This window comes from Paenibacillus sp. FSL E2-8871, assembly GCF_038000345.1.
GTDB lineage: Bacteria > Bacillota > Bacilli > Paenibacillales > Paenibacillaceae > Paenibacillus_AQ.
In genome coordinates this window covers 3171509-3402194 of the sequence record NZ_JBBOBV010000001.1, presented here as the reverse complement: position 1 = coordinate 3402194, position 230686 = coordinate 3171509, and the positions used below count along the sequence as shown (strand labels likewise).

General features: G+C 44.9%; 177 protein-coding genes, 11 tRNA genes, 3 rRNA genes, 1 pseudogene and 3 other annotated features (1 of these 195 only partly in view). Of the genes and pseudogenes, 162 read left to right on the top strand and 30 right to left on the bottom strand.

All coding sequences use genetic code 11. The features are described 5' to 3' along the window. The 7 genes from dagF to NYE25_RS15495 form a co-directional block, all read left to right on the top strand. Nucleotides 1-311 carry the final stretch of a 2-dehydro-3-deoxy-phosphogluconate aldolase gene (gene dagF / locus NYE25_RS15525; protein ID WP_341146322.1) on the top strand. 442 nt of this gene lie to the left of the window's left edge, so 311 of the gene's 753 nt are visible here — the last part of the coding sequence; its start codon lies off the left edge, out of view; the stop codon is at nt 309-311. Further along, nucleotides 304-1320: a sugar kinase gene (locus NYE25_RS15520; RefSeq protein WP_341146321.1), complete on the top strand. Its 1017-nt coding sequence runs from the start codon at nt 304-306 to the stop codon at nt 1318-1320. Before dagF ends, NYE25_RS15520 begins: the two co-directional genes overlap by 8 nt. An 8-nt stretch (nt 1321-1328) precedes the next feature. Further along, nucleotides 1329-2042, top strand: coding sequence for a GntR family transcriptional regulator (locus NYE25_RS15515; RefSeq protein ID WP_076286037.1), 714 nt, complete (start codon nt 1329-1331; stop codon nt 2040-2042). Between the two features lie 246 nt (nt 2043-2288). Next, nucleotides 2289-3281 (top strand): ABC transporter substrate-binding protein, encoded by a 993-nt coding sequence (locus NYE25_RS15510; RefSeq protein WP_341146320.1) that lies wholly within the window; start codon nt 2289-2291, stop codon nt 3279-3281. After that, nucleotides 3262-4038, top strand: coding sequence for an ABC transporter ATP-binding protein (locus NYE25_RS15505; RefSeq protein ID WP_341059623.1), 777 nt, complete (start codon nt 3262-3264; stop codon nt 4036-4038). The genes NYE25_RS15510 and NYE25_RS15505 overlap by 20 nt, the downstream gene beginning before the upstream one ends. Continuing rightward, entirely contained in the window at nt 4032-4784 is a 753-nt protein-coding gene (locus NYE25_RS15500) for an ABC transporter permease (protein ID WP_042191349.1), read from the top strand. The genes NYE25_RS15505 and NYE25_RS15500 overlap by 7 nt, the downstream gene beginning before the upstream one ends. 178 nt (nt 4785-4962) lie before the next feature. Next, the gene (locus NYE25_RS15495; RefSeq protein WP_341146319.1) at nt 4963-6093 is read left to right on the top strand and encodes a low temperature requirement protein A; all 1131 of its coding nucleotides are present in this window, start codon (nt 4963-4965) and stop codon (nt 6091-6093) included. A 100-nt stretch (nt 6094-6193) separates the two neighbouring features. On the opposite strand, the gene NYE25_RS15490 is transcribed toward NYE25_RS15495, so the two are convergent. Then, nucleotides 6194-7141 (bottom strand): serine hydrolase domain-containing protein, encoded by a 948-nt coding sequence (locus NYE25_RS15490; RefSeq protein WP_341060289.1) that lies wholly within the window; start codon nt 7139-7141, stop codon nt 6194-6196. A gap of 171 nt (nt 7142-7312) precedes the next feature. Between NYE25_RS15490 and NYE25_RS15485 the strand changes: the two genes are divergently transcribed. Next, nucleotides 7313-9682, top strand: coding sequence for a YcdB/YcdC domain-containing protein (locus tag NYE25_RS15485; protein ID WP_341146318.1), 2370 nt, complete (start codon nt 7313-7315; stop codon nt 9680-9682). Nucleotides 9683-9842: 160 nt separating this feature from the next. Here NYE25_RS15485 and NYE25_RS15480 read toward each other — a convergent pair whose 3' ends face one another. Then, on the bottom strand, nt 9843-10664 hold the full coding sequence (locus tag NYE25_RS15480; protein ID WP_042191342.1) for a TerC family protein: 822 nt from the start codon (nt 10662-10664) through the stop codon (nt 9843-9845). A gap of 564 nt (nt 10665-11228) precedes the next feature. Between NYE25_RS15480 and NYE25_RS15475 the strand changes: the two genes are divergently transcribed. Continuing rightward, complete coding sequence (locus NYE25_RS15475) at nt 11229-14531, top strand: beta strand repeat-containing protein (RefSeq protein ID WP_341146317.1); 3303 nt, start codon at nt 11229-11231, stop codon at nt 14529-14531. Between the two features lie 73 nt (nt 14532-14604). Here NYE25_RS15475 and NYE25_RS15470 read toward each other — a convergent pair whose 3' ends face one another. The 3 genes from NYE25_RS15470 to NYE25_RS15460 form a co-directional block, all read right to left on the bottom strand. Then, complete coding sequence (locus NYE25_RS15470) at nt 14605-15495, bottom strand: carbohydrate ABC transporter permease (protein ID WP_081393202.1); 891 nt, start codon at nt 15493-15495, stop codon at nt 14605-14607. Nucleotides 15496-15520: 25 nt separating this feature from the next. Continuing rightward, nucleotides 15521-16405: a carbohydrate ABC transporter permease gene (locus tag NYE25_RS15465; protein ID WP_042130723.1), complete on the bottom strand. Its 885-nt coding sequence runs from the start codon at nt 16403-16405 to the stop codon at nt 15521-15523. 253 nt (nt 16406-16658) lie between these two features. Continuing rightward, complete coding sequence (locus NYE25_RS15460; RefSeq protein WP_341146316.1) at nt 16659-18023, bottom strand: ABC transporter substrate-binding protein; 1365 nt, start codon at nt 18021-18023, stop codon at nt 16659-16661. Nucleotides 18024-18360: 337 nt separating this feature from the next. Here NYE25_RS15460 and NYE25_RS15455 point away from each other — a divergent pair, with 337 nt between their 5' ends. The 5 genes from NYE25_RS15455 to NYE25_RS15435 all read left to right on the top strand — a co-directional run bounded on the left by NYE25_RS15455 (nt 18361) and on the right by NYE25_RS15435 (nt 25587). Continuing rightward, complete coding sequence (locus NYE25_RS15455) at nt 18361-20175, top strand: sensor histidine kinase (RefSeq protein ID WP_341146315.1); 1815 nt, start codon at nt 18361-18363, stop codon at nt 20173-20175. Then, complete coding sequence (locus tag NYE25_RS15450; RefSeq protein ID WP_341146314.1) at nt 20176-21825, top strand: response regulator; 1650 nt, start codon at nt 20176-20178, stop codon at nt 21823-21825. Nucleotides 21826-21896: 71 nt separating this feature from the next. After that, complete coding sequence (locus NYE25_RS15445) at nt 21897-23588, top strand: glycoside hydrolase family 13 protein (RefSeq protein ID WP_341146313.1); 1692 nt, start codon at nt 21897-21899, stop codon at nt 23586-23588. A 154-nt stretch (nt 23589-23742) separates the two neighbouring features. Further along, nucleotides 23743-24477, top strand: coding sequence for a class I SAM-dependent methyltransferase (locus NYE25_RS15440; protein WP_341146312.1), 735 nt, complete (start codon nt 23743-23745; stop codon nt 24475-24477). 39 nt (nt 24478-24516) lie between these two features. Further along, nucleotides 24517-25587 (top strand): MBL fold metallo-hydrolase, encoded by a 1071-nt coding sequence (locus NYE25_RS15435; protein ID WP_341146311.1) that lies wholly within the window; start codon nt 24517-24519, stop codon nt 25585-25587. A gap of 814 nt (nt 25588-26401) precedes the next feature. Here NYE25_RS15435 and NYE25_RS15430 read toward each other — a convergent pair. Beyond that, nucleotides 26402-27010, bottom strand: coding sequence for a phosphatidylglycerophosphatase A family protein (locus NYE25_RS15430; RefSeq protein ID WP_076286050.1), 609 nt, complete (start codon nt 27008-27010; stop codon nt 26402-26404). Between the two features lie 272 nt (nt 27011-27282). Here NYE25_RS15430 and NYE25_RS15425 point away from each other — a divergent pair, with 272 nt between their 5' ends. The 3 genes from NYE25_RS15425 (at nt 27283) to NYE25_RS15415 (ending at nt 29973) form a co-directional block, all read left to right on the top strand. Continuing rightward, nucleotides 27283-28407 carry a GerMN domain-containing protein gene (locus NYE25_RS15425; protein WP_339248666.1) on the top strand — a complete coding sequence of 375 codons (1125 nt, stop codon included), beginning with the start codon at nt 27283-27285 and terminating at the stop codon, nt 28405-28407. Between the two features lie 164 nt (nt 28408-28571). Next, nucleotides 28572-29330, top strand: a complete 759-nt coding sequence (gene rph / locus NYE25_RS15420) for a ribonuclease PH (protein ID WP_076286052.1) — start codon at nt 28572-28574, stop codon at nt 29328-29330. Between the two features lies 1 nt (nt 29331). Further along, entirely contained in the window at nt 29332-29973 is a 642-nt protein-coding gene (locus NYE25_RS15415; protein ID WP_341146310.1) for an XTP/dITP diphosphatase, read from the top strand. A gap of 119 nt (nt 29974-30092) precedes the next feature. On the opposite strand, the gene NYE25_RS15410 is transcribed toward NYE25_RS15415, so the two are convergent. Next, complete coding sequence (locus tag NYE25_RS15410; protein ID WP_341146309.1) at nt 30093-32315, bottom strand: glycosyl hydrolase family 18 protein; 2223 nt, start codon at nt 32313-32315, stop codon at nt 30093-30095. 78 nt (nt 32316-32393) lie between these two features. Continuing rightward, nucleotides 32394-34322, bottom strand: coding sequence for a glycosyl hydrolase family 18 protein (locus NYE25_RS15405; RefSeq protein WP_341146308.1), 1929 nt, complete (start codon nt 34320-34322; stop codon nt 32394-32396). A gap of 601 nt (nt 34323-34923) precedes the next feature. On the opposite strand from NYE25_RS15405, the gene NYE25_RS15400 reads away from it, so the two are divergent. The 12 genes from NYE25_RS15400 (at nt 34924) to NYE25_RS15345 (ending at nt 52826) form a co-directional block, all read left to right on the top strand. Further along, nucleotides 34924-35352 carry an NfeD family protein gene (locus NYE25_RS15400; RefSeq protein ID WP_076300470.1) on the top strand — a complete coding sequence of 143 codons (429 nt, stop codon included), beginning with the start codon at nt 34924-34926 and terminating at the stop codon, nt 35350-35352. Next, nucleotides 35352-36287, top strand: a complete 936-nt coding sequence (locus NYE25_RS15395; protein ID WP_042191323.1) for an SPFH domain-containing protein — start codon at nt 35352-35354, stop codon at nt 36285-36287. The genes NYE25_RS15400 and NYE25_RS15395 overlap by 1 nt, the downstream gene beginning before the upstream one ends. Nucleotides 36288-36389: 102 nt before the next feature. Beyond that, entirely contained in the window at nt 36390-36845 is a 456-nt protein-coding gene (locus NYE25_RS15390; protein ID WP_076286056.1) for a cupin domain-containing protein, read from the top strand. A gap of 234 nt (nt 36846-37079) precedes the next feature. After that, the gene (locus tag NYE25_RS15385; RefSeq protein ID WP_341146307.1) at nt 37080-38030 is read left to right on the top strand and encodes a carbohydrate ABC transporter permease; all 951 of its coding nucleotides are present in this window, start codon (nt 37080-37082) and stop codon (nt 38028-38030) included. Then, nucleotides 38031-38846, top strand: a complete 816-nt coding sequence (locus NYE25_RS15380; protein WP_341146306.1) for a carbohydrate ABC transporter permease — start codon at nt 38031-38033, stop codon at nt 38844-38846. A gap of 31 nt (nt 38847-38877) precedes the next feature. Further along, on the top strand, nt 38878-41226 hold the full coding sequence (locus NYE25_RS15375; RefSeq protein ID WP_341146305.1) for a glycoside hydrolase family 65 protein: 2349 nt from the start codon (nt 38878-38880) through the stop codon (nt 41224-41226). Next, on the top strand, nt 41219-41911 hold the full coding sequence (pgmB, locus tag NYE25_RS15370) for a beta-phosphoglucomutase (protein WP_445667178.1): 693 nt from the start codon (nt 41219-41221) through the stop codon (nt 41909-41911). The genes NYE25_RS15375 and pgmB overlap by 8 nt, the downstream gene beginning before the upstream one ends. A 147-nt stretch (nt 41912-42058) precedes the next feature. Continuing rightward, complete coding sequence (locus NYE25_RS15365) at nt 42059-43855, top strand: sensor histidine kinase (protein ID WP_341146303.1); 1797 nt, start codon at nt 42059-42061, stop codon at nt 43853-43855. Then, nucleotides 43852-45456 (top strand): response regulator, encoded by a 1605-nt coding sequence (locus NYE25_RS15360; RefSeq protein ID WP_341146302.1) that lies wholly within the window; start codon nt 43852-43854, stop codon nt 45454-45456. The genes NYE25_RS15365 and NYE25_RS15360 overlap by 4 nt, the downstream gene beginning before the upstream one ends. Before the next feature lie 111 nt (nt 45457-45567). Then, the gene (locus NYE25_RS15355) at nt 45568-46842 is read left to right on the top strand and encodes an extracellular solute-binding protein (RefSeq protein ID WP_341146301.1); all 1275 of its coding nucleotides are present in this window, start codon (nt 45568-45570) and stop codon (nt 46840-46842) included. A 78-nt stretch (nt 46843-46920) separates the two neighbouring features. After that, on the top strand, nt 46921-51783 hold the full coding sequence (locus tag NYE25_RS15350; protein WP_341146300.1) for an S-layer homology domain-containing protein: 4863 nt from the start codon (nt 46921-46923) through the stop codon (nt 51781-51783). A 206-nt stretch (nt 51784-51989) separates the two neighbouring features. Further along, on the top strand, nt 51990-52826 hold the full coding sequence (locus NYE25_RS15345) for an aldo/keto reductase (RefSeq protein ID WP_076286057.1): 837 nt from the start codon (nt 51990-51992) through the stop codon (nt 52824-52826). Nucleotides 52827-52889: 63 nt separating this feature from the next. Here NYE25_RS15345 and asnB read toward each other — a convergent pair whose 3' ends face one another. Next, the gene (asnB, locus tag NYE25_RS15340; protein ID WP_341146299.1) at nt 52890-54734 is read right to left on the bottom strand and encodes an asparagine synthase (glutamine-hydrolyzing); all 1845 of its coding nucleotides are present in this window, start codon (nt 54732-54734) and stop codon (nt 52890-52892) included. Nucleotides 54735-54879: 145 nt separating this feature from the next. On the opposite strand from asnB, the gene NYE25_RS15335 reads away from it, so the two are divergent. Beyond that, nucleotides 54880-55236 carry a hypothetical protein gene (locus NYE25_RS15335; RefSeq protein WP_341146298.1) on the top strand — a complete coding sequence of 119 codons (357 nt, stop codon included), beginning with the start codon at nt 54880-54882 and terminating at the stop codon, nt 55234-55236. Between the two features lie 171 nt (nt 55237-55407). Beyond that, nucleotides 55408-55481, top strand: a tRNA-Arg gene (locus tag NYE25_RS15330). 534 nt (nt 55482-56015) lie between these two features. Here the strand turns inward: NYE25_RS15330 and NYE25_RS15325 are convergent. Then, entirely contained in the window at nt 56016-56924 is a 909-nt protein-coding gene (locus tag NYE25_RS15325) for a serine hydrolase domain-containing protein (protein ID WP_341146297.1), read from the bottom strand. 402 nt (nt 56925-57326) lie between these two features. Between NYE25_RS15325 and NYE25_RS15320 the strand changes: the two genes are divergently transcribed. Genes NYE25_RS15320 through NYE25_RS15305 form a run of 4 tightly spaced genes read left to right on the top strand, consistent with a single transcriptional unit; the run spans nt 57327 to nt 64756 of the window. Beyond that, entirely contained in the window at nt 57327-58346 is a 1020-nt protein-coding gene (locus NYE25_RS15320) for a LacI family DNA-binding transcriptional regulator (RefSeq protein ID WP_042191311.1), read from the top strand. Nucleotides 58347-58401: 55 nt separating this feature from the next. Then, complete coding sequence (locus NYE25_RS15315) at nt 58402-59151, top strand: alpha/beta hydrolase (protein ID WP_042191309.1); 750 nt, start codon at nt 58402-58404, stop codon at nt 59149-59151. Between the two features lie 44 nt (nt 59152-59195). Next, nucleotides 59196-61364: a glycoside hydrolase family 3 N-terminal domain-containing protein gene (locus NYE25_RS15310; RefSeq protein ID WP_341146296.1), complete on the top strand. Its 2169-nt coding sequence runs from the start codon at nt 59196-59198 to the stop codon at nt 61362-61364. Nucleotides 61365-61411: 47 nt separating this feature from the next. Continuing rightward, entirely contained in the window at nt 61412-64756 is a 3345-nt protein-coding gene (locus NYE25_RS15305) for a GH36-type glycosyl hydrolase domain-containing protein (protein ID WP_341146295.1), read from the top strand. 54 nt (nt 64757-64810) lie between these two features. Here NYE25_RS15305 and NYE25_RS15300 read toward each other — a convergent pair whose 3' ends face one another. Beyond that, the gene (locus NYE25_RS15300) at nt 64811-66676 is read right to left on the bottom strand and encodes an arginine--tRNA ligase (RefSeq protein ID WP_341146294.1); all 1866 of its coding nucleotides are present in this window, start codon (nt 66674-66676) and stop codon (nt 64811-64813) included. Between the two features lie 40 nt (nt 66677-66716). After that, nucleotides 66717-66933: a binding site (T-box leader), on the bottom strand. Nucleotides 66934-67215: 282 nt separating this feature from the next. Between NYE25_RS15300 and NYE25_RS15295 the strand changes: the two genes are divergently transcribed. The 6 genes from NYE25_RS15295 (at nt 67216) to NYE25_RS15270 (ending at nt 74167) form a co-directional block, all read left to right on the top strand. Beyond that, on the top strand, nt 67216-67575 hold the full coding sequence (locus tag NYE25_RS15295) for a hypothetical protein (RefSeq protein WP_341052041.1): 360 nt from the start codon (nt 67216-67218) through the stop codon (nt 67573-67575). Nucleotides 67576-67589: 14 nt separating this feature from the next. Next, nucleotides 67590-69470 carry a collagen-like protein gene (locus NYE25_RS15290; protein ID WP_341146293.1) on the top strand — a complete coding sequence of 627 codons (1881 nt, stop codon included), beginning with the start codon at nt 67590-67592 and terminating at the stop codon, nt 69468-69470. A 398-nt stretch (nt 69471-69868) separates the two neighbouring features. Then, nucleotides 69869-71647 (top strand): YncE family protein, encoded by a 1779-nt coding sequence (locus NYE25_RS15285; RefSeq protein ID WP_341146292.1) that lies wholly within the window; start codon nt 69869-69871, stop codon nt 71645-71647. Between the two features lie 66 nt (nt 71648-71713). Continuing rightward, the gene (locus NYE25_RS15280) at nt 71714-72001 is read left to right on the top strand and encodes a hypothetical protein (RefSeq protein ID WP_341146291.1); all 288 of its coding nucleotides are present in this window, start codon (nt 71714-71716) and stop codon (nt 71999-72001) included. A 27-nt stretch (nt 72002-72028) separates the two neighbouring features. Next, a complete protein-coding gene (locus NYE25_RS15275) occupies nt 72029-72349 on the top strand; it encodes a hypothetical protein (protein WP_341146290.1) in 321 nt (106 codons plus the stop codon). Between the two features lie 378 nt (nt 72350-72727). Beyond that, the gene (locus tag NYE25_RS15270; RefSeq protein WP_341146289.1) at nt 72728-74167 is read left to right on the top strand and encodes an exosporium glycoprotein BclB-related protein; all 1440 of its coding nucleotides are present in this window, start codon (nt 72728-72730) and stop codon (nt 74165-74167) included. Between the two features lie 98 nt (nt 74168-74265). On the opposite strand, the gene NYE25_RS15265 is transcribed toward NYE25_RS15270, so the two are convergent. From NYE25_RS15265 to NYE25_RS15245, 5 genes are all read right to left on the bottom strand, one after another. Then, complete coding sequence (locus NYE25_RS15265) at nt 74266-77610, bottom strand: DEAD/DEAH box helicase (protein WP_341146288.1); 3345 nt, start codon at nt 77608-77610, stop codon at nt 74266-74268. 82 nt (nt 77611-77692) lie between these two features. Continuing rightward, nucleotides 77693-78382 carry a TetR/AcrR family transcriptional regulator gene (locus tag NYE25_RS15260; protein ID WP_339798300.1) on the bottom strand — a complete coding sequence of 230 codons (690 nt, stop codon included), beginning with the start codon at nt 78380-78382 and terminating at the stop codon, nt 77693-77695. Nucleotides 78383-78440: 58 nt separating this feature from the next. After that, nucleotides 78441-79496: an ABC transporter permease gene (locus tag NYE25_RS15255; protein ID WP_341146287.1), complete on the bottom strand. Its 1056-nt coding sequence runs from the start codon at nt 79494-79496 to the stop codon at nt 78441-78443. Beyond that, a complete protein-coding gene (locus NYE25_RS15250; RefSeq protein ID WP_445667133.1) occupies nt 79493-80224 on the bottom strand; it encodes an ABC transporter ATP-binding protein in 732 nt (243 codons plus the stop codon). The genes NYE25_RS15255 and NYE25_RS15250 overlap by 4 nt, the downstream gene beginning before the upstream one ends. Before the next feature lie 262 nt (nt 80225-80486). Then, nucleotides 80487-81371 (bottom strand): AraC family transcriptional regulator, encoded by an 885-nt coding sequence (locus NYE25_RS15245; protein WP_341146286.1) that lies wholly within the window; start codon nt 81369-81371, stop codon nt 80487-80489. A 125-nt stretch (nt 81372-81496) separates the two neighbouring features. Here NYE25_RS15245 and NYE25_RS15240 point away from each other — a divergent pair, with 125 nt between their 5' ends. Next, nucleotides 81497-83587, top strand: a complete 2091-nt coding sequence (locus NYE25_RS15240; RefSeq protein WP_341146285.1) for an alpha-glucuronidase family glycosyl hydrolase — start codon at nt 81497-81499, stop codon at nt 83585-83587. 285 nt (nt 83588-83872) lie between these two features. Here the strand turns inward: NYE25_RS15240 and NYE25_RS15235 are convergent, their stop codons facing one another. Continuing rightward, a complete protein-coding gene (locus NYE25_RS15235; protein WP_341146284.1) occupies nt 83873-84526 on the bottom strand; it encodes a GntR family transcriptional regulator in 654 nt (217 codons plus the stop codon). A 222-nt stretch (nt 84527-84748) separates the two neighbouring features. Here NYE25_RS15235 and uxuA point away from each other — a divergent pair, with 222 nt between their 5' ends. The 6 genes from uxuA to pstA all read left to right on the top strand — a co-directional run bounded on the left by uxuA (nt 84749) and on the right by pstA (nt 91953). Then, complete coding sequence (gene uxuA / locus NYE25_RS15230; protein ID WP_341146283.1) at nt 84749-85825, top strand: mannonate dehydratase; 1077 nt, start codon at nt 84749-84751, stop codon at nt 85823-85825. Continuing rightward, on the top strand, nt 85826-87448 hold the full coding sequence (locus tag NYE25_RS15225) for a mannitol dehydrogenase family protein (protein ID WP_341146282.1): 1623 nt from the start codon (nt 85826-85828) through the stop codon (nt 87446-87448). A gap of 244 nt (nt 87449-87692) precedes the next feature. Continuing rightward, on the top strand, nt 87693-89129 hold the full coding sequence (locus tag NYE25_RS15220) for a stalk domain-containing protein (RefSeq protein WP_341146281.1): 1437 nt from the start codon (nt 87693-87695) through the stop codon (nt 89127-89129). Between the two features lie 55 nt (nt 89130-89184). Next, complete coding sequence (locus tag NYE25_RS15215; RefSeq protein ID WP_042191274.1) at nt 89185-90045, top strand: phosphate ABC transporter substrate-binding protein; 861 nt, start codon at nt 89185-89187, stop codon at nt 90043-90045. Between the two features lie 82 nt (nt 90046-90127). Further along, complete coding sequence (pstC, locus tag NYE25_RS15210) at nt 90128-91075, top strand: phosphate ABC transporter permease subunit PstC (RefSeq protein ID WP_149645965.1); 948 nt, start codon at nt 90128-90130, stop codon at nt 91073-91075. Further along, a complete protein-coding gene (gene pstA / locus NYE25_RS15205) occupies nt 91072-91953 on the top strand; it encodes a phosphate ABC transporter permease PstA (protein WP_341146280.1) in 882 nt (293 codons plus the stop codon). The genes pstC and pstA overlap by 4 nt, the downstream gene beginning before the upstream one ends. An 813-nt stretch (nt 91954-92766) precedes the next feature. Here the strand turns inward: pstA and NYE25_RS15200 are convergent. Next, a tRNA-Arg gene (locus NYE25_RS15200) sits at nt 92767-92840 on the bottom strand. A 310-nt stretch (nt 92841-93150) separates the two neighbouring features. On the opposite strand from NYE25_RS15200, the gene NYE25_RS15195 reads away from it, so the two are divergent. The 28 genes from NYE25_RS15195 to NYE25_RS15060 all read left to right on the top strand — a co-directional run bounded on the left by NYE25_RS15195 (nt 93151) and on the right by NYE25_RS15060 (nt 126041). Continuing rightward, complete coding sequence (locus NYE25_RS15195; protein WP_373455859.1) at nt 93151-93966, top strand: hypothetical protein; 816 nt, start codon at nt 93151-93153, stop codon at nt 93964-93966. Between the two features lie 98 nt (nt 93967-94064). Continuing rightward, nucleotides 94065-95399 carry a trigger factor gene (gene tig / locus NYE25_RS15190; RefSeq protein ID WP_341146279.1) on the top strand — a complete coding sequence of 445 codons (1335 nt, stop codon included), beginning with the start codon at nt 94065-94067 and terminating at the stop codon, nt 95397-95399. Between the two features lie 284 nt (nt 95400-95683). Further along, complete coding sequence (gene clpP / locus NYE25_RS15185) at nt 95684-96274, top strand: ATP-dependent Clp endopeptidase proteolytic subunit ClpP (RefSeq protein ID WP_036685049.1); 591 nt, start codon at nt 95684-95686, stop codon at nt 96272-96274. Nucleotides 96275-96286: 12 nt separating this feature from the next. Continuing rightward, the gene (gene clpX, locus NYE25_RS15180) at nt 96287-97543 is read left to right on the top strand and encodes an ATP-dependent protease ATP-binding subunit ClpX (RefSeq protein WP_042130648.1); all 1257 of its coding nucleotides are present in this window, start codon (nt 96287-96289) and stop codon (nt 97541-97543) included. A gap of 109 nt (nt 97544-97652) precedes the next feature. Further along, the gene (gene ispG, locus NYE25_RS15175; RefSeq protein WP_060621818.1) at nt 97653-98780 is read left to right on the top strand and encodes a flavodoxin-dependent (E)-4-hydroxy-3-methylbut-2-enyl-diphosphate synthase; all 1128 of its coding nucleotides are present in this window, start codon (nt 97653-97655) and stop codon (nt 98778-98780) included. A 132-nt stretch (nt 98781-98912) separates the two neighbouring features. Continuing rightward, entirely contained in the window at nt 98913-99584 is a 672-nt protein-coding gene (locus NYE25_RS15170) for a type IV toxin-antitoxin system AbiEi family antitoxin domain-containing protein (RefSeq protein WP_341146278.1), read from the top strand. Nucleotides 99585-99969: 385 nt separating this feature from the next. Next, entirely contained in the window at nt 99970-101679 is a 1710-nt protein-coding gene (gene lonB / locus NYE25_RS15165) for an ATP-dependent protease LonB (RefSeq protein WP_042191261.1), read from the top strand. Between the two features lie 293 nt (nt 101680-101972). Continuing rightward, nucleotides 101973-104336: an endopeptidase La gene (lon, locus tag NYE25_RS15160; RefSeq protein WP_042191259.1), complete on the top strand. Its 2364-nt coding sequence runs from the start codon at nt 101973-101975 to the stop codon at nt 104334-104336. A 12-nt stretch (nt 104337-104348) separates the two neighbouring features. Beyond that, nucleotides 104349-105005 carry a ribosome biogenesis GTP-binding protein YihA/YsxC gene (gene yihA / locus NYE25_RS15155; protein ID WP_042191256.1) on the top strand — a complete coding sequence of 219 codons (657 nt, stop codon included), beginning with the start codon at nt 104349-104351 and terminating at the stop codon, nt 105003-105005. Between the two features lie 103 nt (nt 105006-105108). Next, on the top strand, nt 105109-105891 hold the full coding sequence (locus tag NYE25_RS15150) for a tyrosine-protein phosphatase (protein WP_341146277.1): 783 nt from the start codon (nt 105109-105111) through the stop codon (nt 105889-105891). 137 nt (nt 105892-106028) lie between these two features. Further along, the gene (locus tag NYE25_RS15145; protein WP_341146276.1) at nt 106029-108014 is read left to right on the top strand and encodes an S-layer homology domain-containing protein; all 1986 of its coding nucleotides are present in this window, start codon (nt 106029-106031) and stop codon (nt 108012-108014) included. 125 nt (nt 108015-108139) lie between these two features. Continuing rightward, nucleotides 108140-108919, top strand: coding sequence for a YveK family protein (locus NYE25_RS15140; RefSeq protein ID WP_341146275.1), 780 nt, complete (start codon nt 108140-108142; stop codon nt 108917-108919). Then, nucleotides 108900-109586, top strand: a complete 687-nt coding sequence (locus NYE25_RS15135; protein WP_042191248.1) for a CpsD/CapB family tyrosine-protein kinase — start codon at nt 108900-108902, stop codon at nt 109584-109586. The genes NYE25_RS15140 and NYE25_RS15135 overlap by 20 nt, the downstream gene beginning before the upstream one ends. Before the next feature lie 41 nt (nt 109587-109627). Next, nucleotides 109628-111460: a polysaccharide biosynthesis protein gene (locus tag NYE25_RS15130; protein ID WP_341146274.1), complete on the top strand. Its 1833-nt coding sequence runs from the start codon at nt 109628-109630 to the stop codon at nt 111458-111460. A 25-nt stretch (nt 111461-111485) separates the two neighbouring features. Further along, on the top strand, nt 111486-112184 hold the full coding sequence (locus tag NYE25_RS15125) for a hypothetical protein (protein WP_341146273.1): 699 nt from the start codon (nt 111486-111488) through the stop codon (nt 112182-112184). 2 nt (nt 112185-112186) lie between these two features. Continuing rightward, complete coding sequence (locus NYE25_RS15120) at nt 112187-113182, top strand: copper amine oxidase N-terminal domain-containing protein (protein ID WP_341146272.1); 996 nt, start codon at nt 112187-112189, stop codon at nt 113180-113182. A gap of 355 nt (nt 113183-113537) precedes the next feature. Further along, nucleotides 113538-114749, top strand: coding sequence for a DegT/DnrJ/EryC1/StrS family aminotransferase (locus tag NYE25_RS15115; RefSeq protein ID WP_341146271.1), 1212 nt, complete (start codon nt 113538-113540; stop codon nt 114747-114749). Between the two features lie 13 nt (nt 114750-114762). Next, a complete protein-coding gene (locus tag NYE25_RS15110) occupies nt 114763-115377 on the top strand; it encodes a sugar transferase (protein ID WP_341146270.1) in 615 nt (204 codons plus the stop codon). Between the two features lie 13 nt (nt 115378-115390). Continuing rightward, nucleotides 115391-115906 (top strand): GNAT family N-acetyltransferase, encoded by a 516-nt coding sequence (locus NYE25_RS15105; protein ID WP_341146269.1) that lies wholly within the window; start codon nt 115391-115393, stop codon nt 115904-115906. A gap of 24 nt (nt 115907-115930) precedes the next feature. Continuing rightward, on the top strand, nt 115931-117157 hold the full coding sequence (locus NYE25_RS15100) for an ATP-grasp domain-containing protein (RefSeq protein ID WP_341146268.1): 1227 nt from the start codon (nt 115931-115933) through the stop codon (nt 117155-117157). Nucleotides 117158-117524: 367 nt separating this feature from the next. Next, on the top strand, nt 117525-118685 hold the full coding sequence (locus tag NYE25_RS15095; protein WP_341146267.1) for a glycosyltransferase family 4 protein: 1161 nt from the start codon (nt 117525-117527) through the stop codon (nt 118683-118685). Further along, the gene (locus tag NYE25_RS15090; protein ID WP_341146266.1) at nt 118686-119729 is read left to right on the top strand and encodes a glycosyltransferase; all 1044 of its coding nucleotides are present in this window, start codon (nt 118686-118688) and stop codon (nt 119727-119729) included. A gap of 22 nt (nt 119730-119751) precedes the next feature. Further along, nucleotides 119752-121080, top strand: coding sequence for an O-antigen ligase family protein (locus tag NYE25_RS15085; protein WP_341146265.1), 1329 nt, complete (start codon nt 119752-119754; stop codon nt 121078-121080). Further along, entirely contained in the window at nt 121067-121534 is a 468-nt protein-coding gene (locus tag NYE25_RS15080) for a serine O-acetyltransferase (RefSeq protein WP_341146264.1), read from the top strand. Before NYE25_RS15085 ends, NYE25_RS15080 begins: the two co-directional genes overlap by 14 nt. 81 nt (nt 121535-121615) lie before the next feature. Then, the gene (locus tag NYE25_RS15075; protein WP_341146263.1) at nt 121616-123058 is read left to right on the top strand and encodes a lipopolysaccharide biosynthesis protein; all 1443 of its coding nucleotides are present in this window, start codon (nt 121616-121618) and stop codon (nt 123056-123058) included. A gap of 30 nt (nt 123059-123088) precedes the next feature. Then, nucleotides 123089-124213 (top strand): glycosyltransferase, encoded by a 1125-nt coding sequence (locus NYE25_RS15070; RefSeq protein ID WP_341146262.1) that lies wholly within the window; start codon nt 123089-123091, stop codon nt 124211-124213. Between the two features lie 119 nt (nt 124214-124332). Further along, nucleotides 124333-125499 carry a nucleotide sugar dehydrogenase gene (locus NYE25_RS15065; RefSeq protein ID WP_341146261.1) on the top strand — a complete coding sequence of 389 codons (1167 nt, stop codon included), beginning with the start codon at nt 124333-124335 and terminating at the stop codon, nt 125497-125499. Nucleotides 125500-125630: 131 nt separating this feature from the next. Beyond that, on the top strand, nt 125631-126041 hold the full coding sequence (locus tag NYE25_RS15060; RefSeq protein ID WP_341146260.1) for a VanZ family protein: 411 nt from the start codon (nt 125631-125633) through the stop codon (nt 126039-126041). A 760-nt stretch (nt 126042-126801) separates the two neighbouring features. Here the strand turns inward: NYE25_RS15060 and NYE25_RS31305 are convergent. Continuing rightward, on the bottom strand, nt 126802-127890 hold the full coding sequence (locus NYE25_RS31305) for an acyltransferase family protein (protein ID WP_445667132.1): 1089 nt from the start codon (nt 127888-127890) through the stop codon (nt 126802-126804). 1141 nt (nt 127891-129031) lie between these two features. Here NYE25_RS31305 and hemA point away from each other — a divergent pair. The 15 genes from hemA to NYE25_RS14980 all read left to right on the top strand — a co-directional run bounded on the left by hemA (nt 129032) and on the right by NYE25_RS14980 (nt 150816). Then, nucleotides 129032-130429, top strand: a complete 1398-nt coding sequence (gene hemA / locus NYE25_RS15050) for a glutamyl-tRNA reductase (protein WP_076286482.1) — start codon at nt 129032-129034, stop codon at nt 130427-130429. Nucleotides 130430-130434: 5 nt separating this feature from the next. Continuing rightward, the gene (gene ccsA / locus NYE25_RS15045) at nt 130435-131262 is read left to right on the top strand and encodes a cytochrome c biogenesis protein CcsA (protein ID WP_076286483.1); all 828 of its coding nucleotides are present in this window, start codon (nt 130435-130437) and stop codon (nt 131260-131262) included. Nucleotides 131263-131267: 5 nt separating this feature from the next. Beyond that, entirely contained in the window at nt 131268-131915 is a 648-nt protein-coding gene (locus tag NYE25_RS15040) for a precorrin-2 dehydrogenase/sirohydrochlorin ferrochelatase family protein (RefSeq protein ID WP_341146258.1), read from the top strand. 440 nt (nt 131916-132355) lie between these two features. Continuing rightward, entirely contained in the window at nt 132356-133309 is a 954-nt protein-coding gene (hemC, locus tag NYE25_RS15035; RefSeq protein ID WP_341146257.1) for a hydroxymethylbilane synthase, read from the top strand. Nucleotides 133310-133314: 5 nt separating this feature from the next. Then, on the top strand, nt 133315-134868 hold the full coding sequence (cobA, locus tag NYE25_RS15030; RefSeq protein WP_341129034.1) for a uroporphyrinogen-III C-methyltransferase: 1554 nt from the start codon (nt 133315-133317) through the stop codon (nt 134866-134868). 587 nt (nt 134869-135455) lie between these two features. Beyond that, nucleotides 135456-136454, top strand: coding sequence for a porphobilinogen synthase (gene hemB, locus NYE25_RS15025; RefSeq protein WP_341146256.1), 999 nt, complete (start codon nt 135456-135458; stop codon nt 136452-136454). Between the two features lie 78 nt (nt 136455-136532). Further along, a complete protein-coding gene (hemL, locus tag NYE25_RS15020) occupies nt 136533-137834 on the top strand; it encodes a glutamate-1-semialdehyde 2,1-aminomutase (protein WP_341146255.1) in 1302 nt (433 codons plus the stop codon). Further along, nucleotides 137831-138766 (top strand): RluA family pseudouridine synthase, encoded by a 936-nt coding sequence (locus NYE25_RS15015; RefSeq protein ID WP_341146254.1) that lies wholly within the window; start codon nt 137831-137833, stop codon nt 138764-138766. Before hemL ends, NYE25_RS15015 begins: the two co-directional genes overlap by 4 nt. A gap of 361 nt (nt 138767-139127) precedes the next feature. Next, nucleotides 139128-140498 carry a LysM peptidoglycan-binding domain-containing protein gene (locus NYE25_RS15010; protein ID WP_341146253.1) on the top strand — a complete coding sequence of 457 codons (1371 nt, stop codon included), beginning with the start codon at nt 139128-139130 and terminating at the stop codon, nt 140496-140498. A 342-nt stretch (nt 140499-140840) separates the two neighbouring features. Then, nucleotides 140841-141124 (top strand) — a binding site (T-box leader). A gap of 62 nt (nt 141125-141186) precedes the next feature. Then, nucleotides 141187-143886: a valine--tRNA ligase gene (locus tag NYE25_RS15005; RefSeq protein WP_341146252.1), complete on the top strand. Its 2700-nt coding sequence runs from the start codon at nt 141187-141189 to the stop codon at nt 143884-143886. Between the two features lie 5 nt (nt 143887-143891). Next, a complete protein-coding gene (locus NYE25_RS15000; protein WP_042191194.1) occupies nt 143892-145268 on the top strand; it encodes a bifunctional folylpolyglutamate synthase/dihydrofolate synthase in 1377 nt (458 codons plus the stop codon). Between the two features lie 6 nt (nt 145269-145274). Beyond that, a complete protein-coding gene (murC, locus tag NYE25_RS14995; protein ID WP_341146251.1) occupies nt 145275-146654 on the top strand; it encodes a UDP-N-acetylmuramate--L-alanine ligase in 1380 nt (459 codons plus the stop codon). A 280-nt stretch (nt 146655-146934) separates the two neighbouring features. Further along, nucleotides 146935-148101: a GGDEF domain-containing protein gene (locus tag NYE25_RS14990; RefSeq protein WP_341146250.1), complete on the top strand. Its 1167-nt coding sequence runs from the start codon at nt 146935-146937 to the stop codon at nt 148099-148101. Between the two features lie 22 nt (nt 148102-148123). Continuing rightward, nucleotides 148124-149296: a GGDEF domain-containing protein gene (locus tag NYE25_RS14985; protein WP_341146249.1), complete on the top strand. Its 1173-nt coding sequence runs from the start codon at nt 148124-148126 to the stop codon at nt 149294-149296. 335 nt (nt 149297-149631) lie between these two features. Next, nucleotides 149632-150816, top strand: a complete 1185-nt coding sequence (locus NYE25_RS14980; RefSeq protein ID WP_076300737.1) for a glycosyltransferase — start codon at nt 149632-149634, stop codon at nt 150814-150816. A 91-nt stretch (nt 150817-150907) separates the two neighbouring features. Here NYE25_RS14980 and NYE25_RS14975 read toward each other — a convergent pair whose 3' ends face one another. Continuing rightward, nucleotides 150908-151894: a diaminopimelate dehydrogenase gene (locus NYE25_RS14975; protein WP_341147731.1), complete on the bottom strand. Its 987-nt coding sequence runs from the start codon at nt 151892-151894 to the stop codon at nt 150908-150910. 216 nt (nt 151895-152110) lie between these two features. Between NYE25_RS14975 and NYE25_RS14970 the strand changes: the two genes are divergently transcribed. The 40 genes from NYE25_RS14970 to NYE25_RS14775 all read left to right on the top strand — a co-directional run bounded on the left by NYE25_RS14970 (nt 152111) and on the right by NYE25_RS14775 (nt 184538). Further along, complete coding sequence (locus tag NYE25_RS14970) at nt 152111-153346, top strand: SPOR domain-containing protein (RefSeq protein WP_341146248.1); 1236 nt, start codon at nt 152111-152113, stop codon at nt 153344-153346. Between the two features lie 240 nt (nt 153347-153586). Next, on the top strand, nt 153587-153832 hold the full coding sequence (locus NYE25_RS14965; protein WP_042191180.1) for a DUF4321 domain-containing protein: 246 nt from the start codon (nt 153587-153589) through the stop codon (nt 153830-153832). A 34-nt stretch (nt 153833-153866) separates the two neighbouring features. Further along, nucleotides 153867-154463, top strand: coding sequence for a Maf family protein (locus tag NYE25_RS14960; RefSeq protein ID WP_149645995.1), 597 nt, complete (start codon nt 153867-153869; stop codon nt 154461-154463). Between the two features lie 24 nt (nt 154464-154487). Continuing rightward, nucleotides 154488-155177, top strand: coding sequence for a RadC family protein (gene radC / locus NYE25_RS14955; RefSeq protein ID WP_042191176.1), 690 nt, complete (start codon nt 154488-154490; stop codon nt 155175-155177). Between the two features lie 39 nt (nt 155178-155216). Beyond that, the gene (locus NYE25_RS14950; protein WP_042191174.1) at nt 155217-156251 is read left to right on the top strand and encodes a rod shape-determining protein; all 1035 of its coding nucleotides are present in this window, start codon (nt 155217-155219) and stop codon (nt 156249-156251) included. A gap of 62 nt (nt 156252-156313) precedes the next feature. Next, nucleotides 156314-157192, top strand: coding sequence for a rod shape-determining protein MreC (gene mreC, locus NYE25_RS14945; RefSeq protein ID WP_042191173.1), 879 nt, complete (start codon nt 156314-156316; stop codon nt 157190-157192). Further along, nucleotides 157192-157722 (top strand): rod shape-determining protein MreD, encoded by a 531-nt coding sequence (gene mreD, locus NYE25_RS14940; RefSeq protein WP_081383060.1) that lies wholly within the window; start codon nt 157192-157194, stop codon nt 157720-157722. Before mreC ends, mreD begins: the two co-directional genes overlap by 1 nt. Nucleotides 157723-157802: 80 nt before the next feature. Further along, a complete protein-coding gene (minC, locus tag NYE25_RS14935) occupies nt 157803-158462 on the top strand; it encodes a septum site-determining protein MinC (RefSeq protein ID WP_042130575.1) in 660 nt (219 codons plus the stop codon). A 5-nt stretch (nt 158463-158467) separates the two neighbouring features. Further along, nucleotides 158468-159262: a septum site-determining protein MinD gene (gene minD / locus NYE25_RS14930; protein WP_042130573.1), complete on the top strand. Its 795-nt coding sequence runs from the start codon at nt 158468-158470 to the stop codon at nt 159260-159262. Between the two features lie 177 nt (nt 159263-159439). Beyond that, on the top strand, nt 159440-160303 hold the full coding sequence (locus tag NYE25_RS14925; protein WP_341146247.1) for a M23 family metallopeptidase: 864 nt from the start codon (nt 159440-159442) through the stop codon (nt 160301-160303). Further along, nucleotides 160296-161138, top strand: coding sequence for a M50 family metallopeptidase (locus NYE25_RS14920; protein WP_341146246.1), 843 nt, complete (start codon nt 160296-160298; stop codon nt 161136-161138). Before NYE25_RS14925 ends, NYE25_RS14920 begins: the two co-directional genes overlap by 8 nt. Nucleotides 161139-161196: 58 nt before the next feature. Further along, the gene (locus NYE25_RS14915; RefSeq protein ID WP_042194404.1) at nt 161197-162438 is read left to right on the top strand and encodes an Rne/Rng family ribonuclease; all 1242 of its coding nucleotides are present in this window, start codon (nt 161197-161199) and stop codon (nt 162436-162438) included. A 62-nt stretch (nt 162439-162500) separates the two neighbouring features. Next, nucleotides 162501-162586: a sequence feature (ribosomal protein L21 leader region), on the top strand. 14 nt (nt 162587-162600) lie between these two features. After that, nucleotides 162601-162912 (top strand): 50S ribosomal protein L21, encoded by a 312-nt coding sequence (rplU, locus tag NYE25_RS14910; RefSeq protein ID WP_042130566.1) that lies wholly within the window; start codon nt 162601-162603, stop codon nt 162910-162912. A gap of 12 nt (nt 162913-162924) precedes the next feature. Continuing rightward, the gene (locus tag NYE25_RS14905; RefSeq protein ID WP_341146245.1) at nt 162925-163260 is read left to right on the top strand and encodes a ribosomal-processing cysteine protease Prp; all 336 of its coding nucleotides are present in this window, start codon (nt 162925-162927) and stop codon (nt 163258-163260) included. A gap of 17 nt (nt 163261-163277) precedes the next feature. Continuing rightward, entirely contained in the window at nt 163278-163589 is a 312-nt protein-coding gene (gene rpmA, locus NYE25_RS14900; protein WP_042130564.1) for a 50S ribosomal protein L27, read from the top strand. A 282-nt stretch (nt 163590-163871) separates the two neighbouring features. Continuing rightward, nucleotides 163872-164612 (top strand): Spo0B domain-containing protein, encoded by a 741-nt coding sequence (locus tag NYE25_RS14895; RefSeq protein WP_076300740.1) that lies wholly within the window; start codon nt 163872-163874, stop codon nt 164610-164612. Nucleotides 164613-164627: 15 nt separating this feature from the next. Then, on the top strand, nt 164628-165938 hold the full coding sequence (gene obgE / locus NYE25_RS14890; protein ID WP_042191162.1) for a GTPase ObgE: 1311 nt from the start codon (nt 164628-164630) through the stop codon (nt 165936-165938). Nucleotides 165939-166150: 212 nt separating this feature from the next. Next, on the top strand, nt 166151-167470 hold the full coding sequence (locus NYE25_RS14885; protein ID WP_341146244.1) for an SPFH domain-containing protein: 1320 nt from the start codon (nt 166151-166153) through the stop codon (nt 167468-167470). 11 nt (nt 167471-167481) lie between these two features. Further along, nucleotides 167482-168228 carry a hypothetical protein gene (locus NYE25_RS14880; RefSeq protein WP_341146243.1) on the top strand — a complete coding sequence of 249 codons (747 nt, stop codon included), beginning with the start codon at nt 167482-167484 and terminating at the stop codon, nt 168226-168228. A 14-nt stretch (nt 168229-168242) separates the two neighbouring features. Then, complete coding sequence (locus tag NYE25_RS14875; RefSeq protein WP_341146242.1) at nt 168243-169013, top strand: hypothetical protein; 771 nt, start codon at nt 168243-168245, stop codon at nt 169011-169013. A 54-nt stretch (nt 169014-169067) separates the two neighbouring features. Continuing rightward, a complete protein-coding gene (locus NYE25_RS14870) occupies nt 169068-170429 on the top strand; it encodes a hypothetical protein (RefSeq protein WP_341146241.1) in 1362 nt (453 codons plus the stop codon). Between the two features lie 158 nt (nt 170430-170587). Beyond that, on the top strand, nt 170588-171025 hold the full coding sequence (locus NYE25_RS14865; RefSeq protein WP_042130552.1) for an ACT domain-containing protein: 438 nt from the start codon (nt 170588-170590) through the stop codon (nt 171023-171025). Between the two features lie 36 nt (nt 171026-171061). Then, nucleotides 171062-172348 (top strand): homoserine dehydrogenase, encoded by a 1287-nt coding sequence (locus tag NYE25_RS14860; RefSeq protein WP_341052147.1) that lies wholly within the window; start codon nt 171062-171064, stop codon nt 172346-172348. A 59-nt stretch (nt 172349-172407) separates the two neighbouring features. Further along, the gene (thrB, locus tag NYE25_RS14855; protein ID WP_339243281.1) at nt 172408-173388 is read left to right on the top strand and encodes a homoserine kinase; all 981 of its coding nucleotides are present in this window, start codon (nt 172408-172410) and stop codon (nt 173386-173388) included. Beyond that, nucleotides 173385-174272: a prephenate dehydratase gene (pheA, locus tag NYE25_RS14850; protein ID WP_149646001.1), complete on the top strand. Its 888-nt coding sequence runs from the start codon at nt 173385-173387 to the stop codon at nt 174270-174272. Before thrB ends, pheA begins: the two co-directional genes overlap by 4 nt. A 4-nt stretch (nt 174273-174276) precedes the next feature. Continuing rightward, on the top strand, nt 174277-175158 hold the full coding sequence (ilvE, locus tag NYE25_RS14845; RefSeq protein ID WP_042191145.1) for a branched-chain-amino-acid transaminase: 882 nt from the start codon (nt 174277-174279) through the stop codon (nt 175156-175158). 324 nt (nt 175159-175482) lie between these two features. Then, nucleotides 175483-177252, top strand: a complete 1770-nt coding sequence (locus NYE25_RS14840) for a LysM peptidoglycan-binding domain-containing protein (RefSeq protein WP_341146240.1) — start codon at nt 175483-175485, stop codon at nt 177250-177252. A gap of 452 nt (nt 177253-177704) precedes the next feature. Further along, nucleotides 177705-179262, top strand: a 16S ribosomal RNA gene (locus NYE25_RS14835). Nucleotides 179263-179523: 261 nt separating this feature from the next. Further along, a 23S ribosomal RNA gene (locus tag NYE25_RS14830) occupies nt 179524-182452 on the top strand. Between the two features lie 214 nt (nt 182453-182666). After that, nucleotides 182667-182783: ribosomal RNA gene (rrf, locus tag NYE25_RS14825) — 5S ribosomal RNA — on the top strand. The 16S, 23S and 5S rRNA genes sit together here, the layout of an rRNA operon. Nucleotides 182784-182916: 133 nt before the next feature. Then, entirely contained in the window at nt 182917-183456 is a 540-nt protein-coding gene (locus NYE25_RS14820) for an AAA family ATPase (RefSeq protein ID WP_341146239.1), read from the top strand. An 82-nt stretch (nt 183457-183538) separates the two neighbouring features. Beyond that, a tRNA-Glu gene (locus NYE25_RS14815) sits at nt 183539-183613 on the top strand. A gap of 88 nt (nt 183614-183701) precedes the next feature. Continuing rightward, nucleotides 183702-183777: transfer RNA gene (locus NYE25_RS14810), tRNA-Val, on the top strand. A 43-nt stretch (nt 183778-183820) separates the two neighbouring features. Next, nucleotides 183821-183897, top strand: a tRNA-Met gene (locus NYE25_RS14805). A 26-nt stretch (nt 183898-183923) separates the two neighbouring features. After that, nucleotides 183924-184001 (top strand) — tRNA-Asp (locus tag NYE25_RS14800). A 15-nt stretch (nt 184002-184016) separates the two neighbouring features. After that, nucleotides 184017-184089 (top strand) — tRNA-Lys (locus tag NYE25_RS14795). Between the two features lie 36 nt (nt 184090-184125). Further along, a tRNA-Gly gene (locus tag NYE25_RS14790) sits at nt 184126-184200 on the top strand. A 10-nt stretch (nt 184201-184210) separates the two neighbouring features. After that, a tRNA-Arg gene (locus tag NYE25_RS14785) sits at nt 184211-184287 on the top strand. Nucleotides 184288-184306: 19 nt separating this feature from the next. After that, nucleotides 184307-184385 (top strand) — tRNA-Leu (locus NYE25_RS14780). A gap of 80 nt (nt 184386-184465) precedes the next feature. Further along, a tRNA-Lys gene (locus NYE25_RS14775) sits at nt 184466-184538 on the top strand. 122 nt (nt 184539-184660) lie between these two features. Here the strand turns inward: NYE25_RS14775 and NYE25_RS14770 are convergent. From NYE25_RS14770 to NYE25_RS14760, 3 genes are all read right to left on the bottom strand, one after another. Then, on the bottom strand, nt 184661-185581 hold the full coding sequence (locus NYE25_RS14770) for an aldo/keto reductase (protein ID WP_341146238.1): 921 nt from the start codon (nt 185579-185581) through the stop codon (nt 184661-184663). 217 nt (nt 185582-185798) lie between these two features. Further along, the gene (gene fabV, locus NYE25_RS14765) at nt 185799-186989 is read right to left on the bottom strand and encodes an enoyl-ACP reductase FabV (RefSeq protein WP_076284851.1); all 1191 of its coding nucleotides are present in this window, start codon (nt 186987-186989) and stop codon (nt 185799-185801) included. Nucleotides 186990-187253: 264 nt separating this feature from the next. Further along, complete coding sequence (locus NYE25_RS14760; RefSeq protein ID WP_341146237.1) at nt 187254-188189, bottom strand: aldo/keto reductase; 936 nt, start codon at nt 188187-188189, stop codon at nt 187254-187256. A 184-nt stretch (nt 188190-188373) separates the two neighbouring features. On the opposite strand from NYE25_RS14760, the gene NYE25_RS14755 reads away from it, so the two are divergent. The 11 genes from NYE25_RS14755 to yajC all read left to right on the top strand — a co-directional run bounded on the left by NYE25_RS14755 (nt 188374) and on the right by yajC (nt 200602). Then, nucleotides 188374-189348, top strand: coding sequence for an ornithine cyclodeaminase family protein (locus NYE25_RS14755; RefSeq protein WP_076284849.1), 975 nt, complete (start codon nt 188374-188376; stop codon nt 189346-189348). A gap of 11 nt (nt 189349-189359) precedes the next feature. Next, nucleotides 189360-190523: a dipeptidase gene (locus tag NYE25_RS14750; protein ID WP_341146236.1), complete on the top strand. Its 1164-nt coding sequence runs from the start codon at nt 189360-189362 to the stop codon at nt 190521-190523. Nucleotides 190524-190534: 11 nt separating this feature from the next. Continuing rightward, nucleotides 190535-192661: a CocE/NonD family hydrolase gene (locus NYE25_RS14745; protein ID WP_341146235.1), complete on the top strand. Its 2127-nt coding sequence runs from the start codon at nt 190535-190537 to the stop codon at nt 192659-192661. A 116-nt stretch (nt 192662-192777) separates the two neighbouring features. Beyond that, on the top strand, nt 192778-193497 hold the full coding sequence (locus NYE25_RS14740; protein ID WP_341146234.1) for a BofC C-terminal domain-containing protein: 720 nt from the start codon (nt 192778-192780) through the stop codon (nt 193495-193497). Nucleotides 193498-193751: 254 nt separating this feature from the next. Beyond that, nucleotides 193752-194255: a crossover junction endodeoxyribonuclease RuvC gene (gene ruvC / locus NYE25_RS14735; RefSeq protein WP_036677679.1), complete on the top strand. Its 504-nt coding sequence runs from the start codon at nt 193752-193754 to the stop codon at nt 194253-194255. Further along, entirely contained in the window at nt 194252-194869 is a 618-nt protein-coding gene (ruvA, locus tag NYE25_RS14730; RefSeq protein ID WP_341052169.1) for a Holliday junction branch migration protein RuvA, read from the top strand. Before ruvC ends, ruvA begins: the two co-directional genes overlap by 4 nt. 36 nt (nt 194870-194905) lie before the next feature. Beyond that, nucleotides 194906-195913 (top strand): Holliday junction branch migration DNA helicase RuvB, encoded by a 1008-nt coding sequence (ruvB, locus tag NYE25_RS14725; RefSeq protein WP_042191128.1) that lies wholly within the window; start codon nt 194906-194908, stop codon nt 195911-195913. Between the two features lie 32 nt (nt 195914-195945). After that, entirely contained in the window at nt 195946-198048 is a 2103-nt protein-coding gene (locus NYE25_RS14720; RefSeq protein WP_341146233.1) for a SpoIID/LytB domain-containing protein, read from the top strand. 9 nt (nt 198049-198057) lie between these two features. Next, a complete protein-coding gene (queA, locus tag NYE25_RS14715) occupies nt 198058-199086 on the top strand; it encodes a tRNA preQ1(34) S-adenosylmethionine ribosyltransferase-isomerase QueA (RefSeq protein WP_042191125.1) in 1029 nt (342 codons plus the stop codon). 21 nt (nt 199087-199107) lie between these two features. Further along, the gene (tgt, locus tag NYE25_RS14710; RefSeq protein ID WP_042130504.1) at nt 199108-200244 is read left to right on the top strand and encodes a tRNA guanosine(34) transglycosylase Tgt; all 1137 of its coding nucleotides are present in this window, start codon (nt 199108-199110) and stop codon (nt 200242-200244) included. A 49-nt stretch (nt 200245-200293) separates the two neighbouring features. Then, on the top strand, nt 200294-200602 hold the full coding sequence (gene yajC / locus NYE25_RS14705) for a preprotein translocase subunit YajC (RefSeq protein ID WP_042191123.1): 309 nt from the start codon (nt 200294-200296) through the stop codon (nt 200600-200602). Between the two features lie 94 nt (nt 200603-200696). On the opposite strand, the gene NYE25_RS14700 is transcribed toward yajC, so the two are convergent. Further along, entirely contained in the window at nt 200697-201536 is an 840-nt protein-coding gene (locus NYE25_RS14700; RefSeq protein WP_341146232.1) for a phosphatase PAP2 family protein, read from the bottom strand. A gap of 95 nt (nt 201537-201631) precedes the next feature. Beyond that, nucleotides 201632-202024 (bottom strand): TIGR04086 family membrane protein, encoded by a 393-nt coding sequence (locus NYE25_RS14695; protein WP_042191121.1) that lies wholly within the window; start codon nt 202022-202024, stop codon nt 201632-201634. A gap of 224 nt (nt 202025-202248) precedes the next feature. Between NYE25_RS14695 and NYE25_RS14690 the strand changes: the two genes are divergently transcribed. Beyond that, the gene (locus tag NYE25_RS14690) at nt 202249-203013 is read left to right on the top strand and encodes a DUF421 domain-containing protein (protein WP_341146231.1); all 765 of its coding nucleotides are present in this window, start codon (nt 202249-202251) and stop codon (nt 203011-203013) included. A 5-nt stretch (nt 203014-203018) separates the two neighbouring features. Here the strand turns inward: NYE25_RS14690 and spoVB are convergent, their stop codons facing one another. Further along, nucleotides 203019-204611: a stage V sporulation protein B gene (gene spoVB, locus NYE25_RS14685; RefSeq protein WP_341146230.1), complete on the bottom strand. Its 1593-nt coding sequence runs from the start codon at nt 204609-204611 to the stop codon at nt 203019-203021. 196 nt (nt 204612-204807) lie between these two features. Here spoVB and NYE25_RS14680 point away from each other — a divergent pair, with 196 nt between their 5' ends. From NYE25_RS14680 to NYE25_RS14655, 6 genes are all read left to right on the top strand, one after another. Next, nucleotides 204808-205059 (top strand): post-transcriptional regulator, encoded by a 252-nt coding sequence (locus tag NYE25_RS14680; RefSeq protein ID WP_042191115.1) that lies wholly within the window; start codon nt 204808-204810, stop codon nt 205057-205059. Between the two features lie 223 nt (nt 205060-205282). Next, a complete protein-coding gene (gene secD / locus NYE25_RS14675; protein WP_341146229.1) occupies nt 205283-206533 on the top strand; it encodes a protein translocase subunit SecD in 1251 nt (416 codons plus the stop codon). Continuing rightward, entirely contained in the window at nt 206523-207425 is a 903-nt protein-coding gene (gene secF, locus NYE25_RS14670) for a protein translocase subunit SecF (protein ID WP_341146228.1), read from the top strand. The genes secD and secF overlap by 11 nt, the downstream gene beginning before the upstream one ends. A gap of 165 nt (nt 207426-207590) precedes the next feature. After that, entirely contained in the window at nt 207591-208541 is a 951-nt protein-coding gene (locus tag NYE25_RS14665; protein WP_341146227.1) for a cation diffusion facilitator family transporter, read from the top strand. Between the two features lie 29 nt (nt 208542-208570). Beyond that, nucleotides 208571-210973: a single-stranded-DNA-specific exonuclease RecJ gene (gene recJ / locus NYE25_RS14660; RefSeq protein WP_341146226.1), complete on the top strand. Its 2403-nt coding sequence runs from the start codon at nt 208571-208573 to the stop codon at nt 210971-210973. Nucleotides 210974-211325: 352 nt separating this feature from the next. Next, on the top strand, nt 211326-211844 hold the full coding sequence (locus NYE25_RS14655) for an adenine phosphoribosyltransferase (protein WP_042191103.1): 519 nt from the start codon (nt 211326-211328) through the stop codon (nt 211842-211844). Between the two features lie 207 nt (nt 211845-212051). Here the strand turns inward: NYE25_RS14655 and uraA are convergent, their stop codons facing one another. Continuing rightward, entirely contained in the window at nt 212052-213365 is a 1314-nt protein-coding gene (gene uraA, locus NYE25_RS14650; protein WP_341146225.1) for a uracil permease, read from the bottom strand. A gap of 306 nt (nt 213366-213671) precedes the next feature. Between uraA and NYE25_RS14645 the strand changes: the two genes are divergently transcribed. Together NYE25_RS14645 and dtd are read left to right on the top strand one after the other, a co-directional pair. Continuing rightward, the gene (locus tag NYE25_RS14645; RefSeq protein WP_149647662.1) at nt 213672-215852 is read left to right on the top strand and encodes a RelA/SpoT family protein; all 2181 of its coding nucleotides are present in this window, start codon (nt 213672-213674) and stop codon (nt 215850-215852) included. A gap of 21 nt (nt 215853-215873) precedes the next feature. Continuing rightward, a complete protein-coding gene (gene dtd, locus NYE25_RS14640) occupies nt 215874-216317 on the top strand; it encodes a D-aminoacyl-tRNA deacylase (protein ID WP_076284841.1) in 444 nt (147 codons plus the stop codon). A 160-nt stretch (nt 216318-216477) separates the two neighbouring features. Here dtd and NYE25_RS14635 read toward each other — a convergent pair whose 3' ends face one another. The 3 genes from NYE25_RS14635 to NYE25_RS14625 form a co-directional block, all read right to left on the bottom strand. Then, nucleotides 216478-217599: a TolB family protein gene (locus tag NYE25_RS14635; RefSeq protein ID WP_341146224.1), complete on the bottom strand. Its 1122-nt coding sequence runs from the start codon at nt 217597-217599 to the stop codon at nt 216478-216480. 130 nt (nt 217600-217729) lie between these two features. Beyond that, nucleotides 217730-219193 (bottom strand): sensor histidine kinase, encoded by a 1464-nt coding sequence (locus NYE25_RS14630; protein WP_341146223.1) that lies wholly within the window; start codon nt 219191-219193, stop codon nt 217730-217732. A 2-nt stretch (nt 219194-219195) separates the two neighbouring features. Beyond that, nucleotides 219196-219888 (bottom strand): response regulator transcription factor, encoded by a 693-nt coding sequence (locus NYE25_RS14625; protein WP_341147730.1) that lies wholly within the window; start codon nt 219886-219888, stop codon nt 219196-219198. A 106-nt stretch (nt 219889-219994) separates the two neighbouring features. Between NYE25_RS14625 and NYE25_RS31300 the strand changes: the two are divergent. The 11 genes and pseudogenes from NYE25_RS31300 to NYE25_RS14575 form a co-directional block, all read left to right on the top strand. Next, a pseudogene (locus tag NYE25_RS31300) lies at nt 219995-220087 on the top strand (hypothetical protein); the annotation flags it as partial. 84 nt (nt 220088-220171) lie between these two features. Continuing rightward, on the top strand, nt 220172-220327 hold the full coding sequence (locus tag NYE25_RS14620) for a hypothetical protein (protein WP_179085778.1): 156 nt from the start codon (nt 220172-220174) through the stop codon (nt 220325-220327). 148 nt (nt 220328-220475) lie between these two features. Then, nucleotides 220476-220985: a type 1 glutamine amidotransferase domain-containing protein gene (locus NYE25_RS14615; RefSeq protein WP_149647657.1), complete on the top strand. Its 510-nt coding sequence runs from the start codon at nt 220476-220478 to the stop codon at nt 220983-220985. Between the two features lie 44 nt (nt 220986-221029). Beyond that, nucleotides 221030-221479, top strand: a complete 450-nt coding sequence (locus tag NYE25_RS14610) for a hypothetical protein (RefSeq protein WP_341146222.1) — start codon at nt 221030-221032, stop codon at nt 221477-221479. A gap of 366 nt (nt 221480-221845) precedes the next feature. Further along, nucleotides 221846-221971 (top strand): hypothetical protein, encoded by a 126-nt coding sequence (locus NYE25_RS14605; RefSeq protein WP_256990000.1) that lies wholly within the window; start codon nt 221846-221848, stop codon nt 221969-221971. A gap of 197 nt (nt 221972-222168) precedes the next feature. Then, complete coding sequence (hisS, locus tag NYE25_RS14600) at nt 222169-223422, top strand: histidine--tRNA ligase (protein WP_341146221.1); 1254 nt, start codon at nt 222169-222171, stop codon at nt 223420-223422. An 81-nt stretch (nt 223423-223503) separates the two neighbouring features. Next, complete coding sequence (gene aspS, locus NYE25_RS14595; RefSeq protein ID WP_042191089.1) at nt 223504-225282, top strand: aspartate--tRNA ligase; 1779 nt, start codon at nt 223504-223506, stop codon at nt 225280-225282. Between the two features lie 66 nt (nt 225283-225348). Further along, nucleotides 225349-226104, top strand: coding sequence for a tRNA threonylcarbamoyladenosine dehydratase (locus NYE25_RS14590; RefSeq protein WP_341146220.1), 756 nt, complete (start codon nt 225349-225351; stop codon nt 226102-226104). Between the two features lie 238 nt (nt 226105-226342). Then, a complete protein-coding gene (locus tag NYE25_RS14585) occupies nt 226343-227641 on the top strand; it encodes an NCS2 family permease (RefSeq protein WP_042191085.1) in 1299 nt (432 codons plus the stop codon). Nucleotides 227642-227771: 130 nt separating this feature from the next. Next, on the top strand, nt 227772-229955 hold the full coding sequence (locus NYE25_RS14580; RefSeq protein ID WP_341146219.1) for a HelD family protein: 2184 nt from the start codon (nt 227772-227774) through the stop codon (nt 229953-229955). 395 nt (nt 229956-230350) lie between these two features. Then, nucleotides 230351-230632, top strand: coding sequence for a CD3324 family protein (locus NYE25_RS14575; protein WP_042191081.1), 282 nt, complete (start codon nt 230351-230353; stop codon nt 230630-230632). Nucleotides 230633-230686 lie beyond the last annotated feature (54 nt).

Genomic DNA, 230686 nt, shown 5'->3' with positions numbered 1-230686 from the left:
CAATTGCGCTTGTTCGGGATATGGGTGGTAATGCACTGAAGTATTTCCCGATGGAGGGATTAAGCCGTGAAGAGGAATACCGCTCTGTCGCTAAGGCCTGTGCTGAGGCAGAGTTCGCACTCGAACCAACCGGTGGAATTGATATGGACAATTTCGAGGAAATACTAGAGATTGCGCTTGAAGCAGGGGTGCCACAAGTGATTCCGCATGTCTACTCATCCATTATCGATAAAGAATCGGGCCAGACCCGGACCCAGGATGTGCGTGATTTGCTTGGAATTATGAAGAGGCTGACAGATAAATATGCCTAAACGAATCGGGGCATTCGGAGAAGTGATGATGCGTCTGCAGGTGCCGGGAGTTCAGCTGCTATCCCAGGGAAACAGCTTAAACTATTCATTCTCTGGTACCGGGGTTAATGTCAGCGCTGCACTGGCACGCTTCGGGCATGAAGGTTATTTGATTTCCCGTTTGCCGACTACTTCCTTGGGAGAGGCCGCCGCCGCGTATTTGCGGAAGCTGGGCATCTCTTCTAGCCTCGTTATACGAGGAGGAGAATATCTGGGCTTGTATTTCTTGGAGAACGGATTTGGTGCACGTCCAAGCAAGGTAACTTACAGCAATCGTCTGGAGAGTAGCTTCAATACGGCTCCTGAGAAAACTTATAATTATGAAGAGATTGCGCGAAGCCTGGATGTGATCCATTTCTGCGGCATTACGCTGGCTATGAACGATAGTGTACGTCATCATATGAAATTCTTGGCTAGAGCTGTCAAACAGCAGGGTGGGACTGTGATCTTTGATTGCAACTATCGTCCGTCCTTGTGGGGACCGGAAGGCTATTCACAAGCGAAGCCGCATTACGAGGAGATGCTGCAGCTGGCCGATATCGTAATGATGAATGAGAAGGACGCAATCTTTATCTTGGGGATCAGCACTGAACAAGCTGAACGTGAAGAGCAACTGATCGAACTGATTCCAGCAGTTGCGAAGCATTACGATATCTCGGTGATCGCAGGCACCCATCGCAGTATTCATGGCGACAACTCACATTCACTGCGTGGGTTTCTTTATAAGAATCAGAGCTTCTTCTTTTCGGATACGCTGAGATTTCTCGTCTATGATAGAATAGGGGCTGGAGATGCCTATACGAGCGGAATTGTGCATGGCGAGCTAACAGGATTTACACCTGAGCAGACAGTACGGTTTGCCGCTGCCGCTAGTATGTTAGCCCATACTGTCGAGGGCGACACTCCCATGGCTTCAGAAGCGGATATACTTCGAGCTATGACTCTATCCGTAGGCGATGTAGAAAGGTAGTGAACCTCTTGAGTTTGTCCCGAAAAGATAAGCCCTTATATATGCAAATTGCAAATATTATAAAGGATCGGATTCTACACGGAGTCTATCCTATTGGATTGAATATTCCTTCCGAGCCTCAGCTAGAGCAGGAATTCAATGTCAGCAAGATCACTGTACGCGGTGCCATTCAGGAGCTCGTCCAAGAAGGATTTCTGGAAAAGGGGAGCGGCAAGGGGACGAAGGTGATCCGTAATACCTCATCATCCAAGCTGTCCAAGTGGAAAAAATTCACGGAAATTCTAGTGGATGAAGGGCACCAAATTCGGAAGCAATGGCTGAAGGCGGAGCGAGTATATAATGAAGTCGAAAGCGAAGCCTTTCGTTTATTCGGCGAACGTTGTATACGCTTGGAACGCATATATAGTCTCAATGATATTCCATACGTTCATTACACGCATTATTTAGTAAATGGTATGGATGATTTGGATCTACTGGACTTAAATGCCCAGTCCTTGTATGAACTGCTTGAAGAGCGGAGCGTTTCCTTAGAGAAACTGCGTGATGAATTTTCCGTTGCCGTTCCTCCGCCTGATGTAGAGGAGATATTGCTCCTTGATAAGAAGTGTCCCTTGCTGAAGCGAACTCGTTATTCTTATGATGAGCTGGGCAAGGTAACTGAGTATAGTGTAGGCTTTTACAATACAGAGCTGCAGAATTATGTAGTGAACTATGAGGTGTAGTTAGCGAAAATCCGGAGCAATTTGCAGGGGAGATTCCTTGCAGAATGGTTCGGATTTTTTGCATCTTAGTATGTGATAAATATAACTATTTAAATTTATGAATATACAAGCTGTGATGACTGATGTAAAATTACAATACCTGAAGCGTCCTGGAACAGCTTAAGGGCTTTTTGCATGCTCTTTTGCAGATTGCAAAGAATAGGGGCATGTCTACTATAGAAAGATTAATGGAGGTAGGAGAGTTTTATGAAGAAAAAAGCATTAAAAAGAATGTTGATGTTGTCGATGATGGTCGTTGTCGTCGCTGTACTTGCAGTAGGTTGTGGTTCAAAGAATAACACGAATACAGCATCGACAGAGGGTAACGCAGCAGAGGCCTCAAAAGAAGCTGTTACTTTGTCGCTTGGCTTACTGCCTTCGATTGATGCGATTCCTTTTGTAATTGCTCATGAGCAAGGTTTTGATAAGAAGCATGGAGTGAACCTAGATATCCAAACGTTTAAGAGTGCAAAAGACCGTGATGTCGCCTTTCAAGCAGGCAAGTTAGAGGGGATCAGTGCTGATTTGGTTGCGATTTCTATCTACAATGAAGCCGGGCTGGATGTGAAGATCACTAGCACAACTTTTGGTGAATTCGATTTATTGACTGGGAATGACGCCATCCAAGATGTGAAGGATCTGAAAGGCAAAACTGTGATTTTGTCCAAAAATACTTCCACACAATATACTGTGGCGATGATGCTGAAACAAGCGGGTTTAACGGAAGATGATATTACGGTAACTGAGGTTCCACAAATCCCTACCCGTTTAGAATTGCTTAAGAACAATAAGGCGGATGCAGCTATTTTGCCGGAACCATTTGTAACTATGGGTAAAGCTTCAGGCTTGCGCGTGCTTAGCTCCACGCATATAGCGGGAGTGAATCCATTTGTATTGGCTTTTCCACAAACCGCTATTGATGCTAAGGAAGATGCGATTCGCAACATGTATGCTGCTTATGACGAGGCTGTAGCGTATATGAAATCTCATGATCAATCCGAATATATCGATCTTGTGATCAAAGAAGTTGGTTATCCAGAAACGTTGAAAGATGAGATCAAGGTACCTGATTATGTCCCTGCCAATCAAGTGGATGTGAAAGAAGTAGAAGCCGCATTTGCATGGGCACGGGAAAAAGGTTTGCTTAGCAAAAATATCTCGGCTGAAGATGTGATTTCTGATGTCCAATTCAAAAAATAAGGGACTCGTCATTAAGGGTCTTAAAGTAGAGTACAAGACAGGTCAACTGGCCTTAGGAAAGATGGATCTATCTTTACCGGAGCATGGGATTTACACGATCATCGGACCCTCTGGCAGCGGAAAATCAACTTTATTACGGGCGATTGCGGGCTTGCTGCCAAGCTATATGGGGCAAATTGTTTTTAATGAAAAATCCGTGCATGATAAAGAAAATCTGATCGGCCTGGTACCGCAAAACTACGGGCTTCTTCCATGGAAGACTGTACATGATAATATTCAAATCGCGATGAAAATCTCGCATACTGCGAGCACATCCAAGCAAGAACGGGAGAATCAGATTAATCAGTGGCTGTCATCGATGGGAATCTATGATTTAGCTGATCGTTATCCTCTTTCTCTTAGTGGAGGACAGCAGCAAAGAGTGGCAATCGCCAGAGCGTTCGCCATTTTGCCCACTATTTTACTGCTGGACGAGCCATTCTCCGCACTGGATGCGATTACTAGGGAAACGCTGCAGATTCTCTTTTTGGATAACTGGTCAGCGCATCCGGCGACTACCTTATTTGTTACCCATGATGTGGAAGAAGCTATTCTGCTGGGGCAGAAAATTATTGTTATGCCGTCTAATAAAAAAGAAGCTCCGGAAATGATCGATAATCAATTAGTGTTTCAGATGAAGCATGAAGATAAGCGGGACAGTGTAGATTTCTTTGAGCAGACTAAGCGAATCAGAAAGGTAATGCAGGAGATATGGTGAGAAAAAATCGGATTCATCACATAATAAGACTGTTGTTTGTGTTCTTTTGTATGAATGTGGTTTGGTATATTGCCTATTTGCTTATGAATCATTCGATTTTGCCGAGTCCATTCGCTGTATATAACGCTATGTTTCACTTAGGTGGGCAGGAAATTGCTTTAAATGTAGGATATAGCTTGTTCAGAATTTTTGCAGGGGTAGTGCTGGCGTTAATCATTGGACTGCTCATTGGTCTTCTGATGGGACGTTCGCTGACCTGGAATAAGCTGCTTGACCCTGTGGTCTACTTGACCTATCCTGTTCCCAAAATCGCCCTGCTTCCCGTTGTGATGCTATTCTTCGGGCTTGGTGAAACGTCCAAAATCTTAATGATCATGCTGATTCTCTTGTTCCAGATTATTATCTCCGTTAGGGATGGTGTGAAGGCTATTCCTGAGAATACCTATGATGTCTTAACGAGTATAGGGGCAAGTACAGTGCAGAAATTCTGGCATGTGACACTGCCAGGTGCACTGTCGGTCATTCTGAGTACGATTCGTATTTCACTGGGAACAGCGATATCTGTACTCTTTTTCACGGAGATTTATGGAACTGAGCATGGCATGGGCTTCTTCATTATGGATGCTTGGTTAAGACTGGATTATCCGGAGATGTATGCGGGAATTATGCTGTTCAGCTTGGTGGGGTTTGTCCTCTTCTTACTTGTTGATTATCTTGATTACAAGTTTATGAAGTGGCGGAATTAAATGTAGTTGGAGATTTAACTATAGCTTTCCTTTGTCGATTTTAGGCAAGGGGGAGCTTTTTTTGTGTGATTTTAGAGTGGAAACAAAGGGGCTTCAAATTAGTATATCAATTCGGTTAAGATGGATAAGTATTCGATAAACTGTATTGGATACACATCCAAACTAAGGGAGTAAAACGATGAATAAGCGCACATCGGGATTTGAGCACGGCACAGCATCCTTTGCTGAGAAGAAAGTTACCTGGCTGGAACTATTTTATGATCTGCTTTTTGTAGCTGCAGTTTCAAAAGCGAGTCATGTCTTGTTGCATGTAGAGGCGGGTACAATTCCACTTGAATATTTATCTAAATTTATCTTAATATTCATTCCGATCTGGTGGGCCTGGGTGGGACAATCGCTTTTTGTAAATCGGTTTGGACAGGACATCTTTTCACACCGAATATTTCTGATTCTACAATTATTTTTTGTATTAATAATGACGGCCAGCTTATCGGTTAACTTTGATCAATACTATATGCCATTTCTAATCGGTTATGTTGGCTTAAGAGCTATGACTGCCATTCAATATCTTACGGTAAATAAGAATGAAGCAGCTGATAGAAAGGACACTGCCCGTTATCTGGGAAGTCGTTTTTGGATTGGATTAGTGATCTCTGCTTTATCACTTTTCTTTGACTCTTGGATACGTTATGTAGTTTTGTATACAGGAATTACTATAGACATTTTGCTTCCATTAATCGGTCGGAGATACTTGGTGAAAAGCCCGATAAACACTCATCATTTATTAGAACGTTTCTCGTTGTTTACCCTCATTCTACTTGGCGAATCAGTGGTCAGTATACTTGCAGTCTTACAGTCTAGCCACTGGACGTGGCAATCTATTTTATTTGCATTATTAACTTTTCTATTAATTATAGCTATGTGGTGGCAATACTTTGATAATGTTGAAAAGAAAGTGGACAAAACCATAGAGACTGCCGGGCAAACTATAATTTATGGGCATTTATTTATTTATGTATCCTTAAGCATGATTGCAGCTTCAATCCAACTGCTATTTTTAGAACAATTAAATTACACATTTATGGTATGTTTTATTTTTGGATCGGTCCTGCTCTACTTCTTCTCTACCTCACTGGTCTTCCATAAATATAGACGTATACAGCAACGGTTAGGGATATTTCATTTGGCGTTATTATTAGGTATACTTGGAGTTTTTTTCGCAGTAGATTTGTTGTTCCTTATACCCAATTACCTGATCATTGGAGAAATGGTGTTATTTTTTGCTGTGTATGCAAAATTAACGACTTGAGCTTCGTTGTATCGAAGCTGAATAAATTGAAGAAGGAAGCCGGGTCATTGCAACCCGGCTTCCTTCTTTCATAATGGGAGTGTGCGGTATCCCCCTGTCGTTATTGCCCAAGAAGCGCTGGCACGATAAATCGGCCGAACACATTAGCTGGTGAGCCTTTCTTGTATTTATCCGCAGTAATGACTGCAACCAGCTCATAGGATGGAACCACAATAATATGCTGGCCCATGAAGCCAAGCGCAAAATAATAAGGGATCTCCTTTGGCTGCTGCTCCGTACCTGCATTGAATGATGATACCCACCAGTGCCATCCGTAGAAGCCCTTCTGTGGTAGCGTGGCTGCGACATAGGGGCGAGTGGACTTCTGAACAGTACCCGAATGAATGAGCTGTTGATCCTTCCAGCGCCCTTCTTGCAAATAAAGGAGACCAAATTTCAGCATATCCTCAGGCATCATATAAAGGCCAAACCCACCAGTATGTATGCCTTGTGGATCACTGTCCCAGCGATAGCTTTCGATGCCAAGCGGCTGAAATAGCTGATCTTCAGCAAATGCTGCAACGTCTTGTCCAGAACATTCACGCAGGATAGCGGATAAAATCTGGGAGCAGCCGGAGTTATAGTTCATCTCAGTGCCTGGCTTATGAGATAGCGGCTGGGCGAGCACAAACTTTATCCAGTCTGCGGTTCTAGTCATAGTCGGAAAGGAATTTTGCCCCCCAAATTCTGTCCAGTTAAAGCCTGCGGTCATCGTTAATAAGTGACGGATAGTGATCTCTCTTTTTCGTGGATCTTGATCCTCTTTTAATGAAGGGAAAAATAGAGAAATGGGTGTATCCGGTGGTGGAACCATTTGTTTATCTATGGCTATGCTGACTAAGGCGGCGAGCACGCTTTTGGTGCATGAGTTAATTTTACCTAGCTCCTTAGCGATTTCTGGCTCGCGATAATGCTCCAGTATAGGTTTTCCATGTTGAATGATTAGACAACTGCGAATTTCTAGGCCAGTAATACCGTCTATAAGCGGCTGAAGGTTCCAATCAGTAATGTGAATGGCCCCCTTTCATAGATGAGTTGAAGCTGTAGCTGCCTACCATTATAGCTTATATAGGGTGCATTACATAAACCTTGTAATTTCCTGTCGTTAATTAAATATGGAAAATATAAGTAATTATCTGTATAATGTTATGAATCACGTGTTAGAGGAGGATGAATTCTTTTGAAAAGCAATAACACTCACTTTGTTCATCAGACAGCTAAAACGGTATTGATTACTTCAGTGGCGCTCGCGTTATTATTACCCCCTGGCTTGGCCGCAGCCGATTCTACATCTGTTAGTAGCAACACTACGGTAACACAGGTTAGCACACAAGCGCCGGTGACTACAACGAACTCTGAGGCAGATCTTACAAAAGTGAAATTCACGCAGGAGCAAGCGATTGCGAAGCTAAAAGAATTATTCCCATCCCTAAAAGATGCAACGGTAAACAATGTACAACTGGGATCTAATCAAAGCTACCCCCCTCCAGCAAATCAAATGATCTGGAATATTCAGTGGCAGATTCAAGAGGGGAGTATGGGATATGGCTTTAGCAGTGAGGTAGATGCCATTAATGGAGATATCATCAGTACGTATATTTCATACCCTCGTGAGAATAACGAATCCTATTATCCACCGAAAGTATCGCAGACTCAGGCACTGGAGATCGCCAAGGCTTTTGTGACTAAGGCAGCCTCATCGGTTAAGAGCAGTGATCTGCAATTAAATGAGAATGCTGGTTATAATTATTTTTCGAACTCTTTATTCGGTCCTGTTCAATACAGCTATTACTTCAGTGTCATGAAGAATGGTCTTCCTTCTGGATCGGATAACATTAATATAGCCGTGGATGGCAACGGTAATGTAATTCAATTCTCTAAGTTTTCTCAAGGGCTTGAGTATCCATCTGCACAGCCGAAGATTACCTTGGAGCAAGCACAGAAGCAATTTGCGGAACAGTTTGATGTAGGCCTTTTTTACATTCCTACTTATAAGAACGGAAAACCTAACAACTGGATTCTAGGCTGGCGCCCAGTGGATCAGTCTCTATATCCTATCGATGCATTGACAGGCAAGAGAATAGATTATGAAGGAAAAGAATCCGTATCCACCGCAGTCGTGTATTCAGATGTAGCAAAGAGTAAGGATGTCTTTCAAGCAAGAAGCTCTACTACAGAACTTACTTCAAAAGAAGCGGAACAGCTTGTAAAGAAGGTTGCATATATTCCAGCAGATCGTAAATTGATCTCCCAAAGCTTGAGAAATGACTATCAGGATACAGATCGGAAGATCTGGCAGTTATACTGGGGTGGGGCTAGTGGAAATGAACGCTACATTGGGGCTGGCTTTCCAGAACAATCCTCTGCCGAGATCGATGCAAAGACCGGTGAAATATTACAGTACCAGGTTCAAGCTTATGGTGCTGCTCAGGATAAGAAGAAGGAAGAGGCAGCCCCTGCTGGAGGGAAGAAGCTTAGTGAGGCCGAAGCTAAGACTAAAGCACTTAGTATAATAAATAGCCTATATCCTCAGGCGAGTCAGAAGCTAAAGCTTGTAGAATATGGAGATAACTCAAACGTTACTTCAGACGGATCAGGATTTAGATATCAGTTTATTAGATATCATCAAGGCATTCCTGTGAGTGACAGTACCCTTACGGTTAGCTTGGATCTTTACGGCAGACTGATTTCTTACATGGGGAATCGGATAAACGGTATCGATGAAATCACATTATCTCCTGATGCAACAATTTCCAAGAAGGAAGCGCTCGAAAGTTATAAACCTAAATATCAGACTAAGCTGAAGTATACTCAGGTTGGTGGATACTATAGTTATAATAGCTATGCCGCGCCAAAGGTGAAGCTGGTATATGATACAACTTTTGATGAATCTAATGGATTATATCAGGTTTTAGATGCAGCCACTGGAAAATGGGTAGCGGTCTATGATTACCTCGGTCAGCAAGATGCTCAAATATCTGCAACGGATATCAAAGGTCATGCAGCAGAACAACCCTTATCAGAATTAGTAAAATATCATGTGATTACTCCGGATGCCGATGGTAAAGTAAACCCAGATCAAGAAATAACAGTTGGCGATTGGTTAACCTATCTTGCCAAGGCTTCTAATCCGAATTTCAGCAGTTATATTGCTAATAATGAACGGAAAACTGTGGCAGGTGTGAAGCCTGAGAATTCATATTATGATGTTGTTACTTATGCAGCAGATCGTAAGTGGATCAACAAGGATCAAAGCCTGCAAATTGATAGTAAGTTAACCCGGGAACAGCTTGCTGTTCAGCTGGCTAATTTTTTGAAATACAACAAACTCACAGCCTATCTTGATAAAGATGTAACGGTAAGTCAGTTCAGTGATAGTGCATCTATAAACAATAAGGGTGCAGTGGCTCTTGTAGTGAAATTGGGAATCCTAAAGGATGACAACGGCAAGTTTAATCCGCAGCAGACGGTAACGAAAGCGCTGGCGGCTACGGTGATTATGAAGCTAGTGGAACTGCAAGGTAAGACTGATCAGATTATAGGTCAATAAAAATATATAATGCAGAGCCTACTTCCCATTTGATGGTGGAAGCAGGCTTTTCTGTATGAGGAGCAAAATAGGGAATAAAAGAAAACAACCCGAAAGACAAACACCTTTACAGAAGGGGTGTGTCTTTCGGGTTATATTTGTTTTTGCTATTCAAATACAATTAATGGAGCTGTTTATCTACTTCTTTAACTGGATTCTCGTTAGCGTTCTCTTCTACCTTGCTGCTCATAAACCAACCGATTGCAGCGATGAGCACGAGTACAACATAGAAGGTAACCTTCCAAATGGTACTATGCGCGAAATCCTCGGAAAGAACACCAAGTGAAGGGTGTGCCAAGGTAATGACTGCGAGCTTAACGCCGACCCAGCCTACGATGAAGAAGGCTGCAATTTCAAGACCTGGACGGGTGTGCAGCAGCTTAACGAAGAAGGAAGCCGCAAAACGCATAATGACCAATCCGATAAATCCTCCGGCAAAGATGACGAGGAATTGTCCACCGTCAAGGCCTCCGATTTTTGGAAGACCACTTGCAGGTAGTGCAACCGCAAGTGCAACTGCGGCTAGGATGGAATCGACCGCGAAGGCGATGTCAGCAACTTCTACTTTAAAGACAGTAAACCAAAAGCTGGATTTCTTTTTGTTGACTGCGCCGTCCGTACCGCTTTCAGCTGCTTCATCCGTAACGGGCTTCTTGATTAATAGTTTTCGGAAGATATGGTTCCCCGCGATAAACAGTAAATAAAGTGCGCCGATGGCTTGTACTTGCCAAATATCAACCAGGTAAGAGATGACAAATAGTGAACCGAAGCGGAACACGAAGGCTCCGGCTAATCCGTAGAATAGTGCTTTTTTTCTTTCCTCATCAGGAAGGTGTTTAACCATAATTGCCAATACCAGTGCGTTATCTGCGGCTAGTAGTCCTTCAAGTGCTACAAGAACTAGTAATACCCAGCCGTACTCTAATAATAATCCCCAATCCATTACTGTTGTCCTCCCTTTTCTTATGCAAATATCTACTAAAAGATACTTACCTTACCATTTTAACCAATTTTATATAAAAAAGACCTTTACCAAACAGATTAGCCTTTGGAATAAAGGTCTAACCTGATTGGTAAAGGTCTCGCTAACAATGTTGAATTGCCAATAAAGCCGGAGAATATCCTCATATTCTCGTATTGACGACTTTATTTAACAGCTACTCCCCTTTACGGGATATATTAAATTTTTGATTTAATTCATTGTGATTTTGCCTAAGGAGATCATATACGAGTTGAAAGTTAATGTCAATAAAATGTTGGAGGAATAAGAGTTGATAGTAAGGGAATGTTGGAGGCTGTAAATCTGGATTGCATTGCTAGGAATAGGAGAGTTTAATTTTTCTGAGAGGGAGATTAAAAGTACATGTATGTCTTTTAATCTATGCTGATAATCAAATGAAGAAGTTTATTTTTATAACAAATAAAAGGGCACTTACTAGACGAATATCTATGTTCTCCTATAGGTAATTGGAGTAGTATACATTAGGTTTTCGTGGAGGTGCTAAAAATGGGCCATTCCAATCACATATCTAAGAAAAGCTGCAAAAAAAATGATTCTCCGTCAAAAAGAAAATATCATTTGGTTAAAAAATGTTCTTCAAAGAACTATTGTTGTAAGCGAAAAATCATCAAAAAGAAATGTGCTAATAATCGCACCCGCGGCATCACTGGAGCAACGGGCCCTATCGGAGTCAGAGGTCCCGTTGGAGTAGCGGGAGTCACAGGAACGACGGGCTCCGCCGGAGCAGTGGGAGCCACGGGAACGACAGGCCCCGCCGGAGTAGCGGGAATCACGGGAACGACGGGCCCCGCGGGAATAGCCGGAGCAGCCGGACCCACCGGAACGACGGGGCCAGCTGGAGTAGCTGGAGTCACGGGAGCAACAGGCCCCGCGGGAGATGTCGGACCCGCTGGAGTAGCGGGAGCCACGGGAACGACGGGCTCCGCTGGAGTAGCCGGAGCCACGGGAGCGACGGGCCCAGCGGGAGTAGTGGGAGTCACTGGAACGACGGGCCCCGCTGGAGCAGTGGGAGCCACGGGAACGACGGGCCCAGCGGGAGTAGTGGGAGTCACGGGAACGACGGGCCCCGCTGGAGTAGCGGGAGACACGGGGACGACGGGTCCCGCCGGAGTAGCGGGAATCACGGGAACGACAGGCTCCACGGGAGCAGCTGGAGCCACAGGAACGACGGGGCCCGCGGGAGTAGCGGGAATCACGGGAACGACAGGTCCCGTCGGAGTAGTGGGAGCCACGGGAACGACAGGCCCAGCTGGAGCAGTGGGAGCCACGGGAACGACGGGGCCCGCGGGAGTAGCGGGAGCCACGGGGACGACGGGTCCCGCCGGAGTAGCCGGAGCCACGGGAACGACGGGCCCCGCAGGAGTAGCCGGAGTCACGGGAGCGACAGGCCCCGCGGGAGCAGTGGGAGTCACGGGAACGACAGGCCCAGCTGGAGCAGTGGGAGCCACGGGAACGACGGGGCCCGCGGGAATAGCCGGAGCAGCCGGAGCCACGGGAACGACGGGTCCAGCTGGAGTAGCTGGAGTCACGGGAGCAACAGGCCCCGCGGGAGATGTCGGACCCGCTGGAGTAGCGGGAGCCACGGGAACGACGGGCTCCGCTGGAGTAGCCGGAGCCACGGGAGCTATGGGCCCCGCGGGAGTAGCTGGAGTCACTGGAACGACGGGCTCCGCAGGAGTAGCCGGAGTCACGGGAGCGACAGGCCCCGCGGGAGTAGCTGGAGTCACGGGAACGACGGGCCCCACCGGAGTAGCTGGAGTCACAGGAACGACGGGTCCGGCCGGAGTAGCTGGAGTCACGGGGACGACGGGCCCCACCGGAGTAGCGGGAGCCACGGGGACGACGGGTCCCGCCGGAGTAGCCGGAGCCACGGGGACGACGGGTCCCGCCGGAGTAGCCGGAGTCACGGGAACGACGGGCTCCGCTGGAGTAGCGGGAGCCACGGGAGCGACGGGCCCCGCGGGAATAGCCGGAGCCACGGGAACGACGGGTCCAGCTGGAGTAGCTGGAGTCACGGGAACGACGGGCCCCGCGGGAGTAGCTGGAGTCACGGGAACGACGGGTCCGGCCGGAGTAGCTGGAGTCACGGGAACGACGGGTCCGGCCGGAGTAGCCGGAGCCACGGGGACGACGGGTCCCGCCGGAGTAGCCGGAGTCACGGGAACGACGGGCTCCGCTGGAGTAGCGGGAGCCACGGGAGCGACGGGCCCCGCGGGAATAGCCGGAGCCACGGGAACGACGGGTCCAGCTGGAGTAGCTGGAGTCACGGGAACGACGGGCCCCGCGGGAGTAGCTGGAGTCACGGGAACGACGGGTCCGGCCGGAGTAGCTGGAGTCACGGGAACGACGGGTCCGGCCGGAGTAGCCGGAGCCACGGGGACGACGGGTCCCGCCGGAGTAGCCGGAGTCACGGGAACGACGGGCTCCGCTGGAGTAGCGGGAGCCACGGGAGCGACGGGCCCCGCGGGAATAGCCGGAGCCACGGGAACGACGGGTCCAGCTGGAGTAGCTGGAGTCACGGGAACGACGGGCCCAGCGGGAGCAGTGGGAGCCACGGGAACTACAGGTCCAGCTGGAGCAGTGGGAGCCACGGGAACGACGGGCCCAGCGGGAGCAGTGGGAGCCACGGGAACTACAGGTCCAGCTGGAGCAGTGGGAGCCACGGGAACTACAGGTCCAGCTGGAGCAGTGGGAGCCACGGGAACGACGGGTCCCGCCGGAGTAGCCGGAGTCACCGGAACGACGGGGGCGGCAGGAGTAGCCGGAGTCACAGGAGCGACAGGCCCCGCGGGAGTAGCTGGAGTCACGGGAGCAACGGGCCTCGTGGGAGATGTGGGTCCTGCCGGAGCCACAGGAACGACAGGCTCAGCGGGAGTAGCCGGAGCTACGGGAACGACGGGCCCCGCCGGAGTAGCGGGAGCCACGGGAACGACGGGAACGACGGGCCCTTCGGGAGCAGCTGGAGTCACGGGAACGACAGGCCCCGCCGGAGTAGCCGGAGCCACGGGAACGACTGGTCCAGCTGGAGTAGCAGGAGTCACTGGAACGACGGGTCCAGCTGGAGCAGCCGGAGCCACGGGGACGACGGGTCCCGCTGGAGTAGCAGGAGTCACGGGAGCAACGGGCCCCACCGGAGTAGCGGGAGTCACGGGGACGACGGGCCCCGCCGGAGCAGCCGGAGCCACGGGAACGACAGGGCCTGCTGGAGCAGCGGGAGTCACCGGAACGACGGGTTCCACAGGAGTAGCCGGAGCCACGGGAACGACGGGTCCGGCAGGAGTAGCGGGAGCCACGGGGACGACGGGTCCAGCTGGAGCAGTGGGAGCCACGGGAACGACGGGCCCCGCCGGAGCCACTGGAGCTACAGGTGCCCCAGGCGGAATAGCTCAGTTCGGGTATGTTTATAATTTAGGGGCTCAGGTGGTTCCAATAGAGGCGGATGTCTCTTTTGATACAAATGGACTTCTAACACCTGGAATTACACATGCCCCTGGGACCACTACAATCTCGGTTACTAATACGGGTAATTATGAGGTTGATTTTTCAGTTTCAGGTGTGGAACCCAATCAATTCGCATTATTCTTAAATGGCGCCGAGGCTGCAGGTACGGTATATGGTTCAGGTGCTGGCACTCAGCAAACTAATGGGCAGGCGATACTCGCTCTCTCGTCGGGCGATGTTCTTACGCTGAGAAATCATAGTTCAGCTGCTGCAGTTACTTTACAGACATTGGCGGGAGGCACTCAGGCAAACGTCAATGCTTCTATAGTTTTAAAGCAATTAAGCTAGGCAACAAAGAAATAGATTCTTCAGCATTAAAAAAGCGTGCAGGACTCTATTAGAGTTCTCCACGCTTTTTGTGTTAGCCCTTTACCGCCCCAGCGGTAATTCCCTTAGTCATCTGTTCTGTGAAGAGCAGATAGATCAAGATGGTTGGGATCGCAATGATCGTCATAACAGCGAACTGAGCACCGTAGTTGGACGAATATTCTCCGGCGAATTTCATAATGGAGAACGGAATGGTTTTGAGATCCTCCGAGGTGAGAAAGGTGTTCGCCATAATAAATTCATTCCATGTGCTGATGAAATTGAGTACACAGATGGTAGCTAGTGCGGGTTTCGTAATAGGGAAGATGATGCGGAAGATCACACCGTAAATGCCGCAGCCATCGATAACCGCCGACTCTTCAATCGCACGAGGGATGGTCTCTAGAAAACCAGTCATGATGAGTACACTCATTGGGATGACAATAGCCGAATAAGGCAGAATCAGTGTGTACATATTGTTCAGCATTCCGAGCTTGTTAAACAGAATAAAGTTCGGCAGCAGTGTCGCGTGAATGGGAATGATCATGCCCATCATGATAAGTGACAACACGATACCACTTAGCTTCCATTTCATACGGGTGAACGCATACCCCATCATCAGTGACACTAGTGCGGACAGCGCAACGGTAATTACTGTAATGATAAGACTGTTGGCAAAATAGCGTGGTACACGCCCATAGGTAAAAGCGTTTCTATAATTCTCCCATTGCGGAGGGGATGGCCATTTCAGAAAAGAGCTTCCGAAAAAATCACCACTCTTTAGCAGGGAGTAATCGATCAGCCAGATGAGCGGAAATAACTGAATCAAAGCAATGAGACAAAGAAACACCATCATTAGGATTTTGCCAGTTGTAGGTTTACTGCGCTTCTGTTTATGAAGCTTCAGATTGAGGGGCGAAGCGGCAGGTGCTAATGAATTATTCATATGATTTCCTCCGGTTACAGGGATTCTAAAACTCTCCGATATCTTTCTTCAGAACCTTGTTGAGTATTACGGTCAGTACAAGGCAGAACACAATGAATAGGATGGATATGGCATTACCGTAGCCGTATAGCGACGAGGAGAAGGCGGTTTTGTAAAGGTAGTTTCCTAAGAATTGCGTGCTATTAGCCGGGCCACCGTTGGTCATTAAGAACACGGTTTCCATTTGCTTAAGACAGGTTGTAACCGCGATGATAATGGCAACTCGCATCATAGGCGAAAGAAGCGGTATGATGATGCGCGTGTAGAGGGTATAGTTGTTCGCGCCATCGATCTTTGCGGCTTCGCTTAGATCACTTGGAATGCCTTGCAGACCTGAATAATATAGCAGCAGTGCGTATCCAAAACCTTGCCACATTACAACAATGATGATGCACCAGATCGCTGTCTTCGGATCTCCAAGCCAATCATGTGTGAGTGAATCCAGCCCAACGCCGCTAAGCAACTTGTTAAGCAATCCGTAATTGGGATGGAAAATCCCGCTCCACAGCTTGGCTGTAACTACAACAGAAATTACCGCGGGGATAAAAAAGATCGTCCGGAATATTTTTTCGTATTTACCGGAATTGGTCAGGAATATCCCTATGAGAATAGCAAAGGGATGCTGTAAGAATACAGTGGCAGCGGTTAGTAACAGGGCATTGCCCAGCGAGGTCCAGAATACTTTGTCATGAAATAGGATTTCGCGATAGTTATCAAAGCCAATAAAATTGTACTTGCCGATTCCGCCCCAGTCTGTAGAGCCGTAATAAGCGCTCATGAAGATAGGGATGCAAATCATAAAAGCAAACAGGAATAACCCGGGTGCGATGAGTAGAAATATCGCTTTTTTGTCGCTTAACACTCTGTGCATGGAAATCTCCGTCCTTTGAAAGAGTAATCTATCTACTACCATCGTAACGGGAAGCTAGACCCTGGAACATGCCGTATATTTCAGATGATTGTACACATTTTTTAAATTATGAAATGATAAATTCGTTGACGGCGAAGGCGTTTATACTCGAACAACAAACCCCCGGCCTCTGGGGGAGTCGGGGGTTTGTACGCTACTATTTATGATGCTAATTCAGAAGCGTCAAGATTCATGTTCTTAGTAGTGTTAGAGCTTATTTACCAGCCAATTTATCGGACGCAGCGTCAAGCGCTTTGGCGAATTCCGCTGTATTCATAGCGCCGGAGAGCAGGCTTTGGTGAGCCTCCATTACCTTTTGCTTGAACTCGTCGTTACCAATATCCTGTAGCGGAGTTCCGCTAGAAGAGGTCATCGAGCTGAAGACATCGACTAGTTCTTTTTGGAGTTGAGTTTCATTACCAGTCAAGAATTCATCGAATTTTTGCGCAGGTGTACCCGCGCCGGCTTGCCATAACATCTTGGACCAGTTCTCAGGAGCGAAGAAATATTTCAAGAAATCAATAGCAGCTTCAGGATGCTTGGAGTTCTTACTTACTGCATATCCACCACCGTACCAAGCAGCATCATCCGTTGATTTACCTTTATCTGAACCAGGGAAAGCGAATGCGCCTACATTATTACGGAATTCTTCAGAGAAGTTCACATCTGTAGCTAGGCCAGACTCCCAAGCGCCCATAAAGAACATAGCGGCTTGTCCTTGTCCGAACAAGTTACGCGCTGCACCGTAATCGGCGGTCAGCCAGCCGTCGGCAAAACCTTTAGCATTTGCGAAATCTTGCATTTCAGCTGCAGCTGCAACAAGACTAGGATCATTAAAGGATATTTTACGAGCAACAGCTTCATCCATCTTATTAAAATCACCATTTTGACGTTGAGCAACAAACTCATACCAGATTGGCAGCGTCCATGCATCCATACCGTTCATAGCGATAGGGTTAATCTTGTTGGCACGCAATGTTTTGACAGCTGCGAGCAAGTCAGCGGTAGTCTTTGGAACCTCGATGCCGTTGTCAGCAAAGATTTTCTTGTTATAAAACATAACCATATAGTCTGCACTACGTGGCAATCCATACAGTTTGCCATCTTTGCTGAAGCCGTCCATGGAACCAGAAACAAACTGATCACCTTCGAAGTCAGCGCTGTTCAGTTCAAGCAGTAAGTCATTATCGAGCAGAGGACTCAGGAAAGAAGGCTGACCCCAAGCTTGAATGATATCAGGCATCTGATTACTGGAAGCATATACTTTGATTTTTGATTTATAAGGTTCATCTTGAAGCGCTTCCACTTCTATCTTGACGTTAGGATGCTCTTTCATATAAGCGTCGATAATGTCTTGCTCCACCTTGCCTGAACCGTTTGCCCGATCCGCAAGTGCGGTGAAGAACTTCAGTGTAATTTTTTCGGCTGGTGCGTTCGCTGTGGCCTCGGCAGTAGCTTCGGCTTTGTCATTTACAGGAGCGTTTGTAGCTTTCGCATTGTTATTTCCGCCACCGCAGCCTGCAAGCAGAGCTGGAAGCATTAGACTCATAAGCATTAGCTTGATACCTTTACTTTTCATCAAAGACCCACCTTTTAGAATGATGTATTTTGAAGAAACGATTGTTATCCATCAAGGAAGACGACAACGTCGTTTCTTCTTGAAATATAAGAATGTATAAGTTTCACGCTATACATTATCCTTATATTTCTCGCATAAACGCTGACCGTCTATAAGAGACGTCGAAGGCGTTTTTGCTTGCATCCTCATCTTAAGAGTTTCTGGCTAATAGAAACATGGTTCATATTTAAGAATGATGTAGGCATTTTTTAGCGAATGTAAAAAGCCGGTTCAGGGTGTAATGATTTCAGTTATACTTGCTTTACACATCTTTCTATTATATAAGAAGGTGGTTCTCATGAATCGAAACTTTCGCTTAGTCAGCCGTTATCGCCATCTTCCGCTCCAATTTAAGCTGTTGTTATGGTTCGTCCCCCTGCTTCTGGTGACCATATTCGCTATGGGCTGGAACTCGTATCAGATCTCTTCACAGCAGGTGGTGGAGAAAATGAAACAGTCGCAGGATCATCTTACCAAAAAAACAGCAGAGCAGATCGATGAGATGGTGCGAGGCATGATTTCTTTTTCGAATACACTCTTTCTGGATGAAAGTGTGCAGCGGCTCTTAGCATCGTCTGAAGCACAAAAGGAACGTAATTCTGTATTTAAGACCGTTACCAATCTTATGGTTGCAGGCAATTCAATTCAATCGCTGATTCTGTATTCTTTAGACGATAACAATGGAGCAGAGCCTTTTGCTGCGAATCAGGCAGGATTGACGACAGGTATGAAGTACTCAGATTTTATCAAAACCTCGTATTATAAAGAAGCTATTAAAGCATCAGGTAGCCCAACCTTTGGACTCTCCAGGCCGACGGACGGCATTTTTGTAGGCGATCATTATCATAAGATTGTGCTTTCCAGAATCATCATGAATATTTACACCTTAAAGCCGGCAGGACTCGCTGTGATCGGTGTGGATGCAGGGAAGATTGGGAGCCAATATCTCGACAATGCTGAAGATGATGTAGATATGTTCGTAATTGATCGGGATGGGCTGATTATTACGGCTTCGAATCCGAGCTGGATTGGCAAAAGAGATCTGGAGCTTCCGTATTTTGCGGACAGCGACCCTAAGCTGACTGTGAAAAAAAGGCTGGAATCTACAGCGGATCATAAACAGTGGATTGTGTCGCATCTGCAGTCGGAGACGACAGGCTGGTATGTGGTGGTGGCTCATTCCAAGCGGCAGCTTGTTAAAGAGCTCGGTCAAATTTTACAGGTCACGATGACGATTGCTGTTCTGTGTTTAGTAGTTAGCCTAATGGTTACCTGGCTGGCAGCTGCTGCTATCACGAAACCACTGAAAAAGCTTTCCCGTTCGATGCGCAGACTGCAGACAGGTGATTTCACGCAGCGGGTATTTTTTGAAGGAAATGACGAGATCGGCTTACTCGGGCATGGTTATAATCTAATGGTGCAGCGGATTAAATCGCTCATCAATGATGTATACGCCTCAAGAATGAAGCAACAGGAGGCAGAGTTGAAAACGCTTCAAGCTCAAATCAGGCCTCACTTTTTATATAACACGTTAAATACAATCTGTTGGGAAGCTGAGAAGAAGGGAGATAAAGAAATTGCCGATATGGTGTATTCTCTCTCTCAAGTGTTCCGACTGAGCTTAAATGATGGACGGGATACGTTTACTTTGGAGCAGGAAGTGGAGCTGGTGACCAATTACTTGTTCCTGCAGAAAAATCGCTTTAAGGAGCGTTTTGAATTCGAAATTTCTCTGGATGAGAGTATCAAGGATTTCACAGTACCAAAGCTGCTGCTGCAGCCACTAGCCGAGAACGCAGTGATTCACGGAATTGAGCCGCTGTCTGGAAGTGGGCTGATATCCGTTCGAGCTTACCGTATAGAGAAGACTATTGTGCTTGAGGTACAGGATAATGGTGCAGGGATCACGGCAGATAGACTTCTAGAGCTTCATCAACGTTTAGCAAGGGGAAATTCTTTACCTGAGGAAGACAATGTTGGACGCACAGGATTTGCGCTCATGAATGTGCAGGAACGACTGGCCTTATTTTTTGCAGGAGCCTCTTTACAACTAGAGAGTGTGGAAGGGGCAGGCACACGTATTATTATTCATATCACTGTGGAGGGGCCATAAATGATGAAGCTGCTGATTGCTGAAGACGAAGATACGATCCGTGAGGGCATTGTGAATATGATTGATTGGAAGTCACATCAGATTGAGGTCATGGGTGAGGCGGGGAACGGAAGTGAAGCGCTGGCTTTGATGGAGAATGAACAGCCCGATCTTTTGTTAACGGATATTCGTATGCCACAAATGGGTGGTCTCGAGCTGATTGAAGTCGCACGGCGTAGAGGTTACGGCTTCCGGTCGATTATTTTATCCGGATATAACGAGTTTTCTTATGCGAAGCAAGCGATCTCCCTGGGTGTTGTTGATTATGTGCTGAAGCCATGCCGACCTGAGGAAATTCTGAAGACGGTACTGAAGGCCAAGGAACTTATTGAAAGACAACGATATCAGGAGGATGAACAGCTTAAAAGAGATCGTTCTTGGCATAAAAATGCACCGCTTGTCAAAAGCCAGGTTCTGTCTCAATGGATTTATCATCCCCCGGTTCCGCTAGAACGGCGACAGGAGCTGATCGGAGAGTTATCTATGGCGATTGGCTTTGAAGGACCACAAATTGGTCTGGTCAGCTTTGATTTTGACCCACCCTCCGCTACAGGAACAGGAAAGGATTTTGTACTTCTACGCTACGCAGCGTTAAATATTATCAGTGAGACCTTGTCTCCTATCTATAGAGGAAAAATAGAGACTTTTCATGATGGCAATAACTTGCTATGGATTGGCAGCGGATTAGCCGGAACCGATTCTCGCAAGCCTTACCGAGCCCCCCTCCAATTGAAAGAGCAGATTGAGAAGCTGCAGAGTAATTTGGAGAAATATCTCAAACTGTCAATCAGTATTGCCGTTGGCTCCTGTCGTTCGGATATTTCTGAAGCGCATCTGTCGTATAAAGAAGCTCTTCAGGCGATGGAATCGCGATTTTTGAACGGAAAAGGCGGTGTTTATTACTATACAGAAGGAACGGGAGTAATAGGTGGCGCTCCACAGGAAATCGGGATTTTAGATGATTCTGAATTAAATGTGCTGGAGGATGAAATGCTTGTGGCGGTGGGGGCTGGGAGCAATGAGCTCGCACTCGACCTGCTGGAGAAATGGCTGGATCGTTTTCGTAGCAATCCGGGATGTCTTAAGCAAGAAGTGAATATCCGGGCAACTGCTTTTGTAGTTCGATTAAAGAGACTCGCGCAGGAAAAACAAGTCGCTGGCTTCGAATGGAAGCAGCATTTGGTCAATTGGATGGAGCAGGCTCCACAGATAGAGACGTTGGAAGAATTGTCTACGATTTTGAATAAGGTCATGCAGAATGTGGTGGAGGCTTTTTCTAAACATCGTCCACTACATCGCACAGTAGTCACTGCTATGGAGATCATCCGCAATAAATACAATACCAATCTGACACTAGAGTATGTCGCGAAAGAAGCCTATGTTTCTAATACTTATTTAAGCTCACTTTTCCGCCAGGAGCTTGGTGTGAATTTTCTCGATTACTTGCACCAATACCGGGTAGAAGAAGCGAAAAAGCTGCTCCGCCAAAATCTAAAGATGTACGCCGTTGCAAAATTGGTAGGGTACGGTGAAGAGCGTCACTTTAGTGCTACTTTTAAAAAATGGACTGGACTTACACCTTCACAATATCAAAAGGGATTAGGGAAGTAGGGGGGATTTGTTATCTACTAGGCTCTGTGTGGTTAAACTCTACATATAGCTAAATAGGAGGTAACCGAGTTATGAACCCCAAATGGTGGAAAGAAAGCGTCGTGTATCAGATTTATCCGATCAGCTTCATGGACAGTAACGGAGATGGAATCGGAGACTTGCAAGGTATTATATCCAGACTGGATTATTTACAGGATCTAGGTGTAGATGTGATCTGGGTCTGTCCTATTTATAAATCACCTAACCATGATAACGGGTATGATATCAGTGATTACTGTGACATTATGAAGGAATTCGGTACGATGGATGATTTTGACCGGTTGCTCAGGGAGTTGCACGCACGTGGAATGAAGCTGATGATGGATTTGGTTCTGAACCACACGTCACATGAGCATCCTTGGTTTGTAGAATCCAGGTCGTCGAAGGACAATCCTAAACGGGACTATTATATTTGGCGAAAAGGTAAAAATGGCGGCCCCCCGAACAACTGGGAGTCTTATTTCAGTGGCTCGGTATGGGAGCTTGATCCGCGGACGGATGAATATTATCTACATCTTTACTCCAAATACCAGCCCGATCTGAACTGGGAGAATCCTGTGGTCATTGATAAGCTGCATGAAATGGTGGAGTGGTGGCTGAAGAAGGGTGTGGATGGATTTCGTTTTGATGCGATTGCACATATCGTGAAGACGAAAGGGTATCCAGATGCAGACAACCCGAACGGAACACCTACTGTAAGGGCCTATGGTATGTTCTCCAATCTGGAGGATGTGCATACCTTGCTACAGAATCTATACGATAAGGTATTATATTTCTACGATATTATGACGGTAGGTGAGACCTCGGGGCTCGGACCAGAGCAGGCGCTGGATTATGTAGGTGACGGACGCCGGGAGCTGAATATGACTTTTCAGTTTGAACATATGTTTCTGGATGCCGCTTCGCCGGGTAGTGGGAAATGGGATGTGGTTCCCTGGAGTCTACTTGAACTGAAAAAGATCATGAGTAGTTGGCAGACAGTTTTACATGAGAGAGGCTGGAATGCGAACTATTTATGTAACCATGATCAGCCTCGTTCGGTGTCTCGGTTCGGGAACGATCTCTTTTACCGGATTCCTTCGGCTAAAATGCTTGCGACCTTCATTCATATGCTGGAAGGCACTCCTTACATTTATCAAGGAGAAGAAATCGGTATGACGAATGTCTGTTTCGATTCCATTGATGAATACCGGGATGTGGAGACACTTAATTATTATGAAGAAAAGCGAAAAAACGGTGTTCCAGAAGAGCAGATTATGTCTGCGATTCATCATAAAAGCCGGGACAATGCCCGTACCCCAATGCAATGGGACGATGGACATGCAGGCGGTTTTACAACAGGGACGCCCTGGATTGAAGTGAATTCCAACCATATGGAGATTAACGCTGGCAATGCGGTTAAAGATCCGGATTCTATCTACAACTACTATAAACAGCTGATAGCGTTAAGAAAAAAACACAAGGTGATCGTGTACGGATTATATGAGCTACTGCTTGCAGAGCATACTGAGATTTATGCGTATACCCGAACTTTAGAGGATCAGCGATTGTTGGTTATTTTGAATTTTTTTGATAGAGAGCCTGAATTCGAATGGCCAGCGGGGTTCGATCCAGATCAGCTGGATTTATTAATCAGTAATTACCCGCAGTCAAAAGATCAGGATATTCGTTCTTTCAAGCTTCGTCCTTATGAAGCAAGGGTATATTTGCAGCAGCGTGTGTAAAGGAAGTTTCAATAAGAGTTGTCATTAAAGCCCAAGAGGTCAAGATGATGACTCTTCTTTGAGTTTGTCAGCAAAAGACTGTACAATGGCGATACATTAGCATACATGAAGTGGAGTTGCGGGATGACGCCTGTAGGAGGAGAGGAGAGACAACATGACTGAATGGTATGAAAAGAGCTTTGGTGAGGACTATCTGATCGTATATAAGCACCGGGATTTCGGTGGAGCACGTAAAGAAGTAGATCAGATGATCGCCTGGCTGAGACTGCCTCCAGGTTCGAAAGTACTGGATTTATGTTGTGGGATGGGACGTCATTCTCTGGCACTTGCGAAGGAAGGATACGAGGTTACCGGAGTGGATTTGTCGGAGGTCTTGTTGCGTGAAGCTCGATCTCAAGTCGAGGCGGAGAAGGTAACCTGGATCCGTTCCGACATGCGTGATTTACCACTAGATGGAGGATTCGATGCCGTAGTTAATCTGTTCACTTCTTTTGGTTATTTTGAAAAAGATGAGGAGCAAGTAAAGGTTCTGCGTGAAATCTATCGTCTGCTGAAGCCAGGTGGCAAGTTCGTTATTGATTTTTTGAATCCTGCGCATGTGATTCGTCATCTGGTGCCGCATTCTACGCGTGAGGACGGAGAGAATTTGATAGATGAGTCACGCCGAATTGAGGATGGTTATGTGAAGAAGGACATCATTCTAACCACTAAGAATGACCCTACGCCTCGTCAATATCATGAGCGTGTGAAGCTTTATTCACTGGAGGAGTTCAAGGAAATGATTGAGAAAGCGGGCTTGCAGCTCGAAGCTGTACATGGCAGCTATGAAGATGAGGTTTATGATGCAGAAAGGTCCACGCGGATGATCTTTGGTGGAACACGTCCCTAAATGGTTTCCGGAAAAAGATTCAAAGGTGGTGAACGCTCCATGTCTAAGGCAGAGATTACTTCATGGGACAAGAACATTCTCCAAGTCTCGGTACCCATGGACTCGCCTCTTCGTCAAGTGAACAGCTATATTCTTTCGGACGAAGATGGCAGAGTCACTATTATCGATCCGGGTCCGCGCAGCCCGGATACAGAGAATTGCTGGCTCGGCATTCTGCAGGAGCTGGACTTGTCGTGGATGGATATTCGGGATATCGTCGTCACGCATCATCATCCCGATCATTATGGATTAGCCGGGTGGCTGCAGTCACAGAGTGGCTGTAAAGTGTGGATGACGGAGCGCGCCCATGCGGAGGCTAGGTTGATGTGGGGCTTGGGCACTGGTGAAGATCAGGGGAATGACATGGATGAAGATACGGGAAATGGCGTAGACAATGATGTAGGCATAAATGAGATCTTACCGGATTATTTCATCCGGCATGGGATGACGGAGCAGTGGTCGAACGGGATTAAAGCCCACTTGGAAAGCTTTAATTCCCAAGTGGAGCCGCAGCCTGCCGTTTCTTATTTCAATGTGGCGGAGCCCTTCAAGATGGGCGACCGTGAATGGCAGCTCATTATTACCGGCGGACATGCACCGGGGCATGTGAGCCTGTATCATGCTGACAGCGGGCTTATGATCTGTGGGGACGCTGTGCTCCCGCAGATCTCGCCCAATGTCAGCCTACTGCCAGGCAGCGATCCACAGCCGCTGCAGACGTTCCTTCAGGGGCTGCGGGAACTGGGCAGCTACCCGGTCAGCATGGCGTTCCCGGGTCATCGCGAGCCCTTCGCTGGCTTCGCGCACCGGGTAAGCAGCCTGCTCGCTCATCATGAGGAGCGGCTGGATACAGCGGCGGCGCTGCTCACCAGCGGTCCGCTCAGCGGATTCGCGGTGTGCGAATTCCTGTTTCGCAGCCGAGTAACGACTGTTCATCAGATGCGCTTTGCGATGAGTGAGACCCTGGCGCATTTGGCGGAATTAGTGCGCCGGGGACGGGCAGTCATGCTGGAGGCAGACGGCGGTTTCTTGTTCGACGCAGCTGAAAGTGTTGGAGAACATATTAGCTAGAGAGTATCTTACAAGCAAGATCGAATTGTACTGGAAAGTATAACTTGTTAAAGAGCAGTCCTGATTGTGGGGACTGCTCTTTTTGTATTTGAGTAACCTTGTTCCTCCTTCCCTCTTTCCATCCTTCGATCGCTTCCATATTCATGCGTTAGCGTATGTATTCGGACTCAGATGACGCTATTCGTTGATTTTGGAGCTTTTGAGGTTAGTATCGGACCGGAAAGGCGTTATTACTTGTACAGAGTAGTGTTTTGGGTCATTTTTGAGCGAATAGCATCTCTGGAGACCGTAAGTGTTCAGATTCAGGGTGATTTATGAGTGTAGCGCCTCCTGAGTCCGATAGCATGGGCGAAACGTTTCAAAAGTCGAGCAACTAAATGATGTATATCATGCAGGTAAACGTTGGTAGTAATTATAGGGAATTTCACCCTATAATTTTGGGTTTAATGATTCTAAATCTGTTTATAGGGAATTTCTCCTTATAATTCTACTGATTTGGCTATGAATTGAGATTTTCATAGAGATTATAGGGAAGAATTCCGTATAATCTCTATATTTGAGCCAAAATCGTTATTTTATAGGGAGGATTTCCCTATATGCAACGAGCCCCTGTAGAACCCCCACCGTAGAACCCCCACCGTAGAACCCCCACCGTAGAACCCCCATAGCAGAAGCACCATCGTAGAACTCCTCGTCCGCTACCCACAAAAAAGCGATTGTCTCAACAGCCCGCAGGGCTGTGAAACAATCGCTTTTTCCTCAGAGTTTCATATAGTCGTTCTGAAACTCATCGTTCTGGTGTACCTAAAACTCCTCACTCCGGAGTTTCATCATATTCCGCAAGTTTCCTAGCGGCCTCTTCGCGATCCTCTGGTGTGTGAGGCAGATCCAGCTCAATTTCGCGCTCCGCTTGCTTGCGGTGTGCGATTCGGCTACTGGCTGCCGCCGCCACGGCTCCAACGATGTCGTCGAGATAGGTGTGAATTTGTCCGGTACTTTTGTCATTTAGCCTTTGAAGAACGCCTGGCTTCAGCTTGTCCACATAGCCATAGTTGGTAAATCCGATACTGCCGTATACGTTCACGATAGAGAAGGCAAGAATCTCATCTACGCCGTACAATCCCTCATCATTTTCGATCATATCTTGAAGTGGGGAGAACAGCTTGCCCTCTTCTGCCATTACATCTAATTGAATGCCTGTTAGTACTGCATTTTGTACTTCTCGCTTGCTAAGCACCATCTCTACATTATGGATACATTCATCCATCGTTAAATTCGGATAGTATTTCTGTTGCAGGAACATAACGAGTTCCGCGATTTCTTCCAGGGTTACTCCACGCTTGTTCAGCCAGAATTTGGTCGCATCTGCGACGGCCTTGCTGTTCAGACTGTACGGAATTTTTTCGATTTTGTCATCAGCCATGTTCAGTCACCTCGTTGTTTAGTAAGTCATTTCATTACAGCAAACGTTAGTATGATGTTAAGGACTGTTGTTACCTCAGATTGTACGTTTACTGGAAGTATTTGTCCAGCGAGGGAAGTTTCAGCGAACTGAAATCCAGGCCCTACTTGAGATGAAGAAGTAGTTCACAGGCTTTTCCAACAATTTAGGATAAGCTGTTGTTATTTTTTGGACAAAGGTCTCGTATACATAGCAGTACAAATGATATCTAACCTTGAAAGGGGTAATAAATGATGAAACCTATGCAACAAATCCGCGGAATCTCCGCAGTATGCTTACTCGCAGTTCCACTGGCACTGTCCGGCTGTGGGCTGTTTGGTTCAGAATCGGCATCGATTGATGCTCCGCCACCAGAGGTTGAAGCACAAATGTTACAGACTAGTGGAAATACTACGTTGGATTCAGGTGTATTCGGTCCTGTGACACAGGATGATACACAGACAGCGGTTAAAGGCAGCACCAAAACTTCACAGGGCAATGCTTCCGGAGATCGGACAACTGTATTTTTGGAAGATGGTAATGGATTACTCGCTCCTGTATCCCTAAGCTTGCCAAAGAGCAAAGATTCCAGCGCACTCAAAAACTCGTTAATGGCATTAGTGAGCAAGGGAGAATATGCCTCATCAGTGCCTGAAGGCTTCCTAGGCGTTCTTCCAGCTGGAACGGAAGTTCAAAATATTACGGTAGATAAGAAGTCGAATTTAGCTGTCGTGGAATTTAATAAAGAATTCAATAACTATGATCCTTTAGAGGAACGTAAAATCCTCGAAGCTATCACTTGGACGCTGACCGGTCAAGATGACATTAAAAGTGTACAGCTCTGGGTAGATGGTAAAAAGCTCACAGAGATGCCGCTTCAAGGAACTCCGCTGGATCGTCCATTAACCCGCACAATGGGCATAAACTTGCCGAAGCAAGGTCCACTTCTGATGAACTCCAGTGCGGTTACTGTTTATTTTTCCACAACATCTCCTGACGGTATCCAATATTATGTACCTGTAACCCGATTTGTACCCGCCGGACAAGAACAGCTGACTGCTGCTTTGAACGAATTGATTGCAGGTCCTGAATCTGGAAATGGGCTGGAAATGGTCATGACACAGGGGACGATACTTGATTCCGTTGATGCTGGGCAGAACGGTGTAGTTACCGTGTCCTTGACGGATGATATGTTCACAGATGGTAAAGGTGTACCCGCTGAAATGCTGGAATCGGTCGTACTGACGGTTGCGCAAAATTCGGATGATTCTCTGGTACAAATTCGCTTGAACGGCAAGGAGTCGATTACGGATACAGATAATGTGGACTACAGCAAACCTGTTTCCGCACCTGAATATTTGAATGAGATCCCGTTATAGAATGACCCTGTAAGGTTTAAAAGATGCTTTTGTGCCTCCTCTTTGGTAGAATAAAAGTTGCTCAAAAAGACGTTACGTCCCAAGCATTGTGCTACTCGGTATTTATGACGGGGCAATGGGACTCACGCTAAACTTTTAGCTATACGATGTAGGAGGCAGAAAAGATGAGATCAAACGGGCGAAACGACGACCAATTACGGCCGCTGACAATAACAACCCAAACGAATAAATATGCTGAGGGCTCCGTGATCATTGAAATGGGAGATACCAAAGTCATTTGTACGGCTACTGTGGAGGAAAAAGTGCCTCCGTTTCTTAAAGGGCAAGGAAAAGGCTGGGTAACCGCTGAATATTCGATGCTTCCTCGGGCAACTCAATCCCGTAATCAGCGTGAAGCTGCACGTGGTAAGCTTACCGGACGGACTATGGAGATCCAACGGCTGATCGGACGAGCGCTTCGTTCCGTAGTGAATTTACATGCGTTAGGCGAGCGTAGTATTACGCTGGACTGTGATGTGATTCAGGCGGATGGTGGTACGCGGACCGCTTCGATTACAGGTGCTTTTGTTGCTATGGCATTTGCTATTAACAAAATTGCACTTCAGCACAAGTTGCCTGTGTTTCCTATAACAGATTTCTTGGGGGCAATCAGTGTCGGTGTTGTAGGGGATAAAACGCTGCTCGATTTGAATTATGAAGAAGATTCCAAAGCAAAAGTAGATATGAATGTAGTTATGACTGGCGGCGGTGCCTTTGTTGAACTTCAAGGGACTGGCGAAGAAAGACCGTTCACTCGTCAAGAGCTGGACCTTTTGCTGGGTCTAGGTGAGAAGGGAATCTATGAACTGATTGCTGCGCAGAAAGAAGCGCTTGGAGCGATTGCTCTCAAAATCCCTTCCGGCCAGCCGGGCCAAGAGGTGTAGCATGAAGTCTGACGGCGGTATTCTTATTGTTGCGACGAAGAATAAGGGGAAAGTACGCGAATTCGAGCATGCTTTTGCCCCGCTAGGGCTGACAGTGAAAAGTATGTACGACTATCCGGATCTGCCCGATGTGGTGGAAGACGGAGCCACTTTTGCCGAGAACGCCTTTAAAAAATCCAAAGCCGTAGGCGATGCCCTGGGAATTCCGGTACTCGCCGATGATTCGGGTCTTTGCGTAGACGCTTTGGATGGCAAACCGGGTGTATACTCTGCACGTTACGCAGGGGAAGATGCGGGGGATGAAGAGAACAACCTGAAGTTGCTTAGCGAGCTGGAGAAGCTAAAACAGGGTGAGGATACCGGACAGCCTTTGCTAAGTACAGCCCGTTTTGTCTGTACGTTGTCCTTATACGATCCAAGTTCGGGACGAGAATTAACCGCTGAAGGCACAGTGGAGGGATGGATCACATCCGAACCTGCTGGTGGTGGAGGCTTCGGCTACGATCCGTTGTTTTACTTGGCGGAATATGAAAAGACAATGGCCGAGCTAACGCTCGAAGAGAAGCAGCGGATTAGCCACCGAGGAACTGCGCTAAGGTCGCTGACTGAGAAGCTAGCTGCTGCTAACGACTTGAATTCCTAATCTAAGCGCTCCATGCGGTCGCATGAGAGATAAAATAAAGAAGCTTGCAAATCCAAGATACATATCTTGGTTTGCAAGCTTCTTTTGGTTTATTAGGTGAAACTTATCATATTAATGGATTAGTTCAGCTTCCAGAGTGCAGGTGTTGCTGTCGGTTCCCAGCCCAGAAGTGAAGTGTGGGGCTGCAGACATGTATACGTTAACCCGTTGTAGCTAACCTTATCACCCGCTCTGTATGCTACTCCTGCTGCCCAGGCAGATATTCCCGGACTCGGTGTTGCAGTTGGCGTTGGTGTTACGGTTGGTGTTGAAGTAGGTACTGTAGTTGGTGTCGGCGTTGGTGCAACGGTTGGCGTTGGAGTAGGTGCTATAGTTGGTGTCGGTGTTGGTACAACGGTTGGTGTTGGAGTAGGTGCTATGGTTGCAGTCGGCGTCGGTGTTACGGTGGGCTTCGGTGTTGGCGTTGCGGTTGGCGTCGCCGTTGGTGTTGCTGTCGGTGTCGGTGTTGTCGTAGGTGTAGGTGTAGGCGTTGGAGTGATGCCTCCATACAGTTTGTCGTATTCCTGCTGGGACGAGCTTCCGTTCAGCGTAATTCGCTGCGGACCACCCGAGAAATTCAGCTTCATCATGCCTGGAACTTCCAGTGTGGCTCCGTTTGCAATCGTTTGAGATGCAGTCCCGGTAATACGATAGCGATTAAAGTCCCAATCTGTAGAGATTTGCTCTACAGTACCGGCTCCCCATGCAGAGGTCAAGGTTGTTGTTGTCGGTAGATCGAATTCCAGCTTCCAGCCACCGGAGATATCCGCGCATGTGTTATTCGTTATTTTCAGGGAGTAGGTATAATTCGGATGATCGTAAGCGCCACTGAAGCTAAGACTGAAGTTCGTAGGTGCAGGTAGTTGTGGCTTCGGAGTTCCACCTGGCAGAGAGGCTGTCTTAAGCTGGTCATAGGCAAAATCGGTCAACGAGTTGCCGTACGTAAAGGTGCCATCACTCTTTTCAGAGTAGTCGCCGGTCAGTTCCCAGAACATCATCCCTCCCAAGCCTTTTTGCTTGATATAATCCAGTTTGTAGCCCAGTGACTCCTTATCTTCATACGTAAGAAAGACCTTCTTGTCTGCGTTAAATAAGTATGGAGTTTTGGTAACGGGATCGAAATAACGTTTGTTCGCTGGATCTTTGAGCAGATTCAGCACATGCCAGATTGGATTTGCGCCAGCCGGCTGCTCTGGTGCAGGATCATTCCAGATTCCGTATACGCCGTCGGCTCCACCTCCGGTTGTAGGAGCTGTACCATAAAGACCGGTGTTGTTGATGCCTCCATTTACATTCTTCCAGCCACGTGAGTAATAAGGAACTCCGATGACGATTTTTTCTGGAGGAAGCGTACCCAAATAGTATCGAACGGCCCAGTCGGTATTCAGAACCGGAGTGCCCAGCGCAGCTGTTTCAGTATCACGAGAATCCGGGTACAGGGCGGAATGCGGCCCAACATATCCATTCCAAGCGCCGTGGAAATCATAGGTCATAAGGTTCGCCCAGTCCAAATACTGGTTAGCTTCCCCTAGCTTCATTCCGCCCAGAATCCAAGAGGAGGCGGTTGCGGCGATGGTTAGGTCATATTTCTGATTGTCCTGTGCGCCTGCCTGATCCAGCTTTTCACGAAGCTTTTTCATGAGGAGAACATAGTTGTTGTAATTCACTGTGCGCAGCGGCTCAGCCACACCGAAGTCATTCGGGTTACCTGATTGACCAGTACCAGATGGGTACTCCCAATCAATGTCCACACCGTTGAATTGGTAGGTACGTAGAAAATCCACAACACTGTTGGCAAAGGTCTCGCGGCCAGCTTCCGAATTGGCCATGTTATAAAAACCACCAGAACCCGACCAACCACCAACCGAAATCAGGGTGCGGACATCGGGGTATAACTGCTTATACTTTACGAGTTGATTAAAATGTCCTTTATACGGCAAATTAGTTAATTGGTCAGGGTAGTCTTTTTCGATAGCTGCTGTACGGTCCATCAGATCAATCTTGTTCGTTTGAGGGTTTACCTTGGCGAACGCATAGTTAATGTGAGTGATTTTGCCCCACGGTATTTTATCAACAGTATAAAATCCTTTGTTCTCCTGATCTCCCCACTCCGGGAAGTAAGCTACAATTTTACGCGGATGATCTGCAGCCGGAGCTGGAGCAGTAGGCGTCGTCCCTGCTGCTAAGGCTACTTGCGACGATCCACCTGCACTTGTGTAAAGCGGAAGCAGAATGATGGCGCTCATTAAGGCCGCAATGTAGCGTGCGGATTTACTTCGCCTATTACGTGTACTTATGTTCATTTAACATTCCTCCAAAAGGGATAATATAACTGCGGGAGTAGATTAGGAACGATGATCCATTCGCGTTAATAATGAGTCTTAATTCAGCTTCCAAAGTGCGGGTGTGGTCGCTGGTTCCCAGCCTTGAAGTGAAGTATGGGGCTGGAGGCAAGTATACGTTTTGGCGTTGTAGCTAACGATGTCACCCGTTTTGTAAGCGATTCCTACAATCCAGCTAGAACTCCCAGGGGTCGGTGCTACAGTTGCGGTTGGAGCCGGAGTTGCTGTCGGTGCTACTGTTGCGGTTGGTGCTACTGTTGCTGTCGGTGTTACAGTGGCCGTTGGTGTGGGAGTTGCGGTTGGTGCCACTGTTGCCGTCGGAGTCGGAGTTGCTGTCCCGCATACGTTGATGAATTTCCAGACTCCAGCAGCACCGCTAAGGTCGGGACGATCGCCTTGAGTCCACCACTTAGCTTCATAGACTGAACCGTTGTAAGAAACTTGCTGGCCGCCAGTATATACGGCAGTCTGGTTCCACGCCGCTGCGCATTGTCCTGGAGTAGCCGTTGGTGTTGGAGTTACCGTAGGAGTCGGAGTTGCGGTTGGAGTTGCGGTTGCCGTAGGCGATGGTGTGGGAGTTGCTGTTGGAGTCGGAGTTGGTGTCGGCTGTACCACTCCTCCGCCAAGGTCGGCGTTCAGCTTGTTGGTCAGTGTTTTGTTCCGGTCACCACTTGTCTCCCAGAACATGGCACCCGCTAATCCTTTTGATTTGAGATAACTGATCTTATGGCCAAAAGATTCTATGTCGTCATAGCTGATAAAAGTTTGGTTCGTTGGATTATAGAGATAAGGCACTTTTGAAGTGTCATTCCAATAACGGGTATAGCCGTTTTTGTTAATATAATTAGCTTCGAGGTCGTAGAAATCATAACTGCCCTTCTCCCATGTGCCCGTGGACGAAATACCAGCGGACAATTGGTATTGACCATTTCCTGCTGCAGGAGCGCCTCCCCAACCACGGCCATAGAATCCCATACCAAGAACTAATTTGTTCGCAGGTACGCCATTGGCTAAATAGCTGGTTACCGCTTTGTCGATGTTGAAGTTTTGTGGTTCGGTCAGACCTGATGCAGATGCGGCTGGATCATAGTACAAAGGAGCATTGTGACCTGTGGTCTTATTCCAGCTCCCGTTGAAGTCATAGGTCATAATATTGATCCAGTCAACAATGGAAGCAATACCTGCAAGATTATTGTTATTGACGTACGTCGGTCCTGCACCGGAAGCAATGGTCAGCAGGTAGGTTTTGCCATCGGTCTGACCAGCAGCATTTAGCTTCTCACGAATTTTTTGCAGTAGAAGTACATAGTTTTCCTTGTCTTCGGGACGATAACTGTTGCCTGCGAGCCCACCGCTGACTGGGTACTCCCAGTCGAGATCGACCCCGTCCATTTTATATTTACGAATGAAGTCTACCGCCGAGTTGGCAAAAACCTCACGGGTTACGGCTGTAGCCGCCACATCCGAGAAACGGTTCGACCAGGTCCAGCCCCCAACGGAGATCAACGTTTTCAGGTTCGGGTTCTTTTCTTTCAGCTTCCATAGCTGCTTCAGATTACCTTTGATGGGGTCATCCCATTTGTCATCTCCGAAGCTCTTTCCGGTGTCAATCCACGGGTCACCCAGAACAATCGTGCCGTTCGGAACGTTAATAGTCTGTGCTTGCTCATTTTGACAGCTCCATGTTACCGGATTAGGGCCGGTAGGGTCAGGGTTGCCGTGAATGCCATTCCAACAAATATCTGCGAAGGCGTAGTTAATGACATTCATTTTGGTAGGATCGATATCTGATACATTGTAAGCCCGCCCGTAAGCGGCCCAAGAAGCGTAATAACCAACCAGTTTATAATCCTGTGCGGCGTTGGCCGTTTTGGCACTACTACCCAGGGCTGAAAAAAGTGTAAGAACAAGCGTGGCGATCATAGCGATCGCAAAGGTCTTACGTGAACTTTTTTTCGTGAATATCATTGATTTTATACCTCCAAGGTTCAATGTGTAGTTCGAAATTCTTTTCGGCAAGAAATCCCAACCTTCACCTCCCATAGTTTGAAATTCACCTGTACCTTCACCCTTGCAAATCTCTCATTCTACTGACACCCTGTTCAAAGATTTAGCAGCAAAAAAATAGCGGTCTACATGAAGCTCACGCAATAAGTAAGCGCTTTCTAAACTGCTGTTCTAAGAATTGCTTTTTGATAAACTTGTAGATGTAACATTGTTGAAGGGGTGTAGGGTGAGTAGAAGAGTGGGTTTGGAGTTCAATAATTAGGATTAATTTCTTATTTATGGGTGAAGGCATTTCTTATTTTCAAGCATAGAGAGGGATTATGCTAGGGATAAAATTCGGTAATATAGGGGGACATTTTTCTAATTCATGGATACTTGTTTAGGTGAACTTTGATAGAAAAGGTGCATGTCCTCTTTTTAAGGAAACTCATGCAGAACACATAACCTCCGATGTTATGAATATAAATTATATACATGCCTGCAATATTTTTACGGAATTACGCAACGCATCGCTGTTTCTTTTCGTTATAGTAGTATCATACGGAAGGTGGTGGGTTCACCGATGGTTGTGTTTTGGTTGATCGCAGCCGGTGTCCTGTTTGTTGTAGAGATGATGACGCTTACTTTTTATCTGCTATGGCTTAGTATTGGTGCGTTGGCCGCAGGTTTGGTGTCGTTGATTGTTCCTGAAGCCATTTTGTTTCAGGTGATCCTCGGATCACTGGTCGCACTTGGTCTGACTATATTCTCGAAACCACTGGTTTCTAAATTTCGCAGTTCACGTGGGTTCAAGGATACAGGCACAGAAATCGTAGGCAGGCAAGGAGTTGTCATTGAGCCGATTGAGCAGGGGCGTTACGGGCAAGTGAAGGTAGGCGGAGATACGTGGAGCGCGAGCTCTGACCAGTCTTTGGGCAAGGACGAAGTGGTAAGAGTAGTGAAGCGAGGCACGACCATTATTGAAGTAGAACGATGGGGGGATATGAACTAATGGAATGGGCAATTATTTCAATTATTCTAGTTGTAGTCGTAGTATTTGTGGCATTAACGATCAAAATCGTACCGCAACAACGGGTAGGTGTAGTGGAACGTCTGGGTAAATTCAATCGTCTACTGACGCCGGGTCTGAACATTCTGATACCTGTGATTGATCAGGTACGTACTTACCATGATCTAAGAATTCAACAAGCGAATGTGCCTCCACAAACGGTAATCACGAAGGATAACGTGCAGGTGCAGATCGACACGATTATTTTCTATCAAGTAGTTGGACCAGAGGAAGCTACGTATGGTATTTCCGATTATGTATATGGGGTAAGAAACATTTCAACGGCAACTATGCGGCAAATTATTGGTAAGCTGGAATTGGATGAAACGCTTTCTGGGCGTGAAAAAATCTCAACTGATATTCGTCTGGCGCTTGATGAGGCTACAGAGAAGTGGGGCGTAAGAATCGAGCGTGTGGAAGTCATCGATATCAAGCCTCCGCTCGATATTCAAGAAGCAATGGATAAGCAGATGAAAGCGGAGCGGAGCAAACGGGCGATTGTTTTGGAAGCGGAAGCTGCCAAACAAGATATGATCCTGCGTGCTGAAGGGGATAAGCAGAGCAAGATTCTGAAAGCGGAAGGCGACAAGGAAGCACGTATCCGCCAAGCAGAGGGTTCAAGACAAGCACAGGAGCTGGAAGCTCATGGTGAGGCGAAAGCAATTCAAGCAGTGGCTGAAGCAGAAAAATCACGCATTGAGCTGATTCGCTCAGCAGGTCTGGATGAGCATGTGCTCGCATATCGCTCCTTCGAGGCTCTGGCTGAAATCGCCAAAGGTCCTGCCAATAAAGTGTTCTTGCCAACAAGCGCTGTTGAAACGCTGGGAAGTCTTGGGGCGATTGCTGAGGTATTCAAAGCGAGCAAGGATAGTAAATAGATTTTACAATTCGTGCTTCTTCCGTTAAAGTAAAAAGCAAAAACAACCCTATGCATACGAAGCTATTGTTGCTCATGCAAACTTTGAAGGAGAGAAGCTACCGTGACACAAAAAGAAATCTCACCGTTAGTTGAACTGCTCGGATTACAGCCCCATGTTGAGGGCGGTTGGTACAAAAGACTTTGGAACTCCGAATTTGAAATTCCGCAGGAAGTGCTTGGGGATAGCTATTCCGGATCGCGCCATTCGGCATCTTCGATTTATTTTCTGCTTCACGAGGGCGAGCAATCTGATTGGCATACTGTTTTGTCCGATGAAGTTTGGTTCTGGCATTCCGGTAGTCCAATAGTGCTTAGTCTCGGAGGTAATGGAGATAAGCCTGAGAATGTGCAGGAAGTTATTCTGGGTCTCGATATTGCTGCAGGTCAACAGCCGCAGGTGGTAGTTCCAGCAGGCGTATGGCAGGCGGCTCGCCCGTTAGGATCAGAACCGGTCCTGGTATCCTGTATCGTTTCTCCAGAATTCCATTTTGACGATTTCAAACTGATTGAGAAATAAATCCCTTTATCCTTTCAAAACGGTAACAAAATAAAGTAGCGAGTCTCCTATCTTGGGAGGCTCGCTACTTTTTGTTTCACCCCAAATATTAAGTCCTCTTCTACCATAAATGCACAATGTAAAAATCCTCGGAGTCTTGTAAATATCCTCTATTCCAGTAGAACCGGGCAATTCATATGATGGAGTTACTAAAAACATACGAACAAGGGGTTCGTAAGTGGAAGGAGTAACACCATGAAGCCAAATTTAGAAACTAATCTCTCTCTACACAAGTCAAAACGCGGATTCGGGTCAAGATTGTCCGAATTGGGAAGTTCATCAAATTTCGTAGGCTACTTGTTTGTCGCCCCCATCCTGATTTTGATGGGAATCTGGTTTTATTACCCACTGGTTCAATCATTAATTTACAGCTTCCAAGACATCAGCTTCCTAAATCCGGATGCGGCAAAATTTATCGGATTGGGAAACTATATGGAGATTGTCCAGGATAAGGACTTCTGGACGGCTTTGAGCCATTCCTTATTGCTGACCGTAGTAGCGGTACCGCTGCAGGCGATTATCGCCTTGGTGATTGCAGTGAACCTGAACAAGGTGATGCACCTTAAAGGTGTGTTCCGCACACTGTATTACATGCCATATATTACCTCAACCATTGCGGTGACGACTGTATTTATGTATTTGTTCATGCAGAATGACGGAATTGCAACACAATTGCTGACCTGGTTTGGTTTCCCCGACGTTTCATGGTACGCCAACGTCAAGTATGCACTTCCATTCTTAATGATCCTTACCGTTTGGACGTATGTGGGATTCTACATGGTAGTGTACTTGGGTGGATTGCAAACCATTCCAAACGATATTTATGAAGCGGGTCGTGTGGACGGAGCAAATGGATGGCAGCAGTTCTGGAAGCTTACGGTTCCTATGTTGAAACCAGTAACCTTCCTTGTCATAATGTCCGGGATTATTAACGTCATGCAACTGTTTGACCAGCCTTATGCCTTGGCGAGAAACGGCTCGCTCGGAAGTCCGGCCGGTGCAACGAGTACAATAGTAACTTATTTCTACAGCCAGGCATTCAGCTTCAACCGTTCCGGTTACGGTAGTGCTGCAGCATTTATTATTTTCGCCCTTATTATTGCGCTGTCTATGCTTCAAAAACGCTTTCTTAAGGAGGAGATTTAGATGATGCTTAACCGGAAAACTCAAATTTTACGCTATGTACTACTGTTCGCATTCTCCATATTCTTCGTAGTGCCGTTTGGTTATGCCATCTATACTTCGCTTTTGTCCAAAGCAGACATCGGGCATCTTGTGCTGCCAAGCCAGTGGACATTTGAAAACTACAGGGACATTTTCCAAACCTCGGATATATTGATTTGGTATAAGAACTCGATCATCGTAACGTTCGGTATTTTGATTGGTAACTTGTTTGTTAATACGACGGCTGCCTACTCCTTGGCTCGTATTAATTTTCGGGGCAGAGGTGTAGTGTTTTTCCTAGTGATCGGGATGATGATGGTGCCTTACCAAGTGATGATTATTCCGATTTTTTCCATGATCGTTGATATGAAATGGCTTAACAGCTACCAAGGTCTCATTATTCCATTTCTGTTCCAGGGCTTCCTTGTCTTTCTGATGCGTCAGTTCTTTTTGACAGTGCCGAAGGAGCTTGAAGAAGCGGCGGAGGTTGATGGATTGAGCAAGATTGGTATTTTCTACCGGATCATGCTTCCGCTATCCAAAGGTGCGATTGGCACACAAATCATATTCAGTTTTACCGGTACGTGGAATTCTTTCGTATGGCCGGTGACATTGGTGAATGACAGTCGCTGGTATGTAATGACTGTTGGTCTGAACACACTTAAGAATCGTTATTTTGAATGGCCAAACCTCACGATGACCGGTGTTGTTCTCTTGACTCTGCCAATTATTATCGTCTTCTTGATGTTCCAGCGGCATATGGTGCAAGGAATTGCGACTACAGGACTGAAAGGTTAATACAGAATACGTTCAGACAGGAGGATGTAAAGTGATTGAATATACAGGATTGAATGCGCTCGATGACGGTTGGGTGATTGCGGAAACAGAGTTTGACGCTAGATTTTTAGGGAAGTTTGAAACAATTTTTTGTCAGGGTAACGGATATCTTGGGCTAAGAGCTGCTACAGAGGAGTCCTATCCGGGTGAACGCCGCAACTTGTTTGTTGCAGGAGCGTTTAACCGCTTTGCCAATCAGGAGGTTACTGAGCTTCCGAATGCCGCAGATATGGTGCAGCTCGAAATCCGTCTGAACGGTAAACCATTTCATTTAGAAAAAGGGAAAATTCACAGCTACCGTCGGGAGCTGGATTTACGGCAAGGAGAGCTCCGGCGTGACATCCTCTGGGAGGACGAGAACGGCGATCAGTTTAAGATGACTTTCCTGCGGTTCGTATCGCTACAGGACCGGCATCTAATGGGTATGCGGGTGGAAATTACCCCGCTGACGAAATCCGCGGAAATTTCAATTCGTTCCGGTATCAACGGGCAGATGACAAATTCGGGCGCACAGCATTTTATAGAAGGTGAGCGGAGGGTGTTTGATAAAGAGCTGCTCCAGCTTACCGCAACGACATCGGAGTCGAATATTGAATTTGTACATACCTGTGTCCATCAGATGTATGAGGGGGGTGTACGTCTTACAACTGCGCCAGCTCCGAGCATGGATCGCAGAAGAGTTTCACTGACTTACAAGCTTAAAGCGGAAGTCGGCAAGTGCATTACGCTGGATAAGGTGGCTTCGGTGCATACGAGTTATGATAAGGAGTGGAGAGATCGGGGGGCCGCGCATCAAGCTTTGCAGGATACCGCCCGGGAATATCTCAGCAAGAAGGCAGAAAAAGGCTTTGATGTACTTGTTAATGAAAACGAGCAGGCCTGGAAAAGCGTATGGGCCAAAGCCAACATTGAGATCAAGAGCAACGACGTCTTCGATCAGTTGGCCATCCGTTTTTCACAGTATCATCTGCTTCTGATGACACCTGCTCATGACAGTCGTTTCTCTGTAGGAGCCAAGGGACTGACAGGAGAGGGATACAAGGGACATGTATTCTGGGACACAGAAATTTTTATTCTGCCATACTTTTTGTATACGGACCCGCAAACAGCCCGTAAGCTGGTGGAATATCGTTATCACACCTTGAACGGTGCGAGAACAAAAGCGCGTGACAATGGTTATCGCGGCGCGATGTACCCTTGGGAATCCGCAGCAACCGGCGAGGAAGAGACTCCTGAGTGGGGCCCTGTAGATATCGTTACCGGAAAGCCAACCTTTATTTGGACAGGCAAAATCGAACAGCATATTACAGCGGACGTGGCATATGGCGTGTGGCATTATTATCAGGCTACCAGTGATCAGGAATATATGGATCGGTGCGGATATGAGATTATATTCGAAACAGCGACTTTCTGGGCAAGCCGGCTGGAGTGGAGCGATAAGGAACAGAAGTATCATATCTGTGATGTGATTGGTCCGGACGAATATAAGGAACATGTCTCTAACAATGCATTCACCAACTATATGGCCTACTGGAATATGACAAAAGCAATCGAATGCACCCGCAAGCTTATGCAAGCGCAAAGCAATGTTTACTTGACTTTAGAAAGTCAGTTGGTTCTATCCGAGCGGTTGAAGGAATGGGAGGATAAATCCAAGCTGATCTATCTTCCGCAGCCGGATATGCATTTCATCATTCCGCAGGACGATACTTATTTGAACAAGCAAATTATTGATCTGGAGAAGTACCGTGATCAGGATCAGGTGGCTTCCATTCTTGCCGACTACAGCATGACCCAGCTCAGTGAAATACAGGTTTCGAAGCAGGCGGATATTCTCGTTTTGTTTTACTTACTGGAGGACTGGTTCTCTAAAGAGACTAAAGCGGCGAATTGGCATTATTATGAGCCGAAAACGTTGCATGACTCTTCGCTCAGCTTATCCACGCACAGTATGCTGGCTAGCGATGTCAATGAACTGGAATTGGCTTACGATATGTTTGCCAAGGCAGCCCGCATTGATTTGGGTACAAACATGCATAGCTGCGATGAAGGTATTCATTCAGCTTCGATTGGCGGCATTTGGAAGGCAGCGATCATGGGTTTTGGCGGGGTTCGTTCCTGGGAGGGCTCTCTTCGCCTGAATCCGAAACTTCCACAGGCCTGGGAGCGCTTGTCTTTCCCGCTTGCCTGGCAGGGTGAGCGTCTGCAGGTGACGGTTACCCGTGGCAAGCTGGAGGTAGAGCGCCTAACTTCAGGATTGGGTGAGCTTACCTTGCTCATTCATGGCCGGGAATATGTGTTGAAGGATCGTATCGTTACAGACTTGAAGGAGGCTGAGTGAAGTGAATAAAGAACATCAGGAGATTCAAGCCTTTATTTTTGATCTGGACGGAGTGATAACCGATACGGCGAAATATCATTATGAAGCGTGGAAACAGCTGGCAGATGAGCTGGGTATTCCCTTTGACCTGGAATTTAATGAGCAGCTCAAGGGGATCGACCGCATGGCTTCCTTGGAAAAAATACTGAGTCAACTACCGGACGGCGGTGCAGCCTTCACTTTGGAACAAAAAAAGGAATGGGCTGATCGGAAGAACAACAATTATAAGCGATTGATTCAGGCTGTGGATAAATCTGAAATATTGCCAGGCATCCTGGATTTGTTCCATGATCTCGAGTATGCCGGAATACCGATCGGGTTGGCTTCGGCCAGCCGTAATGCCGGCACACTGCTACGACAGTTGAAGGTAGATTCATATTTTCATGTGATTGCCGATCCGGAGAGTGTGGCTCATGGAAAACCGGCACCGGATATTTTTCTGAAGGCAGCGGAGGAGCTGGGGGTTGACCCCCATTATTGTGTTGGAGTAGAGGATGCAGAGGCTGGAGTTCAGGCGATAAAAAGTGCGGGGATGTTTGCCGTAGGGGTTGGTGATGCTGAGATTCTGTCGAAAGCGGACTATATTATCTCGGAAACATCGAAGCTATCTTTGTCCGAGATTCAGCAGCATATGGCTGGCCGTTGATCTTAATAAAAATTAAAAACTATGTAAGTTGAACGAATTTGCATGACCGTTCAGCTTACATAGTTTGCTATTGAAGAAAAAGAAGATATAGCATAAGATTAATTCGTCAAAATACAACAAATTATTACAAGAGGAGAGGATCTCATCATGCGGAAATGGAGTAGGTTTCGGGATCGAAACATACGGCAAAAGCTTTTTTTGACCTACACGCTGTTGATGATTGTTCCTCTTGTGGTGATTAGTATTTACTTCTACATATACGCCATGTCCGTCTTTGAATCCCGCATTGTGAAATCGTTTCAGGAGACGAATCAGCAGATGGTATCCACTGCGGACTCGTTTGTTAGCAGTATGTTCAAATCTTCGGAGCAGCCTTTTTATGACGAAAGACTGATGCAAATTTTGTCGAAAGATTATTCTGCTGAAACCTATGAGACGTTTGAAAAAAGTATGGATTTTCGCTACATAAGTGATAACGTTTTCAAAGAGTTGATGTCATTTAATCCGGATATTGATTCCATTCTGATCTACCCTGTAAATAGTTCATTAATCTACCGTAGGGGTTATGATACGACTTTCAATTATACATATAGTCCGGTACTTGAACCATGGTACCGGACCATTGTGAATAATGCGGAGAGGCCCATTCTGGTCGGCATGCACGAGGAGAAACAGATGTACGCCAAGCCCCGCCCTGTACTATCTGTAGGCCGTGTACTGGTGGATGTGGGTACCTATCAGAAGCTTGGTGTGCTGCTCGTTAATTTCCGGATGGATAAGCTTGAGAAGCTATTCAGCGGACTGGGTGACAAACAGGACGTAAACCAGTTCATCGTGGATGATAAAGGGATGGTTGTGTTCAGTTCAGATCCGGCCATGATTGGGATGAAATATAGTCAGGTCATGGCAAAAATGAAGCCGGACAAAGAAAACTACTATGTTGTTCACGATAAGTCCAATGTGTCAGGATGGCAATTCTACAGCATCGTTCTTCGTGACAAGCTGCTCGCCGAAATTAACCAGATACGCAATTTTTCTACACTGCTGCTTCTTTTGTTGATTATGTTGGGTTTCGTAACAGCATACCTTGTATCCGGCAGTATCACCAATCCGATTCGAAGGCTCAATCGGCTGATGCGCAAGGTAGAGAAGGGGGATTTTGATGTTACGGCTCAGCAGGACAGTCTGGATGAAGTGGGACATTTGTCGCGTTCCTTTAACCGGATGACTGCCGAAATCAAAGAACTGATTGAGCAAACCAAGATTGAAGAGAAGAAGAAGCGGAGTGCAGAACTTAATGCGCTGCAAAATCAAATTAATCCGCATTTCATTTATAATACGCTCTCCGTGATTAAATGGATGGCGCAGGCTCAAATGGCGAACAACATTACGGAAACAGTAGATGATATGATCAAGGTGTTGTCCTTCTCCACACGTAATACTCAGGAGTATGTTTCTATTGAGGAAGAAGTGGCCTTTATCCACAGCTATCTGGAACTGCTTCAGCTCAGGTATTTTAATGTTTTTGATTTTGAAATCGATGTTGCGCCGAATGTTCTGGAATGCAGAACGTTAAAATTTATGGTGCAGCCTTTTGTGGAGAATGCGGTGTTTCACGGCTTTGCAGAAGATTCCCGTCAATATAACTTGAGTATACGCGTGCAGAGAAAAGGCAGCGATATTCAGTTTACGATCTCGGACAACGGAATGGGGATCTCGGAGGAACAGCTAAGTAGGCTCTTGCAACAGGAAATGTCGGACGGGCAAACGATGAATTCCATTGGTGTGGGCAATGTCTCCAGAAGATTGAAGCTTCATTTTGGAGAAAAGTACGGGGTGACTATAAATAGTGTAAAAGGGGAAGGAACTACCGTTCTTATCCTGATTCCTGCTATGGAGCATCATCAGAACCACGCTGGAACGAGAAAAGAGGGATCCGCATGAAAATCATGATTGTGGACGATGAGTCCTTTATCCGAATGAATTTTAAGACCTTTGTGGACTGGAAACAACATGGCTATTACCTAATAGGCGAAGCTGCAAACGGCAAAGAGGCTTTGGAGAAAATGGATGAGCTTCATCCGGATGTGGTCTTTTTGGATATCCGAATGCCACTGATGGATGGGCTTGAGGTTCTAAGGCAGCTCCGGCATACCAAACATTCCTGCAAAGTCATTATTCTCAGCAGCCATAATGAGTTTGAGTATGCCCAAGAGGCGCTTAGGCTAGGTGCATGCGATTATATTCATAAACCAAATCTGACCCAGTCCGCTGTATTTGAAGCATTGAAGCGTGTCCGGACACAGTTGAATCATCAGCCTGTGGGAGATCATCTTGTTTCCTTACAGCAAAATGTGGAGAAGAACCGGAATGAGTTGAAAACGCTTTTTTTACGGGATTTAGCGGTCGGTGTTGTTCGTCATGAGTGGGAAATTGAGCAAAAGACAAAGCTGTACGATCTGAAGCTGAAACAGCCTAATGTGCTCTGTATCGTCATGTTGATTGATCAGTATGACAAGGTGAAGGAACGTTACAATAAGGGAATGGAGCATTTACTCGGGTTCTCGATCCTGAATATTTTGCAAGAAGTGCTTAATCGGTACAACGAGCTAGAACTGTTTCTGATGAGTCCGAACGAGCTGGTTATTATAAAAACGTATTCCGGCATGAGAAGTATGAATGAGATTCTGGAAGAACGCTGGGGGCTCATCCGTAAAATTGAAAAGACATTGAAGCAGTTTCTGAACATACAAGTCAGTTTTCTTATCAGCGGGCTGCACGCCCGTCTGCTTGATATTCCTAAAGCTTATCATGAAGCCCAGGAATCGGCCGAAATGCTATTTTATGAAGATCGAAGCAACGTTGTTGTCTACGAACCAGGGAGCATCAAGGAATTGAATGATAAGGCGTCGTTCACTCTGTTTGAACAGCGCATCCGCAAGGAAATGGACGATAAGAACGTATCTTCTGCTATCTCCATAGTTCATGAGATGTTTGCCGCGATCAAGGAGAAGAGATCTTTGGGACGTCATGCCACTTTGGAAATGTGCGTGAATTTGCACTGCCAGATTCAGTCCCACATGAAGGAGGACAGCGGCGAGGAAGACTATAACGGGATGCAGGAAATCATGTCCGCCGAGCGTTTGGAGCATCTTCACCTGCTGCTGGTCCAGGAGCTGGAGAGTCTGCAGGAGAGCTATACGGATGCGGCCACATCTACGAACTACAAGATTAAGCGGGTCATTGATTATATTCACCAGAACTACAATCAAGATTTGACACTGAATGAACTAGCTGGTTATGTCGGTCTGAACAACAGCTATCTGAGCCGTATTTTTAAGGAGCAAACCGGTTCCATGCTGATCCCGTACATCAATGGACATCGTGTGAAAAAGTCTCTAGAGCTACTTAAAGAAGGAAAACTGAAAACGTATGAGATCGCGGAAAAGGTAGGGTTTAACAGTATTGACAACTACTATATCAGCTTTAAGAAGATCTATGGGCTCCCTCCGAACGAATACCGAAAGACTAGCATGGGAAAGTAAAAAATCACAAAGATATGTAAAGATCCTCTGTTTGCTCTCGAATGCTGTATAGCTAAGATGAAGATAACACCACTTACGGTGAATCTTCTTAAATAAAAGGGGTAGTGACAAATGAGAAAGAAGTCAGTCCTGTTATTGTGCTCTCTGATGTTGATGCTGTCTACGGCAGCATGTGGCACCAAATCCAATACCGGTAACTCTGGCAACGGAGCTTCAGACAACGCTGGAGCGGCAAAGACGGAGAAGCAAGAAACCGTCGAAGTCACGATGGCATACTGGGCCAATGCATCCGAACAAAAGAACTTCGAATTTATGGTAGATGGCATTGATAAAGAGCATCCAAACATTAAAGTTAAGATGCAAATGTACCCAACGAGTGACGAGTTTTGGAAAGCGGTTCCAACGGCGATTGCTGCCGGGGTAGGGCCTGATATCATTGCTATGTCGGATGAAGGAAACTATGAGTATATCAAGAAAGGCGTACTCGCTCCACTCGATGAGATGATCGACAAAGTGGGGTTTGATAAAGAACGTATTACTGGATCGCTGTACAAAGGCTGGACAGATGATAATAAACTTTACGGAATTCCTTACGATTCTTCTACTTCTATGCTGGCGATCAACAAAGAGATGTTTGAAAAATCAGGAATCACTAAATATCCAGAAACAATGGATGAGGTTGTTGAGTTGGCAAAAGCCATGACTAAAGATGGTGTGAAAGGTATTATCGGCAGTATCGATCCATTCCACATCACTCAATATGTTCACGCTTTCGGCGGAGACTGGGGCTTCGGAAAAACGATCAATTCCAAAGAAAACGTAGCTGGTGTGCAGTTCTTCGTGGACCTTTTCCTCAAAAATAAGGTTGCTATTGCTCCAATCGAAGTAGGGGCTCCATGGGACGGCGAAGTATTCAGTCAAGAAAAAGGGGCTATGTCCACAGCTGGTCCATGGTATGTAGGTCATTTGAAAGAAGCTAACCCTGATATGGGATTGATTGCTCTGCCGATGCCTAAAGGTACGGTAGAAGCACAAAGCGCTTACTCTCACGGCTTGTCGATTCTGGACGGCAGCAAGCATAAGGAAGAAGCTATGCAAGTGATCAAGTATGCGCTGCGTGATGAGGCTCAATTAAATGCGATTGAGGCGGTTGGATATTCACCGGCAGTATCTTCTCTGCTTCCTAAATATTTGGAGAAGAATCCTGAATTGAAAGCAGTATTCGATAATATGGAAAAAGTCGGTATGCCATTTGCTTACCCTGAACAAACCAAAGCATTTCATGCGGATCTGCTTAAAGGCGTAGAGGAAATCATCTTTAAGCAAGATGGCTTGACGGTTGAGAAGTTGCTGAATGATCTCCAAAGTAAATACGGAGAAAACTAGTTATCGAGCGGTTGGACTTTGCCATAACCAAAGTCCAACCATTTTTTTCACAATCATATAAGGAGGTCAAAGGGGAAAATGAAAAGGTCGCTTAACAGTGTCATTTCAAAGATTGTACTCATGTGCTTGTTCATAACATCCATCGGTCCTGTGTACTCTATGCAGGCAGCACCCGCAGCACCCGCTCCTAAGATTAATGAAGGCGTGGTCAATGGCGAGTTTCCGCTGAATTTGACACAAACGGGGGATATCGACTGGCTGCATTTTAAAGCGGATAACTTGAATCAGCTTCAACGAATTCAGAAGGCAGGCCCAAACTCGGTCACCTTCAGTGTATATGGGGATACGGCAACTGAGGGCAAATTGAACAGAGGCACTGATGCCGATTACATGTCCTATACCTGGAGTAATGGTATGCCAGGATTTGAATATGGTTTAAATGACACGGGAACAGGTCTATTTTATCCAAAGTCCAGTCGAGACAAAGGAAGCTATACCAATGTTGGCTGGGATATTGAAGTAGCAGCACAGCCGCAGGATTCCACCCTTGTATTTGGTCTTGGGTTGTGGCAAGCGGATATAGATCTTAACATCTATACTGATGATATACTTTCGGTAACCCGAAACGTCTATGGCGATTCTGTTTCCAAGAACTATAAGTATCAAGTCAACGTGCCTGCTAATGTGAAGCTGAAAATTGAAGGGCGTTTGACAAAGGTTGTAGCGAAGAACGGAAATATGTCATTCTCTGGATTGGCTTTAAGCAGTGTGGCACTTGCGGATAAATTGCCGCTGCAAAATGAATACAACAGAGTTAGCAATATGACGCAAGGTCTTTATACAAATGAGACGTGGCAGGTTCTGGTGAATACGCTGGCTGCTGCCAAACTTGTACTTGATCGAACAGAGGCAACCCAGCCGGAAGTTGACAGCGCTATCAATGCTTTGGTAGCAGCGCAGCTTGGTCTGGTGAAGAGAGAATCGAACATTGTAATCGATTTTACGGATAAAGCGTTCAAGGAGTATACTTTCGGTGCTAAAACTGATCAACAGGACAGATATCAAACCTTCACAGTGAAGGAAGCTGTTGATATGAAGTATGTTCAGGTCAATGTCAAAAGATATAAAGAGCCTGTGAGCGACTTGATTATCAAGTTGCATGCAGTAAACAGTGAAGGGCTGCCGACTGGAGATCCACTAGTCCAAACGACAGTGGACAAAAACCGGATTGTGGACGGAGGACTCACTACTGCGGAGCTGAGCTACAGTCTCCTTCAGGATACGCGATATGCGCTCGTTCTGACTCAACAAGAGCGGGGCTCCGGGGAATACCGCTGGGTCATCATGTCCAAAAACTTTGAATCTCAAAAGGAGTCATTTGGTAAATCGACATCAGGTGTCTTTAAATCTGAAGCGAGTCTGGGCACGGGCATCATGAGAATTGTGAAAGAGGGTAACGTGGATCGGGCCCCGCTGCAGGGCTTGATTGAAGAGCTTAAGCAATATAACAGACAGCTTTACACGCTCCAGAGCTGGTCTTCCTTGGAGATAGCATTGAGCAGCGCTCATGAGCGTTTGAACGATGTGGATGTTAAACAGTTAGAGCTTGATACGGCATTAAATCAGGTTCAAACAGCTTTTAATAACCTAGTGCTAAGTACGAACCTGGATGTAATGGCTAAACAGATGGAGACGATCAGCCAAGCGGCCCTGATTGGCTACACCAGCCAGTCGGCAGATGCTTTGCATCAAGCGATCCAGGAAGCACAAGCTTTGAATACCGGTGCATCCGAGCAAGAACGGATCAAGGCATATTCAAAAGTGCTGAATGCCTTGGACGGATTGCAACTGGAAATGAAATATCAGTACGAATTGAACCCAAAAATGACAGCTGGGTTTGGTTTTGAAGGTGACAAGAACGCCACTCTGGCATTCCTCGATGGATCCTATCAGATTGGCGGAACCCGCCCTATGCAGAATGGGTTTGTGGCAACGAAACAAATCGTTACGTTCGGTGCGACAAATACGTCAGGCATCAAATGGTATAATGCAGAAGGCTATCTGCCGGTATTTATAAATGAGTTTGCTAAAGACAATATGGACTATAAAATTGAATCGTTTGGTAACAAACATACGGTAGAGAGCAAAGACTACGTTATTAACTATTCCAGAATGACGGTTACCAATCATTCGGATGAGACGCGTCTGCTGCCGGTTGTATCTACCAATCTGGTTCCGATGAATCAGGCTGCAAACGAAGTTTATACGATCAAACCTGGTGAGACTGTTATCAGAGAGTTTGCCATCGAAGGGGATAAGTATGAATACTTCGATGCGGGAAAAACGAGCTTTACATCTTTAACGAGAGAGCGAGTATCGAAACTGGGCACGTTTGATAGCAACTACAGTGAGATGAAATCATACTGGAATAACCGGCTGTCCACAGTAGTTGATATCGATCTGCCGAATAAAGAGCTGGTCAATGCTTTTAAAGCGGGCTACATTTACAACATGATCATTAAAGACGGCAATTATTTGCATGTGGGTGAGAATGGTTATGCGAGACTTTATTCTCACGATACCATCGGAATTGTTGTTCAATTGATTCAGAGCGGTGACTTTGCACACGCAAGAGAGTATCTGGAAAGCATACCTCTTACCGGCGGAATTAACATCGAGACCGGTCAAGTGGACCCGAACCTGTTCTGGGATGCCAACTGGAAGCTTCCGTGGACGTATGCTGTATATTTGAGCAAAACCGGCGATACATCCTTATTTGATGAAAAGATGAAAGCGGATGACGGATCAGAGGGTACCGTTTTCGATAAGCGGGTAAAATTCGGAGCAAGAAGCATTGAAAGCGACCGTGCTGGAGATGGCCGAATTATGAAAGAAACGAAAGCCATAGATTCATTGGGGTATTGGACGATTGACAATTACTCCGCTCTGACAGGATTGGCATCTTATGAATACATCGCGCGTGAGCTGTATAAGGTGAAAGGAGAGGCAAGTTATCTGGCAGAGGCGGAGTGGGCTAACGCTCAATACGAGGATCTGCTCGCTGCTTTCACGGCCAAATTGCAAAAAACAATTACCGACAAAGCTCTAAACTATATTCCTGCATCTGTTGTGCAAAGTAATGACGAGAACCGGATGAAGGACTCCCGGGATGCCAACTGGGCTTCCATGTTCCTGTTCGGAAGATGGCTGTGGGATGGATATTTGTATGGTGCGAACCAACCAGAGGACAATATCAACCTGACGATGCTAGATGATACTTATACCTATGGTATGGATCGACGTGTCAAGGAAGGAACAACCGATTCTCCATATAACTTTGGCGGTTATCCTCACGGCTTCTACTCCAGTGCATATAATGCCGGTTACGGAAGCTCCGCGCTTCGCGGTGAGAAATACAGAGACATGGGAATCAAAGCTTACGAATTTATGATTGAAAACTCCATGAGTGGACCGTTTAGTTGGTGGGAAGGTGTAGCTTACCCTACCGCAGAACCGAGTCCTTGGACGGCAACCAATGATGAGCTTGGTGTTCGTAATACACCTGGTGGGGGAGGATCTGCTCAGCATATGTGGGGGCAGGCCGTCAACTCGAAGGTATTGGTGGACTCACTGATCACTGAGCGAATCTATGATCAGAACACAAAATACGAAATTATTGTAGGACGCGGTATTCCTAAAGAGTGGGTTACGGATGCCGATAAGAACAATAATGTGATCGCGAATGTGCAGAACTATCCTGCATTCCAAGGCGGAAGAGTAGGATACAATGTGGTTAGAAAAGCAAACCAGCTTGTGTTTACATTTACGACCCGTCTGGAGCAAGCCAAGGCTGATACTAGCAACGCACAAATCAGTGTTCAATTGCCTAGTATGGTTAATAACATTCTGGAGTCTTCTAAGGGTGTTGTTGATAACGCTAAAGGTATCGTTACCGTTCCGCTCAGTACAAAAACATTAGCAATCACTTTGAGTGATCTACCTAAGCCTACCGATGTTGAGCTTGATAGGGAGGATCTTGCTATTGGATTTGCTGCCGGCGACTCTAGTGAATCGGTAACTCAAGACGTAGTCTTGAGAGCGGAAGGAAAGCGCGGTAGCTTAATCACTTGGTCCTCAAGCGACACGAATATGATTTCGAATACTGGTAAGGTGAAACGCCCAACTGTTTCTACTCAAGTGACGTTGAAAGCAAATTTGGAAAAAGATGGCGTTCAGGTTGAGAAGACGTTTGTCTTAACGGTTATCAAGGCAAATGAAGATTCGGGCAATAACGGAAACAATAGCAATAACGGTAACAATAGTAATAATAGCAACAGCGGAAACACCAGCAATAATGGCAATAACGGGAACACCGGAAACAACGGAAACAACGGAGGTTCAGTTAATCTGCCGAAATTTCCGGACATTTCGAATCACTGGGCACTCGATTCTATTGTTACCGCAGTAGAACGTGGAATTATCAAGGGTTATGAAGACGGAACATTCCGTCCGAATGCTGTGGTGAAACGCAGTGAGCTGATGGTTATGCTTGGCCGTGCGTTGAAACTCTCGGATACGGACACTACAACTCTTCCGTTTGAAGATGCAACTAGCATTCCGTCATGGGCGAAACCTTACATCTCCAGTGCAGTCAAATCTGGACTTATTAAGGGATACGAGGATAATTCTTTCCGTCCTGATGGTAAGGTGACCCGGATCGAATTTGTAGCGATGGTTGCACGTGCGCTCGATTTGAAGAGCGGTACGAAGACAACCTTGCCTTTTGCTGATGCTGATCAAATTCCTGCCTGGGGGAAAGATTATGCAGCAGCGGCATATGAGGCAGGTCTGATCCAAGGTAAAGGAAATGACCGATTTGCTCCAAATGATCCGGTGACGAGAGCGGAAGCGGTGACCCTGCTTTTGAGAATGTCTAAATAAGATTAGAATAATTTAGTTGGATAAACAGGTTAGAGGCTTGCGGGTAAGATGCAAGCCTCTTTTGATTTTACACAGCACCTGTTTTTTATGAGGATTTTGGGAATGATGAAGCAGTCTGTTATACTTTTGTGGTAGCGCTTGCTTCTGAAGCGTGAATTTAGGTTAAGTAAGATTAATGAATAACAATAAGCTTGGAGGGTTAAGCGATGAGTGAATTGAATGCACCGTTCTCGGGAGGTCCGACTTTAAATGATGGAGTGACCATGCCGTGGCTAGGCCTTGGCGTGTATCAGACTAAAGATGGAGAAGAGGTTATTCACGCGGTCAAGACCGCAGTGGAGCTTGGATATCGCAGTATTGATACGGCTGCTGGTTACAATAACGAAGAAGGTGTAGGTCAGGCTATTCGTGAATGTGGAGTGGCCCGTGATGAACTGTTTATTACGACGAAAGTGCGCAACCCTGATCAAGGCTATGAATCAACGCTGAAAGCGTTCGAAGTTAGCCGGCGCAAGTTGGGGCTGGACTATATAGATTTGTATCTCATACATTGGCCGGTGGCAGGAAAGTATCGGGAGACTTGGAAAGCTCTGATTCATCTGCAAAAAGAGGGCCTCATCAAATCTATCGGCGTGAGCAATTTTCAGATTCATCATCTGAAGGATATCATCGAGGACACTAGCGTAGTTCCAGTGGTGAACCAGGTGGAATTCCATCCGCTATTGACTCAGCGCGAGTTGCTGAAGTATGCCAATGAGCAAGGAATCCAGCTTGAAGCTTGGAGTCCGCTAATGCAAGGAAACTTAGATCTACCCCTCCTTAAAGAGCTGGCTGGAAAGTATGATAAGACCCCTGCTCAAATTGTACTTCGTTGGGATTTGCAGCAAGGCGTAATTACGATTCCAAAATCGGTACATGCGGATCGAATTAAGGAGAATGCGGGATTCTTTGACTTCACGCTTAGTGATGAGGATGTTAAAGCCATCGAAGATTTGAACAGAGACCATCGTTTCGGTCCGGATCCGGACAATTTTAATTTCTAAAAATTACGAATACAAGCCAAACAGCAAGCCACCGATACGGGGACTTGCTGTTTGGCTTGTTGCTTATTGTATGGAGACGTTATATTTACGCAGCCAGAGATCTACTTGAGCGAGATAAGCAAATAGCTGAGGACCGGACATGAGCTGACCGAACCAAGGCAGATTGGTAGAGGATTCTGGGGAAGCGGCGATCTCACGGATTTTGGCAGCATCAATTAAAGGGAGTATAGGTGAAGTGGAGTCATCTAGAATGTTCAATACTTGTGTTCGTACTGCATTTAAATAGGCTGGATTGTGGGTTTTCGGGTAAGGACTTTTTTTACGATATAACACATCGTCTGGAAGAATTCCCTCAAGCGCTTTGCGCAAAATCCCTTTTTCACGACCGTTCAGGTTCTTGATTTCCCAAGGAATATTAAAGACATATTGAACGAGCCGATGATCACAATAAGGAACACGTACCTCTAGTCCGGCGCCCATACTCATTCGGTCCTTTCGATCCAGCAAAGTGGGCATGAAGCGGGTGATGTTTAAATAGGACATTACGCGCATTTGTGCTTGTTTACCTGTCTCCCCATCCAATGCTGGGACTTCAGCAACTGCATCACTGTATCTGTCACCCAAATATTCCAGCGGCCGAATCCATTCATTAACTTCAGGGGATAATAGACTTGCACGCATTTTAGGAGCAACTGACCAAGGAAAAGTGCCCGAGGAGAGCATCTCCTCCCGATGGAACCAAGGATATCCGCCAAAAATCTCATCGGCAGCTTCGCCGGAAATGGCTACAGTAGCATTCTTTTTAATCTCACGGCAAAATAAATACAAAGAAGAGTCCACATCGGTCATCCCAGGTAAATCGCGTGTGTACAGCGCATTATCAAGTGCTTCTACAAGCTCTGGTGTATCAAATGAGATATAGCGATGGTTCGTATTTAATTCATCGACCATTCGCTTAATCCATGGACCATCTGCTCCGGGCTGAAAAGTATGGCTCTTGAAGTGCTTGTCGTTGTCGACATAATCGACGGAATACGTATCCACTCGTCCCTGACCATTTCGGTTGTAGTAATCGACTGCAAGTGCTGTTAGCGCACTGGAGTCCAGCCCTCCTGACAAGAGCGAGCAGACTGGAACATCTGAAACCAGTTGGCGTTCGAGCGTATCCTGCAGCAGGTCACGTACTTTAGCGGCTGTCTCTGCTTCATTGTCAGTATGTTTTGCGCTTTCCAGCTTCCAATAAGCGTAACTGCGCAGACCTTCGCGGCTATAGATCATGGCATGCCCCGGACGAAGTTCCTGCATATCCTTATAAACACCGTGTCCTGGCGTACGGGCTGGACCGATAATAAAAATTTCCGCTAACCCTTCGGGCCCGACTATGGGCTGTACCTTGGGGTGCTGCAGCAGCGCCTTAGGCTCTGATCCGAAAACTAAGACGTCATCCACTTTACTATAGAACAGAGGCTTCACACCTAAGCGGTCACGTGCAAAAAAGACCTGATCCCGAAGTCCGTCCCACACTGCAAAGGCAAAGATCCCATTGAGCTTCTCTGCACAATCCGGTCCCCATTCGATATAGGCATGCAGCAGAACCTCGGTGTCACATTGGGTACGGAATTGATGACCCCGCTGCTTAAGTTCTTGTTTGAGCTCGGGTGCGTTATATAATTCGCCGTTGTACACAATCGCGTATACCTGTTCGTCATGGCGGGTGATCATAGGCTGCGCGCCGTTCTCTGGATCGATAACGCTAAGTCTGCGGTGACCGAATGCGCAAGGACCTGAAATCCAAGTTCCAGCTGCATCGGGTCCGCGGTTTGCTAAAGTTTCAGTCATTTTGACCAGCAACTGCGAGTGCTGTGTGAGATCTCCGCGCCACTGGATAAATCCGGTTATTCCGCACATGATGGTTCATCCTCTCTTTTTGTGCGATTGTTGTCCTTACTTTTTTGCCAAGTAATACAGATATATGCCGAAGGAAGGCATAAAATGTATGTCCTTATCCGAACACTAGGGGAGAGAGGAATTTGCCAGGAGGGAAGGATGACAGGTGTATTATATTAAAGATGCCAAAATTCGCAGAATGATGGAGTATGACGGTGCGCCTTGTGCAGAAGTAGGGGTATTGCCAGGTGCTGTTAGTGATCCTGCGCTTTTGGTGTATATCGTGGAAGATCAGCGCGAAGAAGGCTATGAGATCGTCCGTATCCTCACTAACGACGCGGATACTTCTACCGATTGGTTTGATAACAATATGCATGATGCTTTTAAAGATGTGACTTCTAGCGCGTTTACAGGCAGTATAATTATGACGCCAGAAGATGAACGTTCCAAGTTTCAGAGAGAATTAATGACATACGGAGATTTAAAAAAGCAGCTGGAGCAGCATTTTCGGAATCTGGAGTAATATGGAGTAGAAATGAGGGTATCCGTAAGCTATGAAAATAGCTAGGATACCCTTGTTATTATTAAAACAGGATTAAGATTACTTATTTTCCAAAATGTTTGATCTTGAAAATTCTGCTGAATAAGGTATAATAAATATCGTTGCGTCAATACATATCATTAATTCTTATATGTCCCGGTAGCTCAGCTGGATAGAGCATGCGCCTTCTAAGCGCACGGTCAGGGGTTCGAATCCCTTCCGGGACGTCAAGTAACAGCCTTCCTTCGGGAGGGCTGTTTTTGCGTGCAGGGAAAGAGAAGCCCGGGTGGTTCGTCGGAGCATAAGCATCGATAGGATCAGCTTCGCAGTCAGCCCGAAAGGGCTGCATCCCGCTCGGGGCAAGTAACAGCCTTCCTTCGGGAGGCTGTTTTTGCGTGCAGAGCATCCTCGCCAAAGTAAGTAAACTGAAGCTCTGACAGATAATTAGGGAAAATCTCCCTATAATTCAGAGCTTTCTACTCAATAGACTAATAATTAGGGAAATCCTCCCTGTAATTTAACTAATTCGTTGGCGAATATAGATATTCCCCGATTTTTAGGGAGGATTTCCCTCTTTTCATTCATTTCAAGCAATTATCGGCTAAATAGAGGGAGCTTTTCCCTAATTACTCTCAAAAAGGCCACCCTATAATTTAGGTTGGCCTAATTATACGAAAAGAAGGTGCCGAAAAAGTAGCCTCCACTACTTTCTCGGCACCTTGAGCATTCCCGTGAGAAGGCTGTCTTGCATATGCCCACTGCTAAAGAAGCGGCCAAATCTCCTCCCAGACAGTATCTAGAATAGCTTGCATATTATCTTCCATACTGTTAATAGCGATTACTACTTGAGCATCCGGTACAACAATGCAGAATTGACCATGAGCGCCATCGGCACGATAAGCATCGTGCGTACACAACCAGAATTGACAGCCGTACCCTTGGCCCCAATCACCAGCTCCGTTATTTTCGATCTGCTTTTGTGTAACAAAATCAACCCAAGCTGCGGGAATAAGCTGCTGTCCCTTCCACATTCCTTTTTGCAAAAGAAGCTGTCCAAATCGGCTTAGTTCTTCCGTATTGATCTGAAGTCCGGCACAACCGAGGGTGATCCCTTGAGGGGCCGTTTCCCAATCGACGTTTTCTATGCCTAGTGGGGCAAAGAGACGGGGAACGAGGTAATCCTTTACGGTTTGTCCGACACGGGCCTGAACCATTGCAGAGATCATAATGGTATCCCCGCTGCTGTAGGTAAACTGTTCCCCAGGAGGTCTGTCTAAAGGTAGCGATAGATAATGTTGTATCCAATTTACATCCTTCAAGGCCAATCTTTCTTCAACCCAAAACGGTGGGGAATCATGCCCTGTACTCATACGTAGTAAATCGAACAAGGTCAACTCCCCAGGTTGCATGGAAGGAAGGACTTCTTTATAAGTGAATGCATATTCTGGAAACACATCCTTAAGTGTTGTATTTAGTGATAGGTTTCCTTCTTCGATGGCTAGACCCACCGCCATGCATGTAAAAGATTTGCTGACCGAATGCTGCAAGCGCCGAATATCCTCTGCAAGATCCACTTTTCCCACTAACGTTCCATTTTGAAGCACACGAACATTGAACACATTCAATCCACGTTCGCGGATCTGGGCTTCGAAGCGAGTCATGTTTAACATAAAATGTAGCCCTCTCTTTCTTAGATTCCAAGCTGGGATTAGGAAGTTTGGTAGTCGAAATCATTGAAAATGATGTGGAAACGTTTCCTCTTACTAGATATTAAATAGCTAAATCGATGCTATTCTATTCTTATTTTAAAGTCAATGCAAGTAGAAAGACTACTATTTAACACCAAAACAATTAAAATTTAAAATGAATTTGAGATGCAAATCATTTTTAGTCAAAAATCATAGGTTGACTTCTAAAAAATATCTGTCCATAATGAACGTATTAAGCGATTTAGATACGAAAACAGTCAAAATGATGTCATGGGAAACGTTTCCCATCATTTCATGCGTTTCCACCAAGCTGATTTCATCAGGTGCAGGGGAGCTCATTATAGGGGTGAAACAGGGGGAATTATGAATATCAAGGATATTGCAAGGCTATCAGGCGTTGGTATCGCCACGGTCTCCAGGGTAATTAATAACTCCGGTGTCGTAAGTGATGCAACCAGAGCTAAAGTAATGGCTGTTGTAAGAGAACATAATTACATTCCAAATGGAAATGCAAGCAATCTGAAAAAAACGCGTTCTAATACGATAGCGCTTATGGTTAAGGGAATTGCAAATCCGTTTTTTGCAGACATGATCAAAGAAGTAGAGCGTCAAGTGAATCTGCGCGGCTGCCCGCTTCTGATCCAGCATGTTGAAGATGGAGTGGATGAGATCAATGCTGCTCTTCAGCTTGTGAAGGAAAAGAATTTATACGGGGTAATCTTTATGGGTGGTACATATGACCATTCTGAAGAAAAATTCAAACAATTGCCGATCCCATTCGTTTTAACTACTATCACGACTACGAAGGATGTTGATCCTGCCGTATTCTCCAGTGTGATTATTGATGATATGCAAGAGTCTTATAAAGCTGTGAGCTATCTAATTTCACTCGGACACCGGAACATTTGCTTTTTGGCCAGATTTCCTTTGGTTCAGCATACTACCGGAAACCGTCGTCTTATGGGTTATATTAAGGCGCTTGAGGATCATGGGATTGAGTATGATGCTTCCTTGGTAGAGGATTGTGAATACAGTCCAAGTTCTGGTTTTACGGCTACGAAAAGACTGCTTAATAAGAAAAAAGATATCACCGCTGTATTTGCCGCATCAGATACCATCGCTATCGGAGCTGCCAAGGCTTTATTGTCTTTGGGTCTATCGATTCCAAATGATATTTCGATCATCGGATTTGACGGTATAGAGATGGCAGAATACTATCACCCATCGCTGGATACGATTAGCCAACCTGGGGTGGATATGGCGAAAGCCAGTGTTGAAATTCTGTTTGACCTGATTTCGGGACAATCGGAGAACAAACATGTGGTATTCGAGTCTGTTTTGGTGAAGCGGGGATCTTGCAAGAAGATTAATAAACAAGCATAAACGCCTTCGGCATAATTTCTTATATTTTAAAAAAGGTTCCGTAAGGAGATGACATATGGCACTTCTAACCGTTGAGACTGGTTCTCCTACCTTAAGAATGACAACGTCCATCAGTATCATCTCCCCCGTTGATTCGGGCAATACCACCGGAGGAACGCTCTATCTGTTACATGGTGCTGGCGACAATGCTAGCACATGGTACAGGCTGACCACCATTGAGCAGTATGCTAACAAGTATGGCTGTACAGTCATAATGCCTCAGGTAGGAAGAAGCTATTATACAGATATGGAGTACGGACTGGATTACTTCCACTATGTTACGCAAGAGCTTCCTGAGCTTTGTGGCCGAATGATGAGGCTGGATGATGATCCGCAAAAGACGTATGTTGCCGGACTATCGATGGGCGGATATGGGGCACTAAAATGTGCACTTACCTATCCTGAGCGTTACAGCAAAGTAGTTTCCTTATCAGGCGTTACAGATATTCAGAAAAGATTGAAAGACCCGCAAATGTCTTCGGATATGGCGAGGGAGATGGCAGGCACTTTCGGAAAACGCTTACAAGTTAAGCCGGATCAAGATCTGTATGCTTTAGCGGCTAAATTGGTCGACGATAAACGTAAGCTGCCTTCAATTTTGACCTGCTGTGGCTCGGAAGATCCATTTGTGGAGATGAACCGGGAATTTGCTTCTCATATGCAAGCGAGTCCCTATACATTTCAATATGTTGAGACTCCGGGAACACATGAATGGAGATTCTGGGAGGAACATCTGAAGACAACTTTTGATTTCTTGTACAACTAAGAGCAATGAGCAATTGCAGAAAGAGATATTATGGAGGATTTGAGATGAAAGACCAGCAACTGACGTCCCTGTTGAACCAGATGACGCTTGAAGAGAAAATAGCACAATTGCAGCAGCTAGCTGCTAATTTCTATGAAGGAGCGGAAGAAGGAGGGCAAATCACTGGCCCTATGGCATCCATGGGGATTACGGATCACATGATTGAGAACAGTGGTTCAGTACTTGGACTTTCGGGCGCAGAGCAAGTCATTGCCGTCCAAGAAGCTCATTTACGTAAAAATAGATTGGGTATTCCACTGCTGATGATGGCGGATATCGTGCATGGCTTTAAGACGATTTTTCCGGTGCCACTGGCGATTGGTTGCTCTTGGGATATGGAACGGGCGGAGCTAAGCGCTGAGATTGCTGCTAAAGAAGCGGCAGTATCTGGTGTACACGTTACTTTTGCACCTATGGCGGACCTTGTTCGGGACCCGCGTTGGGGAAGAGTGATGGAGTCTACCGGCGAAGATCCTTATTTGAATGGTAGGTTTGCCCGTGCATTTGTACGCGGGTTTCAGGGAAATGACTTGACGGGTGATGTAAGTCGTCTGGCGGCTTGCGTTAAGCACTTTGCAGCCTATGGTCTATCCGAAGGCGGACGGGATTATAATACAGTCGATTTATCAGAACGTCAGCTACGGGAATATTATCTGCCAGCCTATCGTGCAGCACTGGATGAGGGTGCAGAAATGGTTATGACTTCGTTCAACACGATTGACGGGATTCCAATAAGCGGAAACGTTAAGCTGCTTCGTCAGCTGCTGCGTGAGGAATGGGGCTTTGACGGCGTGTTGATCTCGGATTGGGGCGCGGTGAAGGAACTGATCCCACATGGTGTCGCCGAGGATGAGGCTGAAGCAGCACTTAAAGCTATCAAAGCTAGCGTGGATATTGAGATGATGACAGAGTGTTATGTGCACCAATTGCCAGCTCTTGTAGCTGACGGGCAAGTGGATGAAAGTATCATTGATGAAGCCGTACTTCGTATTTTGAAATTGAAGCAAAGACTGGGCTTGTTTGAGAATCCGTTACGTGGGGCAGATATAGAGAAAGAGCGCGAGGTAATTTTCTGTGATGCTCACCGGACAGCAGCGAGAGAATTAGCGGTTAAATCCTGCGTTCTACTGAAGAATGATCAGGTTCTGCCGCTTGCGACAGAGCAGCGGGTTGCGCTAATCGGACCGTTTGCTAATAACGGAGATATTCTTGGACCATGGTCCTGGTTGGGTTCAACAGAAGAAGCTAGCCGTCTTGCTCCAGCTCTTGAAGCTCGTGCAGCTGCAGGTAAGGTTACCGTTGCAGAAGGCTCCGGGATTGAGAGCTTTACAGAAGAGCAATGGCTGGAGGCGAAAGCGGCAGCGCTGGAAGCCGATGTGATTGTGCTGGCGCTTGGAGAACATTCGGATATGAGCGGAGAAGCTGGAAGTCGTTCAGATATCCGCTTGCCGGAAGCGCAGCGTGAGCTTTTGCAACGTATGAAGACGCTGGGTAAGCCTGTTGTGGTGGTGTTGTTTAACGGACGCCCGCTGGATCTTAGTGGTGTGATCGAGAACGCGGATGCTATTCTGGAAGCCTGGTTCCCAGGAAGCGAGGGCGGTGCGGCGATTACCAGTCTACTGTATGGTGACGAGAATCCGTCAGGAAGATTAACGATGTCTTTCCCTGTATCTGTTGGGCAAATTCCGGTCTATTACAATCATTTCAACACTGGACGTCCTCTACATGCACCGGGTGCGGACAAGCGTTATGTCTCACAATATCTGGACATTCCTAATGAACCGTTCCTGCCATTTGGCTTTGGTCTTAGCTATACGACATTTGGCTACAGTGAACCGATCCTTTCCGGTGAAATAATGACGAAGGATCAGCCTATTAAAGTAACTGTTACGGTGACTAATACGGGTAATGTACAAGGTGAAGAGGTGGTGCAGCTCTATATCCGAGACATTTCAGGAGAAGTTGTTAGACCAATGAAGGAACTGAAAGATTTTGCTAAGATCAGCCTCTCCCCGGGAGAAAGCCAGGAAGTGAGCTTTACGCTTACAGAAGAACAGCTTCGTTACTATCATAGCGACTTAAGCTTTAGCAGTGATCCGGGACAATTCAAATTGTTTGTGGGTCCAAATAGCCAAGAGGTTAAAGAACGCGATTTTCGCTTAACATTAGCTTAAGTAGAATATATACGACACAGGCTGTCGTAATAGAGGAGTGCAAGAATATGACTACTAATATGAATTCTAACATCCATTTAAACGCTGGAGACTTATCATTCACTTTTACAAACAGCGGGGACTTGTTCCAAGTTCTCCATGAACGGACAATGATCAATCAATTGCTGCCTAATATCGTGGATGGCTCCTTATCGAACCTATATTTACGCATTCATAGTAATGGAAGCATTCAAGCTGTTCCTTTGCTGGGCATTCATTCCTCAAGCACTGTACGTAAGGCTGGGAACCGCTTGGTTTGGGAAGGTACAGCAGAAAATATCGAGTATCAGGTTATTTTTACTCCGACGGCTCAAGGCGCTTGGTTCTGGGACGTGAAGCTTAAAGGGCAAGATGCAGATGTGGATCTCGTGTACGGACAAGATGTGGGTATTGCCGATATCGGTGCTGTTCGCAGTAATGAAGCCTACCTGTCACAGTATATTGACCATGCCGTATTCGAGGATCAGTCAAAGGGATATGTAGTATGCTCCAGACAGAATCAACCGCAAGGTGGCAAATTTCCATATCTACAACAGGGTGCAATCACTAAGGCAGCAAGCTTCTCAACAGATGGTTTCCAATTTTTTGGATTGTCTTATAAAGAGACCAATCAACCAGAAAGCCTGAGCCGTGAGCAATTAAGTAATGAAATCTATCAATATGAATTCGCTTATACTGCGCTGCAATCGGAGCGGGTGAAGCTGAGTGGGGAAGCCCAGTTTGTATTTTATGGATTGTTCAAGCAAGATCATCCAGAAGCGATTACCTCGTTAGAATTCACGAAGGATGTTGCTGTGGCTTGGGAAACGGTAAAAGAGTTGCCTTTAGAAGCTGAATCACCGCTAGAGCGTTCTTTCTTGACAAAAGAGCTGGGAGCACCACTAGCTGCAAATTCTCTGACGAGTGAAGAGATCGAAGCCTTGTTCCCGGTTCGCTATCAAGAGGAAAAAGAGGGAGACCAGCTTCTGTCTTTCTTCACGGAAAATTATGAGCATGTTGTATTGAAAGAGAAGGAACTTAAGGTAGAGCGTCCTCATGGTCATATTCTAATGAGTGGGGACAACGCTCGACTTAACGATAAGGTTATCACGACAACTTCTTATATGTACGGGATCTTTAACTCCCAAGTAGTCATTGGCAATACCAATTTCAACAAGCTAATGTCCAATCCTAGAAATGCGCTTAATATTCCAAAAGCTTCGGGACAACGAATCTATGTGCAGTGGAATGGCGAATACCGCCTCTTGACCATGCCTTCATTGTTCGAGGTTGGTTTCAACTATGCCCGTTGGTATTACAGAACAGATGGCGAATGCTTCATTATTACGAACTACACTACTGCAGATTCTCCGGAGATATTCCTGAATGTGCGTACGGAAAGTGGAAAAGCTTATCGCTATCTAGTCACTAATCAAATCACTATGAACGTTAATGAATACGAGCTTCCATATCAATTCAAGCAAGAAGGAGGAACCATAACCTTCTCGGCTGATAGAAGCGCACTAAGTGCAGGAGAATATCCTGATCTGCAGTATAAATTCCAGGTACAGGGAGCGGATTTCACTCTTCAAAATGAAGGTAGACTTGTCTCTCATGCTGAGAAGTCTGATGCACCGCTAGCTATTCTGGAACTGTCGGAGAGCAGTGAGTGGACATTGAACATTCAAGGTCTTCTGGATGGTAAGGAGATTCAATCGAGCAGCGGTACAGCTGAAGAGGAGATTTCCGCATACCGCGAATTCTACAGCGGGGTTATGAATGGCTTCCGCTTGACGTTAGGTGATGGGTCCGAAGGTGAGTTGTTTAAGGTAAATGCTCTGGCTTGGTGGTATACACATAATATGCTCGTCCATTATTCAGTCCCTCACGGATTGGAACAATACGGCGGCGCTGCTTGGGGAACCCGTGACGTGTGTCAGGGACCAGTGGAATACTTCATGGCTACGCAAAAATACGATCAGGTTCGTGAAATATTGCTGACCCTGTATGCTCATCAATATGAAGATGATGGTAACTGGCCACAGTGGTTCATGTTTGATAAATATACGAAGATTCAGCAAGAGGAGAGCCATGGAGATATTATTGTATGGCCACTCAAAGTGCTTGGAGACTATTTGGCGGTAACGCAAGACTACAGTATTTTGCAAGCGACTGTACCTTATACTCGTAAGCATAGCTTTGATTTTACAGAGGAAAAAGCGACGCTGCTGGATCATGCACGGAAGGAAGTTGCTTATATTAAGAATCACTTCCTGCATGACACGCATTTGTCCTCGTACGGTGATGGAGACTGGGATGATACACTCCAGCCTGCAAATCCACAGCTGAAGCAGTACATGGTTAGCAGCTGGACAGTGGCGCTTACCTATCAGACATTGAATCAGTTCTCAGAAGTGCTTCATAAAGTTGATCCAGCAGGTTCGGAAGAGCTGAAAGCGATGGTGGAGGGAATTCGTGAGGATTTCAACACACATATGCTTCAATCTGAGGTAATTCCAGGCTTCTTGTATATGGAGGACCCAGAGCAAGTGAAGCTTATGGTGCATCCAAGCGATACGGAAACAGGGATCCAATACCGTCTGCTGCCAATGACGCGCAGTATGATCAGTGAGCTGCTTACACCAGAACAAGCCGAAGCCCACTATGAAGTAATCCAAGATAAACTGTTCTGTCCAGATGGCGTTCGTCTGATGAACCGTCCAGCTCAATATGTTGGCGGCGTAAGCACCCATTTCAAACGTGCGGAGCAAGCTTCTAACTTTGGTCGGGAAATTGGACTTCAATATGTACATGCACACATCCGTTATGTAGAAGCTATGGCTAAGCTAGGGAAAACCGATCAGGTCTGGAATGGCCTAGCGGCGATCAATCCGATCGGAATCCGCGACGTGGTGCCAAACGCTGAACTCCGTCAGGCTAACTCTTATTTCAGTAGCTCGGATGGTAAATTTAACACCCGTTACGAGGCACAGGAGAATTTCGATAAACTGCGTAATGGTGACGTAGCGGTTAAAGGTGGCTGGAGAATCTATTCAAGCGGTCCTGGGATCTACATGAACCAGTTGATCTCGAATGCACTGGGGATCCGTACGGAAGGCGGAGATTTAATCGTCGATCCAATTCTACCGGAGTCGCTGGACGGAATGCGCTTTAGCTTTGAATATGCAGGCACTAAGGTAGACTTTATTTATCACCTTTCGGGCTCTGATAACAGTCGGATTACTGTTAACGGTACAGAAGTGCAAGCGGAAGGTACGCTTAATCGCTACCGTAGTGGCGGTATCCGTATCAAACGTGAGGACTTTGACCGCCTCTGCGTAGAAGCTGGAAATGTGATAGACATTTATAAGTAAGATAATAAAAGAAGGGCAATCTCCGCGATAAGCGTGGAGATTGCCCTTTTTGTACTACATACGGCTCGGTGTCGGTAACCCGAGCACTTCTAGCACATCACCTAAAGTGTCCTTAAACCTCGAAGTGAGCCAGAGGCGGAACGTGATGGTAGCCTCCTCACCTTTTAAAATCGGACATATAGAATAGAAGTTATTGAAAAGTGTGGCTAAGGTATGCGCATACGTGCAGAGTATATTGGGCGTCAATTCTATGCTTGCAGAATATAATGTCTCCTGCCAGAGGCTAAGCTGTCTCAGCAAAGCGAGCTCTGCTTTTTCCATTTCGAGTGGAAATTGAAGCTTTGAGGCATCTGTGATGAATGGGATTGTAGATTTGCTCAAAACACTGCTGGCACGGGCATAGGTGTACATCAGATAAACCCCGGTATTACCGGATATTTCGGTAGCCTGTTTGAAATCAAACACGATTTCCGTTCCCAGGTTAAACCGCAGCAGATAATAACGAATAGCAGCAGCTGCAATGATATGGCTGGAAAGACCCTCTTTATCGGAGCGCGAATGTTCTATGTTCTGTTCCATAAGCTTTACTAAATCGCTCACCTTAACGCCGATTCCTTGGCGCCCGGACATGGCATAAGAAGATTTCCCTTCTGAAACATCTATCCCCAGCTCAGCAGCAGAGGCCGGACTAAGAGAAACAACGCCATAACTTACATGATGGAGCTTCTCAGCCTGCTCGTTATATCCTAGTGCTCCTAAAGCCTGCTTAACCATTTGTTGCGGATATTCCTGTCTATAATCGATCACGTTAATAACACGGTCGGCATGTCCATAAGGCTCAGGGGTTCCAGTTAATCCTGTGGTCCATAAACCAGACGAGAATTCACTGTAGGTGAAATCTTTGGATAGTAGACCGAATTTCCAGAGATGATAAGCAATGTCTTTGGCTGTGTACGTCAAAATCCCATTCGAACGCACAAGCACCTTATCCATCTGATGATCCTCTGACTCCGCTCCACTGCTAACCTCTGTCCCTTGCTTTAGCACCCAGCAGCCCGCAAGTTTGCCTTCAGTCTCCTGTACAAAAACTGCCGTTTGCTTCAATAGCTCAGATGCGGCTGTCCAGAAGCCCTCTTTTAAAATATTGCTCTCCCACACCAGCAGGTCATAGTGAATACCAAAACGCTTCATTTCCGATACATGTTCTCTCACAATACGTTCAGCGACTAGGTTGCCCAGCCACGCCTCATTACCATCACCCTGTTCAAGGGCATGCAGCATATCCGTGCGCTTGTGAGTGATCTCTGGATTCCGTGCATATTCTTTGTTCACTTTGGCATATAGATCCCAGCAATAATCAGCGAAACGTTGATGTTCCCCTTCTAAAGGTACATTTAATAAACCAACGACTGTATCTGCCAGCTGATTGCCCAGATCATCCACGTAGTTATGGACCTCTACGTTATGTCCGGTTCTTTTCATGATTCTGACCAGCGCATCGCCGATGCAAGCATTTCTCAGATGACCTACATGAGCAGCTTTATTTGGATTGATTGAAGTGTGCTCTATGATGACCTTTTCCCTTGTGCTGTCAGGCAGATTAAAGGAATGTTTAGCCCACACCTGCCAATTCATATACAAATTAATAAATCCAGGAGCAGCTACTTCGACTTTTTGTAAAAGACCTGTGTAACTCTTTTGTAATTTAATTTCTGCTTTTACTAACTCTGCTATGACGAGAGGGGATTTACGCAGGAGTTTGGCTAGCTGCATAGCAATATTGCAGGAATAATCACCATGCTCTAGATTAGCTGGCTGTTCGATCAGAATTGCAACATCTTTTGGGTAGGCAACTTCTAAGGTGTGGAATACTTTTTTTACACTTTGTTCAATGCTGTGTTTGATGATTTGACTTAACATTTTATACCCTCCTTTGAAAATACAAAAAAGCCCTCATCTCAAAAGAGACGAGGGCTTTAGCGCTCGCGGTACCACTCTCGTTGCTAAACAGATGTTTAGCCACCTTACAGGATAACGGTCTTCAGCCGGGACTTCCTACTTAGGTTCAGAAGTCCATCTCACGGGTGCGCTTCATTAGGTGATCTGTACCGGCTTGCACTTACCCGGCTCGCTGTGGACTAGAACACGTTAACTACTCTCCCGCTCATCGATGCTTGAATAATTTTTATCAGTATAACGAATATTTCAAAAAAAGCAATAGGGTGTTACTCAGTAAAGTCTAGAAGATGCTTGAGTTTTAGATTGTCCGATTAGTAGATTACAAATTCAAAGAATAGAAGGTTGTCTTTTTTTCGGGTGGCAATTCCTTTGCTTAAATGTCCACACATTAACTTTAAATACAGAATATTACTATATAGAGCTATTAGTTATGAACCATGTTACTAGTGTTGTAGTTTTTAATCTTTCAAACTGCTGGTGGAAGGGAGGAGTGAATAGAGATGGCTTTATTTTCAACTGGACCTATAGATAATAGTCCAATTCTGGGGATCAGACAGACGCAAATGGTAACAGTAAAAGTAGTTAATCGTGATTCCCTTAATTCTTATAATCTAGTCATTCAAGGGTTTTTACTAGATGGATCAAGAACGATGTATGTGAATGAAATGGTGAGTCTCGCACCTAACCAAGTTTTAACTAGGAATTATTTTGCTGATTTAGACGCATTTGAATTTGAGTTTGCAACCTTAGAAGAAATTGAAGAAGAGATAGGGATCTCATTTTGGGGAAAACAGAATTCAGGGGGATTGGTAGATTCTCATCGCGTAGTAGCATGGGAAAAACATGCAGGAATAATCTAAAGGAGTGTTGAGAATTGAGCTATTTATCTACCGGGCCGATAGATAATACCATGGTGGGAGGTATACGACCTACTCAACATGTTACGATCAAAATCGATAACCGAAGCGACGTTATTTCTTCTACGGTTCTTGTCCAAGGTTATTATATGAATGGGACAAGAACTTTATATGTTAGTGAGCTTGTTAACGTTATGCCTGATCAAGTTGTAACAAAGGACTATTATGCGGATTTTGATGCGTTTGAATTTATTTTTACGACTTTAAGCCTGGTAGATGATCCTATTCAAATTTCTATATGGGGAAAAAATAGTGTAGGTCAAGTCGTGACTGCTCACCGACTTGTCCATTCAGAATTACACGGAGCAACGGTAGGGACAACTGGTGCTACAGGTGCAAATGGAGCGACAGGAGCAACAGGTGCGGATGGAGCAGATGGAGCGACAGGGGCAACGGGTGCGGATGGAGCAACAGGAGCCGCCGGAGCGACAGGAGCAACAGGTGCGGATGGAGCAGATGGAGCGACAGGGGCAACGGGTGCGGATGGAGCAACAGGAGCCGACGGAGTGACTGGTGCAACAGGGGCAGCCGGAGGAGCGACCGGAGCAACGGGAGCAGATGGAGCGACCGGAGCAACAGGAGCCGATGGAGTGACCGGAGCAACGGGAGCGGCAGGTGTAACTGGAGCAACGGGAGCGGCAGGTGTAACTGGAGCAACAGGGGCAACGGGAGCCGATGGAGCAACGGGAGCCGACGGAGTGACAGGAGCAACGGGAGCCGATGGAGCGACAGGAGCGGCAGGTGTAACTGGAGCAACAGGAGCCGATGGAGTGACCGGGGCAACGGGAGCCGATGGAGCCACTGGAGCAACAGGGGCAGACGGAGCGACTGGAGCAACGGGAGCCGACGGAGTGACTGGAGCAACGGGAGCGGCAGGTGTAACTGGAGCAACGGGAGCCGATGGAGTGACCGGGGCAACGGGAGCCGACGGGGTGACTGGAGCGACGGGAGCCGACGGGGTGACTGGAGCGACGGGAGCGGCAGGTGTAACTGGAGCAACGGGAGCCGACGGGGTGACTGGAGCGACTGGAGCAACAGGGGCAACTGGAGTGACTGGAGCAACCGGAGCAACAGGAGCAACGGGAGCCGACGGAGTGACAGGGGCAACAGGAGCAGCTGGAGCGACTGGTGCAACGGGAGCGGCAGGTGTAACTGGAGCAACGGGAGCCGACGGAGTGACTGGAGCGACGGGAGCGGCAGGTGTAACTGGAGCAACAGGAGCCGATGGAGTGACCGGGGCAACGGGAGCCGACGGGGTGACTGGAGCAACAGGGGCAGCTGGAGCAACAGGAGCGACTGGTGTAACGGGAGTAACAGGAATAACTGGAGTGACAGGAGCAACAGGGCCGAATATTCAAGCTGAGGGATTCTCTGCGTTCCTATCAGCTTTGTCAGTTTCTACTTCTTCCCAACTGACTGGATGGTCTGTGGCTTCTCCTTTCTATTCTGATCCTTCCTTTAACCCCGTTACGGGAAATTACACAGTTCCGACAACGGGTAGATATTCTATTGAAGCGACCATTAACTATTCCACAACTGCCTCAATCTCAATTAGTCTTGGTAGTGGGGTTAATCCAGCTTTCGTAGTTCAGAGAACTTCTCCTACTTCAACAAATTTGGTAAGTGGATTATTCCCTGTGTTGGATGTGAATGTTGCGCTTATTCTAGATTTGAGAGCTATTTTGGGAAGTGGGACTGTAACGCTGGTTGGAGAATTTGCACTAACAGCAGGTGATGTTATTGGCTTGTTCTATGTTTCTAATGGCTTGACGGTTCCTTTGAATCTGGGCGGTGCCAATACTTCGGGTATAGTTTGGTCTGTTCATGAATTGACGTAAATTTATCTCTGAGTTAATGGTACAAAGAGGGGATACTCTGTAGCCGTAAGTAAGGCTTACTGAGTTATCCTCTGTTTTGTTAACGGAACAAGTTTTGGGCAGAACGGAATAATGCTTCCAAGATTTTCAGTCTAATTGAATGATGATAGATTTCCAGAATTTTTAAAGTAGGATTCAATATGTATAGTAGTAGCTTTTGATGGATGTCCACATCTTAAGGGGAGATAAGAATATTACTATTAAGAGCCGAAAACTTCCAACTGAAAAATATAATAGGCTCATTGTTAGCAAATTTAGAGTAGATCGGAGGAATGATTATAGTAACGCTACTATTAAGAATTTTTTGTAGGACAATCTTGTTGTAGTCGATCTATTTAAAGATAAAAGGAGTTGGGAAATTGAGCTACTTATCTACTGGGCCTATAGAAAACAATCTGGTAGGTGGTGAAAGACCCACCCAGCTTATTACGATTAAGCTTGTTAATCAGAGCGATGTCACTGCGGCAGCGATTCAAATCGAAGGCTATTATATGAATGGTACTAGAACACTATATGTTAGTGAACTTCATACTGTGGGACCTAATCAAGTGCAAACGAATGATTATTATGCAGATTTTGATTCATTCGAATTTTTATTCACAACAACAGCTCAGATAGACGATCCTATTCAAATCTCTGTTTGGGGAAAAAGCAGCACAGGTCAATTAGTGACTGCTCATCGGCTTGTCTATTCTGAATTATATGGTGATAATATTGGATTTACAGGAGCCACCGGAGGCACAGGAGCGACGGGAAGTGCAGGAGACACCGGAGCAACGGGAACAACTGGAGCAACCGGAAGCACCGGAGCAAACGGAGTAGCAGGAGCAACCGGAAGCACCGGAGCAACCGGAAGCACCGGAGCAACGGGAGCAACGGGAGCAACGGGAACAACAGGAGCAACCGGAAGCATCGGAGCAACCGGAAGCACCGGAGCAACGGGAGCAACGGGAGCAACGGGAACAACAGGAGCAACCGGAAGCATCGGAGCAAACGGAGTAGCAGGAGCAACCGGAAGCACCGGAGCAACGGGAGCAACGGGAGCAACGGGAGCAACGGGAACAACAGGAGCAACCGGAAGCACCGGAGCAACAGGAGCAACGGGAGCAACAGGAAGCACCGGAGCAACGGGAATAACAGGAGCAACCGGAAGCACCGGAGCAACAGGAGTAACGGGAGCAACGGGATTAACAGGAGGAACAGGGGCAACCGGAGGAACTGGAGTAACAGGAGCAACGGGACTCTCTTTTGCACCAGTGAACCGCATATATGTTGCAAACAATCAAAGCGATAACGTTTCGGTGATTAACGGTCTAACCAATACCGTAATCGGTACAATTAATGTCGGTAATGGTCCTTTTGGTGTTGGGGTCAACACCTTCGCTAATAAGATTTACGTTGCAAATTCACAATTAGACAATGTTTCAGTGATTGATGGTTTTACCAATACCGTAATTGCTACAATCCCCGTTGAAAGTAGACCATTGGGAGTAGATGTTAACCCTTCTACCAATCGGATTTATGTAGCAAACAACAACAATAGCTCTGTTTCAGTAATAAATGGTTCAGACGATACTGTAATTGCTACTATACCCGGTTTTAGCGGGCCGTTTGCAGTCGGAGTCAATCCATCTACAAATAGCATCTATGTGACAAATCAAAGTTTAGACAACGTAATGGTAATAGACGGTATCACCAACAGTGTGTTTACTACCATTCCAGTTGGAGATAACCCTATAGGTATAGGAGTTAACCCAATCTCGAATAAGGTATATGTTGCTAACGCTAGTAGTAGTAATGTAACGGTTATTAACAGTTTAACAAATACCGCAGTTGTTACGATTCCTGTTACCAGCGTAACAAGTATAGGAGTAAATCCTTTAACCAATCGAATTTATGCAGCAGGTTCCAACAATATTACGGTAATTGACGGATTAGCTGATAGTATACTTACAGATATTCCGCTCATTCTATTTTCGCCAGGAACTGACGGAGTGGGAGTAAACCCTTCTACAAACACAATCTATGCATCGAGTCAATTTGCTGATTCAGTTTTAGTATTCAGTGGATCTACCAATACTCAAATTACATCTATCACGGTTGGTGATTCCCCCTTTGGGGTAGGAGTCAGTACGTAATTCTGTCCATGAGACGAGGGGAGATGGTTATGGCTATTCAATATCCATTTTTTGGGTACGGGGCTAATGTTGATTGTGCCGACCAACTTCTTCACGGCCTTGCAAGGGCAAACCTTCGAGGGCGTAACAATTATTGCACCACCCACGACTGCTTTTGCCCAGTTATCCTTCAGCTTGGCGCAGAGGGTTCCCGCTTGCAACATCCTGGTGGATGAGGTTATTGTGATGCTGACACAGGAAGTTAACGGAGCAACAGGAGATACTTGTGCACCTGGGCCGAACGTCCAACAAGAGGGATTCTCAGCATTTTTGCCTACATTTTCAGTTGCCACATCATCTCAAATCACAGGTTAGAGTGTAACGACACCTTATTATGATAGTGTGAATTTCAATGAAACTTCGGGCAACTATACTATTCCGGCTACGGGTAAATATCCATTTGTAGCGACTATCAATTATTCCACAACTACTACAATCACAGTAAGTCTTGGTGCTAGGATTAATCCATCCTTCGTAGTCCGGAGAACATCCCCTACTATAACTGATTTGGGAAGTGGGACTGTAACGTTGGTTGGAGAATTTGCACTAACAGCAGGTGATGTTATTGGTTTGTTCTATGTTTCTAATGGCTTGACGGTTCCTTTGAATCTGGGCGGTGCCAATACTTCGGGTATAGTTTGGTCTGTTCATGAATTGACGTAAATTTATCTCTGAGTTGATGGTACAAAGAGGGGATACTCTGTAGCCGTAAGTAGGCTTACTGAGTTATCCTCTGTTTTGTTAACTGGACAAGTTTTGGGCAGAACGGATTAATGCTCCTAAGAGTTACAATCTATTGAATATTGATAGATTTATAGATTTTTCCAATAGCACTCAATATGTATAGTAGTAGCTTTTGATAGATGTCCACACATTAAAAAGAGAAAAGAATATTACTATTAAGAGCCGAAAATTTCCAACTGAAAAATATAATAGGCTCATTGTTAGCGAATTTAGAGTAGATCGGAGGAATGATTATAGTAACGCTACTATTTAGAATTTTTTGCAGGCAATCTATTTAAAAATAAAGGAGTTGATAACTTGAGTTATTTATCTACTGGACCTATAGAAAACAATCTGGTAAGCGGTGAAAGACCCACTCAGCTTGTTACTATTAAACTTGTTAATCAGAGTGATGTCACTGCGTCGTTGATTCAAGTCGAAGGATATTATATGAACGGTACAAGAACACTATATGTTAGTGAACTTCATACTGTGGGACCTAATGAAGTACTAACAAATGATTATTATGCAAATTTTGATTCATTCGAATTTTCATTTTCAACACCAACTTTGATAGACGATCCTATTCAAATCTCTGTATGGGGAAAAAGCAGCACAGGTCAATTAGTGACTGCTCATCGGCTTGTCTACTCTGAATTGTATGGTGAAAATATAGGTTATTCAGGAGCCACTGGAGCCACCGGAGATACCGGAGCGACAGGAAGTACAGGTGCGACCGGAGCAGCAGGAAGCGCAGGAGTTACCGGAGCAACGGGAAGCGCAGGTGCAACAGGAGCGACAGGAAGCGCAGGAGTTACCGGAGCAACGGGAAGCGCAGGTGCAACAGGAGCGACGGGAAGCGCTGGAGTTACCGGAGCAACGGGAAGTTCAGGTGCAACAGGAGCGACAGGAAGCGCAGGGGTTACCGGAGCGACAGGAAGCGCAGGTGCAACAGGAGCGACAGGAAGCGCAGGAGTTACCGGAGCGACAGGAAGCGCAGGTGCAACAGGAGCGACAGGAAGCGCAGGAGTTACAGGAGCGACGGGAAGCGCAGGTGCAACAGGAGCGACGGGAAGCGCAGGTGCAACAGGAGCGACGGGAAGCGCAGGTGCAACAGGAGCGACGGGAAGCGCAGGTGCAACAGGAGTGACAGGAAGCGCAGGTGCAACAGGAGCCACAGGAAGTGCTGGCGCAACTGGAGCGACAGGAACAACCGGAGCAACGGGACCTACTGGTTCAGGTGCAATCATTCCTTATGCTTCTGGTCTTCCTGTAGCTATGACAACTGTATTAGGAGGCTTGCTGAATACTTCAAGTATCGTAGGATTCGGAAGTAGTGCGACGAATATTAGTGCTGCTGGCGGTACGATAGATCTCACCGGAGCGGCTGGAACCTTGCTGAACTTTGCATTCTCAGTTCCACGCACCGGAACGATTACTTCTTTGGCGGCCTATTTCAGCACAACAGCAGCGCTTAGTTTATTAGGTTCTACAGTAACAATCACTGCTCAATTATACAGTTCTTCTACCCCTAACAATACCTTTACTGCAGTCCCTGGTGCTGTAGTCACATTAAGTCCTCCATTTACAGGTGTCCTTTCACTTGGCACAATTAGCAGTGGTAATACCACAGGTTTGAGCATTCCTGTAACTGTGGGAGAGCGCTTGTTGTTGGTCTTTACTTCAACAGTATCGGCCGGAGTCGACGTTGCTACAACCATTGCAGGCTACGCTAGTGCAGGAGTTACAATCGCATAATCTGATGATGATTATGACGTATTTACTACAGAAAAAGGGATATCCGAAAAGCCGTTTGGCTGAAGGATATCCCTATTTTTCTCCAACCATCATTACACCTAGATCATCAGAATTTCTCGGATGTCTTGTTCTGTAAGGGTAGATAACCCTTCCTGACCTGGCTGGATCACTTCATCGATTAAGTTCCTTTTCTTCTGTTGTAGCTCATACATCTTGTCTTCCACAGTACCTTGGGTGACGAGCCGAATGACTTGAACTACTTTTTTCTGTCCGATTCGGTGAGCCCGATCTGCAGCTTGCTGTTCGACGGCAGGGTTCCACCATAGATCGTATAGAATGACAGTGTCTGCCCCTGTTAAGTTGAGTCCGGTTCCGCCAGCTTTTAAGGAGATCAGGAAAATATCACGCTCTCCTTCATTAAATTGATTACATAAATTTACCCGTTGAGACACAGGCGTTTGACCGTCTAGGTAAAAATATGGAATACCTTGATATCCGAGTTCTCGTCCAATCAAACCGAGCATTTCTGTGAACTGGGAGAATATTAGCATTCGTTTACCTGAGCTGCGGCATTCCTCAATGATTTCAAACAGCTGCTCGAACTTGGCGGAGCTTCCTTCATACCCATCCACAAATAGAGCCGGGTGACAGCATAGCTGGCGCAGACGGGTGAGACCAGCAAGGATTTTAATCCGATTATTATTACCGAAGCTATCCTGGGTCAGATGCTTAAGCGCCTCTTTTTTCAAACGGGCGAGATAAGCGACATATAACTTCTTCTGCTCAGGGAACAGCTCACAGGCTTGGAGTGATTCGATTTTCTCAGGCAATTCTTTTAACACATCACTCTTTAAGCGCCGCAGCAAAAAGGGACGTGCCCGTTTAGCGATAGTTTCCCTCGGCAAATCGTGAAAAGCCTTCTTACCTGGAAACAACCCGGGAAACACAGTGCCGAAGATGGACCATAGATCTTCTAGCGCATTCTCAACAGGAGTCCCAGTAAGTGCAAAACGATGCCGGGCTTGAAGAGCCATAACTGCTTGAGCGGTCTGCGTAGTATGGTTCTTTATGGTTTGCGCTTCATCGAGAATCAGGGTATGAAAAGATTTCTTAGCATACAACTGAACATCTCTGCGAAGCAGTGGGTAAGAGGTGATGATTACATCCGCCTTCGCTGCATTTTTTAAAATCCGACCGCGTTCCGTTAAGCTTCCATCTGCAATAACAGCCTTAATCTCAGGCGTGAACTTTTTAAGCTCATTATGCCAGTTGTAGGTCAGAGAGGCAGGAGCGACAATAAGAGCGGGCAGACCACTCTGACGAATATCCGGAAGCTCAGAGAGCAGAAAAGCGATACTCTGCAGCGTTTTGCCAAGACCCATATCATCCGCTAAAATTCCCCCGAAACGATAATGGGCCAGCGTCTTCAGCCACTGAAATCCATACTGCTGATAATCCCGGAGCACAGGAGCCAGACTCTCTGGTATTGGGAAATCAAGGTTCTCAGGATTGTGCATATTCGCAAGTAATCTTTTAAAGGATCTGCTCAGTTTGACTGAGTCACCTTGAGAATCGGAAGAGGTTAAGTGTAACCCACGAACGACTGGTAAAGAAAATTGCGCACCTTTAATCTCACCTTCTCGAATGCCCATCTCGTTCATAAAGGTGATGATTTCTTGGAGCTCCTCGCTCTCCAGCGGTAGCAGTGCCCCTTCTGGCAAGCGGTAGTATTTACGTTTATCCTGAAGTGATTTTAAGACCATCACAATCTCAGATTCGGGAATACCACCCATGTCGAATTTAAAATCAAGCCAGTCGGTTTTCTCATTCCAACTAATACTCACTTTTGGTGGCGTGGTTCCCGTGAATAGTCTTTCTTTGACAGCGGTGGTCGCATAGACCGTTAATAGTGGTTCAAGCAACGGAATCGTGTGGTATAAAAAAACGTACTCACCGTCCTCATCCGTCATAATATACCCGCCTTCGGTTTTGGCGAAGGATTCATGCTCCATCAGCTCCAGAATTCGGGCCTCTCCTTCACCGTCGCGTATAAGAATCAAGTCCGTACCGCGAACATGGGCTTTTTCATCCAAAGGATTGATGATAATGTCACCATACTGAAACTCTAGCCCGGCGAGCAGTCGATCTCTCACGCGGTCCAGATAGAGCCTGGCTATAAGCTTATGTTGCACAATTCGATCAGCAATAGATTCGGCAATATGCACGTTTCCCAGTTTTTTTAGACCAGGGATAACCTTGTCCATAAAGGGCTCCATTTGTTCGGGGGCAATATCGATGCCATCTCGACGAGAGGATTCCAGCATTTTTTTCATCTCAGATAGGCGCATGCATTCCTGAGCAGTTAGCTTCAACAGCTTACCTTCAGACAGCACGAGTCCGTAATCTTCCAGAACTGAGATCTGCTCCAGTCCTTGAATATCCAGATGGTAGCCTTCGCCTTCGGCTTGTTCGAACGCAAAGCTAAGGGGCGGTGCTTCATTAGACATATGAATGCCTTCGTACAACACCTCTTCTTGTTGCAGATATACCGACTGAACCTGTGTAAGTGCGGGCTGAAGCGTCTCCCAGAAAAAAGGAGGGATAGCCAGCAGGCGATCTCCCCCCAGGTTGCCACCATATGGAGAGTAGTTAGTGACGTTATCGCGATACATTTTTTCATTGAAGACAATTTCAATTAGCTTCTGAAGAACGATGTTATCTTCCTTCCGAAAGCTGTGAATGGCAGGGTCATAGACGAAATGCTTCGAGAATTCGAAGGTTTCTCCAAGATGTACACGTTCCAGAAAACCTCTTATTTTATGAACGACATATAGTCGTTTCGAGCCGATTTTCATTTCTATTCCCAGCATGGTAGTGCTATAGCTGTAAGTGAATGGCTTGCAGATGAACTCGACATTTAAAGGGATCCTATTATCTACAAAAGCCCCAGTACCGCTCGGACGCGGCTTATGGTTACTGAACATGCCTAGCAGGCTGCTCACCAGATGCTGGTCTCTGGACCTTCCTCCCATGTCTCGCGTAGAATCCGTAACATTACGTGGGGTTAAGACTCCAGTATCTTCAATAGTAGAATGGCTGGAAGTTCCAGTATGAGCTGGCCGTTCTCCAGCAGTTTCAAGGGCATCAATGCTGATCAGTACGGCTGCGATATGTTTGCAGAAAGGCCCTCCATGCGTGTAAGCAGGACAAGTACATTCTGCCGTGACATCACCGTCGATATCGATGACAACCATGACTTCGTAGCCAATGCCCCCTTGAACGAGCGCTTCATAACGAGAGCGGGGCAGATCTGGGATGGATTCATTACGTTCTTCAATATCTATTATATCTACGCTTCCAGACTGGTAATAAGCCAATCCTTTTTCAAAAATAGACTTGCCGCACAGCAGCTTAATTACCCGTTCTGTCACACTAAAGCCCATAACATAATTCCTTCCTCGTAACTTGTTCTTCGAAAAGTCCGATTATTATATAGTCCTTATGATAACAGAACGGGCGTGCGCATCAAATAGGGGCTGCTACTCCACTAATCCCGTGCATAATAAAACGGATCGTCAGGTTAATCTCTTCCTCATCGTTCCAGTCCTTCTCCGGTTGTAGCAGCAGGCGATTAAGCAAATACCCACCAATGGATGAAATAGTGAAACGTAGAATAGCGGGTGTGGGTAATTCAATGACTTCACCTTTTGCCTTGAAGTGTTCAACAATTTCGATGACGCGCTCCAGCACCTTGCTTAGAATATTTTCTGCGAACTGTTCTCTGAGCAACGGTTGAAAAGGAATCTCCTGTATCAGAATCTTTAGCATTTTAAAATTTCTACGGGCGAACTCCAGACGATTGACGATAAATGATCGTAGGAATTCTTCAAAGCTGTCATAGGGAACATCGAGTACCCCGTTGAAATTCCGCAGTACAAAAGGAGCGAGCATACGACTCATGGTAGGGCCAATGATGGAGAGCAGTAAATCTTTTTTGGTTTTGTAATATCGGAAAATCGTACCCTCTGCTACGCCTGCCTTTTGAGCAATTTCACTAGTCGCAGCAGCAGCGTAACCTTTTTCGGAGAACACCTCAATCGCCGCATGCAAAATGGAAATCTGCTTCGGTGTCAGTTTATCCTCTTCACTTATGGCCAGCAGCTCTTCAATCCACTGCTCTTCTATATTTTGTTCCGCAGAATCATGTTCTTTCATTACAATTATCCTCCAAACTTGGTTCATTCCGTTCAACCGATGAATGTTCTTAGTGAGGCTACATTTTCCGGTGTTTGCGCAGTGCCAATACATTCAGCACCATGAATAATAGTGAGAATCCGATCAGTACATAGACATCCAGAGCGATGGAATTCCATCCTTTGCCGCGGATCATGATGTTCATAAGCGCTTCTGATCCATAATAAATTGGGGTTGCGTAGCCGATGTGCTGTAGCCATAGCGGTAGGGTGTCGAGTGGGAACAGTCCGCTGAGGAAAACTTGTGGCACGATAATAAGCGGGATGAACTGAATCATCTGTAGCTCGTTGGCTGCAAAAGCAGATAATAGCGTGCCCAGCGTCAAAGCTGTCATCGACAGGAGTAAGGTGATCAGCATTACGTAACCAAAGCTTCCCGTCATCATAATGCCAAGAATCTGAATAGAGAACCATGAGATCAACAGCGCTTGGAATACGGTGAAAATGCCGAAACCACATACATACCCGAGCACAATCTCCCATCTTTTTAAAGGAGTGGAAAGTAAACGTTCAAGGGTGCCTGTAGTCCGCTCTCGCAGGAAAGAAACACCGGCAATCAGGAATACGAAAAAGAAAACAAATACACCAATCATAATCGGACCGAAGCGGTCAATCGTCTTCATATTCTCAGAACCGTATAAGTAGCTGATCTGGGGCTGTAATTGCAGCTGTTTCTCTGTACTTGGAAGGAGCTTCTGAGAAAGCTTTTGAAGCGTCATAATTACCGCCTTGTTGGCTGTAGGGTTGCTCCCCTCTAACAACACTTGAGGGATGACTCCTGAATTCCCAACGTTTCCGTCCAAAGTGATCAAAGCGTCAATCTTTCCTTCTACTAGAGCACTTTTCCCTAGCTCTTCGCTGGCATACTCTTTAATTGTGGTATTTTCTTCTTTTAACGCAGCTGAGATATTTAGTGGCACACCGGATACTCCGATTTTTGGCTCATAGGCGTCCCCGTTGAATACCAAGCTCATTAAACTTAGAACGATGAGCGGTGCAATGAACATTAAGGCCATCGTTCTTTTATCATGAATAAATTGTCGCAAAATCCGTAAGGTGATCGCTCGGATTCTCATGAACGGACACCTCCATAATATAGAAAGGCTTCTTCAATAGAAGCTGAGCCAGTGGCTTCAAGCAATCCGGCAGGTGTGTCGGCGGCAAGCAGCTTGCCATCACGGATCATTCCAAGGCGATCACATTTCTCAGCTTCATCCATGACATGCGTAGTGAGTACAATCGTGGTACCTTTCTCGTTCAGAGCTTTTAGTTCTTTCCAGATGGATAGTCGGAGTACAGGATCGATACCTACTGTTGGTTCATCAAGAAGAAGTAGCGGAGGCTCATGGAGCAGCGCAATCGCCAGGGATAGGCGGCGTTTCATTCCGCCAGAGTATTGATCTACTCTTTTGCGCAGATGCTCCTGAAGATCTACTAGTTCCATAACAGCTTTGATGCGTTTGCCGCGCTCCGCACCTTTTAGTCCATATAGCGCAGCGAAGAACTCCAGATTTTCTTTTGCGCTGAGTTCTGTATATAGGGCATCAGATTGAGCCATGTATCCAATTTGCTGCAGCATGGATAACTTAGGCATGGTAACACCAAGCACCTTTACCTCACCTGAGGTCGCCTCATCGATACCTGTAAGCAGCTTTACTAACGTTGTTTTTCCGGAGCCAGAGGGTCCTAGTATGCCGAAGGTTTCCGCACGCTCCACTTGAAGTGAAATATCTTCGAGCACCTGTTTGTCTCCAAAGGCTTTACTAACATGGCTCACTGAAATGACTGGAACTTCCGAACCCATATTCATCTCCTCGATTCTGAATAGTCTGGGATACAAAGTGGTGTTACTGAGTGCTCTGCACAACAATAATGAGTGAGCGCTCACTCATTATTGTGCTCCGGAATCCAGTAAATGTAAAGTGCTAGATTTCCGCTACTTGAAACTAACTTACAATTAGGTGTAAATCGCAAAGTAGCGGCATTTTTGCACAAGATGCGAATACCTGCTCACGAACCAACTTGATATGATGTTAATAAGGAATACAGCTGGGATGTTCGACAACTCAATGATGCAAATGCCATTGCTTCCGAAATTGATTAGGCGTTGTGCCGAAATGGGTTTTGAACAATTTGCAAAAATGAGAGCAATTTGTAATTCCCACTTCCTCGGCGATGTGTGCAACTGTGTATTTGCTTGAAGTCAGAAGATGAACGGCTTCCTGCATTCTTTTGACCGTTAAATAATCGGAAATACTGCTGCCTGTACATTCCTTGAACAAGTGGGATAAATGATGGGGTGAAAGATGTAGATCCTTGCTCATTTGATCGAGCCGCAAAGGTTCCTTGTAATGCAGCTGTAGCCATTCCATAATACGTTCTGCCTGATGTGGTTTACGAAGCAATTGTTCCATGGAGGCCGGCTTCTGCTGTGTATCCCAAAGCGGCTTTAAAGTACGTAGGAACGTGATGAGAAACAATGAGACCTCTTCCATGAAATCATTTTTGTGCAAAGTTGGAAGCGCTTTATCCAGATCCTTCAGAAGAGCTATCAGGGATTGCAGGTCCTGCTGTTCATACCATCGAGGTGAGGCAGAATTGCCGCTGTGAATATGATTGAAAAAGCTTTGTAGGATGGGCCACTTTTCAAAATAAGCTTTAAATATGCTGGGCTCATAATGCACGATCGAACGCACGAACGGAACCGCCTCATTAATTTCAATTTGAATATGATGCAGTTGATACGGCTGGAAAATACAAATCATCCCTGGCTTTATTTCATAGCTATTTTGATCAATAATCAGCGTCCCTTTACCTTCATGAACAATAAGAATTTCAACACCCTGATGAGCATGGAATGTACCTTGATAGTCGTCTGTATTTGTACTTGTTCTTTTATATACAAAATAGAGATGGAACGGTTGTAAGTCCTGCTGCTCATGGTACGTCACATTCGTGTTCCTCCTATTAGTAGGGATGCGGATAACCTATCGTTTACAAAAGTATAAGAGAACCATTGCACAGCTAGCAACATCTAGATTAAAAAGTCTTACTCACTAATGGAGGACACCGAATTATGGCAGAACAAAAGACAGAATTACATAACGCAGGGTATAAAGCTTGGCTCGAATATCCATATATTCAATCGAGTGCAGTAAGAGAGTGCTATTCTCCTTGGTGCTATAACATCTGGACAGTCAAACAAGATCATCCAGTGATCATAAGTGCTGTGCAAGAACTAACACGTGGCATACAAGGAATGCTCGATATAGAAGCTACCATTGCTGAATCTCAGGATAAAGATAAACAAGCTTGTATTGCAATCGGTACGTTTGATAGTAATCATCCGTTGATTACGCATACCTTTAGCGAGGCTACAAGGACAGCAATTGGATCAGAAGGATATGCCATTCGAACAAACACGGAGAAGGACTGTATTGCAATTGGTGCTTCCACACCCGTGGGTTTACTGTACGGTGTATTTGCATTCCTACGCTTGCTTGGAACGGGTCAATCGATTAAGGCGTTGGATATGTTGGATCAGCCGGTAAATACGCTCCGCATGATGAATCAATGGGATAACGTCGATGGAAGCATCGAACGTGGTTACGCAGGGAAGTCCATATTTTACTCAGACAACGAAATCACTAAGGACTTTGCTCGATTGCAAGATTATGCGAGAATGCTCGCTTCGATAGGAATCAATGCGATTGCTATAAACAATGTCAATGTACATCGGTTTGAAACGATGTTTATTACGGAGCGCTATCTTCCTGACATCACGAGGATTGCCGATATCTTCCGTACCTACGGGGTGAAGCTGTTCCTAAGTATTAACTATGCTAGCCCGATCGAAATCGGTGGATTGAATACAGCTGATCCGTTAGATTCTGATGTACGCCAATGGTGGAAGGCAAAGGCGGTAGAAATTTATAAATTGATTCCAGATTTCGGCGGTTTCCTCGTAAAAGCTGATTCAGAGAATCGTCCAGGTCCATTCACTTATGATCGTGATCATGCAGAAGGTTCGAACATGCTGGCTGAAGTTTTATTGCCTTTCGGGGGAATCGTCATCTGGCGCTGCTTCGTTTACAATTGCAAGCAGGATTGGCGGGATCGCTCCACCGATCGTGCACGAGCGGCATATGATCACTTTAAACCGCTAGATGGTCGATTCATGGATAATGTTATTTTGCAGGTGAAGAATGGACCGATGGATTTTCAAGTACGGGAAGGTGTGTCTCCGTTGTTCGGTGCCATGAAGCATACGAATATGATGATTGAATTTCAGGTTACACAGGAATACACAGGCCAACAGCGTCATGTCTGCTACCTCGTCCCTCAATGGAAGGAAGTTCTTGATTTTAATACTTACGCAACGGATTCGGAGTCATCGGTGAAACGGGTTGTTGATGGATCCATGTATGGTTATAAATATAGCGGCTTCGCTGCTGTTTCAAATATTGGCAATGATCATAACTGGACGGGGCATTTATTAGCGCAGGCCAATCTGTATGGTTACGGTCGTCTCGCTTGGAATCCGGAATTAAGTGCAGAGCAAATCGCGAAGGAATGGATTATGCTCACATTCGGTGCAGAGGATGAGCAGTTAATAGTCACGATTCGTGAGATCTTGTTAACCTCTTGGCATATCTATGAATCTTATACTTCGCCGCTTGGCGTAGGCTGGATGGTCAATCCAGATCATCATTACGGTCCAAATGTGGATGGATATGAATATTCGAAATGGGGAACGTATCATTTTGCAGACTTACAAGGGATTGGCGTAGACCGGACAATAAAGACGGGTACGGGATATGTTGCTCAGTATCAAGGAGCGAATGTAGATTTGTATGAATCGGTAGCTACATGTCCAGATGAGCTATTACTGTTCTTTCATCATGTACCGTATACGCATACTCTTAAATCTGGTAAAACGGTCATCCAGCATATTTATGATACGCATTTTGATGGCGTGGATCGCGCAGCAGGGCTGAAAGAGAAGTGGCAATCCCTTGAGGGGAAAATGGATGGCAGCAGGTTTGGGCAGGTGGCAGACCGTCTGCATGAACAGGTACTACATGCCCGCGAGTGGAGAGATATCATCAATACGTATTTCTATCGAAAAAGCGGTATCACAGACCAGCATCAACGTACAATATACTAAATATTAGCAGTAGGAGGAGTGTGTCCAGCAGGGCCACTCCTTCTGTTGCTCCATCCCTTTGTTTCATAATCCTATGAGAAGAAAGGAAGATACACCTTGAATCAGAAAAGATTATTTAATGAGGGCTGGGAATTCGCCAAGAGTACTTTAGAAGTGACGAATGCTGAGTCCTTGGATTTCCATCCCGTCGATCTCCCGCATGATTGGTTGACCGTCCCAAAAGCCATGATTTTGGCTGCATGGGGCGGTCTTTTAGTTTTAAGTTGGCTCTGTTCATACACGTTATTACGCTTTAATATAATCTGCAAAATTCTCCAGTAAGTATAAGGAGTTCATATCTTCACGTAAATGATGCTGGACTAGCTCATCCACTTTGTCTGGTTCATGGTTTGTCATACAATCCAGGATCATGTGATGCTCGCTCAAAATTTTCTCCAGCTTTTCTTGCTTTAGGTTATGCAAGCGTCGATATCTTTCATAATGCACATGGGAGAACTTAATTTGCTCCCACAAAAATTCATGTCCTGCTAATGTGAATAACGTCTTATGATAGGCGTCATCCAAAGAAAAAAAGAGCTCAGTGGCATGTTCTTGATGTATGGCATTTCTTTGCTCTTCTAGATTCTTTTTAAGTTCTATAATTCCTTTAAGAGTAAGGCTACCGCATAGACCCTTGATAATATCTTTTTCCAAAACACTTCTTAAATAAATCATTTGCTCGACAGATTCCAAATCAATGTATGAAACCAGATTCCCTTTCTTCGGATACACATCAATATAGGACTCTAGTGATAGCTGCTTTAGTACATCGCGCAAAGGTGTTCTGGATATCTGAAACCGTTCGGATAACACGGTCTCACTTAGAATGGATCCAGGCTTTAGTGTTAGGTTAAGAATTTCGTGCTTTAATAGGTTCAAAATATCATTTTTGGTGGACATGAGGTTGCGTCTCCATTGCCGTTGAATTTGTAATGCTGATATCTGAAACGGGATCCTGAAATAAGATAGTGATTTCATTATATATTTTATTAATCTTGTATACAAGATTGGTGATTATTGATTTTATGTCATTGACAAAAGGTATTATTTAAATCTAATATTTGAGTATATTATCTTGTATACAAGATCTCGACATATGAAATTATAGGAGGTTTTATCTAGATGAAAATGACATGGAGATGGTATGGAGAAGGCAATGACAACATTACGCTTGATCATATCCGGCAAATTCCGGGGGTAATGGGTATTGTCTGGTCACTACATCATAAGGTAGCGGGCGAAGTGTGGGAAATGGATGACATTCAAAAAGTAGCGGATCAAATTACGAGCAAAGGGTTTAGCACTGCCGTAGTAGAGAGTGTGAACGTCCATGATGATATCAAGATTGGACTCCCGACGCGTGATAAATATATCGATATTTACATAGACACCATACGGAAGCTAGCCAAGGTCGGTACTAAAGTGATCTGTTACAATTTCATGCCTATCTTTGACTGGACTCGGACGGAGCTGTACAAGGAATTGCCAGATGGCTCGAATGCTCTTTTTTATGAAAATGCGGCCATTAATGAGAACCCGCGCGACATGGTGAATCGTATTCTCAAGGGGGCCGGCGAATTTACGATGCCTGGCTGGGAGCCGGAGCGTCTTGCGAAGCTCGATGAGCTATTCGTCGCTTATGCAGATGTAACGGAAGAGAAGCTGTTCGAGAACTTGGTCTATTTTCTGAAGCGCATTATTCCTGTCTGTGAAGAAGTCGATATCAAAATGGCTATTCATCCCGATGATCCTGCTTGGCCGATCTTTGGCTTGCCCCGCATTGTCCGCAGCCGTGATACGATCCGTCGTTTACTTGACGCAGTAGATAGTCCGTATAATGGATTAACCTTCTGCACTGGGTCGCTCGGTACGAATCCGAAGAACGATCTGCCGGCTATGATTCGGGAATTCTGTAATCGCATTCATTTTGCTCATATTCGAAATGTTAAGGTTTTTGAGAACGGAGATTTTATTGAGGTGTCTCATCGTGGACGGGATGGCAGTGTGGATGTGGCAGAGGTTGTTAAAGCGTATCATGAGAATGGATATACGGGGTATGTGCGTCCAGATCATGGTCGTCATTTGTGGGGTGAAGAGAAGACTTGCCGCCCGGGGTACGGGCTGTACGATAGAGCAATGGGGATCATGTATTTACTTGGTGTATGGGACAGTCTCGACAATACGATGGGGGTGAAGTGAATGCTGCTTCTGACAAGAGAGAGTATTCAATCATGTGCAGAGGCATGGAAGGACGCTGACGTGGAGCTTCCTCAGTTTGATTATAAGCAGGTGGCGGAGAATACGCGCGTTAGGCCGGAATGGGTTCATTTTGGAGCGGGAAATATTTTTCGGGGATTTGTTGCGAATGCTCACCAGAAGCTGTTGGAGCTTGGAAAAGCAGATACAGGTATTATTGCCGCTACCTCCTCTGACTACGAGCTGATTGACAAGATTTATAAACCACATGATCATTTAACACTTCTCGTACTAATGAATGCGAGTGGTGAGTTTACAAAAAAGGTCATTAGCAGCATTACCGAAGCTATTATGGCAAACAAGAATCGAGCGGAGGATTACTGCCGTTTGGTTGAAATTTTTGAAAACCCGAGCCTGCAGATGGCCAGCTTCACCATTACAGAGAAAGGTTATACCTTGACCGGTCCTGATGGAATGTACCTTGATATCGTGAAGAAGGATATGGAGCAAGGGCCAGAGCAGCCATCCCACAGCATGAGTGTGATCGCTTCTCTAGCGTACCGTCGATATCTTAAGGGGCAGTATCCGATGACTTTTGTCAGTATGGATAACTGTTCGCACAATGGGGATATGTTGAAAAATAGCGTGATTACAATCGCCAAGGCATGGGCTGCGAAAGGGATTGTGGAGGAAGGTTTTGTTGCGTACCTCGAAGACGAGAGTCACATAACATTCCCCTTGTCGATGATCGATAAAATCACACCACGTCCATCCGAGGTAGTACGTAATGCTTTACAGGAGCAGGGGATTGGCGGCATGGATATACTTATTACCTCGAGGAACGCTCATACCGCGCCTTTTGTTAACGCAGAAGTTAGTGAATATCTGGTCATTGAGGATAAGTTTACGAATGGGCGACCTTTATTAGAAGAAGCCGGCATTATATTCACAGATCGTGAGACCGTGAACAGGGTAGAAACGATGAAAGTTACCACCTGTCTAAACCCCTTGCATACTGCATTAGCGGTCACTGGCTGTCTACTAGGCTACACACAGATTTCGGATGAGATGCAGGATCAGACCCTACGTACATTAGTCGAGCGGATTGGGTATAAGGAAGGATTGCCTGTAGTTGTAGATCCTATCATTCTACGTCCACAGCAGTTTTTGGATGAAGTGCTGCAAGAGCGATTGGCGAATCCATTTATTCCAGACACCCCGCAGCGAATTGCGACAGATACGTCGCAGAAGATAGGCATTCGTTATGGGGAAACGATCAAATCCTATGTACAACGCGAAGATCTTCATCCAGCTGAATTGACGGCGATTCCACTAGCAATTGCTGCTTGGTGCCGCTATTTGATCGGAGTGGATGATGAAGGGAATTCATTTGAGCTAAGTCCCGATCCGTTAATGGAGTCACTTCAAGCGCATCTGCAGGGAGTGACTTTGGGAGATTCGACCTCTAATGTGCATAGAATTCTAGAAAATGAGAAGATCTTTGGTGTACCGTTATATGAAATCGGTCTGGGTAGCAAGATTGAAAGTTACTTCTACGAGATGCTGAAAGGCCCAGGAGCTGTACGGAGAACGTTGGAAAAGCATTTAAATGAAGAGTTAGGGTAGATCACATTTACAAAAAGCCTCATGGAGTAAAAGCTACTGCACCCCGCAGAGCTATCCCCCATGAGGCTTTTTCGTGTCTAGTCCATTTGGTTTATCTGAATTTAGCAGTCTAGTACGCTAATATACCTACTTTTTCAAAAAAATAATTATAGTTAATATTTCCATAACATTCCTCTGCAACAGAGTTGACAATTGTAGACGAAAATGACATTAGCAGTTACCTATACGAAAAGGGTGAATCTAATTGAAAAACAGTAAATGGATTAGCGCAACGTTGGCTTCAGCACTTCTTGCAACTGTAGGCGTTGGGAGTGTATCTGCAGCTAGCATCGGCAGTAATGTAAAATCTGTGGCTACCAATCAAACCGCTGCAAAAACAGCAGTTAAAGAAGGTACAGCCACTTGGAATGTAAATGGTACGCCGATTGTGTTTAACACCATTAATAGCAGTGGTTACAAGTTGTACTCGCTGAATCAGGTAGCTGGTGAAATTGGAGCTAAGTTAGTACTTGGAGCTGGCGGGTTTGAACTTAATGACAGCAAAGGATTACATAATGTGAAGCTCAAAACAGGCTCAAAGAGCTATCAAGTAGATGGTAATTCCGAGACATTCACAGTTGCTCCAGTATTTTATAACGGTAAAACCTATGTAGAGCTTTCAAAGTTAGTTTATGCATTAGGTGGAGAACTGGATGCTGACGCTAGCACGATTCTAAGCTTTGCTCGTCCTGAAGGATTGTTTGATACTTTGCACTGGACAGCAGCTGGAAGTCTGATTGCGAACAAAAGTGATGCTGAATCTGCTCAACTTATCAAGTTCAGCACAGAGCCAGGTAACTATGAAGTATTTTCGTCGAATGACAGTGCGGTGGATTTTGCAGTATCGCCGGATGGGCAGTGGGGAGCTTTCAATGATGAGACTGGTTTGTTGAATCTGATTAACCTGTCTAGCGGAGCTACTAAGACACTTGGTACTGACAATAGTGTAAAAACAGATCTGGTTTGGTCGAACGATGGTAAAAGTATTTACTTTATCCAAGGTGACAAGCAGGAGAAAATCGCAAAAATCTCTGTAGACACTGGTGAAGTTAAATCCGTATTGGCAGACAAAGTAGAAAATAAATCCGAACTGCGCATTTCCGCTGACCAAAAGAGCGCCGTTTATATCGTTAACTTGACGGGTGTTGCTAAAAACGATGCGGACAGCACAGAAGATTCTCTTACTGTAGACTTCAGCTCTGCTGGAGAGCAGCTTTACAAGCTTGATCTTGCTACAAAAGATGCTAAGCCTGCTGCACTTACGACTACACCGGATAACAAGCTATACCCTGAAATTTCAGCCGATGGTAGCGTCGTATATCTGAGCGCAGATTCTGATGGCAATGCGGCTAACACACTGAAGGTTATCAAAGCAGACGGAACAAGCAGTAACCTTGCACTTGATGTCGAAGTAACTTGGTCCACTGGCGTTAACAATGGCTTGGTTGTAGCGGGTACAGCGGCAAACGGAAGCACAGTAGTCTACTCCATCGATAGTAAAGGTGCAAAAACTGAGCTGTACCGCTCCACTGAAGATGTATCTGAAGTTGCTGTTTCGAATGATGGAAGCAAGCTTGCTATCGTAAGTGATGGCGGTGTATGGGTGGTTCAAGGCGGTAAAGCATTGCAACTGTCGAAATAATAAATATCCCTAATCATATTTTAACGGCGTAGAGCCGAGAGGAGAAATAATACAAATGAAGATTTTCAAAAAGCTAACAGTAACGGCTCTAACGGCTGTAATTGCGGTAACCGCATCTTTCGCAGGGGTTGCAGCAGCAGCCGATTCACTTAAAGGTAAAATCACAGTTAACGGTTCAACCGCACTTCTTCCATTGACGCTTCAAGCGGCAAAAGAATTCCAAAAGCTGCACCCTAAAGTGAAAATCGCAGCCTCAGGTAAAGGTTCAGTAACTGGACCTCAAGCTGTTAAAAAAGGCATCGCTGATATCGGCGCTTGCGACTGGGATGCTAGCATCGACGTACCAGGCTTCAAAGCTTTTGACGGTCAAGTAGCAAACAAAGTAGCAGTTATTCCTTTTGCTACAATCGTTAACAAAAATGTTGGTGTAGATAACCTTACAACTGAACAGCTTAAAGGTATTTTCGCAGGTAAAATCACGAACTGGAAAGAAGTAGGCGGTGCAGATGCTGACATCGTGGTTATCACTCGCTCTTTCGGTTCCGGTACACGCGTTAACTATCAAGCTAAAGCTTTGGATGGCGGAGATATCGTTAAAAAGGCTAAGAACTACAAAGAAACAGGTTCATCCGGTGACATGAAGACTGCCGTAGGAACAACTCCTAACTCTATCGGTTATATCGACCTTGTATATGTAAGTGGCGACGTAAAAGCTGTTAAACACAACGGTATAGCTGCTACTACAGACAACGTAATCAATGGATCTTATAAGATCTGGGCTTATGGTTACTACATGACTAAAGGCCAACCTACTGGTGCTACAAAAGAATTCATCGAATACGTACAAAGCAAGAAGTTCCAACAAGGTTCCCTGAAAAAGCTTAAATTTATTCCGATCGCAGCAATGAAGGGCTAATAACATCTAAAGATCATATTGAACGGTAACAGCGGCCAGCTCCGATCTTGATACGGGGGTGGCCGCTTACAGGAGGGAAAGTATGGGGGCACCAGTCCAAGGCTTGGCAACTAGGGGAAAAGAGAGCGTAACGCAGGTTAGCGCTAATCCCAAACGTCATGGTAGACATTTGTTTAGCAACAAATTGTTTAAGTTTTATTTTTTATTCAGCATTCTTGCGCTTTGCTTTGTGCTTGGACTTGTAATTCTATTTATCGGCAAAACGGCTATGCTTCTGTTCGGCCATCTCTCGCCTGCGGACTTTTTCTTTTCCTTTAACTGGACGCCGGAAGAGGATTCTTTTGGAGCGGCTGCCTTCATTGTAAATACACTTTCACTAACTGCATTAACGCTGCTGATTGCAGTTCCTATTTCGGTAGGGATGGCAGTACTTTGTGCAGAGATTGCTCCAAAATGGATGAAGACTTTTATCCGTCCAGTGCTAGATTTATTGGTAGGTATTCCTTCAATTGTTTACGGATATATAGGCTTAACGGTATTACTTCCTTTCTTGCGCAGAATTAGTGGGGAGAGCCTAGGCGATGGCTTGTTAGCTGCTGCGCTTGTGCTCGCATTAATGGTGCTGCCAACGATTTGCCGAATCAGTGATGATGCCATTGTCTCTGTACCGCGCAAATATCGGGATGCTGCATATGCGCTTGGATCTACCCGTTTACAGGTAATCATGCGTGTAATACTGCCTGCGGCTAGCCGGGGGATTATCTCTGCGGTTATTCTGGGTATGACTCGTGCTGTGGGTGAGACGATGGCTGTAGTTATGGTTATCGGGAATACACCGCAATTGGCGAAGACGTTATTCACGCCAGCATCGGTGCTGACTAGTAACATCGTTATGCAAATCTCCAATGTAGAGTTTGACTCTACATGGAACTATGCGCTACATATGATGGCATTTCTCCTGCTAGTAATATCATTTGTATTAATTCTGATCATCCGCGTGCTGGGTAGAAAAAGGAGGGATGCAGCGTGAACGGATTCGCAAGTACAAAGCATACAGCGCGGGCTCAAAGAAACAATAAAATTGCAACCATAGGGTTTTATACGCTTGGGGCTTTAGTCATGCTGCTGATCTTCTGGCTGCTCTTCACGATTCTTAGTAAAGGTCTACCGGCACTTCGACCTGACTTCTTGATAAAACAGCCTGAAGAGATTGATCCGGGTGGCGGGATTGGCCCGGTGTTGTTCAACTCATTTTACATTTTGTTCATCTCGCTGTTTATTTCCATTCCAATCGGTTTGGGTGCGGGAATCTATATGGCTGAATATGCACCAGACAATAAATTTACAGGCGCACTACGTATTTGCGTAGAATCTCTGTCATCGGTACCATCGATTGTGTTCGGTATGCTCGGACTCGCGATTTTTGCGGAATATTTCGATATCGGTCTGACGATTCTTGGCGGAGGCGTCAGCTTGGCACTGCTGAATCTACCTATGCTTGCGCGAGTGACAGAGGAAGCGGTACGTGCTGTCCCCGGGGAGATCCGCGAGGCTGGTTATGCGCTTGGGATGACTAAATTCCACGTGATCCGCACGGTAGTCCTGCCTGTTGCAATGTCTGCCATTGTTACTGGGATTTGTCTCGTTGCTGGACGCGCCTTCGGGGAGTCTGCGGTTATTATCCTTACCGCTGGTCTCAGTACCTCAGGAGAAATGTGGGACTTTAATCTCTTCTCGCCGGGTGAGACCCTGGCTGTGCATCTATGGTATGTACAATCCGAGGCGATTGTCGAAGATGCACGTCAAATTGCGGATAAGTCAGCAGCCGTACTTGTATTTGTAGTTTTGTTTATCAATTTTGTATTCCGATTTCCGTTGTGGCTTAGCAATCGCCGGAAAGGACACTAATTCGTTCAAAAGGTACGTAAAAACTGTCACCCGGCAATGGATATCGGTGGGTGACAGTTTTTTTTGTCTTCTTATGATGAATTATTTAATGTAGCATTCCCTACGGATACGGCCAAAGGAATAACCTCGCGAAACACTCGCGGCAAGGCTGAGACAATATCGCACATTTCACTTTCATGTCTAAATTGATAATATTCGCACAAACACATCCTGCACTATTGCTTCCGCGTGCTCCTGCTTCCCAGCATACGAATAGTAAAAAAACTTTTTCGTAATGTGCCTCGATTTCCTCAAAGGATAAAGTATGATGTGGTGAGTAATGAGTAATGAGTAATGAGTAATGGTGTTAGAGGTGGCTTTAGTTGCACTTTATGCAGCTATTTATCATGGTGTAGGGTTTATTTAGGATTAATTGTACTTTGTGCAACTAAAAATGGAGAAAATGACAATCTAGGAGTTAATCAGAGAATATAAGTGTACGGAATACAGTTAAACCGAGTTGTTGAGGTGAAAGGGAACCTTTTAGTTGCACAAAATGCAATTAGAGTGTTCGAGTTAGGCAGAATCTAAGCGGAACGTTGTCTAATGATCTGACTGCTACGTGGGTGTATAACGTAGTAGGGGGCTTATCGAAGCTTGAACTCCACAGAAGCCTGAGCTCCATTGAAAAGTGAGCTACATCGAGGCCTGAGCCTCATGGAACCCTAAGCCCTAGGCTCTGCTCCTAGCTCTGTCCCTAGGGCTACGCCTTCTCCCAGGTTCGCATCCCCTGAACGCAAAAACAGCCTCCCCGAAGGAAGGCTGTTACTCTGACGTCCCGGAAGGGATTCGAACCCCTGACCGTGCGCTTAGAAGGCGCATGCTCTATCCAGCTGAGCTACCGGGACATGATTGCTGGCTGAAAAGCAAGCAGGAGTTATCATATCATGTACGCCGATGTTTTTCAAGCTGTTTTTTAAAAAGAGTACGGGGTATGCTATAATCTACAATTATTAAGTTTCGGAAGAAGCTTAAGGTCTTAATAACATTTATGACGTTTTAGAATTCAATTCACATAATTAGCTATAAGGAGGTGCCCTCATTAAAGATTCAGATTCCCCCGCCACAAAAGAGAATATCGTCCTGTTTCCCAAGACACTGGACTATTATCAAATCCAGCTTACGGTGATGCTGGAGAGTGAACGATACGGGGAAGCGATGGAGCTGCTGCGTTTTTTGTTGCAGTGTCAAGGACAGGAAGAACGAAATTACGAGGAATGGCGGTCTCTGCTGGAATGGCTCGAAACAGCTTTCCCCTACGCCTCTCAGAATGGAGATGCGGAAGGAGCCGTTCACCCCGAAGACGAAGATTTAAGGGAAGAAGATATGGCCCGTCTCTTGGCCAAATCAAAAATGACTGAGGATGCGGGGTATCCTCAAAAGCTGCTGCAGCGGATAATGAATGAGCCGCTGTCAGAGGCGACAATCCTAGCACTAGAGCAGCTTTCATATCTGGAAGGCGGCGGAGTCGATGAGGCGCTGACGGCATGGCTGCAGGGGGATAATGTTCACCCACTGCTGCAATTTCGGACCCTGCAGACCCTTCGGCGGCGTGGGATGCAGGGAACAGTGAATCTGATTCGTGGTCACGAAACAGCAATTGTAGAGATTGAAAGTGTGCCGCTGCAGACAGAGGATTTTCCACCACAGGTGAGTCAGGTGCTCGAGCGGGTAGCCGAGCAGGCGGAGGTACATGAGCCTACGCTGTATTATTTTGCACAGGAGCTCTGGGGCCAGTTCGTCATGTCGATTTATGGATCGGAAGAGTATCGGAAAATACTGGATGGGGAAGACGCGCTACTAGATATTTGGGCGGGGGCGTTACACCAGTTTGTATCTGAGAGCTTAAACGGTACACGGCAAGAGGAGGAGACTCGTGGAATGTACGGCATTACAGACGGCATGCGCTTTCAATTTGAGGGGGCATATCGTGCGCTCAAGGGTTTTGTAAAGACTTCTCTACTTGATAAATAAAGTAATGTTGTATATAATATAATGGTTATTCTGTGCGTGGATTGTATCATTTTTTGAAGTAAACTTGTGAACCTATATTTTGGAGGGAAAAGTATAATATGAAAGCAACATGGGAAAAAATAGAGAAGAACCTTGGAGTTCTTGAAGTAGAAGTTGACGCAGAACGCGTTGCAGCAGCACTTGATAAAGCTTTTAACAAAGTCGTTAAGAAAGCTAACGTACCAGGCTTCCGTAAAGGTAAAGTGCCACGCCCGATCTTTGAATCCCGTTTTGGTGTAGAAAGCTTGTACCAAGATGCAATCGACATTCTTCTTCCTGAAGCTTACGGTGAAGCAGTTGAACAAACTGACATCTTCCCTGTAGACCGTCCTGAAGTTGATATTGAGCAATTTGCTAAAGGTCAATCCTTTATCTTCAAAGCGAAGATCACGGTTAAACCTGAAGTGAAGCTCGGCGATTACAAAGGTCTGGAAGTTCCAGTACAAAAAGCTGAAGTGACTGAAGAAGAGCTGAGCGCTGAGCTTGCTCGTCTGCAAGAGCGTCATGCTGAACTCGTAGTAGTTGAAGAAGAAGCGGCAGCTAACGGCGACATCGCTGTGATCGATTTTGACGGATATGTTGATGACGTACCGTTCGAAGGCGGAAAAGCTGAGCGTCATTCTCTTGAACTTGGTAGCAACTCCTTCATTCCTGGATTTGAAGAGCAAGTAGTGGGAATGTCCACTGGAGATTTCAAAGATGTTGAAGTTACTTTCCCTGAAGAATACCATGCAGAGAACCTTGCGGGTAAGAAAGCAGTATTCAAAGTGAAACTGCACGAAATCAAACGCAAACAACTTCCTGCACTCGATGATGAGTTCGCTAAAGATGTAAGTGAATTCGAAACTTTGGAAGAGTACAAAGCAGATCTGAAAGCTCAGCTCGAATCCCGTAAACAGGATGAACTGAAAGGCCTTCGCGAGAACGCAGTTGTTGATAAAGCAGCAGCAAACGCTGAAGTTGAGATTCCAGAAGCAATGATCAACAGCGAAGTTGAGAACATGGTTCGTGACTTCGACACTCGTCTTCGTCAACAAGGTATGAACATGGATATGTTCCTGAGCTTCTCGGGTCAAACTCGTGAAGACTTGCAGAACCAAATGAAAGGCGATGCTGAAAAACGCGTTCGCAACAACCTGGTACTGGAAGTTATCGCTAAACAAGAGAACATTGAAGTTTCCGAAGAAGAAGTTAACGAAGAGTTGGCTACTATGGCTGAAGCTTACAAACGTACTCCAGAAGAAATTCGCAGCATCTTGGCAGCTAACGGTTCACTGGGCAGCTTGAGCGAAGAACTTTCTTTGCGCAAAACCATTGATTTCCTTGTTAGCAATAGTGTAGAAGTTGAAGCAGTAGAAGAAGCACCAGCTGCTGAAGACGCTAAAGCTGAGTAAGATTTTTCAAACTACCTAGAACGGCCGAGCAATCGGCCTCCATACAGATATGATAAGGCACGTAAGTTTCGTTACGTGCCTTATTTTTATCCTCGGGCACAGATATATGTGATTACATAGGTATCCGTATGAGCGTATGGTATTAAGGAAATTGGCTTGATGACGTCACTATCACAAGCGGTGGACAGGTCTGCTGTAGTGAAAAAATGACATCGGGCCGTGAACGTGTTAAAATATTTTTGAAACGATAAGACTAATCTGTATAGAGAAAAGAGGTTGGTGGCATGAGTCTGGTACCAATGGTTGTGGAATCAACAAGTCGTGGGGAACGTTCATACGATATCTATTCCAGATTGCTCAAGGATCGCATTATTTTCTTAAGCAGTGCGATTGACGATGATGTCGCCAATCTGGTTATTGCTCAACTGCTGTTCCTTGCAGCAGATGATCCCGAGAAGGACATTCACTTGTACCTCAACTCACCCGGTGGTTCAGTAACAGCCGGCATGGGTATATACGATACGATGCAATATATCAAACCGGATGTTTCAACCATTTGTGTAGGGATGGCGGCAAGCATGGGATCGCTCCTTTTAACAGCTGGGGCTCCGGGCAAAAGATACGCGCTGACTAACAGCGAAGTTATGATTCATCAACCGCTCGGTGGTGTTCAAGGTCAAGCGTCCGACATTTGGATTCATACCGATTGGATCCTCAAGACGAAACAGAAGTTGAATCAAATTTATGTAGATCGCACAGGTCAGCCCCTTGAAAAAATCGAACGGGACACAGACCGCGATAACTTCATGAGCGCGGAAGAAGCCAAGGAATATGGGCTTATTGACCAGGTTCTTTCTTCACCGATGAAATCTTAAAGGGGTGGTTAGATGTTTAAATTTAATGATGAAAAAGGGCAATTGAAATGTTCTTTTTGCGGCAAATCACAAGAGCAGGTTCGTAAGCTTGTAGCAGGACCGGGCGTTTATATATGTGACGAATGTATCGAGCTTTGCACGGAAATCGTGGAAGAAGAGCTCGGTCATGAGGAAGAGCTTGATCTGAAGGATATTCCGAAACCAAAGGAAATCCGCGATATTTTGGATCAATATGTAATCGGTCAAGAGCAAGCGAAGAAATCGCTGTCTGTTGCAGTTTACAATCACTATAAGCGTGTGAACAGCCAAAGCAAAATCGAAGATGTTGAACTGACGAAGAGTAATATTCTTTTGCTCGGTCCAACAGGTTCGGGTAAAACTTTGCTCGCACAGACGATGGCGAAGATTATCAACGTTCCGTTTGCGATTGCAGATGCTACTTCCCTAACGGAAGCTGGTTATGTCGGCGAGGATGTTGAGAACATTCTGCTTAAGCTGATTCAAGCGGCAGATTATGATGTGGAGAAAGCCGAACGCGGCATTATCTATATTGATGAGATTGATAAAGTGGCACGTAAATCCGAGAACCCGTCCATTACTCGTGACGTATCCGGTGAAGGTGTACAGCAGGCACTTCTGAAGATTCTCGAAGGAACGGTTGCTTCCGTACCTCCACAAGGTGGTCGTAAGCATCCTCATCAAGAGTTTATTCAAATTGATACGACGAACATCTTGTTCATCGTGGGCGGTGCCTTTGACGGTCTGGAGCAAATGATTAAACGCCGTATCGGTAAAAAAGTCATTGGCTTCAACGCAGCAGTTGAAGGACAAAAGGATCTCAAGCCTGGCGAATATTTGTCGATGGTATTGCCTGAAGACTTGCTCAAATTCGGATTAATCCCTGAATTTGTAGGCCGTCTACCGGTCATCTCGACTTTGGAGCCGCTTGATGAGAATACGCTGGTGCGTATCCTTTCCGAGCCTAAGAATGCACTCACGAAACAATACATCAAGCTGCTGGAAATGGATAACGTAGCGCTGAAGTTCGAACCGTTGGCACTCGAAGCGATTGCCAAGGAAGCGATCAAACGCAATACGGGAGCCCGTGGACTGCGCGCGATTATTGAGAGCATCATGCTTGATGTGATGTATGAAGTTCCTTCACGCGATGATATTAAGGATTGTGTGATCACGGAGCAGGTCGTTCAAGAGAAGGCTTTGCCTGAATTGAACCTTAAGAAAGACAAAAAGAAAGAGGAAAGCGCGTAAGTCGCTTACCTTAACAATACATGTCACTGTCTCCACCTTTCTTCCGCTTATCCCGCTTCACTAGCGGTTGCGAAGGGGTGGAGCTTTGGCGTTATGGGGGAGAAAAATCATGTTCTTGAGACACCAAACCCGTCCTGTCAATGTTGGCGGGCTCATTATTGGGGGAAACAACGAGGTTGCGATTCAAAGCATGTGTACAACCAAAACAGCTGATGTAGAGGCTACTGTAGCCGAAATTTTACGGCTTGAGGAAGCAGGCTGCCAACTGGTACGCGTTACTGTCAACAATGAAGAGGCAGCCGCCGCGATTAAGGAGATCAAGAAGCAGATTCATATCCCACTCGTAGCGGATATTCATTTTAACTATAAGCTCGCGCTGATGGCTATTGAGAACGGCATCGATAAAGTACGGATTAATCCGGGCAACATCGGTCGTCGGGAGAAGGTAGAAGCAGTAGTTAAAGCGTGTAAAGAAAAAGGAATTCCGATTCGGATTGGTGTAAACGCCGGTTCTTTGGAGAATCATCTCTTGGAGAAATACGGATACCCGACTCCAGAAGCTATGGTCGAAAGTGCACTGTACCATATTGGGATTTTGGAAGAGCTGGATTTCCACGACATTATCGTTTCCTTAAAAGCATCCGATGTGCCAATGGCCATCGAAGCTTATCGTCAGGCTGCGGAAGTTATTCCTTATCCGCTACATCTTGGGATTACAGAATCCGGTACCTTGTTTGCCGGTACAGTAAAAAGCTCCGCGGGTATCGGTGCACTGCTCTCTATGGGCATCGGCAGCACCCTGCGTATCTCGCTTAGCGCTGATCCAGTGGAAGAAGTTAAGGTGGCACGCGAGCTGCTGAAGACCTTCGGTCTGATCTCTAACGCGGCAACACTCATTTCTTGTCCGACTTGCGGACGACTTGATATAGATCTCTTCTCCATCGCTAATGAGGTGGAAGAATACATTTCGAAGCTTAAGGTGCCTATTAAAGTATCCGTGCTCGGCTGCGCCGTTAATGGTCCTGGTGAGGCGCGTGAAGCGGATATTGGTATTGCTGGTGCCCGTGGGGAAGGTTTGTTGTTCCGTTACGGTCAGATGATTCGTAAGGTGCCTGAAGCGGAACTCGTGAACGAGCTGAAGAAGGAAATCGATGCGATTGTTGTAGCGTATGAGGAAACTGGTGAAATTCCAGGGCGTGCTCACGCTAATCTTGCACCTCCGGTGCAATCAAAGTAATTTGGTCTTTTACGAATTAATGATTCAATTCATAATAAGTGGCGAAGAACGCCCTGTTACCCCCCGGTATATCCGGTGGTGGGAACGGGGCGTTTTTTTTGCGTGGAATTAATGATTAAGGGGGGACATTGAATGCATTATGAACAAGCCCATGAAGCATTTATTGAGAAACATCTAGCAAACAGGAATGGGGAACGACGAGGAAGGCTAGAGAGAGGGCATCGTCATGCCGAAGAAATGTTTTTACAGAATGTATGGTGGCCGCTTCGTGGGGATTTCAATGATCTACATCCGGAGTATGAGGTGCTGGATTGGCGCGGACGATCTTATTTCGCGGATTATGCTTTTTTGCCGGGGCCTATCAAGCTCTTGTTCGAGATCAAAGGGTATGCTGCGCATGTGAGGGACATGGACAGGCTGAAGTATTGTAATGAGCTAAATCGTGAGACGTTTCTGTACGGAATGGGTTACCAAGTAATTTCATTTGCCTATGACGATGTGGAACAGCGTCCTGAGCTATGCATTACACTGCTGCGTGTGGTGCTAAGTCGTTACTTAATTGTAGATGCACCACGTGGTCAACTGCTACTTGCTGAGAAGGAAATCATGCGATTAGTGGTTCGCCGAGCAGGGACAGTTCGTCCCAAAGATGTAGCAGAGTATTTTGCTTTGGACCCCAAAACGGTACGTTTGATGTTGATGAAGTTGTGTGAAAAGGGCTGGTTGAAACCTGTGACAAGGGGGATCGGTGTTAAAAATGTTGAGTATAGGCTGGGACGAGATGTCCTTTATTACTGGGATTGAGGGTAAGTAGAGGAGGTATCAAGAGGAGAGAAAGGCACTTTTTCAAAAATAGCTATGGTTGCATGCTTGTTATAGGGAAAATGTCCCTGTAAATAGAGCAATCTTGTTAAAAAAGAGAGTTTATACGGAAAAGTTCCCTATAAATTAACGATAATCATCCGTTTTAGCGTGAAATCAATGGATTATAGGGAGAATTTCCCTGTATATAACTTATTAGGACTCGTCACCTCCAACTACGGGGAGTTTTTCCCTATAATTCTTGGAGGGGGTTGTACAACAATTCAACAAATCCTCAATTGTGCGTTTACTAATTACCGAAACGGCTATACTACCTAATAGTAGCCAAAGGTGGAAAGGTAGACTGAACGAAACAGGAGGATGACCTATGGAATTAAGTATAGTTGTGATGATCGTGCAGCTCTTTTTCGCGCTGGTTATCGGCGTATACTTTTGGAATCTGCTGCGGGGTCAGAAGACAAACAAGACGGCGGTAGACCGAGAGTCGCGTAAGGAACTGGATAAACTACGGAAAATGCGTATGATTTCACTAACCAAACCATTGTCGGAGAAAACTAGGCCGGCTTCTATTGGAGATATTGTTGGGCAAAAAGATGGGCTCCGCGCCCTGAAGGCCGCACTATGTAGTGCTAATCCGCAGCATGTGATTATTTATGGTCCGCCAGGAGTCGGCAAGACTGCAGCGGCGCGCGTGGTCATGGAAGAGGCGAAAAAAAATGTCCTTTCCCCTTTTAAAAGTGACGCCAAATTCACTGAAATTGATGCGACGACCGCTCGTTTTGATGAGCGTGGTATTGCCGACCCGTTAATCGGATCGGTGCATGATCCAATTTATCAAGGTGCTGGAGCTATGGGCGTGGCAGGTGTGCCGCAGCCAAAGCCAGGAGCGGTGACGAAGGCGCATGGCGGGATTCTTTTTCTGGATGAGATCGGTGAGCTTCACCCCATTCAGATGAATAAGCTGCTAAAGGTGCTGGAGGACCGGAAGGTTCTGCTAGAGAGCGCGTATTATAATTCGGAGGACAATAATACTCCGGCTTATATTCATGATATTTTTCAAAATGGCTTACCCGCTGATTTCCGGTTAGTAGGCGCGACTACGCGATCCCCGGATGAGATTTCTCCCGCGCTGCGTTCACGCTGCATGGAGATTTATTTCCGTCCGCTATTGCCGGATGAGATTGCAGTCATCGCGCGTGACGCGATACAGAAGATCGGACTGAAGCCCAGCCCTGAAGCAGTCACTGTTGTGCAGCAATATGCAACAAATGGCCGGGAGGCGGTCAATATGATTCAGCTCGCTGCTGGACTAGCGCTAACGGAGCAGAGAGATACGCTAAGTGCTGCTGATGTAGAATGGGTGGCAGGCAGTAGCCAGCTTCCACTTCGAACAGAGCGCAAGATTCCTTCCGCGCCGCAGATTGGATTGGTTAACGGACTTGCAGTGTATGGACCAGGAATGGGCACCTTGCTCGAGATCGAAGTATCCGCAGCACCTGCGCAGAACGGTCAAGGTAGATTGAACGTAACCGGAGTAGTAGATGAGGAAGAGATTGGTGGAGGTTCTCGCACGATTCGGAGAAAGAGCATGGCTAAAGGCTCCGTTGAGAACGTATTGACCGTACTGCGTACCATGAATCTGGAACCAGACCGTTATGATCTGCATGTGAACTTTCCAGGTGGAACACCCATTGACGGACCCTCAGCAGGGGTTGCGATGGCAGTTGCTATCGTCTCCGCTATTCGTGGTCTTCCAGTGGATAATACCGTAGCGATCACTGGTGAGATAGGCATACATGGGCGTGTGAAGCCTGTTGGTGGTGTAATTGCGAAGGTGGAGGCTGCTTTTCAGGCAGGAGCTACTACGGTGCTTATTCCAAAAGAAAACTGGCAGTCCCTATTCGCTGACCTCGCCCCACTACGCGTCATTCCAATGGAAACGGTGGAGGAAGTATTCCGTCATCTGTTTGGCGCCGATACAGCAGATGTAAGGCTTCCAGCAGTAGCTGGAGAGCTATTCTCAGCAGCACCCTCACTTCTGAAGGCTGATGCCGCTGGCGAGTCTGCAAAGGGTTGAGCTTAAATTATTACCAAAAATGTAAGCTAGGGTGTGTTATGGTTTCGATAAGTAAATCGTGACTTGCCACTGTGAAAAAAAGGGAGCCGCAGGCGTGTCTGCTGCTTCCTTTTTTAAAGTATAGATTCACACTTTCCATAATCCTTACATTTCTTGGAGAAACGTTGCCGTTTTTTAAGGATAATAAGGTTGTTTATTCTTAAATTGCAAGTACTTTGTTGGTGTTTTGGGGCTGCTTTTGTTAGAATGAATTCATATGAGATTAATTGAGAGCCATGGGAGGTGCGAAAGCGATGATGACAAATAAAACAAAAGGTCGTCGTTTTCCTTTATTACCGCTAAGAGGTCTTCTTGTGTACCCAAGCATGGTTCTTCACTTGGATGTGGGCCGTGAGAAGTCAGTTCGGGCACTAGAAAAAGCTATGGTTGAAGATAATTTAATTCTTCTGTGTTCACAGTCGGAAGTGAATATTGAAGAGCCTGGTCAGGACGATATTTTTCGGGTCGGTACTGTCGCGAATGTGCGGCAAATGCTGAAGCTGCCAAACGGTACGATTCGTGTACTGGTTGAGGGTGTAGAACGAGCCGAAATTATTAATTATATCGATAATGATGAGTATTATGAGGTTATGGCGCGCGAGCTACCAGAAGAGGAAGATGGCGATCAAGAGTGTGACGCGCTGATGCGTACAGTACTTAATCAGTTCGAACACTATATAACGTTATCCAAAAAAGTGACACCAGAGACACTGGCTGCTGTATCCGATATTGAGGAGCCTGGTCGTCTTGCGGATGTTATTACGAGTCATTTATCGCTAAAGATTAAAGATAAGCAAGAAATTCTAGAGACGATTGATGTCAGTAAACGGCTAGAGAAGCTTCTTGATATTCTTAATAATGAGCGTGAAGTGCTGGAGCTTGAACGCAAGATCAATCAACGTGTGAAGAAGCAGATGGAGAAGACGCAGAAGGAATATTATTTGCGCGAGCAAATGAAAGCGATCCAGAAAGAACTCGGCGAGAAGGAAGGCCGGGTGGGAGAAGCGGAAGAACTGCGGAATCTCATGGAAGAGAAGAATTTGCCGGAACGCGTGAAAGAGAAGATGGAGAAGGAAATCGATCGTCTGGAAAAAATGCCAGTGAGCTCAGCGGAAGGTGGCGTAATTCGCAATTATGTGGATTGGCTGCTGGGTCTTCCTTGGAATGAACAGACAGAAGATGACCTCGACATTAAGAAGGCAGAACAAGTACTCGATGAGGACCACTACGGTTTGGAAAAACCAAAGGAACGGGTATTGGAATATTTAGCCGTTCAGCAGTTGGTGAAGAAGCTAAAAGGTCCGATCCTATGTCTTGTAGGGCCTCCAGGTGTGGGCAAAACCTCACTCGCTCGTTCCATCGCCCGTTCACTCAATCGTAAGTTCGTTCGCATTTCGCTTGGCGGTGTACGTGATGAAGCGGAGATCCGTGGTCATCGCCGGACTTATGTGGGTGCGATGCCAGGCCGAATCATTCAAGGGATGAAGACAGCGGGAACGATTAATCCGGTTATCCTGCTAGATGAGATTGATAAAATGGCTGCAGATTTCCGTGGCGACCCATCCTCAGCATTGCTTGAGGTATTGGACCCAGAACAGAACAATACGTTTAGCGATCATTTCGTCGAGTTGCCGTTTGATTTATCGAACGTTATGTTTGTTACAACAGCGAATGTAGTGCATAACATTCCGCGTCCGCTACTTGATCGGATGGAAATGTTATTCATTCCGGGTTATACGGAACTGGAGAAATTGCAGATCGGTAGCCGTTATCTTTTGCCGAAGCAGAAGAAGAACCATGGTCTTGCAGAAGATCAGCTGATCATCGAAGACGACAGTTTATTGCGTATCGTGCGCGAATATACTCGTGAATCCGGTGTGCGTAATTTGGAGCAGCAGATTGCAGCGTTATGCCGCAAAGCCGCGAAACAGATTGTGTCCAAGGAAAAAGAAAGTGTAGTCATTCTGCCGGATGACATCAAGGATTACTTAGGTGCATCGAAATACCGTTACGGTATGGCGGAGCTTGAAGATCAGATTGGCACAGTAACTGGACTGGCCTGGACTGAGGTTGGTGGCGATACGCTGCTGATCGAAGTGACTGTTGTGCAGGGAACGGGCAAGCTGACACTTACTGGACAACTGGGCGATGTAATGAAGGAGTCGGCGCAGGCCGCTTTCAGTTATACACGTTCGAAGGCGGAGGAGCTGGGGCTCCAGCCCGATTTTTATGAGAAGATTGATATTCATATCCATATTCCTGAAGGTGCGATTCCGAAGGATGGCCCGTCTGCAGGGATTACGATTGCTACCGCTTTGATTTCTGCACTCACGAAGCGTTATGTTTCGAAAGATGTGGCTATGACCGGTGAGATCACCCTACGTGGACGTGTATTGCCGATCGGTGGACTGAAAGAGAAGTCTTTAGCTGCACACCGTGCTGGATATAAAAAGATCCTTCTTCCCAAAGACAATGAACGTGATCTGAAAGAAATTCCAGAGAGCGTACGCAATGATGTGGAGTTCATACCAGTATCTAACATGGATCAGGTCTTGCATCATGCGTTAGTTGAGCATCATAATGAAATTAGCAGTGAGCCACCGAGTAGTGTGCATTAGAAAGGAAGTCCTATGAAAGTTAATATTGCCGAATTTATAATCAGTGCCGTTGGCCCTGATCAATACCCTGATGATGCTTTGCCAGAGGTTGCTCTGGCAGGGCGCTCCAATGTAGGGAAGTCATCCCTCATTAACCGAATGATTAACCGCAAGAATCTGGCTCGGACAAGCTCCACTCCAGGTAAGACCCAGCATATGAACTATTACCGTATCAATGAAGACAGCATGTATTTTGTTGACTTTCCAGGTTACGGATATGCTAAAGTGTCGAAGACGCAACGTGCAACATGGGGCAAGATGGTGGAAAAATATCTATCTGAGCGCGATACGTTGAAGCTTGTTCTGCTCATCGTGGATCTGCGTCATCCGCCGACCAGCAATGATAAGATGATGTTCGACTGGTTGAAGCATTATGATCTTCCTATGTGTGTAGTAGCGACTAAGGCGGATAAGATTCCGAAGACTCGCTGGCAAAAGCATATCAAGATCATGAAGCAGGAGCTTGGCGTGCTGCCAGGGGATAATTTCATTCCATTCTCTTCAGAGATTGGCCTTGGTAAAGAAGAACTTTGGGGATTGATCGATGGGTATGTTCTCTCCTCTCCAGATTCTGAAGATGCTGAAATAGATGGAAATGAACCTCAGCAAGAGGAACCTACTGAAGCATAAGACAAGAACTCATTTACAATCAAGCAACCATTCCATCTGGGAATGGTTGTATTTTTTTGTCGTAAAACTAAATTTTCTATGTGAAGGGACCGATAGATAACATATGAAAGATATCCATTGCCACATCTTACCCTTTATGGATGACGGAGCTACTGATTGGGAATCCGCTCTCGCCATGGCGCAAGACGCCTATAGGGACGGAATTACATCCGTCATTGCCACACCACATCACGCCAACGGTCAATATATGAATAACTCCGCTAGTATAAGAGAAGCAGTGGATCTGATGAATGAGAAACTTCGTCAGCATGGCAATCCACTGCTTGTTCTTCCAGGTCAGGAAATCAGAGTGTACGGAGATTTACTGGATGATCTGGAGCGGGGGCAACTGCTAAGTCTTGCAGACTCGCGGTATATTTTGCTAGAAATGCCTTCTTCACGAGTCCCACGCAACATGGAAGAAATCTGTCACGAGTTGATCATTCAAGGGTTCGTTCCGGTCATCGCCCATCCGGAGCGTAATGCTGAAGTAGCTGCTGATCCTTCTAAGTTAGAAAGATTGATAGAACTGGGAACACTCGGTCAGGTAACCGCACAAAGTCTTGCAGGCGTCTTCGGGAATAAACTTCAGAAGCTATCCCTGGAGTTATGTCGTAGAAATGCAGTACATGTGTTGGCCTCTGATGCACATGACAGTGTTCATCGTCCTTTTGGATTAAATGCTGCTTATGTGGTTTTAGAGAAAGAATTAGGTCCTGGGATGCGCGACTATATGCGCGAGAACTCTCAGCAAATTGTGGCAAATGGAGAGGTTATTCGTGGTAATCACGTACAAAAAAGGGGGAATCGACACAAATTGTTTGGCATTTTTTCCCGAAAGGGCTGACTAATCTACCTAATAGTGGTAGAATGGGTTTTATTGGGTGAATCGTTGATATACGTAATAGTGTAGACATAAGGTGAAATAGTCTAGGACTATAGTAACAAAAGGAATTTAAATACATATAAAGAGGTGGATATTTAGTGACTTTGAAAAAGAAACTAGTAGTATCAACATTGGCAGCAAGTATGGTAGCAGCATCCGTAGCGGGTCTTCCGTTGGGTAATCTTGGAGCAGTAGGTACAGCATCTGCAGCTACAGTTAGCAGCAGTACAGCAGTTAAGGAGAAAGTTCTTAATGTTTACAAGCAACTCTCTGCAACAGATGTAGTTTACCTCTATAATTTGAAAAATGAGGTTGCTGAGTTGGATCAGGCGACTTTCGAAAAGATTTTTGCTCCGATTCTGGATAAGCTTGCTTTGGAGAAAGAAGAAAAGACAACCTCCCTTAAATTGTTCCAAAGTGTTACTAGTGTAGTATATGATGTCTATGGGAACGATTTCTCCGGAATTCAAATTATCCGTAACGACGACAAAAATATTGCCCTGTTGAGCAAAATTGCAACTAAAGCGGGTGTGTCTGGTCTTACTGTAGATAGTGTTTCTGAATTCTTAATCAGTGTAGAAACAGAACTTCGTACACTGGTTAGCAGCAAGACAACTGCAGAGTTGTTGGAAATTCTCAAATCTGAATCTGGTTACGATACTTTGTTGGATGAGGCTATTGCGAAAGTATTGAGCCACACTACAGGAGCAGGAGCTCTTACAGTAAGCCAAGCGTTGCAAAATCTTGGAGTTACTGCTAGTGATGTGAAGCAAACATTGAAGAACCTGAATAATACGATTAAATCTGCGAAGCCTGCGGCGAAATCACTTGCACTTGCTTACGTTAAAGCGTATGGATTGGGCGATAATGGCAACGGCAACGGTAACGGTAATGGTGGTAGCAATGGTGGAAATGGAAATGTTACAACTCCTGTAACTCCTGCTCCAACTCCAGGAATCTACGACGTATCCAAGCTAGTAAGTGTTGTTGACGGTAAAGCAACATTGAAATTGGTAGATGCCGATGTAATTAAAGAGTTGGATAAGCTAGTTGCAGCGAATTCTGGCAAAACAGGTCTTACTTTGACCCTGAATCTGGGAACAGTAAGCGCTACTACAGTTGAAGTTCCGCTTTCCCAAGCAATTATTGAAGCTGCAAAAGCTAAAGGTGTTGCGAATATCGCGGTTACGTTCAATGGTGTAACAGTAACGATTCCTGTAAGTCAGTTCAGCACAGCTATTGCATTGACAGTAACTACCGCTAAACCAGAAGTTGTAACTTCTGTTACCAAACTGAAATTGGCTTCGGATGTGTATGAATTTGCACTTAGCGTGAACGGTGTAGCAACAAGCACATTCAAACAACCAATTACCATTAAACTTCCGCTTAAGAATACTGATGGTCTTGATAAAGAATTGCTGTCCGTAGCGAAGCTTGTATACGGTAGCCTGCAATTCCAAGGTGGTGTGCTTGATGGAGAGTTCATCGTAGAACCACGTGATACTTTCTCATCCTATGCAGTGCTTGAGAATAAAGTAAACTTTACGGATATTGCTAGTGTACAAGCTTGGGCTGGCAAACAAATTCAAGTCGTAGCTGCAAAAGGCGCGATTGAAGGCGTGGGCGAAGGCAAATTCGCACCGAAGAGCAATGTAACTCGTGCAGAGTTCGCTAAAATGTTGATTCGTGCGCTTAATCTGGAGAACAACTCTGCCGTACAAAGCTTTAGTGATGTAAGTTCATCTGCTTGGTATGCACCATATGTAGCAGTTGCAGCAGAAAAAGGAATCATTACTGGACGCAGTGCGGCTAAGTTCGATCCTAATGCAACCATCACACGTGCAGAGATGGCAACAATGATCTCCCGTGCAGTGAAATCTATCAATCCAGCTGCAACAACGAATGTAACGGCAATCAGCCAATTCTCCGATGCTGCTAAGATCAGTGCATCTTTGAGAGATGGCGTAGCATTCGCAGCAGATCATAACTTGGTTATCGGAAATGCTGGTAAGTTCAACCCGAACAATACGGCTACTCGTGCTGAAGCAGCAGTAATTATCTACCGTACTATTAACTTCAAGTAAGTAAATTTAAAAGTATAGTATATAGCCTCCTCTCATGTAGGTGAGAGGGGGCAATTTTTTGCCAATAGGGAAGTGCTGTACTATAGTAACGAAATATTTCAGAAATAGCTTGGAGGTAATTACACTTGTCATCACAAGAATTGGATCTTCGCGATTATTTTCAGATCGTCAGGAAGAGACTATGGCTGATTGCTAGCATAGTTGTTTTGGTGTGCGGTGTTGCTGGTGTGTACAGTCTGTATATTAAGAATCCGGTGTATGAAGCATCCACTAAGATTATTGTTAACCAGACTCCGACTCAATCGGCAGCAGCGCAGCTTGATTTGAACCAGATTAATACTAATATTCAATTGATTAATACGTATAAGGAAATTATTAAGACTCCGGCCATCCTTGATATTGTTACGAGAGATTATCCGCAGTTCAATATTACTGCAGAAGAGCTGTTGAAGAAGGTTAATGTGAGCTCCGTCAATAATACGCAGGTGATGACACTTGTCGTTCGAGATAATTCGTATCAGCGAGCCGCTGAAATCGTGAATGCCATTTCACTTGTATTCAAGGATGAGATTCCTAACCTATTTAACGTGGAGAACGTATCGATTCTGAATGAGGCCAAAGTGAATCCACTTAACGAGCCAAGACCCGTAGAACCGAATGTCTTAATGAATATGGCTATAGCTTTCATCGTTTCCTTGATGATTGGTTTAGGGATTGCTTTCTTGCTGGAATACATGGACGATACGCTGAAGACTGAAGCCGATATTGAGAAATATCTTGGTCTACCAACGATAGCGATGATTACAAGATTGGGTTCAGAAGAAAGCAAACAAGGCGCAACACAGGCACAGACGCAAACATCCAGAAAGGCGGGCGAACTCGAACATGTCACAGCTGCCAAATAAACAACGTCATCTGATTACCGTTACGAACCCTCGCTCCCCTGTATCTGAAGCGTTTCGTGCGCTACGCACGAATATTGATTTTTCCTCTGTAGATGAGACTATTCAAGTAATCATGGTAACTTCGTCCGGACCGGAGGAAGGTAAATCAACTGTTTCTGCTAATTTAGCTGCGGCTTACGCACAGGCAGATAAGAAGGTATTGTTGATTGACGGTGATTTGCGAAAACCGACAGCACATAAGACTTTTTCGCTTAGTAACCGATTTGGGCTATCTTCACTACTGTCGCAGCAGGCGGTTCTTGAGGATACTGTCCAAGATTCTGGTGTTTCCAATCTTTCCATTATGACCTCAGGACCGATTCCTCCAAATCCAGCAGAAATGATGGCTTCTAATCGGATGAGTACTCTTTTGCAGGACTTGCGCCAGCGTTATGATGTCATTCTTATTGATACTCCACCGTTATTGGCGGTTACAGATGCGCAGATCATGGCTTCCAAGAGTGATGGTGTCATTATGGTTGTCAGCTATGGCAAGGTAAAGCGGGATATTGCTGTAAAAGCTAAAGCTAACCTCGATCGTGTAGGTGCAAAAATGCTTGGCGTGGTTCTCAATAATGTAAAACGTAAAGCCAGCGAAGGTTACTATTACTACTACTATGGAAATTGATTTGTTCTTTAACAATAATGTTGTTTTTGGAGGCACTGAAAATGACAGCGAAATCTAGAGTGATTCTTTTATTCTTCATTGATCTTGCGATCATTTGGTTCAGTATTGTGACATCTTATTTGTTTCGGTACCCTAACCATGCTCTTCAGGAATACGTTGTACAGATGCTGCAATTTGGTGTGATTGCAACATTTGCATTCGGTGGAAGCCTGATATACTTCGGTCTTTACCGAAGAATGTGGCAATATGCCAGTATCGGTGAGATTATATCGGTTTCTAAAGCTATTGTAGTAGGGTCTTTATTTTCATTTGCACTGGCGTATCTAATTTTGCCGGATAGAGTACCTCTTGCCATAGAAGTTCGGTCGATGGAGACTATTCTTTTATTAGTAGGTGGAGTTCGATTTTTGTGGAGAGTACTTCATAATGATCGAATCAATTACAAAGACACTAAGACCCATACACTAATTGTAGGTGCAGGCGATTGTGGAATATTAATTGCTAGGGAAATGATGGGGCCTTCTTTTGCTCATACGAAGCTAGTAGGTTTCATTGATGATAGTATCAATAAATATCATTTGTCTATATTGGGTGTGCCAGTGTTGGGCAATCGTTACGCGATTCCCGCTATTGTGAAAGAACGGGAAATTCATGAGATTATTATCGCTATGCCTTCCGTTTCACGTACTGAAATCTCTGAAATTATTAATCTTGCGAAGAAGACAGGGGCCAAGCTAAAGATTATACCGGCGCTTAACGATCTGATCGCGGGAAAAATATCAGTGAAAAAACTGCGAGATGTTAGCGTTGAAGATTTACTAGGTCGTGAGCCGATAATAGCAGATTTGAACAGTATTCTAGGTTATGTACACCACAAGACTGTGTTAGTTACGGGGGCTGGTGGATCTATTGGTTCAGAGCTCTGTCGGCAGATTGCCCCATTTGGTCCCGACAAGTTAATGTTACTTGGACACGGAGAGAACAGCATTTATATGATTGAAATGGAGCTTCGTAAGAAGTTTCCTGATCTGAATATTGTTACCGTAATCGCGGATGTGCAGGACCGCAGTCGGATGATGGACGTATTCAGCAGCCATAAGCCACATGTTGTCTTTCATGCGGCAGCACATAAACACGTTCCATTGATGGAACGAAACCCTTCCGAAGCCATTAAGAATAATGTTTTTGGAACAAGGAATGTTGCGGATTGTGCAGATAAATATGGTGCGGAGAGATTTGTAATGATCTCTTCGGATAAAGCGGTTAACCCAACGAGTGTGATGGGTGCAACTAAGCGGATTGCTGAAATGTATGTACAAAGCCTGCATACCACAAGTAGAACAAAGTTCTCAGCCGTTCGTTTTGGGAACGTGCTTGGCAGTCGTGGAAGTGTAATTCCGGCATTTAAAGAGCAGATTGCTGCTGGTGGACCAGTCACGGTTACTCATCCAGAAATGGTCCGTTATTTTATGACGATTCCAGAAGCCGTTCAGCTTGTAATCCAGTCGGGTTCTTTTGCCAAAGGTGGCGAAGTGTTCATTCTGGATATGGGAGAACCAGTAAAGATTCTAACGTTAGCGGAAGATTTGATTACTCTCTCTGGTTATGAACCTTATAGGGATATTGATATTCAGTTCTCCGGTATTCGTGAGGGCGAGAAGTTATATGAAGAACTATTAACAGATGAAGAGAATTTAGGCTCTACAGATCATGGGAGAATCTTTATCGGTAGACCTAATGTGATAAGTCTGAATCAGCTAGAACTGGAATTTAAACGCTTGGAACGTGTTCTCGCCGAAGAACCTGAAGTTATTCGCGAAATAATCAATCAGATTGTACCGATGCAGCCCGTTGCCCAAGTTGCTATCAGCTAAATCATTCATAAAGGGGGATACATAAGTGTTCAACAAACGATGGAAAAAGATCCTTTTATGGACGCTGTCAATCATTGTAGTTCTGGGTGTAGGTGGTCTGTTCGCTGCTAATTATGCTGTGGATAAGCTGATGAATTCAATGGCAGATGGTTTTGATCTGGAGTCTGAGGATCAAGTTAGTGGTGGGCAAGATCAAGGAACTGCACCTGAAGAAACAGTAGCAGATGATAAGGTCGAACCTGTAGCTTCTGCAACACCTGCTCCATCAACAGATGATAAGGGAAGCAGTAATCAAAGTACTAAGGATAAGGATAATGGTAAAACTGGTGGAGGCAAAGAAGCTTCTGCCACCAGTGAGCCAACGGAAACTTCATTAACTACAAATAGGGAATTGAATACGGATGGTTATAGTGTAAATGTATCACCTGAAAAAGCACAGAAAATAAAAGAGAATGTAACTGTGAAAGAGAAGGCGGATGTCGTAACCATTGTCTTAGGGCAACTAAGTGTCTCGGACATTAAAAGACTTCAAGAATTAGCTAAAGGTGGTCTAACTTCAGAGGACAAGTATGAAGCACGTAGTATCATTCTCGGTAAAGTATCCGAAGAACAATATAATGAGCTTTCAGAGATTGCTAAGAAGTACGGTGTCAGTCAAGGGAAGACACGTGACCAAGTTCTTAAAGAAGAACAATCAAAAGCGAAAGAAAAGGGAAGTGAATAAGTATGTCTAAAGCAACAATACCAGCAGTAGCATTGCTTCTAGTAGCATCCATCGGATTGGCACCATTAACGGCATCAGCTCCTATATCTGCATCAGCTGCAGCAGTATCTAGTACAACGAGTAAGGCGGCAACAGCTACAGTCAAAGTACAAAGCATGAATGTGAAGATGATTTTTGACGGTGTTAGCATTCAACCACCAGTAGGGCAGTACGTGTTTATGTATAACAATACAACCTATGTTCCATTACGGTTTATGTCGTATGCATTGCAGAAGAGTGTAGCTTGGGATGCTAAAAACATTAAGGTTACTATAGCAGAGCCTAGCAGTTCGGAGCTAGTAGTGATTAAAGAGTACCTAATGAATGCAACAAACGGGAATAGTGCTTCAGTAGTATCTAAGAATCTTGTACTCAATCAAGTTAAAGCAAGCTATGTATTTAACGGTGGAACGAAGGTATTACCTACGGGGCAATCCAGTTTTATCTTGAATGGTTCCTTATATGTACCTCTACGTTTTTTATCGGAATCTGTAGGTCATAACATTAGCTGGGATCAGAAGACGAAGACTATTACTGCTGCTTCAAAGGCTTATCAAGAGCAAGGTGGCACTAAGGATACATCTCCAGTAGTGACATCAGCACCAACAGATTCAACCGGTGCAGTTGGTGCTGGTTCAGCGGGAACTGGTAAAGTTTCTTATGAATCCATTACTAGTGAAACGGAAGCCAAACTTACTGCACTCAAAGATCAAAGCCAATCGACATTAATGAGTATTGCTTTAGAATATCTCGGAGCAAAAGATGAAGCGAGTAAAAAGAGTATTAAGGCTAAAGGTGTACAACAACTTTCAGCGTTTACTGCTAGCTTCAATAGTATAGTAGCTGATGCTGAACAAAAACTAAACAATAATGATTATCCTACAGATGTAATTAATCAATATAGGGCTACATTTGAAATGGAATTGCAAAAAGGTATGGATAAAGCTAAAGACATGTAATTAATTGATGAATACAGATCTTAAATTAGAGATCTGTATTCATTTAATTAAGAGTAGTACTAATATTAGGCTTATGTCGCTTTTTAAACACAGATGTTATTCATTATTTCAGAAAAATGTATTTCAGTAATCAATATACTAGAAAATATATGCTTCAAGCATGAGAAAATATGGAGTGGCGGTGTGATAACTGGTTAGCATCGTAAAGATTTATCGTAAGGGCATTCGCAAACACTCGTAAATGCAGAAGCTCAATGTCAAATCGCTCTGTCAGCCGATTTAATATATTTGCGTGCGCAGTGTATCTAAACCAAAATCTAATATACCTGTATTATTTTAAATATGAGGAGAGCTTATGACTAATATAAAATTAAGAAATATTTCTTTTTCTCCACCTGATATTACAGAATCTGAAATTGATGAAGTGATAGATACCTTGAAATCAGGCTGGATCACAACTGGTCCAAAAACAAAATTATTTGAAAGAAAAATAGCTGATTATTGTTCTGCACCAAAAGCAGTTGCGATGAATTCAGCAACTGCGTGTATGGAAATGACTTTAAGACTTCTAGGTATAGGTCCAGGGGATGAAGTTATAACTTCAGCTTATACTTACACAGCTTCAGCTAGTGTAATTCACCACGTAGGCGCAAAGATTATTCTCATCGATTCTGGTAGGGAGTCCTTTCATATTAACTATGCTGCAATTGAAGAGGCTATTACAGAGAAGACTAAAGCAATTATACCAGTAGATATCGCTGGTGTGATGTGTGATTACGATAGAATTTACGAAGCTATAAATAGAAAAAAAGAACTTTTCAAACCTAATAATGACCTTCAGGAGGCTATAGGAAGAGTTGTAGTAATTGGCGATGCAGCTCATTCTTTTGGAGCAAGATATAAAAATAGAATAAGCGGTGCAGTAGCAGATTTTACAAGTTTTTCTTTCCATGCTGTTAAAAACCTTACGACAGCAGAAGGTGGTGCAGTGACTTGGAAAACAATTAATGGGTTTGATAATGAGGAGATATACAAGAAATTCATGCTATTAACATTGCATGGACAAAGTAAAGATGCTTTGGCTAAGTCAAAGTTAGGAGCTTGGGAGTATGATATTGTTTTACCAGCATATAAGTGCAATATGACTGATATCATGGCTTCTATAGGTCTCGTTCAATTAAGAAGATACCAAGAGATGTTAGAAAAACGTAAAAAAATTATCGGAAAGTATGACTCAAGGCTTAATAAATTAAATGTTAGAACATTAAATCATTCTGATGAAATATTTACTTCAAGTGGACATTTGTACTTAGTAAGGCTTATTGGAAAAGATGAGGGGTATAGAAATTGGGTTATAGAAAGCATGGCAAAAAAAGGGATTTCAACTAATGTTCATTATAAGCCATTGCCAATGCATACAGCGTATAAAAACTTAGGATTTGATATAGCGGATTATCCCAATGCATTTAATATGTATAAAAATGAGATTACGTTGCCTTTGCATACATCGCTTGCTGATGAGGAAGTGGATTACATATTAAGTTCATTTATAGAGTTACTTGTATAGGGAGGAAGTTGGATTGTATAAAAAGTATTTAAAAAGAATATTAGACATTGTGTGTGCTCTGATGTTAATGCCAGTAGTGCTTCCTATTATTATAATATGTGGATTACTAATTAAATTAGAAGACAGAGGGCCTGTTTTTTACAGAGGCAAAAGATTGGGGAAAAACAAAACAATTTTTAAAATGTATAAATTAAGATCAATGAAAGTAAATGCTCCCGATATTAGAAATAAAGATGGATCTACATTCAGTTCATACAATGATTCTAGATTAACTAAAGTGGGCGGTATTATCAGAAAGACAAGTCTTGATGAGTTGCCTCAAATCATCAATGTATTGATAGGCAACATGAGTTTTATAGGTCCACGCCCTGATTTGCCAGAGGCATTAAACCATTATAATAATAAAGAAATTCACAAGTTGAATGTGAGACCGGGGATTAGCGGTTATAGTCAAGCATATTATAGAAATTCAATTTCACAAACGGAAAAATTTAAAAATGATATCTTCTATGTTGAGAACTTATCTCTGGTTTTAGATATAAGAATATTCTTTGCAACAATTATTAATGTTTTTAGAAGAAAAAACATCAATATATTTGTTGATGAAAGGGAAGAGTTACGTATGTAGGAGGAATTTATCAATGATAGTTGGGAAAAAAATTAATCTAAGAGCGTTAAATCAAAGAGATTCAAAACAAATTTTAGATTGGGTTAACAATCCTACATTGAAATATTTCACAGGAACGATATACCCAGTTTCTGATGTTGAGCATGAGCTTTGGTTTCATAATAAATTATCTGATAAATTAAATAGAATATTTGCTATTGAAGAGCAAGAGTCTTGTGCTTTTGTAGGTATTATTGGATTAAATAATACTGATCTAATAAATAGGTGTACAGAATTATATATTTATATTGGTGATGAGAAATATTGGGGAAGAGGAACAGGAACTGATGCCATAAAGACTTTAGTGAGTTTTGTTTTTAATGAACTCAATCTGCATAGAATTTCTTTATCTGTATTTTCTTATAATAAAAGAGCTATTAGTACATATGAGAAAATTGGATTTGTTACTGAAGGAATAATGAAAGAGAGTTTATTTAAGTCCGGTAAGTACCATGATAAGGTTATAATGGCGATTATTAATGAGAAATAGGAGATTAATTAGGAGATTCAATATATGAATGTGAAAAGAAAAATAATGATTTTAGGTGCAAGTATTTTACAGCTTCCGGCAATATTAAAGGCAAAAGAAATGGGATTGCATGTTATAGCAATTGATATGGATAAGAATGCTGTAGGATTTAAATATTCGGATGTTTGTGAATGTATTAGCACAATTGATATTCCTAGAGTCATGGAAGTTGCAAAAAAACATTGTATTGATGGAGTGATTACTTTAGCTAGTGATATGCCTATGCTAACAGTTGCTGCTATTTCAGAGGAAATGAAACTTGTTGGAATTACTAAAGAGATCGCTATTAAGGCAACAAATAAAGCTGTTATGAGAGAAGTATTAAAAGAGCATGATGTCCCAATACCCTTATTTTTTAAGGTTTCTTCTAAATCGGATTATCTTAATATTATAAAAGAATTCAAAAGAAGCTGTGTTGTGAAACCAGTTGATAACTCAGGCAGTAGAGGGGTTTACTTGATTGAAAATATTGAAGATAAAAGTATAGTTGAAAAAGCATTTAGGCATAGTAAAAGAAATTCTAGAAGTGGTGAGATTATAGTAGAAGAATATATGATGGGGAAAGAAGTAAGCGTAGAGACGCTTAGCGTAGATGGTAATGTACATGTAATTGCCGTAACGGATAAGTTTACTACTGGAGCACCTTATTTTGTTGAAATGGGTCATTCTCAACCAACCAATCATAATAATGAAATTAAAAATAGAATTATGGAAGTGGCTGTACTGGCTGTTAAAGCGATTGGAATTGAAAATGGACCATCTCATACAGAGATTATCGTCACAGAAGAGGGACCGAAGATCGTTGAACTTGGTGCCAGACTAGGTGGAGATAATATCACCACGCACCTTACTCCATTATCTACGGGTGTTGACATGGTTAAGTGTTGCATTAATATTGCTCTTGGAGAAAAACCGGATTTTGAAAAAAAATTCAATAAAGGTTCTGCTATTAGGTACGCAGAAGCACAGGCTGGTATTGTTAGGAGTATTGAAGGAATTGAAGAAGCTAACAATATTGAAGGGGTTCAAGAGATCATTTTCACGAAATACGTAGGGGATAAAATAAATATTATTAATAGTAGTACAGAAAGAATTGGATTTGTGATCGCACAGTCAGTTACTGCTGAAGAAGCGGTTGATAGTTGTGAAAAGGCATTGAATAGAATAAATATAAACCTAGAAAATCCATCAGATGGATATTATGATAACTAATTGTTCTAATTATTTGAAATATAAATCCCGGCAGTTCTGGATTTTAAATTAATCATAAATGTAGTGATACCTGTGCATCAATTTACTCTCTGGGGAAATTAATCTTCATTTATTTCATATGCCATCCATTATGGACCCAGAATACACTCTTATGATTTAAAAAGAAATTTGTCTTGGTTTATGAATTTGATCTAAATTATTGAAAGAAAAATGGAATTATAAGCACTACTTTTCCACAAATATATTTGATCTAAGTGCTATGACTTTAAATATTTAGAGGTGTGATTCTCATAATAATAGATCAGCAGCAAGTATATTATCAACAGTGTGAGTAATTATAAATTGAGTAAGTAAATGGGGATATATAATGAAAAGATATGTGTTCTTATCTAATAGTCCAAAGCCAACTGAAGAAGAACGAAAAAGCAGGGAAAAAATCGAATTATCTAATGTAAGTCAGCCCTATTTAGAAGTCGCTTTAGATTTAGGATATGAAGTTTATTTCGGAGTTAATAGATCTACTCCACAAGGTTTAGTCTGTGATATGGATATTCACTTATACGATTCTCATACATACAGAAGTCTATTTGATTTGAAAAGCAACTTTATTGCGTATAGAAACTTAATGAAGTTATTGAAGATTGGGGGATTTGAGCTACTTCATTGTAACACTCCAATAGGAGGTGTAATTGGTAGAGTATGTGGGAAAAAGGCTAACATTAAAAAGGTTATCTATACAGCCCATGGTTTTCATTTTTATAAAGGCGCCCCATTAATAAATCGCACCATCTTTAAATGGGCTGAAAAAATTATGGCTCATTATACAGATGCAATCATTACTATGAACCTAGAGGATTATGAGGCAGCGAAAGAGTTTAAGCTTCGCAATGAACAAAAGGTATATTACATACCTGGGGTTGGAATAGATACTAAAGCGTATAAAAACATTCATATTAATAGGGAAGACTTAAGGAAATCCACAGGTTTGAAAAGTAGTGATGTCGTATTAATTTCAATGGGGGATTTAATAAAACGAAAAAATTATGAGTCTTCAATTAAAGCCATTGCTAATTGTAATAATCCTAATATTCATTTTCTGATATGTGGTAAGGGACCTGAATTGGAGAAGCTGAAAGCTCTGAGTAGAAAATTAAATGTCGAACAACAAATTCATTTTTTAGGTTTTCGAAAGAATATTAAAGAATTACTCAAAATTTCTGATATATTCCTTTTTACAACATATCAAGAAGGTTTACCTCGATCAATGATGGAGGCAATGGCGAGTGGTCTACCTTGTATAGCATCCAAAATACGGGGGAATGTTGATCTGATAGAGGATGAAATAGGTGGATTTTTAAGAGAACCTAATGATATCGATAAGATTAGTGAATGTATAACTATTTTGGCTGATAATCCAGAACTAAGGAAACGAATGTCTTTATCAAATTTAGAAGCCATTAGACAATTTGATATAGAACATGTGAAAAAAAAAGTTGAAAAAATATACATTGATATTCTGGGAGATTAAATGGAAAAGAGTATTAGAGTACTACATTTGCTTCAAAGTGATAAATATTCAGGTGCCGAGAATGTAGTCTGTGAAATAATTGAAATGTTCCGCGATACTGAATTAGATATGGTTTATTCCAGTCAAGACGGCCCAATTAAAAATGTCTTGGATGGGAGAAAAATTAAATTTATGCCTATGAAATATATCTCAATATCTGAGGTGAGGAGAGTAGTTAGAGAATACAAACCTGATATAATACATGCTCATGATTTTACTGCAAGTATTTTGTGTGCATTGGCAGTTAATTGTACAATTATAAGCCATTTACATAATAATTCACCTTGGATAAAAAAATATGGTTTAAGATCCTTAGAATTTTTAGCATCGTGCTTTAGGTATAAAAAAATACTAACTGTATCGGAATCTATATTAGATGAATATGTTTTTAGTGATCTTATTAGCAGAAAGACGATAATGGTTGGAAATCCCATCAATATTGATGCGATTCAAAAAAAAGCATTAACACCAAATTCAAAAACTGGAAATTTTGATTTGATATTTCTAGGAAGACTAGTTACTGCAAAAAACCCGATAAGGTTAATAAAAATAGTGAAGGTAATAACAGAAAAATTCCCTGATATAAAAGTTGCGGTAATAGGCGATGGTGAACTGCGGCAAGAGTGCGAAAAATTGATTGAAGAATTAGAATTAGTGAACACAATTACTTTGTTAGGATTTTTGGAAAATCCGTATCCTATCTTGGGCAATTCAAAAATACTCTGTATGACCTCTGATTGGGAAGGTTTTGGATTGGTTGCAGTTGAGGCCATGGCATTAGGACGACCGGTAGTATGTACATATGCTGGTGGCTTAAAACAAATTATTAATAACGAAACTGGTATGCTCTGTAGTAGTGATAGTGAGTTTTGCGATGAAATATATAAACTTTTAACAAATGTAACTTACTTAGAGATGAAAAGTAAAAATGCAGCTTCACGTGCGAAAACCTTGGATAACATATTATCATACCGTGAAATGTTGAAAAACATTTACCTTGACTAAAGATAAAAGGAGGGGACTACGATTGATAAAAGCTAAGAGCAATAATGAAAGTAGTAGTATTAATAAATGGAAGATTTCGATTATATGCATCGTTTACGATGTTCTTATGATCTATTACGAATTACTAAATAACGCGTTAGTCGGAATTGTTAGTGCATTATTTGCAATGTATCTATTTTACTTGTTCTCTATGAAAACTAACCTTTTTCAAGCTCTTTTCTATCTTATGATAATATTTATCCCTACTTCTTTTGTCTCAATTATTGGAACAAGTTATAGTGAATTTCCATTAACTTGGTTTACATTACTGACAATTTCTTTGTTTTTGATGGTAGTCTTTAAAGGAAGATTAAATAAAATATATTTGTTGTTAATTATTTTTTTTGCTGCATTTTGTAGTATCACTTTGTTCAGAGTAGAGAATCTTTCCGATGCATTTAAACAGATCTTAACGATATTCTTGTTTCTCTTTTCATTCTCAATAGGTGAATATTTGAAGAAATTTCGTAGTGAGAGATTTATTAAAGAAATGAATTTTCTTTATATTATGAGCGTTATTGGTTTCTCTTTACAAGTTTTAATGCAAAGATTTTACATCTTAAATACAGGAAAAGAAATAGGGCATTATACAATTTACGGGGTTGGTAGAATTACATATGGCGGATTAATGAATGATTTTAGCTTTACGACCTTATATATTGCAACTGGGGCTATGTTATTGTTAGTTTTATATTTTGAAGAAAAAAGAATTAAATTTTATCAGCTAATATTGCTTGAAATATTATTAATCTATTCAATACTGATCGTTAATTCACGAACAGGACTTTATGTTTTCTTGATTTTAGCTTCATTTTATATTATTAAGAAATTCATAACAGGAAATGTTAAGGCATTAGTAATTGTGATGATTGTAGTAGTTAGTTTACCGTATATATTTAATTACGTAATGTTAAGCCGAGGTGGTCAGGCCCTACTAGACGGGTCTGGAAGAATTGATAATTATTTATATGCACTAGATGTATTTTCTAACCATATTTTTTTAGGTGCAGGATTTGGACTAAACAATTTGTACCTTACAACGGGAGCTGGTGCTCCTCATAATTTTTTCATCCAGTATTTAGCTCAAGCTGGTTTGGTAGGAACTCTACTATTAGTCTCAAATTTAGTGATTTTATTTAGAAAAAACATAAATAAAACTAACAACAACAGATGGATAATATATACGGTTTTGTTTGGATCGATGTTTATTCCGGATATCGTAAGTTCTAGATTTTTATCTGTTACTATCATCATGGTTATTATTAGTTCGCAGAGTAATGAAAGTGAGGTGAAATCCATTGCGAAAGTCTGAATTCTTTGTTCAAAAAGCAATTAAGGCTTATAACAAGGGAAAAATAAGAATAGCAGTGTTGTATTGCTATGTATTGAGAATTATGTTTTCATTTGATTTCATATACACAGCCAGTGTTGATCCATCTGTGCAATTTATACACAATGGTTTAGGTTGTGTGATTCATCCAAAAGCTAAAGTTGGTCCTAATTGTAAAATATATCAGAATGTAACGTTAGGTGGAAACGGAAAAATAATCAATGGTAAACTAGAAAATCAAGGTGGTCCTATACTTGAAGAAGGAGTAGTTGTTTTTGCTGGAGCTTGCATATTAGGACCTGTCGTTGTGGGTAAAGGAGCTGTAATAGGTGCAAACGCTGTCGTTTTAAATGATGTTCCTCCTAATACTCTAGCGGTAGGAGTCCCCGCAGTAATTAAACCTTTAAAATCAAATTATAATTTTTTGCAAGCTTAATATAAGTTAAGAAAGGATCATCGGTATAATTAATTGAATAATTTCAATCAAAAAGTTATGACTGCAGTCAAGTGGTCTTCTATGGCAGAAATAATTGCCAAACTTATTGTCCCCATTACAAGCATGGTGATTGCAAGAATCCTATCACCAGAAGCATTTGGCGTTATTGCAACAGTCACCATGATTATCAGTTTTGCTGACATGCTTAGTGACTCGGGATTTCAAAAGTATATTGTACAGTTTGAATTTCCTAATAACAAAAAAATGCTTCAAAGTATCGCTGTTGCATTCTGGACCAACTTAGGTATTTCTTTTCTGATTTGGTTAATAATTGGATTTTTTTCGGAAGAAATTGCAAAATGGGTTGGTAATCCAGGGTTAGGGAGTGTTATAGCTGTTTCGGGTATATCATTACCATTAACATCTTTTTCAAGTATTCAAACAGCTATTTATCGAAGATATTTAGATTTCAAGACATTGTTTTATGTACGAATAATCGGTGTATGTGTTCCTTTGGTAATCACAATTCCGTTGGCGTTACTAGGTTTTAGTTATTGGTCTTTAATTATTGGAACGATTTTCGGGAATTTGGTTAACGCTATAATACTGACTATGAAATCGACGTGGAAGCCCACATTTTACTACAATTTTTCTGTGTTGAAAGAAATGTTAAGTTTCAGTATTGGATCTTTAACCGAAGCGATTTTCAGTTGGTTCACTTCATATATAGGAACATTTATTGTTAGCAGCGCAATGACTGTTTACTATTTAGGGCTTTATAAAACCACAATAACTACAGTAAATGGTATTATGGCGATTGTTACCGTTTCTACAACATCAGTATTATTTTCCTCCCTCTCTAGATTGCAAAATGATAGCATAGCATTCGAGAAATTTTATTTAAAATTTATAAAGGGCGTCGCCTTTTTTATTTTGCCAATAGGAGCTTGTATTTTTTTATACAAAGAGTTAATCACTAGTGTTTTATTGGGAAGCCAATGGAATGAGGCTATTCCTTTTGTTGGAATATACGGCTTGATGAGTAGTGTCACTTTAGTTCTTGCTCAATATTGCAGTGAGTTTTACAGGGCGAAAGGTAGACCGATGATTTCAGTATGGGCACAAATATTTCATCTTTTGTTTTTAATTCCTATATTGATTATTAGTTCAAAAACAGGTTTTCTAACTTTAGCCTATGCTACTTCATTCATTAAAATCCAACAAATTATTGTGCATTTATGTTTGATGTATTTTATATTTCATATTGGTCCTATTGTTTTGATAAGAAATGTATGGGGGGCTCTATTAGGATCTACTATAATGGTAGGATTTTCATTATTGTTGAACATGATGAATTCTGGTTCTACCTGGTCAGTAATTTCAGTCATTCTAAGCCTGACATTCTATTTTATACTGATGTATCTTGTACCTAGTACAAGAAATGATATTAGAGATTTACTTAATTATATAAAATTTCCTGGGAAAGATAGATTTTTAGTTTTATTTAATAGAAAAAAACAATAATACTACATATTATACAGAGAGGCGTTAATTATGGAAAATACTAACAATAAAATGATAAAGGTACTACACTATGCTCCAGGGTTTAATTCAGGTGGTATTGAATCCAGATTATTAGATTGGTATAGAAATATAGACAAAACGAAAATTAAGTTCTATTTACTAAAGTTGAATCAGATTGATGATAGTGATAATTTGAATGAGTTCCAAAAAATGGGTGGAGAATATTATAATTTACCCTCATTGAAAATGGGAAGTGTCATAGAATATATAAAAAAATTGACTCTCTTCTTTAAAGAAAATAAATTTGACGTAGTCCATGTTCATGATTTAAGTACAGGGATTTTTGTTTTGTATGCGGCTAAAAAGGCTGGTATATCATGTAGGATATTGCATTCTAGAACTACAGATTATCTTCCAAATGAAAAGAATGTTTCAATAAAGAAATTGTTAAAATCTTTAACTCCTTCATTAGCAACAGATTATTTCGCCTGTTCGTATGAGGCTGGAGTATGGGGGGTTGGAGAAAAGAAAGCGTCTTTGGTTAAAGTTATAAAAAATGGAATACAAACCGATAGGTTTCATTTTTCGGAAGATAAAAGAAATTCTATTCGTTCAGAACTAAAAATAGATAATAAATTTGTAATAGGAACGATTGGACGATTATCACCCCAAAAGAATTTGATGTTTTTACTTGATGTATTTAATCAATTGCAACATCAGCATAGTAATGCAGTATTAGTTATAGTTGGGGAAGGTAGCATGAGAAGTGAAATTGAAAATAAGGTAAGAATGTATGGACTAAATGATAAAGTGCTTTTATTAGGGGAACGAAGTAACGTTTGGGATTATTATATTTCATTCGATGTTTTTGTTGGTACATCCTACTATGAGGGTTTTGGAACTACTGCTATTGAATCCCAGGCAGCCGGTACACCTACTGTCTTATCCACGGGATTTCCTGAGGTAGTGTGTATTTCAAACTATATTACTAGACTGAGTTTAGATTTAAGCATGGATTCATGGGTACATACAATCTTAAACTATAAAGGAATTCGATTTAATAATGAGAGCATAGAGTTGGTAGAACAACATGGATATAGTGCATACTCAGTCGCAAAAGAACTTGAGTTGTTTTATATTAAACATATCAGGTGAATGAATGATTTAATATTTTCGTAATGCTATCTGATTTATCTTCTATGCGGTAATTCATATAGATTATTATAGCTTAAATCTTTTTTTGATTTTTGTGGATAAAATGGGAGGTATTACAATTGAAAATTACAATCGCTGGGATAGGGTATGTAGGACTTTCTAATGCAGTGTTATTAGCTCAAAATAATGAGGTAATAGCACTTGATACTGTTGAAGAAAAGGTACATATGATCAATAATAGGAAATCTCCTATTATTGATAGAGAGATTGAAGAATACTTAGAGTCTAAGGATTTGAATTTATCTGCAACGACTGATAATTATAAGGCTTTTAAAAATGCAGAGTATGTTATCATCTCTACACCAACTAATTATGACACGGAAAAAAACCATTTCAATACTACAACTGTTGAAGCTGTTATTGAAAGCGTGATTTCCATAAATCCAGATGCAGTAATGATTATTAAATCAACGGTCCCAGTTGGTTATACACAGAGAATAAGGGAAGTATTTAATACAGAAAATATTATTTTTTCACCAGAGTTTTTAAGAGAAGGCAAGGCTTTATATGATAATTTATACCCTTCTAGAATTGTTGTGGGGGAACATTCAGAGAGAGCGAGAGTCTTTGCTAATCTTTTAGTTGAAGGGGCAATTAAGAAAGATATTCCTGTATTATTTACAGATTCAACAGAAGCAGAAGCAGTTAAATTGTTTGCAAATACCTATCTTGCATTAAGAATAGCATATTTTAACGAACTTGATACATATGCAGAAGTTAGAGGTCTTGATACGATGCAAATTATTAATGGAGTATGTCTAGATCCTAGAATAGGCAATCATTATAATAATCCGTCCTTTGGTTATGGTGGTTACTGCCTGCCTAAAGATACCAAACAATTACTATCTAATTATGCAGATATTCCTCAAAATATTATGGCAGCAATCGTTGATGCGAATAGAACAAGAAAAGATCATATATCAGAAATGATTATAAAAAGTAATCCGAAAGTTGTTGGGATTTATAGGTTAACTATGAAAATGGATTCTGATAACTTCCGTCAGTCATCTATTCAAGGTGTTATGAAGCGAATTAAAGCAAAGGGTATTGAAGTTGTGGTGTTTGAGCCAACACTTGATGTTGATGAGTTTTATCATTCAAAAGTAATAACAGATTTTGAGAGATTCAAGGAGATATCCGACGTTATTGTGGCTAATAGACTATCGGATGATATTAAAGATGTTGAAGATAAGGTTTATACTAGAGATCTGTTTAGTAGAGACTAGCTTGATGTGCTCTAAAATAGAGTTGTGGAACGCTATTTCAAAAGCAATAATTGGATAATGAATTATTTCAACGCTTGTTTGAATGACTTTAGATATTGGCAACCTATTTGAAGACTGAAAGTAGGGAGGATATGAGGATTATATTACTCTTATTATGGGGGATTGCATTATTAGTATTCACATCTGCCTCTAATTCGGGATTTTGGGGGGCAGGTGAGATTCCTTTTTTTCATTGGAAATCAAATGCTGATTATCACAATCTACTCAAATTTGATTTAAAATTCTCAACTGCATACATTGGTCAAAAAATTGGACACTTTACAGGCTTCGCCATTTTTGCAGTACTTTTGAAAAGAGTGATGGGTAATTATAGAATGTGTATCGCTTTTTCCGTTACTTTTGCAGTTTTGACAGAAGTAATTCAATTATACTTTGGCCGTGATGGCAGATTATACGATATAGTTATAGATTCTTTAGGTATTCTTTTGGGTTTGGTACTTGTTTGGTTTATCAGAATAAAAAGTCGTAATAGATGGTCATAGCGCCCCGTCAAATAGACAGGAAGAAAACAGGTATCAAAGTGGCGACTTGCATTCGATATCTAACCGGTGCAAGGTCGCCGAGTTTGTTATGGGAGAATTCTTTGTTGGAGTAAATCATATGTCCTGCTGTGTGCCATTTGCGTGAGTCGAATTCAGATCTCGGGCTTCTCCAAGTACAGTTCCCTCGTAGAGAATGGCTACCCGTAAAGCTTCCCACCTCTTGCAAATTAGGATTGGGCTTTTTTAGTTATTTGACTTATACTTTCAGATCGGTCACTTTTTCTTATATGCTTTCGAAGTGTATACCCTTCCAGTTTCCTCCGTATTCCTCGATTTTTTTTTTTATTTTGAACTTCCGTAACCAATTTGCGATTAAAATGGTCAATTTAATCATGAGATAACTCAAGTTCTCCTCCAGAGATAGATGAACCGTCTCTTTCTTAATTCCCTTAATTAACGGGTAAAGGTTAATTTATTTGGTGGTATGGGGAAGGTTCCAATTTATTTGTGCTTTTTATTTCGTTCCAACCATATCGTAGAATTAACATTTGCGTTATTTGCTTTCTTCGTATTTTGATAATTTCATTTTTTCGTAAAGAGGATTTTCCACAAGAGTACAAAATAATTTTCCTTGTTTCATTACGTTACCTTGGATTTGTCTAAATTAATACTATAATTGCATTATATCCAATTGCAGATATCAAAAGAGGTGGTTATAAGAATTAATAATTTGCAACCTTGTTTCGTCCAAGGAGTTCAATTAACCTAATAGCACCTTAGTAATAGCCTTCGCAACTCCATTTTTAGAACCAACCTTTAAGGACGCTCCTTCAACTAGTTTTTTCTGTGTATAAGTTGTCACACATGATAGAGAGAAAACTATAATAAAATTAATATAGAAAGCATCTAAAGAAAATGGTAATAACTTTTTGATCTCAGACCAAAAATATAAATAAAAAATATGCCATAGATAAATCCAAAACGATGAGAAGCTGATAAACTTCACTACTTTATTAGAGAAAATCTTAATAAATAATTTCCTGCTACTTAGTAAGTACAATATCAATGAAATGAATAAGGCATATGAAATATAGTAAAGCCTTGCTGGGTATTTGTAATCTTGTGTTTGAGTAAATCCATTCGAGTACAAGATTAGGGATAGAGAGCAGAACAAAACACCGAACAATAACATCATATGGACTATAGTTTTGTTTCTTATTTTGGGGATTCGTACTCCCAACGCCGTCAGGCACCCATACGGTAAAAGGACGTATATAAAATTTTCGAGTACAAAGCTTAGGAATTTATTGTTGGTATATCCGAGGACAAGAAAAGATAATTCATAAGCAGCATAGATGGTAGCAATCATTGTAAAATAAACTACATTACTTTGTATTTTCCTATTCAGATACAGAAGGAACGGCGAAACCATTGCAGTTATTAAGAATACACGCACTATCCAAACATATCCAATGCCTGAAGTCAGTGAATAGCTAGATAAAATAGTGTTTATTGTAAATGGGTATTCTCGAGACATAATTAACGAAAAAATATAAATAACTAAAAAGAACCCTGTGAGAAAAATCCACGTTGGAGTTAACAATCTATTTAGCCTCTTTAATAGATATTTTCCATACGTGACATGGGATCTAGAAGAAATACTAAACGCCGTTCCAGAGACAAGAACCATCAAAGGAACATCGAAATTTCTCAATTGAAAGAGCAAATTAGGTGGAGAAACATGTGCTAAAACAATGCAGACGATGCCAAAGAACCTTAATATATCCAGCCTGGTATCCCTCTCCTTATTGATTAAATTTGAATATGCAACTTCCTTGATTTGTTCCACAATAATCCCCCTATGTCTCTTCGAAAATACATATTTACTTACAAAATAATGCAGTAATTAATTAAGCACAATGACATAAGTATACAACTTATTAACTTATAATTGATTAAGTATTTTTATATCGATTTAGATCAGTAATTGAAATTAATAAACCTGGGAATTTCACTTCCTAAATATGTAAGACGCTGCCGCGTTGTGATGATGTACGTTTGATGTTTGAACGTGGTCATAATATTCCTTTATAAAGTCAAATTTGCTAATGGCGTACACATCATAAACTGAAATAAGCTTCGCTAGAAAGTGTTCTTTGATTGCAGCAAAGTACTTCGACAGCCTAAATAGTCAACGTCACAGAATTGTAACGGTGCAGCGATGTTGATTTAATAATGAGTAAATCTGGATACATCACAGGCAACCCATTGAGGAGTACAATACGCGCACAGATAAACTCCTACTTGGAGGATTTAGTTGTGGCAAGTAACACATGGTTGGTGGAGTGACCGAAAGAGTTGTGAAACTACGTTCAACGAGTCTATTAAAATGATCGGCAACACCTAACGGTTACAAAGGACCGGAGGCAAATAGTATTCTTGATCAAATTAAGAACTGGTTTCGTTAGCTTCCGCCAAAAGGAATGGAGTCTATCATTTAGTAGATTATCGTAGTGTTCGGAATGTCATATACTTTATCTTAGGTGATCGTTATGAACGAAGTGAACTTAGTTTGTAAATCATGTGGTAGTGGTAGCACTACATTCACCAAAGGCGAAGTAAGCAGCGCAGATGCTAACCTTATGCCTATTGGAAAATCCTTTTCTTTTGGCTCACCACTTATCTACACATTTTGTAAAAGGTGCGGAGAAGTAGCGTCGATTAAAGTTGAAAAACCCGAGAAATTTTAAGTTCGTTAATAATTAATCACAAAATAACCCATCCTAACCGTAGCGAACCTGCGGTTTTTTATTTATAATAATTATTATCTGGATTTCATAAAGCGTTCAAAAAATCTGTAAAAAGTCGTATTTTCGTGTGATATACTTAACACAGTGTTTTGAGATGTTGTGAAAGTGAATATTATGTAAAAATATTCTTTAATATAACTGTACACAGTAATGAATAGAGACTAGGATGGTGAACTATCGATGCACATCGTCGTCGTTGGCCTGAATTATCGTACGGCTCCCGTGGAGGTTAGGGAACAGTTTGCTTTTGCGGAGAGTGATCTTCCGGCAGCGCTTCATCAACTGATGAAGACGAAGGGTGTGCTGGAAGGGGTCGTAGTAGCCACCTGCAACCGTACGGAAATTTATGTGGTCATGGACCGCCTTCATATGGGAGGTTATTTCCTCCGCGGCTTTATGGAGCAGTGGTTTGGAGTGAAAAACGAGCAATTTGCACAGCATATGTATATATATGAAGACGAGCAGGCGATTGCGCATTTGTTCCGCGTGACCTGCGGCCTGGATTCCATGGTGATTGGCGAGACGCAGATCCTGGGACAGGTGCGAAGTTCTTTTCTCACGGCTCAGGCTGAGGGTGTAACTGGAACTTGGTTCAATCGGTTATTTAAACAAGCGGTGACACTCGGCAAAAGAGCACATAGTGAAACGTCAATCGGCGAAAGCGCAGTATCTGTCAGCTATGCGGCAGTGGAGCTGGGCAAGCGGATTTTTGGCATGTTCACTGGTAAAAGAGTACTGATTCTCGGCGCCGGCAAAATGAGCGAGCTCACTGTAAAGCATCTATATAGTAGTGGTGCGGCTGAAGTGATTGTCGCTAACCGTACGCTGTCGCGTGCGATTGAACTGGCAGAGAAGTTCTCGGGTAAGCCAAGCACGATTGAAGATGCGCTAAAAACTCTTAATGAGGTAGATATCGTGATCAGCTCAACGGGAGCTGATGGGTATGTACTTTCGGCAGATCAGGTAGCGAATGCTATGAAGCGTCGTCCTTCGCGGCCGCTTTTTATGATTGATATAGCTGTACCCCGTGATATTGATCCTGCAGCGGCTAATGTGCCAGATGTTTTTTTGTATGATATTGACGATCTGGAGGGCATTGTGGAGAGTAACCTGGAAATGCGCCGGAGTGAAGCTGCGAAGATTGAAGTGATGATCGGTGAGGAAATGGATGAGTTCCAGCTGTGGCTTAAGACGCTTGGCGTGAGACCGGTAATCCGGGCGCTTCAGGATAAGTCGAATGCGATTCATGAGGAAACGATGGAGAGTCTGTTCAATAAGCTGCCTGAGCTGGACGAGCATCAGCGCAAGGTGATCCGTCGCTTGACCAAAAGCATTGTGAACCAAATGATGCATGATCCAATCAATGTTATTAAAGAGATGTCCGGTGGCAAGCAGGGGAATGAAGCTCTTGATTATTTCTCCAAAATCTTTGCGCTACAGGAACAGCTCGAATCTAATTCAGATGGCGGAGATTCCGCCCCGGTTAAGCAGTCTAGTTCCACAGAACGTACTGCCGGTAGCGGCGATTTTTCTGTGCCTAAGACGGTGCTTGCTCCGGCAGGCCTGTTGGGTAGGTGAGTGATATGCAACTGCTGAACGGAATATATGATGCCGCTCTGCTGCTATATGCCCTGAGCCTGCTGTTTGTTTTCTCGGATTGCCTTTATCGCAACCCGAGTGGGAAGCGGTTAGGCACGGGGCTTCTTGTTGTTGTGGGTCTTTTGCAAGCTGCAGGACTGGGGATTCGTTTCTCTCAGGAGAAGGGACTGCCCATTTTCACACCTTATGATTTCTTATTCTGGTTTGCATTTAGTATTGTGCTGACTTCGCTTGCGGTGGCTTTCACACGTGGAGGCGAGTTTACGATTCTGCTGCTTAGTGTGGCTGGATTCTGTGTTTTTCTCCTAAATCGGGTGTGGCTGACGGCGGGGGGACATACGCTTGAGACTTGGAGCTCGGTGTATGGCTGGTTGACAATGCATGTGATTTTGGCCAATTTGAGTTTTGCCGCACTGACACTTGGGACGGTATTTGCAATATTGTACTTATTCCTGCACACCAGACTCAAAAGCAAGCAATGGAGTGACCGAATTCGTCGTTTACCGAACTTAGAGACTACAGATAAATATTCTTACACCGCTATTCTGGTGGGGACTCCTTTGCTGGCAATCTCTCTGGTGGTGGCTAGCTTATCTATTGTTTCTGAGGGACGGACACTATTATTGAAGGATTTAAAAGTACTAACGACACTTATTGGCCTTGGAATTTACATATTTTATATTATCTTTAAGAAATCCGGGCGGAAAAGTGGAGTAAGTATGGCTCGCTGGGCGATTTTAGGATATGCTTTTACTATCTTGAATTTTTTGTTGAATTCTTTATCTGGTTTTCACGGTTGGAGCGGGGAGTGAAGAGCATGACTCGGTATTTGCCCATAATGCTGGATTGTGAAAAGCAACAGGTTGTGGTTATTGGCGGTGGTGCCGTGGCTGAACGGAAGGTGAGTGGGCTGCTGGAAGCTAGAGCGGTGGTTAAGATGATTAGTCCCTCTTTGACAGATACGCTTGCCTCTCTAGTGAAAAAGGGTCTCATGACCTGGCATGACCGCCCTTATGCTCCCGGAGATCTCCGTGGGGCCTTTCTCGTATATGCAGCCACTAACGATAGAGTGATTAATGAAGAGGTTGCGCAGGAGTCTAGGCGACTTGGCATTCATGTGAATGTGGCTAGCCATGCGGAAGCGGGGGATTTTATCACGCCCGGAGTTGTACGTAGGGGGCGTTTGACGGTAGCTGTATCTACTTCGGGTGCTGGTCCGCTTGCGGCTGCGAAGATTAAAAGTGTGCTTGAAGAGGCGCTGGATGCGGCGTATGAGCCATATTTGGATTTTGTACATACCATGCGAACCCGGATTAAGGAACAAGAATCTTCTGCTGAAGTTCGTGGCAGACTTTTGCGGAAGCTTGGGACGCTCGATGTGTTGAATGAAATGAGAAACGGTAGCTTTATCGCGTGGAGCCCGGAGGATATGGATGCTTGGATTGCTGATCATCGGGCGGAGTAAAAGTGCGCGTGGACACTGTGAAGATTACAAAATTAGGTTAGATTAATGATATGAGAAAAATAGGCTACTGTCGGGATAGGTGAGATAGCGGTAAAAGTACTGATGAACTAATTAGAGATGAGCAAAACAGCGAAAAGAGGGACAAAAATACCTCTCAATTGAGCTATAGTCGCTGAAGAAGCTAAATGAGGTGTATAAATACCCCTGAATTAGCTGAAAACGGTCGTATCAGCGAAAAGAGGGACAAAAATACCCCAGAATTGAGCTATAGTCGCCGAAGACGCTAAATGAGGTGTATAAATACCCTTGAATTAGCAGAAAACGGCCATATCAGCAAAAAGAGGGACAAAAATCCCCCTTAATTGAGCTACAACCTCGGAAGTACTATATATGTTCTACGGTGAAGAGTAAGAGGCAGACGCTATCAGGAGGAATGGACAATGCGTAAGATTATTGTGGGGAGTAGACAGAGTGCGCTTGCGTTGACGCAAACAGGGCATGTAATTGCTGATCTGGAGCGACTTAGTGAGGAGCATGGGTTTGGATTTACTTTTGAGGTGAAAAAGATTATTACCAAAGGGGACCGCATCCTTGATGTCACCTTGTCCAAGGTCGGCGGCAAAGGGCTGTTCGTGAAGGAAATCGAGCAAGCAATGCTTGAAAAGGAAATCGACATGGCAGTGCACAGCATGAAGGACATGCCCTCCGAGCTACCGGAGGGGCTGATCAACGGCGCTGTGCCGAAGCGTGTCGATCCGCGCGATGCACTGATCTCTAACGGAGGCGTCTCGCTGAACGAGCTGCCTCCTGGCGCACGCGTAGGCACAAGCAGCCTACGCCGTTCCAGCCAGCTAGCTGCGCTGCGGCCTGATCTGGTCATTGAGCCCGTGCGCGGCAACATTGACTCGCGGCTGGGCAAGCTGGAGAGCGGCGAATACGACGCGATCCTGCTTGCAGCAGCGGGGCTGTCACGCATGGGCTGGCAGGATCGCGTGAGCGCCTACCTGCCGCCGGAAGTTTGCCTGCCCGCTGTAGGGCAGGGCGCACTCGGCATCGAGTGCCGCGCAGATGACGCCGACCTGCGGAAGCTGCTGGCGTTATATAACGACGCCGATACAGCGTTGACGGTGGCGGCGGAGCGCACGTTCCTTGGCGCGCTGAACGGCGGCTGCCAAGTGCCAATTGGTGCTTATGCGGTGCTTGACGCAGCCGCGGAAGCCACTACTGCGGAGCACAAAATAATCTCCTTAACCGGAATGGTGGGAACACCTGACGGTTCAACGATTTTGAAAGAAACTTGCACTGGAGTGGATCCGGTACAGCTCGGCGAAGAAGTCGCTAAGAAGCTGATCGCAAGAGGAGCGGAGAAGATACTGTCAGACGTTAGGGGATGAGGGGATTGACGGGGAAGGTTTATTTGGTAGGTGCAGGTCCCGGGGACGCAAAGCTGATTACTGTAAAAGGCCTCGAGTGTATTCGAAAAAGCGACGTGCTGGTGTACGATCGGCTGGCAAGTCCTAGATTGCTGAAATGCATGAAGCCCGGCGGCGAGAAGATTTATGTTGGCAAGCTGCCGGATCGCCACACGATGAAGCAGGAAGAGATTAATCAATTGTTAGTTGATCTGGCTTTACAGGGGAAAACAGTGGTGAGGCTGAAGGGTGGGGACCCTACGATTTTTGGCCGCGTAGGTGAAGAAGCGGAGCTGCTGCGCAAAAATGGGATCTATTACGAAATCGTACCGGGTATCACGTCGGCGATCAGCGTACCTGCTTATGCGGGTATACCTGTCACGCACCGCGATCATGCTTCTTCCCTGTCGATTATCACCGGACATGAGAGTCCAGATAAACTGGATCATTCCATTCATTGGGATAAAGTAACGAATGCCACGGGGACGTTAGTATTCCTGATGGGCGTAGCTAAAATAGGATATATCAGCGCCCAGCTGATCAAGCATGGGCGTCCGCCAGAAACACCAGTGGCGCTGGTGCGCTGGGGTACTCGCGCAGATCAGGAGACGTTGACGGGAACCCTCGCCGATATTGAGGCGAAGGTGAAGGCTGCGGATTTTCAGCCGCCGGCCGTCATCGTTGTTGGCGACGTGGTGCTGCAGCGTGAGCAGCTGAAGTGGGCCGAGGCGATGCCGTTATTCGGCAAACGAATCGTGGTAACACGGGCTCGCAGCCAAGCGAGCGAGCTGGTGGATATGATTGAGGAACTCGGCGGTGAACCCTACGAGTTCCCGGTGATCGAGACGATCATGCCGGAAGGCGCAGAGAAGAAGGAGAAGATTGCAGCGGCGTTTGGCGCGCTGGAATCGTACGATTGGGTATTCTTCACTAGCCCGAACGGCGTGGAGTTTTTTTGGCGCCACTTAGCGGAGCAGGGGGCGGACATTCGGGGGCTTCACCGCGCAAGGATTGCAGCGGTGGGGCCGGGTACAGCAGCCGCGCTGGCGCAGCGCGGGGTGATTGCTGAGGAGCTTCCGGCGAAGTTTCAGGCGGAGGGTCTGATTGAGAAGTTCGGTCCCCAGCTGCTGCCGGGGCAGAACGTGCTGTTGCCGCGCGGCGATCTGGGGCGCGACTGGCTGCCGGACAAGCTGAGAGAGCTTGGCCTTCAAGTCACAGACGTCGATACCTATGAGACGGTTGTGACGGGTGAGGATGACGACGAGCTGCTGAAGCTACTGGAGGAGGGGCGCGTTCACGCGGTGACTTTTACTAGTTCTTCAACGGTGCGCAATTTCATCCACATTCTGAAAAGAATGGGGCTCGAAGATCCACTCCCATTGCTAGCTAACGTGAAAATAGCCTGCATCGGGCCATTAACTGAGCAGACTGCCGTGGAAGCGGGGCTTACCCCGGGACTGCTACCTGAAGAAGCAACTATTAATAGTCTGGTGCAGGAGCTCTGTCGCTGGAATGCGGAGACTCAGCTACAAAAAGCTTGAATTGACGCCAATAGAACATCGGCTTTACAACATCGTCTGTAGTTGTATCTAAGCTCGGAAGCGCCACGCCGCTATTGTAAGTAACTTAAGTAACATTAAATTGGCCACCAAACGCAGGTACTGTTGAAGCTCAGAGTATGATGGATGGCGAAGTTGTAAACTAACTGGTGTGTGTATGGGTGAGTAAGTTTATGTGTGTATGTATAAAGTTCACGCAGTTCTAAGTGATATATTAGATGTTGGGTACTTGGATTAGTATGCAATCTAGTGGAAATATAGCTTTTAATCTGGTTACGAGACTGGTATGAGGTCTGTTAGCATGAGGTCTGATTGAGGTTTAGTTGCACTTTATACACTTAAATTCCCTGGATATAAGCGAAGATCGATTTTAATTGTAATATGTGCAATTAAAAACGGGCTAAAACAGGGAGTTTCGCTCTTTTGTAATAAATAACTGTAGAGAGTGCAACTAAAGCTTACAGTTACGATATAACATCAAAATAACTGCACAAACTACAACTAAGCAGCCGCAGTTAGTCAACGATCGAGGGTTTGGTTATATATTTTATTTTCAGGAGGATGAACAAATGAGCTTTCCAATTACACGTCACCGTCGTCTACGCGGTTCTGCTGGAATTCGTGGTATGGTGCGGGAGACAGTACTGAATGTACTGGATTTTGTACAGCCTATATTTGTGACTTATGGAACAGGTGTGAAGAATGAGATTAGCTCGATGCCGGGCGTGTACCATTTTTCGCTGGATACTTTAAAAGCAGAAGTGGACGAGATTGCCGCACTAGGCATTCCGGCTGTGTTGCTATTCGGGATTCCTGAAACGAAGGATGCTATCGGTTCTTCCGGTTTCGCAGAGGATGGAATTGTGCAAGAGGCTACTCGCTTGATCAAGCAGTGGTACCCTGAGCTGTTGGTCGTTGCAGATACCTGCCTTTGTGAATTTACGGATCACGGACATTGCGGGATGGTGCATACGCATACGGTAAATGGTGTGGTACACGGTGATGTCATCAACGATGCTTCGCTAGAGCTGTTGACCCGTACGGCGGTATCCCAAGCTAAAGCTGGAGCAGATATTATTGCCCCTTCGAATATGATGGATGGATTCGTACACGCAATTCGTGCGGGACTAGACGAGAATGGCTTTGAGCATGTGCCGATTATGTCGTATTCGGTCAAATATGCTTCGGCATTTTATGGCCCTTTCCGCGAAGCTGCGGATTCAGCACCACAGTTCGGAAATCGCAAAACGTATCAAATGGACCCTGCCAATCTGCGCGAAGCGCTCCGTGAAGCAGAATCCGATGTGCTGGAAGGTGCAGATATGTTAATGGTGAAGCCAGCTCTGGCTTACTTGGACGTGATTCGTACGATCCGCGACCAGTTCGATTTGCCTCTTGTGGCTTACAATGTGAGTGGCGAATATTCCATGGTAAAAGCAGCAGCGCTGCAAGGCTGGATTGACGAGCAAGCCGTTGTGCTGGAAATGCTGACTGGCATGAAACGGGCCGGAGCGGATATTATTATTACTTATTTTGCAAAAGATGCTGCGCGCTGGCTGCGTAGTTAATCTCAATCACAACGATATCGCTGCAAAGGCAGCTGCCTTATACCTGTGTGACCAAGAACAGAATAGGAGTGAAGATAGATGAGTAATGAGCCAATGGCGCGTAAAGAGGAAGCGTCCCGCAAGGCTTTTGATGAAGCAAAACAATATATTCCCGGTGGGGTGAATAGCCCTGTACGGGCGTTCAAATCCGTAGGTTTGACTCCAATTTATGTGGATCATGGGGTCGGCTCGCGTATTTATGATATCGACGGCAACAGCTTTATCGACTATGTATGCTCATGGGGACCGCTGATTATGGGTCATGCGCATCCTGAGGTTGTAAAGGCATTGCAGGAGACGGCAGTAAAAGGGACAAGCTTTGGCGCACCAACTTTACTCGAAACAGAGATGGCAAAAACCGTTGTTGAACGTGTGGCCTCTGTAGATATCGTACGTATGGTTAACTCCGGAACGGAAGCAACGATGAGCGCGATTCGTTTGGCACGTGGTTATACCGGACGCAGCAAAATCTTGAAGTTCGAAGGCTCCTATCACGGCCACGCGGATAGCTTACTTATTAAAGCAGGTTCTGGTGTAGCCACATTAGGTTTGCCGGATAGCCCGGGCGTTCCTGAAGGTGTAGCAGTAAATACCATCACAGTTCCATACAATGATTTGGAGTCCACTCAGGTTGCTTTCGAACGCTTTGGCAGTGAGATTGCCGCAGTGATTGTGGAGCCGATTGCCGGGAACATGGGTGTTGTACCACCACTTCCAGGATTCCTGGAAGGACTTCGCAAGTTAACCTCAGACCATGGATCTTTGCTTATTTTTGATGAAGTAATGACAGGCTTCCGTGTCAACCGTGGCTGTGCTCAAGGATTGTTCAACATTACTCCGGATATCACTTGCTTCGGCAAAGTCATCGGCGGAGGACTTCCAGTAGGCGCTTATGGCGGCAAAAGAGAGATTATGGAGCAAATCGCTCCTACGGGACCGATTTATCAGGCGGGCACACTTAGTGGTAATCCATTAGCAATGGCAGCAGGATATACTACGTTGAAGCTGTTAACACCTGAAGTTTATGATCGGTTGGAGCAATTAGGGGCACGATTGGAAGCAGGCTTGAATAGGAATTCCATCGAGACTGGCATTCCGCTGACCATTAACCGCGTGGGCTCGATGGTCTGTCCGTTCTTCACGGAAGGACCTGTTACCAATTTCGAGACGGCTAAGACTAGCGACACGGACCTATTTCGTCGTTATTTTGGTCATATGTTGAGCCAAGGCATTAGCGTGCCGCCTTCACAGTTTGAAGGCATGTTCGTATCGGCTGCGCATAGTGAGCAGGATATTGATGATACCATTGAGGGCCATTATAACGCCCTGAAAGCCCTTTGATTAACGGAGCCGGAGATCGAACCGGTGGTGGAGCTTGGACTAGACGTGGAGAGTGGCTGGAAGTCACACCCGGCAAAATCATTACTGGAGCCGAGGACTCTGAAGCTGCAATTGACAAGTGGCTGCTGGAAACTGTAGGGATGCCTGAGAAGCTTCATCTGCGTCTGCGCCGCGAGGGAGGCATTCAGTGGAAGGGAGACCGACTTCGGTTGGCGCTTTTCCCTCATCGTGAAGCGGGTATTGAACCGGTATGGGAAGAGCTTGAGGTGCTGTATGAGGATGATTTTTGCTTGGTTGCCCACAAGCCGGCAGGCATGGCGGTTCATCCGGATGGTAGTGGCTTAGGTGTAACGCTGGATCACCTTGTAGCTGCGCATTATGTCGCTACCGGTGTTAGTGTAGCTGTAAGGCATATTCACCGACTGGACAAGGATACAACAGGCCCGGTGATGTATGCGAAGAATGAATTCGCTCAGCTTGTCCTAGACGAGAATATGCGTGAAAAAAGCATCTCACGGCTCTACGCCGCGATCGTCGAAGGCACAGTGCCGCCTACGCTTAAAGTGATCGACGCGCCGATTGGGCGCGATCGTCATCATGCGGCGCGGAGAAGAGTCTCACCCGGCGGACAGTCCGCCGTGACTCGAATCCTCGGACGCGAAGCACTGCATGGCGGGAGCCTGGTGCATGTGCAGCTGGAGACCGGAAGGACGCATCAGATTCGCGTCCATCTCAGCCATATGGGTCATCCCTTGTATGGGGATGCGCTATATGGCGGCCCGGTCTGGGCTTCCAGCGCTGCCGGCCGACATGCGCTCCATGGCGAGCTGCTGTCTTTCCGCCACCCTTGGAGCGGTGAACAACTGGAAGTAAGCGATCCGTGGCCGGAGGATATGCTTCAGCTGCGGGAGCTGCTGTCTGAAGCGCCTTGACGGCTACGTTATAAACCTGAGAATCGTGGTATCAGCAAATGCTGGTATTACGGTTCTTTTTTTATCTATTTTTTCGTAGGGTATATAATTTTCTGTTTTTTCAGAAAGAAGCATCTATCTATGTCCTAATAGCAAAAGCAGCATATAATACTTTGTTCATGCGGAGTAGTTCATCTATTGGCCGGCAGATAGGTTCGAATAGTCCCTGAATTTATGAAATTAATAGCATCCTGTCCGGTTAGTGCCACCAAAGTTGTCATGCCTTTCTGTTTGAAGCATATACATGTGGGGAGTAACATTTTGGGCTTATGCTCTGGGCCTGTCTCAGGGTTAGATTATGCCAAGAAGGAGGACATATCCCGTGTTTGATCAGTCCCACGGCTTGCGGTTTGATATTTATGAACGCATTCACCTATCGGAAGAGCTTCCGGGAATAGCTGAGCTGGAGGAGGTTGAACTACTTCCGGAAATCCAGGTGATTCAGCGGGAGGATCGTGCCGAGTTATATGGTCAGCTGTTGCTTACCGGACTCTACCGGAGTGAAGATGACCGAACACAACGTCTGGAGCATGCCATTCCCGTTGAAATCACTGTTCCGCTTACACGCGTCAGCTCGATTGAAGATATCGGGGTGGAGATCGAGAATTTTGATATTGATCTGCTCACGATGCGCACAGTGAATATAACAGGCGTATTATCACTGCGGGGAATCGGTGGTGCGGAGCCTCAACCACAACCGGCCTGGCAGCAGGAAGAGTACACAGTTGCTTATTCCCCTCTCAGTGATGACAGGGTAATCGAAGCATCTGCAGAGAACCAAGAGCACGAAACTGATGCACTTTATGAAAATTCACAGTGGACCTTTGGCGAGGATGCATCGGAGGTTGCCGTAGAAGAACATGAGCATGCTGAAGCGAATGCAGGTGCATCAGAGCCCTCTTTGGTCTCGAGTGGAGCTGGTCATTCGTCCCCTATAGTGAATTTCTCATCCGCTCATGAGAAGGACAAGGGCGCGAAAGCGCGGACGCATAGTCTGGATTCGCAAACAGAGGATTCCAAAGCAGGAATAGCGGATTACTGGTTTAAAGCTGAGTCACAGAATGAAGCTGAGGCCACTCAGCTGGATCAAGTTAGCCAGGCGAGTCAAGCGGATCAAGAGCAAGAAGCTGAATATACTTTTGCTTCAAGAGAAACCGCTGTTCCAGCAGCTATTGCTGATGCAGACCAAGATATCGCTGTATTTGCTTCTGAAAACGTGGCAAACCATGAGCTTCACGCACAAGAAGAGAATGCGCAGCCGATCAGTGATAATACGAACGAAGGCTTAGTTTCTCAGGAGACTGTGCCACATACCGAGGAGAAACAAGATCTTAAGATTGCGCTAGGAAGCAAGAAAGAAGCAGAGGCTCCAGCCAAAGAACATCTCACCTTCTCTTCATTACTCAGCTCTAGTCGTTCTCGTAAAGAACAAGAGGCTCTCCTATCTGAAGGAAATGCATCGGCTGCAGCGATCATTCCAGAGGCCGGAAATAATACGGAGTGGAAGAGCAGATTCATTGCTGGAGCAGATGGCGCTAACCTATTCCGTAAGGTTCGCCTTTGCATCGTGCAGCGTGAAGAAACGCTGGATACAATCGCAGAGAAGTATCAGCTAAGTGCGCGGGAGCTGGGAATGTATAATCGATTGTCTGGGCAGAGTGTAGAAGAAGGGCAAGTGTTGTACATTCCGTAATTGAATTACAATGCGTAATCATATGAATAGGTGAATCCCGATCTGATAGTAGATCGGGATTTTTGTCTAAATATAAGAATATATAAGTTTCACGTTATACATTATCCTTATATTTCTCGAATAAACGCTTACCGTCCGTAAAAGGACGTCGAAGGCGTTTATTCTTGTGTGACCGGAGAACGTTAGAATGTGGGGGATCTAACCAACGCAGAGTGATGAATCGAATGAAAATTCGACATATGCACGCTATAAGTCGAAATTCCGCTTAAAGTCCCGCTGTAGAAGCCTATTCAGGTTGACTAGGGATGACTCAAAATGTATTATGGAGTAAGCAATATCTAAGTAAAGACTGGGAACGGGAAGAGTAGGCGGTCAGCCCTTCAGAGAGCGGAATGCAAGTGCTGTGACATTCCGTAGGATACAGCCACCGAAGTCGCCCCGGAGTTGCCCTTCTGAGCTTGTCTTCATGGATATGAAAGATAAGTTAGGATGTGGCCGGTAGCAGCCGTTATCTGTACGAGTGTCGCGCTAAGCTTCTGAACCGCAAGGTGAGAGAAGTGCAGGTTTATTTTTCATTGGCGCGAAACAAAGGTGGTACCGCGAAAGAATGGCCTTTCGTCCTTTGAGACGAGGGGTCTTTTTGTTTTTTAGAAACCAACTACAAGTAACCAAGTGGAGGTATCAGAGAATGGCTGACCAAAACAATTTAACAGCGGCAGATGCTGCCGCTGCAAATGATTCTAAGAATGAAATGCCAACCACGTATGATCCGAAATCGGCAGAAACCAAGTGGTATTCCTATTGGACAGAGGGTGGATATTTCCGTGCAGGCGGGCGTCCAGACGCAAAAGCATACAGCATTGTAATCCCGCCGCCAAACGTAACGGGAATGCTGCACATTGGTCATGCGCTTGATTTTACGCTTCAGGATATCCTGATTCGTACAAAACGGATGCAAGGCTTCGACACGTTGTGGCTACCAGGTACGGACCATGCCGGTATCGCAACGCAGACAAAGGTAGAGCAAAAGCTGCGTGAGCAGGGAATTTCTAGACATGATCTCGGCCGCGAGAAGTTTCTGGAGCAGGTGTGGGAGTGGAAAGATAAATATGCGAACACCATTCATGAGCAGTGGGCTAAGATGGGGCTTTCCCTTGACTATTCCCGCGAACGTTTTACCCTGGATGAAGGGTTGTCGAAAGCTGTACGCGAGGTATTCGTTAAGCTCTATAATAAAGGCTTGATCTACCGCGGCAAACGCATTATCAACTGGGACCCGGCGGCTCGTACAGCATTGTCGGATATCGAGGTTGAATATAAAGAAGTTAATGGTCACTTGTATCATCTGCGTTACCCGCTCAAAGACGGTAGCGGATTTATTACAGTAGCGACCACACGTCCGGAGACCATGCTGGGTGATACAGCGGTTGCTGTTCATCCGGAAGACGATCGTTATAAAGATCTGATCGGCAAAACGTTGATCCTGCCGATTATTGGCCGTGAGATTCCGATTATCGCTGATGATTATGTAGACAAAGAGTTTGGTAGTGGTGCGGTTAAGATTACACCAGCTCATGATCCGAATGACTTCGAGATGGGTCAACGTCACAATTTACCGCAGATTAACGTGATGGATGAGAGCGGTACGATGAATGAAGAAGCAGGACCTTACCAAGGTCAAGACCGGAGTGTATGTCGTAAGGCTATCACTGCTGACCTGAAGGAGCAAGGTGTGCTGATCAATATCGAAGATCATGTGCATCAAGTAGGACACAGTGAACGCTCTGGAGCGGTTGTTGAGCCGTACTTGTCCACACAATGGTTCGTGAAGATGCAGCCACTCGCTGAAGCTGCCATCAATGCACAGAAGGATGGGAACGGGGTTAACTTTGTACCGGACCGCTTCGAGAGAACTTACCTGAACTGGATCGAGAACGTACGTGATTGGTGTATTTCCCGTCAGCTGTGGTGGGGACATCGTATTCCAGCATGGTATTCCGAGTCTACTGGTGAATTGGTTGTGGCAAATGACGAGGAAGAAGCGCGCCGGATCAGTGGTCTAACCGACTTGAAACAGGACGAAGATGTACTGGATACCTGGTTTAGCTCTAATCTGTGGCCTTTCGCCACACTAGGATGGCCAGATGAGAACAGTGCAGATTTCAAACGCTACTATCCGAACGATGTGCTCGTAACAGGCTACGATATTATTTATTTCTGGGTAGCGCGGATGATCTTCTCAGCTCTTGAATTTACCGGAGAAAAACCTTTCTCAGATGTATTGATGCATGGTCTGGTACGGGATTCCGAAGGTCAAAAAATGTCCAAATCACTCGGGAATGGCGTAGACCCCCTTGAAGTAATCGAGAAGTATGGCGCAGATGCAATGCGTTACATGATTTCTACCGGAAGTACAGCTGGACAGGATCTACGCTTCCGTTGGGAAAAGGTTGAGCAGGCGCGTAATTTCGCCAATAAGATCTGGAACGCATCACGCTTCGCGTTGATGAATTTGGAAGGCGTAAGCTTTGACAATATTGACATTTCGGGTGAGCTAAGTACTGCTGATCGCTGGATTTTGCACCGTCTGAACGAAACTTCTCGTGAGATTACGCGTCTAATTGACTCGTACGAGTTCGGTGAGACCGGTCGCCAGCTGTACAACTTCATTTGGGACGATCTATGTGACTGGTATATTGAGTTCGCGAAGCTGTCACTTTACGGATCAGACGCCGCGGCAAAAGCGAAGACACAGTCTGTACTTGCCTATGTACTAGACCGTACAATGCGCTTGATTCATCCGTTTATGCCGTTTATTTCGGAAGAAATCTGGCAGCACCTTCCGCATGAAGGGGAGACGATTACGCTGGCTGCATGGCCGGAGTATGATGCTGCTCTGGAGAATCCGCAAGCCGTAGCGGAAATGAACCTGCTGATGGATGTAATCCGGGCCGTTCGTAATATCCGGGCTGAAGTGAATGTACCGATGAGCAAAAAGGTTGAATTGATCATCAAAGCGGGTAATGAAGAGACGCTGAGTATTATCACCCGTAACGACAACTACATTGGACGCTTCTGTAATACGTCTTCCTTCGAAGCTGGCCTGAATCCAGAAACGCCGGATAAGGTAATGTCCGCTGTAGTAACAGGAGCAGAACTGCTTCTGCCATTGTCGGGACTCATTGATATTGAACAAGAAATCGCTCGTCTGGAAAAAGAAGTACAGACGCTGAACAGCGAAGTAGAACGCGTAGAGAAAAAGCTGAGCAATCAAGGCTTCGTGGCCAAAGCTCCTGCTAAAGTTATCGAAGAGGAACGGGCGAAGCAGGCAGATTATTCTGCTAAACGTGAGAAAGTACTTGCCCGCATCGCAGAGCTGAGAGGATAAGAGACATGGATGACCTAAATCGGGGCGGAAGTACCGCCCCTCTTGCGACATACACCGAAGCGGTTGATTGGATCAAGAGCCTAATCCCTTTTGGGATACGGCCAGGTTTAGATAGAATCGAGATGTTGATGGACAAGCTGGGAAATCCGCACCGTCGGCTGAAGTTTATTCATGTGGCGGGTACGAACGGCAAAGGTTCAACTTGTGCTTTTTTGACTAGTGCACTTATACAAAGCGGCTATTCAGTAGGCACCTTTACATCTCCGTATATTACAAAGTTCACGAACAGGTTCCAATATAATAATACGGACATCTCTGAAGAAACGCTTGTCGAGCTGGTTAACCAATTACGTCCACTAGTCCAAGAAATTTCGGAAACGGAGTTTGGCTCACCTACGATGTTCGAGGTAACTACAGCAGTGGCCATTCTATTTTTTGCGGGCGTCTCTTGTCCTGATGTTGTCGTATGGGAGACCGGGCTTGGGGGAAGGCTGGATGTAACGAACATCGTGACTCCGATTGTTTCTGTGATTACTAATGTTGGTCATGATCACATGGATATTTTGGGAGATACGCTAGAGAAGATTGCAATGGAGAAAGCCGGAATTATTAAGACTGGCGTACCTGTTGTTAGCTGCGTAACTCAGCCGGAAGTCGTAGCGGTTCTGAAAGAGAAAGCAGCGGCTTGCCGCTCTACTCTTTATCTTGCCGGAGAAGATTTTAGCTATGAGGCTAATGAAATCCGTGAGGATGTGCAGACTTTTCATTTTAAGGGTCCCTTTCGTTCGCTTGAACTTGGGATCGTAATGAAAGGCGAGCACCAGATTAGCAATGCGGCAGCTGCCATGATGGTACTTGAGGTTCTGCGTCAGTATATGGCCTTTATGCTTGAGGATGAAGATGTGCTTGAAGGTTTGCGCCACGCATTCTGGGCTGGAAGGCTGGAAGAGGTAAGCAAGTCTCCAAGGATTGTACTGGACGGAGCACATAATCCGGAAGGTGCGGAGAGTCTTGCAAAAAGTCTGCCTCAGCTCTATCAATACGGTAAATTAAATTTACTTATGGGAATGCTGTCAAATAAGCATCATGAATCCTACTTTAAGCATATACTGCCTATAGTGGATACGCTCATCCTGACCGAACCGGATTTCCAGAACAAAATGGACGCGGAGAATCTGCAAGTTATCGCAGAAAGTCTGCGGGAGAAATATGCCAAGGAAAACTTGGCAATCATAGTAGAACATAATTGGGGAAAAGCGCTGCAGCTACTGAAGTCGATTACAGCGGAGGATGACCTTGCCGTCGTATCTGGTACGCTGTATTTAATCTCTGACGTACGCGGTACACTTTTGCAGCAACCCGATACTGAAAAAGGCTGGTGACGACTGTTGGATACTACTGAACGTGTGCATTTTATAGGGATCGGCGGCTACGGAATGAGCGCGATTGCCCGGGTAATGCTAGAAATGGGATATACAGTTACGGGCTCCGATGTGGCTGCCCAAGAATTAACGGATAAATTGATTGCTAAAGGTGCCAAGATTTATATCGGGCATACAGCAGAACAAGTAAAAGGTGCGGATCTAGTCGTATACTCTACGGCTTTGTCTAGTGATAATGTGGAATGGGTGGAAGCTGAGCGTCTTAAGATTCCAATTCTGCATCGTTCGCAAATGTTAGCCCGTTTATTGAATGAACGTAAAGGGGTAGCCGTTGCTGGAGCACACGGGAAAACTACCACCTCCTCCATGATTGCACTTGTGATGGAAGAGTGCGACGTTGATCCAACGTATATTATCGGTGGAGAGATTATGAATGTAGGTACGAATGCAAAGGCGGGACAAGGTGAGTTTGTAGTAGCGGAAGCGGATGAGAGTGATGGCTCTTTCCTGCACTATCACCCTTGGCTTGGGATCGTTACGAATGTTGAAGCGGATCACTTAGAAAATTACGACGGAGACTTTAACCGTCTTAAGGCTGCATACGTGCAGTTTATGAACCAAACGCGCGAAGATGGAACTGCTATAGTATGCTCTGATGATGAGAATGTGATCTCTCTTTTACCTGAAGTAACAGGTAAGGTGATTACTTATGGCATCAAGTCGAACACTGCAGATTATATTGCCACTGATATCGTTCTAGGCGATCGTCAGGTATCGTACACGATGAATCATAATGGAGAAGTGCTTGGACGGATTGAACTCTCTGTTCCTGGACAGTACAATCTTTATAATTCAATGGCAGCGGTAATCGCTTGTTTGAAATCAGGGATTTCTTTCGAGAAAATTGCTGAAGCGATTGTGAAATTCCATGGTGCGAAGCGCCGTTTTCAAGTGCTCGGAGAAGTCAATGACATTCTGGTCATTGATGATTATGCGCATCATCCTACAGAGATTCAGGCAACGATCAGTGCTGCCAAGGCAACAGGAAAACGGATTATTGCGGTATTCCAGCCTCAGCGCTATACACGTACTTTCTTCCTGTTAGATGCTTTCAGCCGTGCCTTTAGCGAAGCCGACGAAGTCATCATCACCGATATTTACTCTCCGGCTGGAGAGAAACAGATCGAAGGTGTTACTTCTGCGAAGCTGGTTGAGCTAATCGTTAAGAACAGTAATGCGGGCGCGAGACATCTGCCAACCAAAGAAGATGTTCTAGCTGATCTGACACCTCGTATTGCTCCAGGTGATCTGGTGATTACGATGGGCGCAGGCGATATCTGGAAGGTCGGATACGCACTGGCAGACGGGTTGAAGAAGAAGCATTAAGTTTACAAATTGAGGCTAATTCGAGGATATTTATATTCTCTATTCAATAGCACTTCCCAAAAATTTCGTTCAGATAATCCTTGTGTTTATCTGAAGGGAGTTTAGAGGGAAGTGTTTTTTGGTATTGTTAACGTATTTACTGATATAGTTATAAAGTGCTATAGTGCTGTCAGAAGAGGATCGATTTTTCAACGTATATTTGGGATCCCCACAAAGTACCCGAGTACGCATCGAAGCAAAGCCGCACTTTGTGGGGATATTTTCGCATAGGTGGTGACGTATGAGCTCCCTGCTTGAAATTAGAACACTGATTTATTTGTTTATTTTCGGAAATTTATTTATATTGTTGCTTATAACCAATTATCGAAGTACCGCTGTTAAAGATACAGCCTCCACCTTGTTCATCCGATCAAAGGAAGTGCAGCTACTCTTTTGGTGTTCCATTTTATTATGGGATTATCTCCCTCATGCGTTGTCCATTCCGCTTAGCAATGCTCTGATGCTTGGAGGGTGCTGTCTCGAAATTACAGCGTTACTGCTGATGATGGGAGTACTGGGGCCAAGAATAAAGCGATATTACATCATTCTTTCGATATTGAGTACAATCAGTTTTAGTATCATCGCATTATTTTTTAATCAAACCAACTTGCGTATCGCCTGTACTTCACTTTGGTCTATACTGTTTGTAGTTTATCCGGCTTATCATCTAACTGTGAATAAAAAGGCTACACCTCTTCAAAAAATATTAGGTGTATTATTTTATGTATTTGCAGCGATTATGCTGATGCGGGCACTTGTTGCACTGATTTGGGAGCCCGAGATGAATGTGTTCTCCACCAATCTTACGCAGTATTTGTATTATCTGGGGATGTATTTATTATTTATTGTGGGGGCTGCCGGTTTTATTCTACTCTCAAATGAGCATTCCTTCGTCAAACTAAAAAGAATAGCCAGTTATGATGATTTGACTGGGATTCTAAACCGTGGGGCATTTCTTCAGGAAGCGGAGATAAAGCTTGAAAAGGCAGTTCGAGAGCATGCCTACTTCTCATTTTTGCTATTGGATTTGGATTATTTTAAACAGGTCAACGATACTTATGGTCATGATACCGGTGATATTGTGCTGGAAGACTTCGCATCGACGATTAAAGATAATCTCGGAAATGGCGATTTGTTTGGCAGACTGGGGGGCGAGGAATTCGCAGTCATACTCTGTGGGGTAGATGAGCAAAGCTGCGACCAGAAAGCTGAAGCGCTTCGTGAGACGATAATGAATAATTCCACTAATAAGGTTCAACAGGGGTACACAGTTAGTATAGGTGTAATTACGATCATACCAGATCAGGAGATCTCGATAAATAAGTTGTACAAGCTAAGCGACAAGGCGTTATATCAGGCCAAACAAGAGGGAAGAAATAGAGTCATCAGATACCGATATGTATACTGAGAGTCAGGAATACTAGGGGGAGGTGAACTTCACTTATATGCATCTGGATCTCCAGACACTGCTGATGTGTCTCTTTTTGTGGCAATCGTTCACGGTGCTGCTTATCGTGGTATATCGTTTGCGTTATGCGCAGGAACAGACTTCTTCATTGTTTATCACAGCAAAATATTTGCAACTAGCAGCCTTGATCCTTTTATTGCTGAAGGATTTTATGGATTCGCCGCTCAGTCTACCGATCATAGCACTTCTTGCTTTGGCTGGAGGTACGCTCGAAAGCTTGGCGCTTCTAATGCTTCTTAGAGTATTTGGGAGCAAGGTTGAGAGATATTATTCTATATTATTCGGAGTATCCATTCTCGTTGTGGTGCTTATGTATTTGTTGATGCCAGAGGATCCGCTCGTTATTCCAGTCGCTTGTCTGGCTGGAGTTCTGATTATAGCCTATCCTGCTTATATTCTATGTCTGAAGGTCATGGAGACTTCGCTACAAATAATAATGGGACTGCTATATTGTATTGTCATCTTATCGTTGGCGGGTAGAGCTTTAGAACCGTTATATTCCGTGTTAGGAATCGATACACAGGTTTCACAATTCCTTTATGTGTTTTTTTATCTCGGGATTTATTTGTATATGTTTCTAGGAACCGCTGGAATTATGCTGCTTTATAGAGAGGATTCCTTTGCAGAAATGGAGCGGGTAGCAACTTATGATGAGTTGACCGGTATTTTGAATCGCAGGTCGTTCGTTCTGCGTGCTCGGCCTTTAATAGCTGCTTCAGCGATGAAGAAACTGCCCTATTCTTTTTTACTGCTGGATGTCGATCACTTTAAGAGCATAAATGATAATTACGGCCATAATACAGGTGACCAAGTACTAACTGATTTGGCGTCTAAAATAGAGCAACAGCTTGGCCATGGTGATCTGATCGGAAGATTTGGGGGAGAAGAGTTCGCAGTGCTCCTGCACAGAGCCGATGAGAAGAGTAGTGATGTTATTGCTGAAGGAATGCGCACAGCTGTTATAGGTTCAATGATTCATGGCGTACCGCTACACTACACGATAAGTATTGGAGTCATTACGATAGAATCGGGCGAACGTTTTTCTCTAAATAATCTCTACAAACTTTGTGATAATGCATTGTATCAAGCTAAGAAAAAGGGTCGGAACTGCGTTGTTAGAAGCTACGAAATATAAAAGTGTCTTCCTTTCGTCATTAGATGAGGAAGACACTTTTTTGTTTGCATAGGGAATAGTTCAGAATACCTAACGAGTATAAAATTTTGGAATAGAAAATTCATGTTCGTGTATTACTGGAAAAGTAGTTTTTTTGCTTGAATCTTCAAAAAAATAGCGATATATATAGGTTTATCGCAATGATTTTCGAATAAAGCATGAAAATATATAAAAATTTTAAAGGTTTCCCTATAAATCGACAAAAATTTTATGTGAAATGAGTTACTATTGAACTGCATCTAAAGTTGCAGTGATAAGTAGAGAGAATTTATATAAAAATTCAAGGAGCCAGAGTCATGCGAGAAAGAATGCTGTTCCTTTCAGCACAGAATCAAAGCGCAGAGGATCTAGAAGGAGAAATGAGAACAGGGAGTATTCTCGAGATTTTGCTAGGGAAATTTGATATTGATTTGCTGACGTATGCCAGTACGCACAAGGATATGTCTACAAATGATGGAACTGCACTAACGGTTCATTACATTAACGGGTGCATTACCTCGTGGAGATCTATGCTGCGTCCCTTACATATATTACGGAATTTCACTAATCGGAGTCATGCGGAGAAAGACATGAAGAGTACCATCATGGAGCTTTGTAGATCGAATAATTACAGACATGTATTTATATCGCATAGCTTGCTGGGAAATTGCATTGATATGGTTCGTAATCTGCTTCCTGAGGCCAGTGTTATTACAGATACGTATCGTTTTGAGAGCGGGCTTGCCGTTGGAAAAGAAATTGGGAAGCCGAGCAGCAGTAATCCTTATTATAAACTAAATGAGGCTTTGGTTCGGCGGAATAAGCGGAGACTAATGAATAAAACGGGTGTACTCTTGGCAACCTCGGAATGGGATGCCCTTTCATTCAAATCTCTATCCTTTGCGGATGCCCGTAAAGTTCATGTTGTTCCTCATTTCATAAAAATGAATGAATACGACGCTTTTACTGAGCCTGTTGCAAAAGAAAATTCAATGGTTCTGCACTGGAATATGAACACCAGACAGGGGATTAAGGCTGCCCAAAACTTCTTTAAGAAAAGCTACCCTTTGATTAAAGAACAAGTGCCTGATATCAAGTGTTACATCACCAGTCATGAGGTTCATACGGATGTATTGTCGCTTGTAAAGGATGATGTATCAGTTATTATCACTGGACCTTTGAAACCGTCTGCTGATTATATACGTCGTGCTAAAGCGGTTCTTGTGCCTATTCTTGAAGGTTGTGAAGTCTCCAGAAACATTCTGGAATCATGGGCACTCAAAACGCCGGTGGTTACAAGTTCTATAGTATGCGAGCGATTGAACTGTGAGCATAACCGTAATATTTTGCTTGCTAATACCTCAGTTGATGTTGTTGCTAGTGTAATAACGTTGTTAAAGAATCCTGAGATGGCAACGATTATTGCTGATCGGGCGCATCGCACATTGTTGAAGGATTACGAAGTGAATTATGTGAAGAATAAGATTCTTAGTCTTGTGTAAAAGGTACCGAAAAGGGCACTGCCTGCAGTATATAAAAAACCCGCGAGGACGTTTTAAGGTCCTACGCGGGTTATTTCATTCTTGTATGATTTTACAGCAGGTTGCGGCGTAATTCTTCTGGAGATTTCGGAGACAACATTCCAAGTGGAATATCGAATACTGTACGCGCTCCACTCTGTCCTTCTTGACTCATACGCTGAGCGGCTCTGGCATAGGCCAAGAGAACACTAGCTGTAAATTCTGGATTGCTCTCCAGCTTCAGGCCGAATTCAACAATCTGCTTCGTACCTTCCCCTGTTACACCACTGCGAATAACAAATCCGCCGTGCGGAATTCCGCTATGCTGAGCTGCCAATTCTTCTTCAGTGATGAAAGTAACCGTAGTATCATAATCTGCAAAATAGTTCGGCATATTCACGATTTCTGCACGAATGCGTTCTTGATCTGCCCCTGCTTCAGCCACTACAAAACACTCTCTAAGGTGTTTTTGACGAGTGGTAAGCTCTGGTGTTTCACCAGCGCGAATGGCCTCAATAACCTCTTGTACTGGAACGGTATATTGTACACCAGCTTTAACTCCATCTACTCTGCGGATCGCATCGGAGTGGCCTTGGCTAACGCCTTTGCCCCAGAAGGTGTATTCTTTACCTTGTGGAAGAATAGCTTCAGCGAGCAGACGATTCATTGAGAATAAGCCTGGATCCCAACCAGTAGAAATTACGCTGAGTGTTCCACCTTGTTTAGCTGCGGCATCAACGGTCTCGTAGAACTCGGGGATTTTGGCATGAGTATCAAAGCTGTCCACGGTATTAAACATCCGGGCAATGGCTGGTGTTTGTTCTGGCAGATCGGTAGCCGATCCTCCGCATAGAATCATAACATCCACTTTACCCTTATATTGTTCGACGGCAGAGATGTGTTCGAACTTCACACCGGCTTCTCCGGCTTCCAGTTGTCCAGGTTCTCTGCGCGTAAAGATCGCAACTAGCTCGATATCTTCACTTTGGTTGATAGCCTTACGTACACCTTTTCCTAAATTTCCGTAGCCTACAATAGCTGCTTGAATTTTTTGTTTCAGAAGAAGCCCTCCTAATCAGTAGTGAACTAAAGCATCATTTCTAGCTTACCTAGTATAGTGTACACTTTTAGCTCTTTTTATATAGTATATAAAAGGTACATGTAATGTAAACTGAATCTGCATAATCTTTCATAATTCCTATGGCTTAAAAATAGCATATCTCTCTATTGTCTATCATATATTTACTTATAGATTAGATGAGGTGAGGTGTAACTGTTGAATAACGGAAGAATGACATTCCGATTTGACGTGAACAAGGACGAGCCTAAACCAAAGCCTAAAGTGGTGGAGCGCTGGTCAAATGGCGGATTGGGCACAGCTGAAGAGTACGCTGAGGGACTGCGTCAAGAGGTAGGTCCAGCACAGCAAACATGGCTTTATGAGCCTGATTTTCGTTCCACGCATGAGGCACCACCGGAAGATTCCTATGACTATTACTCGGGTACTGTAGATCCACGTCAGGAAGAATGGGACGAACAGGATAAGGATTTTAGATATACACAGCAATCGTATCTTCTGTCAGATATGGTTTCGGATAGCAGAGATAAATTAGAGAATGTATCCTCTGGCAGTTACGGAGGCTCTTATCATACTCGGCGTCCTTCGTATTGGTGGAAATTAGCTCTTTCTGTTACGGGAGCCATCGGCACAGGGGTACTGCTTGGTTATGCTGCACTTTCTTTCTTTTACGGAGGGAATATGGACAGTAGCTCTGGAAATGGGACAGCAGACATGGCGGCTACTTCAGTGCAGTCCAGTGGCGCTAAAGATCCGGCAGGTGTAGGTACATCAGGATTACCAGTGACGGGTACTGAAAATGCAGGGAAGAACACCATCCCAGTTCAAGTAGCTGCGCAAAGCTATTATCTGCTTCAGTACGGAGTATTCAGTACACCTGCAGGTGCTGAAGAGGCTCGCCAGGAGTTGTTAACCGCAGGATTGGCTGCGGGTATGGACCCTGCCGACGGCAATCGTGTGTATGCTGGAATGTCATCCGACCGTGAACAGGCCAAGCTACTAAGCAGTGGACTAAAGAATCAGGGTATTGAGCTGTATGTGAGAGAGGTGGCGCTTCCCGGGGCAGAACAGCTTGTCTATACCGGTAATGCAGAGGAAGTGAAGAACTATTTCTCCGTGAGCGGGCAGCTGCTCAGTGAACTAAGTAGTCAATCAGCTTCTCTACTTAGCGCTGGCCAAACAAGTACGACAGCAAATACCTCCGCTGTGAGTGATCTCCACCTGCAATGGAACGAAGCAGTAAAAGTGCTGGAACAAGGCGTATCTCCTGAAGCCAAAAGCATTTGCGCAGCGTTAGAGAAATCAATGAGCCAAGGGATATCAGCCTGGAGTGAATATAACAAGAACAAGGCTCAGGGCCTACTTTGGGAAGTGCAAGAATCGATGCTGAGCTTTTTGACTAGCCAGAAACAGCTACTAACTGCAATGAATTAACTGATAGATTGTTGACTTTAAAGACAGCAAGCCTCCAGATGTGGGGGCTTGCTGTTTTGGCGCGAAAGAGGAAATTATCCCTATATAACTTAAACTATAATTGATACGGAGGATGGTATCGCTCCGCAACTTTTAGTGCAAATGGTGGTAAACATTACCGTAAGGGATTTTACGTTTGTATTGATCACAATTTCACCGTATAATAATTAGGGTGTCAAAAAATGGCGAGGGAAGACTGAGATGAAGAAGAAAAATGTAGGAACACTGCTGTTATTTCTAATTCTAGGCTGGCTGGCTGGAGCCTGGATCGCCAAGCTACTGCAGCCGGTAAAGGCTCTTTCTTTTCTAACAACATCGACTGTGCTTAAGTGGTCTCCGCGAGCCGATTTGGACATCATAACCTATGACATCACTATTCATTTGAAATTGTGCATGCTAAGTCTCGTCGGTATTATTACAGCTGTATGGCTGTACCGAAGACTGTAACTCTCGTTACTGATCAAGAAGGGACGTTTACAACGTGGACAACTCACAACACATTATTTTAGCCTCAGGTTCACCGCGTCGACGAGAGCTTTTGTCTTTACTGGGCTTGCCTTTTGAGGTCATTACCAGCGAAGCTGACGAAAGCACACCACCGGACTTTACGCCGGAGCAAATCGTGCGCAGTTTGGCTCTGCGAAAAGCAGAGGCTGTAGTGGCTGCAGCAGGAGAGCGTAACGCAGTAATTATTGGTAGTGATACGATTGTTGTACTAGATAACACTGTGCTAGGCAAACCGGTGGACGAGCTGGACAGTAAATCGATGCTTACCAGACTTCAGGGCCGGAATCATAAGGTATACACGGGTGTAGCCTGTATTGGACTTCCGCATGGAAAGACTATAGTGGAGCACCGTGTTACTTCCGTAACGATGAGAGCAATGACGGAGGATGAAATTATTGCTTATATAGCTACGGGAGAGCCCGCTGATAAGGCTGGCTCTTATGCGATACAAGGGCTTGGCTCCACCTTGGTGGAACGAATTGAAGGCTGTTATTTCAATGTTGTCGGATTGCCGCTGTCGCTTCTTGGCGAAATGCTGTCCGAGTTCGGTATAACTGTATTGAACCGGTAGGAAGCTTGGGAAAGAGGGATAGGGATGGAGTCGCAATCAGTAATGCTGCGGGACCTCCCCCATGAAGAACGACCAAGAGAGCGCATGATGCATTATGGGGCGGAATCATTAAGTCAAGCGGAGTTGTTAGCCATTCTGCTGCGTACGGGAACACGCCGTGAATCGGCTATTCATATTGCACAGCAGATGCTGGGGAAAATCGGTGGCCTGCGTGGGCTAGTTGACCTTAGCATCGAAGAACTGACCGAAATCAAAGGTATCGGCCCTGCCAAGGCCGTGCAACTAAAAGCAGGCATCGAACTTGGAAGGCGCCTTGCGAACTCCAGGTTTAACATGCCAGTCATTATCCGTTGTCCTGAGGACGCTGCGGAGATACTGACTGAGCAATTGCGTTATCTGCAGAAGGAGCATTTTGTCTGCTTGTTTCTGAATACGAAGAATCATGTGATAGGACAAGAAACGTTGTCTATGGGCAGTCTTAATGCTTCGATTGTTCATCCTCGTGAGGTATTCCGAGCAGCTATAAAATGTAGTAGTGCCTCTATCATATGCGCACATAATCATCCTAGTGGTGATCCAACGCCTAGTCCGGAGGATATCTCCTTGACCTCAAGACTGCTTCAGGCAGGCGAGATTGTCGGGATTGACGTGTTAGATCATCTAATTATCGGTGATAGCAGCTTTGTAAGCTTGAAAGAAAAAGGACACATGTAATATAAATGTGAAGATTTACTTAGGAAAAGGAGAATTAGCATGTTGGGTAGTTTTACGAAAGATTTAGGAATTGACTTGGGGACAGCGAATACGCTTGTCTATGTACGCGGTAAGGGGATCGTTGTAAGAGAGCCTTCCGTTGTAGCCATTAACACTGACACTAAGACGATTGAAGCCGTGGGTGAATCCGCTAAAAAGATGATCGGTCGTACACCGGGAAACATTCGTGCGATCCGTCCGATGAAGGATGGCGTTATCGCTGATTTTGACACAACGGCTACGATGATAAAATATTTTATTCGTCAAGCACAGAAACAACGTTCTATGTTCCAACGTCACCCTAATGTAATGGTCTGCGTACCATCCGGCATTACTGCTGTAGAGCAACGTGCCGTAGAAGATGCTACTAGACAAGCTGGTGCTCGCGAAGCTTACATTATTGAGGAACCTTTTGCTGCAGCGATTGGTGCAGATCTACCGGTATGGGAGCCAACAGGAAGTATGGTTGTTGATATCGGCGGAGGTACTACTGAAGTTGCTGTAATTTCACTCGGCGGTATTGTTACTAGTCGTTCCGTACGTGTTGCGGGTGATGAAGCGGATGAGTCCATCATTCAGTACATCAAACGTCAGTACAATCTGATGATTGGTGAACGTACTTCGGAACAGCTTAAAATGGATGTAGGTTCTGCCTTGCCACTTGAGAAAGCTGAAACTATGGAAATTCGCGGACGCGATCTCGTTACAGGCCTGCCAAAGACGCTTACAATTACTTCTGATGAGATCTGTGAAGCATTGTCCGATACAGTGAGTTCTATTATTGAAGCTGTTAAAGTAACTTTGGAAAAATGTCCACCGGAGCTCGCAGCAGATATTATGGATCGCGGGATTGTCTTGACAGGTGGAGGCGCCTTGCTTCGTAACTTGGATAAACTGCTTGCGCGTGAAACTGGAATGCCAGTTATTGTCGCTGAGAACCCTTTGGATTGTGTAGCTATTGGAACAGGAAAGGCGCTTGATAATATCCATTTGTTCAAGAGTCGCAGCAGTTCCAGTCTTCGCTCTAAGAGATAAGCCTATGTATTGCCACTTGTGTACGTCAACCCCTGTTATGGGAGAAATACTGTTGTTAGAGGGTGTTGAAACTGTTTAAACTCTTAAGCAATAAACGTCTGTTTATTCTGTTGATTACACTGGTGCTGTTCATTGTGGTGATGGGCTTCAGCTTGGCATCAAGGAGTTCCTTGTCCTGGCCGGAGAACTTTCTTAGAGATACTACTGGTTTCGTGCAAAAAATGTTCTACAAGCCCGCTGGATATGTAGCGGGCTTGTTTGAAGATATCGGAAATCTGAAAGATCTTTCTAAGGAAAATGAGCAGCTGAAGATTCTAGCCGCCCAATATGCACGTGATAAAGCGCAATACAATTTCATTCAGGTAGAAAATGAGCAGTTAAAGGAACAGTTGAAGTTCACGAAAGCTCAGGAGGAATTGTATAAATATCAATATCATATTGCGCAGGTGGTTAGTCAGACAACAGAACCAAGCAATAGTACGATTGTAATCGATTTAGGTGCTAAAGATGGCGTTCGACCAAATATGTCTGTGATTTCGGTGGATGGTTTGGTGGGTGTTATTAGTCAAGTCAGCAATTTCACCTCTACGGTGAAGCTGATGACCATGATGGATACGAATGACCCTAATTCTCAGCCGCCAATTGCGGCAACCGCTATTAACAAAGAGGGCAAAACCTTTGGTATGATTGAAAGCTATGATCCGAAGACAAACAAGTTATTGATGAACAAGATCCCGCCAGGTGATCCTATTGCGCCGAAGGATGTTATCGTTTCTTCTGGTATTGGGGGATTGTATCCGCGAGGATTGACCATCGGTACCGTTGAAAGCGTTGAGGTTGGTGAATTTGGATTAACCTCCACAGCAGTGATTAAGCCTTCAGCAGAATTTCAAGACTGGAAGCAGCTGATTGTTGTTTTTACGGAGGAGCGTGCTGAATAGTGAATATGCGCAGATCTGTTCTTGTTCTGTTACTGTTCCTCTTGTTCATTCTGGAGGGAACCATTCTGCCTTGGCTGATTCCAGATGTATGGCAGATGCGAATTATTCCGAATCTAGTGTTCGTTGTGCTATTGTTCGTGGCTGTATATCATCATCGTCATACAGCGCTTATACTGGGCCTAACTTTCGGACTATTACATGATGTCGTTTTTTATGGCAGAATTCTAGGAGCACATTCTTTTGCGATGGGTCTGTCGGCTTATTTAATCGGCCTTCTGTTTCAGATTCCGCGTGCTCCACTACCTCTTATGATGACTGTGATTCTGCTCGGAAGCTTGCTAGAGGATAGTGTGTTATTTGGTATTTATAGTGTATTCAATCTCAATCAGGAGCCTTATAGCTGGGCTATTTTGAATCATATGCTACCAACGATGCTCTTTCATTTTGCTATTGCTCTGATCCTCTACATACCGTTACGACGCCAGCTTGAGCTGATCAAGAAAGAGAAGAGTACGGAAGAAGCGGCATAAAGAAGCTTCTATTTTCTTTCTTAATAAAGCAGGAATTTAAGGGGCCCGGCACGAATGAATGAGGATAGGGGGCCAGGCATATGACAGTAAAATCCAAGCATGTAAGGATTAAGGGCATCAAGGATGGCCTGATATTCCTGCTAGACGACAAGTGTCCCTTCGAAGATCTTCTGAGCGAGCTTCGCTATAAGCTGGAGCACAGCCATCAAAATATTTTGACTGGACCGATTGTCCATGTAGATATTAAGCTGGGAAATCGTCTTGTAACTGAGGAAGATAAGGAAGCTGTGCTGGAGATTCTGAAGGGACAGGGAAATCTACTGATTCGTTCCATAGAGGCGCTTCCAGTGCCCGGCAGTGAGGATAATGACGCGTTGTTTCTTATGAGCGGGATTCTTCGTTCCGGTCAGGTGCTGCACCATGATGGAAATCTTTTATATCTGGGGGATGTGAACCCAGGAGGAACTATTACCTGTTCAGGCGATATCTATATTCTAGGATCACTTAGAGGTATGGCGCATGCTGGAGTAGATGGAAATGAAGAGGCGATTATCGCTGCTTCATTAATGTCTCCGACACAACTGCGAATTGCTGATATTATCAGTCGTCCTCCCGATGAGTGGGAAACCCGAGAAAGCAGTATGGAGTTTGCATATTTAACGAACGGAGCTATGCAAATCGATAAAATTCATAATTTAGTCAAAGTACGTCAGGATTTAAATGTGTTTAAAGGGGTGTAGCCTCCATGGGAGAAGCGATAGTCGTAACCTCGGGCAAAGGCGGAGTTGGCAAAACAACCACAACAGCCAATATTGGAACCGCACTTGCACTGCAGGGTAAAAAAGTATGTCTCGTCGATACCGACATTGGACTGCGTAATCTGGATGTAGTAATGGGGCTTGAGAATCGTATTATTTATGATCTTGTGGATGTAGCGGAGGGTCGTTGTCGCCTAAATCAAGCACTCGTTAAAGACAAACGCTTTGATGAGTTGTATATGTTGCCCGCAGCTCAAACGAAGGATAAAACGTCCGTCACTCCTGAACAAGTAAAAGATATTATTCTCGAACTGAAGAAGGAATATGAATATATTTTGATTGATTGTCCAGCAGGGATTGAACATGGCTTCCGCAATGCGATTGCCGGTGCGGATAAAGCGATCGTGGTTACCACACCAGAGCATGCTGCTGTGCGGGATGCGGATCGTATTATCGGACTGCTTGAGCAGTCACATGTGGAATCGCCAAAGCTGGTGGTAAATCGTATTCGCCCAGGTCTTGTGAAGTCTGGGGATATGCTTGATATTGAGGATATTTTACAGGTGTTGAATATTGATCTTATCGGAATTGTTCCGGATGATGAACTGGTCATTAAGGCCGCAAATAGTGGAGAGCCTACAGTTATGAATCCCGATTCGTCAGCAGCTATTGCCTACCGCAATATTGCTCGTAGAATTTTAGGTGATGCTGTGCCGCTAATGCAACTTGATCGGAAACCGGGAGCATTTAAGAAGTTCAAGAAATTTTTCGGTATGGCTTAATTCTGCACCAAGCAATCTTACTATAGAAGCATTAACGGTCCCACCACTAGAGAAATCTATGGGTGGGATTTATTTATTTAGTGGTATTTAAGTGCTCCACCTTGGGTGGGCTTGTTCTAAAGAGACTTCCGTGCTTCATAAAATGGAAGTAAAACAAGCCCGTCCGGAGGGATAAACATGGATCTCAAATCAGATATCAAGAATCGCCGCAAGGAGCGTATTCGTAGTTTGCTGGAGGAAATCCCGAATATAGAAACAGCAGAGGTGCCTCCGTTATTCGTTATGCCCGAAAAGAGTACGAGCTTCAAGGAGTGGGGTACGGGGTTTAAGAAAAATGAGGAGCAATCATCTATAGAGCCTGATCCGGAAGTGATGTGGAAAGAGAGACGGGGGGGCTGGGAGGAACAAGGAGGAGGAGGTTCTAAATTTTCTTCCGGTTTTATTCGACGGGTTATAGCCAGTGTGCTTGTGTTTGGAGCGGTGTGGGGAGTTTTTGCAGTTCACCAGCCATGGTCCTATAAAGTCCAAGCCTTTATTAGTGATGCCTTGAGTAATGACATGGATTTCACAGCAGTGCGGGTCTGGTATGAGGAGAATTTTAATGGTGCACCGGCGTTCATCCCGATATTTGGTGACAAAGACGAACCTGCTCAAAAGGCAGCAGCTCAACATGAGCTTAGTGCCCCGGTAGCTGGAAGTATTGTGGAGCCCTTTGCTTCCACGCTAAAAGGTGTAGAAATTATGCCTCAAATCGATTCAACCTCAAATGTGACGGTGAAGAGTATAGACATGGGACGTGTTCTTTCCATCTCTAAAGAATTGGACGGTGGCATTCGAATTGCGGTTCAACATTCTGGAGGAATTACAGCAGAATACGGACATTTAAATGGCACTAAGCTGGAGATTGATGACTGGATTCAGAGTGGAGATGAACTCGGGTGGATGCTGGAGAAAGAGGGCTCCTCAGCTCCAACGCTATTTTTTGCAGTGATGAAAGACAAGACTTATATTGATCCTACAGAAGTGGTATCGTTTGATTAGGATCTTAGGGATTGATCTGTCACTACATCCATTGTTCGTAATCATTATGTTGTTCTCTGTACTCACAGGACAATTTCTGGAGTTGCTAACTTTATTTACGATCGTCCTCATTCATGAAATGGGACATGTGGTGGCTGCCCTTTTAGTTGGTGTTACAGTCAAATCGGTTCAGCTTCTTCCGTTTGGCGGAGTTGCGATTATTGAGGATCATGGGCGGCTCACCGCTAGTCGTGAGATTGGTATTGCACTTGCCGGTCCGCTGCAAAATGGAATCATGATTGTTATGGCTCTTGGGCTTCAGCAAGCAGGTTATGGTAATCAGGAATTTTTAGTCTATTTTATAAATGCTAATGCCATCATTGCGCTCTTTAATCTTTTGCCTGTTCTGCCACTTGACGGAGGCAAAGTACTTCAGGCTACAGTTAGTTTATTTCTTCCTTATTACTATACTTTGCTATGGAGCGGACGAGTGAGCGTTGCTGCAAGCATTTTTGTGATTGTTTATGCGCTATTGCCTCTTGGAGCAGGTGGAGGCTTGAGGCTGAACATGGTTATGATCGGTGCTTTTTTATTGTATTCAAATCTCACGGATCATCGGAATTTACCGTACCGATTTGTTGCGTTTTTGATGAATAGGGAGGCGGTTTATGAGTATCATTTGCGGACAGGAAGTGTGGCTCGTCCAATTGTTGCCTTATCTGCGAAACCTTTAGATGCTATATTGCGTCTATTTAAACGTAATCAATATCATTTTATCTATGTATTAAACGGCGAAGGAAATGTTGTTGCTGTTGTGCCGGAACAGCGCTTAATATCTACCTACTTCGGAATGTAGTGTATTTATGCAGAGCGTGAGAAGGGATGAATGAATGAACGAAACCAGAGGTGAAGCCATGAAACAGATGATCGTTCACTGCACGCAGCACATTACCCGAATGGCTCTTCTGGAGAACGGAAGGCTTGTGGAGTACGCGGCTGAACGCGATCAGCAGCAAGGGCTGGTCGGAAGTTATTATAAAGGCCGTGTGATTAACGTACTTCCAGGTATGCAGGCTGCTTTTGTTGACATTGGACAGAAGAAGAATGCTTTTTTATATGTTGATGATGTTTTGCACCCTCATTTGGATAGACAGCCGGATGTGAAGCCTTCTATCGAGACGCTTTTGCAACCGGGTCAGGATATTGTTGTACAAGTAAGAAAAGAGCCTAGTGGCGGCAAAGGTGCGCGTGTAACGACCCATTATACATTGCCCGGTCGCTGGATGGTGTACATGCCTTTTGCCGATTATGTTGGGGTATCCAAAAAAATAAGTCGCGATGCAGAACGTAGCCGGCTTAAAGGAATTGGTGAACGTCTGCGAATGAAAGAAGAGGGGGTTATTATGCGGACCGTCTCTCAGGATGAGCCGCATGAAGCAGTGGAGGGTGATCTTTCATTTTTACGTGCGCAATGGGATAACATTACACGTCGGGCACAAACTGCAGAAGCCCCAGCTCTACTTCATCGTGATCTTAGTATTGTTCAGCGCTTTATAAGAGATGCTTTTAATCCACAGCGTGATCAGTTGATTATAGATTCTCCAGTTGCAGTTAAAGAAGCCAAGGCATTTCTGGATGACATGGCACCTGATGGGTACAAGCCTGTGAGTTTATATAATGGACCGGAGTCCATTTTTACAGCTTATGGGGTTCAGGAACAGCTGCACAAGAGCTTCAGTCGCAAGATCACGCTGGAGGGCGGAGCGACAATGATCTGGGATGAGACGGAGGCGCTCACCGTTATTGACGTGAACACTGCGCAATACATTGGAGGAGCATCCCTTGAAGAGACGGTGACGAATACTAATTTGCTTGCAGCAGAGGAGATTGGTCGTCTGATCCGTTTACGAGATACGGGCGGAATCATTATTGTTGATTTTATTGATATGGAAGAAGAGATACACCGTAAAATGGTTACCGAGCGGCTGGAGAAAGTGATCTGCAAGGATCGAACTAAAACCCATATTCTCGGTTGGACAAGACTTGGACTCCTCGAGATGACCCGGAAGAAGGCAAGACATGACTCAGCCAGCTTCGCACCTATCCTTTGTCAGTGCTGCGGAGGGACTGGGAAAGTTGGAGAATGGATGGAATGAGTTGACGATGGGCGATAAGTATGATAATATCTTCAAGTATGTGTTTGATTGATTCGGTCCTGCACATGCTGTAACCGCTCCGATCGGGTACATAAGTGCAGTTCCCACGGGAATCTGCCACCTAGACTAGGCGAGTCTGAGACATGAGGAGGTGCAAGTAAAATGTATGCAATTATCGAAACTGGCGGTAAACAATACAAAGTCCAAGAGGGCGATGTTTTGTTCATTGAGAAGTTGGAAGCTGAAGACGGCGCAAGTGTAACTTTTGACCGTGTATTGGCTGTTTCTAACGAAGGTGGTCTGACTGCAGGAACTCCGCTCGTAAGCGGCGCGTCTGTAACAGCTAAAGTCGAGAAACATGGTAAAGGCGCTAAGGTTGTAGTTTACAAATACAAACCTAAGAAGAACTACCACAAGAAACAAGGCCATCGTCAACCGTACACGAAAGTAACTATCGAGAAGATTCAAGCGTAAGAAGGTGCGTGAATGATTAACGTACGGATTACACGATCTTCGGATCTAAGAACTATCGTTGGCTTTGAGGTAAAAGGGCACGCGGGTTATGCAAAGCGTGGCGAAGATATCGTATGTGCCGGAGTTTCGGCCGTAACGGTTGGAACCGTCAATTCGATTGAGACTTTGACCGGAATCTCCATGGATACATCCATGAAGAACGGATTCCTAAGTGGAACATTAGGTTCCATTGATGATTTCGATACTTCCGCGAAGGTGCAATTGCTGCTTGAATCCATGGTCGTGATGCTAAATGATATCGCAGAATCATACGGAAAGTATCTTCAAATAGAGCAAGTAAATATTTAAAGAAGGAGGTTGACAACATGTTGAAATTGAATCTTCAATTGTTCGCATCGAAAAAAGGTGTAGGTTCCACAAAAAACGGACGGGATTCCCATTCCAAACGTCTTGGCGTGAAACGTGCTGACGGTCAAGCAGTAACCGGCGGTAACATCTTGGTTCGTCAACGCGGAACAAAAATTCACCCAGGCACTAACGTAGGCATCGGTAAAGATGATACGTTGTTCGCATTGGTGGATGGCGTAGTGAAGTTCGAACGTTGGGGCCGCGATCGCAAAAAAGTGAGCGTATACCCAGTTGATGTCGCTCCGGTAGCAGCGGCACTGGAAGCGTAAGCTTACGGAACCATATTTGCATGTAGAAGCCTCCGGCATGAGTGCCGGAGGCTTTTTTGTAGAATATTCAGAAGCGTTTATGGATACCTCTTTGAGCACTTTAGAAATGTATACCTTCAGAGTTTTAAGAAAACATAAACATCCTTAGACATATGTGAAATCTCTCGGTTATCTCTGGTGAACTACAGGGAACTGCTGTGTTATACTAGGAAATGGTAATTGATGAGGGTAATAATCTAAACGAAGTCATGAATTTTGCGAACTGAGGGACGGGGAGAAAGAATGAAATCCTGGAAAAGTGCAATCTGGGCAGTCATGTTATCCGTAATGCTTCCTTTAGGACTCGTGTATTGGCATACCTCCCTTTTGACGTGTCTGTTGCTTGGAATTTGGGTAGCAGCAACGGTTGCTTTCAGCTTGATTTGGAATCAGCGTCATTGGGAACGGGAACTGCGTATACAAGAGAACACTCTGCAACAGGCGGCGATTCGGACACTGAATCATCATCGTCATGATTGGATGAATGATTTGCAGATTCTTTACGGATATATTCAGCTTGGAAAGCCTGATAAATCCGTGGAGTGTGTGGAAAGAATAAAGGAACGCATAGCGCTTGATAGTCGTATCGCGAAGCTGGGCATTCCTTCATTGGTCTTCTATATCCAATCTTTCCGAACTTACCGGACTAGTCTGGAACTGGAAGTTCAAGTGGAGGAAGGATTGCAACTGGAGGAGAAGCTAAACCGGGAAGCAGGAGATGAGCTGACTTCAGTGATAATGCAGACCGTACGAGCTTATCAATATAACGGACTGGCTCCTCAGGGTGAAACGCGCAAGCTGCGTCTTGGCTTTATTCAGGATGGAGGAGACATTCTTATCTCCTTCGAAGGTGAGGGAGAGCATGGCAATCCCGAGCAGCTCAAAGGGCAAATTTATAATATAGTACAAGGGAAAATCATGAAAGCGGAGCAGTTTAAGCCCAGCAAGGCTTATGTAGAGCTGCGTTTGCCGCTTGAAATGTGAGGAAGGTGAACATTAATGTTCGTAGATAAAGCTAAGATTTATGTTAAGGGCGGAGACGGCGGGGATGGTATCGTTGCGTTTCGCCGGGAAAAGTATGTACCGGATGGTGGTCCAGCAGGTGGTGACGGTGGCCGTGGTGGCGACGTTATCTTCCGCGTAGATGAGGGCTTGCGTACGCTGATGGATTTCCGTTATCAACGCCATTTTAAAGCGGACAAAGGGATTAAAGGACGTAACAGAAGTCAGCATGGGGCGAACGCTGATCATATGATCGTGCGGATTCCACCTGGAACCATGTTAATTGACGATGATACTCAAGAGATCATCGCCGATTTGACTCGTCATGGTCAGCAAGTTGTTGTTGCCCGTGGGGGTCGTGGGGGTCGTGGGAATGCTCGTTTTGCAACAGCAGCTAATAAGGCTCCAGAGCTAGCAGAGAACGGCGAAGAAGGTCAAGAGCGGTATATTGTTATGGAACTTAAGGTTATGGCTGATGTGGGACTTGTAGGCTTCCCGAGTGTGGGCAAATCTACGCTACTGTCGGTCGTATCCGCAGCTCAACCAAAGATTGGTGCATACCATTTCACTACGATTACACCGAACTTAGGTGTAGTAGATGTTGGGGATGGACGAAGCTTTGTAATGGCGGATCTGCCAGGATTAATTGAGGGAGCTAGTGAAGGCATAGGGCTTGGTCATGAATTCCTGCGTCACGTTGAACGTACACGGATCATTATTCACGTAGTGGATATGTCTGGTTCAGAGGGGCGTGATCCCTTCGAGGATTGGGTTCTCATTAATGACGAGCTGAAGCAATATAATGCGGCTCTAATTGATCGTCCTCAAATCGTGGCCGCGAATAAAATGGATATGCCAGAGTCAGAGGAGAATCTCATCGCTTTCCGAGAACGCGTAGCTGAGCTGCGTCCGGATCTTGAGGTTATGCCAATCTCCTCGCTTACCCGTCAGGGTGTTCAGGAATTGTTATATCGTGCAACGGATATTCTTGATAGTATTCCGGTGGCACCGGTAGTTGAAGAAGTATCAGGAACAACTGAACGTAAGGTTTATAAGCTAGAAGCGGAAGATAATAACTCGTTCACCATTACACGTGATAATGAAACATATGTGGTCAACAGCCCTCGTATCGAGAAAATGTTGAAACGTATGCAGCTTAGCACACATGATGCGATTCTAAAGCTCGCCCGGACATTGCGACATATGGGTGTAGATGCAGAGCTTCGTAAACGTGGAGCTGTAGAGGGGACTATTGTCCGTATTGGTGAGTTCGAATTCGAGTTCGTAGAGAATAGCAGTTACTATTAATATTTAGCTGATTACAAAGCGCGACTTGTGTTCTCCTGTAGAGGAAGACACAAGCCGCGCTTTTTTTATTTCCATATCGAGTATATTTTTTTCGTGAAAAGAACCCAAATCACGATATATATCGTATACAATTAATATCGAAATACACAATTTCCCATCCGGGAACGCATACGTTATTCATATATCATAGATGATGAAAGAGGGAATAGCAGATGGCAATTATAGAAGTGGTGAAGTACGACGGTCCTCCGGGGATTTTCGCATGGAAATATCCTAACCAAGAGCTAGGGACATGGACTCAGCTAATCGTTAATGAATCTCAGGAAGCGATCCTATTCAAGGGCGGACAAGCGCTTGATTCCTTTACGGCAGGGCGGCACACCCTGAGCACCGCCAATATTCCTATTTTATCTAATATCGTTAATCTTCCTTTCGGTGGGAAGTCGCCGTTCACAGCAGAAGTATGGTATGTGAACAAGACCAATTCGATGAATGTTAAATGGGGAACCAGCGCACCTTTACAACTCCAGGATCCTAAATACAAAATTATGATTTCTGTTCGTTCCTTCGGACAGTTTGGTGTAAAGGTTGATAATCCGCGCAAATTTTTGTTGCAGCTTGTTGGAACGCTTCCTCAGTTTGATCACGATACGCTCGTGAATTATTTCCGCGGCTTGCTTATGTCAAATATAAATGAACTGATCTCATCCTACCTTGTACATAAGCAAATCAGTATACTGGAGATTAATGCCTATGTTGCAGAGATCTCAAAGCATATCCAGGGGCGGCTAGCATCAACTTTTCTGGATAATGGACTTGAACTGAATAATTTCTATATTGATTCCATTAATATTCCTGATGATGATCCGGCAACGATTCGATTAAAGGAAGCTTTAGCTAAAAAAGCAGAAATGGATATTATCGGCTTCAACTATCAACAGGAGCGCGGCTTCAACACGATGGAAAAAGCAGCAGGTAATCCTGGTAATCTTGGAGTAGGCATGATGAACACCGGGATGGGGCTTGGACTTGGTATGGGATTCGCTGGACCGGCTATGGATATGGTGAATCGTATGACCCGAGGGATGAGTTTTGATTCAGGGACTACAGTTGTGCGCCAAGAGCGCTCCTGTTCGAAGTGTGGGGTTATGAATTCTGTTGAGGGAAGGTTCTGCAGTGGCTGTGGGCATGCTCTGGAGAGTATTCAGCAAAGCGCATCGTCCGGAAACAAGATCAATTGTTTGGAATGTGGGCATGAATTGAAAGCAGGAGCCAAGTTCTGTCCTGGTTGTGGCAATCCTTATCGTGCTTGTCCAACCTGTGGAGCAGATAATCCTGAGGGTGCATCTTCCTGTGTCTCTTGTGGTAAAGAAATGCCTAAAGCCTGTGGTAAATGTGGAGAAATGGTATCACCAGGGGTGAGATTCTGTCCTCACTGTGGAGATAGCTTGGTTATTAAATGCGGAGGTTGTGGGCATGAGCTGAAGCCTAGACAGAAATTTTGTGCAGAGTGTGGAACAAAAGCAGGCTGAAGGAGGACGTTATGAACAAGGGCAAAAGCTATATTCGTATCATCACCATTATTTATGTGGCTGCTATAATACTAACGGTGTTCTCCTTTATAGGGTTAGGCTTCTCTGAATCACTGTTTCGATTCGTGATTTCGCTAGTTGCTGTTCTGCTGGCGGAGAGTGTGGTGTATGGCTATTGTATTTTTTGGCTCCGTACTGCAGGTAGTGTGCAGCGGACCTCACCCGTTCTTCTCAGCGGTGCATTCATCACGGGGATTTATGCGGTTGGAGTATTCGCATCGGCTATTGTCTTCGATTGGCTACTGGAGTTGTCCCCTCTGTGGTATGCTGCCGTTCAACTGCTGATTCTTTTGATTGGTGGAATCACACTAGCTGTGATCGGGATTTATGGATGGAATGCCGGAACAGAAGAACAGCAAATGCAGAGGTCCTTGCAAGCTTTTCGGCAGCATCAGAGTGAAATAAACGAGATCAGTACGCTGGCAAGCAGCTGGAACAATCCCGAAACTGAACAGCTTGTAAAAGTGCTCAATAAGTTACGAGATCAATTCAAGTTCAGTGATCCTGTATCAGATCCATCTTTATATGCTACTGAGGATATCATGCATCAGCAGATCTCCCTGTTGCATGATCATGTGAAGCTTCTGCTCATGACAAATGAGCCACATGAGAACTGGCAAGCTGAAATCAACGAAATGGCCGACAGTATTAAAGGTACACTAGAGCGGCGAAATCGGGAATTAGCGGCACTTAAATAGGAGGAAATAACTACATGAACAGATTGAACATACAAGAGCCGTCACCGACCCCAGCGGGGAGTGCAGCGGTTCCTCTGATTAAATTAGACCGGACTGGGTTTGATTATGTCATTCTTGCGGCAGCTTATCTATTCACACCCATTGGACTTGTTCTTGCATTGTTACGTTTGATGCTAACTCATTATAAAAATCATCGGAGACCCACCAATCTAAATCTGATCATGCATGTATTTATCGGAGGATTTGTTGAACTCTCTATTGCAATGTTTGTGGATACCATGAGTGGAAACACTGGAACTTCCGAATTATTAACGATCCAGATTTTCCTTGCAGTCATATTTTTGATTCCGGCACTTATTCTTGCGAGTGTGACAGCAAAAGCTAAATATACACTTTCTAAGCTTAATACTTCTTATATAGAGCTGATTCAAAATAAAAATATCCGATATGTCGGCAGTATATCTGAACGGATAGGTCAAAGCGAAAGTGATGTACGGAGAGATGTCCAGTATCTAAAGAATAAAGGATTACTGGATATTGATATTGTACTTTCCGAGGGGCGTCAGACGCCAGATCCATCCATGGCAGCACCTAATCTTGTACATCCTGAAAGGACTTCAGGCTTCGGAGCCCAAGCTTCGGGACAACAGATCCATTCTCAACCGCAGTCCTCACCGCTGCTGCCTAAGTCCATCCGTTGTCCGGGCTGCGGAGCACAGAACACGGTTCAGCCTAGTCAGTCTAAGAGCTGTGAATACTGTGGCACGATGATATCGTACAGTTAATGCCAAGGTTCTCCCTGAGCATTGTAGATATAACTTAACTAGGGGAGATAAAAGATGAGTAAATTGGATATACGAAGGCAGCCACCAACAACAGGCAAACCGATATATAAGCACGAATATGAGCGGACGGCGTTTGATTATACGACTATTGTGTTTGCGTATGTATTTGCTCCGGTTGGCTTTATATTGGCTGCCATTCGGTTATTATCTACACATTCCAAGAGACAGCGCAAAGCAAGCAATATTAACCTGTTTTATCATGCGTGTATGGGTGCCTTTGTAGAATTGGCGATCTATTTCATTATTAGCAAGCTACTCGGTCAAATCGATTATGTCGCACTCTTGATCAGGTTGGTGATTATCTACGCATTGTTTAGGATTCCCGCCATCAAATTGTCAGTTAGGGCCGTAGGATGGAGAGAGGGATTCACCTATCTTTGCAATGACTATATCGCTTTGGTTCTTGTGGACGGCATAAGGCATATCGGCAGCCTATCCGATATTCGCGGATTCAGTGAAGAGAACGTCCGCGAGGTTTTGGAATATTTAAAAGATCAGGGAGTACTTTCTCCAGATATTGTTTATTATGAAGGACGTGTAGACAATCCATTTGTAAAATTGCCGCCGAAGCTTATTTATTCCAAACGGGCACAAGCACTGGTGCGTGCGCCTGAGAATAACCTTCGCTACCGTAACAAGCGAGACCGGTCAGTGTTTGATCGAATCATCATGGCGATTGCCTATTTGTTTGCTCCGCTTGGGTTTGTACTTGCGATGCTTCGTTTTGTAAGCACTCATTATAAGAATGAGCGGAAATCATTTAACTACAAATTGCTCTATCATGTATGTATGGGAGCTTTTATGGAACTTGCCGTCCTCTTCGCCGTGGGGACCTACAAAGGGGATTTTAAGTGGTTCACTTTATTGATCATTCTGGTGGTCCTCTACTTGATCTTTATAATTCCGGCGGACAGCTTTGCAGGGAGGGCTACCTTCGCAACAGAAAACTTTGATTTTCTGTGCAAGAAGTATCTCATGCTGATCATAGTGGATGATGTTAGACATATTGGTAATTTAGCTGATATCACGAAACAAAGTGAAGATGATGTACGTAGAGACCTACGGTATTTGGTGAGATGGGGGTTACTTGCTTCTGATCTTGTCTATTATGAAGGACGTGTTAAGCTCTTAGATAAACAACCGCCCAATCTTGTGCATCCTGACCGGGCACAGCCCTCCGCGGCATCAGAGAACCAGCCATCATCTGGGCGGCAGTCATTACCGGAGAATAGGCCTAAGCCACCTGTCCAACTGCCGAAATCCATCGTTTGTTCGAGTTGCGGTGCTAAGAGTAGAGTACTTCCTGGGCAGGATAAAATCTGTGACTATTGCGGGACGACGATTCCATACAGTTAGTGTACATACGATTGCCTGCTGCCCCCGGGAATCCGGGGGTTTTGCTGCACCGTACTCCCTGGCCTCAGAGTATACATATAAAGTTATTGCATTTTATAAGTCTTTTCCGATATAATGTCCACTAAGAAAACACAAAAGTCTTTGAGGTGAGGACGTTCGTGAAAGAACGCTATTATTTGGTCCGTGAGGACATATTACCTGATGCCGTACTTAAGACTATGCAGGTCAAACAATTGCTTGAGGCCGGGGATGCGAAGACCGTACATGAGGGTGTAGAACAGGTAGGATTAAGCCGGAGCGCTTTTTATAAATACAAGGATGGCATTCACCTGATCCATCAGCTCGAACGTGAGCGAATTGTTACGATCTCCATGGATTTGGAACATGAATCGGGGATGCTCTCCAAGGTTCTAGGATCTGTGGCGGGGCATGGGGCTAACGTGCTGACGATTCACCAGAGTATTCCGCTACAAGGACGAGCGAATGTGGTGATTTCCGTGGAAATCTCACATTTGAATGAGGAGCTCGGAGAGATGCTTGATAGTCTGAAGAATATTCCGGGAGTGAAGCGCGCCCTAATCGTTGGACAGGGATAGAGAAGTTATATACGTAAAACTTTTAGGAGGATACAGATGAAGCCGGTTAAAGTAGGGTTGCTGGGTCTGGGAACAGTTGGTACAGGTGTAGTTCGTATCGTGGAAGGAAATCAAGAGGATTTGAGCAGTCAAGTAGGCTCTCCAATACTCATTGAGCGCATAGCGGTGAATAATTCCAATAAGCCACGTGATATTGAGGTTGACCCTGCCAAAATAACAACAGATCCATGGGATGTTATTCGTGATCCTGAAATTGATGTAATCGTTGAAGTGATGGGTGGTGTCGATGGAACAAAGGAATATATTCTTGAAGCTTTGGACCGCGGTAAGCATGTCGTAACTGCGAACAAGGACTTGATGGCGCTGCACGGTTCGGAGATTCTGGCTAAGGCGCAAGAGAAGCAATGTGATGTCTTTTATGAGGCTAGCGTTGCAGGTGGCATTCCGATTATTCGGACGCTTATCGAAGGCTTTTCTTCAGATAAGATCATGAAGATTATTGGAATTGTAAATGGAACAACTAATTACATACTAACCAAAATGAGTCAAGAAGGCGCATCCTACAATGATGTGTTAAAAGAAGCGCAGGATCTAGGATATGCAGAGGCCGATCCAACTTCCGATGTTGAAGGTCTGGATGCTGCCCGCAAAATGGCGATTCTCGGAACCCTAGGCTTCCGCACTAACGTGGAGCTACATGATGTAAGTGTGAGCGGGATTTCAGAAGTGAGTAAAGCCGATATTGCTTTTGCGAAGCGTCTCGGATATGAAATCAAGCTGCTGGGTATCGCTGAACGTCAGGATGAGGAATTTAGTATCAGTGTTCAACCGACCTTGATTCGAACAAGTCATCCGCTTGCATCCGTAAATGGTGTCTTCAATGCAGTTTATGTGTATGGTGAAGCGGTAGGAGAAACGATGTTCTATGGTGCGGGCGCGGGTGCAATGCCAACAGCAACTTCGATAGTAGCTGACTTGGTAGCCATTATTAAGAACCTCAAGCTGGGTGTTAATGGATTGAAGCAAAAAGTACCTTATAAGCAGAAGAAGCTTAAGAGTGATGAGGATATCTTTTATAAAAACTTCCTACTTTTACACGTTGATGATAAAGCAGGTGTATTGGCCAAGATTACTCAGGTGTTTGCCGAGTATGATGTGAGTCTTGATTCGGTAGTTCAACAAGCCAATCCAAATAATCCTGATGCGGAGATTATTATTGTTACCCATAACGCCAGCAAAGCAAGTATGAATAAAGTGCTGCGCCACTTTAAGGAACTGAAAGTCATCCACCGGATCAAGAGTCATTATCGTGTGGAAGGTTAGCACTGTAGATGGACTATACTTTCTATATTTAAACAATGAGTAAGGAGATTGCACCTGTTATGAGTACTTATGGAGTAGCAAGGGTTAAAGTACCTGCTAGTACTGCCAATCTTGGTCCGGGCTTCGATACTCTTGGCATGGCATTGCCGCTGTATGCCTGGATTGAGATGGAGGAAGCAGAGGAGACAGTTTTTCATCTATATGGTGACGAGATGAAGGGAGTGGCTCGGGATAAGAGTAATTTACTCTATAAGGTCGCTCAAATGGTATTTGCAGAAGCTGGCGTTACGGTGCCTGAAATATCTATTTCGATGTACTCTGAGATTCCGCTTACGCGTGGACTCGGCAGCAGTGCCTCGGCCATCATTGGGGGCATGGTCGCAGCTAATACGATGATCGGCTCTCCGCTCGATGATGCCAAGCTGTTTGATATGGCTACCCAGCTTGAGAAGCATCCTGACAATGTAGGAGCTTCCTTATTTGGTGGCATCATTACCGCAGTGTGGGACGGTGATCATGCGGATTACGTTCGCCTTGATCCACCTCAAGACCTTGAGGTTCTCGTGGTTATTCCTGAATTCGAGCTGGAAACCACAAAAGCACGGGGAGTGCTTCCAACAGAAATCTCAGTTAGTGATGCTGTGTACAACATCAGCAGAACCTCTTTAATGACAGCCTCGTTTGCATCAGGTCGGCTTGATCTGATCAGTAGAGCGATGCAGGATCGTCTGCATCAGCCCTATCGTGCAGCGCTTATTCCAGGCATGGAGAAGCTGCTCGCGGAAGCACCTAACCATGGTGCTTTAGGAATCGCACTTAGCGGTGCCGGTCCTACCCTACTGTGTTTAGTTGATCGCCATGAGACTCGTAAACGAGAGCTTGAGGCTTTCCTGATGAATACGATGCAAGAACACGGCATCTCTGCTCAGACTTGCTGGCTGATGCCTTGTACTTCAGGTGTTACATCAGAGCTTCTTGAAAGAAACGAGATGCAAAACGTATCATTTTTGGATATGATAAAAGGAGAAGTACGGTTATGAAATCAATAGCGGTATTGCCGCAGGGCTCGGTATCTCACGAAGCGCTGCTGCATTTGTTTAACGGCGAGCCTGTAAAAATTGTGCATCACAAGCTAATTTCCGATGTCTTTCTCTCTACGGCTGGTGGCACCACTGATTACAGCGTTATCCCGATTGAGAATACTATTGAAGGCTCAGTTAGTCTACATATTGATTGGCTCATTAATGAGGTCGATCTGCCTATGCAGGCTGAATGGATCTTTCCATCGATACAGAATCTCATCGGTCACCCGCTGGAATTCAGAGATACGAACGGCAATAAGGATTTCACTAAAATTAAAAAAATCCTTTCGCATCCTGTTGCAATGGCACAATGCATGCAATTTGTTCGGAAGCATGCACCTTGGGCTGAACTGGAGTCGGTCGGAAGCACCTCTGAAGCTGTTGAAATCGTTAAGAACAATCCTGACAAGGGCTGGGCTGCGATTGGTACTGCTCTTGGCGCAGCAACTCATGGGCTGGAGATTGTTGATCGGAAAGTTACAGATCACAACAACAACTACACGCGATTTGTCCTTGTCGGTCCGCAGAAGATTGATCTTCCACGGAGCAGCAATGGTGTAAAGACGAGTGTCCTAGTTACGCTGCCGGAGGATTTTCCCGGTGCTTTGCATCAGGTCCTCGCTGCCTTTTCTTGGCGGAAGCTGAATTTATCGCGTATTGAATCACGACCAACGAAAAAGAAGTTGGGTACTTATTATTTTTATATTGATGTGCTGGAACCGATAGAATCAGTCCTGCTACCAGGAGCGATTGAAGAGATTAGCGCTTTAGGCTGTCAGGTTCGGATTCTGGGCTCGTATCCCACATACACCTATGAGGAAGAGAAAGCGGAGGTGCAGTAAATTCATGGCTGAACAATGGATCTATCTGGATGGACAACACGTAACTAAGGAAAATGCAAAGGTATCCGTTTTTGATCACGGTTTTTTGTATGGAGACGGCATATTTGAAGGTATTCGTATTTACAATGGTAATATTTTTAAATGTAAAGAGCATTTGGACAGACTATATGATTCGGCGAAGTCGATCATGCTGGACATTCCGCTCACTTATGACGAAATGCTGGAAGCTATGGCTGAAACGATTCGCCTTAACGACATGCGTAACGGTTATATTCGACTGATCGTATCCCGTGGTCCTGGTAACTTGGGTCTTGATCCACGCCGTTGCCCTAAAGCCAGCGTAATCATTATCGTTGAACAATTAGCTATTTACCCAGAGCAAGCGTACATTAATGGGCTTCGTGCTGTTTCTGTATCCCAACGTCGTAATATTCCGGACGCACTGAATCCGAAGATTAAATCGCTTAACTATCTCAACAATATCCTAGTGAAAATTCAGTCCAATCTGGCAGAAGCCGATGAAGCAATCATGATGAATGCTCAAGGATATGTTACTGAAGGATCTGGAGATAATATTTTCATCATCAAAAATGGTGTGGTCTTCACTCCTCCATGCTATTTGGGAGCGCTTGAAGGAATCACACGTCTGGCGATCATCGAATTATGTGAGAAATTGGGTATTAAGCTAAAAGAAGAACCATTCACTATGCATGATGTTTACATAGCGGATGAGGTATTCTTCACAGGTACTGCTGCTGAAGTTATTGCTGCGCGTGAAATTGACGGCCGAATCATTGGTGAAGGACAAGCGGGTCCAATCACTTTGAAATTGCTTGAAGAGTTCCGCAATGTTGTTGACAAAGATGGCTATAAGGTTTGGGAATAACATTTAATCTTACAATTTGCTCTTTACATGCTAGTCGAGTAATGAGTATTGAATAGGCATTAGATATCCTTTCATGCATATGAAGAAGATGGCCGGAGGTCTCTGGTAAATCTTTTCATGTCTCATGAAAGGATTTTTTTTATTTCAGGGATGTCATTCGCCCATGGGCTGCATAAGATGTAGTAACGAAGGAGGCGGCTGTACCGCATATAACTCTGTAAGAGAGCAATGTTCCATCCAAAGGGTGTTTGCTTTCAAAGCCAGTTTTGCTGTGTAGCTGTAAGAAAGCAATACTCCACAAAACTTTTAGGAGGTTAATGCTACGTGAAAATACACATTGTCAAACAAGGCGATAGTCTGTATGCATTATCGCAAAAGTACGGAGTGCCGTTACAAAAAATTATTGAAGCTAATCCACAGATCAGTAATCCGAATGTGCTGGCACTTGGTGAAAAAGTAAAAATACCTACGGCTCCTGTATCCGTACCGGACAACAGTGAAGTTTACTACAAGCATACAGTCAAACAAGGAGATACCTTATGGAAATTATCTAAGGCGTGGGGAATCCCTTTAAAAGATATGGTTGAAGCAAACCCCCAGCTAAAGAATCCGAATGTATTGATGTTAGGGGAAGTAGTTAACATTCCTAAAAAGACATCAAACGCTTCACCCGTACAGCCAGGCTACATGCCTTCTAATGCTTCTGAGAAAACACAAGTTGGCGGGAAGGAATATACGGGTCCAAAAGAACAGCCAGTAGCTGAGGTAGTTCCTGCACCAAAACCGGAAACTAAACCAGAGGTCAAACCAGAAACTAAACCGGAAGCAAAAGCAGCAGAAAATAAACCAGAAGCTAAAGCGGAAACTAAACCTGCACCTAAATCATCGCCAAATATCTCGCCTTTGTACAATTCTGCACCACACCCATCGATGAACATTGCCCCTATTAATACTCAAAACGTTGCACCTAATCCTGCGCCGAATATGCAGATGGAAGTTGCTCCTGTGCAAGAAATTGAAATGCAGAGCTTATTTGTTCAGATTACAGTTCCAAATCAAGAGCCTGTAACTCATCATGAGGCAGCAAAAGCTGAGATGAAGCCAGTGGCTTGCAAAGAGGAAAAGGCAGATGCTTGTGACAACATGGGATATCCAGGACTAGGAGGAAATCCTTATCTCTATGATTCTTATCAAAATAGCCCTAATATGAACATGAATTGGGCACCAAGTTATGTTCAACCGGCGTCATATGGACCCGAATGCATGTCTCCATACTACTTTTCAGAAAATATGTATTCACCTAACATGAGTCCAGAACAATGGAATCCGAATGCTGCGCCTAATGTGAGTCCAGAACAATGGAATCCAAACGCTTGGCCTAATATGAGTCCGGAACAATGGAATCCAAATGCTGCACCTAACGTGAGTCCAGAACAATGGAATCCGAATGCTTGGCCTAATATGAGTCCGGAACAATGGAATCCGAATGCTGCGCCTAACGTGAGTCCAGAACAATGGAATCCAAATGCTGCACCTAACAATATGGAGGCTAATGTTTCAGGGATGAACCCGATGTATGGGATGTCATCGAACCTTCCTTGGCCAACTACTTGTGGGTGTGGGGGAATGCATGTTCAACCCTATTCATATGAAATGCCCGTATATAATACCTATCCTGCATATGGAAACCCAAATGCATTCTCTGCTTATGGAGCGGGAACACCTAATCAGGGAATAGTTCCAGCATCTCCTCTTGGAGCTTTTGGCGGGCCGATAATGTCGAGTATTCCGTCTAATCCGCAGTATCCAGGTATTGGTAATTATTCGCAGCATAATCGGGTTCCAGAAATCCAAGATCCTGAAACGTTTGTACAGGACACTCCCGAAGTTGCTAGAACAGTGAGTGAGGAATCTACTTCTGGCGCTTCTCTCAAGAGCAAGGGAACTGCAACGAAGGAAACGGCATCAAAAGCAAAGACCTCGAGTCAAAACAGCAGTAAGAAAAACAAAACAGCTGTGAAGTCTCAACGTTCAAATGCTGGTGGTCGTACAGAGAGCTCAAAGAAACGCAGAAATCCGTGGATTTCTAATTAATACAGTTCTAAACTAACATCCAATCTCTATTTAACGTGTAGGTTCTGATTATTAGAATCTGCACGTTTTTTATGTTTTATGAGAAGATAGGAATGAGAAGTAGGACTGAAGCGAAAGTACCTACTTATTTTTTTTGAATTTAGGGGTTGTTTTTAGAGTGGGTTATATGTTACATTATAAATCCAGTCGCAAAGAGGAGATAGAAACTTTCGGTTGGTGAATGTTAATCCGGATGAAATTACAAAAGACTTTGAAAAAAAAGTGTTGCAATTCATCGGAAAACATGATATATTATAAGAGTTGCTGCTGAGACATTAAACGGCGCCAACGAGAACTTGATCTTTGAAAACTGAACAACGAGTGAGTAGGAAATCACGAAAGTGAAATCCAAAATTAGAGAATTAATTTTCTCGTCAGATGTTTCAAAATGAGCATATCGCTCTTTTCAATACTAATTGGAGAGTTTGATCCTGGCTCAGGACGAACGCTGGCGGCGTGCCTAATACATGCAAGTCGAGCGGAGTTATTTTGAAAGCTTGCTTTCAAAATAACTTAGCGGCGGACGGGTGAGTAACACGTAGGCAACCTGCCCCTTAGACTGGGATAACTACCGGAAACGGTAGCTAATACCGGATAATTTCTTTTTTCTCCTGAAGAAAGAATGAAAGACGGAGCAATCTGTCACTGAGGGATGGGCCTGCGGCGCATTAGCTAGTTGGTGGGGTAACGGCCCACCAAGGCGACGATGCGTAGCCGACCTGAGAGGGTGAACGGCCACACTGGGACTGAGACACGGCCCAGACTCCTACGGGAGGCAGCAGTAGGGAATCTTCCGCAATGGACGAAAGTCTGACGGAGCAACGCCGCGTGAGTGATGAAGGTTTTCGGATCGTAAAGCTCTGTTGCCAGGGAAGAACGTCCGGTAGAGTAACTGCTACCGGAGTGACGGTACCTGAGAAGAAAGCCCCGGCTAACTACGTGCCAGCAGCCGCGGTAATACGTAGGGGGCAAGCGTTGTCCGGAATTATTGGGCGTAAAGCGCGCGCAGGCGGTCATTTAAGTCTGGTGTTTAAACCTTGGGCTCAACCTGAGGTCGCACTGGAAACTGGGTGACTTGAGTACAGAAGAGGAAAGTGGAATTCCACGTGTAGCGGTGAAATGCGTAGATATGTGGAGGAACACCAGTGGCGAAGGCGACTTTCTGGGCTGTAACTGACGCTGAGGCGCGAAAGCGTGGGGAGCAAACAGGATTAGATACCCTGGTAGTCCACGCCGTAAACGATGAGTGCTAGGTGTTAGGGGTTTCGATACCCTTGGTGCCGAAGTTAACACAGTAAGCACTCCGCCTGGGGAGTACGGTCGCAAGACTGAAACTCAAAGGAATTGACGGGGACCCGCACAAGCAGTGGAGTATGTGGTTTAATTCGAAGCAACGCGAAGAACCTTACCAGGTCTTGACATCCCTCTGAATCCACTAGAGATAGTGGCGGCCTTCGGGACAGAGGAGACAGGTGGTGCATGGTTGTCGTCAGCTCGTGTCGTGAGATGTTGGGTTAAGTCCCGCAACGAGCGCAACCCTTAACTTTAGTTGCCAGCAAGTAATGTTGGGCACTCTAGAGTGACTGCCGGTGACAAACCGGAGGAAGGTGGGGATGACGTCAAATCATCATGCCCCTTATGACCTGGGCTACACACGTACTACAATGGCCGGTACAACGGGAAGCGAAACCGCGAGGTGAAGCCAATCCCATCAAAGCCGGTCTCAGTTCGGATTGCAGGCTGCAACTCGCCTGCATGAAGTCGGAATTGCTAGTAATCGCGGATCAGCATGCCGCGGTGAATACGTTCCCGGGTCTTGTACACACCGCCCGTCACACCACGAGAGTTTACAACACCCGAAGTCGGTGGGGTAACCCGCAAGGGAGCCAGCCGCCGAAGGTGGGGTAGATGATTGGGGTGAAGTCGTAACAAGGTAGCCGTATCGGAAGGTGCGGCTGGATCACCTCCTTTCTATGGAGAATCGTCTTCTGCAATGAAGACATTCAAATCGGAAGTTAAACTTCCAAATCTCAGGTTTAGGCCTGTTACTCACTCGTTGCTCAGTTTTGAGAGTTTAAGCTCTCAGTAAGACTTGATCCTTGAAAACTGGATACCGAAACGAATTTGCGTTTTAGAACATCTTTTAGCAACTTGTGCAAACAAGTAAATGTTATTAGTGAGATGATTCCAAAGAGAATGTCATTGTATGATATTTTCCTGCGGAAAAATCAAGGTTAAGCTAATAAGAGCACACGGAGGATGCCTAGGCGCCAGGAGCCGACGAAGGACGTGGCGAACAACGAAACTGCCTCGGGGAGCTGTAAGCAAGCTTTGATCCGGGGGTGTCCGAATGGGGAAACCCAGCTGTGGTAATTCGCAGTTACTCATCTCTGAACACATAGGAGATGTAGAGGCAGACCAGGGGAACTGAAACATCTAAGTACCCTGAGGAAGAGAAAACAATAGTGATTCCGTCAGTAGCGGCGAGCGAACGCGGAACAGCCTAAACCTAAGAGCTTGCTCTTAGGGGTTGTGGGACGTCTCACATGGAGTTACAAAGGAATATGGTAGGTGAAGAGGTCTGGAAAGGCCCGCGATAGAGGTAAAAGCCCTGTAACCTAAACTGTGTTCTCTCCGAGACGGATCCCGAGTAGTGCGGGGCACGTGAAACCCCGTATGAATCCAGCAGGACCATCTGCTAAGGCTAAATACTACCTGGCGACCGATAGTGAAACAGTACCGTGAGGGAAAGGTGAAAAGCACCCCGGAAGGGGAGTGAAATAGAACCTGAAACCGTGTGCTTACAAAAAGTCAGAGCCCTATTAATGGGTGATGGCGTGCCTTTTGTAGAATGAACCGGCGAGTTACGTTTAACATGCAAGGTTAAGTCGAGAAGACGGAGCCGCAGCGAAAGCGAGTCTGAATAGGGCGAATGAGTATGTGGACGTAGACCCGAAACCGTGTGATCTACCCCTGTCCAGGGTGAAGGTGCGGTAACACGCACTGGAGGCCCGAACCCACGCATGTTGAAAAATGCGGGGATGAGGTGGGGGTAGCGGAGAAATTCCAATCGAACTCGGAGATAGCTGGTTCTCCCCGAAATAGCTTTAGGGCTAGCCTCGGTATAAGAGTAGTGGAGGTAGAGCACTGATTGGGTGCGGGGTCCGCAAGGATTACCAAGCTCAGTCAAACTCCGAATGCCATATACTTATTGCCGGGAGTCAGACAGTGAGTGCTAAGATCCATTGTCAAAAGGGAAACAGCCCAGACCATCAGCTAAGGTCCCCAAGTGTGTGTTAAGTGGGAAAGGATGTGGAGTTGCACAGACAACCAGGATGTTGGCTTAGAAGCAGCCACCATTGAAAGAGTGCGTAATAGCTCACTGGTCGAGTGACTCTGCGCCGAAAATGTAACGGGGCTAAACACACCACCGAAGCTATGGCTAGATACGTATGTATCTGGGGTAGGGGAGCGTTGTATGTGGGTTGAAGGTGTACCGTAAGGAGCGCTGGACAGCATACAAGTGAGAATGCCGGTATGAGTAACGAAAAGATCAGTGAGAATCTGATCCGCCGAAAGCCCAAGGTTTCCTGAGGAAGGCTCGTCCGCTCAGGGTAAGTCGGGACCTAAGGCGAGGCCGAAAGGCGTAGTCGAAGGACAACAGTTTGAAATTACTGTACCACCGTAATCCGCTATGAGCGATGGGGTGACGCAGGAGGGTAGTGACGCGGACTGATGGATATGTCCGTCTAAGCAGTGAGGCTGATGTGTAGGCAAATCCGCACATCATTAAGGCTGGGCTGTGATGGGGAGCGAAAATTACAGTAGCGAAGGTCATGATCTCACACTGCCAAGAAAAGCCTCTAGCCAGGAGAAGGTGCCCGTACCGCAAACCGACACAGGTAGGCGAGAAGAGAATTCTAAGGCGCGCGGAAGAACTCTCGTTAAGGAACTCGGCAAAATGACCCCGTAACTTCGGGAGAAGGGGTGCCCCGGTAGTGTGAATAGCACGAGGGGGCCGCAGTGAAAAGGCCCAAGCGACTGTTTAGCAAAAACACAGGTCTGTGCGAAGCCGCAAGGCGAAGTATACGGGCTGACGCCTGCCCGGTGCTGGAAGGTTAAGGGGAGTGGTTAGGGGTAACCCGAAGCTATGAACCGAAGCCCCAGTAAACGGCGGCCGTAACTATAACGGTCCTAAGGTAGCGAAATTCCTTGTCAGGTAAATTCTGACCCGCACGAATGGCGTAACGACTTGGGCGCTGTCTCAACGAGAGATCCGGTGAAATTTTAATACCTGTGAAGATGCAGGTTACCCGCGACAAGACGGAAAGACCCCATGGAGCTTTACTGCAGCTTGATATTGAATTTGGGTACGATCTGTACAGGATAGGTGGGAGCCGTAGAAATCGGAGCGCAAGCTTCGGTGGAGGCGCCGTTGGGATACCACCCTGATCGTATCTAGGTTCTAACCTAGTACCCTAATCGGGTACGGGGACCGTGTCAGGCGGGCAGTTTGACTGGGGCGGTCGCCTCCTAAAGAGTAACGGAGGCGTTCCAAGGTTCCCTCAGAATGGTTGGAAATCATTCGAAGAGTGCAAAGGCATAAGGGAGCTTGACTGCGAGACCTACAAGTCGAGCAGGGACGAAAGTCGGACTTAGTGATCCGGTGGTACCGCATGGAAGGGCCATCGCTCAACGGATAAAAGCTACCCTGGGGATAACAGGCTTATCTCCCCCAAGAGTCCACATCGACGGGGAGGTTTGGCACCTCGATGTCGGCTCATCGCATCCTGGGGCTGAAGTAGGTCCCAAGGGTTGGGCTGTTCGCCCATTAAAGCGGTACGCGAGCTGGGTTCAGAACGTCGTGAGACAGTTCGGTCCCTATCTGTCGTGGGCGCAGGAAATTTGAGAGGAGCTGTCCTTAGTACGAGAGGACCGGGATGGACGTACCGCTGGTGCACCAGTTGTTTCGCCAGAAGCATGGCTGGGTAGCTACGTACGGACGGGATAAGCGCTGAAAGCATCTAAGCGTGAAGCCCCCCTCAAGATGAGATTTCCCAATTAGTAAGACCCCTTGAAGACGACGAGGTAGATAGGTTGGAGGTGGAAGTGCAGTAATGCATGGAGCTGACCAATACTAATCGGTCGAGGGCTTATCCTAAAAATACCCCAAAAAGTGAAGAAAAGGCTGTGAAGCTAATTCCGAGTACTTTCCGGGGGCCCCGTAAGAAGGGCAAACGCAAATTCAATTCGGATTCAGTTTTCAGGAATCAAGTTCTAAACCATATAGTCCTAGTGGCTGTATGATGATGAATTTGTTTTCAGCATTTGGCGATGCTGAGACCTGAATAATGCATTTGTACCGCAAATGCCCGTTTGGTGGCGATAGCGGAGGGGTTCCACGCGTACCCATCCCGAACACGACCGTTAAGCCCTCCAGCGCCGATGGTACTTGGACCGAAGGGTCCTGGGAGAGTAGGACGTTGCCAAGCACGCAAGACCACTGTTGAGTAATCGACAGTGGTCTTTTTGTTGTGCCTTGTAGAGTGAATTTGCTTGTAAGGGTTTTTATGATAAAGTGGTTTAATAGAGTAACTAATAGATTATTCATGGGGGATAAAGATCTTGATTATATGGATCAATGGAGCTTTTGGTGCGGGGAAGACAGAAACTGCATATGAATTACATCGCAGACTTCCTGATTCTTTTGTATACGATCCAGAGAATGTAGGGTATTACATAAGAGCAAACATTCCCGATGTGATGACAAAAAGTGACTTTCAGGACTATTATCTTTGGCGTGAAATTAACCATTCCATGTTAAAATACATAGCTAGCGAATATAGGGGAACGATTATCGTACCTATGACCATAGTCAACCCAGAATATTGGATGGACATTGCTGGTAATCTAATAAATGAGGGATTAGAGGTTCATCATTTTACTTTGTGTGCCTCACGAGAGACGCTGCTCAAGAGATTGGGTGGTAGAGGTGAAGGGGATGACTCGTGGGCCGTTCAACAGATCGACAGATGCCTCACAGGGCTTAATAAGGACGTATTCAAAGACCATTTAGACACAAATAACCTGACTACTCTAGGAGTCGTTAAGATGATAGCTAGTAAGCTTGATATCACTTTAACGCCTATTATAGGAGAAAAGTGAAAATATATTAATTTAGCTATTGCTATACTTCGAAATACATGATATAATCTTTTTTGTTGTCAAAACATTTTGTTTTCAATAAGGCCCGTTGGTCAAGGGGTTAAGACACCTCCCTTTCACGGAGGTAACATGGGTTCGAATCCCATACGGGTCACCAATTTCTTTAAAACGTAATTGTTCTTCTGAAATAAAATGTTGCATTATAGGTTGGAATGTGTTATGATAATTGAGTTGCTTCTTTACATGGAGGCTTAGCTCAGCTGGGAGAGCATCTGCCTTACAAGCAGAGGGTCGGGGGTTCGATCCCCTCAGCCTCCACCATGAAGCTTTCTTATGGTAATGAATAGCTAAATATTATTAATGACGCGGGGTGGAGCAGCCCGGTAGCTCGTCGGGCTCATAACCCGAAGGCCGCAGGTTCAAATCCTGCCCCCGCAACCAATTTTCATCAAGCAATTATATCTTTTGGAACCGTGGTGTAGTTGGCCTAACATGCCTGCCTGTCACGCAGGAGATCGCGAGTTCGAATCTCGTCGGTTCCGCCATTTTTCTTGCTTCATGAGCCATTAGCTCAGTTGGTAGAGCACCTGACTTTTAATCAGGGTGTCGAAGGTTCGAGTCCTTCATGGCTCACTTCTTAAGTGAGTCGGACACTAATACATATCGTGTGCGGACGTGGCTCAGCGGTAGAGCATCGCCTTGCCAAGGCGAGGGTCGCGGGTTCGATTCCCGTCGTCCGCTCCATATAAATTTTGCGCCCTTAGCTCAGCTGGATAGAGCGTTTGACTACGAATCAAAAGGCCGGGAGTTCGAATCTCTCAGGGCGCGCCATATTTTAACTTCATACTTTGCCGGCGTGGCGGAATGGCAGACGCGCTCGACTCAAAATCGAGAGGGAAACCGTGGAGGTTCGAGTCCTCTCGCCGGTATAAATTAGCAAGCGAAGCTCTTATGCGTTAAGCTAAGGGCTTTTGCTTTTCAAGTATAGTAAGGTAAATTATTATATTGTGGACTCTTAGCTCAGTTGGTAGAGCAGTAGACTCTTAATCTATTTGTCCAGGGTTCGAGCCCCTGAGAGTCCATCCTTAAAAGAAACGGCAGAGATGCCGTTTCTTTTTTTTTTTTTAAGAGTTATACGGTTTCAATTATAGTCACAAAAAAAGCCACGAAGTACGATATTAGCGTACTTCGTGGCTTTTGATATTTATGGAAGGATATTACCCGCAGCGCGGTAAATTTCATACCATTCTGGTCTGGTGAGTGTAATATCGGATGCTTTGGCAATATCCCGCAATCGCTGCGTATTGGTTGTACCTACAACAGGCTGCATATTTGCCGGATGTCTGAGAATCCAGGCAATGGCAATAGCGGTATTGGTAACCTCTTTTTCAGCTGACAAACGGTTAATGACCTCGTTCAATTCAGGGAACTTGTCGTTGTCCAAGAATACACCTTCAAAAAAGCCATATTGGAAAGGAGACCATGGCTGAATGGTCATGTCGTGTAGACGGCTGTACTCTAAGATCCCGCCGTCATGGACAACCGAACCGGAGTTGGTCATATTCACATTAAAGCCGGTATCAATCATACCCGTGAACATAATGCTTAATTGCAGCTGGTTGAACAGCAGCGGTTGCTTTACATTTTTCTTAAGTAGCTCGATTTGTAACGGGTTCTGGTTGCTGACACCAAAATGCTTGACCAATCCCTTGTTTTCTAGAATGTCAAAAGCCTCAGCCACTTCTTCCGGCTCGAACAGCGTGTCAGGACGGTGAAGCAAGAGCACATCGATATAATCGGTCTTCAAGCGTTTTAGGCTACCCTCCACGGATTGTAGGATATGCTCTTTAGAGAAATCAAAATAGCCCTTGCGGATTCCGCATTTGGTTTGGATCATCATTTTATCGCGCATACCAGGATTGTTCTGAAGTACCCCAGCGAATACCTCTTCAGCTTTGCCGTCCGCGTAAATATCGGCATGATCAAAGAAGTCTATTCCGAGCTCCAACGCACTATGTACATGTATATCAGCCTCTTTTGCAGATAAATCCGCAATCCGCATACAGCCAAGCGAAATTTGGGATACGTCAAGTACACCATTCGCTACACTTATTTTCTTAACCATGAGTGATTCACTCCTTAGAATGTAAGTTAGAACTTGCAGTATTTTATCAAACCATATCACAAAGTGGGAGGCTAAGCCAATATGCCCTACGACGTATAGGTAGGTTGTAAGCAAAGTACAAAAAAGAGGCTGCCACATCAGTAGAATTCACTACTTTTGCAGACAACCTCTTTGTTTATATATCCATAATTAGCATATGGAAGTATTCAGAATCATTTTAGTACATATTCGGAATGTCGACATTAGGATCAATATCTGCTTCGTAGTCTACGCCATCTGTTCTAAAGCCAAACAGATTGAAGAAGTCTTGGCGGTAGCCTTCAAGATCAGCTAGCTCACCTGCATTATCAGTTGTCAGCTCGTCCCAACGTTTCATAACCTCTGTCTGAACGTCCTCACGCATTTCCCAGTCGTCAATGCGGATCAAGCAGCTTCCGTCCGCAGTAGCCTTGCCTTCACCGTATAGGTGCTCAGAGAACAAGCGATACATTTGTTCAATACAGTTCTCGTGCAGGCCTTTTTCCTTCATCACTTCATAAAGTGCAGAGATATAAAGGGGCACTACAGGAATCGCTGAGCTCGACTGAGTTACGAGCGCCTTATTAACGGATACAAAGGCACGTCCGCCTTTTGATGAAAGAAGGTCATTCATTTGGATCGCAGTCTGTTCCAGATCGTGCTTGGCTTGGCCAATTGTTCCGTCCCGATAGATAGGGTGAGTGATTTCAGGCCCGATGTAGGAGTAAGCAACGGTAGTAGCACCATCTGCAAGGACATCAGCTGCTTGAAGCTGATCGATCCACATTCTCCAGTCTTCGCCGCCCATTACAGCGATGGTCTGACGTACTTCCTCTTCATTAGCAGGCTCAATGGTGGTCATGGATACTTCGCCTGTATGGAAGTTCAAGGTTTTATTCGAATAAGCTGTTCCCACTGGTTTAATAACGGAGGAGAAGGTTTCTCCTGTTACCGGATGGGTACGACGAGGTGAAGCGACACTATAAATAACTAAATCGATGGTGCCATATTCAGCTTTAATCAATGCAATGGTCTTCTCTTTAATCGCATCAGAGAAGGCATCGCCAACTATGCTGTGTGATTTAAGTCCAAGTTCTGCTGCTTGTTGTTCAAAGGCAGCGGAGTTGTACCAGCCTGCAGATGCGGTGCGCTGACCTTCCGCAGCCTTATCGAAGAACACACCAATAGTATTGGCGCCAGCACCAAAAGCAGCTGAAATTCTAGAAGCCAGTCCGTATCCGGTAGAGGCACCGATGACAAGTACATTCGCAGGTCCCTCAATTTTCTTTTGCGCTTTTACATATTCAATTTGTTGTTCTATTTGTTTGGCGCATCCCTCTGGATGGGCTGTTGTGCATATAAATCCGCGTGTTTTAGGTTGAATAATCATCAAGGAATTCCCCTTTGTATAAAAATTTAAGTCTACTGATACACAGAGAAAGTATAGCAAACAATATTTACTAATACAAAGAATTTAGGATATTCGATAAGAATCCGCTGCCCTGTATTTTTGTTTGTTGGCTAGCTGCGCTATCGAGTCTTGATCATTTATTAAGGCTTGCGGACTCCAGTGACGCTATTCCTTAGAAAAGGGGCTGCCCCAGTAGCCATTTCATGACTTCAAGGACAACCCCCTTTACATTATAAGGCGCTATTACGCCTTAAAGATTGAATCAATCGCTTTGATCTCATCTGGTGTCAGCTGAACTTTCAGAGTCTGGAGATTCGATATGATCTGTTCCGGACGTTTAGCTCCGGGAATAAGTGCGTCGATGGAAGGTACGGTCAAATACCAGGCTAGCACCACATGTGCGACTTCAACACCTTTGGCATCGGCAATTTGGCGAACCTTGTCCACCTTCTCCAGGTTTTTGGCAAAGGTCGCTCCTTGAAACATTGGGTTGTTCTTTCTATTGTCGCTGAACGTATCACCTTGCTTATACTTGCCGCCAAGAAGGCCGGACGCGAGTGGGAAGTAAGGAACGAAAGAAATGCCAAGCTCCTGCGTGTAAGGGAGCAGTTCTTTTTCTGCATCACGGTGCAGTAGGTTGTAATGGGATTGGAGAACATCCACATGCCCGTCCTTGTTGGCTTCTCTCAGCTGTTCAATGGAGAAGTTGGAGACCCCAATCGCTTTGATCTTTCCTTCATCCTTCAGCTTCTTAAGCTCGCCAACAGCTTCATCCTTAGGAGTGCTTTCATCAGGGAAATGAATATAGTAAAGATCGATATAATCTGTCTGGAGGCGTTTCAAGCTGTCTTCCACAGACTGTCTTAGAAAAGCTGGAGAGTTGTCGATCGTAACCTTATCGCCAGTAATCTTGTGAGCGCCCTTAGTAGCAATAACCACATTGTCACGGCCGCCTCTTTCTCTCAGCACTTCTCCAATAAGTTCCTCGGATCTACCTGGACCATAGATAAAGGCGGTATCAATGAAATTGATCCCATGGTCAAGAGCGTTGCGTACGATGTCTTTACCAGTCTCATCATTTAAGCCGGGAAATAAATTATGCCCACCAACAGCATTGGCACCCAGTCCGAGAGGGTGTACCTGCAAATTTGTTCTACCTAAAGTTATTTTACTAGACATAATCAATCGTCAGCTCCTTAAAATAGAATATGAACTATATTAAGTATAGCTAATAGCCCGTAGTAAGACAAATTGCTGATTTCCAGCTTTATACATGAATATTTAAAGCGTATAAGTTATGATATATAGAATAATTTTGCGTTCCCACATTTGTTGCCACAATGAAGTAAAGGAGGTTTGTCTTATGCTAGTTATTAATCAAAATGAAGTGGCTGAGCTATTAGCAATGGAGTCTTGCATCACAGTGATGGAATCCGTTTTGAAGGACTTGTCCGCAGGACAAGCCATACAGAGCTTAAGACAAGTACTCCCGCTGCACCAAGGCAATCTGATTGGCTTAATGCCGGGCTTTTTGCAGAGTGAAGAAGTAGCAGGTGCCAAAATCATCAGTGTGTTTCCAAGCAACCATGGCTTAGGTTTACCTTCGCATCAAGGCCTTGTTACGTTATTCGATTCTTCTACCGGTATTCTGAAAGCTGTAGTAGATGGACAGAAGATTACCGCAATTCGCACAGCGGCTGTTAGCGCAGTAGCCACTCGTTATCTGGCTAGAGAAGATGCAGAGGTGCTTGCCATTCTAGGTACCGGCGAGCAAGCCAAAAGCCATCTGGAAGCGATGCTACTGGTTCGATCGATTCGTGAGGTCAGAGTTTGGAGTAGAACACTTGCAAAGGCAAGAGATTTCCAAGCAGAAATGAGCCGTAAATATGGTGTGGACATCCTTGTGGCTGAGTCTATTCAAGAGGCAGTTAATCCAGCAGATATCATTTGTACCGTAACAGCATCCACAGAGCCTGTGCTCAAAGGGGAATGGCTGAAGCCTGGAGTACATATCAATGCGGTTGGAGCCTGTAGAGCAGCGGATCGTGAGCTGGATTCGGAGACCGTACGGTTAGCTAAGTTATATGTAGACCGATTGGAATCCGCGCATAATGAATCTGGGGATTATTTAATTCCGCTGAACGAAGGCGTGATTACTTCAGGCCATATTATCGGTGAAATCGGTGAACTGATCAGCGGGAATATTGAGGGCAGAGCTACAGCTGATGAGATCACTCTTTTTAAAGGACTAGGACTTGCAATAGAGGATTTAGCAGCAGCCAACTTCATTTATAATGAAGCTGTTAAATTACAAAAAGGCATTGAAATTGCATTCTAAGGAGCGACCACATGATGAGCACATATGAAGGTTTGTATGATTTCAAGTTGACGGAGCAAGACGAAGAGCAGGCCGTACATTTGCATGAGCAGAACATTAATATTGATCTGCTATTTCAAGGTCCCTTATCTCCAAACGCAATTCCAGAGTCTGTGTCTAAAAAAATAAAAGAGCTGTGTGAGCCCTATAAAGATGAGCCGATGATATATAGCAGCATGCCAGCAAAAATGATCACAAAGCTGTTGGCCAGCGGTGAGATCCCCGAGTATAAAAGTGAATGGTATAAATCGGGAATTACCGCGGGTAACCGGGAACTTCACTTAGAATCTTTAGAAAGCATGGTCACTAGCATGGCTGAAGTTCAGCTTCAGTTCGACTCCGCAGATTGGTTAGTAAAAGCATTAACCGCAGAGGACATTCGTTCAGCCAAGCGTAATGGGCATAAAGCGGGTATTATCACGGCACAAGAAACAGATGGCCTGGGTACCAATCTGGACCTATTAGATGTGTTACATAATTTTGGCTTAAGAATTTTACAATTAACTTATAACAATCAGAATCAGGTCGGTGCAGGCTGTGCAGAACAGTCGAACGCTGGGATTACGAATTATGGAAAAAGATTCATTGAGCGTTTGAACAAGCTCGGGATCATTGTAGATACGGGACATTGTGGAAAACAGACCACGCTCGATGCTTGTCAGTATTCTAAGACTCCGGTCATTGCTTCACACACGGGTGTAGAGGCTATCTATCCACATATGCGCTGTAAAAGTGATGAAGAGATTATCGCGATAGCGAAGACGGGTGGAGTCATCGGTATTTTTGCTATGCCGTGGTTTGTTCATGAAGATCCTAACCATACGACCATTGATCATGTGTTGGATCATATCGAATATGTGATTCGGCTTGTAGGCGTGGATCATATCGGGATTGGAACGGATTGGCCGATGAGCGATGTGCTCTGGTCATTGGTTTATTTTAAAGAACATATTGCACCTAAGCTAGGATTTGCCAAAGGAGACGGACCTTCTACTGAAACCGTTGCTGGGCTTGAAAAATATAGCTATTTTATCAATTTTACTAGAGGTCTAGTGGCTCGCGGTTATAAGGATGAGGATATTGCAAAGATTATGGGTGGCAACTGGCTGCGTGTATTTGAAAAAATTTGGGGATAGGGGATAAATAGATGACAACATACTTGAACACAACTACATTTAACTTCTACTGTTCTGGCATTTATTCAGGGAAAATACATTTTACGGAACAACAAATTAAACTCGCTAAGGTTGATCCACGCAGACGAACACAAATGCAATACAATGCGCTGGATAGCCAGTTCAAGACCGTCCTTCCATTTCAAAAAATCCACGAACACTTGGACGCTTACGCTAAAGCAGAATGGGTCAATGATGAGGTAGTTCTAAGTAATGGTGATCTTTATCAAAAGCATATTCAGTATCAGGCTGTATTGGATGGCCGTGAGCTTACTTCACAAGTATGGGCGCTACGAAAAGAGACGGCACTGGATATTGTGACCTTGGATGGTGAGATTATTGCCTTTCTTACGCCGAATCGGTATGGCATCGAGCTGATTGTTAAAGCAGGATATGAGAAGCTGACGCCTCTGGTTGTTTATGATGATCCCCTTTTGTCCAAGCCAGAGTATGGTGTAAATGATTTGGGTACGGATCTGATTCCGATGCGTGATGGCGTGAGACTGGCTACGGATGTGTTTCTTCCTGAGGGCATTCAGCCGGGAACCAAGCTGCCGACGATTCTTGTGAGAACCTGCTATGACCGTAATGGGAAAAAGGAGATTTTTATGAGATGGGCTAACAAAGGTTATGCAGTGGTATCACAGGACGTAAGAGGTCGGGCGGATTCGGAGGGGGAATTGATCCCTTTTTATAATGAACGGGATGATGGCTACGATACGATCGATTGGATTATCGCGCAGGAGTGGTCAGATGGCAATGTTGGAATGTGGGGCGCGTCCTATCTCGGCTTTGTGGTTGTCTCGGCGGCGACCAGTGGGCACCCTAATTTGAAGGCTGTTGTGGATGAAGTGAATGTTGGCTCACCGTTTGTAGATACAGCGCGTAAGGGTGGGACGCTTTGCTCTTGGCCACTCTTGTCTTGGACGCTTGCACAATCTGTGGGTACCCGGACGGATTTTGATATTTTTGGGGGCATTACGGTGAACCCAGAATCGGCCGTCGATGCGAGACCGATTAAGGAGATTCCACAGCAAATGATCGGCAAAGCATCCGGACCATGGGATTTGTGGAGCCAGCATCCGGAGTATGATGATTTCTGGAGAAACTGTACCTTTACGGAACGTGGGGATCAAGTGCAGGTCCCTATGTATGTGATCTCAGGCTGGTATGATGGCGACAGCCCTGGCGTATCGGAGACTTGGAGAATGCTGACTGAACATGATGTGCCAAATCGTAAAATCCGTCTGGGTGCATGGGAGCATGGGCCAAACCGAGCCAGAGATTATGAGGGAGTAAGCTTCGGCAATGATGCAGTCGTCTATGATTATGATGTTTCTGTACTGCGCTGGTTCGACCGCTTCCTCAAAGGCATTCCGAACGGAATAGATCAGGAGCCTAGAGCCTCTTATTATGTCGTTGGTGAGAATCAGTGGAGAACGTCGGAGGATTGGACACCAGTTGAAGCTACAACTACGCCGTTTTATCTTTCCAGTGCTGGTCGGGCTAATTCAGGACAAGGAGACGGGAAGCTGCTCATAGCGCCAGAGGAACACTCTCCAGAAGATACTTATGTCTATAACCCAAATGATCCTATGAATGATAGCGGTGAGCGGGAGCCTGAAAATTTGCGGAAATATGAGCTCCGAAATGATATTCTTGTGTACACTAGTGAGGTGTTGACGGAAGAATTGACTATTGCTGGCGAATTGTCTGCTGTCATCTACGCCGCTAGCACAGGTAAGGATACGGATTGGGTAGTTACGCTTAGTGATGTGAATGAACATGGAGACTCTATCCGGTTATCTAACTATATTGTCAGAGCTAAATATCGTCATGGGTTTGATGCACCAGAGCTGCTCACGCCAGGGCAAGTGGAGGCATACGATATTTTCATGCCGAATATTGCTCACAGATTTGCGGTAGGACACCGAATTCGTTTTTCGATTACTTCTTCCAGTAAATTCGTTGCTTTCCCGAATACGAATACTGGTGATAACCCGTATGAAGATTCAGAGGCGATTACAGTGCTGCAGACTGTTTACCATAATAGTGAATATCCAAGTCATGTGAAGCTGCCGGTTATTCCTAACGCTTGAACGATACTGCAAGGTCAACCTTGCAATTAGGATAAAATAGCGATTATTCACAGAAAAGCGCATAAATGATCCCTTCTCAGGTCACAATAGGGAAAAACCAGAATGAAGGGATTAACGTGTCGCGCATAAAAAAACAACTTTGGCAGCGATGGAGACGTTGGAAAAAGGCGCTTTGGGTAGGGGCAGCTTGTTTAGCTCTTACTGTACTGGCATGGCGCAGTATGCAGGTACCTGAGGAAATCAGTGGACTGCTGACGGATTCTAGTTGGACGGATAGTGCCGAAAGCGAGTTGGCCGCAGCTGTATTTAAAGTAGGCGTGGACAGCGGTGAGGAGAAAGAGAAGAGCACCATAAAAAACGAGCAACTGTTGCAGACGATCGCTCAAAGCGGACTCAGCAGAACCGTTCATTTAAAAATATCGTATGTATCTGGGGAAGAAGTTCAGACATTTCCAGGTGAAAAAAACCCGCTTCAGCTTAAAAAGATAATTCACGAACACCCTGCATGGAGCGGTTGGATCAGCAGCGATGGAGATTTGTGGCTGGAGCAAAAAGTGAATGATCTATCAACCCTAACGAAAAAAGAAGCCTATATCGGGGTCGATGCATTTGGGAACTTGAAATTATTTAAAGGCCCTCCGGTACAGGAAAAGGTTCTGAAGACCTTTTTTCAAATGGATATGGGTTCCTTGAAATCCTCTCTGCCGGAAAGTATTTGGAAAGAGCTTCATGAGGGCATTCGTGTACAAGATATTGAAGAGTACAACAGCGTATTGTCCACCTTCAGTGACTATGCGCGTGAGGCTGCCGAACATGTCATGCAGAATAAGCAATAGCATCCTTAAGCATATCAGCTGTCCTAAAGTCATTATTAATGGCTTTAGGGCAGCTTTTTTTTGCAAATATAAGAAAGTTTGAGGTTCTCATTGTAGGCCTAAAGTTGTCATTTCGCATTAGAGGGTAAACTTTTTTTCTCCCGGAAGGGGTATTTTTGCTATAATGGTTTGAAGGAATACATATGTTCGCTTCATAGCGGAGTAATGGATGAAAACGGTGGAATAAACTGCCTGTTATAGAGGAGAGATCGTGCTTGCGCATTTTGGGAATTGATCCAGGGCTGGCGATTGTCGGTTTTGGCTTTGTGGATAAGGAAGGTCATAAGTTGACCCCGGTCCAATATGGTTGTATCCAGACTGAGGCTCACACACCTGAGGAAGAACGTCTGCTGCATGTCTATGAAGGCATGGGTCAGCTCATTGATAAATATAAACCTGATGCTGTAGCGATAGAGAAGTTGTTCTTCGCACGTAATGTTACAACAGCATTGCCAGTAGCACAGGCCCGCGGAGTGACGATATTAGCTGCTGTACAGCGTGGCTTACCCGTCTCGGAATATACACCTATGATGGTGAAGCAGGCTGTAGTTGGTTATGGTAAGGCAGAGAAACGGCAGGTACAGGAAATGGTGAAGCTGCTACTGAAATTATCGGCGATCCCTAAACCGGATGATGTAGCGGATGCACTCGCGGTAGCGGTATGTCATGCCCATTCGAGCAGTCTTAATTCTAAATTAAATGAGGTATTGCGAAAATGATAGATTTTTTAAGAGGACCCGTCGTTCATTTAGAGTCGGAATATGTGGTACTGGATGTGCAGGGCGTAGGATATCGGGTGTTCTGCCCGAACCCTTATGCTTTTGCTAAAGTAGAAGGGCCTGTAATGATCTATATTCATTATCAAACACGTGAGGATGCGACGCTTCTGTTCGGGTTCCCGACTCGGGAGGAGCAAAAATTGTTCCGCAAGTTGATTGAGGTATCTGGGATCGGTCCGAAGGTTGCGCTCGGAATACTGACAGGTGGAACTCCAGATCAGTTGATCTCGGCAATTTACCAAGAGAATATAACCTTCTTAACGAAACTGCCGGGCATTGGCAAGAAGACGGCGCAGCGGATGATCCTAGATTTGAAGGACAAGCTGGACGGACTCAGTATGGCTTCCATGCAAACGGGATTATTTGCAGTTCCAATGGAAGAAGCAGCGGATGGGTTAGCTTGGCAAGAGGCTAGGGATGCCCTTAAGGGATTGGGTTATACCGAAAGTGAATTGGACCGTGTGTGGCTCGCTATGAAAAAAGAGGGCGCAGAGACAGGGACTGTAGATGTGTTGATGAAGAAAGCACTTGGGCTATTATATATTGCTAAGTAAAGCCGAACACATCCTTGAAGAAAGGGAGCGATAGGAATGGATGACCGGATTATATCCGCTAATTTGATGATGGACGAGCAAGCGGTAGAATTAAGTTTACGCCCTCGTTATCTGGGAGAATATATCGGACAGAATCAGGTAAAAGAAAACCTGAAAATATATATCGAAGCAGCCAAAATGAGAAGTGAAGCGCTGGATCATGTGCTGCTCTACGGGCCTCCAGGTCTCGGTAAAACAACACTCGCGAACATTATCGCCAATGAGCTGGGTGTGAATTTACGAACAACGTCCGGTCCTGCGATAGAGCGGCCGGGAGATTTAGCCGCCCTGCTGACGAACCTGCAGGAAGGCGATGTGCTGTTCATCGATGAAATTCACCGCTTACACCGGACGGTGGAGGAGGTTATGTATCCGGCGATGGAGGACTTCGCGCTGGACATCATGATCGGCAAAGGGCCAAGTGCCCGTTCGGTACGATTGGATCTGCCGCCGTTCACACTTATAGGTGCTACCACCCGTGCTGGCCTGCTGTCAGCGCCACTACGTGATCGTTTCGGAGTGGTCAGCCGCTTGGAGTTCTATACCATAGATGAGCTAAGCTTCATTGTTGCTCGAAATGCAGATCTTTTAGGAATTGAGATTGTCGGAGATGCGGCGGAAGAGATAGCGCTTCGTTCCCGTGGAACGCCGCGGATTGCGAACCGACTATTGAAGCGAGTCCGTGATTTTGCTCAAGTGCGCGGCGATGGGATTATAACCCCTGAGATTTCTGGGGAAGCCCTGAAGATGCTACAAGTGGATCCACGTGGGCTGGACAGCATCGACCATAAGATGTTAAGAGCGATGATTTCAAGCTTTCGTGGCGGTCCTGTAGGGCTGGATACGATTGCTGCTACAATTGGTGAGGAAAGTCAGACGATTGAGGATGTTTATGAGCCCTACCTGCTGCAGATAGGATTCTTGCAGCGGAGCCCTCGTGGAAGAATTGTAACCCCGGCCGCTTATCATCACTTAGGCCTTCCGCTCCCTCCGGAGCAGCACTGAGTCAGTAACTACATTTAAAAGGAGGATGCTGGATGAAGCATACGAAGATGAAATGGGGAGGAATAGCTCCACTAAGCAAAGGATTGCTAGCAGCTGCGATTGCTGTGGGAAGTCTCTTGATCCCTGCGGGTGCCAGTCATGCCGATTCTAATAGTACGATACGAGTTGCCCTTTATGCCGATATTGGTAGTAAATATAAATCTACCGTGCCAGTAGTAACTATGTTATCGACACAAAGCTTCACTTTGATGTCAAACCAACCAGGGAGCACTCCTTTGTTATCGGTGCCTGCCCAGAGCAGAATTCGTGTTAGTGTGGATGGTTATAGAGTAAAGGTAATGGAGACTTCAAGCTGGAAAACAGCTGCCGATGCGGCTAAAAAGCTTCAGTCCACCTCTGATAAGCCTCAAATTTATATGATTTCTAGAAATGGAACCAATGTGTATCAGTTGTATACAGGAGTCTATGCCAGTGAAGCTGCTGCCAAGGATGGACTTACCCGTGTAGTAAAGGCAGGACTCGGCATTCCTGCTGATCAAACCCCTGCGGTGAAAGGGGACAAGCATTTATCGGCGGGTCGCTATTCTTCGGAACAAGAAGCTGATACTGCTCTGAGTAGTATTACAGCTGCTGGTTTTGATGCCTGGAAGGTATTTCTCTCAGGAAGTGATGGCAGTGCTCAGTTTGAGGTATGGGTAGGCGAAGCTGCGAACGACAAAGATTTGGGTGCTGTTCAGACCGCAGTGTCTGCAGCATTGCCACAGCTTGCTATGTCTGCTGCAACTTCACCTGGGTTAATCATGCGTCTGGATGCTGGGCTGGACCTTAGTAGCGAGACACAGGCTAATCATTATATGGTTTCCGGAAATGATGCTAAATTTTTGGCCGTTGGCAATGAGGCTGGAATTCAGCTCGAAGAAAGATCCAAGCGTACCTACCGTGGAAATATGGAACTAAGTAATTTGAGAGGTTCCCTAGCGGTTATCAATGAAGTGCCACTGGAACAATATTTGTATGCAGTGGTTGGAGGAGAGGTTTCCTCCAGTTGGCCGGATGAAGCTCTAAAGGCTCAGGCTGTCGCCGCCCGAAGCTATGCAATGGCGCAAGGCAACCGTTTCGAAGTAGCGAATGTAGTAGATTCTACATTGAGTCAGGTATATAACGGAATCGGATCAGAGGCTCCAGTTATTATTAAGGCAGTGGATGCTACTGCCGGTGAAGTATTGATGAGCGGTGGTAAAGTTATAGAGGCTGTGTTCTCCTCGAACAGTGGCGGAGTAACCTCTGATCCATCAGAGGTATGGGGAAATGGTGGAGATGCATTTGCCAGCGTTCCCAGCAAAGAGGATGTCGCAGCTACCGCGACCGCTAAGAAGTGGTATTATTTACTGCTCGCTAATGGCACCTCTGGATACGCACGTGAGGATAACATTAAATTGACAGGAAATAAAACTGCAGCGGGACTGGATATAGCGACAGCTACCACTAAAGATGTCAATGTACGCCCGCTTCCTGCTGTTGAAAGTAGTGTAAGTGCGGTAGGTAAGCTGAATCCAGGCGAGAATGCTGTTGTTCTAGACAAAGTCTATGAGTCCGGTAGTTATAGCTGGATCAAAGGGCCATATACCTCTGCCGACCTTCTAAAAAGCTTGCAAGGTAAAACAACTAGCGCGCTCCCTTCTAGCATCCTTAATTTGCAGGTCACTCAGCGCGGTCCTTCTGGAAGAGCGATTCAGGTGAAAGCAAATGGTCAGGCACTGGATGTGAAATATCCTGATATGTTCCGTTCTGCGTTCAATGGATTGCCAAGTACATTGTTTGATATTGTACCAGCCGGAAGTTATACTGTATTAGGCGCTGACGGTGCTACCAGCACGATTGGAAGTTCACAGAGCGCAGGTGTACTCTCTGCATCAGGTAAGGTTAATGTGAACGGTAGTGGAACTGTAGTGATGGGTGGGGATTCCTCAGCCAGAGCGATTACTAACAGTTCGGGCTTTCTGTTCATTGGCCAAGGATACGGTCATGGTCTAGGCATGTCGCAATGGGGCGTGAAAGGCATGGCTGACAGCGGGTATGATTACAAGCAGATATTGCAACACTATTATCAGAACGTTACTATAGTTAAGGAATGAAGACAGACCATGAATGTAGACGCATATGATTTTCATTTACCGGAAGAATTAATTGCCCAGACACCACTCTCTGACCGTAGCTCTTCTAGACTGCTCTTAGTAAATAAGGAGGACGGGGAGCTGGCTCACCGGCATTTTACCGATATTATTAATTATTTTCAACCAGGAGATACGCTTGTTCTGAACGATACGAGAGTCATTCCTGCCAGATTGTTTGGGGCTAAAGAAGATACGGGGGCTAAAGCCGAAGTACTTCTCCTTAAGAATCTGGGAGACGATCGTTGGGAAGCTCTTGTAAAGCCAGGTAAAAAGCTCAAGACAGGAGCGGTTATCATCTTTAGTGATGAGCTTCGTGCTGTTATTGAGGACGAGGCTGATATGGGTGGACGAACGCTTCGGTTCATTTATCAGGGTATTTTTCAGGAGATTCTGGACAGGCTGGGAACAATGCCACTGCCTCCTTATATTAAGGAAACACTCGATGATCGGGAACGATATCAGACCGTTTATGCTAAGCATGAAGGATCAGCAGCTGCTCCTACAGCAGGGCTTCATTTTACCAAAGAACTGTTGGATCAGATTGAAGCCAAGGGTGTAAATATTGCTTATATTACACTTCATGTAGGTCTCGGAACATTCCGTCCGATGTCTGTTGAGAAGGTTGAAGAGCATGTTATGCATTCAGAGTATTTTGTAATGTCTCAAGAAACAGCAGACACTATAAATGCTACCAAGGAACAAGGTGGTCGCATTATAGCGGTAGGGACAACTTCTTGTCGAACACTTGAAACAGTCGGAAGACAATGCGAAGGCGGTCCACTAGTGGAATGTAGTGGCTGGACGGATATTTTCATCTATCCGGGCTATAAGTTTAGTGTAGTTAATGCGTTAATTACTAATTTTCATTTGCCGAAGTCTACTTTGGTGATGTTGGTTAGTGCTTTGGCAGGTCGGGAACATATTCTAGCTGCTTATGAAGAAGCGATAGAGCAGAAGTACCGGTTTTTTAGCTTTGGAGATGCAATGTTTATTTACTAATGTAAGAGGATGGGTTAACTTATGGCAGCAATTACTTATGAGCACATCAAAACGTGCAAACAATCCGGAGCAAGACTTGGAAGAGTCCATACTCCACATGGTGTGATTGAGACACCTGCATTTATGCCAGTCGGCACACAAGCTACAGTCAAGACAATGAGTCCTGAAGAACTGAAAGAGATGGATGCTCATATTATTTTGAGCAATACGTACCATTTGTTCCTGAGACCGGGCCATGATATTGTTCGTGAAGCAGGCGGACTGCACAAGTTCATGAACTGGGACCGTCCCATTCTAACGGATAGCGGCGGGTTTCAAGTGTTCTCGCTTAGTGACATGCGCAAGATTACCGAAGAAGGCGTTCATTTCCGTTCCCATCTAAATGGGGATAAGAAGTTTTTGTCTCCTGAAGTAGCTATGGAAGTTCAGAACGCACTTGGCTCTGATATCATGATGGCATTCGATGAATGTCCTCCATTCCCAGCGGAATATGACTACGTGAAAAAATCATTGGAGCGTACAACACGCTGGGCAGAACGTTGCCTGAAAAGTCATGCTCGCCCGAATGATCAAGGGCTGTTCGCTATCGTTCAAGGAGGTATGTATGAGGATCTTCGCCGTCAGAGCGCGGCAGATTTGACTTCCATGGATTTCCCGGGGTATGCTATTGGAGGGCTCAGCGTCGGAGAGTCCAAGCAGCTAATGTATGAAGTGCTGGATTATACAGTTCCCCTGCTGCCACAAGGCAAACCTCGCTATTTGATGGGCGTTGGTTCACCGGATGCGCTGTTGGAAGGTTCAATCCGGGGAGTGGACATGTTCGACTGTGTTCTGCCTACCCGTATTGCTCGTAATGGAACAACGATGACCAGTCAGGGAAGACTCGTTGTACGCAACGCAAAGTATGCCCGCGATTTTGGGCCGCTTGATCCGGAGTGCAACTGCTATACATGCCGGAATTATTCCCGCGCTTATTTGCGCCATCTAATCAAAGCCGATGAAACCTTCGGACTTAGATTGACGACATACCATAACTTGCACTTCCTGTTGGATTTGATGCGTAAAGTGCGCGAAGCCATCAAGGAAGATCGGCTGCTTGATTTTCGCGATGAGTTTTTTGCTAAATACGGATTATATGATAATCTTAAAGGCTTCTAAAGCTTCGTTGAGGTCCATGTTTTAATGTGCTTTGAAAGGGGGGAGAAATATGTTTCAATATGCAGCAGCAACAGGCGGAGGTAGTATACTGGGTCTTGTAGGTCCATTCGTACTTATGTTTGTAGTATTCTACTTCTTGCTGATTCGTCCGCAACAGAAGAAGACCAAAACACGTAATGCAATGTTGAAGTCTCTGAAAAAGGGCGATAAAATCGTTACTATTGGTGGTCTTCACGGTACGATCATGGAGATTTCCGATGATATCGTGGTTCTACGGGTCAATGATGTAACTAAACTGACCTTTGATCGCGGTTCCATTAGTCACTCCGTTGCCACGGACGTGGAGGAGAAAGTATAGTTTCGTTATTTAAAAGTACATAAAAAGCGGTGTCTTCTCATTAAGAGAATGACACCGCTTTTTTGACGTTCATCTTTCATCGTGATCTATGGGTTTAACGCATATCCGTTATTCGGCTGCGAACGGTGAGCGATTCTTCACGTCCCCGTAAGGTTAATTTGGCAAGCTGTACACCAACTGTTGAAGCTAGGACTGCTAGCAGAGTGCCGCCTATCATATCTGTAAGCCAATGAATGCCCAGATAGAATATACCAAAGACGATTACGACTGCGGAAATACTCGTAATGACCATCCACCGGCGGTTTCCTGAACGGAATGCCAGTAATGCCATCGTAACGGAAATGGACGTATGTAGACTCGGGAAGCAGTTGTTGAGACCGGATAGAGGGCGGTACTCTTGCTCAAACTTCGGAAATACATCCAGCATAGTAAATCTAACGCCTGCAGGTACATAGGACCATACTTCATTTACAGGGAAGTATAGGTAGAATGGAATTGCTACAGCATAGTTAATGATAATAGCATAGCAGGTTGCGTACAGCATCACACGGTTCTTATCTAACAGATAGACACCTAGAGAAGCTGCTAGTACAGATTGAAGCATGAAGATGTAGAAGAAAACTATGATAGGCGTTAGCCATGGACTATAGAATATATCCTGAACAGCTTGGACAAAATGCCCCTCTAGTCCAAATATAAATGATGTATAGTCTGAGGTGAGATGCATTTTTTCTTCAATTTGTAGTTCATATTTATTCAAGACCAGTACACCAAACATGCCTACCATCAGTAGCAGAAACTTATAGGATTGCAGCAGCTCTTTCCCAATTTCAACTAATGCCATGATTGGATTTCGACGAGCGCCAATCCATACTAATATCACTACTAATGCAACTGTGTACAAAACAATATGATTCATTGATTGGTAAAACAAAGCATTCGAAGCCTCCTTGATTCTCTTTATGAAGTTAGATGATCACAGTTTAACATATTTTCAAGGAATGTTTCGAATTTAATGAAATAATAATTTTAGCTTTTCTGTAAATTAACCCCAAACATTCCACCAAGAGCACCAATTGCTGCAGCAGCTAGAACCCAAAGAAGGTCAACGCCAGAGGGTGAGCTATCCAGTGCCAGAAATCCAATTAACAGAACGATAATCCCATAAAAGATTCCTGTAAGACTTCCTTGATACCAGCCTTTGTTCGTGGCTCTGCGACCGGCAGTTAGTCCTCCGAATGCTGCGGCTATGCCGTGCACTATATAAGTGTACATTGAGAGATCCTGCTCCTTCAGACCGCTGCCCCATAATAAAAGAGAGAGGACAAACGCGCCAAGCAGCATCCAAAGAAATGATCGACATAGGCCAGACAACACAGGATTGGCTATTCTCCAAGAGAACAGGCGCCGGATTAAATACATGGTACAACCTCCTAAAGTTTTTTAGAAAAATAATCTACATAATATATTATTCATTGTATGGGGAGGCTTGCCCCAATAGTACAAGAATGGGCATTGCAGTCTTTTTACCATTAATTAATATGTGAGCTTCTGAATGTTCCCTGTGCTGAGCGGTCAGAATAGGGTTACATTAATCCGCCCGAGAAAACAAGTCTGCGGGTGAGAGTGGAGGGGAGCGAAGCTATATGTTCCAGCATATCACTACCCATATCTTCTTAACCGTGCTGATGTATTTCTTCATATTCCTGTGCTTGCGCATTATGGGGAAGAGGGAAATCGGTAAATTATCTGTATTTGATCTGACGATCTCAATTATGATTGCTGAGATTGCTGTTTTTGTGATTGAGGATATTAAACGTCCGATTTACGAAGGTCTAGTCCCGATGGCCACCTTGGTCTTCATTCAAGTTGTGGTTGCACAGCTTAGCCTTAAGAGCAGAAAGCTTCGACTACTAATGGACGGTAAACCGAGCATCCTTATTTCTGGTGGGAAGCTGCACCGGGGGGAAATGCGTAAACAAAGGTACAATATTGATGATCTGCTGCAGCAATTGCGCGGTCAGAATATTGCTAGTCCAGCTGATGTAGAGTTTGCGATTCTGGAGCCCAGCGGTCAGCTTACCGTTTTCGAGAAAGACAAAGGAAATTCATCTTCCAATCAAACAGGTAATAGCGATTCAGCTGCTGAGAATAATAAGAATGATGGGAGCATTAATGTAAACAGTCAGAAGGTTAAGCTGCCAAAGAACAAAATCAGATATGAAGGACTTCCCATTCCATTGATTATGGATGGCAAGGTCCAGGATGATAATTTAGAGATGATAGGTAAAACAAGATTCTGGCTGAGAACTCAGATTCGTCAAAAGGGAGTATCCGATTTTCGGGATGTCTTTCTTTGCTCCATAGACCATAAAGGCCAGATTTATGTTGACCGTTTAGATAGCAGATAACCATTCTAGAGCCAACGCTTAATGAACGGCAGTCGATCCAAATCACGAAGTGAGATAAGGCCAGCTAATAGGCTGAGACCGAAATACAGGGCCATTCCTATCGCAGAGGCAAATAAAAATTGAATCCATTGTGCTTCTGCAATGGGAATGGAGATGTATACATAACGTACGCCAGCTCCCATAATGATCATTGCACATAAGGTCTTAATGGTATCGGTTATTCGTAAGGATAAAGAAATTAGACTGACTACACTGTACCCGTGCAGTAGAGTAACAAGAACGCTGTTCACTATAATGGCGATGATTGCGCCGTAGATTCCGTACTCAGGCTGTGAAGCTAATATAACAATCAGAATGATTTTGACTATTGCCCCAATAAGAGTATTGATAAGTGCCCTGCCCGGTCTGTCCATAGCTTGAAGTGCAGCTTGTAAGGGTGCTTGAACATAGATGAACAAAGCGAAAGGGGCCATTAATTTTAGCATAGGAGCGGTGTCCGGATTTCCGTATAACAAGTTACATAGTGGGACTGCTAGGACATACATAAGAACAGCAAAGGGAGCGCCTGTTACAAGAGCGAGTCGAAGAGCTTGGTGCATTCGTTTGTGAATGGTAGGCAAGTCCTTTCTCGCGGCAGCCTCGGATAAGGAGGGAACCAAAGACACTGCGAGAGAGGAAGTTAACGCTCCGGGAAGCAACAGTAAGGGGATAACCATTCCCTGTAAAGACCCATATTGAGCAGTCGCGGCGGCTGTTGCGATTCCGGCTAGTGCAAGACTTCGTACGGTAATTATAGATTCCAGTAGATAGGAAAAAGAGCCCACAAGCCGGCTTGCTGTAACAGGAATAGATACACCTAGTAAACGTCGTAGTATGGGAGAGGTTGATTTTACATCATCTGAACCAGAGTGTATAACCTCCTTCTCAACCGTTTGCTGTTCTATAGGGGTTGTTTTTTTATCCTTTTTCGTGATGACATAATATTGCCACAGAATGGCTAACATTCCGCCAATCTCTCCCACGGTTACGCCTAGCATCGCCCCTGCAGCTGCAAAAGCGATACCTTTGGGTAACAGCAGCCAAGAGAACCACAGCATAAAAAATATTCGCACGATAGACTCGAAAACGGAAGAAAGTGCGGAAGGAATCATGTTCTGCCTACCTTGAAAATAACCGCGGTATATCGCAGATACAGCAACAATTCCAATCATTGGGATCATGGCAATAAAAGTATAATAAACTCTGTGGTCTGTTAAGATCACATTGGAGACCCATGAAGCACTGACCAGCGCAACAATGGTAAAGAAGATTCCTAGTCCGACACTAAGAGTAAGGCCAGTCCGTAAAATTTGCCGCGATTTCTCAGGGCGGTTCTCTCCCTCTGCTTCCGCCACCATCTTAGCAATAGCTAGGGGAAGTCCGCCTGTAATAACAGTAACCAACACGATAAAGAATGGGTACGCGAGCTGATATAGACCCACACCTTCTGCTCCAATGATGCGTGGCAAAGCAATTCGGGGTATAAATCCAAGCATTCGATTAATGATGCCGGCGGCAAGCAAGATTAAAGTTCCTTGTATAAAGCTCTGTTTCCTCAAAGGTCACGCCTTCTTCCCCAAATGAAATGAAACGCTGTCCAACTTGTCTATTCTTATGGATATGCTATACCCCTGTCCCGGCATGCCTTGTTTTAGTAGTTGTAACTTTTTGTGACGGAAGGAGGAAAGCAGAGAACTTGGGTCGAATACCTATGGTAAGCATACGAACACGAGCGATCTTTGGAGGTGTCATCACGTGGAATCGGAACAGTGGAATCATGATCAACATAGTGAAGAAATCGAAGCCATGTGCCGCAGCAAAGCTGAAGAATTCCGGCTCCTCGGCTATGAGTATGTAACCAGCAAGGATATTTGGGATTGTATCAGTCGTAATTATGATAAGGATGGAATGCCCCCCTTGCATAAGCTGGTAAATGATATTTATTCCTTAAAAGCCAATAGTTACATGACTTATTTGACTCTTGCAGCTTATCGGGGGTTGAACTAAACAATAAACATCTCGCTTCTTTTTTTGCGAAAAGCCTTATAAAGCAGTAAAGTAAGAGAATAATAACTTTACATCTCCTATCTAAACGGATGTCTTGCTAATATGAGCAGGGGCGGCCGTTTCTTTGTGTGAGTATAGCTATGTCTATGCTGTGAATTGACGGTCATTTCACGTGTAGCTATAATAGGAATATTGAGTTAATGAAAGGGGAACTAGCTAGAGCATGAAGAGACTAATGGGCTTTATTATTACCGTGCTCGTTTTGACAGGCGTCATGGCATTTACTACTCCTGGACTGCTGGACAAGGTTAGACTTGGTCTTGACCTGAAAGGCGGATTTGAGATTTTGTACCATGCTGAGCCTATGGAAGCGGGAGCAGCGTTGTCCCGAGCTTCACTGTTGAAAACAGCAGAAAGTTTAGAAAAACGGGCCAATGCGCTCGGAACCAGTGAACCAGAGGTTACAACTGAAGGTACTGACCGTATTCGTCTGAAAATTGCAGGCGTTACTGATGAAGCCGAGGTTCGCAAGAAGATGAAGGAACCTGCAGTTCTGACTTTCCGTAGTGCTGCTGAAGGTGACGCTGAAGGTACTTACAGCAAAATCGAACTGGTAGGTAGTGATTTTGTTGAAGGTGCGGCAGAGGTTGGACGAGATAACCTGAATCAGCCAATCATCAGTATCAAAATAAAAGACAAGGATAAATTTGCAGAGATTACGAAACGCCTCTTGGGAAAGAATCTCGCAATTTATTTGGATGAGAACAAACTATCTGACCCTACGGTACAAGCAGTGCTTACCGACGGTAGTGCGTCTATTTCCGGTCAGTATACAGTTAAAGAAGCTCGTGAACTGGCTGACACCATTAATCTTGGTGCGTTGCCACTGAAGCTTACTGAGAAGTACTCCCAAAGTGTGGGTGCAACACTTGGTAAACAATCGCTTGATCAAACGATCAAAGCCGGTCTTTTGGGTTCTTTGATTATTCTTATCTTCATGATCGGTATGTATCGCTTGCCAGGTCTCTTGGCTAGTTTTGCACTGATCTTGCATACATGGCTGCTAATTGTAGTCTTTGTCTTAGCAGACTTCACATTGACGTTGCCTGGTATAGCCGCATTTATTCTGGGTATAGGGATGGCCGTCGATGCCAATATCATTACAAATGAACGGATAAGGGAAGAAATGCGCAGTGGTAAAAGTGTACTTTCTTCTGTTAAAGCAGGTAATAAATCCTCTTTCCGGACAGTAATGGACTCCAATGTCACAACTGTTATTGTGGCAGGTGTCATGTTCGCCTTCGGTACAGGTGCAGTCAAAGGCTTCGCATTGGTGCTGATCGTGGAAATCGTTCTGAGTATCGCCACGAATCTTTATTTCTCCCACTGGTTGCTTAGCCAGCTTGTTAAAGCCGGTAAGCTGAACAAACCGAAGAGTTTCGGTGTTAAGGAGAGTGATATTCGTGCGCTTTAAGAAAGAGCTTGATTTCGTACATCTAAGTAAATTTTTCTATGTTTTTTCCATCGCCCTTACAGTGGCAGGTTTGATTTTCCTAGCAACCTTTGGATTGAATTACAGCGTTGATTTCAAAGCGGGATCTAATGTTGATATCTCTCTGTCTAAGAATTTGACATTGGAAGAGGTTAATTCAGCAGTTGAAAAAACTGGGATTTCAAGTGAGCCAAGCATTACGTTAGGAAGTGAACGGGTCAACGTTCGTTATGATCAAGTGCTCGATGAGCAACAAGATGAAGCTCTAAAAGCAGAGATCTTGAAGCTGGACGATAAGGCATCGTTTGAGATTAACACCGTGGATACTGAAATGTCTAAAGAACTTGCACGCAATGCGATTTATGCGGTTCTCATTTCTTGTCTAGGGATTATCATTTATGTAAGTATTCGTTTTGAATGGCGGTTTGCCTTGGCAGCTATTGTTTCACTGATCCATGATGCCTTTATGGTCGTTGCAATCTTCTCCATCTTCCGTTTGGAAGTGGATTTGACGTTTATTATCGCGGTGCTTACGATTATCGGTTATTCCATCAATGATACGATCGTTATCTTTGACCGTATCCGTGAGAATTTACGTTTTGGTAAACAAAGAACCTATGAAGATTTAAAAGAGCTTGTGAATAAGAGTGTGGCTCAAACTCTTATGCGTTCTCTCTACACAGCATTTACCGTATTTATTGCAGCGTTCTTCCTGCTAATTCTTGGAGGCGAGTCCATCAAGATGTTCTCGCTTGCGATGGTTATCGGATTGCTATTCGGAGCGTACTCCTCTATCTTTATTGCAAGTCCGATCTGGCTACTGCTTAAGAAGCGTGAGAAGACTAAGGTAAAGAGCAGCCCAGCGAAGGGTTAATGTCTCAAGAGAAATAACATGGCTACACTTGAATGAAAAAAACATCAACTTTATAATTTAAGAAAGCCGCGTCAAATGCGACGCGGCTTTCGAAATCTTTGGGGTAGTATGTCATGTGTATTGTATCATCATGAGATTACTTGCTAGTGGTAAGGGGGGCCTCGTATGAATAAAGAACGATCACCGCAAAGCAAAACGGTTGCTTGGACAGGGATCATCAGCGATGTTACTTTGGCAGTAGCTAAGGGGAGTTTTGGCTATATTTCAGGTAGCAAGGCTTTAATGGGCGATGCATTATATTCTGGAGCAGATGCTGCAGCTAAATTGGCGGATATTCTCCCATGGCGCTCTGAACAAAGCACAAAGAGCAAGCAGCGGATAGAAGAGCGCCGAGGGAATAAGGAGCCGCTTTTGGCTATACTTTTTTCGGTACTAATTCTTATGGGGGGGCTGCAGATCGCCTTCTCTGCAATCCGTGACTTAACCGAGGGACAGTCATCCACCCGCGGAGAACTTGCACTTGTAACTGTCTTGTTATCTATTGTACTTAAAGAAGCTGTATTTCAATATCAATATCGGTACTTTAAAAAAATAGGTGATGGCAGTCATGCTGCTTATGCCAATAGTCATCGTTTCAGTTTGTATACTTCTATCACAGTATTAGTTGGGATATCGTTATCAATGGGGGGGACCTATTGGCATCCTCTACTCTATATGGACCCTATTGCCGCACTTTTAACAGGATGCTTAATTCTACGTAAAGGTTATTTGCTCATTGTTAATACTGTTAGTGTTAAGAATGCGCAGGAGCTACCTTCTGAGGAGGCAGCTAATTTTATTGAAACCGTACAACGTGTTCATGGTGTTATTCGTGTAGAACATTTGAAGGCACTTGAGCAAGGGAATTATGTGAATCTGCAAGTGAAGATCAGTGTAAATCCGCGTATTACGGTGATGGAAGCACAGGATATTTCGGAATGTGCAAGAAAGTTGCTGCAGCACAGGTTTGTTCATGTTGGTGAGGTACATATGGACGTAGTTCCTTATGATCCTGGCTATCCATACAAAAGTAATTATGAATTGGTGGATAATGATATTCCGACGCTGCTTCAGTAGTTCGCAAGGTGAGAGAAAGGTGAGCGCTATTGCTTTATTCAAAAACAAGATGGCAATCTCCGGCAGCCGATCCCGACGTCGTAAGGGATATGGCCCGGAGCCTTTCTATTTCTCCGCTCTTATCCTCACTATTAGTGACTAGAGGAATTGATACGCCACATGAGGCTCTATCGTTCATGGATGGCGGTGTGGAAGCTCCGCATGATCCGTTCCTTCTAAAAGGAATGGCCGAAGCGGTTCCCAGAATTAGAAAGGCTTTAAAAGAAGAAGAACATATTCTGATTTACGGTGATTACGACGCCGATGGTGTGTCCAGTACAGCATTAATGATTCATTTGCTGCGTTACTTAGGCGCTTCCTTTGATATTTATATCCCGCACCGTTCTAATGAGGGCTATGGGCTGCATAATCATGCTTTGGATTGGGCTTTACAGCAGGGTGTATCCTTGATCATTACTGTAGATACTGGCATTAGCGCCTATCATCAGATTGCTTACGCTAATGAACTCGGGATTGATGTGATTGTTACGGATCACCATGAGCCACCAGAGCTTCTCCCAGAGGCTTATACGTTGATTAATCCGAAGCTGCCCGACTGCCCCTACCCGTTCAAAGGATTGGCAGGTGTAGGTGTAGCTTATAAGCTCGCCCAGGCTATGCTAGGGGAGGAAACTCCCGAAGAATGGGCAGAGATAGCTGCTATCGGTACTGTAGCGGATTTAATGCCGCTGCTGGGTGAGAATCGTGAGATTGTTCGAAACGGCTTGGTGAGTATGCGAAAATCTCGATTCCCAGGTATTCGTGCCTTACTCGATGTTAGCGGCGTAACCATGAGTACTGTGAGCGCGGTAAATATCGCTTTTGGAATGGCGCCTCGTATCAATGCGAGTGGTCGTCTGGATCATGCTGGACGGGCAGTGGCGTTGCTTACAACCGAGCATACTGATGAGGCAGAGCAACTGGCTGGGGAGCTTGATCTGCTTAATAAAGAACGCCAATTGGTCGTAGAAAGAATTGTAGTGGAGGCCACTGCAAAACTGGAGCAGATGACTCACGGTGGAGAAATACCAGACATCATAGTCCTTGCTGAACAAGGCTGGAATGTGGGTGTGGTAGGCATAGTGGCTTCCAAACTGCTGGAGCGTTACTATCGACCTGTAATTATTCTGGATATTCATCCGGAGACCGGCATGTGCAAAGGTTCTGCCCGCTCTATTCCTGGACTTGATATATATGCGGCCTTATCCTCTTGTTCTAACTTAATGGATCATTTCGGTGGTCATCCAGCAGCTGCGGGAATGAGTCTGCATCGGGACAGCTTAGAAGCCTTCGCTGCGGCATTAAATGAATACGCTGCTACTGTGTTAACACCGGAGCATTTCGTTCCTGTTACTTCTGCTGATGCAGAAGTGTCGATTTCCGATTTGTCCCTACAGACCGCGCTTGAATTGGAAAGGCTTGCACCTTTCGGGATGTCGAATCCATTGCCAAAGTTCATCATTCGCGGGGCTACAGTGAAAGAGACACGCACCATGGGGCAAGACGGAAAACACTTGAAGATCGTCTTGCAACAGGGTAAGAGTACGATCGAAGCCTTGGCTTTTGGTAAAGGGGATTTGGCTAAGCTGCTCCCTGTGGGCACCCCGATCAATGTGCTGGCTGAACTGTCGATCAACGAATGGAATGGTTCGAGGAAACCACAGTTGATGCTACAGGATTTATCAGTTCAGGATGCTCAATTATTTGATCTTCGTGGTGCTGCTGACGCTGTACGGCAGGCTGCACATATTAGAGAGCTGCTGCTTCCCTATAGTGGTGCTGGCCCATATCGTGCTGCAGCAGTGTTTCAGAGTGGACGTATGTCTTCACAGACTGAATTGATAGGAATGTCCTTCTGGGTATATGATAAAGAAGCTGGCATTAGCGCCGCTATTAAGGATGATTCGATTCAGGAGTCAGGGCATGTCTCACTGTTATGTCTACTGGATATGCCGGAGACTCCTGAACAACTAGACGCGTTACTGAAGGCTTTTCCTAATGCTGATAATATTGCGTTATTGCATTCTATAAAGGATGGCCGAGAACGACTTATCATTCCGACACGGGATCATTTTAAAATACTCTATAAACTGCTGGCTTCGATCACTGCTGTTGCAACGCCAGAACATGAAGTGCTGCTGCGGCTAAGTCGACAATCCTCATTAAGTATTCGAATGCTTAGTAATATGCTAGATGTGTTCGAGGAGCTGGATTTTATCGAAAGAAGTCAAGGAAGTGTGACCTTTATTACGCAGCCTACAGCTAAAAGCCTTACAGCATCAAGACATTTTGTCAGACTGGGCCAGATGGCGGAAATGGAGCAGTACTTCATGGAAGGTAGCTTGTCTGAACTGCAGGATTGGATGTTATCACGCCGTTTAGGCGTATCATAAAGACTAAACAAAACAAAGCAGACGCTTACGAAGCAAGTTTTGCCGAAACGGACTCAAAGTAGCATATGCTAACAAAACAAAGCAGATGCTTACGAAGTAAGTTTTGTCGAACCGGACTCAAAGTAGCATATGCTAACAAAACAAAGCAGACGCTTACGAAGTAAGTTTTGTCGAACCGAACACAATGTAGCATATGCTAACAAAACAAAGCAGACGCTTACGAAGCAAGTTTTGCCGAAACGGACTCAAAGTAGCATATGCTAACAAAACAAAGCAGACGCTTACGAAGCAAGTTTTGCCGAAACGAACTCAAAGTAGCATATGCTAACAAAACTTTTAGGAGATGAAAAATTTGGATTTTAAAGATAGTATTCGCGTGATTCCTGATTTCCCAAAAGAAGGTATTAGTTTTAAAGATATCACCACCTTGTTAAAAGACGGTGATGCATATCGCCAAGCGATTGATGCCTTGAAAGCTCTTGTATCCCACTTAGAAATCGATGTGATCGCTGGACCGGAAGCACGTGGTTTTGTAGTTGGTGCACCTCTTGCTTATGCATTGGGTGTAGGCTTTGTGCCGATTCGTAAGAGTGGTAAACTGCCGTATGAGACTATCGAGGTTGGATATGATCTTGAATATGGTAAAGACACACTTGCTGTTCACACGGATGCCATTAAGCCTGGACAAAATGTATTGATTGCTGATGATTTGTTAGCAACAGGAGGTACTATAGCTACTTCGGTTAACCTTGTGGAGCAGCTTGGTGGTAAAGTGGTAGGCGCAGCGTTTTTGATTGAATTGGTTGAGCTTGCTGGACGTAATAAGCTTTCTGGAATTGAAGTTATTACATTAGTTGATTACGAAGATTAATGCGATAAACTTGTCTTTTCCCGGGAAATAAATCGGGATTTATGTATCGAATAATGTGGAAAAGTGCAAACAACAGCAATTCTCTGTTACTACTAGCGGAGGGTTGCTGTTTTTCGATTTTTTGGTCAAAAGAGATACGAAAAAAGACTGCCCAATCCATAAAATGGATCTGGAGCAGTCTTTTTGAATTATTAATTCATAAATAAATTAGTGAGCAGCTTTATCGCTTTCTCCACCTTCATTAGACAGTCCAAGAACTTCAATGAGTTTGAAGAATAGGGCTAGAACGATACCAACAATCGTAGCTAGAGCCATACCACTGAGTTTTACGCTACCCATAGTAAGGGTTGTACCACTAATTCCGACAACAAGCACCAACGTAGCCATAATCATGTTAGTAGCTTTGGAAAAATCAACTTTTTGCTCTACGAAGATTCGCAGACCGGATGCGGCAATTACACCGAACAACAGTAGTGATACACCACCCATTACAGGTGTTGGGATGTTAGCGATAACGGAGGAGAAAGTTCCGGAGAACGATAGCAGAATCGCAATCACTGCTGCGCCACCGATCACATATACAGAATAAACTTTAGTTAATGCCATAACCCCGATATTCTCACCGTAGGTTGTATTTGGAGTAGAACCGATAAAACCGGAGATAATTGTAGATATCCCGTTACCCATCAGGGAGCGGTCAAGTCCAGGGTCTTTAGCCAGATCTCTGCCAACAATATTGCTGGTTACAAGTAAGTGTCCAATATGTTCAACGATTACTACTAGCGATACTGGGATGATAGTCAGGATTACATTCCAATCGAAGGATGGAGTAACAATGGTAGGGTGAGCTAAAAAATTCGCATTAGATATTGCAGCAGTATCCACCATTTTCATAATATAAGCTAAGCCATAACCAGTTACGATACCGATGAGGATGTGAATGATTTTTGGGAAACCGCGGAAGAGTACAGCTCCAATTACGGTTACGCCCAGTGTCACCATAGAAAGTGTGATTGCTTTGCCATCTGGAGTCCAGTCTGCAACTGCAACACCTTCAGGGGCAATAAGTCCTGCCATTCGCGCGGCAACAGGCACAAGTTCAAGTCCGATCGTTGCTACGATAGCTCCCATTACTGCTGGAGGGAAGACAACATCGATCCATTTTGTTCCTGCATAACGGATGATCAAAGCAACGAGCACAAAGATAACACCTGTGATGATGAAAGCGCCCAAAGCAAGCGAGTACCCTTTCATATGATTATCTTTATGATCAGCAAGCACTGATAATACGGGTGCGATAAATGCAAAGCTGGAGCCAAGGTAGGCAGGTATTTTACCACGGCAAATCCAAATGTATAGCAGTGTGCCGATACCGTTCATCAGCAAAATCATGCCAGGGTCAACCCCGAACAAGTTAGGTACTAGCACTGTACTGCCAAACATGGCGAACAAATGCTGTAGGCTTAATAGAAAACCGGGGCCCCATGGAAGTTTTTCATTAACTTGAATTTCGCGTTGCAATGGAGTTCACTCCTCTTTCTTAATGGATATGATGTTGTCCAGCGAAAATCCGCCTTTACTAGATTAAATAGAACTGGACATTTTTACAACAACATTTTCACAAGTGTTATTAATTTGTCCGATTTTCATAACTTTTACTTCTTGAATACCATGAGATGGCAAGTGTTGACGTAATCCCTCGTAAGCGTCATAATTATAGACAACTTTGAACAAGAGCGTAAGTTGCTTGCGAAATGATTGGAACCTGCAGATTTCAGAATGATTGCGGGTTCATTTTATTATAGAAAGGAAACGGATACGACGAGAATGGGCATAGAGCGATTAATTGATAAGGCTGGCGCCTATATAAAAGATAAAGATCTTCTCCGCATCCGGGAAGCTTATGAATTTGCCGATCAGGCTCATCACGGGCAGATCCGCAAGTCGGGGGAGCCATACATTCTGCATCCGCTGGCGGTGGCAGATATTGTCGTCAATATGCAAATGGATGTTATATCTATTGTTGCGGCGCTTTTGCATGATGTTGTGGAAGATACGACGGTCTCATTGGAACAAATCCGCGCGAAATTTGGCGATACCTGCGCGATGCTTGTCGATGGCTTAACTAAGCTGGAACGCATCCGTTTTCGCTCAAAGGAAGAGCAGCAGAACGAGAATTACCGTAAGATGTTTATTGCGATGGCGCAGGATATCCGGGTCATCGTTATCAAACTAGCGGATCGTCTGCATAATATGCGTACGTTAAAGTATCAATCTGAAGAGAGCCAGCGACGTATTTCTTACGAAACGCTGGAGATTTTCTGTCCTGTAGCTGATCGTTTGGGGATTTCCGCGATTAAGTGGGAGATGGAGGATATTGCGCTTCGTTACTTGAATCCGCAGCAGTATTATCGCATTGCTAATCTAGTGCATAAGAAGCGGGCTGAACGTGAGCAATTTATCGACAGCGTAATTGGCCGTATTCGTGCCAAGCTGGATGAAATGGGCATTGAAGGTGATCTTTCAGGTCGTCCGAAGCATATCTACAGTGTCTATAACAAAATGAGTACGAAAAACAAACAGTTTAATGAGATCTATGACCTGCTGGCCATCCGTATCATTGTGGATAATATCAAGGATTGTTATGCAACCCTCGGAATTATTCATACCCTTTGGAAGCCAATGCCAGGTCGATTTAAAGATTATATAGCTATGCCCAAAGCCAATATGTATCAATCTTTGCATACTACAGTGGTAGGTCCTGGCGGAGAGCCAACCGAAGTGCAAATTCGCACTTGGGAAATGCATCGCACGGCTGAATTCGGGATAGCAGCACACTGGGCATACAAAGAAGGAACCAGCAATAATGTGAATCCTGAGAATCGGATGCCTTTTTTTCGCGAAATATTGGAGCTTCAGCATGAGGCCAAGGATGCCGAAGAGTTCGTAAAATCACTCAAAATGGACTTTTTCTCGGATCTTGTGTTCGTGTTTACGCCTAAAGGCGAGGTTATTGAGCTTCCTGCGGGTTCTGTACCACTTGATTTCGCATTCCGTATTCATACGGAAGTGGGTAATCGTACGATTGGTTCTAAGGTGAACGGGCGGATCGTACCGTTAGATCACAAGTTGAAGACGGGCGATATTGTAGAGATACTGACATCGAAGCATTCGTACGGTCCAAGCCGCGACTGGCTCAAGATTGCTCAATCCTCACATGCGCGAAGCAAAATTAAGCAATGGTTCAAAAAAGAAAAACGTGAGGAAAATGTCGAAAAAGGTCGCGAAGCGATTGAACGTGAGCTGAAGCGTCTGAATGTCGAGGTTTCTGAGTGGATTTCTGATGATAAGCTTTTAGAAGCAGCGAAGAAATTTGCTTTTAACGATGTTGAGGATATGCTGTCTGCCGTTGGATTTGGTGGGATTACCGCTTCGCAGATTGCTTCCCGTTTGACGGAAAAGCTGCGCAAAGAGCAGGAAGAAGCTGCTAATCATTTAGAGCTTACTTCAGAGATGAAGGAGATCAAGTCTTCCGGCGAAAAACGTAATCAACCGACCAATGGTGTTAGTGTAAAGGGAATTGAAAATTTACTTGTCCGTTTTGCACGATGTTGTAATCCGGTACCGGGTGACGACATTGTAGGGTATGTTACACGGGGCCGGGGAGTATCTGTACATCGCCAGGATTGTCCTAATATTCCGGGTGAAGGTGACGGAGAAGAAGCAGCAAGGGTGATTGAAGTGGAATGGGAAGGTACGATGGAAGCAAACTACAGTGTGGATATTGAGATTACAGGTCATGATCGTAATGGACTGCTCAATGAAGTGCTGCAGGCAGTTTCCGAGAGTAAAACGAACATTTCTGCGGTCACTGGGCGTTCTGACAAGAATAAAATGGCAATGATTCATATGACCATTCTCATTCGTAACACGGAACATCTGCAATCCGTTGTAGATAAAGTGAAACGAGTCAAGGATGTATATACAGTGAATCGGATCATGCAATAGGGCAAGGAGCGGAGTAGTACGATGAGAGTTGTAGTACAGCGTTGTAAGGACGCCAAAGTAACCGTGGATAAGGCAGTGACCGGAGAAATTGGCAAAGGCTTAATGCTGCTAGTTGGCGTTACGCATGAGGATACAGAAAAGGATGCCAAATATTTGGCGGATAAAATAGCAGGATTGCGAATTTTTGAAGATGATGCTGGTAAAATGAACTACAGTGTCACAGAGACTGAGGGAGCGATTCTTTCAGTATCCCAGTTTACTTTATACGGGGATTGTCGTAAGGGGAGACGGCCGAATTTCATGGGAGCAGCAGCTCCTGCGGAGGCCGAGCGACTTTATGATTACTTTAACCAAGAGCTTAGAGCTGGCGGCCTTCAAGTGGAGACGGGGGTTTTTGGAGCGATGATGGATGTGTCGCTGACCAATTGGGGCCCGGTTACTCTCATTTTAGATAGCCGCAGTTAATGAAAAAAATGTCGAAGATTGCTTCCTATTTATCAAGACCTTAACAAATTTCAAATTTAAAAAGCGTCCAACATATTAGTCTTGACTAATATGTTGGACGCTTTTTTGTTATTGTAATATTCGTTCTCCGTTGGTGTAATCAACATATTAATCTTGTTAATCACTTCAACACTAGCCGATAAGTCGTGAGTTTGGGCTTATTATCCACAAATGTGCTCGTCGAGACCATTAGTTGCTTGCCCGAAGGGCTCCAGGCGACGGTTGCGACATCCTGGAAATCGCCAAGTTGCTCGATCTTGCCGGTCTTCGCATTCGCAACGTAGACACCGTTCATGCCGTCCCTGTCCTTGTTATACACGGCGAACGACAAGTACGAGCTATCTGGGGACCAATCGAAAGCGTACATCTGAGTCGTCACGGCGAGCTTAGTCCGCTTCGAGGTGTCGTTCGAGTTCATGAGGAACAGCGTGCGTTCCGTATCCCCCGTACTCTTCAGCATGGCTAACTGATTGCCGTCAGGGGACAGTGACATTCTCCAGACAGATTTGTCCACGATCGTCTCTTTCTTCGTCTCCAGATTGTAGGCCGACAGTGTGTTATCGGGATTAGGGTTGACGTAGAAGAGCGTATTCCCGGTCTTCGCTACATAATCGAACATGACGTTTTTATCTTTGCTAAGCAATACCTCGTCTTTACTAACTGTCCCAACCTGCAGAATAGCACCTTTACCGTTGCCGACGATCAGATGGCTGGAGTCTGTCCACTGGCCCCATTCCTGTCCGCCCTTATCCTTATCCGTGATTATTCGGCTAGTTCCGGTTGGCAAATGCACAAGGACACCGCGACCCCCGTCCATCATGAACGAGGTGTTTTCATGGAAAAAGACATATTGGCCGTCCGGCGAGACAATCGGACTCTCATGCACGCGGTCTTCGCTCGGTTTCAGCGCCTTGACCTGCTTCGTTTTCAAATTGTAAATGTACAGCTGGGCAGGCTTCATTGGACCAGAGTCGGAATCAATCTTCTTCGCGTCCGGATTCGTCTGGGCAATTAACAATTCGTTCTCGTTCAGCCAATCTTGCGCATACAGGCCGTCAAGTCGCTCGAGTTGATCCATGGTGATTGGTTTATCGGTTTGCGAATCAGGCTTCTCTGGCTTGTTCTTGTCGATGACGGTAACTGGTGGGCTATTAGTTGCTCCACCGCCGTTACTCTGTGTTGTGCTGCTGCAGCCTGCGATCCCAACCGCTAGTAATACGATCCCAACTTGTTTCATCTTCATGAATGATGTATCTCCTTCTAAGCTGTGTTATAAATCTGATAAGAGTGTACCAACAGGATGTCTCCACAATATTTCGAATTGTTTCCAAGTTGTAAACGGATCGAGACTTGGAGAAGAGAGGAGTTGGGACTTATACAGAATCATGATGATAGAGGGGAAACTGTACTTCAAACACGCTTCCAGTGGAGTCTGACCGTTTCAATTGTATGATTCCTCTTTGCTTCTCCAACCATTGCTGAACGAGAGCAAGTCCCAAGCCGCTTCCTTTCGTTTCTTTTGAACGCGCCTTGTTCGCGGTGTAGAAGGGTTCAAAGATTCGCTCCTGGGATTCGAAAGGAATGCCAATTCCCGTATCAATAATTTCTACCTTTGCGTGATTCTGTTCGGTATACAATCGAATATTGACGCTTCCACCGGGGAGGTTGTATTTGATCGCGTTGTCCAGTAAATTAACGAAGATGTGTATTAAACTCTCGCGTTCCGCCCATATGGTGGCAGGTACTGTGTGAAGCTGAAAGGTTAGTCCGAATTTGTCAGCCTTGCCTTTCATAAGAGAGACGAGCTCGTCCAGCACGATATCAAGTGACACGGCTTCAGCCTGATATTCGAATTCGTACTTCTCCAGTGAGGCAAGGCGCAGCGCGTTTTCCACTAGCTTGTGCAGTCTAGACGATTCCTTGCGAATGCTTTCCATCGCTTGCTGAAACAGTAAAGGATCATCTGGGTACAGTTCCAGTAGATCGGCATATGCAGTGATAGAAGTGAGAGGTGTCTTAAGTTCATGACTAATATTGTTAATGAATTGCTTCTGTTGCTGCTCCAATACTTGTAGCTTGTCTACGACAAGCGATAGCTTCGCTTTCTCCGTTTCTAACTTCTTCATACTCGATTCGATCTCACGGCTCATGCTATAAATGCCCTCGCTTAGTTCGCCAAGTTCATCCTTACGGACTAGTGGTGCATGATCAATATACGCTCCTGCTTCAATGTTGTTCGCTGTCTGCTTGAGCAGAGTTATAGCTTTGGATTGTCGGTAGACATAGAGGAAGCCGAGCAGGAAGCTGGCGAGCAGAACGGTTGACCCGGATAGGAGGAACATTGTTCTTGTCTGCCGGTAAAAGGCGTGCAGCTCGCCCACGGGTCTCTGGAATTCGGCTACAGCGATCAGTTGTTCCTCGAACATGATGGGTGTGAAATAATATAGCACGTCCTGGACGTCCGAATAAGCAACCTTGCCCTGGAGTGCATACTGCAGCGCATCCGGCATAGTGGGGGAAGGAACGAGAGGCAGCGAATTCCCGATCTCGACACCGGTCTCATCGTACAGTCGGACGTGCAGTCCGTTGGATTGCCCCAAACGATTGGAGAGATCCATGCCACGATACTTCATGAATGCCTTCAAGCTGACCTGTTCCCCGGACAAGTAGCTCATCTTCACCGTCAATTCGGCGCGGTTCGTCATCTCCGCCATTTCACGCTCCAGTCCAGTACGTTGGTTGTGACGGATACTGCGTAGTACTAGCACACTAAGCACGCTCACCGTGAACAACAACAGGCCGGCGAGCAGCAGGGAGAACTTCCATCGTAAGCTCACCCTCATAAGTACTCCCGGGTGGCCTTGTAACCTACTCCGTATACGGTCTGGAGCAGACGTTGACCTTCGTCGCCCAGCTTACTGCGGATTCGCTGTATATGAATGTCGACAGTGCGCGTACCCCCGTCATAGTCGAGCCCCCAGACAAGATCTAGTAGTTCCTCGCGCGTGTATACCCGTTCCGAATGGAGGACGAGCAGGTGTAGCAGCTCGAATTCTTTGGGCGTCAGCCCCACCTTCTCACCGGCCACCTGTACGTCACGATGTGACGGGTTTACTGTCACCGCACCAATCATAATTGAACTGTCGGAGGGAGCGTGTTCCGCACTTTTCTCGACTCGACGGTGCAGCGCTCTAACTCGGGCGACGAGCTCCCGAATATCGAACGGCTTGGTCATATAATCATCTGCACCCAGCTCTAGGCCTAGTACTTTGTCTACAATGTCGTTCTTGACCGTGAGCAATAGGATGCCAATCCCTCTCCGGTTCTCCAGCCGACGGCACACATCATAACCAGACAGCCCTGGCATCATAACGTCCAGTACGAACACTTGCGGTTGGAACGATTCGACGAGCCTAAGCGCGGCTTCGCCGTCAGCGGCCGTTTCGACCTGAAAGCCTTCCCGCCGCAGTGCATAGGCGATCGCTTTCACGATAGAGCATTCATCGTCTACGATAAGCACTCTTTTATCCATGCTGTTAATCCTTTCCACCTCGCTATTGTTGTATTGATACGCCTATTCTACATTTTGCGCGCAACAAAAGCGATCCAATTGGGAATTTAAAAGCAAACACCAGCTCAAACGTATTTGCCGAAATTCCAGTAAGCCTCCTTCTTCTGATGGCTACAAGTATCCTGCGCGTAAAAGTCTGCTTGTTTCTGTTGTGTTGTAAGTAGAATCTTGCGCGGATAGAGCCTCTTCGTGCTGGATAAACTAAAGGTAGACAGTTATCCCGCACGATGCAAGGAGCTTAGCAATGAGACATTCACAGAAGGCATGGGTATGGAGAAGTATCCCGGCACTAGCGACAGGGAGTCCTGTAGAAGCCTATGCATTAGCCAAAAAGACGGAAGATGAAATTGAATCTCAAGTGATCAAAGGAAGAAGCCGTAATCTCTTACCGCGTACCTGAAAGGGGTGGTGGAGGCGGCTTTTTGATGCGGTTAACCGGGGATATTTTCTGATTAGAGGTTAGAAATCATTGTGATAAGGGTAATAGACGACAAGAAAGATCAATAAGTACCTATTCATTTGCACAAGCAGAGAGGAGAACTTATCACATGAGTAATGTTGCATTTTTACTAGCTAATGATTTTGAAGATTCTGAGATGAAGGTCCCTTATGATGAAGTTATAAAGGCAGGACATCAAGCTGACATTATTGGTTTAAAGAAGGGTGAGACCTTACTAGGCAAAAAGAAGGAAGTCTCCTACGCAGTCGATAAAGCCATAGCTGACGTTCAAGCAGGTAATTATGACGCGATAGTAATTCCTGGTGGTTCTTCCCCAGAAAATTTACGGCAAAATGCAGATATTTTGAAGTTTGTGAAAGAAGCAAACGAAGCTGGTAAGCCTATCGCTTCTATTTGCCACGGACCCCAAATTCTGATCAGTGCAGACTTGCTTAAAGGACGTACCATCACCTGTTATCCTCCGTTGAAAGATGATGTTGTGAACGCTGGTGCGGAGTTTAAAGATGAAGAAGTGGTAGTTGATCGTAATTACATTACTTCGCGTACCCCGAAAGATGAGCCTGCCTTCGTTCGTGAAATATTGAAGGTCCTGCAATAGCAATTTATAACATTGAGTCTTATAATCTAAAGGAGGTAATGGTAATGACCAGAAAAATCCAAGCATATTTTAGAACGGAAAATGAAGCAGAAGGTGCTAAAATAGCATTGATTAGTTACAAGGTAGATGGCTTGGAGGTATGGCCACTCACGGACCCCATTGGGGAAGATCGCAGAATTCTGTTTCCGATAGCCCCGTTTAGTAATACGACGTTAGCCGCAGGTACAGTAGGGACGCTTGGAACGGGTAGCACTCCGGCAGCTGGAGCTATGTTGGCCCCTGGTGTTGCCGCCTCCGAAACGCGTGATGAGCCTAAGACCCATTCTAGCGTGGATGAAGACCAGGTTAGTGCGGATGTAGCAGATGGAGAGCTCGAGGATGGGGATTTAAGTGAACTTCGTTATGTGATGGACCTAAGTGTTGCAGAAGAGAATTATAATGAGGTTGTGGAAACCCTTCGGGGCAAAGGAGCATTTGTAGAGCAATTCGATTAACAACAATCTATTAAAATAAACCGCTTTCATGAATGTAATATAATCGTAATATTACATACATGTTTCCTTAATATAGCGTGTTTATAATAAAGGCATGACCCCCTTTTTAATAATATATGATGATGGACCTGCAGCATTTGGCTGCAGGTCATTTTTTTTGTAACGGTTGAAGTTAAAGGTCAAAAGTTGAAAGTTGTCGAATTTTTTATTCAGCTTCGCATTTCCTGCCTTGACTTTAGCGCAGTAGTTCAGTAGAATTTAAAAATATACGATTTTATCATATGGTTTTGATGACGGGAACAAGTAATTCGAGGACCCACAACTCCAGAGAGGAATCCCCTGTAGATTCAGATGATATCCAGTACAATGGATGATCTATCGTTTCTGCTTGGCTGCAAGGATTCTGTTGATGAGCGAATGAATGACCTCCCCGAGAACGTACGGCGAAAGTGGGCAATGCATATTGCCGCTATCAGTAGCCGTTATGCGTAGGCGGGCGTTAACCGCTTTGAGCGGATTCAGAATGGTTCTGATCCGGAATGTGGGTGGTACCACGGGTGTATTATTGGTTATGATAATCCCTCGTCCCTGTTTTTTATAAACAGGGCGGGGGATTTTTTGTTTTGTTTAGCATGATGAAGTGATGAAGAGAGCAGATTTAGAGGGGTATTTTTTAGGAGGGATAGACTGTGGCTAAAGAAAGATTCGAGAAACCTACAGGAACGCAGGATGTGCTTCCGGGAGCTGTGGAGAAATGGCAGTATATTGAGGGGAAGGCTAGAGATTTATGCCGTCGTTTCAATTACCGTGAAATCCGTACACCGATGTTCGAGAATACGGGGTTATTCGAGCGTGGAGTAGGCGAAACAACGGATATTGTAGAAGGCGAGATGTACACGTTCAAGGATAAAGGCGATCGTGATCTGGCGCTGCGTCCAGAAGGAACGGCTGGTGTCGTTAGAGCTTATGTTCAGAACAAGCTTTACGGTGAACCTGATGTAAGTAAGCTGTATTATATCGGACCTATGTTCCGTTATGAGCGTCCACAGGCAGGTAGATATCGTCAATTCCATCAGTTTGGTATTGAGGCTTTTGGAGCTGTGGATCCGGCTATTGATGCGGAAGTAGTCTCCTTAGGCTATCAATTCTATAAGGATCTTGGCCTTAAGGATGTAAGAGTGGAAATCAATTCTGTCGGTAACGCACCTAGCCGTGCAGCTTATCGGGAGAAGCTATTGGGCTTCTTAAGACCAATGAAGGATACCCTTTGCAGTGACTGTCAGCGTCGTATTGAGCGTAATCCGCTTCGCGTGCTGGATTGTAAGGTAGATCAAGATAAATTTACAGATGCGCCTTCCATTTTGGATAGTCTGGACGAAGAGTGCACGACTCATTTTGAAAAGGTGAAGATGCACCTTGATATCATGGGTGTGGAATTCACCATTAACCCTCGCCTTGTAAGAGGACTGGATTATTACACGCATACAGCGTTTGAATATAAAGCAGCAGGTATTGGTACGATTGATACCGTGGGCGGCGGAGGCCGTTACAACGGTTTGGTTGAAGAAATTGGTGGACCGGATCAACCGGGTATTGGCTTTGGGATTGGACTTGAACGAATTCTCCTCATTTTGGAGGATCAGAAGGTAGAGCTGGAGACGGCGAAGCCACTGGATGTGTACTTCGTAGCTCTCGGTGAAGAAGCTGATATCGAAATCTCCAAGCAGCTATATATTCTGCGCAGCCAAGGGTTCTCAGCAGAACGTGACTACCTGGGCCGGAAAATGAAGGCACAGATGAAATCCGCAGACCGTATGTCGGCACGTTATACTGCGATTCTTGGCGAAGATGAGCTGAAGAATGGTGTAATTACCGTGAAGTCGATGAATACAGGGGAGCAACGCACCGTGAAGCTGGATGAGCTGGGTCAGGCACTAGTTTAGACCATCTGACTAACGTCTTATGGTGACTGTATAGAGAAAGATTAAAAATGTATTTTTAACCATGAAGGGGAATGATAAATTATGCAAAGAAGTCATCAGTGTGGACAATTAACACCAGAACATATTGGACAGACGGTAACCTTGAACGGATGGGTGCAGACTCGCCGTGACCTTGGGGGCGTACTATTTATTGATCTGCGTGACAGAAGCGGTATTGTACAAGTTGTATTTAACCCAGACTACTCTGGCGAAGCCTTACAAATTGCTGATAAGGTTCGTAGTGAATACGTCCTGGCTGTTAAAGGTAAGGTTGTTAAACGTGATGAGGAAACCATTAACCGCAACCTGCCAACAGGTGAAATTGAAGTGCAAATTACGGACATTGAAGTGCTGAACGCAGCTAAGACACCTCCGTTCTTTATCGAAGATGGTGTGGAAGTAGACGAGTCTCTGCGTCTCAAATATCGCTATTTGGACCTTCGTCGTCCGGAGATGCAAAGAACCTTGCTGCTTCGCTCGAAAGCTTCTAAGATTTTCCGTGATTTCCTTGACAGTGAAGGATTCATCGACGTAGAAACACCGATCCTAACTAAGAGCTCACCGGAAGGCGCGCGTGATTATCTGGTACCAAGCCGTGTGCATGAAGGCGAATTCTTCGCATTGCCGCAATCTCCACAAATCTACAAGCAATTGTTGATGGTCGGCGGCGTTGAGCGTTATTACCAAATTGCTCGTTGTTTCCGTGATGAAGATTTGCGTGCTGACCGTCAGCCTGAATTCACTCAAGTCGACATTGAGACTTCATTCCTGTCACAAGATGAATTGCTTGGTATGATGGAGAAGCTGATGCAGCGTCTGTTCAAGGAAACTGTAGGAGCAGATATTGAGCTTCCGTTCCAACGGTTGACTTATGCTGATGCTATGGGCAAATACGGTTCTGACAAACCTGATCTGCGTTTTGGATTAGAGCTTGTAGAAATGAACGATATTGTTGCTACTAGTGGAGTTAAGGTATTCGCTTCTGTAATCGAAAAAGGCGGCGAAGTGAAATGTCTAAATGCTAAAGGCTGTGGCACTTGGACTCGTAAAGAAATCGATGACCTCGGACCTTATGCTGCTCGCTATGGCGCGAAAGGCTTGGCATGGATTCAAGTGAAAGACGGCGAATTCAAAGGGCCGATTGTGAAATTCTTCTCCGAAGAAGAAATTGCGGCTGTGAAGGAACGTACAGGCGCTGAAGAAGGCGACCTTCTCCTCTTCTCCGCTGATAATAAAAAGGTTGTAGCAGACGTTCTAGGCGCCCTTCGTGTTAAAATTGGACGTCAGCTCGGTCTGATTGACGATAACGTGTTCAAGTTCGCTTGGGTTACAGACTTCCCACTCCTTGGATATGACGAAGATCAGAAACGTTATGTAGCAGAACACCATCCGTTCACTCGTCCACGTGAAGAGGATCTGCATCTATTTGACACAGATCCAGGTGCGATCCGTGCACAAGCTTATGACATCGTTCTGAACGGTTATGAAGTAGGCGGAGGCTCCATGCGGATTTACAAACGCGAAGTACAGGAGAAGATGTTCGAAGCCCTTGGATTTACGAAAGAGGTTGCTTATGAGAAGTTCGGCTACCTGATGGATGCGTTCGAATATGGTACACCTCCACACGGTGGTATCGCTTTCGGTTTAGATCGTCTAGTTATGCTGCTGTCCGGTCGTACAAATCTGCGTGAAACCATCGCATTCCCGAAAACGGCAAGTGCAACAGATCTACTTATGGATGCACCTTCGCCAGTAGATGGTTCACAATTGGAGCAGCTTCATATTAAGCTGGCGCTTAAACCGAAGAAAGAAAAAGAATAATTAACTAATCGAAGCGGGCGAGGCAGATTTCTGCTTCGCCAAATCTTTTGAAGGAGGCTGAACCTCATGCTACATCAGTTCTCACGCACGGAACTGGCGATCGGGCCGGAAGGTCTGGAAATAATGAAGAACAGCACGGTAGCGGTGCTAGGCATCGGCGGTGTTGGCGGTATGGCTGTTGAGGCTTTGGCGCGTACCGGCATCGGCAGACTGATTCTGATTGATAAGGATTCGGTAGACATTACTAATGTGAACCGGCAGATTCATGCACTCACCACCACGGTTGGGCAGAAAAAGGCTGAACTGATGGTAGACCGTATTAAGCTGATCAACCCCGAATGCGAAGCGATTGCGCTCAACATGTTCTATACGGAAGAAACCTATGAGGAATTGTTCAAATTAAAACCTGATTATGTACTCGATGCTTCGGATACGATTATATATAAGGTTCATTTGATCAAAGAATGTCTGTCCCGTGGAATTCCAATGATCTCAAGCATGGGCGCTGCCAACAAAATGGATCCTACAAGATTCCAGGTAGCGGACATTTCCAAGACAACTTATGACCCAATTGCGCGCGTCATTCGTCAGAAGCTGCGTAAGGAAGGAATTAAGAAAGGCGTAAAGGTGGTTTTCTCTACGGAGCCGCCAATGAAGCCACGTCAGGATGTTACGGATAAGATCGTTCCGGAGAATGCGCCGGATCGACGTAAAGCGAAACAACCACCAGCTAGTAACGCCTTCGTTCCGCCGGTAGCAGGCCTGATCATGGTCAGTGTTGCCGTGCGTGATTTGCTTGAGGCTGGAGGCGTCAGCGTGTAAGTGAATCGCTGAGCTGAAGCTGTTTCAATTATAGCGGTAGTAGTAGTAAAATGGACCAAAAGGGCGACCAGCTGAAATCCAGTTGCGTACGCCCTTTTGTTGTGGTTAACAGGCGGGTCTGCAAGATGCAGACCACAAATAGGCATAATAGTTGAACCAGGATGAACTGTTAATTATAAGCCTTATTATCCGGGTAAAATCCGCCTGCGGAACTTAATATCAGTGGAGGTTTTTGTACATGAAATCAAATTTTTGGCGAAATAGTGTAGGGCTTGCACCTGAGAATGACTGGAAACGGGAGTGGGCTGCAGGGATCCTTTCGTATTTTGCTTCGGTATACATTGTGATGGTGAATGCGACCATTCTTCATGATGCGGGTATGCCGCTTAGACCAGCAATGGTGGCTACACTATTGACTGCCATTACAGGCTGTCTACTGATGGCCTTTGGTGGGAAGACACCGATCATCGTGGTACCAGGAATGGGGATAAACGCATTTTTCACATACACACTTGTACATTCTATGAATTTAGGTTGGAGAGAGGCGCTTACTGTAGTCGTAATAACCGGTGTGTTATTCGCTATCGTGGCCTTCACATCGCTCTATCGGATTCTAAGTGAGGCGATTCCTCAAAACCTACAGCATGCCATTACAGTCGGGATAGGGCTTTTTCTGACCTTTATAGGACTGCAAAAAAGCGGGATTGTGATTGCACATCAGACCACGTTTGTTGCTATAGGACATTTTAGCGATCCAGCAGTTATTACTTCCTGTGTAACCTTGTTACTCGCTTTAGTACTGTTTATCCGCGGGACCAACGGTGGTTTGCTTATAAGTATGCTGGTTGGTACAGGTCTAGCCTACTTGCTGGGAGCGGCTCACGCGCCTGAGAAGCAGGCATCCGGTCATGTATTTACGGGTTATGAAAGCTTATTTCTGGGAATGGACTGGAGCGGCATAGTGAGCCTTGTGTTCTGGATTGCTGTTTTCTTACTGCTCTTAATTGTTGTATTTGAAAATATTGGGCTAGTCGCCTCACAGACTATGATGGCAGGGCGTCCTGAGCGCTTCAAGAGTAGCTTACGAGCACTCTCTATTGCCAATATCGCTGCAGGTCTCTTCGGAAGCAGTCCTGTAGTAGCCGCTGCGGAATCTAATGCAGGTATTGCCGCAGGTGGACGTTCGGGACTGACCTCACTCGTGGCAGGGCTGCTGTTCGGGGCGACATTCCTGTTCCTCCCTCTGCTCTCCTACATTCCAGACAGTGCTATCGCTCCGATCTTGATTGTAATCGGTGGGCTTATGGTACAGAATGTGCGTGAAATGGACTTGGGAGATTTAACAGAGCTCTTTCCTTCTTTCCTAATCATGGTCATGATTCCATTCACCTATAGCATCGTAGATGGTATGGCTTTTGGATTTATTACTTATCCGATCGTGAAGCTTGCGGTGGGCAAGGGCAAGGAAGTACCTCCTGCGCTGTATGGGATTGCGGGTTTATTTGTAGCTAACTTTATTTTGCAAGCTGTGCTGTAGTCGTATGATCGCTTGAAAGATTTGGTATTTTAGTGCTGATTATGCTACAATGGGTATCCTTTTTGTGTGAGAAGAGGGAATGAGGAGAATGAAAATTTAAGCTCGATAAACTTTTAGGAGGTAACTGAAATTGGAAGACAACTTTCAAAGTGCCTATCAAGAGGAAGAAGACAGGCTGAATCAAGCGCTTACTGAGATTGACACCTTACTGGAGAAACTTAACCAGACTCCGGTGTACACGGGACATGATTATACGGAACAGGTGTTAGAAGCGAACCGTGATCAGAAGCGCAAAGATCTTGCCAAGCTTCGGCAGGAGCCTTATTTCGGACGGCTTGATTTTCAGGGCAATGATGAGAAGCAGCGGAAGGCACTCTATATAGGCAAAATCGGCGTAGACCGCGAGCAGGTAAGCGACCGTCCGCTAGTCATCGACTGGCGCGCACCGGTAGCAAGCCTGTTCTATTCGTTTACCGGTGGTACGGAGCCTGCCTCCTATGAAGCTCCTGAGGGGCTGATAGAAGGACTGGTATACCTCAAGCGCAACGTGGTGATCCGGAAGCAGATTCTGGAGCGCGTCGCAGATACGTACAACCGGGAGAGTGACGCACCTATGGTGTCAGATGAGTTTCTCGTCTATCGCCTGGGTGAGAACAAAGATAATCGTCTCCGCGATATCGTATCGACCATTCAGGAGGAACAGGACAAGATTATCCGGGCCGCCAAAAATACAGCATTGATCATACAGGGCGTAGCGGGAAGTGGTAAAACTACAGTTGCACTACACCGTTTAGCCTTTCTGCTGTATCAATACAAAGATCAGGTCTCTGCAGAAAAAATGATTATTTTTGCACCGAACCGAATGTTTCTGGATTATATTTCGGATGTACTGCCTGAACTTGGTGTAGGAAATATTGCCCAGAGCACTTTCCCGGATTGGGCTGCAAATGTACTAGGTCTGGAGCTTCCAGAGCAAGATGCTACGGAGACGATGAATCGTTGGTTCGAAACTCCGGGCGGCATGCCTGTGATTACAGAAGAGACACCTGGACGCTTCAAGGGTTCTACGGTGTTGATGGGAATAATAGAGTCCAGCATCAAGCTATTGGAAAGCAGCTCGGTACCTGAGGGTGATTTTATCCCATGGGAAGGTGCTGTACTGCGCCGCTCCATGATCTTGCGCTGGCATAATGAGGAGTACGCTCCTTATCCGCCAGCGAAGCGTAAGGAACGTGTAATGGCACGGATACATCGCTGGATTGAGATGGAGCTGAAGAAGAGTCCTTCAGCTGCAGCTATGAAGGATCGCAAGAAAAAAGGTGCTGCACGAGAAAAAGCATACAGTGCAAAATGGCCTAAGTATGATCCGCTGACGATCTACAAGCAAATCTTTCGTGCGGCTAAAGTCCCGGAAGATTGGCCGGTGGATCCACCTGAGAATATTCCAGCAGCTGTGCTGAAGGAAACGGCAAAAGAGCTGAAAAAAGGGATTATACGTGAAGAGGATTTACCACCTCTGTTATATATTTATTATCTTTTGAATGGGAACGAAGGCGACGCTCGTTTTGATCATGTGGTGATCGATGAAGCCCAAGATTTCTCCCCCTTCCAAATTGCGGTGCTAGATTTATACGTGCGTGGACATTCCTTTACCATTCTAGGCGATCTGTCGCAGGGTATACACGCTTATAAAGGCGTACACGCATGGGAAGAGATGCAGACCTTATTTGCCCCTGAGAACACGGCTTACCATGCGTTGACACGCAGCTATCGTTCAACCATGGAAATTATAGACTTCGCTAATGGAATTCTATCCTCGGGAGTAGAAAGTTCGTTGTTGGCTGTTCCTGTCTTTCGTAGTGGTGACCCTGTTCGGATGATCGCCTACGGAGAAATAGTCGGAGAACGGGAAGCTGAAGGAAATGCTCGTTTGAGCACTATACAATCGGCACTGAAGTCCCTGTCTGGAAGGGAATATCGTACGGTGGCTGTGCTGACACGTAGTCTACGTGAAGCCACAGAGCTGTATGCTGAACTAGAGCAGCATTTTGAAGATATTCATCTGATCGACGGTAGCATGACGCAATATCAGGGTGGATTATCGGTACTACCTGTGTATTTATCTAAAGGATTGGAATTTGATGCGGTCATCTTAGCAGATGCCGATCAAGACCATTACGGAGTGACAGCATGGGATGCGAAGCTGATGTATGTAGGCTGTACACGAGCGCTTCACGAGCTGTGGTTACTCCATAATGGGGAAATGCCTTCCTATGTGCAAACGGCGGTTGAAAGCGATTCTGAGGGGAACTAAGTCTGGTGGAGAACAGTTATAACTGTTTTTGAACTTGTAACTCCCCTACGGGTATGGCTTAATAATAAGTGTCCGGCCGGGCAAGAACACTTCTGGAAGGAGGCTGAGTGAAATGATTTCAGTATACGAGGTGGTTTCCGTCTAAGACGGAAACCCGCTTAAAGCGAGGAGGCCGTAAGGCCTCCTTATTTCAAAACATGAGATATATGTACCGATTATTCATTAGGATTACGAAATGTGAATTAGAATGTAGACGCTACCAAGAGGTTTTTATATAATGAAATTACGGATTTTTCCAAATATGAGGAGAAGAAAGGAGGCAGGTGACGTGGAAATTACTTTATCAGTAGTTGACGGACGCATAGGAACACACCTGTTGAAGGAGGAAATGCAAGTTGAGTTATGTAAATGGGAAGGATGTGCTCCCCCCTGGCTTGCTCAAAGAGCTTCAGGGATACATCCAAGGTGAACTGCTCTACATCCCGAAGAAAACGGAAGAGCGGGTTAGATGGGGCGAGAACAGCGGTTCGAGGAAAGAGATAGCAAACCGCAATGAGGAAATTTTCAGTTGTCATCGAAAAGGCGATTCCGTAGCAGAGCTTCAGAAGAAGTATCATCTGTCGGAAGAGAGCATTCGGAAAATCATATCAAAAATGCGGCTGGCAATAAATTGCTAGCGTACAGTTCAAGCATAAACGCCTTTGGCGTCCCTATAAGGACGGTAAGCGTTT

Excerpts from the sequence above, each read along its gene's own strand:
- NYE25_RS15150 (WP_341146277.1), top strand. The coding sequence starts at position 105,109 with ATGAAAGATATCCATTGCCACATCTTACCCTTTATGGATGACGGAGCT.
- radC (WP_042191176.1), top strand. The coding sequence starts at position 154,488 with ATGGAGTCGCAATCAGTAATGCTGCGGGACCTCCCCCATGAAGAACGA.
- NYE25_RS15465 (WP_042130723.1), bottom strand. The coding sequence starts at position 16,405 with ATGCACAGAGTGTTAAGCGACAAAAAAGCGATATTTCTACTCATCGCA.
- NYE25_RS14860 (WP_341052147.1), top strand. The coding sequence starts at position 171,062 with ATGAAGCCGGTTAAAGTAGGGTTGCTGGGTCTGGGAACAGTTGGTACA.
- NYE25_RS15380 (WP_341146306.1), top strand. The coding sequence starts at position 38,031 with ATGATGCTTAACCGGAAAACTCAAATTTTACGCTATGTACTACTGTTC.
- NYE25_RS14590 (WP_341146220.1), top strand. The coding sequence starts at position 225,349 with ATGCTACATCAGTTCTCACGCACGGAACTGGCGATCGGGCCGGAAGGT.
- NYE25_RS15360 (WP_341146302.1), top strand. The coding sequence starts at position 43,852 with ATGAAAATCATGATTGTGGACGATGAGTCCTTTATCCGAATGAATTTT.
- NYE25_RS14665 (WP_341146227.1), top strand. The coding sequence starts at position 207,591 with ATGAATAAAGAACGATCACCGCAAAGCAAAACGGTTGCTTGGACAGGG.
- NYE25_RS15405 (WP_341146308.1), bottom strand. The coding sequence starts at position 34,322 with ATGATATTCACGAAAAAAAGTTCACGTAAGACCTTTGCGATCGCTATG.
- NYE25_RS15355 (WP_341146301.1), top strand. The coding sequence starts at position 45,568 with ATGAGAAAGAAGTCAGTCCTGTTATTGTGCTCTCTGATGTTGATGCTG.
- yihA (WP_042191256.1), top strand. The coding sequence starts at position 104,349 with ATGAAAGTTAATATTGCCGAATTTATAATCAGTGCCGTTGGCCCTGAT.
- ispG (WP_060621818.1), top strand. The coding sequence starts at position 97,653 with ATGTTCTTGAGACACCAAACCCGTCCTGTCAATGTTGGCGGGCTCATT.
- NYE25_RS15440 (WP_341146312.1), top strand. The coding sequence starts at position 23,743 with ATGACTGAATGGTATGAAAAGAGCTTTGGTGAGGACTATCTGATCGTA.
- NYE25_RS15130 (WP_341146274.1), top strand. The coding sequence starts at position 109,628 with ATGACAGCGAAATCTAGAGTGATTCTTTTATTCTTCATTGATCTTGCG.
- NYE25_RS15095 (WP_341146267.1), top strand. The coding sequence starts at position 117,525 with ATGAAAAGATATGTGTTCTTATCTAATAGTCCAAAGCCAACTGAAGAA.
- NYE25_RS14635 (WP_341146224.1), bottom strand. The coding sequence starts at position 217,599 with ATGAAGATGAAACAAGTTGGGATCGTATTACTAGCGGTTGGGATCGCA.
- NYE25_RS15470 (WP_081393202.1), bottom strand. The coding sequence starts at position 15,495 with ATGAATAATTCATTAGCACCTGCCGCTTCGCCCCTCAATCTGAAGCTT.
- dtd (WP_076284841.1), top strand. The coding sequence starts at position 215,874 with ATGAGAGTTGTAGTACAGCGTTGTAAGGACGCCAAAGTAACCGTGGAT.
- rplU (WP_042130566.1), top strand. The coding sequence starts at position 162,601 with ATGTATGCAATTATCGAAACTGGCGGTAAACAATACAAAGTCCAAGAG.
- hemA (WP_076286482.1), top strand. The coding sequence starts at position 129,032 with ATGCACATCGTCGTCGTTGGCCTGAATTATCGTACGGCTCCCGTGGAG.
- hemB (WP_341146256.1), top strand. The coding sequence starts at position 135,456 with ATGAGCTTTCCAATTACACGTCACCGTCGTCTACGCGGTTCTGCTGGA.
- NYE25_RS15070 (WP_341146262.1), top strand. The coding sequence starts at position 123,089 with ATGGAAAATACTAACAATAAAATGATAAAGGTACTACACTATGCTCCA.
- NYE25_RS15450 (WP_341146314.1), top strand. The coding sequence starts at position 20,176 with ATGATGAAGCTGCTGATTGCTGAAGACGAAGATACGATCCGTGAGGGC.
- NYE25_RS15480 (WP_042191342.1), bottom strand. The coding sequence starts at position 10,664 with ATGGATTGGGGATTATTATTAGAGTACGGCTGGGTATTACTAGTTCTT.
- NYE25_RS15305 (WP_341146295.1), top strand. The coding sequence starts at position 61,412 with ATGACTACTAATATGAATTCTAACATCCATTTAAACGCTGGAGACTTA.
- NYE25_RS14925 (WP_341146247.1), top strand. The coding sequence starts at position 159,440 with ATGGATCTCAAATCAGATATCAAGAATCGCCGCAAGGAGCGTATTCGT.
- NYE25_RS15315 (WP_042191309.1), top strand. The coding sequence starts at position 58,402 with ATGGCACTTCTAACCGTTGAGACTGGTTCTCCTACCTTAAGAATGACA.
- aspS (WP_042191089.1), top strand. The coding sequence starts at position 223,504 with ATGCAAAGAAGTCATCAGTGTGGACAATTAACACCAGAACATATTGGA.
- tig (WP_341146279.1), top strand. The coding sequence starts at position 94,065 with ATGAAAGCAACATGGGAAAAAATAGAGAAGAACCTTGGAGTTCTTGAA.
- secD (WP_341146229.1), top strand. The coding sequence starts at position 205,283 with ATGAAGAGACTAATGGGCTTTATTATTACCGTGCTCGTTTTGACAGGC.
- NYE25_RS14585 (WP_042191085.1), top strand. The coding sequence starts at position 226,343 with ATGAAATCAAATTTTTGGCGAAATAGTGTAGGGCTTGCACCTGAGAAT.
- obgE (WP_042191162.1), top strand. The coding sequence starts at position 164,628 with ATGTTCGTAGATAAAGCTAAGATTTATGTTAAGGGCGGAGACGGCGGG.
- NYE25_RS15435 (WP_341146311.1), top strand. The coding sequence starts at position 24,517 with ATGTCTAAGGCAGAGATTACTTCATGGGACAAGAACATTCTCCAAGTC.
- NYE25_RS14605 (WP_256990000.1), top strand. The coding sequence starts at position 221,846 with ATGGATGATCTATCGTTTCTGCTTGGCTGCAAGGATTCTGTTGATGAG.
- NYE25_RS15120 (WP_341146272.1), top strand. The coding sequence starts at position 112,187 with ATGTCTAAAGCAACAATACCAGCAGTAGCATTGCTTCTAGTAGCATCC.
- NYE25_RS15255 (WP_341146287.1), bottom strand. The coding sequence starts at position 79,496 with ATGAGAATCCGAGCGATCACCTTACGGATTTTGCGACAATTTATTCAT.
- ccsA (WP_076286483.1), top strand. The coding sequence starts at position 130,435 with ATGCAACTGCTGAACGGAATATATGATGCCGCTCTGCTGCTATATGCC.
- NYE25_RS14610 (WP_341146222.1), top strand. The coding sequence starts at position 221,030 with ATGACCAGAAAAATCCAAGCATATTTTAGAACGGAAAATGAAGCAGAA.
- NYE25_RS14720 (WP_341146233.1), top strand. The coding sequence starts at position 195,946 with ATGAAGCATACGAAGATGAAATGGGGAGGAATAGCTCCACTAAGCAAA.
- NYE25_RS15215 (WP_042191274.1), top strand. The coding sequence starts at position 89,185 with ATGAAGATTTTCAAAAAGCTAACAGTAACGGCTCTAACGGCTGTAATT.
- NYE25_RS14745 (WP_341146235.1), top strand. The coding sequence starts at position 190,535 with ATGACAACATACTTGAACACAACTACATTTAACTTCTACTGTTCTGGC.
- NYE25_RS15060 (WP_341146260.1), top strand. The coding sequence starts at position 125,631 with ATGAGGATTATATTACTCTTATTATGGGGGATTGCATTATTAGTATTC.
- NYE25_RS15445 (WP_341146313.1), top strand. The coding sequence starts at position 21,897 with ATGAACCCCAAATGGTGGAAAGAAAGCGTCGTGTATCAGATTTATCCG.
- NYE25_RS14915 (WP_042194404.1), top strand. The coding sequence starts at position 161,197 with ATGAAACAGATGATCGTTCACTGCACGCAGCACATTACCCGAATGGCT.
- NYE25_RS15510 (WP_341146320.1), top strand. The coding sequence starts at position 2,289 with ATGAAGAAAAAAGCATTAAAAAGAATGTTGATGTTGTCGATGATGGTC.
- NYE25_RS15520 (WP_341146321.1), top strand. The coding sequence starts at position 304 with ATGCCTAAACGAATCGGGGCATTCGGAGAAGTGATGATGCGTCTGCAG.
- hemC (WP_341146257.1), top strand. The coding sequence starts at position 132,356 with ATGCGTAAGATTATTGTGGGGAGTAGACAGAGTGCGCTTGCGTTGACG.
- rpmA (WP_042130564.1), top strand. The coding sequence starts at position 163,278 with ATGTTGAAATTGAATCTTCAATTGTTCGCATCGAAAAAAGGTGTAGGT.
- NYE25_RS15040 (WP_341146258.1), top strand. The coding sequence starts at position 131,268 with ATGACTCGGTATTTGCCCATAATGCTGGATTGTGAAAAGCAACAGGTT.
- NYE25_RS14770 (WP_341146238.1), bottom strand. The coding sequence starts at position 185,581 with ATGGTTAAGAAAATAAGTGTAGCGAATGGTGTACTTGACGTATCCCAA.
- thrB (WP_339243281.1), top strand. The coding sequence starts at position 172,408 with ATGAGTACTTATGGAGTAGCAAGGGTTAAAGTACCTGCTAGTACTGCC.
- NYE25_RS15300 (WP_341146294.1), bottom strand. The coding sequence starts at position 66,676 with ATGTTAAGTCAAATCATCAAACACAGCATTGAACAAAGTGTAAAAAAA.
- NYE25_RS15475 (WP_341146317.1), top strand. The coding sequence starts at position 11,229 with ATGGGCCATTCCAATCACATATCTAAGAAAAGCTGCAAAAAAAATGAT.
- NYE25_RS15310 (WP_341146296.1), top strand. The coding sequence starts at position 59,196 with ATGAAAGACCAGCAACTGACGTCCCTGTTGAACCAGATGACGCTTGAA.
- NYE25_RS14965 (WP_042191180.1), top strand. The coding sequence starts at position 153,587 with ATGAAGAAGAAAAATGTAGGAACACTGCTGTTATTTCTAATTCTAGGC.
- asnB (WP_341146299.1), bottom strand. The coding sequence starts at position 54,734 with ATGTGCGGAATAACCGGATTTATCCAGTGGCGCGGAGATCTCACACAG.
- NYE25_RS15225 (WP_341146282.1), top strand. The coding sequence starts at position 85,826 with ATGCTGCTTCTGACAAGAGAGAGTATTCAATCATGTGCAGAGGCATGG.
- lonB (WP_042191261.1), top strand. The coding sequence starts at position 99,970 with ATGGAATTAAGTATAGTTGTGATGATCGTGCAGCTCTTTTTCGCGCTG.
- fabV (WP_076284851.1), bottom strand. The coding sequence starts at position 186,989 with ATGATTATTCAACCTAAAACACGCGGATTTATATGCACAACAGCCCAT.
- NYE25_RS15250 (WP_445667133.1), bottom strand. The coding sequence starts at position 80,224 with ATGGGTTCGGAAGTTCCAGTCATTTCAGTGAGCCATGTTAGTAAAGCC.
- NYE25_RS15195 (WP_373455859.1), top strand. The coding sequence starts at position 93,151 with ATGGAGCTGCTGCGTTTTTTGTTGCAGTGTCAAGGACAGGAAGAACGA.
- NYE25_RS15415 (WP_341146310.1), top strand. The coding sequence starts at position 29,332 with ATGAAGTCTGACGGCGGTATTCTTATTGTTGCGACGAAGAATAAGGGG.
- NYE25_RS15135 (WP_042191248.1), top strand. The coding sequence starts at position 108,900 with ATGTCACAGCTGCCAAATAAACAACGTCATCTGATTACCGTTACGAAC.
- uxuA (WP_341146283.1), top strand. The coding sequence starts at position 84,749 with ATGAAAATGACATGGAGATGGTATGGAGAAGGCAATGACAACATTACG.
- NYE25_RS15385 (WP_341146307.1), top strand. The coding sequence starts at position 37,080 with ATGAAGCCAAATTTAGAAACTAATCTCTCTCTACACAAGTCAAAACGC.
- NYE25_RS15100 (WP_341146268.1), top strand. The coding sequence starts at position 115,931 with ATGAATGTGAAAAGAAAAATAATGATTTTAGGTGCAAGTATTTTACAG.
- NYE25_RS15295 (WP_341052041.1), top strand. The coding sequence starts at position 67,216 with ATGGCTTTATTTTCAACTGGACCTATAGATAATAGTCCAATTCTGGGG.
- ilvE (WP_042191145.1), top strand. The coding sequence starts at position 174,277 with ATGGCTGAACAATGGATCTATCTGGATGGACAACACGTAACTAAGGAA.
- NYE25_RS14880 (WP_341146243.1), top strand. The coding sequence starts at position 167,482 with ATGAACAAGGGCAAAAGCTATATTCGTATCATCACCATTATTTATGTG.
- NYE25_RS15395 (WP_042191323.1), top strand. The coding sequence starts at position 35,352 with ATGGAATGGGCAATTATTTCAATTATTCTAGTTGTAGTCGTAGTATTT.
- NYE25_RS14870 (WP_341146241.1), top strand. The coding sequence starts at position 169,068 with ATGAGTAAATTGGATATACGAAGGCAGCCACCAACAACAGGCAAACCG.
- NYE25_RS14885 (WP_341146244.1), top strand. The coding sequence starts at position 166,151 with ATGGCAATTATAGAAGTGGTGAAGTACGACGGTCCTCCGGGGATTTTC.
- NYE25_RS15000 (WP_042191194.1), top strand. The coding sequence starts at position 143,892 with ATGGATGACCTAAATCGGGGCGGAAGTACCGCCCCTCTTGCGACATAC.
- NYE25_RS14645 (WP_149647662.1), top strand. The coding sequence starts at position 213,672 with ATGGGCATAGAGCGATTAATTGATAAGGCTGGCGCCTATATAAAAGAT.
- NYE25_RS15235 (WP_341146284.1), bottom strand. The coding sequence starts at position 84,526 with ATGTCCACCAAAAATGATATTTTGAACCTATTAAAGCACGAAATTCTT.
- NYE25_RS14950 (WP_042191174.1), top strand. The coding sequence starts at position 155,217 with ATGTTGGGTAGTTTTACGAAAGATTTAGGAATTGACTTGGGGACAGCG.
- NYE25_RS15425 (WP_339248666.1), top strand. The coding sequence starts at position 27,283 with ATGAAACCTATGCAACAAATCCGCGGAATCTCCGCAGTATGCTTACTC.
- NYE25_RS15350 (WP_341146300.1), top strand. The coding sequence starts at position 46,921 with ATGAAAAGGTCGCTTAACAGTGTCATTTCAAAGATTGTACTCATGTGC.
- NYE25_RS14760 (WP_341146237.1), bottom strand. The coding sequence starts at position 188,189 with ATGTCTAGTAAAATAACTTTAGGTAGAACAAATTTGCAGGTACACCCT.
- NYE25_RS15495 (WP_341146319.1), top strand. The coding sequence starts at position 4,963 with ATGAATAAGCGCACATCGGGATTTGAGCACGGCACAGCATCCTTTGCT.
- NYE25_RS15280 (WP_341146291.1), top strand. The coding sequence starts at position 71,714 with ATGTTGATTGTGCCGACCAACTTCTTCACGGCCTTGCAAGGGCAAACC.
- NYE25_RS15500 (WP_042191349.1), top strand. The coding sequence starts at position 4,032 with ATGGTGAGAAAAAATCGGATTCATCACATAATAAGACTGTTGTTTGTG.
- yajC (WP_042191123.1), top strand. The coding sequence starts at position 200,294 with ATGTTTCAATATGCAGCAGCAACAGGCGGAGGTAGTATACTGGGTCTT.
- NYE25_RS14615 (WP_149647657.1), top strand. The coding sequence starts at position 220,476 with ATGAGTAATGTTGCATTTTTACTAGCTAATGATTTTGAAGATTCTGAG.
- NYE25_RS14980 (WP_076300737.1), top strand. The coding sequence starts at position 149,632 with ATGCGAGAAAGAATGCTGTTCCTTTCAGCACAGAATCAAAGCGCAGAG.
- NYE25_RS15265 (WP_341146288.1), bottom strand. The coding sequence starts at position 77,610 with ATGGGCTTTAGTGTGACAGAACGGGTAATTAAGCTGCTGTGCGGCAAG.
- minD (WP_042130573.1), top strand. The coding sequence starts at position 158,468 with ATGGGAGAAGCGATAGTCGTAACCTCGGGCAAAGGCGGAGTTGGCAAA.
- NYE25_RS14990 (WP_341146250.1), top strand. The coding sequence starts at position 146,935 with ATGAGCTCCCTGCTTGAAATTAGAACACTGATTTATTTGTTTATTTTC.
- NYE25_RS15365 (WP_341146303.1), top strand. The coding sequence starts at position 42,059 with ATGCGGAAATGGAGTAGGTTTCGGGATCGAAACATACGGCAAAAGCTT.
- rph (WP_076286052.1), top strand. The coding sequence starts at position 28,572 with ATGAGATCAAACGGGCGAAACGACGACCAATTACGGCCGCTGACAATA.
- NYE25_RS14750 (WP_341146236.1), top strand. The coding sequence starts at position 189,360 with ATGATGAGCACATATGAAGGTTTGTATGATTTCAAGTTGACGGAGCAA.
- minC (WP_042130575.1), top strand. The coding sequence starts at position 157,803 with ATGACAGTAAAATCCAAGCATGTAAGGATTAAGGGCATCAAGGATGGC.
- NYE25_RS15325 (WP_341146297.1), bottom strand. The coding sequence starts at position 56,924 with ATGTTAAACATGACTCGCTTCGAAGCCCAGATCCGCGAACGTGGATTG.
- NYE25_RS14695 (WP_042191121.1), bottom strand. The coding sequence starts at position 202,024 with ATGTATTTAATCCGGCGCCTGTTCTCTTGGAGAATAGCCAATCCTGTG.
- NYE25_RS15320 (WP_042191311.1), top strand. The coding sequence starts at position 57,327 with ATGAATATCAAGGATATTGCAAGGCTATCAGGCGTTGGTATCGCCACG.
- NYE25_RS14895 (WP_076300740.1), top strand. The coding sequence starts at position 163,872 with ATGAAATCCTGGAAAAGTGCAATCTGGGCAGTCATGTTATCCGTAATG.
- NYE25_RS15240 (WP_341146285.1), top strand. The coding sequence starts at position 81,497 with ATGGCAGAACAAAAGACAGAATTACATAACGCAGGGTATAAAGCTTGG.
- pheA (WP_149646001.1), top strand. The coding sequence starts at position 173,385 with ATGAAATCAATAGCGGTATTGCCGCAGGGCTCGGTATCTCACGAAGCG.
- clpX (WP_042130648.1), top strand. The coding sequence starts at position 96,287 with ATGTTTAAATTTAATGATGAAAAAGGGCAATTGAAATGTTCTTTTTGC.
- ruvA (WP_341052169.1), top strand. The coding sequence starts at position 194,252 with ATGATAGATTTTTTAAGAGGACCCGTCGTTCATTTAGAGTCGGAATAT.
- NYE25_RS15005 (WP_341146252.1), top strand. The coding sequence starts at position 141,187 with ATGGCTGACCAAAACAATTTAACAGCGGCAGATGCTGCCGCTGCAAAT.
- NYE25_RS15170 (WP_341146278.1), top strand. The coding sequence starts at position 98,913 with ATGCATTATGAACAAGCCCATGAAGCATTTATTGAGAAACATCTAGCA.
- NYE25_RS14625 (WP_341147730.1), bottom strand. The coding sequence starts at position 219,888 with ATGGATAAAAGAGTGCTTATCGTAGACGATGAATGCTCTATCGTGAAA.
- hemL (WP_341146255.1), top strand. The coding sequence starts at position 136,533 with ATGAGTAATGAGCCAATGGCGCGTAAAGAGGAAGCGTCCCGCAAGGCT.
- lon (WP_042191259.1), top strand. The coding sequence starts at position 101,973 with ATGATGACAAATAAAACAAAAGGTCGTCGTTTTCCTTTATTACCGCTA.
- clpP (WP_036685049.1), top strand. The coding sequence starts at position 95,684 with ATGAGTCTGGTACCAATGGTTGTGGAATCAACAAGTCGTGGGGAACGT.
- NYE25_RS15345 (WP_076286057.1), top strand. The coding sequence starts at position 51,990 with ATGAGTGAATTGAATGCACCGTTCTCGGGAGGTCCGACTTTAAATGAT.
- NYE25_RS15090 (WP_341146266.1), top strand. The coding sequence starts at position 118,686 with ATGGAAAAGAGTATTAGAGTACTACATTTGCTTCAAAGTGATAAATAT.
- NYE25_RS14755 (WP_076284849.1), top strand. The coding sequence starts at position 188,374 with ATGCTAGTTATTAATCAAAATGAAGTGGCTGAGCTATTAGCAATGGAG.
- queA (WP_042191125.1), top strand. The coding sequence starts at position 198,058 with ATGAATGTAGACGCATATGATTTTCATTTACCGGAAGAATTAATTGCC.
- NYE25_RS15410 (WP_341146309.1), bottom strand. The coding sequence starts at position 32,315 with ATGAACATAAGTACACGTAATAGGCGAAGTAAATCCGCACGCTACATT.
- NYE25_RS15075 (WP_341146263.1), top strand. The coding sequence starts at position 121,616 with ATGGCAGAAATAATTGCCAAACTTATTGTCCCCATTACAAGCATGGTG.
- NYE25_RS15400 (WP_076300470.1), top strand. The coding sequence starts at position 34,924 with ATGGTTGTGTTTTGGTTGATCGCAGCCGGTGTCCTGTTTGTTGTAGAG.
- NYE25_RS15430 (WP_076286050.1), bottom strand. The coding sequence starts at position 27,010 with ATGGCTGATGACAAAATCGAAAAAATTCCGTACAGTCTGAACAGCAAG.
- NYE25_RS15105 (WP_341146269.1), top strand. The coding sequence starts at position 115,391 with ATGATAGTTGGGAAAAAAATTAATCTAAGAGCGTTAAATCAAAGAGAT.
- NYE25_RS15260 (WP_339798300.1), bottom strand. The coding sequence starts at position 78,382 with ATGAAAGAACATGATTCTGCGGAACAAAATATAGAAGAGCAGTGGATT.
- NYE25_RS15505 (WP_341059623.1), top strand. The coding sequence starts at position 3,262 with ATGTCCAATTCAAAAAATAAGGGACTCGTCATTAAGGGTCTTAAAGTA.
- NYE25_RS14620 (WP_179085778.1), top strand. The coding sequence starts at position 220,172 with ATGAGACATTCACAGAAGGCATGGGTATGGAGAAGTATCCCGGCACTA.
- NYE25_RS15460 (WP_341146316.1), bottom strand. The coding sequence starts at position 18,023 with ATGAAAAGTAAAGGTATCAAGCTAATGCTTATGAGTCTAATGCTTCCA.
- NYE25_RS15115 (WP_341146271.1), top strand. The coding sequence starts at position 113,538 with ATGACTAATATAAAATTAAGAAATATTTCTTTTTCTCCACCTGATATT.
- NYE25_RS15455 (WP_341146315.1), top strand. The coding sequence starts at position 18,361 with ATGAATCGAAACTTTCGCTTAGTCAGCCGTTATCGCCATCTTCCGCTC.
- ruvB (WP_042191128.1), top strand. The coding sequence starts at position 194,906 with ATGGATGACCGGATTATATCCGCTAATTTGATGATGGACGAGCAAGCG.
- NYE25_RS14905 (WP_341146245.1), top strand. The coding sequence starts at position 162,925 with ATGATTAACGTACGGATTACACGATCTTCGGATCTAAGAACTATCGTT.
- pstC (WP_149645965.1), top strand. The coding sequence starts at position 90,128 with ATGGGGGCACCAGTCCAAGGCTTGGCAACTAGGGGAAAAGAGAGCGTA.
- tgt (WP_042130504.1), top strand. The coding sequence starts at position 199,108 with ATGGCAGCAATTACTTATGAGCACATCAAAACGTGCAAACAATCCGGA.
- NYE25_RS14690 (WP_341146231.1), top strand. The coding sequence starts at position 202,249 with ATGTTCCAGCATATCACTACCCATATCTTCTTAACCGTGCTGATGTAT.
- NYE25_RS14875 (WP_341146242.1), top strand. The coding sequence starts at position 168,243 with ATGAACAGATTGAACATACAAGAGCCGTCACCGACCCCAGCGGGGAGT.